Source organism: Methylocystis rosea SV97, assembly GCF_000372845.1.
GTDB classification, from domain to species: Bacteria; Pseudomonadota; Alphaproteobacteria; order Rhizobiales; family Beijerinckiaceae; genus Methylocystis; species Methylocystis rosea.
Genome location: NZ_KB889963.1, coordinates 3274608 through 3501957, shown reverse-complemented (window position 1 = coordinate 3501957; position 227350 = coordinate 3274608). Strand labels below are relative to the sequence as shown.

204 protein-coding genes, 2 tRNA genes, 17 pseudogenes and 1 riboswitch (2 of these 224 only partly in view) are annotated in these 227350 nt (G+C 61.3%); of the genes and pseudogenes, 98 read left to right on the top strand and 125 right to left on the bottom strand.

Going from position 1 to position 227350, the window contains the following annotated elements:
* From A3OO_RS23715 to A3OO_RS0118435, 6 genes and pseudogenes are all read right to left on the bottom strand, one after another.
* A pseudogene (locus A3OO_RS23715) lies at positions 1-194 on the bottom strand (FAD-dependent oxidoreductase); its annotated part reaches 77 nt to the left of the window's first position; the annotation flags it as partial.
* Positions 195-218: 24 nt separating this feature from the next.
* Positions 219-749, bottom strand: a complete 531-nt coding sequence (locus tag A3OO_RS0118455) for an ISAs1 family transposase (RefSeq protein ID WP_245257220.1) — start codon at positions 747-749, stop codon at positions 219-221.
* 4 nt (positions 750-753) lie between these two features.
* Positions 754-891, bottom strand: coding sequence for a hypothetical protein (locus A3OO_RS24060; protein ID WP_018409336.1), 138 nt, complete (start codon positions 889-891; stop codon positions 754-756).
* Complete coding sequence (locus A3OO_RS0118445) at positions 888-1178, bottom strand: transposase family protein (RefSeq protein ID WP_018409335.1); 291 nt, start codon at positions 1176-1178, stop codon at positions 888-890. Before A3OO_RS0118445 ends, A3OO_RS24060 begins: the two co-directional genes overlap by 4 nt.
* Before the next feature lie 283 nt (positions 1179-1461).
* The gene (locus tag A3OO_RS22025) at positions 1462-1932 is read right to left on the bottom strand and encodes a Rieske 2Fe-2S domain-containing protein (RefSeq protein WP_026223132.1); all 471 of its coding nucleotides are present in this window, start codon (positions 1930-1932) and stop codon (positions 1462-1464) included.
* 213 nt (positions 1933-2145) lie between these two features.
* Entirely contained in the window at positions 2146-2844 is a 699-nt protein-coding gene (locus A3OO_RS0118435; protein WP_018409334.1) for an RNA polymerase sigma factor, read from the bottom strand.
* A 152-nt stretch (positions 2845-2996) separates the two neighbouring features.
* Between A3OO_RS0118435 and A3OO_RS0118430 the strand changes: the two genes are divergently transcribed.
* Positions 2997-3524 (top strand): DUF4142 domain-containing protein, encoded by a 528-nt coding sequence (locus A3OO_RS0118430; RefSeq protein ID WP_026223130.1) that lies wholly within the window; start codon positions 2997-2999, stop codon positions 3522-3524.
* Positions 3525-3530: 6 nt separating this feature from the next.
* Positions 3531-3866 (top strand): cupredoxin domain-containing protein, encoded by a 336-nt coding sequence (locus tag A3OO_RS0118425; RefSeq protein ID WP_018409332.1) that lies wholly within the window; start codon positions 3531-3533, stop codon positions 3864-3866.
* Positions 3867-4104: 238 nt separating this feature from the next.
* Here the strand turns inward: A3OO_RS0118425 and A3OO_RS22020 are convergent.
* The 5 genes and pseudogenes from A3OO_RS22020 to A3OO_RS0118395 all read right to left on the bottom strand — a co-directional run.
* Positions 4105-4611: pseudogene (locus A3OO_RS22020) on the bottom strand (IS6 family transposase); the annotation flags it as partial.
* Positions 4612-4879: 268 nt separating this feature from the next.
* Positions 4880-6340: a phage terminase large subunit gene (gene terL / locus A3OO_RS0118415; protein ID WP_156824870.1), complete on the bottom strand. Its 1461-nt coding sequence runs from the start codon at positions 6338-6340 to the stop codon at positions 4880-4882.
* Entirely contained in the window at positions 6330-6776 is a 447-nt protein-coding gene (locus A3OO_RS0118410) for a DUF5681 domain-containing protein (RefSeq protein WP_018409329.1), read from the bottom strand. The genes terL and A3OO_RS0118410 overlap by 11 nt, the downstream gene beginning before the upstream one ends.
* Positions 6773-8287: a site-specific DNA-methyltransferase gene (locus tag A3OO_RS0118405; RefSeq protein WP_018409328.1), complete on the bottom strand. Its 1515-nt coding sequence runs from the start codon at positions 8285-8287 to the stop codon at positions 6773-6775. Before A3OO_RS0118405 ends, A3OO_RS0118410 begins: the two co-directional genes overlap by 4 nt.
* Positions 8288-8659: 372 nt before the next feature.
* Positions 8660-9175 (bottom strand): hypothetical protein, encoded by a 516-nt coding sequence (locus A3OO_RS0118395; protein WP_018409326.1) that lies wholly within the window; start codon positions 9173-9175, stop codon positions 8660-8662.
* Positions 9176-9974: 799 nt separating this feature from the next.
* Between A3OO_RS0118395 and A3OO_RS0118380 the strand changes: the two genes are divergently transcribed.
* From A3OO_RS0118380 to A3OO_RS0118370, 3 genes are all read left to right on the top strand, one after another.
* On the top strand, positions 9975-10367 hold the full coding sequence (locus A3OO_RS0118380; RefSeq protein WP_018409323.1) for a hypothetical protein: 393 nt from the start codon (positions 9975-9977) through the stop codon (positions 10365-10367).
* Between the two features lie 389 nt (positions 10368-10756).
* Positions 10757-11248: an HU family DNA-binding protein gene (locus tag A3OO_RS0118375; RefSeq protein ID WP_245257192.1), complete on the top strand. Its 492-nt coding sequence runs from the start codon at positions 10757-10759 to the stop codon at positions 11246-11248.
* Between the two features lie 44 nt (positions 11249-11292).
* A tRNA-Gln gene (locus A3OO_RS0118370) sits at positions 11293-11366 on the top strand.
* Positions 11367-11540: 174 nt separating this feature from the next.
* Here the strand turns inward: A3OO_RS0118370 and A3OO_RS0118365 are convergent.
* The 4 genes and pseudogenes from A3OO_RS0118365 to A3OO_RS22015 all read right to left on the bottom strand — a co-directional run.
* Positions 11541-13283, bottom strand: a complete 1743-nt coding sequence (locus A3OO_RS0118365) for a recombinase family protein (protein WP_018409321.1) — start codon at positions 13281-13283, stop codon at positions 11541-11543.
* On the bottom strand, positions 13270-13755 hold the full coding sequence (locus tag A3OO_RS0118360; protein ID WP_018409320.1) for a DUF2924 domain-containing protein: 486 nt from the start codon (positions 13753-13755) through the stop codon (positions 13270-13272). The genes A3OO_RS0118365 and A3OO_RS0118360 overlap by 14 nt, the downstream gene beginning before the upstream one ends.
* Before the next feature lie 16 nt (positions 13756-13771).
* Entirely contained in the window at positions 13772-14146 is a 375-nt protein-coding gene (locus A3OO_RS0118355; RefSeq protein ID WP_026223128.1) for a DUF3489 domain-containing protein, read from the bottom strand.
* A gap of 220 nt (positions 14147-14366) precedes the next feature.
* Positions 14367-14711, bottom strand: a pseudogene (locus tag A3OO_RS22015) (transposase); the annotation flags it as partial.
* A gap of 281 nt (positions 14712-14992) precedes the next feature.
* Here A3OO_RS22015 and A3OO_RS22010 point away from each other — a divergent pair.
* Positions 14993-15436 (top strand): tyrosine-type recombinase/integrase, encoded by a 444-nt coding sequence (locus A3OO_RS22010; RefSeq protein WP_245257191.1) that lies wholly within the window; start codon positions 14993-14995, stop codon positions 15434-15436.
* Between the two features lie 263 nt (positions 15437-15699).
* On the opposite strand, the gene A3OO_RS0118340 is transcribed toward A3OO_RS22010, so the two are convergent.
* Together A3OO_RS0118340 and A3OO_RS22005 are read right to left on the bottom strand one after the other, a co-directional pair.
* Positions 15700-15900: a CsbD family protein gene (locus A3OO_RS0118340; RefSeq protein ID WP_018409315.1), complete on the bottom strand. Its 201-nt coding sequence runs from the start codon at positions 15898-15900 to the stop codon at positions 15700-15702.
* 233 nt (positions 15901-16133) lie between these two features.
* Positions 16134-16541 carry a phasin family protein gene (locus tag A3OO_RS22005; RefSeq protein WP_018409314.1) on the bottom strand — a complete coding sequence of 136 codons (408 nt, stop codon included), beginning with the start codon at positions 16539-16541 and terminating at the stop codon, positions 16134-16136.
* A 363-nt stretch (positions 16542-16904) separates the two neighbouring features.
* On the opposite strand from A3OO_RS22005, the gene A3OO_RS24055 reads away from it, so the two are divergent.
* On the top strand, positions 16905-17075 hold the full coding sequence (locus tag A3OO_RS24055) for a hypothetical protein (protein WP_198008840.1): 171 nt from the start codon (positions 16905-16907) through the stop codon (positions 17073-17075).
* 87 nt (positions 17076-17162) lie between these two features.
* Here the strand turns inward: A3OO_RS24055 and A3OO_RS22000 are convergent, their stop codons facing one another.
* Positions 17163-17462 carry a recombinase family protein gene (locus A3OO_RS22000; protein ID WP_018409312.1) on the bottom strand — a complete coding sequence of 100 codons (300 nt, stop codon included), beginning with the start codon at positions 17460-17462 and terminating at the stop codon, positions 17163-17165.
* A gap of 377 nt (positions 17463-17839) precedes the next feature.
* Between A3OO_RS22000 and A3OO_RS0118320 the strand changes: the two genes are divergently transcribed.
* Together A3OO_RS0118320 and A3OO_RS0118310 are read left to right on the top strand one after the other, a co-directional pair.
* A complete protein-coding gene (locus A3OO_RS0118320) occupies positions 17840-18139 on the top strand; it encodes a hypothetical protein (protein WP_018409311.1) in 300 nt (99 codons plus the stop codon).
* 3 nt (positions 18140-18142) lie between these two features.
* The gene (locus tag A3OO_RS0118310) at positions 18143-20113 is read left to right on the top strand and encodes an ISKra4 family transposase (RefSeq protein ID WP_156824868.1); all 1971 of its coding nucleotides are present in this window, start codon (positions 18143-18145) and stop codon (positions 20111-20113) included.
* A gap of 100 nt (positions 20114-20213) precedes the next feature.
* Here the strand turns inward: A3OO_RS0118310 and A3OO_RS0118305 are convergent, their stop codons facing one another.
* The gene (locus tag A3OO_RS0118305; RefSeq protein ID WP_018409308.1) at positions 20214-21998 is read right to left on the bottom strand and encodes a PHA/PHB synthase family protein; all 1785 of its coding nucleotides are present in this window, start codon (positions 21996-21998) and stop codon (positions 20214-20216) included.
* A gap of 298 nt (positions 21999-22296) precedes the next feature.
* On the opposite strand from A3OO_RS0118305, the gene A3OO_RS21995 reads away from it, so the two are divergent.
* Positions 22297-22971, top strand: a complete 675-nt coding sequence (locus A3OO_RS21995) for a ParA family protein (RefSeq protein WP_018409307.1) — start codon at positions 22297-22299, stop codon at positions 22969-22971.
* Positions 22972-23543: 572 nt separating this feature from the next.
* On the opposite strand, the pseudogene istB (A3OO_RS0118280) reads toward A3OO_RS21995, so the two are convergent.
* From istB (A3OO_RS0118280) to A3OO_RS23710, 6 genes and pseudogenes are all read right to left on the bottom strand, one after another.
* Positions 23544-24268, bottom strand: a pseudogene (gene istB, locus A3OO_RS0118280) (IS21-like element helper ATPase IstB).
* 2 nt (positions 24269-24270) lie between these two features.
* Positions 24271-25770 carry an IS21 family transposase gene (gene istA / locus A3OO_RS0118275; RefSeq protein ID WP_018409304.1) on the bottom strand — a complete coding sequence of 500 codons (1500 nt, stop codon included), beginning with the start codon at positions 25768-25770 and terminating at the stop codon, positions 24271-24273.
* 370 nt (positions 25771-26140) lie between these two features.
* A complete protein-coding gene (locus A3OO_RS21990; protein ID WP_018409303.1) occupies positions 26141-27223 on the bottom strand; it encodes a hypothetical protein in 1083 nt (360 codons plus the stop codon).
* Positions 27220-27672 carry a DUF5681 domain-containing protein gene (locus tag A3OO_RS22710; RefSeq protein ID WP_018409302.1) on the bottom strand — a complete coding sequence of 151 codons (453 nt, stop codon included), beginning with the start codon at positions 27670-27672 and terminating at the stop codon, positions 27220-27222. Before A3OO_RS22710 ends, A3OO_RS21990 begins: the two co-directional genes overlap by 4 nt.
* Complete coding sequence (locus A3OO_RS21980; RefSeq protein WP_083909785.1) at positions 27669-29162, bottom strand: site-specific DNA-methyltransferase; 1494 nt, start codon at positions 29160-29162, stop codon at positions 27669-27671. Before A3OO_RS21980 ends, A3OO_RS22710 begins: the two co-directional genes overlap by 4 nt.
* A 138-nt stretch (positions 29163-29300) precedes the next feature.
* Complete coding sequence (locus A3OO_RS23710) at positions 29301-29657, bottom strand: hypothetical protein (RefSeq protein ID WP_156824867.1); 357 nt, start codon at positions 29655-29657, stop codon at positions 29301-29303.
* A gap of 715 nt (positions 29658-30372) precedes the next feature.
* Between A3OO_RS23710 and A3OO_RS23705 the strand changes: the two genes are divergently transcribed.
* Positions 30373-30594, top strand: coding sequence for a hypothetical protein (locus tag A3OO_RS23705; protein ID WP_156824866.1), 222 nt, complete (start codon positions 30373-30375; stop codon positions 30592-30594).
* Positions 30578-31000 (top strand): annotated as a pseudogene (locus tag A3OO_RS24720) (DUF1403 family protein); the annotation flags it as partial. The gene A3OO_RS23705 and the pseudogene A3OO_RS24720, both read left to right, overlap by 17 nt.
* 106 nt (positions 31001-31106) lie before the next feature.
* Here A3OO_RS24720 and A3OO_RS23100 read toward each other — a convergent pair.
* The 3 genes and pseudogenes from A3OO_RS23100 to A3OO_RS24315 form a co-directional block, all read right to left on the bottom strand.
* A pseudogene (locus tag A3OO_RS23100) lies at positions 31107-31337 on the bottom strand (recombinase family protein); the annotation flags it as partial.
* 2179 nt (positions 31338-33516) lie between these two features.
* The gene (locus tag A3OO_RS0118225) at positions 33517-34071 is read right to left on the bottom strand and encodes a hypothetical protein (protein ID WP_018409294.1); all 555 of its coding nucleotides are present in this window, start codon (positions 34069-34071) and stop codon (positions 33517-33519) included.
* The gene (locus A3OO_RS24315; protein WP_245257190.1) at positions 34068-34619 is read right to left on the bottom strand and encodes a DUF3768 domain-containing protein; all 552 of its coding nucleotides are present in this window, start codon (positions 34617-34619) and stop codon (positions 34068-34070) included. The genes A3OO_RS0118225 and A3OO_RS24315 overlap by 4 nt, the downstream gene beginning before the upstream one ends.
* A gap of 359 nt (positions 34620-34978) precedes the next feature.
* Between A3OO_RS24315 and A3OO_RS0118210 the strand changes: the two genes are divergently transcribed.
* Both A3OO_RS0118210 and smbP (A3OO_RS21965) read left to right on the top strand, forming a co-directional pair.
* Positions 34979-36330 (top strand): IS3 family transposase gene (locus tag A3OO_RS0118210; RefSeq protein WP_425338967.1). Its coding sequence is split into 2 segments (ribosomal slippage): positions 34979-35315 and positions 35315-36330, totalling 1353 coding nucleotides; the frame shifts between segments, so codons are not numbered across the junction.
* A 406-nt stretch (positions 36331-36736) separates the two neighbouring features.
* Complete coding sequence (gene smbP, locus A3OO_RS21965; RefSeq protein ID WP_156824863.1) at positions 36737-37090, top strand: small metal-binding protein SmbP; 354 nt, start codon at positions 36737-36739, stop codon at positions 37088-37090.
* A 198-nt stretch (positions 37091-37288) separates the two neighbouring features.
* Here smbP (A3OO_RS21965) and A3OO_RS0118200 read toward each other — a convergent pair whose 3' ends face one another.
* The 4 genes from A3OO_RS0118200 to A3OO_RS24050 all read right to left on the bottom strand — a co-directional run bounded on the left by A3OO_RS0118200 (position 37289) and on the right by A3OO_RS24050 (position 40463).
* A complete protein-coding gene (locus tag A3OO_RS0118200; protein WP_018409289.1) occupies positions 37289-38065 on the bottom strand; it encodes a type IV secretory system conjugative DNA transfer family protein in 777 nt (258 codons plus the stop codon).
* Positions 38066-38176: 111 nt separating this feature from the next.
* Complete coding sequence (locus A3OO_RS0118195; protein ID WP_018409288.1) at positions 38177-39364, bottom strand: hypothetical protein; 1188 nt, start codon at positions 39362-39364, stop codon at positions 38177-38179.
* A complete protein-coding gene (locus tag A3OO_RS0118190) occupies positions 39361-39765 on the bottom strand; it encodes a DUF6481 family protein (protein ID WP_018409287.1) in 405 nt (134 codons plus the stop codon). The genes A3OO_RS0118195 and A3OO_RS0118190 overlap by 4 nt, the downstream gene beginning before the upstream one ends.
* Before the next feature lie 185 nt (positions 39766-39950).
* On the bottom strand, positions 39951-40463 hold the full coding sequence (locus A3OO_RS24050) for a hypothetical protein (RefSeq protein WP_198008838.1): 513 nt from the start codon (positions 40461-40463) through the stop codon (positions 39951-39953).
* A gap of 26 nt (positions 40464-40489) precedes the next feature.
* Between A3OO_RS24050 and A3OO_RS0118185 the strand changes: the two genes are divergently transcribed.
* From A3OO_RS0118185 to A3OO_RS24700, 5 genes and pseudogenes are all read left to right on the top strand, one after another.
* Positions 40490-40969: a cupin domain-containing protein gene (locus A3OO_RS0118185; protein ID WP_018409286.1), complete on the top strand. Its 480-nt coding sequence runs from the start codon at positions 40490-40492 to the stop codon at positions 40967-40969.
* 32 nt (positions 40970-41001) lie between these two features.
* Entirely contained in the window at positions 41002-41637 is a 636-nt protein-coding gene (locus A3OO_RS0118180; RefSeq protein ID WP_083909783.1) for a histidine kinase dimerization/phosphoacceptor domain -containing protein, read from the top strand.
* Between the two features lie 82 nt (positions 41638-41719).
* Positions 41720-41887: a hypothetical protein gene (locus A3OO_RS24710; protein ID WP_018409284.1), complete on the top strand. Its 168-nt coding sequence runs from the start codon at positions 41720-41722 to the stop codon at positions 41885-41887.
* 64 nt (positions 41888-41951) lie between these two features.
* Positions 41952-42265 (top strand): annotated as a pseudogene (locus tag A3OO_RS24705) (SMC-Scp complex subunit ScpB); the annotation flags it as partial.
* A 39-nt stretch (positions 42266-42304) separates the two neighbouring features.
* Positions 42305-42454, top strand: a complete 150-nt coding sequence (locus A3OO_RS24700) for a hypothetical protein (RefSeq protein ID WP_342446768.1) — start codon at positions 42305-42307, stop codon at positions 42452-42454.
* A 408-nt stretch (positions 42455-42862) separates the two neighbouring features.
* On the opposite strand, the pseudogene A3OO_RS24310 reads toward A3OO_RS24700, so the two are convergent.
* The 9 genes and pseudogenes from A3OO_RS24310 to A3OO_RS0118115 form a co-directional block, all read right to left on the bottom strand.
* Positions 42863-43165, bottom strand: a pseudogene (locus tag A3OO_RS24310) (OmpA family protein); the annotation flags it as partial.
* 462 nt (positions 43166-43627) lie between these two features.
* Positions 43628-46168 (bottom strand): annotated as a pseudogene (locus A3OO_RS21955) (cation-translocating P-type ATPase); the annotation flags it as partial.
* A gap of 461 nt (positions 46169-46629) precedes the next feature.
* Positions 46630-46794 carry a DUF3309 family protein gene (locus A3OO_RS23090; RefSeq protein ID WP_018409280.1) on the bottom strand — a complete coding sequence of 55 codons (165 nt, stop codon included), beginning with the start codon at positions 46792-46794 and terminating at the stop codon, positions 46630-46632.
* A 272-nt stretch (positions 46795-47066) separates the two neighbouring features.
* Complete coding sequence (gene smbP, locus A3OO_RS0118150; RefSeq protein WP_026223125.1) at positions 47067-47405, bottom strand: small metal-binding protein SmbP; 339 nt, start codon at positions 47403-47405, stop codon at positions 47067-47069.
* A gap of 216 nt (positions 47406-47621) precedes the next feature.
* A pseudogene (locus A3OO_RS21950) lies at positions 47622-48016 on the bottom strand (AI-2E family transporter); the annotation flags it as partial.
* A gap of 13 nt (positions 48017-48029) precedes the next feature.
* Positions 48030-48993: pseudogene (locus A3OO_RS21945) on the bottom strand (bifunctional enoyl-CoA hydratase/phosphate acetyltransferase).
* A 527-nt stretch (positions 48994-49520) separates the two neighbouring features.
* Positions 49521-49646 (bottom strand): hypothetical protein, encoded by a 126-nt coding sequence (locus tag A3OO_RS24600; RefSeq protein WP_280642655.1) that lies wholly within the window; start codon positions 49644-49646, stop codon positions 49521-49523.
* Positions 49647-50350: 704 nt separating this feature from the next.
* Complete coding sequence (locus tag A3OO_RS21940; protein ID WP_018409273.1) at positions 50351-50809, bottom strand: PRC-barrel domain-containing protein; 459 nt, start codon at positions 50807-50809, stop codon at positions 50351-50353.
* An 869-nt stretch (positions 50810-51678) separates the two neighbouring features.
* Positions 51679-51942: a DUF1488 family protein gene (locus tag A3OO_RS0118115; protein ID WP_026223124.1), complete on the bottom strand. Its 264-nt coding sequence runs from the start codon at positions 51940-51942 to the stop codon at positions 51679-51681.
* Positions 51943-53092: 1150 nt separating this feature from the next.
* On the opposite strand from A3OO_RS0118115, the gene A3OO_RS21935 reads away from it, so the two are divergent.
* Positions 53093-53416 (top strand): hypothetical protein, encoded by a 324-nt coding sequence (locus A3OO_RS21935; RefSeq protein WP_198008836.1) that lies wholly within the window; start codon positions 53093-53095, stop codon positions 53414-53416.
* A gap of 591 nt (positions 53417-54007) precedes the next feature.
* On the opposite strand, the gene A3OO_RS0118095 is transcribed toward A3OO_RS21935, so the two are convergent.
* A complete protein-coding gene (locus A3OO_RS0118095) occupies positions 54008-54499 on the bottom strand; it encodes a hypothetical protein (RefSeq protein WP_018409267.1) in 492 nt (163 codons plus the stop codon).
* A 943-nt stretch (positions 54500-55442) separates the two neighbouring features.
* Positions 55443-56057: a sll1863 family stress response protein gene (locus A3OO_RS0118090; protein ID WP_018409266.1), complete on the bottom strand. Its 615-nt coding sequence runs from the start codon at positions 56055-56057 to the stop codon at positions 55443-55445.
* A 166-nt stretch (positions 56058-56223) separates the two neighbouring features.
* Here A3OO_RS0118090 and A3OO_RS21930 point away from each other — a divergent pair, with 166 nt between their 5' ends.
* Positions 56224-56838: a TetR/AcrR family transcriptional regulator gene (locus tag A3OO_RS21930; RefSeq protein ID WP_018409265.1), complete on the top strand. Its 615-nt coding sequence runs from the start codon at positions 56224-56226 to the stop codon at positions 56836-56838.
* A gap of 698 nt (positions 56839-57536) precedes the next feature.
* Here A3OO_RS21930 and A3OO_RS0118075 read toward each other — a convergent pair.
* Both A3OO_RS0118075 and A3OO_RS24695 read right to left on the bottom strand, forming a co-directional pair.
* Positions 57537-57803 (bottom strand): hypothetical protein, encoded by a 267-nt coding sequence (locus tag A3OO_RS0118075; protein ID WP_156824860.1) that lies wholly within the window; start codon positions 57801-57803, stop codon positions 57537-57539.
* Positions 57804-57855: 52 nt separating this feature from the next.
* Positions 57856-58248 (bottom strand): CsbD family protein, encoded by a 393-nt coding sequence (locus tag A3OO_RS24695; protein ID WP_018409263.1) that lies wholly within the window; start codon positions 58246-58248, stop codon positions 57856-57858.
* Positions 58249-58513: 265 nt separating this feature from the next.
* On the opposite strand from A3OO_RS24695, the gene A3OO_RS24825 reads away from it, so the two are divergent.
* The gene (locus tag A3OO_RS24825; RefSeq protein ID WP_083909780.1) at positions 58514-59008 is read left to right on the top strand and encodes an SOS response-associated peptidase family protein; all 495 of its coding nucleotides are present in this window, start codon (positions 58514-58516) and stop codon (positions 59006-59008) included.
* A gap of 362 nt (positions 59009-59370) precedes the next feature.
* On the opposite strand, the gene A3OO_RS0118050 is transcribed toward A3OO_RS24825, so the two are convergent.
* Entirely contained in the window at positions 59371-61494 is a 2124-nt protein-coding gene (locus tag A3OO_RS0118050) for an ABC transporter permease (RefSeq protein ID WP_018409259.1), read from the bottom strand.
* 8 nt (positions 61495-61502) lie between these two features.
* Positions 61503-62639, bottom strand: coding sequence for an efflux RND transporter periplasmic adaptor subunit (locus tag A3OO_RS0118045; protein WP_156824859.1), 1137 nt, complete (start codon positions 62637-62639; stop codon positions 61503-61505).
* 250 nt (positions 62640-62889) lie between these two features.
* Between A3OO_RS0118045 and A3OO_RS21920 the strand changes: the two are divergent.
* Positions 62890-63123 (top strand): annotated as a pseudogene (locus A3OO_RS21920) (phasin family protein); the annotation flags it as partial.
* A 240-nt stretch (positions 63124-63363) separates the two neighbouring features.
* On the opposite strand, the gene A3OO_RS0118035 reads toward A3OO_RS21920, so the two are convergent.
* The gene (locus A3OO_RS0118035; RefSeq protein ID WP_018409256.1) at positions 63364-63924 is read right to left on the bottom strand and encodes a cytochrome b; all 561 of its coding nucleotides are present in this window, start codon (positions 63922-63924) and stop codon (positions 63364-63366) included.
* Positions 63925-64462: 538 nt separating this feature from the next.
* On the opposite strand from A3OO_RS0118035, the gene A3OO_RS21915 reads away from it, so the two are divergent.
* The 3 genes from A3OO_RS21915 (at position 64463) to A3OO_RS23685 (ending at position 65800) form a co-directional block, all read left to right on the top strand.
* Entirely contained in the window at positions 64463-64720 is a 258-nt protein-coding gene (locus A3OO_RS21915; protein ID WP_018409255.1) for a hypothetical protein, read from the top strand.
* A 174-nt stretch (positions 64721-64894) separates the two neighbouring features.
* Positions 64895-65479, top strand: a complete 585-nt coding sequence (locus tag A3OO_RS0118025; RefSeq protein WP_245257189.1) for a Spy/CpxP family protein refolding chaperone — start codon at positions 64895-64897, stop codon at positions 65477-65479.
* 51 nt (positions 65480-65530) lie between these two features.
* Positions 65531-65800 carry a hypothetical protein gene (locus A3OO_RS23685; protein WP_156824858.1) on the top strand — a complete coding sequence of 90 codons (270 nt, stop codon included), beginning with the start codon at positions 65531-65533 and terminating at the stop codon, positions 65798-65800.
* A 39-nt stretch (positions 65801-65839) separates the two neighbouring features.
* Here A3OO_RS23685 and A3OO_RS24820 read toward each other — a convergent pair whose 3' ends face one another.
* The 6 genes from A3OO_RS24820 to mgtA form a co-directional block, all read right to left on the bottom strand.
* Positions 65840-66553 (bottom strand): hypothetical protein, encoded by a 714-nt coding sequence (locus A3OO_RS24820; RefSeq protein WP_425338966.1) that lies wholly within the window; start codon positions 66551-66553, stop codon positions 65840-65842.
* Between the two features lie 189 nt (positions 66554-66742).
* A complete protein-coding gene (locus tag A3OO_RS0118005) occupies positions 66743-66994 on the bottom strand; it encodes a hypothetical protein (protein ID WP_245257188.1) in 252 nt (83 codons plus the stop codon).
* A 75-nt stretch (positions 66995-67069) separates the two neighbouring features.
* Positions 67070-67216 carry a hypothetical protein gene (locus tag A3OO_RS23675; RefSeq protein ID WP_018409249.1) on the bottom strand — a complete coding sequence of 49 codons (147 nt, stop codon included), beginning with the start codon at positions 67214-67216 and terminating at the stop codon, positions 67070-67072.
* Positions 67217-67299: 83 nt separating this feature from the next.
* Positions 67300-67680, bottom strand: coding sequence for a sensor histidine kinase (locus A3OO_RS0117995; protein WP_018409248.1), 381 nt, complete (start codon positions 67678-67680; stop codon positions 67300-67302).
* On the bottom strand, positions 67677-67973 hold the full coding sequence (locus A3OO_RS21905) for a L,D-transpeptidase (RefSeq protein ID WP_018409247.1): 297 nt from the start codon (positions 67971-67973) through the stop codon (positions 67677-67679). The genes A3OO_RS0117995 and A3OO_RS21905 overlap by 4 nt, the downstream gene beginning before the upstream one ends.
* Before the next feature lie 146 nt (positions 67974-68119).
* On the bottom strand, positions 68120-70882 hold the full coding sequence (mgtA, locus tag A3OO_RS0117985) for a magnesium-translocating P-type ATPase (protein WP_018409246.1): 2763 nt from the start codon (positions 70880-70882) through the stop codon (positions 68120-68122).
* A 226-nt stretch (positions 70883-71108) separates the two neighbouring features.
* Here mgtA and A3OO_RS0117980 point away from each other — a divergent pair, with 226 nt between their 5' ends.
* The 3 genes from A3OO_RS0117980 to A3OO_RS23075 all read left to right on the top strand — a co-directional run bounded on the left by A3OO_RS0117980 (position 71109) and on the right by A3OO_RS23075 (position 74105).
* The gene (locus A3OO_RS0117980; RefSeq protein ID WP_018409245.1) at positions 71109-72827 is read left to right on the top strand and encodes an ABC transporter ATP-binding protein/permease; all 1719 of its coding nucleotides are present in this window, start codon (positions 71109-71111) and stop codon (positions 72825-72827) included.
* A 93-nt stretch (positions 72828-72920) separates the two neighbouring features.
* Positions 72921-73652 (top strand): trypsin-like peptidase domain-containing protein, encoded by a 732-nt coding sequence (locus tag A3OO_RS0117975; RefSeq protein WP_018409244.1) that lies wholly within the window; start codon positions 72921-72923, stop codon positions 73650-73652.
* 297 nt (positions 73653-73949) lie between these two features.
* The gene (locus A3OO_RS23075) at positions 73950-74105 is read left to right on the top strand and encodes a DUF3309 family protein (protein ID WP_018409243.1); all 156 of its coding nucleotides are present in this window, start codon (positions 73950-73952) and stop codon (positions 74103-74105) included.
* A gap of 135 nt (positions 74106-74240) precedes the next feature.
* On the opposite strand, the gene A3OO_RS0117965 is transcribed toward A3OO_RS23075, so the two are convergent.
* The gene (locus tag A3OO_RS0117965; protein ID WP_018409242.1) at positions 74241-74432 is read right to left on the bottom strand and encodes a CsbD family protein; all 192 of its coding nucleotides are present in this window, start codon (positions 74430-74432) and stop codon (positions 74241-74243) included.
* 281 nt (positions 74433-74713) lie between these two features.
* Here A3OO_RS0117965 and A3OO_RS0117955 point away from each other — a divergent pair, with 281 nt between their 5' ends.
* Positions 74714-75868 carry a hypothetical protein gene (locus A3OO_RS0117955; RefSeq protein ID WP_018409240.1) on the top strand — a complete coding sequence of 385 codons (1155 nt, stop codon included), beginning with the start codon at positions 74714-74716 and terminating at the stop codon, positions 75866-75868.
* A 75-nt stretch (positions 75869-75943) separates the two neighbouring features.
* Here A3OO_RS0117955 and A3OO_RS24040 read toward each other — a convergent pair whose 3' ends face one another.
* The gene (locus tag A3OO_RS24040; RefSeq protein WP_198008865.1) at positions 75944-76195 is read right to left on the bottom strand and encodes a hypothetical protein; all 252 of its coding nucleotides are present in this window, start codon (positions 76193-76195) and stop codon (positions 75944-75946) included.
* Here A3OO_RS24040 and A3OO_RS21895 point away from each other — a divergent pair.
* Positions 76152-76588: pseudogene (locus A3OO_RS21895) on the top strand (L,D-transpeptidase). The gene A3OO_RS24040 and the pseudogene A3OO_RS21895 overlap by 44 nt on opposite strands.
* A 57-nt stretch (positions 76589-76645) precedes the next feature.
* Here the strand turns inward: A3OO_RS21895 and A3OO_RS21890 are convergent.
* The 5 genes and pseudogenes from A3OO_RS21890 to A3OO_RS23055 all read right to left on the bottom strand — a co-directional run.
* Positions 76646-77260: pseudogene (locus A3OO_RS21890) on the bottom strand (transposase); the annotation flags it as partial.
* A 218-nt stretch (positions 77261-77478) separates the two neighbouring features.
* Positions 77479-78428 (bottom strand): IS630 family transposase gene (locus A3OO_RS23065; RefSeq protein WP_245257187.1). Its coding sequence is split into 2 segments (ribosomal slippage): positions 77479-78089 and positions 78089-78428, totalling 951 coding nucleotides; the frame shifts between segments, so codons are not numbered across the junction.
* A 115-nt stretch (positions 78429-78543) separates the two neighbouring features.
* Positions 78544-78819 (bottom strand): annotated as a pseudogene (locus A3OO_RS23060) (transposase); the annotation flags it as partial.
* A 453-nt stretch (positions 78820-79272) separates the two neighbouring features.
* The gene (locus tag A3OO_RS21885; protein ID WP_198008834.1) at positions 79273-80211 is read right to left on the bottom strand and encodes a DUF389 domain-containing protein; all 939 of its coding nucleotides are present in this window, start codon (positions 80209-80211) and stop codon (positions 79273-79275) included.
* Between the two features lie 318 nt (positions 80212-80529).
* Positions 80530-81985, bottom strand: a pseudogene (locus A3OO_RS23055) (ISKra4 family transposase).
* 125 nt (positions 81986-82110) lie between these two features.
* On the opposite strand from A3OO_RS23055, the pseudogene A3OO_RS21875 reads away from it, so the two are divergent.
* Together A3OO_RS21875 and istB (A3OO_RS0117900) are read left to right on the top strand one after the other, a co-directional pair.
* A pseudogene (locus A3OO_RS21875) lies at positions 82111-83022 on the top strand (Mu transposase domain-containing protein); the annotation flags it as partial.
* 67 nt (positions 83023-83089) lie between these two features.
* Entirely contained in the window at positions 83090-83857 is a 768-nt protein-coding gene (gene istB, locus A3OO_RS0117900) for an IS21-like element helper ATPase IstB (protein WP_018409230.1), read from the top strand.
* A 510-nt stretch (positions 83858-84367) separates the two neighbouring features.
* On the opposite strand, the gene A3OO_RS0117895 is transcribed toward istB (A3OO_RS0117900), so the two are convergent.
* Both A3OO_RS0117895 and A3OO_RS0117890 read right to left on the bottom strand, forming a co-directional pair.
* Positions 84368-84952, bottom strand: a complete 585-nt coding sequence (locus A3OO_RS0117895; RefSeq protein WP_018409229.1) for a hypothetical protein — start codon at positions 84950-84952, stop codon at positions 84368-84370.
* Positions 84953-84965: 13 nt separating this feature from the next.
* On the bottom strand, positions 84966-86489 hold the full coding sequence (locus tag A3OO_RS0117890) for an FAD-dependent oxidoreductase (protein WP_018409228.1): 1524 nt from the start codon (positions 86487-86489) through the stop codon (positions 84966-84968).
* Positions 86490-86973: 484 nt separating this feature from the next.
* Between A3OO_RS0117890 and A3OO_RS0117885 the strand changes: the two genes are divergently transcribed.
* Together A3OO_RS0117885 and A3OO_RS21870 are read left to right on the top strand one after the other, a co-directional pair.
* Entirely contained in the window at positions 86974-87873 is a 900-nt protein-coding gene (locus A3OO_RS0117885; protein ID WP_026223120.1) for a manganese catalase family protein, read from the top strand.
* Positions 87874-87942: 69 nt separating this feature from the next.
* The gene (locus A3OO_RS21870; protein ID WP_156824856.1) at positions 87943-88326 is read left to right on the top strand and encodes a hypothetical protein; all 384 of its coding nucleotides are present in this window, start codon (positions 87943-87945) and stop codon (positions 88324-88326) included.
* A 116-nt stretch (positions 88327-88442) separates the two neighbouring features.
* Here A3OO_RS21870 and A3OO_RS21865 read toward each other — a convergent pair whose 3' ends face one another.
* From A3OO_RS21865 to A3OO_RS0117865, 3 genes are read right to left on the bottom strand one after another with little or no spacing between them, the layout of a single operon-like run.
* Positions 88443-89069: a c-type cytochrome gene (locus A3OO_RS21865; protein ID WP_051080363.1), complete on the bottom strand. Its 627-nt coding sequence runs from the start codon at positions 89067-89069 to the stop codon at positions 88443-88445.
* A gap of 10 nt (positions 89070-89079) precedes the next feature.
* The gene (locus A3OO_RS0117870; protein WP_018409224.1) at positions 89080-89889 is read right to left on the bottom strand and encodes a substrate-binding domain-containing protein; all 810 of its coding nucleotides are present in this window, start codon (positions 89887-89889) and stop codon (positions 89080-89082) included.
* The gene (locus tag A3OO_RS0117865) at positions 89886-91823 is read right to left on the bottom strand and encodes a PQQ-dependent dehydrogenase, methanol/ethanol family (protein ID WP_018409223.1); all 1938 of its coding nucleotides are present in this window, start codon (positions 91821-91823) and stop codon (positions 89886-89888) included. Before A3OO_RS0117865 ends, A3OO_RS0117870 begins: the two co-directional genes overlap by 4 nt.
* A gap of 278 nt (positions 91824-92101) precedes the next feature.
* On the opposite strand from A3OO_RS0117865, the gene A3OO_RS0117860 reads away from it, so the two are divergent.
* Positions 92102-92284: a hypothetical protein gene (locus A3OO_RS0117860; protein WP_018409222.1), complete on the top strand. Its 183-nt coding sequence runs from the start codon at positions 92102-92104 to the stop codon at positions 92282-92284.
* A 126-nt stretch (positions 92285-92410) separates the two neighbouring features.
* Entirely contained in the window at positions 92411-92533 is a 123-nt protein-coding gene (locus A3OO_RS24595; protein WP_018409221.1) for a hypothetical protein, read from the top strand.
* Positions 92534-92554: 21 nt separating this feature from the next.
* On the opposite strand, the gene A3OO_RS0117850 is transcribed toward A3OO_RS24595, so the two are convergent.
* From A3OO_RS0117850 to bufA2, 4 genes are all read right to left on the bottom strand, one after another.
* A complete protein-coding gene (locus A3OO_RS0117850) occupies positions 92555-92884 on the bottom strand; it encodes a TIGR02300 family protein (protein WP_018409220.1) in 330 nt (109 codons plus the stop codon).
* A 390-nt stretch (positions 92885-93274) separates the two neighbouring features.
* Positions 93275-93952, bottom strand: a complete 678-nt coding sequence (locus A3OO_RS0117845) for a hypothetical protein (RefSeq protein ID WP_026223119.1) — start codon at positions 93950-93952, stop codon at positions 93275-93277.
* Positions 93953-94097: 145 nt separating this feature from the next.
* Positions 94098-94769: a hypothetical protein gene (locus A3OO_RS0117840; RefSeq protein WP_018409218.1), complete on the bottom strand. Its 672-nt coding sequence runs from the start codon at positions 94767-94769 to the stop codon at positions 94098-94100.
* Between the two features lie 446 nt (positions 94770-95215).
* On the bottom strand, positions 95216-95473 hold the full coding sequence (gene bufA2 / locus A3OO_RS0117835) for a BufA2 family periplasmic bufferin-type metallophore (protein ID WP_018409217.1): 258 nt from the start codon (positions 95471-95473) through the stop codon (positions 95216-95218).
* A gap of 476 nt (positions 95474-95949) precedes the next feature.
* Here bufA2 and A3OO_RS0117830 point away from each other — a divergent pair, with 476 nt between their 5' ends.
* The gene (locus A3OO_RS0117830) at positions 95950-97164 is read left to right on the top strand and encodes a PepSY-associated TM helix domain-containing protein (protein ID WP_051080418.1); all 1215 of its coding nucleotides are present in this window, start codon (positions 95950-95952) and stop codon (positions 97162-97164) included.
* A gap of 33 nt (positions 97165-97197) precedes the next feature.
* Here the strand turns inward: A3OO_RS0117830 and A3OO_RS0117825 are convergent, their stop codons facing one another.
* Positions 97198-97767 (bottom strand): hypothetical protein, encoded by a 570-nt coding sequence (locus A3OO_RS0117825; RefSeq protein ID WP_026223118.1) that lies wholly within the window; start codon positions 97765-97767, stop codon positions 97198-97200.
* Positions 97768-97818: 51 nt separating this feature from the next.
* Complete coding sequence (locus A3OO_RS21860; RefSeq protein ID WP_018409214.1) at positions 97819-98178, bottom strand: copper resistance CopC family protein; 360 nt, start codon at positions 98176-98178, stop codon at positions 97819-97821.
* 464 nt (positions 98179-98642) lie between these two features.
* Between A3OO_RS21860 and A3OO_RS0117810 the strand changes: the two genes are divergently transcribed.
* The 5 genes from A3OO_RS0117810 to A3OO_RS0117790 all read left to right on the top strand — a co-directional run bounded on the left by A3OO_RS0117810 (position 98643) and on the right by A3OO_RS0117790 (position 103710).
* Positions 98643-99782 (top strand): HupE/UreJ family protein, encoded by a 1140-nt coding sequence (locus A3OO_RS0117810; RefSeq protein WP_018409213.1) that lies wholly within the window; start codon positions 98643-98645, stop codon positions 99780-99782.
* A gap of 396 nt (positions 99783-100178) precedes the next feature.
* Positions 100179-100475: an HdeA/HdeB family chaperone gene (locus tag A3OO_RS0117805; RefSeq protein ID WP_018409212.1), complete on the top strand. Its 297-nt coding sequence runs from the start codon at positions 100179-100181 to the stop codon at positions 100473-100475.
* Between the two features lie 17 nt (positions 100476-100492).
* On the top strand, positions 100493-100786 hold the full coding sequence (locus A3OO_RS0117800) for an HdeA/HdeB family chaperone (protein WP_018409211.1): 294 nt from the start codon (positions 100493-100495) through the stop codon (positions 100784-100786).
* A gap of 383 nt (positions 100787-101169) precedes the next feature.
* Entirely contained in the window at positions 101170-102462 is a 1293-nt protein-coding gene (locus A3OO_RS0117795; protein WP_018409210.1) for a family 1 glycosylhydrolase, read from the top strand.
* Between the two features lie 33 nt (positions 102463-102495).
* Positions 102496-103710 carry a glycoside hydrolase family 1 protein gene (locus tag A3OO_RS0117790; RefSeq protein ID WP_018409209.1) on the top strand — a complete coding sequence of 405 codons (1215 nt, stop codon included), beginning with the start codon at positions 102496-102498 and terminating at the stop codon, positions 103708-103710.
* 21 nt (positions 103711-103731) lie between these two features.
* Here A3OO_RS0117790 and A3OO_RS0117785 read toward each other — a convergent pair whose 3' ends face one another.
* From A3OO_RS0117785 to A3OO_RS0117770, 4 genes are all read right to left on the bottom strand, one after another.
* Positions 103732-105537: an ABC transporter ATP-binding protein gene (locus A3OO_RS0117785; protein WP_018409208.1), complete on the bottom strand. Its 1806-nt coding sequence runs from the start codon at positions 105535-105537 to the stop codon at positions 103732-103734.
* A 41-nt stretch (positions 105538-105578) separates the two neighbouring features.
* The gene (locus A3OO_RS0117780) at positions 105579-108317 is read right to left on the bottom strand and encodes a glycoside hydrolase family 2 protein (protein ID WP_026223116.1); all 2739 of its coding nucleotides are present in this window, start codon (positions 108315-108317) and stop codon (positions 105579-105581) included.
* 183 nt (positions 108318-108500) lie between these two features.
* Positions 108501-109643, bottom strand: coding sequence for a UDP-galactopyranose mutase (gene glf / locus A3OO_RS0117775; RefSeq protein WP_018409205.1), 1143 nt, complete (start codon positions 109641-109643; stop codon positions 108501-108503).
* The gene (locus tag A3OO_RS0117770; RefSeq protein ID WP_245257186.1) at positions 109636-110826 is read right to left on the bottom strand and encodes a glycosyltransferase; all 1191 of its coding nucleotides are present in this window, start codon (positions 110824-110826) and stop codon (positions 109636-109638) included. The genes glf and A3OO_RS0117770 overlap by 8 nt, the downstream gene beginning before the upstream one ends.
* A 170-nt stretch (positions 110827-110996) precedes the next feature.
* On the opposite strand from A3OO_RS0117770, the gene A3OO_RS0117765 reads away from it, so the two are divergent.
* On the top strand, positions 110997-111614 hold the full coding sequence (locus tag A3OO_RS0117765) for a PRC-barrel domain-containing protein (protein ID WP_018409203.1): 618 nt from the start codon (positions 110997-110999) through the stop codon (positions 111612-111614).
* Between the two features lie 40 nt (positions 111615-111654).
* Here the strand turns inward: A3OO_RS0117765 and A3OO_RS0117760 are convergent, their stop codons facing one another.
* A complete protein-coding gene (locus tag A3OO_RS0117760; protein ID WP_018409202.1) occupies positions 111655-111984 on the bottom strand; it encodes a hypothetical protein in 330 nt (109 codons plus the stop codon).
* 328 nt (positions 111985-112312) lie between these two features.
* On the opposite strand from A3OO_RS0117760, the gene A3OO_RS0117755 reads away from it, so the two are divergent.
* From A3OO_RS0117755 to A3OO_RS0117715, 9 genes are all read left to right on the top strand, one after another.
* Positions 112313-113914, top strand: a complete 1602-nt coding sequence (locus A3OO_RS0117755; RefSeq protein ID WP_018409201.1) for a phosphoenolpyruvate carboxykinase — start codon at positions 112313-112315, stop codon at positions 113912-113914.
* 109 nt (positions 113915-114023) lie between these two features.
* A complete protein-coding gene (locus tag A3OO_RS0117750; RefSeq protein ID WP_026223114.1) occupies positions 114024-115193 on the top strand; it encodes an isovaleryl-CoA dehydrogenase in 1170 nt (389 codons plus the stop codon).
* Positions 115194-115208: 15 nt separating this feature from the next.
* Positions 115209-116816, top strand: coding sequence for a carboxyl transferase domain-containing protein (locus A3OO_RS0117745; protein WP_018409199.1), 1608 nt, complete (start codon positions 115209-115211; stop codon positions 116814-116816).
* 10 nt (positions 116817-116826) lie between these two features.
* Positions 116827-117615: an enoyl-CoA hydratase-related protein gene (locus A3OO_RS0117740; protein ID WP_018409198.1), complete on the top strand. Its 789-nt coding sequence runs from the start codon at positions 116827-116829 to the stop codon at positions 117613-117615.
* 1 nt (position 117616) lies between these two features.
* Positions 117617-119623 (top strand): ATP-binding protein, encoded by a 2007-nt coding sequence (locus tag A3OO_RS0117735; RefSeq protein WP_018409197.1) that lies wholly within the window; start codon positions 117617-117619, stop codon positions 119621-119623.
* Positions 119620-120549: a hydroxymethylglutaryl-CoA lyase gene (locus tag A3OO_RS0117730; protein ID WP_018409196.1), complete on the top strand. Its 930-nt coding sequence runs from the start codon at positions 119620-119622 to the stop codon at positions 120547-120549. Before A3OO_RS0117735 ends, A3OO_RS0117730 begins: the two co-directional genes overlap by 4 nt.
* A 57-nt stretch (positions 120550-120606) precedes the next feature.
* On the top strand, positions 120607-121758 hold the full coding sequence (locus tag A3OO_RS0117725; RefSeq protein ID WP_026223113.1) for an acyl-CoA dehydrogenase family protein: 1152 nt from the start codon (positions 120607-120609) through the stop codon (positions 121756-121758).
* Positions 121759-121762: 4 nt separating this feature from the next.
* Positions 121763-122836: an enoyl-CoA hydratase/isomerase family protein gene (locus A3OO_RS0117720; RefSeq protein WP_018409194.1), complete on the top strand. Its 1074-nt coding sequence runs from the start codon at positions 121763-121765 to the stop codon at positions 122834-122836.
* A gap of 25 nt (positions 122837-122861) precedes the next feature.
* Complete coding sequence (locus A3OO_RS0117715; protein ID WP_018409193.1) at positions 122862-124052, top strand: acetyl-CoA C-acyltransferase; 1191 nt, start codon at positions 122862-122864, stop codon at positions 124050-124052.
* On the opposite strand, the gene A3OO_RS0117710 is transcribed toward A3OO_RS0117715, so the two are convergent.
* Positions 124049-125170, bottom strand: a complete 1122-nt coding sequence (locus tag A3OO_RS0117710; RefSeq protein WP_018409192.1) for a Glu/Leu/Phe/Val family dehydrogenase — start codon at positions 125168-125170, stop codon at positions 124049-124051. The genes A3OO_RS0117715 and A3OO_RS0117710 overlap by 4 nt on opposite strands.
* Positions 125171-125320: 150 nt before the next feature.
* Here A3OO_RS0117710 and pdhA point away from each other — a divergent pair, with 150 nt between their 5' ends.
* From pdhA to A3OO_RS0117695, 3 genes are read left to right on the top strand one after another with little or no spacing between them, the layout of a single operon-like run.
* The gene (pdhA, locus tag A3OO_RS0117705) at positions 125321-126430 is read left to right on the top strand and encodes a pyruvate dehydrogenase (acetyl-transferring) E1 component subunit alpha (RefSeq protein WP_018409191.1); all 1110 of its coding nucleotides are present in this window, start codon (positions 125321-125323) and stop codon (positions 126428-126430) included.
* Positions 126423-127403 carry an alpha-ketoacid dehydrogenase subunit beta gene (locus tag A3OO_RS0117700; protein ID WP_026223112.1) on the top strand — a complete coding sequence of 327 codons (981 nt, stop codon included), beginning with the start codon at positions 126423-126425 and terminating at the stop codon, positions 127401-127403. The genes pdhA and A3OO_RS0117700 overlap by 8 nt, the downstream gene beginning before the upstream one ends.
* Entirely contained in the window at positions 127400-128500 is a 1101-nt protein-coding gene (locus tag A3OO_RS0117695; RefSeq protein WP_018409189.1) for a dihydrolipoamide acetyltransferase family protein, read from the top strand. The genes A3OO_RS0117700 and A3OO_RS0117695 overlap by 4 nt, the downstream gene beginning before the upstream one ends.
* A gap of 1 nt (position 128501) precedes the next feature.
* Here A3OO_RS0117695 and maiA read toward each other — a convergent pair whose 3' ends face one another.
* Positions 128502-129131 carry a maleylacetoacetate isomerase gene (gene maiA / locus A3OO_RS0117690; RefSeq protein WP_018409188.1) on the bottom strand — a complete coding sequence of 210 codons (630 nt, stop codon included), beginning with the start codon at positions 129129-129131 and terminating at the stop codon, positions 128502-128504.
* 70 nt (positions 129132-129201) lie between these two features.
* Here maiA and hppD point away from each other — a divergent pair, with 70 nt between their 5' ends.
* The 3 genes from hppD to A3OO_RS0117675 are packed head-to-tail and all read left to right on the top strand — an operon-like array spanning position 129202 to position 132619.
* A complete protein-coding gene (gene hppD, locus A3OO_RS0117685; protein ID WP_018409187.1) occupies positions 129202-130299 on the top strand; it encodes a 4-hydroxyphenylpyruvate dioxygenase in 1098 nt (365 codons plus the stop codon).
* 2 nt (positions 130300-130301) lie between these two features.
* Positions 130302-131603, top strand: a complete 1302-nt coding sequence (gene hmgA / locus A3OO_RS0117680) for a homogentisate 1,2-dioxygenase (protein ID WP_018409186.1) — start codon at positions 130302-130304, stop codon at positions 131601-131603.
* Complete coding sequence (locus A3OO_RS0117675; protein WP_018409185.1) at positions 131600-132619, top strand: fumarylacetoacetate hydrolase family protein; 1020 nt, start codon at positions 131600-131602, stop codon at positions 132617-132619. The genes hmgA and A3OO_RS0117675 overlap by 4 nt, the downstream gene beginning before the upstream one ends.
* A gap of 180 nt (positions 132620-132799) precedes the next feature.
* On the opposite strand, the gene phhA is transcribed toward A3OO_RS0117675, so the two are convergent.
* Positions 132800-133678 carry a phenylalanine 4-monooxygenase gene (phhA, locus tag A3OO_RS0117670; protein ID WP_018409184.1) on the bottom strand — a complete coding sequence of 293 codons (879 nt, stop codon included), beginning with the start codon at positions 133676-133678 and terminating at the stop codon, positions 132800-132802.
* Positions 133679-133777: 99 nt separating this feature from the next.
* Between phhA and A3OO_RS0117665 the strand changes: the two genes are divergently transcribed.
* The 3 genes from A3OO_RS0117665 (at position 133778) to A3OO_RS0117655 (ending at position 137270) form a co-directional block, all read left to right on the top strand.
* Positions 133778-135274: a CoA-acylating methylmalonate-semialdehyde dehydrogenase gene (locus A3OO_RS0117665; RefSeq protein ID WP_018409183.1), complete on the top strand. Its 1497-nt coding sequence runs from the start codon at positions 133778-133780 to the stop codon at positions 135272-135274.
* 2 nt (positions 135275-135276) lie between these two features.
* Complete coding sequence (gene mmsB / locus A3OO_RS0117660) at positions 135277-136152, top strand: 3-hydroxyisobutyrate dehydrogenase (protein WP_018409182.1); 876 nt, start codon at positions 135277-135279, stop codon at positions 136150-136152.
* Positions 136153-136262: 110 nt separating this feature from the next.
* The gene (locus A3OO_RS0117655) at positions 136263-137270 is read left to right on the top strand and encodes a DUF4331 family protein (RefSeq protein ID WP_018409181.1); all 1008 of its coding nucleotides are present in this window, start codon (positions 136263-136265) and stop codon (positions 137268-137270) included.
* Positions 137271-137336: 66 nt separating this feature from the next.
* Here the strand turns inward: A3OO_RS0117655 and A3OO_RS21855 are convergent, their stop codons facing one another.
* The 4 genes from A3OO_RS21855 to ppsA form a co-directional block, all read right to left on the bottom strand.
* Positions 137337-137879, bottom strand: a complete 543-nt coding sequence (locus tag A3OO_RS21855; RefSeq protein WP_018409180.1) for a DUF992 domain-containing protein — start codon at positions 137877-137879, stop codon at positions 137337-137339.
* Between the two features lie 366 nt (positions 137880-138245).
* Entirely contained in the window at positions 138246-138737 is a 492-nt protein-coding gene (locus tag A3OO_RS0117645) for a cupin domain-containing protein (protein ID WP_018409179.1), read from the bottom strand.
* Between the two features lie 113 nt (positions 138738-138850).
* A complete protein-coding gene (locus A3OO_RS0117640) occupies positions 138851-139921 on the bottom strand; it encodes a calcium:cation antiporter (RefSeq protein WP_018409178.1) in 1071 nt (356 codons plus the stop codon).
* 104 nt (positions 139922-140025) lie between these two features.
* On the bottom strand, positions 140026-142488 hold the full coding sequence (ppsA, locus tag A3OO_RS0117635) for a phosphoenolpyruvate synthase (RefSeq protein WP_018409177.1): 2463 nt from the start codon (positions 142486-142488) through the stop codon (positions 140026-140028).
* A 319-nt stretch (positions 142489-142807) separates the two neighbouring features.
* On the opposite strand from ppsA, the gene A3OO_RS0117630 reads away from it, so the two are divergent.
* The gene (locus tag A3OO_RS0117630; protein WP_018409176.1) at positions 142808-143329 is read left to right on the top strand and encodes a hypothetical protein; all 522 of its coding nucleotides are present in this window, start codon (positions 142808-142810) and stop codon (positions 143327-143329) included.
* A 175-nt stretch (positions 143330-143504) separates the two neighbouring features.
* On the opposite strand, the gene A3OO_RS0117625 is transcribed toward A3OO_RS0117630, so the two are convergent.
* The 3 genes from A3OO_RS0117625 to A3OO_RS0117615 are packed head-to-tail and all read right to left on the bottom strand — an operon-like array spanning position 143505 to position 147008.
* Positions 143505-143894 (bottom strand): hypothetical protein, encoded by a 390-nt coding sequence (locus tag A3OO_RS0117625; RefSeq protein ID WP_018409175.1) that lies wholly within the window; start codon positions 143892-143894, stop codon positions 143505-143507.
* 3 nt (positions 143895-143897) lie between these two features.
* Positions 143898-146450: a cytochrome c oxidase subunit I gene (gene ctaD, locus A3OO_RS0117620; protein WP_018409174.1), complete on the bottom strand. Its 2553-nt coding sequence runs from the start codon at positions 146448-146450 to the stop codon at positions 143898-143900.
* 12 nt (positions 146451-146462) lie between these two features.
* Positions 146463-147008 (bottom strand): cytochrome c oxidase assembly protein, encoded by a 546-nt coding sequence (locus A3OO_RS0117615; protein ID WP_026223110.1) that lies wholly within the window; start codon positions 147006-147008, stop codon positions 146463-146465.
* A 290-nt stretch (positions 147009-147298) separates the two neighbouring features.
* On the opposite strand from A3OO_RS0117615, the gene A3OO_RS0117610 reads away from it, so the two are divergent.
* Entirely contained in the window at positions 147299-147754 is a 456-nt protein-coding gene (locus tag A3OO_RS0117610) for an MgtC/SapB family protein (protein WP_018409172.1), read from the top strand.
* Positions 147755-147869: 115 nt separating this feature from the next.
* Here A3OO_RS0117610 and A3OO_RS0117605 read toward each other — a convergent pair whose 3' ends face one another.
* Entirely contained in the window at positions 147870-149462 is a 1593-nt protein-coding gene (locus A3OO_RS0117605) for a methyltransferase regulatory domain-containing protein (protein WP_018409171.1), read from the bottom strand.
* Between the two features lie 458 nt (positions 149463-149920).
* On the opposite strand from A3OO_RS0117605, the gene A3OO_RS22695 reads away from it, so the two are divergent.
* Together A3OO_RS22695 and A3OO_RS0117595 are read left to right on the top strand one after the other, a co-directional pair.
* Entirely contained in the window at positions 149921-152014 is a 2094-nt protein-coding gene (locus A3OO_RS22695) for a beta strand repeat-containing protein (protein ID WP_018409170.1), read from the top strand.
* Between the two features lie 26 nt (positions 152015-152040).
* Positions 152041-152592 carry a hypothetical protein gene (locus A3OO_RS0117595; RefSeq protein WP_245257185.1) on the top strand — a complete coding sequence of 184 codons (552 nt, stop codon included), beginning with the start codon at positions 152041-152043 and terminating at the stop codon, positions 152590-152592.
* 64 nt (positions 152593-152656) lie between these two features.
* On the opposite strand, the gene A3OO_RS0117590 is transcribed toward A3OO_RS0117595, so the two are convergent.
* Complete coding sequence (locus A3OO_RS0117590; protein ID WP_018409168.1) at positions 152657-152917, bottom strand: GCG_CRPN prefix-to-repeats domain-containing protein; 261 nt, start codon at positions 152915-152917, stop codon at positions 152657-152659.
* A 199-nt stretch (positions 152918-153116) separates the two neighbouring features.
* Here A3OO_RS0117590 and A3OO_RS0117585 point away from each other — a divergent pair, with 199 nt between their 5' ends.
* The gene (locus A3OO_RS0117585) at positions 153117-154655 is read left to right on the top strand and encodes a YifB family Mg chelatase-like AAA ATPase (RefSeq protein WP_026223109.1); all 1539 of its coding nucleotides are present in this window, start codon (positions 153117-153119) and stop codon (positions 154653-154655) included.
* Between the two features lie 9 nt (positions 154656-154664).
* The gene (locus A3OO_RS0117580) at positions 154665-156380 is read left to right on the top strand and encodes an ATP-binding protein (protein WP_026223108.1); all 1716 of its coding nucleotides are present in this window, start codon (positions 154665-154667) and stop codon (positions 156378-156380) included.
* A gap of 104 nt (positions 156381-156484) precedes the next feature.
* Here the strand turns inward: A3OO_RS0117580 and A3OO_RS0117575 are convergent, their stop codons facing one another.
* A complete protein-coding gene (locus tag A3OO_RS0117575) occupies positions 156485-157363 on the bottom strand; it encodes a pirin family protein (protein ID WP_026223107.1) in 879 nt (292 codons plus the stop codon).
* Positions 157364-157491: 128 nt separating this feature from the next.
* Between A3OO_RS0117575 and A3OO_RS0117570 the strand changes: the two genes are divergently transcribed.
* Positions 157492-157818, top strand: coding sequence for a DMT family transporter (locus A3OO_RS0117570; RefSeq protein ID WP_018409164.1), 327 nt, complete (start codon positions 157492-157494; stop codon positions 157816-157818).
* Positions 157819-157871: 53 nt separating this feature from the next.
* On the opposite strand, the gene A3OO_RS0117565 is transcribed toward A3OO_RS0117570, so the two are convergent.
* Positions 157872-158984, bottom strand: a complete 1113-nt coding sequence (locus A3OO_RS0117565; protein ID WP_018409163.1) for an amidinotransferase — start codon at positions 158982-158984, stop codon at positions 157872-157874.
* 365 nt (positions 158985-159349) lie between these two features.
* On the opposite strand from A3OO_RS0117565, the gene rpmI reads away from it, so the two are divergent.
* A complete protein-coding gene (gene rpmI / locus A3OO_RS0117560; RefSeq protein ID WP_014890449.1) occupies positions 159350-159550 on the top strand; it encodes a 50S ribosomal protein L35 in 201 nt (66 codons plus the stop codon).
* A 38-nt stretch (positions 159551-159588) separates the two neighbouring features.
* On the top strand, positions 159589-159954 hold the full coding sequence (gene rplT / locus A3OO_RS0117555) for a 50S ribosomal protein L20 (RefSeq protein ID WP_018409162.1): 366 nt from the start codon (positions 159589-159591) through the stop codon (positions 159952-159954).
* 101 nt (positions 159955-160055) lie between these two features.
* Here the strand turns inward: rplT and A3OO_RS22690 are convergent, their stop codons facing one another.
* Both A3OO_RS22690 and A3OO_RS21835 read right to left on the bottom strand, forming a co-directional pair.
* The gene (locus tag A3OO_RS22690; protein WP_018409161.1) at positions 160056-161276 is read right to left on the bottom strand and encodes a hypothetical protein; all 1221 of its coding nucleotides are present in this window, start codon (positions 161274-161276) and stop codon (positions 160056-160058) included.
* Complete coding sequence (locus A3OO_RS21835; RefSeq protein WP_156824855.1) at positions 161263-162528, bottom strand: hypothetical protein; 1266 nt, start codon at positions 162526-162528, stop codon at positions 161263-161265. The genes A3OO_RS22690 and A3OO_RS21835 overlap by 14 nt, the downstream gene beginning before the upstream one ends.
* Positions 162529-162663: 135 nt before the next feature.
* Here A3OO_RS21835 and lpdA point away from each other — a divergent pair, with 135 nt between their 5' ends.
* On the top strand, positions 162664-164103 hold the full coding sequence (lpdA, locus tag A3OO_RS0117540; RefSeq protein ID WP_018409159.1) for a dihydrolipoyl dehydrogenase: 1440 nt from the start codon (positions 162664-162666) through the stop codon (positions 164101-164103).
* Positions 164104-164344: 241 nt separating this feature from the next.
* On the opposite strand, the gene A3OO_RS0117535 is transcribed toward lpdA, so the two are convergent.
* A complete protein-coding gene (locus A3OO_RS0117535; RefSeq protein ID WP_018409158.1) occupies positions 164345-166228 on the bottom strand; it encodes a PHA/PHB synthase family protein in 1884 nt (627 codons plus the stop codon).
* Between the two features lie 146 nt (positions 166229-166374).
* Here A3OO_RS0117535 and A3OO_RS0117530 point away from each other — a divergent pair, with 146 nt between their 5' ends.
* Positions 166375-166920, top strand: a complete 546-nt coding sequence (locus tag A3OO_RS0117530) for a peroxiredoxin (protein ID WP_018409157.1) — start codon at positions 166375-166377, stop codon at positions 166918-166920.
* Positions 166921-167003: 83 nt separating this feature from the next.
* Here the strand turns inward: A3OO_RS0117530 and irrA are convergent, their stop codons facing one another.
* Positions 167004-167486, bottom strand: a complete 483-nt coding sequence (irrA, locus tag A3OO_RS0117525) for an iron response transcriptional regulator IrrA (protein WP_014890443.1) — start codon at positions 167484-167486, stop codon at positions 167004-167006.
* Positions 167487-167624: 138 nt separating this feature from the next.
* On the opposite strand from irrA, the gene A3OO_RS0117520 reads away from it, so the two are divergent.
* Positions 167625-168839: a lytic murein transglycosylase gene (locus A3OO_RS0117520; protein WP_051080362.1), complete on the top strand. Its 1215-nt coding sequence runs from the start codon at positions 167625-167627 to the stop codon at positions 168837-168839.
* An 11-nt stretch (positions 168840-168850) separates the two neighbouring features.
* Here A3OO_RS0117520 and A3OO_RS0117515 read toward each other — a convergent pair whose 3' ends face one another.
* Entirely contained in the window at positions 168851-169633 is a 783-nt protein-coding gene (locus tag A3OO_RS0117515; protein ID WP_018409155.1) for a hypothetical protein, read from the bottom strand.
* Positions 169634-169798: 165 nt separating this feature from the next.
* Here A3OO_RS0117515 and A3OO_RS0117510 point away from each other — a divergent pair, with 165 nt between their 5' ends.
* Positions 169799-171637 (top strand): M3 family oligoendopeptidase, encoded by a 1839-nt coding sequence (locus A3OO_RS0117510; RefSeq protein WP_018409154.1) that lies wholly within the window; start codon positions 169799-169801, stop codon positions 171635-171637.
* Positions 171638-171720: 83 nt separating this feature from the next.
* Here the strand turns inward: A3OO_RS0117510 and A3OO_RS0117505 are convergent, their stop codons facing one another.
* Entirely contained in the window at positions 171721-172092 is a 372-nt protein-coding gene (locus A3OO_RS0117505) for a hypothetical protein (RefSeq protein ID WP_018409153.1), read from the bottom strand.
* Between the two features lie 201 nt (positions 172093-172293).
* On the opposite strand from A3OO_RS0117505, the gene A3OO_RS0117500 reads away from it, so the two are divergent.
* Complete coding sequence (locus A3OO_RS0117500; RefSeq protein ID WP_018409152.1) at positions 172294-172962, top strand: O-methyltransferase; 669 nt, start codon at positions 172294-172296, stop codon at positions 172960-172962.
* 19 nt (positions 172963-172981) lie between these two features.
* Here the strand turns inward: A3OO_RS0117500 and A3OO_RS0117495 are convergent, their stop codons facing one another.
* From A3OO_RS0117495 to crcB, 8 genes are all read right to left on the bottom strand, one after another.
* Positions 172982-173431, bottom strand: a complete 450-nt coding sequence (locus tag A3OO_RS0117495; RefSeq protein ID WP_018409151.1) for a hypothetical protein — start codon at positions 173429-173431, stop codon at positions 172982-172984.
* A 172-nt stretch (positions 173432-173603) separates the two neighbouring features.
* The gene (locus A3OO_RS0117490) at positions 173604-173999 is read right to left on the bottom strand and encodes a DUF2946 family protein (RefSeq protein WP_018409150.1); all 396 of its coding nucleotides are present in this window, start codon (positions 173997-173999) and stop codon (positions 173604-173606) included.
* A 195-nt stretch (positions 174000-174194) separates the two neighbouring features.
* Positions 174195-175259, bottom strand: coding sequence for a GTPase ObgE (gene obgE, locus A3OO_RS0117480; protein WP_018409149.1), 1065 nt, complete (start codon positions 175257-175259; stop codon positions 174195-174197).
* A 7-nt stretch (positions 175260-175266) separates the two neighbouring features.
* Positions 175267-175869 carry a GNAT family N-acetyltransferase gene (locus A3OO_RS0117475; protein ID WP_018409148.1) on the bottom strand — a complete coding sequence of 201 codons (603 nt, stop codon included), beginning with the start codon at positions 175867-175869 and terminating at the stop codon, positions 175267-175269.
* 179 nt (positions 175870-176048) lie between these two features.
* Positions 176049-176318: a 50S ribosomal protein L27 gene (gene rpmA / locus A3OO_RS0117470; protein WP_018409147.1), complete on the bottom strand. Its 270-nt coding sequence runs from the start codon at positions 176316-176318 to the stop codon at positions 176049-176051.
* Positions 176319-176398: 80 nt separating this feature from the next.
* Positions 176399-176707 carry a 50S ribosomal protein L21 gene (gene rplU, locus A3OO_RS0117465; protein WP_018409146.1) on the bottom strand — a complete coding sequence of 103 codons (309 nt, stop codon included), beginning with the start codon at positions 176705-176707 and terminating at the stop codon, positions 176399-176401.
* A 259-nt stretch (positions 176708-176966) separates the two neighbouring features.
* Entirely contained in the window at positions 176967-177635 is a 669-nt protein-coding gene (locus A3OO_RS0117460; protein ID WP_018409145.1) for a spermidine synthase, read from the bottom strand.
* A 132-nt stretch (positions 177636-177767) separates the two neighbouring features.
* Positions 177768-178142, bottom strand: a complete 375-nt coding sequence (gene crcB / locus A3OO_RS0117455; RefSeq protein ID WP_026223105.1) for a fluoride efflux transporter CrcB — start codon at positions 178140-178142, stop codon at positions 177768-177770.
* Between the two features lie 84 nt (positions 178143-178226).
* Positions 178227-178289: riboswitch (Fluoride riboswitch) on the bottom strand.
* A 223-nt stretch (positions 178290-178512) separates the two neighbouring features.
* On the opposite strand from crcB, the gene A3OO_RS0117450 reads away from it, so the two are divergent.
* On the top strand, positions 178513-178854 hold the full coding sequence (locus tag A3OO_RS0117450; protein ID WP_018409143.1) for a Kazal-type serine protease inhibitor family protein: 342 nt from the start codon (positions 178513-178515) through the stop codon (positions 178852-178854).
* 103 nt (positions 178855-178957) lie between these two features.
* Entirely contained in the window at positions 178958-179281 is a 324-nt protein-coding gene (locus A3OO_RS0117445) for a Kazal-type serine protease inhibitor family protein (RefSeq protein WP_040573965.1), read from the top strand.
* Between the two features lie 45 nt (positions 179282-179326).
* On the opposite strand, the gene A3OO_RS0117440 is transcribed toward A3OO_RS0117445, so the two are convergent.
* The 3 genes from A3OO_RS0117440 to A3OO_RS0117425 form a co-directional block, all read right to left on the bottom strand.
* Positions 179327-179704 carry a hypothetical protein gene (locus A3OO_RS0117440; protein WP_018409141.1) on the bottom strand — a complete coding sequence of 126 codons (378 nt, stop codon included), beginning with the start codon at positions 179702-179704 and terminating at the stop codon, positions 179327-179329.
* 98 nt (positions 179705-179802) lie between these two features.
* Positions 179803-181101 (bottom strand): L,D-transpeptidase family protein, encoded by a 1299-nt coding sequence (locus A3OO_RS0117435; protein ID WP_026223104.1) that lies wholly within the window; start codon positions 181099-181101, stop codon positions 179803-179805.
* 75 nt (positions 181102-181176) lie between these two features.
* Positions 181177-181704, bottom strand: coding sequence for an adenine phosphoribosyltransferase (locus A3OO_RS0117425; protein WP_018409139.1), 528 nt, complete (start codon positions 181702-181704; stop codon positions 181177-181179).
* A gap of 546 nt (positions 181705-182250) precedes the next feature.
* Between A3OO_RS0117425 and A3OO_RS0117420 the strand changes: the two genes are divergently transcribed.
* Positions 182251-182988, top strand: a complete 738-nt coding sequence (locus tag A3OO_RS0117420; RefSeq protein WP_018409138.1) for a S1 family serine peptidase — start codon at positions 182251-182253, stop codon at positions 182986-182988.
* Between the two features lie 82 nt (positions 182989-183070).
* Here A3OO_RS0117420 and A3OO_RS0117415 read toward each other — a convergent pair whose 3' ends face one another.
* Positions 183071-183946 carry an S-methyl-5'-thioadenosine phosphorylase gene (locus tag A3OO_RS0117415; RefSeq protein ID WP_018409137.1) on the bottom strand — a complete coding sequence of 292 codons (876 nt, stop codon included), beginning with the start codon at positions 183944-183946 and terminating at the stop codon, positions 183071-183073.
* A gap of 249 nt (positions 183947-184195) precedes the next feature.
* On the opposite strand from A3OO_RS0117415, the gene A3OO_RS0117410 reads away from it, so the two are divergent.
* From A3OO_RS0117410 to A3OO_RS0117390, 5 genes are all read left to right on the top strand, one after another.
* Positions 184196-184759, top strand: coding sequence for a F0F1 ATP synthase subunit delta (locus A3OO_RS0117410; RefSeq protein ID WP_026223103.1), 564 nt, complete (start codon positions 184196-184198; stop codon positions 184757-184759).
* Entirely contained in the window at positions 184759-186288 is a 1530-nt protein-coding gene (gene atpA / locus A3OO_RS0117405) for a F0F1 ATP synthase subunit alpha (RefSeq protein ID WP_018409135.1), read from the top strand. The genes A3OO_RS0117410 and atpA overlap by 1 nt, the downstream gene beginning before the upstream one ends.
* A 48-nt stretch (positions 186289-186336) precedes the next feature.
* On the top strand, positions 186337-187218 hold the full coding sequence (locus tag A3OO_RS0117400; RefSeq protein ID WP_018409134.1) for a F0F1 ATP synthase subunit gamma: 882 nt from the start codon (positions 186337-186339) through the stop codon (positions 187216-187218).
* 24 nt (positions 187219-187242) lie between these two features.
* Positions 187243-188670 carry a F0F1 ATP synthase subunit beta gene (atpD, locus tag A3OO_RS0117395; RefSeq protein WP_018409133.1) on the top strand — a complete coding sequence of 476 codons (1428 nt, stop codon included), beginning with the start codon at positions 187243-187245 and terminating at the stop codon, positions 188668-188670.
* Between the two features lie 116 nt (positions 188671-188786).
* Complete coding sequence (locus A3OO_RS0117390) at positions 188787-189188, top strand: F0F1 ATP synthase subunit epsilon (protein WP_018409132.1); 402 nt, start codon at positions 188787-188789, stop codon at positions 189186-189188.
* Positions 189189-189499: 311 nt separating this feature from the next.
* Here the strand turns inward: A3OO_RS0117390 and A3OO_RS0117385 are convergent, their stop codons facing one another.
* The 3 genes from A3OO_RS0117385 to recA form a co-directional block, all read right to left on the bottom strand.
* Positions 189500-190741, bottom strand: a complete 1242-nt coding sequence (locus A3OO_RS0117385) for a cyclic nucleotide-gated ion channel (RefSeq protein ID WP_018409131.1) — start codon at positions 190739-190741, stop codon at positions 189500-189502.
* Positions 190738-193410, bottom strand: a complete 2673-nt coding sequence (gene alaS / locus A3OO_RS0117380; RefSeq protein ID WP_018409130.1) for an alanine--tRNA ligase — start codon at positions 193408-193410, stop codon at positions 190738-190740. Before alaS ends, A3OO_RS0117385 begins: the two co-directional genes overlap by 4 nt.
* Positions 193411-193705: 295 nt before the next feature.
* Positions 193706-194779: a recombinase RecA gene (gene recA, locus A3OO_RS0117375; RefSeq protein WP_018409129.1), complete on the bottom strand. Its 1074-nt coding sequence runs from the start codon at positions 194777-194779 to the stop codon at positions 193706-193708.
* A gap of 1015 nt (positions 194780-195794) precedes the next feature.
* Between recA and A3OO_RS0117365 the strand changes: the two genes are divergently transcribed.
* The 3 genes from A3OO_RS0117365 to A3OO_RS0117355 all read left to right on the top strand — a co-directional run bounded on the left by A3OO_RS0117365 (position 195795) and on the right by A3OO_RS0117355 (position 197912).
* Positions 195795-196811: a YheT family hydrolase gene (locus A3OO_RS0117365; RefSeq protein ID WP_018409127.1), complete on the top strand. Its 1017-nt coding sequence runs from the start codon at positions 195795-195797 to the stop codon at positions 196809-196811.
* 10 nt (positions 196812-196821) lie between these two features.
* Complete coding sequence (locus A3OO_RS0117360; RefSeq protein WP_018409126.1) at positions 196822-197580, top strand: class I SAM-dependent methyltransferase; 759 nt, start codon at positions 196822-196824, stop codon at positions 197578-197580.
* Between the two features lie 140 nt (positions 197581-197720).
* Entirely contained in the window at positions 197721-197912 is a 192-nt protein-coding gene (locus tag A3OO_RS0117355) for a hypothetical protein (RefSeq protein WP_018409125.1), read from the top strand.
* A gap of 84 nt (positions 197913-197996) precedes the next feature.
* Here A3OO_RS0117355 and A3OO_RS0117350 read toward each other — a convergent pair whose 3' ends face one another.
* Positions 197997-198953, bottom strand: coding sequence for a glycoside hydrolase family 17 protein (locus tag A3OO_RS0117350; protein WP_018409124.1), 957 nt, complete (start codon positions 198951-198953; stop codon positions 197997-197999).
* 213 nt (positions 198954-199166) lie between these two features.
* On the opposite strand from A3OO_RS0117350, the gene A3OO_RS0117345 reads away from it, so the two are divergent.
* From A3OO_RS0117345 to A3OO_RS0117330, 4 genes are all read left to right on the top strand, one after another.
* The gene (locus tag A3OO_RS0117345) at positions 199167-199595 is read left to right on the top strand and encodes a universal stress protein (protein ID WP_018409123.1); all 429 of its coding nucleotides are present in this window, start codon (positions 199167-199169) and stop codon (positions 199593-199595) included.
* A 38-nt stretch (positions 199596-199633) separates the two neighbouring features.
* The gene (locus A3OO_RS0117340; RefSeq protein ID WP_018409122.1) at positions 199634-199978 is read left to right on the top strand and encodes a c-type cytochrome; all 345 of its coding nucleotides are present in this window, start codon (positions 199634-199636) and stop codon (positions 199976-199978) included.
* Between the two features lie 34 nt (positions 199979-200012).
* The gene (locus tag A3OO_RS0117335) at positions 200013-200693 is read left to right on the top strand and encodes an MOSC domain-containing protein (RefSeq protein ID WP_018409121.1); all 681 of its coding nucleotides are present in this window, start codon (positions 200013-200015) and stop codon (positions 200691-200693) included.
* Between the two features lie 110 nt (positions 200694-200803).
* Entirely contained in the window at positions 200804-201259 is a 456-nt protein-coding gene (locus A3OO_RS0117330) for a phosphate-starvation-inducible protein PsiE (protein ID WP_018409120.1), read from the top strand.
* Between the two features lie 55 nt (positions 201260-201314).
* Here the strand turns inward: A3OO_RS0117330 and A3OO_RS0117325 are convergent, their stop codons facing one another.
* The gene (locus A3OO_RS0117325) at positions 201315-201548 is read right to left on the bottom strand and encodes a hypothetical protein (RefSeq protein ID WP_018409119.1); all 234 of its coding nucleotides are present in this window, start codon (positions 201546-201548) and stop codon (positions 201315-201317) included.
* 224 nt (positions 201549-201772) lie between these two features.
* Between A3OO_RS0117325 and scpA the strand changes: the two genes are divergently transcribed.
* Entirely contained in the window at positions 201773-203935 is a 2163-nt protein-coding gene (gene scpA / locus A3OO_RS0117320) for a methylmalonyl-CoA mutase (protein WP_018409118.1), read from the top strand.
* A gap of 288 nt (positions 203936-204223) precedes the next feature.
* Positions 204224-204415, top strand: a complete 192-nt coding sequence (locus A3OO_RS0117315; RefSeq protein ID WP_018409117.1) for a DUF6494 family protein — start codon at positions 204224-204226, stop codon at positions 204413-204415.
* A 4-nt stretch (positions 204416-204419) separates the two neighbouring features.
* Here A3OO_RS0117315 and A3OO_RS22685 read toward each other — a convergent pair whose 3' ends face one another.
* The 4 genes from A3OO_RS22685 to A3OO_RS0117300 form a co-directional block, all read right to left on the bottom strand.
* On the bottom strand, positions 204420-204632 hold the full coding sequence (locus tag A3OO_RS22685) for a hypothetical protein (protein ID WP_198008832.1): 213 nt from the start codon (positions 204630-204632) through the stop codon (positions 204420-204422).
* Entirely contained in the window at positions 204577-205707 is a 1131-nt protein-coding gene (locus A3OO_RS21830; protein WP_198008830.1) for a DUF2254 domain-containing protein, read from the bottom strand. Before A3OO_RS21830 ends, A3OO_RS22685 begins: the two co-directional genes overlap by 56 nt.
* A 266-nt stretch (positions 205708-205973) precedes the next feature.
* Positions 205974-206363 (bottom strand): hypothetical protein, encoded by a 390-nt coding sequence (locus A3OO_RS24300; RefSeq protein ID WP_245257183.1) that lies wholly within the window; start codon positions 206361-206363, stop codon positions 205974-205976.
* A gap of 360 nt (positions 206364-206723) precedes the next feature.
* Positions 206724-206800: transfer RNA gene (locus A3OO_RS0117300), tRNA-Asp, on the bottom strand.
* A 200-nt stretch (positions 206801-207000) separates the two neighbouring features.
* On the opposite strand from A3OO_RS0117300, the gene A3OO_RS0117295 reads away from it, so the two are divergent.
* The 3 genes from A3OO_RS0117295 to A3OO_RS0117280 all read left to right on the top strand — a co-directional run bounded on the left by A3OO_RS0117295 (position 207001) and on the right by A3OO_RS0117280 (position 211975).
* Positions 207001-207273, top strand: a complete 273-nt coding sequence (locus A3OO_RS0117295; protein ID WP_018409114.1) for an FAD assembly factor SdhE — start codon at positions 207001-207003, stop codon at positions 207271-207273.
* The gene (mfd, locus tag A3OO_RS0117290; protein WP_018409113.1) at positions 207270-210806 is read left to right on the top strand and encodes a transcription-repair coupling factor; all 3537 of its coding nucleotides are present in this window, start codon (positions 207270-207272) and stop codon (positions 210804-210806) included. Before A3OO_RS0117295 ends, mfd begins: the two co-directional genes overlap by 4 nt.
* Before the next feature lie 248 nt (positions 210807-211054).
* A complete protein-coding gene (locus A3OO_RS0117280; RefSeq protein WP_018409111.1) occupies positions 211055-211975 on the top strand; it encodes a Spy/CpxP family protein refolding chaperone in 921 nt (306 codons plus the stop codon).
* Between the two features lie 134 nt (positions 211976-212109).
* Here A3OO_RS0117280 and A3OO_RS0117275 read toward each other — a convergent pair whose 3' ends face one another.
* Positions 212110-213777, bottom strand: a complete 1668-nt coding sequence (locus tag A3OO_RS0117275; protein ID WP_018409110.1) for a multicopper oxidase family protein — start codon at positions 213775-213777, stop codon at positions 212110-212112.
* A gap of 215 nt (positions 213778-213992) precedes the next feature.
* Between A3OO_RS0117275 and A3OO_RS0117270 the strand changes: the two genes are divergently transcribed.
* A complete protein-coding gene (locus tag A3OO_RS0117270; protein WP_018409109.1) occupies positions 213993-214994 on the top strand; it encodes a TonB family protein in 1002 nt (333 codons plus the stop codon).
* Between the two features lie 301 nt (positions 214995-215295).
* Here A3OO_RS0117270 and pgeF read toward each other — a convergent pair whose 3' ends face one another.
* The 6 genes from pgeF to A3OO_RS0117240 form a co-directional block, all read right to left on the bottom strand.
* Positions 215296-216075: a peptidoglycan editing factor PgeF gene (pgeF, locus tag A3OO_RS0117265; protein WP_018409108.1), complete on the bottom strand. Its 780-nt coding sequence runs from the start codon at positions 216073-216075 to the stop codon at positions 215296-215298.
* 11 nt (positions 216076-216086) lie between these two features.
* Positions 216087-217169, bottom strand: coding sequence for a class I SAM-dependent methyltransferase (locus A3OO_RS0117260; protein ID WP_018409107.1), 1083 nt, complete (start codon positions 217167-217169; stop codon positions 216087-216089).
* Positions 217166-217990 (bottom strand): prolipoprotein diacylglyceryl transferase, encoded by an 825-nt coding sequence (gene lgt, locus A3OO_RS0117255; RefSeq protein ID WP_018409106.1) that lies wholly within the window; start codon positions 217988-217990, stop codon positions 217166-217168. Before lgt ends, A3OO_RS0117260 begins: the two co-directional genes overlap by 4 nt.
* 120 nt (positions 217991-218110) lie before the next feature.
* Positions 218111-220318 (bottom strand): 3-hydroxyacyl-CoA dehydrogenase NAD-binding domain-containing protein, encoded by a 2208-nt coding sequence (locus A3OO_RS0117250; RefSeq protein WP_018409105.1) that lies wholly within the window; start codon positions 220316-220318, stop codon positions 218111-218113.
* Between the two features lie 150 nt (positions 220319-220468).
* Positions 220469-221677: an acetyl-CoA C-acetyltransferase gene (locus A3OO_RS0117245; RefSeq protein WP_018409104.1), complete on the bottom strand. Its 1209-nt coding sequence runs from the start codon at positions 221675-221677 to the stop codon at positions 220469-220471.
* A gap of 68 nt (positions 221678-221745) precedes the next feature.
* Positions 221746-223539 (bottom strand): acyl-CoA dehydrogenase C-terminal domain-containing protein, encoded by a 1794-nt coding sequence (locus A3OO_RS0117240; RefSeq protein ID WP_026223100.1) that lies wholly within the window; start codon positions 223537-223539, stop codon positions 221746-221748.
* Between the two features lie 279 nt (positions 223540-223818).
* Between A3OO_RS0117240 and A3OO_RS0117235 the strand changes: the two genes are divergently transcribed.
* A protein-coding gene (locus tag A3OO_RS0117235; RefSeq protein WP_018409102.1) for an SEL1-like repeat protein crosses the window boundary here: on the top strand, positions 223819-227350 show its 5' portion. It continues 239 nt past the right edge of the window; only the first 3532 of its 3771 coding nucleotides appear in the window; it begins with the start codon at positions 223819-223821; its stop codon lies off the right edge, out of view.

The window sequence follows — 227350 nt, the reverse complement described above, 5'->3', positions numbered from 1 at the left end:
CCGTTTCGGCATGTTTGATGATAGCCCGACAATCAGCAAGCGAGCGCAAATGTGCGCACATGTGGCAGATTCGCGCCTGGAATCGACAGGCGAATAGGTTCAGCGCCGGTTGCGACCAACAAGCGGTCATAGGAAAGCCTGCTCCCATCGGCGAGGGCGACCTCACGCGAACGCGCGTCAATGCGGGTCGCATTGACCCCAGGGCTGTTCAACGCTCTTTACAGGCCGCGGTATAAGAGGGTGACGGCGGGATCGAGTGCACCGTTCCAAATGGCTTGGGCGATGTTGGCGACGCCGTTTGCCCTGGCGATGTTGAGGGCTTGCGAACGCAGGCGCGCCATGATGCCTGGATTGACGCGGATGCGGCTGGCGTCTTCAGAAAGGGTCACGTCGCGAACCCAATGGTTCTCGTTCTCCACAGCCCAATGACCGCGGATGGCGCTCGCGAAGATTTCCGCGGGCAACATGACGGACGACGCATAAAACGCGGTTTCTTCCCGCCGTTTCCAGAGCCCTGTGGCGGCGGAACGGATCAATGTAAATCGCGTGACACGCACGATTGCGGCGATCAACGGCGCCCATTCGTCGTCATCGAGGGCGGCGCCGGGAGCATAGACTTCGACACGCCGGTTTTCCTGGCGATTTCGCGCCAGATTGCGGCTGTCGTCGACGGCGATTGGAGCCGCCGTCGCGGCGATGTGCTCGCAGCGTTGCAACAAACCCGGCTGATTAGCTTTGACTTGAACGATCAGTTCATTGCCGGTCCCGCGTGCGATCTCGAAGGTTTTTTTGGCAGTGCATGGCGTCGAGCGTGAAGACGCGGTCGCTCAGGCCCATGGCGGCGATCAGCGCCTGCGCGGAGGGGATCTCGTTCGATTTCTCGTCGATCACTTCATGCGCGAGAATGATCCGATGGTCGACGGCGAAGGATCGAGTTGGCGCAGGATTCCGCGCGCGGAGGTGTAAGCTGGCGCTCGTCGCAGCGCAGCGTCCGGAAAAGCCGCATTGAGCACGCAAAGCTTCGCGCGGATCAGGGCATGGATTTGGCGATACGACCGAGCGCCGCTCAGCATCGCGATGATCGAAAACAGAATGACGCCGACCTGGCCGTAAATCTTTCCTTCGGCGCGCCGCCGATCCGGATGGCGGCAAGACAGGATGCAATCGATCGTCGTCATAGGGCAACCTCCGAACCGGGTTGCTCCCCATAGATTCAGACACTTCCCGACCTGAAAAGTGAAAAATCACTCCTCTCGAACAAACCAAAGTACAGAGCGTTGAACAGCCCTGGCATTGACCCCAAGCCGAAGTTCGATGTCATGCATGGAATAAAAGTTGTCAGGTCTCAGTGGAAGCCACTCTTCAGGTGCACTTCCCGCGAGATAATCTTTGGACAAATTCGGCCGGTCGATCGGCGCCACATCGTCATTTCTCAACATAACAATGCTCTGCTGATAATTCTCACGGCGTAGTCGCTCGGCTGCTGCGAACCCAATCCGCGCCACCGCCGACGATTACGATGTTTTCGGGGGTCTTACCGGATGTCGCGGTGCGTGGCGCTGGCGCCACCGCTTCGTGCTTTCTTTGCACGAAGATTTTGCCGTCACGCTGCCCGACCACCCAGCACGCGATAGGATCAAGCGCCGGAGCCCGTAAGGCTTCACCAGTGTGAATGTCGAAACAGTCATGGTGCCAGGGACAACGCAGGCTGTGGTCAACCACGAGCCCGTCGACGAGTGGCGCGTGGTAATGCGTGCAATGAGCCCCGACCGCGAACACCCCTTTTTCGCTATGGATTAGGAGCACTTCTTCCTCGCAAACATGGCCAACCAATTTTCCGCAGCGGGCAAGCTCAGCGAACGCCACACCTTGCGTCAGATCGGGGCCACTCGGCCCAGCCTGGTCTTCCGTCCATTCGTCTCCATAAGTCATCGATCAATGACGTCGCATGTTAGACACCACAACTGGTGTGTATCCGGCGTGCCGATCACCGAACCACAAGGAACGCCGCAGGTGAAGCTTTGCAAATCGAGAAAGGTTTTCCTTAGCTGTCATCGACTTTCGATCGACTGTCTGTGAGCCGCCTCCGGATCGCGGCCGAAATTACGTATGGATGTTTCTTTTGGGATTGAGACAGGACAAATTCTAACTCTTGTCTCGTAACAGTCCGATTCTGGCCATCACACGATTGGACAGCTCATTGCATCGCGCGCCGTCGAAGGGGAACACGTCGGAGAGCGCGACCATGACGCTTTTCTCAAGCTCTTGGCGCAACAACGCGCGGGCCCGATGCAGCCGTGTTTTGACAGTGGCCTCCGGAATCCCGAGCTGTTGCGCGACTTCCGCGCCGGACATTTCTTCGACGGTGCGCAAAACGAAGACCGCGCGAAAGTCGGGGGGAAGCGTATCGATCGCCCGTTCGAGCAAATGCCGAACCTGGGTCCTCGACATTGAGCTCTCTGGATCGACCCTGCAGCTGGGAAGCATGATCACGCTCGACATCTGATGCTCGTTTGTCTCGTCCAATTCTACGGTCGGTCTCGCGCGCCGCTTTCGTCCAAGCGCTTCGTTTAAGACGATGCGGACCAACCATGTGGAAATCGCGGATTCGTTGCGGAAATCCGCGATATGAGCATAGGCGCGCGTCCAAGCCTCCTGCACAATGTCCTCGGCCTCGCCGTTATCGCCCGTCACGGCCCTCGCGGTGCGATAGAGTCTACGGTTGTAGCGCCGCATGAGTTCGGCAAAAGCTCCAGCGTCGCCTGTCCCCACACTCGCGACGATGTCGACATCGGTCAGTCCAATCCAGTCTGCGTCCCCGATTCTCGCCTGGGTATTTTTCATTACAGCCCATCCAACATTCATTCCAACATCCGTTAGATGCGGCAGGAAGAGAAAGGTTCCCAGAAACTTTATCGGGAACCTTTGGGTCGTCCCCGCATCTAATGAGGCGCCATGACCCGCCTGAGCGGGAAGTTGGTCAAGGAGACACCACAATGTTCCGCAAACCGAGTTTTCTGCTTGCCGTCACAATGAGCTTTGCAGCATCTGGGGCAATGGCTCAAACCGCGGCCAAACCAACCGATCCGCAAATTGCGCATATTGCGTATACTGCCGGGCAAATCGACATCGCGGCCGCGGAGCTCGCGCTGAAGACATCGCAGAATAAAGCCGTCAAGGACTTTGCCGAGGAAATGATCCGCGATCACACGGCCGTCAACAAGCAGGCGCTTGCCTTAGTCGACAAGCTAAAGGTTAAGCCCGAAGACAATGACACGAGCAAATCCCTGACGGCAGCCGCCGCCAAGAAGCACGAGGAATTGTCGAAGCTGAGCGGAGCCGCCTTTGACAAGACCTACGCGCAGAACGAGGTCACCTATCATCAAACCGTCAATGGGGCGCTTGCAACCGTGCTCATCCCGGACGCCCAGAACGGTGAACTGAAGAGCCTGCTTGAAACCGGCCTCAAGCTGTTCAAGGAACATCAGCAGCACGCCGAGCATCTCGTCGGCCAGCTGAAGTAGGCTTCGATGGCCGTTCGATCCCTTAAGGTGGCAAGCGGTGCGCTATCGCTCGGCCTGCTTGCGTTCATGCCCCTGTCGCTTGGCGCCGAGCCGCAGGTTTACGTGATCGAAACCGACAAACTGGTGTTTGGACCTGCCCCAGCAGGGCTGCACGTGAGCGACATTGTCGAATGGAGAAATTCCGACATCTTTCGCCACACGGCAACCGCTAGCGACGGGAGTTTCGACATCGACCTCCCGCCGGGCGCCAAAGGCCAAACGGTTTTGAAGCAGCCCGGTGTTATCGACTACGCCTGCCGCTTTCATCCGGGTATGAAAGGTCGCCTCAAAGTCGCTCCCTAAGCAAAACTGGGACGCCGCAATCATGCGGCGTCCCTGCTGCCTTGGCTTGCCTTTCGTTCGCGCGATTATTTTGGTGTGGCGCGATGATCATGGTTACGGTCATGTCTTCGGCCTATTGATGCGGTCCCTTTGACGCATAAGAGAATTCCGCAGCACCACGGCTTCGTTGTGTAGCTCATGGCGAGCCGCGAACACGAGCGTTAGTGGACTCTTCCGCGCGATCGTCCGAAGGTCGTCGTTGATGCGAATTTTCGGCGCGATTGTTTCGCCATCGGCCGGTGCGATGCAAATGTTCGACGCCAAGATCTCGGACTGCGGCGCCATAGGATCGCAAATCGCCGGTGACCATGGCCGCCGGCGCGAAGCAATATTTCTTGAGCAGCTTGCGCATCAATTTGAGCGCAGCGGCCTTATTCCGCCTGGTCTGAACGAGGACATCCAGAACCTCGCCCTCGGCGTCGACAGCGCGCCAGAGATAGACGAGACGACCGTCAATCTTGAGATAGACCTCATCCAAATGCCAGATCGTATGAGGCTTGGGCCGACGTCTACCTAAGTCCGCGGCGATCATTGGCCCAAAATGATTCACCCATTGCCGCACCGTCTCGTAAGAGACCACGATTCCGCGCTCCGCGAGCCAATCCTCGACATCACGGAAGCTCAATGTGAACCGGAGATAGAGCCAGATCGCCTGCTGGATGATCTCCGGCGCAAAGCGATAGCCGCCGTAACTGATCTTGGTCATCGTCGAGGATAGGCCAGAGGCCAGAGCCCGCAAGTTCGACGTGACAAAGCCGCGGCGAGTGCTGAACGCTATAGGCGGCGCGGGCGCGCCCGTTTTGAAAGCGCATGCCCACGCCTGCAACCGGGCCGTGAATGATGGCGTTGAGGCCATTTTCTCGACCATTTTCCCAAGTTGAGTAGTCGATACCCACCGCGCGATAGCCGATCATGCTGGCGAACTTCAGACCATGGAATTCGAAGTCTCGTCTATAGCCGCGCCGCCGTCCGTCTCAAATCATTCGACGGCGGACAACAGGCCGTCCCGCCTTCTCAATGAGCGTGGCCCACTGTTGTGGCGTAAGGCAGGATATCCAAGAGTTGTTCTTGTTGAGGAGCGCTTGGCTGATCGAATCGCACTGGTCGTCATGGCGACTGCCGGGAAAGATGAATAATTCGGCTTCGAGATCGGGCAACCACGACGCGCGTTCGGGCAGCAAGACCTCGCCCGCCTCGAACTTTGCGGAGGCGACCGCCATGCGGCTTACCTTGTCGCCATTCGGCTTTACGGCGATGATTCCCGAAACCTGTCCTCGCAGCTCCTGAACGAGCGAGGTCCCGGTGCCGGCGTCCTCGACCAGAACGCGTCTGGCGGTCCATTTGTTGGCGAGAGTTTGCACTCTCGCCTTGAGAGTGGGGTAGTCGACGCGCCGCCGCCACACGTCGACGAGATACCAAAGCTTCTTGCGCGTCACGATCCAAGTCGTGCAAACCGACCAGTCATTGTCAGGGCCGCCGTTACTGGCCGTGTCCCAACTTTGCAGCGTAAACAGCCGTTCGGAGGCGGGCGGCAGCCCGGAATAGCGTTTGACCCAGTGACGCTTCACCATCGCGCCACCCGGCGGCGCCGGCGATTGTTGATATTGAGCCGAGAAGGCGTCGCTGCCGATCTGGAGTTTCAAGGCGTCTAAAACATCAAGCGGTTCGCGCTTGGGAGACAGCGCCTCGCCCGATTTGCGCAGATACATGCGGTCGCCCCAAAGGGGAATGGCTTCGTCGCATTCGGCGATGGCTGGGAGGCTGAGGACGTCCCATTCGTCTGATTGAGCGAGAAGAAAGCCCGTCAGATCGTCGACGTGCACGCGCTGCATGACGATCACGATCGCGCCTATGCGCTTGTCGTCAAGCCGGGACAACGCCGTATTCATGAACCACTGATTGGCTGCGGATCGCTTCGCCTCCGACAGGGCGTCATCAGGCTTGAGGGGGTCATCGATGATGATGATGTCGCCGCCGCGACCCGTCAGCGTGCCGCCGACCGACGTCGCCAGCCGGAACCCGCGCGCGGTGAGTTCGATCTCGGTTTCCGAGTTCTTGAACGGCCCGATCCGTGCGTTGGGGAACGTCGATCGATACCAGGGCGATTCGAGCACGGCGCGGAAGTCATTGGAGTGCTTTTTGGCGAGGTCGGCGGAATAGCTGACGCAGATGATGCGTCGACACGGATCAAGCCCGAGGACGAAGGCCGGAAAGGCGACTGAGGACGCAATCGATTTCAGCGAGCGCGGGGGCATATTGATGATCAACCGCCGGATCTCGCCGCGCCGCACGCGCTCAAGCCGCTGCGCAACCGCCTCGATGTGCCATGTGTTGACATAGGTTTGGCCGGGAGAAAGGGTTGTGAAGACCTTGCGGAGGAAGGCTCTGAAGTCGTTGCGCAGCAGAGCCTCGAGAAGTCGGGCTTCAGACGCCATCGCCGCCGTTCCCATCTTCCGAGCTTATGGTCGAGGCCGAGTCGGATTCTGCTAACTCCGACAGATATTGCGCAAGAATCGACCGGTCCTCAGCCAGCACGTCGCCGAGGGGGAGGGCGCTCTCGGGTGAGTTACAATATCGATCGACTAAAGAGAGCAGGAGTTTCATGGCTCTTGCGTCGCTCCGCAGGGCGTCTCTCACGAGCCGACGAAACATCACTTCAAGCGTGGACATCCAGCGCGTTTTGCCGTTTTCAGTGACGGCGATCTTTTGTCGAATGATATGCTGCAAGATCGCCCCGACTGAGCGGCTGCCTTTTGGCCGACCTTTCGGATTGCCGCTACGGCCCGGCTGGAACCGCGTCTGCTGCGGGGGACGGCCGTAGCCGACGGAATATTCGCCGTCGGGCGGAGAGGGACGCTTCCTATCGTTCATGGCGCCGCCTCCGGGCCGCGATGGTCGCTGCCGACGGTCGGGTCGCAGGGCGCGATCCTGTCCTCGCCCGGCGCTTCACGGGGGCCATTTTGTGGACTGGCTCCGGAGGAGAGGAGGGGAGGGCGCTTATGCGCCTTCAGCCGCTCTTCCGCGATCTCATCAAATGTTCGGCCGTCGCCGTCGAGAACGGCGTCGGCCTTCGTATAAGCCTGCCAGCGGCGGATCGCGACATCGACGAAGGCCGGCTCATATTCGAGGCCAAAGCAGCGGCGGCCGATCTTCTCGCCTGCCATGATGGTCGTGCCGGAGCCGAGGAACGGGTCGAGGACGATGTCGCCCTTAGAGCTGCAATCGCGCATGGCGTCGGCGACCAACGCCACCGGTTTGACGGTTGGATGCATGGCCAGCGCATTGTCCCGGCCGGCGCCAAAACTGTTGACGCCGGAATAGGTCCAGACATTGCCGCGATTGCGCCCGTGTTTGCCGAGTTCGACATTGTTCTGATGCGGCGCTTTACCCACGCGAAAGACGCCGATCAATTCATGCTGGCTGCGATAGAAGGATCCCTGGCCGGGGGTGGTCTTGTGCCAGATGACCAGATTGAGCATCGCGCGATAAATCTCGCGCCCAACCACCATCAGAACGTCGATATGCCGCCAGTCCATGCAAACGAAGTGCACGGCGCCGTCGCGCGAGACGAGGGCTGCAGAGCCGAGGCATGTCGAAAGAAAATTCTGGAAGGTGGCGGCGCTCATTTCGCCGGAGGCGAAGGCGAACTCGTCATGTTTGACGCGCCCGCGACCCTGAACATGGCCGGCGACCTTGACGTTGTATGGCGGATCCGTGAAAGCCATCGCCGCCACTTGGCCCTTCATGAGACGGGCGTAATCCGCGGCCACCCGCGCGTCGCCGCACAGAACCCGGTGTTTGCCCAGGATCCAGAGATCGCCGCGGCCACTGACCGGGGGCCCGGCGGTCGGCGGCAATCGATCCTCGGGTTCCGGTTTCTCCGCGCCGATGTCGGCGAGGAGGACGTCGATTTCGCCAAGCTCAAAGCCGGCTAGCGAGATGTCGAGATCGAGCGACGGCAGCAGGATCGACAGTTCCTCGAGCTCGGCCGCCAGAATCTCGCGGTTCCAACCGGCGCGTTCCGAGAATTTGTTATCGGCGAGCACGAAGGCGCGGATGAGTTCGTCCCTTAGACCTGTCACGCAAATGGTCGGGACGGTCTTCATTCCGAGCAGCTTTGCTGCGGCATGCCGGGCATGGCCGGCTAAGATCATTCCCGATTCATCGACGACGATCACGCCGATGAAGCCGACGGCCTTGATCGCTTTGGCGAGGTCTTTAATCTTGCGCTTGGGATGGGTCCGCGCGCTCCTCGGGTTCGGCTTCAACTCGTCCAACGCGCGAAGCGACACGTTGCAATTGGAAGGCGTAGTGGCGGGCGCGACGCTCGGACCGCGGCCCGAATTAGCGCTCTGGCGATCGAATGCAGCGATGGTAGACATGTCTAACTCCACGGAATCAAGTGCTCCGTGGAAGTAAGATCATGAATCGGTCATGAGCGATAAGGCACTGAGAGCGCCAAGTTTTTCGTCGCCTCGCCTCGCAGTCCGTCTCTAGGAGTCGCACTTGCTCCTAGCCGCGCCCTTTTTCCCTTTTTCGGACCCGCCGACGGGCCGGTCGCGGATCAAATTTTTTAATGTTCATTGCGATGCAGGTCGCCCGCGTCGCCGGATCCTTAAAGACATTATTGTATGCATCGTAAGTGTAGGCATGATCCACGATAGAGAGTTCAAGCTCATGCGTCAGGCTGGCCACGCTCGGGATGGTACCCCGCGGATCGACCAGATGCGGCTTCAGCGCCGCGCAAACCTCTCTCAACCGCCTGCAGGCCGCGGCGTCGCGTGTCGCATCGCGCGTTCCGCCAGATCCCCGATCGAATAAGCCGTTTCTGAAGAAATACCCGCTTTGGCCCATGCGGCGCAAAGCGCCGGCATCGCCATCCCGTCGTTGAGCGCAGCCGTGATTGCTCTTGCGCGACGCGAAATCACGAGCGGAGTGGCGTCCCCGGCTGTAACAACCCTAAGGATCGCGCTCGCGAGTTTGCGTTCGGCGCGGATTTCCTCGAGAAGCTCGTTGCCGAGCCGCAACAGATTCCATGCCAGGATCCGCGCCGCGAGCGGATGATGACCCCTGTCGATCAGGACGGCCTCATATCCCGGGACGGGCGGGGACTGCTCGATGAGCCGCAGGCCCTCGGCGAACTTGAGGAGCGCCGGACGCGCGTCCACCAAGAGTTGATGAAGCCGCTGCGCAATTTGCTCGGCGAGCGAACCGACACGCAACAGCACATCTCGCGCCCGCTCAAGCAAATCATCCCTCGAATCGGACATTTGCGTCCTCTTTCGGCCGGCTGCGCGCCGCGCAAGAGCGCCCCGGGCGGCGCAATCACTTGTCGCGCCGTTCTCAATCCATCTGGAGGAATCGTCTGTAGGGTCAAGCCGTTGTTAAACGTCAACATGGAAGACGCCGCACGATCTAAATCGCCTTGTCCCTTTCCTTCAACCGCGTCACGGCGACAAAACGTGCGGCTTTCGCGCTCGTGCGCCAAAGCGCCTCGATTTCCCTGTTTTTGCGCAAACCGCCCCAATTTTTCCCTGTTTAGTCGACCAAAATTCCCTGTTCAGATTTCTAGGGAATTATCCCACAAGCCTATGATTATGTGTCTATTTCTATGGTCATTTTCAGAAAATCGTCCGATTTTTTCGAATTTCCCTGTTATTTTCCCAGTTAGCAGGGAATTACCCGTGGAGACGGGTTCGCTTGGGACTGCGCGCACAGCCAAACTCACTCGTCGCGACTTGCCCTCGCGCCTCTCCCGAACCGGCGGCGACAGTCGCGATTTCGGGCCTCAAAGGCTGGCGGAAGGTTGCGACTGCTTCGCCGTTCCCAAGCAATTCGATAGCACGACGCTCAGCAAGCGCCGTTATTCACGCGTTCCCGCACTGCGACAGCCTTCGAAGGATGGCCGACCTCAAGCCATCCGCAGCGCAACCGACGAGGTTCTGGCCATCCTTGCGGTCGCCGCGATGAGTTGCGGCGTGGATGCGGCGCGGAAGGGAACCCTCGCTGAGCCCAGGGGTTTGTTTCTTTAGGCGCCGCAGTCCCCGTGGAGCGAACAGGAGCAGCAGAATGTCGTCAGGACAAAGCAGTGGAACCGGGGCGAGGACGGAACTGAACGATGAAAAGGTGAGGAAGAACGACATCCTCAGTAATCGCGACAAGGCGCAAAGACGACCTGGACAGAGCTTGGACAGTAAAGGCGTTCAGGTCGATGAATACAAGGACAACCCCGCCAATCGCCGCCCATCGAGCGACGATAGAATTCAACCTGACGCCACGTCAGCCGCCGAGAAGCCGAAGGAGTCTTCACCCGAGACTGACAGGGAGCCGGCGGATGATTCCGAGCAAGTTGACCGGCCCGGTTTCGACTTGGGGGGATCGACCGGCGAGACGCAGGCAGGCCGAGGTCTGGGGCTTGGCCCCGACGCGCTGAAAACCCGAAAGAGGCGCTTGCCAAGATAGCGTCCCAAGATAGCGTCGTCTTCAGGCCGCGAGCCGAAGCTCGCGAACGTCATAGAGAACGCGCCGGATCGGCTCGGCGCGAGACAAATTGGCGGCAAATCATTTCAAGCAATTCGGACAGAAGCTGATTCTAGTAGGTTGTCTCGGCGGTCACTGAACTCTTCGCAACATGATGTGCGCAATTTAGAACGGCGCAACTTCAAGCTAGCCAGGGACGCCAACAGGCGTAGGGGCCGTCAGGCTCCTCGTGCGCTCCTCCCGCGCCAATGAGCGAGTTGTTCACTCGATGGCGCGCCTGGAAAGAGGCCTGGCCTCCGTCCGGGGGCGCCGCCACTAGCTCCTCACGCGCAACATTATCAGTATTGCGTTGGCGCGGGATCTTCCGCCGCTTGCAATCGCTGCGCAGAAATTTGCGAATCACCAATGAAATCGTTAGCAATCGCATTTGTGCGGTCGAGCAACAATGCAGGCGCTTAACTCGTAAAGGACATCTTATGGCTAGAGGAAAACCGGTGAAGGCGGCGAGCAGGAAGGTGACCAAGGCTGAACCTGCCGCCATTCGGCCGATCAAAGAGACATTTACAAAATCGGCTCTCATCAACCGGATTGCCGAGGAGAATGACATTCCTCGCAAGACCGCGGTGGGCGTCTACGCGACGCTGGAGAATGTGTTTCTCGGGTCAGTCCACCCGCGCGGCGTGGGCGAGTTCACCCTGCCGGGCCTTTTGAAGGCGACCCTTCGCAAGGTGCCGGCGCGCAAGGCCGGAACTTTGGTTCGCAATCCTGCGACGGGCGAGATGGTCAAAGCCGCAGCCAAGCCCGCAAGCGTGCGCGTCAAAATCCGGCCCCTCTCCAAACTGAAGTCGGCGGCGACGAAGTAAAGCGCCATCGAGGAAGTCGTCGCGCTAGGTTGGCGCGGCGCCGTTGGGGGATAGTTCAACGGTAGAACAGCGGACTCTGACTCCGTTAATCTTGGTTCGAATCCAGGTCCCCCAGCCACGTAACCCGTTCATTTTAGAGATTCCTTTAGCTCTCAAGGTCCGTTTAAAAACGCGGACATTTCCGCCGCTTAGCTCCTCGACCAACATGACGCCGTAAGCCAGAGACGCTTTATGCCCGCGCTCGGGGTTTGACAGGCCTCAGGGTCTCCGGAGGCCGCTTTCCGGTCGGGGGTTATAGAGCGGTTCGGTCGCCTGTAGGCGACGGACGGTCGACGAAACCGAGAAATCGTCGCTGTTCGCGCCAGTCGTGCGGCAGGTCCTTGCTCAGCTTTAGGAGGCGTGTCGGCGTCAGTTCGATCGGCTGGCGGCCTTCGAGCAGCGCGCGCACGATATCGGGGGCAAGATAGGACAATCGGACCAGCGCTGTGAGATGGCCCTTGCCGGCGCCAAGGCGTTGCGTCATCGCCTCGATGCTGTCGTTGGCGCCGGAGAACAGTTGCTTCTGAATCGAGAAGGCTTCGACAATCACGGCGACCAGCTCCTGGTTGATCTCAGGTGCAATCTCGTTGTCGATGACGAGCCGCTTTCCTTTTCCGGCGCGTTTGAGCGTGGCGTCGATCGACAGGAGGATCGGATCGGTGTGCTTGTAAGTCGCCTTGTCGTCGCCGACCAGGGCGCTGGCGAATTCGCCGCGGTTGAGTTGAAGCGCGATGCCGTTGAGGTTGACTTGCGTCCTTTCGACGATTCGCCGGACCAGGGCGGCAATGTCGATTGGCGTCAGGGTGAGCCATCGCCGGGAAAGATCGGACGCCTTGTTTAGGGCCGCGTCGAAACTGGCTGCATCCAAATCAAGCGGCGCGAGGGCGGCGCCGAGCTCCGACCTTGACGCCATAAGTTGTCGTAGCCGATCCAGCACAAGCCCTTCGATGTCGCCCGCGGGAACACGAATCCCGGATGCAGCGCGGCCGCCGGTCAGAAGCGACGCCGAGACATAGTATCGATATCGCTTTGCGCCTTTCGCCGCATGGCTCGGTGTCATGTGGGCGCCGTCCGCGTCGAAGATCAGCCCGGCTAGCAGGCTGGGAGCCTCTGCACCTGCGGCGAGGCGACGCTCCTGTCGATTGGTGGCGAGCCTGTCTTGCGCGATCCGCCAGAGCTCTTCATCGATGATCGCGTCATGCTGGCCGGGGTAGGCCACGTCCCGATGGGTGATCTCCCCGCGATAGATGCGATTTTGCAGCAGCAGGTAGAGCGCGCCGCGCGAGAACGGCTTGCCGCCCGCAAGACAGCCGCCAGCCCCCGCACGACGCTTGCTGACGACGCCCAAACGGTCGAGTTCGACCTTCAGCAGAGAAACAGAGCCTAGCTCGGCATAGCGCTGGAAGATCGCGCGGACGCTTTCGGCTTCCCTTGTATTGATGATCAGCTTTCGATCTTTGACGTCATAGCCAAGAGGCACATTGCCGCCCATCCACATGCCTTTGCGCTTGGAGGCGGCGATCTTGTCACGGATGCGCTCGCCGGCGATCTCGCGCTCGAACTGTGCGAAGGAGAGCAGCATGTTGAGCGTCAGACGCCCCATGGACGTCGTGGTGTTGAACTGCTGCGTGACCGATACGAAGGACGCGCCATGAGTGTCGAGCACGTCGACGATCTTGGCGAAGCCTGCAAGTGACCGGGTGAGGCGATCGACTTTGTAGACGACGATGATTTGAACCTTGCTGGCCCTGATGTCTGCCAGTAACCGCTGCAGGGCAGGGCGCTCCATCGTGCCGCCGGATAGTCCACCGTCGTCATACATGTCGGGAAGCGCGATCCAGCCGGTATGGCGCTGGCTTACGATATAGGCCTCGCAAGCTTCCCGCTGGGCGTCGAGCGAGTTGAACTCCTGCTCGAGCCCCTCGTCGGAGGATTTGCGCGTGTAGATAGCGCAGCGGAATGTTGTGCTGGATTTTGGACGATCATGCTTCCGCATGCCGATCCTCAGCACGCTCGACGAAGCGGCGTTCAGCCTTGCTCAAACCGAAAAAGCGCGGGCCGGACCATCGCGCGCCGGTGATCTCCCGCGCCACTGCCGAGAGAGACGTATAGCGCCGTCCGCTCCATTCCACGCCGTCGGGGCAAATAAGCACAAAGTGAGTACGCCCGCGCCATTCGCGCACCAGCCGCACGCCAGGCTTCAGCGAGATTGGCGGCGCCGGCTTGCTCTTGTTACGAAGAGACGGATCGGCGCTCAACGACTCAAGCTTCCGCGCGACGGCTTTGGAGAGGCCGCCACAGGCCTTCTCCTGCAGCTTGTAACTGATCCCGCGGATCAACAGATCGCGGGAGAGTCGCATCGGCGGCGGCGCTCTATGTAGTCGCCGCCATTCGATGCGCAATTCGAAGATCGTTAGCGCAGAAACCCGCGCGAGCGTTTCAGCGACGTCGAATGCCGGTTTGTTCATGCCCTGCGGGCCGGCGTCAGCGATTGCGTTTGGGTTCGATCTGGTAGCGGCGCGAGCCATCCTTGCCCTTTACGGAGGTCAGGGTGAAGCCGAGCTTCTTTTTCACTGTGCCTGCCAGGAAGCCGCGAACGCTGTGCTGCTGCCATTTCGTCGCCTGCATTATCTCGTGGATGCTGGCGCCGTCGGTTCGACTGAGCAGAGTGAGCACGCGTTCCTGCTTGGTGGTCTTGTGGTCGTCGGCCGTGCTGTTGTGCTTAAGGGCAGGCGCTTCCGGCTGCTGCGAGTCTACGCGCGCCGAGCGCGGTTTGGATCCTGGTTTCGACTTCACGCTCGCCTTTGCGGCGGCGTTGTTACTCGACCTGGGGGACTTCTTGAGGGAGATTGTCGACATTGGCTTCGGGCTCCTGGACGCGGCGTCGGAATAGACGCTCGCACCGCCCAAAGCCCCGCAAATCGCGAGGCGAGCCCTAGGAGTCAGCAGGCGACCCGCTGACTGACGCATGTAGCAATGCGTGCTTTGCCGCGGAAGTCCAGTCGTTTTCGAAAGCCGTTAAAGCAGCTCCGAAACGCGTTTGCTGACTCGCAATTGGCGAATCAACGGCAAAACGGCGTTCGCGTTCGCTCAGTCGCAATTCGAGCGCCTGCTCGGCGACGACTTCTTTCAGCTCCTTGGCCTGCCGTCGCAGATCCTTGACCTCGCCGGTCGTCGCCGCCCGCTCCGTGTCGCCGGCAAGACGCCGTTTGCCGGCTTCGAGGAACTCTTTCGACCAGGAATAATACAGGCTCTCGGCGATGCCTTCGCGTCGGCACAACTCGGCGATGCTGTGCTCGCCGCGCAGGCCATCGAGAACGATGCGGATTTTCTCCTCGGCCGAATAATGCCGGCGAGTCGCGCGGCGAATATCTCTCACAAGCCGTTCAGACGAAGGTTTCGGGCTATCGGATTTCTGGCTCATCTTCACTCCCTGACGGTTACGATGAGCCAGAAATCCTCCTTTCAGCAATCCGCCCAGTTTGTCTCAAAGGCCCTGACGCCGGACAATGCCGGTCAATCCGGCGGCCGCCGTGCGCGGGCCGCGCCATATCGTGCGGCGCGGCAAAACGCCGGTGCTCGACCCGGCCGAGGCGCGCCAGCTTCTCGACGCGATCGACACGACGACCGTCATTGGCCTGCGCGACCGCGCGCTCGTGGGTCTTATGGTCTATTCCTTTTGCCCGCATCGGCGCGGCGATCGGCATGCGCGTCGAGGACGTGTACACGCAGAACAGGCGGCTATGGCTGCGCCTGCAGGAGAAGGGCGGCAAGCAGCACGCCATGCCGTGTCATCACAATTTAGAAGCCTACCTGCACGAATATATCGACGGCGCAGGCCTCGCGAACAACCCAAAGGCGATGCTGTTTCAGACTTACTGCCGCGCGAGCGGCCAGCTCACCGGCAATCCCCTGCCTCAAGCCAACGCCTATGCGATGATTCAGCGGCGCGCGAAATCGGCAGGCATCACCACGCGCGTTGGTAATCACACGTTTCGGGCGACGGGCGTCACCGCCTACTTGAAAAACGGCGGCACGCTAGAGCGCGCCGCGCAAATGGCCAACCATGCCTCGACGCGCACGACGCAGCTCTATGACCGACGCGCCGAGGAAGTGACGCTCGGCGAGGTGGAACGGGTGCTCATTTGATAAAGCCTGTGACCATTGGCTTGAACTGTCAATAAATCCAATTATCGGCCCTAATCTGACGCGGTTTCGGGCCGTAACCTGACATCAGGTTAGAGTATGCTTCAGCCTGACAGGAAAACAAACTGCAAAGCTCTGGTTTTTGCAACAGGGCCGGGCATTCTCCAGTTCGATTTGTTTCGACCGCTCATCTAATCTAAGCCGTGCGCGGCCCAATAACTGGGCCACGCACTTCACGCCAATGATTCAAGGCACCGCAGCCACTCTCATTTGAGGCTTTTGTGCCAATCATCGACATCCTTCTTCACCACGTCCTTGGCATGGCCGTAGCGCTCTTGGATCTTGCCTTCGAGCTGCTCGCGCTTGCCGTTTATCACGGCAAGGTCGTCGTCAGTGAGCTTGCCCCACTTTTCCTTGACCTTGCCGGCGAACTGCTTCCAGTCACCTTCGATGCGATCCCAATTCATGAAACACTCCTGTCAGGTGGTTTAGCTCTCGCCCGGGGGACGGTGTCCTCCGTCGCGTGGTCGCCCAATTTTAGAGCGTAAATATATCGTAAAATAGGCGTATTGCCGATTTGTCAAGCATAACACAGCGTTGTGAATACGCGCCCCCCGCGACGACCGGTTTTCCCTTCGCATCCGCTGTCAGGGGTATGGCGACCATCCTCGACCGTCCATTCCTCGGCCATACTGCGGTTTTAACGGGCGTTAGCGCCTGACTTGAACGGCGCTTTCGTAGCGGCATCTGTCACAGCTTCAACCTGCGCCTTTGCGAGATCCGTCGCCCTGGTGAGATTGGACTCGATGGGCTGGTATGCTTCCTTGCCGAGGCTAGTGAACAGCTCGAACATTTTCGTCGACTGTGCGACAAAGGACTCATACGACGACTTGGCGAACTCGGTCTGAAGCTTGATGACCTCGTCGAAGGTAGTGACGCCTCGCAATTTCTCCGCGAAGTCAGTCCAGTTCTTAAAGTACTGCTTTAAATAGTCCGCCGTCTCCGCGGAGATCCGTTGCGCGGACTTTGGCAAAGCCTCGACAGTTGTCTTGACCGCGTCCTGCTGATTTTTGACCAGCTGCGGGATATCTTCGAAATTATTGCTCATTGTTTCTCCTGAACGTCGCGTCGCTCACTCTATGGAGCAACTGAAACCCCCGCACACTTTTCATATATGCGCCGCACGACAAAATTGCTACGAAATTGTGCGATGCACCATCGTACTGGATGCGGTTGAATAAGGCGTTGAGTTGATTCAGGAAAGCGATTTGCATTGAACCATTGGCACAGAGGGCGCGACCCGGTGACGGGTCGCGCATTGCTGTGACCGCACTAGCGAAGATATAACCGCTCATCACAAAGCGAGCAGCCCTGAAAATCAAAGGGCGTTTTTGTTGCGTTAAATCCGGTTCGAAAAAGCAACCAAGCCTGTTTTAAAGGAGGATGCATCGACTTTGCCACGGAGGGAAAAATGTCGAATCTCGTGCATAACGAACAACTGAAGATGATAGCAAATCTGTTTAACAACTTAGCCGTTGTATCTCTGGCGACCGGAGCTCTCACTCCTCTTTTTTCTGGCATTCCTTATACCTCGAAGCGCAACGCCAATCATCATCCAGAGCGGAAAGGCTTATTTTGCTAAACTCCCAATAAATGAATTTGGTCTTATAGCCACCGCTGTTTTTTGTTTGGCATTTTCGTAACGATTGCCCAACTCACCTTGACGGGCTTAAAGCAGGACGAGCAACCGGGGCGCATCACCCTTCCGCCTTGAGCTTCCGGCGCAGCGTTGCCGGATCGACGCCCACCACGCGGGCCCCAGGGACCGCCCGAGTCGGTCCAGCTTCCAGACATGCAGCACATCCCCCGGCTGACAGGCGGCGAGCGCAGCGACAAGGCCGGGACGGTTCAGCGCCACGCCGGAAAGCCGATCCTCATGCACGGCCTTACAGCCAGCCGACCGCAGCGCGTCGAGTTGCAGGGCAAGGGTCTGGTCTTCCGTTGAGACGCGGGCATATCCGGTTTTCATGCCCTGAATTATGCGCGGACCCCGCGGTCCAGCCCTTATTTTTTCAATGGCTTGCAGAGGCGGATTCCGCCGCGCATAAGGGTTCCTTTTTGCGCGGCTTGCTTTTGCCGCCGCTTCAAGGCTTAGCATCGTATAAAAAGCCTAGTTTTAAGAGTTTAAGAATTGTGAGATAGTAATTTTATAGAATAGACAAATGTAACGGTTTTGCATGTCATCGTGCGCTAGGTTGAAAGCAGTTGTTGCGCTGTTTTTATCTTTTTCTCTTCCGGCGCTGCTTTCCGGGTGCGCCGCAGACAGGATTCCCGTTGTTCACGGCGCGGCGGCCCCTCTCGATCCGGTCACGGGGAAGCCGATCACCCTTCCAGAGAGCGCCCGTCATGATGCGCAGCGCCCTGACAGGATTTCTTGCGTTCATGCTGGCGGCGGCGCCAGCCTTCGCCGCCTGCACCAGCCCGACCGGCAGCGAGCGCGATTTAATCTACAACCGCGATTATCACACCTACCAGTTTTGCAACGGCACGAACTGGATCGTCGCGGGCGGGGGCCGTGGGGACGTTCTCGGCACGCCAACGGCCGCCGGAGAGCATGCAAGGTTGTGGGGAGTATGTAAATTTTCGAAGGTTAAGGTCGCCTCTTTGGGAAAGGCGAGCCTATGCGAAGGCTGGTTTGGCGGGTGAAGCTTGTCGTGGACTTCGGGGACGAAGCGGCGGAAACCGAGGTCGAGGTGGCCCGGAGACGAGTTCACGGTCCCGGAAACGCTTGGTCTGTCGCTTGGCGAAGGGAAACGCCTTACCGCTGCTATTCAAACGGAAATCGTCCGCGCGCAGGCGGCGACGATGGGCGAGCGCTTCCGGTGCTGCGCACATTGCGGATCGACCTTGTCGAGCAAAGGATACAGATCGGTCACCTTTCGATCCCTCTTCGGCGACGTGCCGCTTCGAGTTCGTCGGTTCGCGAACTGCCAATGCTGCCGTGAAGTCGCGGGTGAACCGAGAAGTTTTTCGGCGTTGACGCTTGAACGCGGCATAGCGCCCGAACTCGCCTACGTCACCGCCAAATTCGCCGCGCTCGCGCCGTTTGCTAAGGTGGCTGATCTGCTGGCCGAGTTGCTGCCCGTCGGGGGCGCCGTCAATGCCGGCACGGTGCGCAATCGAACCCGCCGTGTCGGCGAGCATATCGCGCGACTGCGTCCCGAGGGAGCGGCGGATCCCGATATTGACGCAGTGACTCCCGCAGTCGTGATCGACCTTGATGGAGGCTATCTGCGCAGCCGACATTGTCGCCCAGAACGGAATTTCGAAGTGCTGGCGGGCAAGGTGCTCAATGTCGATGGATCGCAGCATCGCTTCGCCTTTGCTCGCAACGGCAACTCTGCGAGCAAATTTGCCGATGCGGTTGTGAGCGCGGGCGTCCGTCTCGGCACGTCAGCGACGGTGCTTTGCGACGGCGACCCTGGACTGTGGAAGTTGCAGCGTCAGGTCATGCCAGAGGCGACTCTCGTCCTCGACTGGTTCCATATCGCCATGCGTTTTGAACACGCCCCGCAGGCGGCGCGCGGCCTTGGCGCCGGCACTTTCAGCGACTACCTCCAAGGCCATCCAATCCGCGAACTCGAGAGCGCCAAGTGGAGAATCTGGCACGGCCGCTCGAGCGCATGTCTTGGGCGCTTGGCGCGACTGATGCATTGGTTCGACGCCGCTCATGTCAGAGACGTCAAAGGCGCCGCCGCGGTCCAGCGACATATCAACAATCTGATTGAATATCTCTACGCCAATGAACTTGCGCTCGTGAACTACGGACGGCGACGCCGTGATCGGCTGCCACTTTCAACCGCATTTGTCGAAAGCGCAGTCAATGAAATCTTGTCAAAACGCATGATCAAGAAGCAGCAGATGCGATGGAACAGGTGGACCGTGCAGCCCTTTCTGGACGTGCGTGTCGCCGTTCTCAACAAGACGCTCGCCGGCTCGTTCAGGCGGCTCTATCCAGACTTCCAACCAGACAATAAAAATCACCCAAAGCAGCTCGCAGCGGGACAAACCCCACGACTCTGCATGCTCCCAAAGGCCGCCGGCCTTGCCGGCGGCCCAGCTCAAGGGAAAAGAGCCCAAGGTGGACTATGCAAGCGTCAGCATCCACACTTGGTTTCACACGCCTTTTTGGTCGCCTTTGGCCCCTCGAGCTGGCCAGCGGCGCCATACGCTTGGCTGGCCTTGATGTATTCGTCCTCGCAGGCCCTCATGCAAAGGGCCTGCTTGTCATCGTCATTGACATTGCAGCTGACAGATTGGAGGAGGCGGTTTGCGTGGATTCCACCTTTGCCAGACAACAGCATGCCTTCAAAGGCAAAGCTCGGTCCGGTCGCTCCGGCGATGATCAAGCCAGCTGTCAAAAGAGCGCGTAGTTTCATGTTCTCGTTTCCTCTCCCGCCCCAAGATCGGCGCACCTCGTTGTCTGGGCACCCAGGATTGGGTGTCGGGATCCAACGAAATAATTTTGCCCGACATCCACCAGATACCTGCCTTGCTAAACCACATATGCCCAACTTCGACGACTATTGGAAAGGTGACTCTTCGACGCACAAATCTGCTGATTTGCCGGAGCCGCCGAACTCTGAATCTGATGGGTGGATTACGGCACGGTCAAAATGACCAAAACTCCATGCATAGTGACAATGGTCCCAGGGTCGTCGCATCATGAAACGGCTCGCCAGCCTTTTATTTCGGACGCGGGCAAGCCCGTGTTGCTGCTTCAAACATCCGATCTCACCCGGGCGTAGGAGCCCGGCGCGTCCTCGATCACGGTCAGCCTGCCAGCCCCGGGCTCGCGCGCGGGCGTCCGGTCGGAGGCGAAGCCGGTCACCCATTCGTCCCAGACCGGCCACCACGAGCCCTGTCGCGCAGCGGCGCCAGAGAACCATTGGTCGGGCGTCGCCGGCAGGTCATCATTGGTCCAATGCCCATATTTGCCGCCCGGCGCGTTGATCACCCCAGCCATGTGGCCAGAGGCCGCTAGAACGAATTTGACCGGCCCCTTGTAAAGGCGAGTCGCTGCATAGGTCGACTTCCACGGGGCGATGTGATCCTCCCGCGTCGACAGGATGAAGGTCGGCGTCGTGATTTGCGTCAGGTCGAGCGGCATGCCGCATAGGCGGAGGCCACCGGGCTTCGCTAGCAGGTTCATCTGGTACATATTACGCAGGTAGAAAGAATGCATGGCTGCCGGCATGCGCGTCGCGTCAGCGTTCCAGTAAAGGAGGTCGAACGGCAAATGCTCCTTGCCGAGGAAATAATTTCTCACCACAAAGGACCAGATCAGATCGTTCGAGCGCAGCATGTTGAACGACATCGCCATGTCCTGCGCCTCAAGATAGCCCCGTTCCTTCATGCGCTCGTCGAGCGAAGCGAGCTGCTCTTTGTCGATGAACACCGCCATGTCGCCGGCGTCCGTGAAGTCGACGAGCGTGACGAAATAGGTGGCGCTGGCGATCCGCTCATCGCCGCGCGCGGTCATATAGGCGAGGGTCGAGGCGAGCAATGTGCCGCCCAGGCAATAGCCAGCGGCGTTGACTGAACGTTCGGCCGTCGCCATCTCGATCGCGTCGAGGGCTGCGAGCGGACCCTCCTGCATATAATCCTCGAAGCTCTTCTCGGCGAGCTTCTCGTCGGGATTGACCCAGGAGACGACAAAGACGGTGTGGCCCTGGTCAACGGCCCATTTGATAAAGGAGTTCTTCGGCTGCAGGTCGAGCACATAGAATTTGTTGATCCACGGCGGGACAATCAGCAACGGTCGGCGACGCACGTCGGGGGTCGTCGGCGTATATTGGATGAGCTGCATCAGTTCATTCTGGAAGACGACCTTGCCCGGCGTCGCAGCTATGTTTTCACCGAGGCGAAACGCCGCCATGTCGGTCATAGTGATCGACAGCCGACCTTTGCCGCGCTGCAAATCCTCGAGCAGGTTCTCGAGTCCGCGCAGAAGGTTCTGTCCGCCAGTCTTGAGCGTCGCAGTGAGGACCTCGGGATTGGTGGCGAAGAAATTGGACGGGGAGAGTGCGTCAACGAACTGGCGCGAATAGAAGTCGACTTTGCGCGCAGTCGCCGGGTCGAGCCCCTCGACGCCGCGCACCGCCGCGAGCACAGCCTTGGCCCAAATGAGATAGCTCTCTTTGATGAAATTGAAGACCGCATTCTCAGTCCAGTCGGGATGTTTGAAACGCTTGTCTTCCGGCGGTTCATCGGTCCCGGTGCCATGCCCCATCAAGCGCTCCGCCGTCGTCTGCCAGACGCGCAGGCTATCGTTGAATAGATCGATTTGCGTGAGGGTGACCGCCGCTGGATCGGTCATCATCTTCGTTGTCAGTTCGAAGAAGGCGCCGCCGAGCGTCGTCACATCGCCCATGCCGAGCCGCGCGATATCCGGACGATCGAGCAGGAAGTTCTGGACGAGCCGCTGGCTTTGTTCAGCGATCTTGCCGAGTTGCGTCGCGAGAGCTGCTGCATCCCATGTTGGCTGCGTCGAATTCTGAGCCATATGCTTACCAGTGGTCTATTTTCCGTCCATCCAATCCTTTTCGTCTCATCTGGTCAAATGCTGAGCGCGAGCGGACTTTCCAAAGGTCGATTACGGGTTATGGGCCGCGCTGCAGCTTGATCCGCTTAACTCGATGAAAGGAGGTCAAGGAGACGGGAATTGACGGGCTGTCGGGAGTAGGCGTCATGGATGGCGGGGTGTCTCCCAGGGCGCCAGTGGTCGGAGTAGGGTGGAGACGTCGAGGGGATGAAGCGGGGCGGCGTCCTATCTGGCCGCTGCCAAGGGAGTTCGTAGCTATATGGAAGATCCAGGAAAAGGCGCGGCCGTCGTCGCCTTCGTCAGCCAAAAGGATGGCGTCGGCAAAAGCACATTAGCCCGTGGCCTCGCCCGCGAAGCCGTCAAGAGCGGGCTGGAAGCCAAGATATGCGACCTCGACACGCAACAGGGAACGTCGGTCGAATGGCGCCGCCGCCTCGATGAAGGCGTCGATCCGGCCATATCGGTGGAAGCCTTTCGAACCGCCGACCAAGCGCTCGCTCAGGTGGTTCACTACGACCTGTTGATCATCGACGTCCCGGCCCGCGCCAGCGAGGAGACGCAGAAGATCGCCGAGCGCGCCTCGCTGGTGATGCAACCGACTAACCCGGCGCTCGACGATCTCGGCCCAGCCGTGCGGTTGTTCAACGAACTGATAACGGCTGGCATCCCGAGGGCCCGGCTCGTCTTCGCCTTGAACCACGTATTGACCGACGCCGAGGAACAGGCCGCGCGCGAGTATTTGCGCGAGGCTGGCTACGAGGTCTTGTCGGGTTTCCTGCCGTCGAAGACCTCCTACCGCGACGCCCAGAACCACGGTCGCAGCGTGACGGAGACGCGGATCGACGCGCTGAACGCCAAAGCCCACCGGCTGATCCAGTCGCTCATCAACAAGGTCGACGCTATGGCCGATCACCCTGCGTCGCCCCCGGATTAGGGGCGGGGGATAACGTCAAGTTAAATGGATTTTGGACGATATGATAGCGGTGTCGGATCATGAGACATGCACGTGATGGCGTGAGACCAATGCCAGCACGGGCAAACGGCCGCAAAAGCTGGAGTCGTAACTCCCACAAATAAAATCGCCGCGGCTATTGCAGGAATGCTGATCCATTTCCGCGCCATGTGCTCATCTCCGCTCAGGTGTCTGAAATCCCAGTATTGTGTGCGTGCGCACGATCGGCCTAGCCAGGGCGCGGTTCAAGATCGGGCTCGCCAATCTCGCCTACAACATGCGCCGCTTCGTATGGCTGACCGTCCGAGGCGCGCCCGCGTAAAGGACATGGGCGATCGGGTTGGACGTCGCTCACCAAGCGAGGGGGCCTTCGAAGCTAAAACGCCGACCTTCCATAGATGTCAAACGCCATTGAATCGGGACCCCAGTTTTTCATCCAAAAGGGACCCCTTTCCCGATGCGCATTTTCTGCCGTTGTTGGCGTGACGGAGGGAGGGCGTAGCCCGAGCGGAGTTACGCCAACAACGGCAGCGGTCTGACCAATCGGGGCAGCGTCAGGCGCGGTTTTTGAAGCGCCAGCTTTCGTTGCCGGTTTCGACAATGTCGCAATGATGGGTGAGGCGATCGAGCAGCGCGGTCGTCATCTTGGCGTCGCCGAAGACGCTCGGCCATTCGCCGAAGGCCAGATTGGTCGTGACGATCACCGACGTGCGCTCATAAAGCCGGCTGACGAGATGGAACAGCAATTGGCCGCCAGCCTGCGCGAAGGGCAGATAGCCGAGTTCATCGAGAACAACGAAGTCCATGCGGGTAAGATAATCGGCGATGCGTCCCTGGCGCCCGGCGCGGGTCTCCGACTCCAGGCGGTTGACGAGGTCGACGGTGTTGAAGAAGCGCCCGCGCAGACCAGCGCGGATGCAACTGCGCGCAATGGCGATGGCCAGATGCGTCTTGCCGGTTCCCGTGCCGCCGACGAGAACGACATTGCGCTGCTGGGGGACGAAGCCGCCGCCGGCAAGATCGCGCGCCAGAGTTTCGTTGACGGTCGCGCCGTCGAAGTCGAAGTCGTCGATGTCTTTGGCCAGAGGGAGCTTGGCAATGGTCATCTGATATTTGATGGAGCGCGCCTGCTTTTCGGCGACCTCGGCGTTGAGAAGATCGCCGACGATCTGCGGCGGCTCATGCTGTCGCTTGATGCCGGTCGTCATCACTTCATCGTAGGCCTCATGCCGTAGAGTTTGAGTTCGCCCATCAGATCGAAGATTTGCGTGCGTTCCATCATCAGCCTGAACTCCTCAGTTGATCGTATCTTGCGCAATCGGCCAGCGGGACATGCCTCAGCTTCAGGGCGTCCGGCGTGAGGATCGTCAGCGGCGGCCCGGGATCGCGGCGCCGTGCGAGGATGTTGAGAATGACGTCGGCGGAATGCACGCCCTGATCCATTGCCTCGGCGCAGGCGGCTTCGACCGCCGGCAAGCCGTCATCCAGAACCGCCGCGAGGATTTTCACTATTTGCCGGTCGCCGTCGGCAGAGCCCGCGAGCTTGCGCCGGATTTTCTCCATGGCCGACGGCAGCACCCAGTCCTTAAACGGCGCGCCGTTCCTCAACGCGCCGGGCTTACGGGCCAGAACCGACACGTAATGCCAGGGATCGTAAGCCGTCTCCTCGCGACCGAAGCGGCGGCGATGTTCGCCGACAACAATCCCGTCCTGCCGAATGACGATGCGATCGGCGTAGGCGTGGAGTTCGACGGGGCGCCCGAAAGCGCTCGCCTTGACCGAGTACTTGTTGTTGTCGAAGCGAACCAGGCAGGTCTTCGACACCGCGACGCTCACCGCGTGGAAGCCGTCGAAGCAACCGCGTAATGGAATGAGCTTTGGCCGCTCTTCCTCAAACGCCTCGAAGATCGTCTTGTCGACAATCTCGGGATGGCGATGCGCTTTGGCGTAGGCGACGCATTTGTCGAGCAACCAGGCGTTCAACTCGTCATAGCTCTTGAACCGCAGACGCGGCGTGAAGAAGCGCTCGCGCACCAGTCCGACCTGATTTTCGACCTGTCCCTTCTCCCAGCCAGACGCCGGCGTGCAGGCGACGGGTTCGACAAGATAATGCCCGCACATCTGAAGGAAGCGCCGATTATATTGTCGCTCCTTGCCGACAAAAATCGTCTCCACCGCCGTCTTCATATTGTCGTAGATGCCGCGCTCGCACGCGCCTTTGAAGAAGGCGAAGCCGCGGTCATGCGCGTCGAACACCATCTCTTGCGTCTCGCGCGGATAGGCGCGCGCAAACAGCATGCGGCTGTGGCAGAGACGCATATGCGCGACCTTCACCGTCACCGTCGCGCCGTTCAGCACGACGACTTCGTGGCTCCAGTCAAACTGATAGGCTTCGCCCGGCGCAAAGCTCAGCGGCACATAGGCCTGCGCCAACGCGGCGCCGCGCTCCTTGCGCCAGCCGATCGCATAACGGCGAACCGCCGCGTAACTGCCTTGATAACCAAAGCCGCGCAGCTCTTCATAAAGCCTCATAAGCGTCAGCTGTTCCCGCGACACCTTTCCTTCGTTTGACAGCAAAAGAGAATCCAGCCGCTCGCGCCAGGGACCGATCTTCGGAAGCGGCTGCGTCTCGCGTTCGTAACGGAACTCCGTCGCATCCGAACGGATGACCTTGCGCACGACCTTCCGCGACACATGCAGGTCCCGGCAAATCTCTTTGATCGGCTTCTTCTGGACAAAATAGGCGCGGCGTATCTTCGCAATCGTTTCCACAACAAGCATTCCAATCTCGGCCTCCCTTGCATCAGGAGGCCAGTGTGGACCCTTAGCTCCGGGGGCCCGATTGGATGCAAATCATCCCCAAAGCGGGGTTCTTATTCCACGCAACTTCACACCCGCTCGTTGACGCACGTAGCAATGCGTGCTTTGCCGCGGAAGTCCAGTCGTTTCGAAAGCCCCTAAAAGTAGCTGCAAAGCGCGTTTGCTGACTCGCAATTGGCGAATCAACGGCAAAACGGCGTTCGCGTTCGCTCAGTCGGACCCGCGAGTGAGGGTTCGTTCTCGATCACTCGCGCCCGTTCTCAGCGGACTGCGGCCTGACATCGTGCTCATGTCAGCCTTCCGACGCCGACAAAGCGTGATGGTGGCGCGATCAATATTCGCTGTCGATTTGTGCAGCAAGGACGCGGTATCTTTCATATGCGGCAATGGCTTGTTCGTCGGTGATTTCATCCTCCGGCGTCCCCGTCGTTTGGCAGTGAAAGATACGGCCAAACGTCAGCCAATCGCCCGCTCGATACGCTTCTGAAGATCGACGGTCGAGTTCGGCCTTACGCGCCTGGATCTGCTCCAGAGAGGTTGGATTCTGCTGATATTGGCTGGCGAAGCACAGTACTGAGACGCCGCGTCTTATCTCCGCCAGGGAAGCGGCGCTCTCGCGCTCCGGATGCAGCGCATCGCCGCGCCGTCGCCTGAAGAAGCGTCGACCGAGCGGACCTTCGATCAGATGGCATTCATCGCCCTCGGCGATCGCTGGCAATCGCAAGACGTCCCATGGCCCACTTTCCAGCACGTAGCCGACCAGGTCCTCTAGGTGCAGGCGTTGCATCACGATGATGATGGCGCCTTGCGCCTTATCGTTCAGGCGGCTCAGAAGCGTATTCTCGAACCACCTATGTGTCGCATTGCGGATCGCCTCCGAAAGGGCTTCGTCGGCTTTGTGGGGGTCATCGAGTATGATGATGTCGGCGCCGCGGCCGGTGAGAACGCCGCCGACCGACGTCGCTAACCGTCGACCCCCGCCAACCGTCTCGAAATCGTGCATGGACTGGCGGCCCCCAAGCACATCCCCAAAAAGCGCCCGGTAGAGGGAGCTCTGCATGAGCCGCTGGCATGCGCTTGCGAGTTCGTCGGCGAGATCCTGCCCATAGCTTGCGCAGATCACATGCTTGGCGGAATCGTGCCCCAGCAGCCAGGCGACGAAGGCCACCGATACACAATGCGACTTCAGATGGCGCGGCGGCAGATTGATGATGAGGCGTTTTATTTCGCCGCGGCGCACCGCCTCGAGCTTGGTTGCGACGACTTCGATATGAGGCGCAAGGTCGAGGCGTTTGCCGGGATACAGTTCATAGAAACTGGCTTCGATGAAGCTCGTGAGATCGCTCCTTAGAATGCAGGCATATTCTTCCGCCGAGAGCGAGAGATCACGCTGGATAGCGTTTGGATCTGTCATTTCGGGGCTTCTCCGTTCTCGGGCGACGTCTCTGTCTCCTCCTCCGCTTTCGTGGCCAGTCGGATTCGACGGACAATGCTTTCCACGACGTCCTTGTTTTCGGGGAGACCGACCCCAACGTCGGCCGCAGGCGCCTTTCCGAAGCCTTCGCTGCGCCGAATCTGATCGAGGACCAAGGCCGCCGCTTTTGCGTCGTTGCTCAAAGCCTTGTTGACGATTTGCTTCACCAACGCCTGCCCTTTCGGCATTCTCTTGCGCTCGCCGTTCTCAAGGAGGGTGACTGGCTGCGCTAATTCTTCGGCCAAGACCGTGCTGAAGCTCTTTGATCCTCTTGGCCGGCCTTTCGGATTGCCGCTTCGGCCTGGCTGAAACCGGGTGTGTTGTGGAGGACGGCCATAGCCGACGGAATATTCGCCATTGCGCGGAGAGGAACGCTTCCTATTGCTCATGCGAACGTCTCCGACTTGCCGGAGTCGCCGGCGAGCGTTTGCTCGCTGAGGGCGCCGCTATCCTCGCCGGTGACTTCACACGTCCGACCGACGACTGAGGAGGCGAGGCGTTGGTTCAGCCGTTCTTCGGCGATCTCATCGAAGGTTCTGCCTTCGCCGTCGAGAATGGCGTCGACTTTTGTGTAGGCTTGCCAGCGCCGGACGGCGACGTCGACGAATGCGGGCTCATATTCGAGACCAAAGCAGCGGCGGCCGACCTTCGCGGCCGCCATGAGCGTCGTGCCCGAGCCAAGGAACGGATCCAACACGATATCGCCCTTGGAGCTGCAATCGCGCATCGCGTCGGCGACCAGCGCGACTGGCTTCACGGTCGGATGCATGGCCAGCGCGTCGTCCCGATCGGCGCCAAAGCTGTTCACGCCAGCGTAGGTCCAGACGTTGCTGCGATTGCGGCCGTGTTTGCCGAGTTCGACATTGTTCTGATGCGGCGCCGCGCCCGCCCGGAACACGCCGATCAGCTCATGTTGGCTGCGATAGAAGGAGCCCTGGCCAGGATTGGTCTTGTTCCAGACGACTAAATTGAGCATGGCGTCATAGATCTTGCGGCCGACAGTCATGAGAAGGTCAATGTGCCGCCAGTCCATGCAGACGAAATGCACGGCGCCGTCGCGCGAGACGGCGGCCGCGGGGTGGAGGCATGCTTCGAGAAACGCCTCGAATTCGCGTTCTGACATTTCTCCCGAGGCGAAGGCGAATTCGTCATGCTTGATGCGGCCGCGGCCCTGCACGTGGCCGCCAATCCTGACATTGTAAGGCGGATCCGTGAAAGCCATCGCTGCAGGTTCGTTCTGCATAAGACGGGCGTAGTCTTCGGTCTCACGCGCGTCGCCGCACAAAACCCGGTGCTTTCCCAGAATCCAGAGATCGCCGCGGCGGCTGACTGCGGGACCGGCGGTCGGCGGCGGTCGGTCTTCGGGTTCTGGCTTCTCCTCGCCGATGTCGGCGAGGAGAACGTCGATCTCGCCAACCTCAAATCCCGTCAGTGAAATGTCGAGATCGAGCGTCGGCAGCAGAATCGATAGTTCATCGAGCTCGGCCGCCAACATCTCGCGGTTCCATCCGGCGCGCTCCGAAAACTTGTTATCAGCGATCACGAAGGCGCGCATGAGTTCGTCGCTCAAGCCTGTGACGCAAATGGTCGGAACCGTTTTCATCCCGAGCAGCTTTGCCGCGGCGTGTCGGGCATGGCCCGCGAGGATCATTCCCGATTCATCGACGACGATCACGCCGATAAAGCCAACGGCCCTGATCGCCTTTGCGAGATCCTTGATCTTCCGCTTGGGGTGCGTTCGCGCGCTTCTGGGATTCGGCTTAAGCTCGTCCAACGAGCGAAGCGACACGTTGCAGCTGGAGGGCGTACTGCCGAGCGCCACGCTGCGACGGCGGTCTGTTTTGGCGCGTCGGCGGTTTAATGCATCGACGGTGGGCATATGTGATCTCCGCAGAATCCAATGTTCCGCGAGACCTGATCACGAAGCGATCCGATGCGCTAAAGCACATGAAATGGCAATTTTTTGCCGCGCCATTCTTGGCCGCGCGGGGCATCGTCTCAAGGAGCCGACCTGTTCCTAGTTGAGCCTGCTTTTTCTTTTCCTCACGCGCCGGTAGGCAGGTCGCGGATCGAATTTCTTGGTATGCATTGCAATTTCGGTTGCCTGCGTCGCCGGATCTCTGAAGACGTCATCGACTGGGTCGTAGGTATAGGCGCGACCAAGCAGATGCAGTTGGAGCTCGTGCGTCACGCTGGCTTCGCTCGGGAAACGTCCCCGCGGATCGGGGATAAAAGGCTTCAGCGCCGCGCAAATCTCGCCTAGCCGGATGCAAGCGGCCGCGTCACGTCTCGTCGCGCGCTCCGCGAGATCCCCGATCGAATAGGCTGTTCCTGAAAGACCCGCCTGCGCCCATGCGTCGCAAAGCGCCGGCATTGCCATCTCGTCGTCGAGCGCAGCTTTGATCGGTCGCGCGCAACGCGAAATCACGAGAGGAGTCGCATTTCCAGCTTTGACAACGCCAAAGATCGCGCTGGCTAGTCTGCGTTCGGCGCGGATCTCTTGAAGACGTTGTTTGCCGAGCCTCAAGAGATTCAAGCCCAGGATCCTCGCTGTAAGGGGATCGCGACCGCTGTCGATTAGAATAGCCTCGTATCCGGGGACGGGCGGAGCGCTCTCGATGCGCTGAAGATCGGCAACGAACTTGAGCAACGCCGGAGGCGGATTCTGACGAAATTTTTTGGCGGTTTGCAGACATTGCTCGGCGAATCGTTTGATCGACGCCTGCAAGGCGGAGGCCATCCGCGCCAGAGCCTCTTGGGTTAGCCCCAACGCCTCACGAACAACAATGCTTGGATCGGCCACGCGCCCCCCAGCGAAAGCTCTCGCGCTCCTCTTTCGATTTAGCTGGTGGGGGCGTTGCTCAAGTCAAGACGTTTACATACGCCAGTCTGGACGAGCGCGACTTTCGCACGGGTGGATTTTGGGCTAGGCGTTCTCGTTTTCCTTCGGCTCGTTTCTTGGCGGACGCCTTGGTTAGTCGTCGTGCTTGGTGCGGGGTAGTGTCTCAGTTTGAAATTTAAGCCTGTTGACGCCGACTCGCTCTAGGCCATTCTCCTTGCTATCCTAATAGAGAGGAAGGAGCGGTCTGGTGATCGTTACCCTGGAATTCTTTCGTGAATCGCCAGGCGAATGTCGCGTTAGCATCTCGATCGAAAAGATAAATATCAAGGGGGCAGACGTGGCGGTAAAATATGCCCGCGGTGCCATTGATAATACCGTTTTCAACGGAAAAATGGCAGACGGCTGCCTAATTAAGAGTGAAAAAGGGGTTCTGATTTGCGTGGTAAAGCGTAATGCCCACCGGCCCTAAAGGAGAGAAGCGCCCCGCCGACGTGGTCGGCAACGCCGTCAAAATCATGCGTATCGCCACGGGCGAAGAACCGGAGGATTACGGCGATGCGCCTGAGAAGAATGCCGCCGCACAAGAACTAGGCCGCAAAGGCGGGAAGAAGCGCGCCGAGAGCATGACGGCGGAACGACGCGCCGATATAGCTAAGCACGCTGCGACAACCGGCGCGTTGCGCCAGCGTCTGGCGCTCACAGTCGCCGCGACCTGCGCGCGTCTCGCGCGGCTGCGCGAGGACGAAGCGGAGTTGCGCGACGCCGAACATCTTTCTGGCGACGGCGTCGACACCACTCCGGCCGGCCGCCTGCATCGGCTGTTTCGGCTCTTCGCGATGCGGTGCGTGAGATTGGATGCGGCGACGTTGGCCGCCGCCGACGAATATGTCGGGGCGCCGAGCGCCGTGGACGTGGCAAGGTTCCCTTCGATCCATGATGCGGACTTCCAGCTCGTCCACCTCCACCCGTTGAGCCAGTGCGCCGCTGGAACTCGGGCCGCCGGTCGTCGGTGGCGGATTGGCCCGGCTCGACGAAGTCGGCGACCGCCTCCCAGCCTCGCGCCTTATAAAAATTCTCCGCCTGCCGGCGCTGATCCGGAATGGAAAGATCGCTGTCGGCCTGCCGGCCGGTTGAGACACGCAAAGCGGCGATGACTTTGGGCGCGGCAGATCGGCTCAGCAGGCCGTTCAAGAGGAAAATCGCAACCAACATCAGAGCCACCTCGGCCTGGGCGTCGGTCATATGTGGACACGGCCCGCGCGGTTGGGTTGCACGAAAACCTCATTGTCGAGATCGCCAAAGCCGATAACGACTGGGGGCTTGAACTCCAAGCGTGCTATACGTAGCGAGCAAAGTGCCTCAACTATGGAGTCGCGGGCAATAAATCAGCGGCGATGAGGGCGTTCGCATAGGACTTGGTAGGGGATATTGCCGCGCGCCATCGGCGAACTATAAATTCCATTCGCGGAGCGCAGCGACCATGCCCACAAGCATGACGACAATCGAGCGCGCGTTCTTCCTGGCAAGGTTCGGCGAATGCACGCGTGTCGACGATCTCATTAAGCGTCTCAACCGTGAAGGCTACGACGGACGTCAGATTCAAGGACGGCTTCTTAGGAAGCAGCTTCGAGATTTGATTCAGCAAGCAATAAAGCGACAACCCAAGTCGCCATCTGAATCGGCGCAGGTCGCGCCAAGAGATTAACTTTAAATCTGCAAATCGACGTCCCACGCGCGCTAGCAACTAAAGTTTTACGGAAGTGCCGGCACGATCGTTGCGGGGCTTGGCGAACGCCAGCTATGGATTCGGCGTCTTCAAACGGAGTCGCTCATGCAGCGTATAATTACGACCGTTAAGGCCTTCTCTGCCTCGTCTACGATTAGCATCCTTAGGAAATTGCCGACGCATGTCGTCAGGCGGATAAGGACTGCGCCGGAGGCATTTGTCGACGCCATAGAGCGTCTTGCGAAGTAGTAGGTCTGGAGTTCTACCGAACAAAAAACGCCCCGCCGCGGATCCCGCGTCGGGACGTTCCTTGGCTGCCGTGGAAGGGAACGGCGATTTTTCAGAGAAGGGCACAGGCGCTTAAGGCGAGGGCGCCCGAGCTTTTCTCTCAGCCGCCAAAAATCCAGAAGGTTGATGTGCTGGCTTCAAAGCTAGGCTGAAGAAAACGCCCCGCCGCTACATCCGCGGTCGGGGCGCTTCTGCCGCTAGCGGCGAGACCGACGCCAGCGACGGGCCGATCGTAAACCTTCAATGCTTGCGCTGCAAATTGAGGGCAGCAACGACCTTAGGCCATGACTCAGACGATCCGCGCGCGCTCATCGGGCTGGTCGTGGTCGCGCCGTTGAGCAGGATGACGATCCCGAGATTGAGATCGCTCTCGGGTGCCACATGCGAGCGCCGAGGTCGCCGTTGTGGAGAGCGCGGCGAGCCCGTTGGTGAAGCAGATAACGCCTGATGCGCCCTGACGACGAAATGCGCCGTTGAGCTCTGCGATGGTGCTCCTACGAAGAAAGCGATGGGGGCTGATAAGGTCGACATCTTCCGGGGTTGCCCCGGGGATGCCGCAGCAGGCGCGTGCCGACAAGCGCGGTCAACGGGCTTGTCCCCTGACGGCGCGCGGCGGCCGCGACAATGCGGCGATGTCGAGGCGGCCTAGGGGCGTGGGAAATTGACGGCGCGCGCGAAACACGGGCTTTAGAAACACTGGGCGGTGGATCAAATTGTTCCGTCGGAATGTGATTAAATTTTTTTCATGCATTGTGCGAGCGACGCCACAGCGGGTTCACAATGTCTCGGTAGAAAGAATCATTCCTCGACGGCTCTCCGCTTGGCTCGCACGCAGCTCTTCTTTGCGGCGCAGCACAACCGAGCAGCGCGAGGCCAGCATCAAACGAAACAACAACAGCTTGGCCGCCGTGGGTGGCCGAGGCGGAGTCCTTCCTATGATTACCCTCGAAGAATGCGCAGCGTTCGCGGCGCTCGAAACAAACGAACTCTTCACGGGGGCCGTGCTCACAGCGAAACATCGATCGCTGCTATCGAGCTACCTCTTTAATCTCAAGCGTGGGCCCATCAGTGTGAGAAAGATGATTGTCGCGGACATTCGCATGGCGATTGACCTGGGCGCGTCAAAGCACGCCGCAGACCTCATTTTGGTGCTTCGGATGTACCTCTCCAAACATCTGGAAGGGCGAATCCAGCGACCGTCTGCGAGGAGGCATGTTGGATATAGGACATGCCGTCTTGATCGTGATTATCGAGCAATATGCATCAGTGGACGATGAGATGTGTGGGTCACTGGGGAGCGGAGAGAGAGAGCCGGTTGGCGGATTGAATACAGACTCTCGGCCGGGCGCTATTCCTCGTCGAAAGCACGCGTAATAGTCAGCGCTTCTTAACGAGCTTTTTCGGTTTCGCTGCCTTCGCTTCTTTCTTTGCGCTCGCCTTTTTCTTTTTGCCGCCACCTTTCTCAGGCTTCGGCTCGCTAAGCTTCTTTATGAGTTCAATGGCTTTATCGATGTCTCTGGGCTTTTCGAGACGGAGGGAGGTGCGACCCCCTTTCACGGTAACGCCGCCAGTCTCGACGACTTCAACGAGGTCGGGGCGAGCGGCGTCCAAGAACATAAGCGCTGCTGCGGGAGGCATCACCAGTTTGAAGTGATCGCGCCGGTCAGTGGCCACGCTCCAGTCGAGATTGCGTCGGCTCTCGTCGAAGCGGCTTTCGCTGTATCGCTCTACGGCTATTTCATCCGATAGTGACTGGGCGCGGGACGCCAACTCGGTATACCTGCCGACATACTCATCATGCTTGCGAGCAGCCTCGCTTGCCTCGGCGGTTGCTGCGTCTGTCCCGCCCTCTTTCTCAGTACCCTCCGAGAGCTCGGAGAAGGTGGAGACGAAGTCCATTTCGATAACCGGTTGTTTTACTTTTGCCATCATGAGCTCCTGTAGAGGGCGGTAGGTGAATCGCGTGAGACAAGCGCCGACATCCGTAGTGGTGGCATTCTCGCAGCGGATTGTGCCGCCGTGGAATCAATTAGCGAGTATAGAGTGCAAGGACGCTTGTGGCAGTTTGAAAAAGGCCGCGCGCACCCGCCGGGTGGGTGAATAGCTCCTAACCCGAGTCTCGCGACTCCGCTCGGAAGGGGAGACCGGTCAGTATTCCTGTGCGAGCATGAGGGCAGCACGCGTGTCGTCTTTGTCGGATCGGCCGGGTCTTCCGAGCCGAATTCGAGGTTCGGGTCGTAGTAATCGATCTTCCAAAAGAACGTGCGCCCGGCGAGTTCGAAGCTGCCGAAGTCATGCTCGCTCTGCGTGAATGCTTCGAACGTAGCGGTCTTGCGAACCGCCGACGCCTTCACATCGCTGGGTAGGGAATTGACGCCGGCCGTCAGCACGACTTGTCCGAGTTGCGGATCGAAGTTCTTACGGAAAGCGTCGTTCAATTCCCGGATGCATGTGCGCGCATCATTGTAAGTGTGCGACATGGGCTCCTCCCCACAATCGACGCGCGGGAGTCGCGCGTCGAAGCGCAGGGAGAAGCCTTCTGTAATTTACTCTTGGATAGAGGGCGGTCGAGCGGGCAAATAAACGGCTACGCGCGATGATGTTCGGGGCCGCTAATTGAAAAGTAGAAAAGTACGCTGAACACGGCGGCCGTCATACACCACACAGAGTACCAAACTTCTTTCATCTCCAAAAACGTATAAAGGAAGGACGCGCCCACCACGAATCCAATCACGTTTATAACGCGGTTCCGCAGGGTGACAAGAGAAAGGAGCGTAATGGCTGCATATGCATAGTCGATGAAAATCGGGGGTCTCATCGTAACCGTCAGGGAGTGAAGATGAGCCAGAAATCCGATAGCCCGAAACCTTCGTCTGAACGGCTTGTGAGAGATATTCGCCGCGCGACTCGCCGGCATTATTCGGCCGAGGAGAAAATCCGCATCGTTCTCGATGGCCTGCGCGGCGAGCACAGCATCGCCGAGTTGTGCCGACGCGAAGGCATCGCCGAGAGCCTGTATTATTCCTGGTCGAAAGAGTTCCTCGAAGCCGGCAAACGGCGTCTTGCCGGCGACACGGAGCGGGCGGCGACGACCGGCGAGGTCAAGGATCTGCGACGGCAGGCCAAGGAGCTGAAAGAAGTCGTCGCCGAGCAGGCGCTCGAATTGCGACTGCTTAAAAAAAGCATGATCGCGGATGGGGGAGACGAGGAATGAGATATCCCCCCTCCGAAAAGCTGGAGATCATCCGCCTTGTTGAGCAGTCGCATCTGCCGGCAAGGAAGACGCTGGAGAAGATCGGCGTCGCACGTCCGACATTTTACCGCTGGTGCGATCTCTATCGGTCCGGCGGATTGGAAGCTTTGGCCGACAAGCCGTCCCGACCGTCGCGCATCTGGAACCGCATCCCCGATGAGACTCGCGACGAGATCGTTCAACTGGCGCTCGATGAGCCGGAACTGTCGCCGCGGGAACTCGCCGCGCGCTTCGTCGATACGAAAAACTATTTTGTGTCAGAAGCTTCAGTCTATCGCCTACTCAAAGCGCATGATCTGATCACGAGCCCGGCCTTCATCGTCGTCAAGGCGGCGGATGAGTTTAAGGACAAGACCACCGCGCCCAACCAGCTCTGGCAAACGGACTTCACCTATCTGAAGGTGATCGGCTGGGGCTGGTTTTATCTCAGCACCATTCTCGACGACTTCTCACGCTACATCGTCGCCTGGAAGCTGTGCACGACGATGAAGGCTGAGGACGTGACCGAGACGCTGAATATGGCGCTCCAAGCATCCGGCCTGGATCAGGCCCATGTCGTTCATCGGCCGCGTCTGCTCTCGGACAACGGCTCGTCCTATATCTCGGGCGATCTGGCGACATGGCTCAACGATCATAAAATCGAGCACATTCGCGGCGCGCCGTTGCATCCACAGACCCAAGGCAAGATCGAGCGCTGGCATCAAACGCTCAAGAACCGCATCCTGCTCGAAAACTATTATCTGCCGGGCGACCTGAAGGCGAAGATCGGCGCCTTCGTCGATCACTACAATCATCGCCGCTATCACGAGAGCCTGAACAATCTCGCGCCCGCCGACGTCTACTGCGGACGCGGCGCAAAAATCCTGCGCGAAAGAGAAAGGATCAAACGCATCACAATCGAGAATCGACGCTTGCAACATCAAATGACCGCCGCTTAAACTCAATCGTCAGGTGAGCCGCATCCTCCACTAAATTGCAGCCTAGCCTGTCTCAAATCATTCGACGACGGACACAGCCGTCGAAGGCGGCAATCTCTGGCTCAAGACCGCCGGTATCCGGTGAATGTCGGCTAATTAGCATAACAGCCGATCACGACGTTTTTGCCCACGGCCCCGCAACTGGGGAGGCATGAGGAGCAACATTGATATTTGCATCATCTTTTGAGTTTTTCAGAAACGTCTCGGCTTCTGCGCTTATGCAATGAAGCCGGATAATGCGTCAATTGCAGCGGTCCGCGAGCCTGTTCAAATGGGACATCGAAAAGTAGATCAATGAAGCTACGACTGGTTGCCTCGCGTTTTGGGCCAGGGGCCAGCTATTGAATAAAAACAAGGGAGATGTGAAATGCTCAATCGCAACCTTATGGCTGGTCTCATTAGTCTCGGCCTTATGATGGTGCCGGGCTTATCTCTTGCACAAAGTTCGCATATCTCCGAAGCTACTAAGGAACTCGAAGAGGGCATTACCGAAGGTAGGAAGGGGATGGCGTCGTCATTCGCAGACCACCTCCAAAGCGCTCTCGAGCACGCAGAAGCGGCGAACAAGGAAAAGTTCAACCATCACAAAGTAGCCGCCATCAACGAACTAAAAAAGGCGATGAGCCTTGCGAGGGGAACCGGACACGCCGGCCGACTCTCAAAAGGTGTAACCCATGCCGTGATTGCTCGACAGGAATTGCAGGCAGCAGAAAAAGATTAGGCCAGGCCTCTGCCTCTGCACCAGTCTTCAGAGCCGGCAATAATGGAGGCTGGTCAGCCTCCTGCCGCGCTTGCTACCTCGAACGGGTGTTTGAATGCGAAGATGCATTCAACATTCCCCGCCATTTCTGGCGGGGCCGCGGGAAAATCCCGAATGTGCGGTAAGTGTACCAAATCCTCAGAAATGCGCAACGGACGCTCATGCGTCTGGATCGCGGCGCGGCCGTTTCGGCTGGGACTGAGGCGGTACTTCTGATGGAGTTTTCGGCGGCGCAGGTGGCTTTTCGGTCTTTTCGTCCGTGGAGGGCAGGGGGTCGGGATTTTCTGGCTCCGGATCGGCCGCGTACCGCGCCCGGTTGCGCTGAAGCAATTTCTGGTAGCTTGCCTCGCTCATCTTGGGTGCATCGCGTAAGGCAAAGAACGGGACAGTGATCGACACCGCATGGGGCGTGATGTTGCGAACGTAGCAGGCCCAGTTCGACGATTGCGAGTCCCTTCCACTCCGGTTGTCCTTCTTTTGTGAAAACAGAAATTCCGGGGTGCTCTGGAAATCATTCGCCAATTGCCGGGCGTCCGCGTGGCTGATACCGCCACACATTTTTATGCTCGTGTTCGAAGCGACATGCGCCCGCATCGCGCCCTTCAGGTCGTCCATGAGCTGATGCGCAAAGAGAACGCCTAGATTGTATTTTCTCGCCTGCCGCAACAATTTTTCGAGGCTTTCATCGAAATAGGACGCTGCTTCGTCGATGATGAGATAGGTTTGGTTCCATTCACGCTCGGGCACGGCGACGCGCTCGAAGACAGCGGCCATGGTCGAGGCGATCATGTAGCGTCCGAAGATAGGGGATGCATCCTTTAACATCGCATCGCTTGTATTAACGCAGACGACGCTCTTGCGCTGGATCGCCTCAAACTTTGACAACTTGTTCTGCCGCGAAGCGAACATGCGTTCGAAGGCGGGCACGCGCACCACGTCATAGAGGCGTCGCGCCAGCGAGTTGCGCGTCTGTGCGAAAGAAGGATTTTTGTAAAACTGCTTCTCGAAGAAGCCGCGCGCCGTGGGATCGAGCGCGGCGATGTGGCTCTAAAATTTGCTCTGCTCCGCACGCTTCACGTCTTCTTCCAGAAAGTCGAGCAGGGTGTGGATCGTCGCCGCAGGCTGCATGGAAAGCATGAGACGCGATACATACGCGAAGGCGGTACCCATTTGAGTCGAGAGTTCGGCCGCAAGCGACGCGAAAACGTAATTGAAGAGCTGGAGGACATCACCCTCGACGATCTCGCGTTCCGCACGCGAATAGCCGCTCGACCGCGTGTTATTAACCGCGAACATATTGAGCGCCGGGGGCGTGTCATCTTCCGGGTCTATGATGATGAGGCGATCGGCAAGTGAACTGGGCGTGTCCGGATCGAAAAGGGAGAGACGTTGGATCTGCCGTAGCAGCTGGTTCTGGCTGTCGATGATGATGAGCGCCGGCGGGTCAGGCTTTTGCAAGTCGCTCATGATGATGTGACTGAGGGTTTGCGTCTTGCCGTGACCGCTGCCCCCCAAGAGATGCCAATGCTCGCCGCGCTGCGCCTCGGGAGTGCCGAAGGGGAGTCGCGCCAATGAGAGCGCCACCAAGGGCGTACCCTTAAGAAAGGTGTCAACGATCTCGCGGGGCGTGCCATTGTATGCGGACGGCTGTATGAGCTTCAGCGAGACACGACTCTCCTTGGTGAAAGGGAGACGCGACGCGGCGCAGCGGTTCTGATCGTACTGCTCGCGGAAGGTCGCGGATACCGGGTAGAGAGTTTCGGCGATCTGTTCGATGGGCTTTCCCGCATCCGGTAGCATGTCGAGGAGCGAGACGGTGAATGCGCCTTCCTCTATCCTTGGCAACTCGTCGACGATTATTTGGAACGATCGCGCGACCGCATGTTCGAAGCGAGTGAAGGTATCCGGATCGGCGAGCTTGTTGATGTACTCCGCGAGACGGTCGCGGTATCGTGCCGCTTCGATGCTCTCAGGAATCTGAGGGGGAGCGGGTATCGAGGTGGTGTCAAATCCTTCGGCCCGGTACAGCTGCGTGGCGATCTCCGCGAGCATACGCTGGATATGTTTGGGAGCGCCCGCGACCAGGCGCTCAGCGAAGGCCTCGGCGCTCGGCAAGCTCGATGCCGCCAGCATATTGCATGCCTGCTCATACAGGGCCGTGTTCTTTTTGTGCGCCTCCTGGCGCACCGTAGCCGGTGCGTTGCGGTGATTGTCACGGAAGACGCGGAAGATCATATCTCGTAGCTCGATGGATGACGGGTGGCAGCATTGCCGAGAATGTAGGTCTTGATCTTGGGCAATATTTCCCTGGCCGCCTTGCGTTGGGCCGCATTAGCATTTTCGCGCTCTGCCTGTTCTACAGCACTTGTATCGCGTTCCTCCTGTTCAGCTTTCAGAGCCAAGGCGCGTGCGGCTTGGTCCTCCGCTGCGCGGGCTTCTGTGGCCCGCCGGGCGGCCTCACGTTCTCCGGCTCGCACATCGCGCGCGGCAATGATCGCTTTGCGGGCCGTCAGCCGCTCAGCCGCGTTTTCGTTGAACTCGGCTGTCAAAGCGCGGAACTTTTGCAGTTTAGCTTCTTTTGCGGCCTCGGCGGTGCTTCTGCGCTCGTCAAAATTGGCGTTCTTAAAAATAGCCATTCACTCGCGTCCTCTTTGACTTCGGTTGTTTCACTGCGTGTGTGTGACATTCAGGGCATTATGCCCCTTGAACAACTTGCAGCTCCCGACTGAACGTGGCAATGCCCGAATAACCTACTGGACCACATATGAAAAACGAATTGGGTCCGATCGCCTGCGTCGGCGCCTTGTCAGCTTTCATATAGTTATAGCGCCAGCACCAAAAAAATAGCGATGCGCATGCCAATAAGAGAGACGCCCGCAGTGGATGTAACGGCGGGGCGCCACAATGGCGTTCGAATTGCAGGATAAAGAGCGAGACTGAGAGGCGCCGCGTTAGAAAAGGTAGGAGGCATGAGTTTCGTTCGAGTGCCGTCATCTGCCGCGCGCTGGCCAATTGGGAAGTTGGCATGTAAAGCGGGTTCAAATGGCGGCACCCGCGACATGGAACGGCGCAAAGAGTTTTCTTTTGACAACTGAGACCTTAACGGCCGCAGAAATCTGGCGAAAGCCTTGATTTGGATCCACGCGAGCAGTGAACCGAAGATAGAGCCACACCGCATGCCGGATGGTCGGGCGAGAGCGATGACGGGTATCCTGAAGCAATGACGCCCCAGAATGCAGTATTGACCGGGTATTTTCTTAACCTTGCCGCTGTCAGAAAAGGGCGTGATATTGTCATGGCGATGAGCAACAAATTGCCGAGCGAGACAGTGCATCGCCCGCAATCTTAAGGAGATCAGTCATGGACACCACTGCTGACAGGATCAAAGACATTGGGCCACAGCCGCAATCGTTCGACATTGAACTCGCGACCAAGGAAAACACCAATTACCGTTCAGTCGCCTGGAGCGGGCGGTACCTGCAAGTGACGCTGATGTCGATCCCCGCTGGTGGAGACATTGGCCTTGAAGCGCATCCGGAGACCGATCAGTTCCTGCGCCTCGACGCTGGCAGCGGCCGAGTACAGATGGGAGCCGCGAAGGACAAACTGACTTTCGAGAAGGAAGTTTCAGATGGCTGGTGCGTCCTCGTTCCGGCGGGGACCTGGCACAACATCACCAATATCGGCGCGACGCCAATGCAGGTCTACGCTATCTATGCGCCCGCCCATCACACGCCCGACAAGGTGCAGGCGACGGCGGCGGCGGCCGCAGCCGACAAAGACGACGAGCCAGCGTCCTGGTCAGTGCAGCCAAAACATGCGCCCGACAAACACGGGTGACCCATTGATCTGCAAGATAGGAACTTTTTTTGATGGGGGATGACACGCATCACGCCGAATTGACAACCGAGCTGGAAAATCTCCGGCGCGAACTCACTTTCGCCAACGCCCGCTACGACGAGTTACAGCATCGCGTGAGAAACGAGTTTCAAGTGTTTTTGTCATGGTTTAGATCGCAGGAAAGGAGCGCTCATACGCCCTCTTCGTGCAGTCAGTGCATCTCGCGAATGTGGAGCGTTGCCGCACTGCACCAATCGCTCGACAGCTCCTCCTCCCCACTCGACATGGCCGTTTATTTACAGTCCATGTCGGAGTGTTTTAATAAGGCGTTCGGCGGTCCCGTTAATTTTACCACGTTAGTCCAGCCAAACTTGTATCTCGATACTCGGCTCGCGACGGGCGTAGGGCGATTCTTCTGTGAAGCTGCGATGAATGCGATCAAACACGGCTTCCCGGACGGTTCGAGCGGCCATGTAATGACCAACCTTCGTAGCTTCGGCAATATCTTTGAATTGATCGTTGCAAACGACGGCGCGGCTTTTGACCCGAAGTCCGTGCAGCCGAGAGGTTTCCACGCCCTGAAAGACATCGCCAGTCAAATGAACGGTGAGTTGCACCTGGAACCGATGCAAGAAGGCATGCAAGTCCGGTTGACGTTTTCGATATGAAACGGCCGTTCGCGAGTGCAGATTTGTCAGTGTTCACGTTCGAAGTTGTTCGGCACGGCGAGGCGTCTCTACGGATTGTGACATGCCAAGGCATCGCCACGACTTCGCGCCGCCGGCAAACCGTCGCACGACGCGGCGCGACGGGGATTTGCTGTTCGACGCCGATCTGTCCGATCTGCCGCAGGCGATGCGTTGGTGCGAGTGGATGGGACGCGGCGAGCGGCGATCTTCGCCTCGCCGTCCCCTGTGACGCGCGAGGCGCTGGCCAAACTGGTCGGGCGCGATTGCAATTTTGATGAACTGATCTCTGACATTTGCGACGATTTGCGCGCGCGGCCTATGAACTCGTTCATGTCGCCGCCGGCTATCAGCTGCGCACCAAGGCGCGTTACGCAGACACGCTTCGCGTCTTAAACAACGGCGCACGCGCCGCTGGACCGCCGGATCTTACGCCGACCGAACTCCACTCTGTCACGGCGATCGCCTATTTGCAGCCGGCAACGCGCGCAGAACTGTCGCAGCTCGCGGGGAGAGAAATCAACCGCGACGTCATCGGTCAGCTAAAAGAGCTCGACCTCATCGCCGCCGGCCGCGCGCGCCAACGCCCGGGGCGCCGTACGCCTATGTCACGACGAAAAAATTCCTGGAGATGTTTGGACTCGCGAGCTTGCGCGATCTGCCTGATATCGAAAAGCTTGAAAATGCCGGACTGCTGACGCGTCCTTCCTCTGAAAGCGATCTTAATGGCGTGCTCGGCCTGAACGAAGAATTTGGCGACGAGACAGATGAAGCGGTGGAGGCTTTGAACGAGCCATAGGATGCGAAACAAGTGCGTGGCCCACGGCGTCAATTTTTCCCAGAAGTGGCCAGCTACTGCATGACACATCCTTCTGGGAAGGTCGCGTCTCCTACCGGTTCGAGGGTTCGGGAAGATCATCACGGTCCGGCGGCCGTCGTTGAGCGACGCGCAGCATGATGCAAGCCGAAAACAAGTGTAGCTTCACCATGCCCCGCAGCTGTTAATTTGATGGTACCCATGCATCGCATCAAAAAAGTCAATTCGCATCGAACAAGCTTCCAGTGACGGGCAAAACCGCGCAAGAAATTTTGGACACGGTCATTGCGGCTTGACCCCCGTCGAACGCCCAAGCGCGGTTTTGCGACCGTTCGTTTGAATTTGCACCATAGCCCTCAAACTTGCTGAAACCACTTTTCTTAGCATTCGCTACTTTCGAGTTACGCCTAGCGAGATTCGTCGATTTTTTGTCCGTCCCTCCTCAGTGTCATTGGTTGCGACCGGATGGCTTTCGCCATAACCTTTCGTGTTGAGGCGTGAAGCGTCCACGCCCATTCTCGTCAACTCGCGCATCACCGAGTCTGCGCGCGCTTTTGACAATCTCTTATTTGCGCTCCGGGCGCCGACGCTGTCCGTATAACCGCCAATCACGGATATGACGTTCGGATAGGCCGCCAGGATGTCTGCGATGTTTTTTAACTGATCCTGAAATGCGGCTTGCGGTTTTGCTTTGCCCGTCTCGAATTGGAGGCGGTCGAAGTCGAACCAGGTCACTCCTTCTATCTTCGCTTCACGCTCGAGAAACGCGAGCAGATTTGCCTCCATGCCGGAGCTCGGAACATTTAATATGAGACCGCTGGGCAGCTTCCTGCTTAAAAATTTAGGAGGCCCGCCAGCCGCCGTTCTCGTGCTGGTCTCTTGTTCCCGGCCGCTTGGCTGGGCTTCCTCTACGGCGGATTTCGTTTCCTTGGACGGAGTGGGAGCGCCTTGTTGCGCGGGCGGGGGTTCAATCCTCTCTACTCGAACCGACCCAGTCTCTCGCTGCGTGATGAGCTTTGGCGCATAAGCGATAAGAAGCCAGCCAAGTGAAATCGCCATCGCCGCTGCTGCCGTCCATCCGACAGAGGTCCTCGCGTTCACGCGACTTTGTACGAATACCCGACGGAGCCAACGAACTCCGTTAAGTCCTGCGCCGCGCCAAACGTATTTGAGCGCTTCAAGCAGCACCAACACAAAGACGCCGGCGCCGAGCGTGACTGACAGGTCGTCCAGGTGTAGGGGCCCGAAGCGGAAGAGATCGCTAATGGGGGGCGAAAGGAGCGTCAGACTCAGCATCGCCACGACGGCAAGGAGCACCCACGCAAGCGCCGTGTTTGGTCGACGGAGCGCTGTTAGCAGCGATGCGCTGAAGGTGCGGTTGACAAAGATTAGGCTGACGATCGCGAGGACCAACGAGAAGAAAGTTAACGCGCGCACTTCCGTCTCTGGCATGCCCCGCTTCAGCGCGATGAGGAAAATGCCGGCGACAAGCGCGAATGCGAACGCTCCCTGTAAGAGGCCCCACGCGATCACGGGAGCCGAGAACAGCGGCTCGTTGGTAGGACGTGGCGGGCGGCGCATCACATCGTCTTCCTCGATCTCGGCTTCGAAGACGAGCGAACAGACCGGATCGATCACCATTTCCAGAAATGCGATGTGCATCGGCCCAAATAGCAGCGGCAGGCCAAACAACAGCGGCAATATCGCCAATCCCGCGATGGGCACATGCACCGCGAAGATGAAACCTGTCGCCTTTCGCAGATTGTCGTAGATTCTGCGGCCAAGCCGGATCGCCTTGACGATCGAACCGAAATCGTCATCGAGAAGCACGATTGAGGAGGCCTCCCGCGCCACGTCCGTTCCGCGTCCGCCCATGGCGATGCCAATGTGCGCGGCCTTGAGAGAGGGGGCGTCATTCACGCCGTCTCCCGTCATGGCGACGATCTCGCCGTTTGCTTTGAGCGCATTCACAATTCGGAGCTTCTGATCAGGCAGGATTCGCGCAAATATGTTCGCTGTCCGCATGCGCTGCGCGAGCTGTGGCTCGCTCTCGCTTTCGAGTGTCTGTCCTGTCACGACTTCGTCGGCATTTAGACCCGCCTGGCGCGCGATGGCCTTCGCCGTCGCTGGGTAGTCGCCCGTGATCATGATCACCCTGATGCCTGCCGACCGACACTCGCTCACGGCGGCTGGAACGGCCGAGCGTAACGGGTCGGCGAGTCCGACGAGCCCCAAAAATTCGAACGTGAAGTCTCGCTGCGAGTCCGGCAATGCTTTCTGCGCGAAGGATGCGCTGGCCACTCCCAGAACGCGCTGTCCCTCGGCAGCCATGCCCTCAACGGACCGCTTCACTGCAGCAAACTCCGTCTCGTTCAATCGGCAGAGGGTAGCGATGGCTTCCGGCGCGCCTTTGGCCGCGACAACGAATTCCGGCGTGGCGTCGCTTTGCCAGACCTGTGACATCGCAAGGAGATCGGAACGAAGACCGTAGGTCTGCAAAAGGTTCCAATCTGGACCAAGCAGAGTTCCGGTCTTGGGCAAATGGATCCGGCCGAAATCGTGAAACGCTTTTTCCATGGGATCGAATGGATCAGGCGCGCTGGCGAGAATTCCGAACTGGACCAGATGATCGAAGCTTGCAGGCATTGAGCGGGATATCTGGCCGGCTCGTAATGCCTCGCCGCCCTTGAGGCGTAGTTCGGCAATCGACATCTGGTTCTCGGTCAGGGTGCCGGTCTTATCAGTGCACAAGACCGTCGCCGAACCCAGAGATTCGATGGCCGCGGCGCGACGGGTCAATACGCGCGCCCGCGAAATCCGCCATGCTCCCATCGCCATGAATACGGTGAGCACGACGGGAAACTCTTCGGGCAGCATCGACATGCCGAGCGCGATGCCCGCGAGCACCGCATCGAGCCATCCTCCGCGCAACACGCCGTAGAGCAACACCGCCAAAACGCTCACGGCGCCTCCTGCGAGAGCAAACACCCCCACAAGACGCCGTGTCTGCGCCAGCAGACGCGGCGGCTCCGTTTCGAGCGTGCTGAGCGATTGGCCAATTTTGCCGATTTCACTAAGTGCGCCGGTCGCGATCACTTCGCCTATTCCGGTTCCGCGCACCACCAGCGAGCCGGAAAACACATATGGCAGGTCATCGCCCCCGGGCCGGCGGCTTTCGAGAGGCGCATCGGCGCGAGAGATCTTGCGAACAGGCGCTGACTCTCCCGTCAACAGCGACTCGTCGATCTGGAGGTCCTGGCATTCGCTGAGCGCCGCGTCGGCGGGAACCCGGTCGCCTTCGCTGAGCACGACGACATCGCCGCGCACGACTTCGCGCCCAGCGATTCTCTTACGTACGCCGTCACGAATAACCAGCGCGCGCGGACTCGTAAGATCGCGTAGCGCTTCCAGGACGCGCTCGGTGCGGGTCTCTTGCACCGCCGTGATCACGACCGACATTGTTGCGAAGACGAGGAGAATTAATGCTTCCTTCAAATCCCCTAGCAACAAGTAGATCACGCCGCCGCCGATGAGCAGCGCGAGCATCGGCTCGCGCAGGGCCTCGAGAACGATTCGCAACGGCGTGCGCCGTTGCGGCCGCGGCAGCTCGTTGTACCCCTCGCTCTTCAGCCTGGCCTGCGCATCTGCTTCACTGAGGCCGGGAGTGGAGTGGAGGGCTGAGGAAGCATCTGGCACTAAAACCCTCCGAGCGTTCGCTAACCCGCATTGTTCAAACTCGGCATGCGTTAGCCGACGTGTGACGGGACGATGATCGCAATGCCGAGAAGGCGTCACAAGCCCGAGGATCGTCGCCAAGTTGCGACCGGCGGAGGTGTAGCAGTCACAAGGGCAAGTCGCGGCCGCCGTTCTTGCGATCGTCTGCCGAGGGGGCTTACTGTCGGTGGCGCCAGGGACTTCGGCGGCTCACGACGGATCAAGTGATTGGCCCCCAGTGACGGGCTCATCTTCAACGTTAGTGCGGTGACCGCCTCTAGGCCAGTGCTCCCGCCGACGAATTTGTTGCGCGCCGACACAGGCGCCGAATTTAACTTCCGCAAGCCGACATCGAGCCGCAGGTATCAACGCTAGGGATCGAAGCTCGTCCCTAGGCTGTGAAAAAAGCCCCGCCGAAGCGGGGCTTTCTGATCTTCGCTGGGTCAAATCTTGCCGAGCAAAAGCAAAATCAACAGAACAAGAACCACAAGGCCGAGGCCACCGCCCCCATAGTAGCCAGTCCCGTAAAAAGGGCCGCCGCCGATTCCACTAAAGCCGCCCAATAATGCGATTACCAAGATGATGAGAATGATGGTTCCAATTGACATGTTAGCATATCCTTATCCTGAATCATCGTCACTGCCCCGGGAACCGCCCAGCCATCAAGGCCAATGTCAGCCGGCCTTGTGGGCTATCGCCGGAGGTTTCTCGTCTTGTCTCTCCAGGTATCCTCGGCCATCGATATACTGATCAATACCCGAAAGTGCGGGTTTGGCGGCGTCTGGAGAACGCGTTACAGCGGCGTCACCGACGAGAGTTCATCTGCCCTGCAACGGCCCGAGCGTGGATGTAACGCCGGGCCGCTCGCGTTTATCCGCCCTTATTTCGTGGCGGCTTCCAGAGACTTCAAAGCCTCTTCGGCGTGTTGTGTAGCAGCGGTGGAATTTTTCTTGTTGCCCTCGGCGATCGCCGCCTCAAGATGCGTAATGCCCTCCTCGGTACGCGTATTGGATTTCGCCTTCTCAGCCGCCTTGGCATGTTTGAGCGCGGCTTCGGCGCTAGTGATGAGCACGTCAAAACGTCCTTGCTGCCCGCTGGCAATGGCTTGTTTGGTATTGCTGATGGCCTCGGCCAAGTGATCCTCGGCAAAGGCGAGACGCGGCACGAACAGGGCGAGCATGCCTAGACTTAGAGAGAGAGCGAAAATTCTGCGGTTCATGACTATGTTCCTCCCTGCCTTTCCCAAATGACTAGGAAATAGGCGCGACGATTTTGTGCGAATTTGGCTTCCCTGGCAAACCTTGACTCGGGTCAAGGGGCGCACGATCTCCCGAAGATCTTAAGCTTCGCAAAGGCGTGGCCGCGAGTGCCTCGACAGTCTCGGCAAGAACGGCGATGGTCGAAGCATTTTGCGGGGTACGCGCACGATCACATATCAGCCACCAACCGATTCGTCGGGCGTTCCTTGCCTCGATGCGGAATATATATCCCAAGCGGCGATGAACATCGCCGCGATCACCGGCCCGACGACGAAGCCGTTGAACCCAAACATTTCGATACCGCCCAACGTGGAGATTAGTACCACGTAGTTAGGCATCTTGGTGTCTTTGCCCACCAGGATCGGGCGCAGGACGTTGTCCGCCAGACCTATTACGAACGCGCCGTAAACAAGCAGAACGACGCCCTGCCACATTGCGCCAGTCGCCAGAAAAAAATGGCGGCCGGTCCCCAAACCAATGCGGCGCCGATTGCTGGAACGAGAGATAGAAACGCCATCGATACTGCCCATAACAGCGGGGCGTTGATCTCCAGGAACCAAAAGATCAGTCCGCGCGTAGGATCCTTACGGGATATTCGGGGTGGTGGCGCGCCAATGCGCAAAAACATGCGCGAGCGCGCTGGACGCGACGCGGGCGTCTGTGTCGTCGGCGCGGCTCGTCAGGATCATCGGGACACGGGCGCCGAGCACGAGGCCCGCGGTGTCGGCGCCGGCGAGAAAGACAAGCTGCTTCGCTAGAATATTGCCCGCTTCGAGATCGGGCGCGACCAGAATGTCGGCATCGCCCGCCACGGGCGACGCGATGTTCTTGGCCGCAGCCGCCTGAGGCGAAATGGCGGTGTCGAAGGCCAGCGGCCCCGTCGAGTTCCGCGCCGAATTTGGCCGCGATCGGCCATCTTACACAGGGCCGCCGCCTCGATCGTTGAGGGGATTTTCGCGTCCACCGTCTCCACGGCCGAGAGAATCGCGACTTTGGGTCGGGCAATTCCGATGGCGTGCGCAAGATCGATAGCGTTTCGAATAATGTCGCGCTTGTCATCGAGGCAGGGCGATATGTTGATCGCTGCGTCGGTGATGAGCAGCGGTTTGCAATAGGTCGGCACGTCTAACACGAAGACATGACTGATGCGCCGCTCCGTGCGCAGGCCAGTCCCCTCCCGCACGGCGGCGCTCATCAGCTCGTCGGTGTGCAGCGCGCCCTTCATCAAGGCGGCAAGCTTCAGATGGCGCGCGAGCGCCACCGCCTGATCGGCGGCAGCGTGGCTGTGAGGCGCCTCCACGACCTGGACTCCCTCGATCGAGAGATTGGAGGCGCGCGCGGCGGCCTCGATCTTCGTGCGCGGACCGATCAGAACAGGGACGAGAAGGCCACGATCGCGAGCCGCGAGCGCGCCTTCAAGCGACAGCGCGTCGCAAGGGTGCACGACGCCTACCGGATGGGTGGCAGAGCATTGGCCCGCTTGATGAGCAATTCGAAGAACTTGTCGCACACGCGCCTCTCCGCCGTGGCGGCGCGGGCCGCGAACAAAGCGTCCTGCCGTATGGGTCGATCGTCCGTGTTCTGTTTGGTGGTCATCTGTCGCCGCACATTAGCGCGTTTCCCGCCGAAACGGATGTCAGTTCGGCGCAGGAAGGAGTCGAAAATCAAGAACATTGATTCGTGCCGTGTTTCCATGAAGCGGAGCGCGACTCTCGCACGGCCGCGGCATCGATGGCGATCGGCCCCGGGCCACCCTGCCGATGCCGTCGGCGATGAAGCGGGCGGGGCCGTCTCTAGGACTGGTCCGTATCGCCCCGGAAGTCGAAAGCCTGGAAGAACAGCAGTTCGCCGGTGCGGACGTCTTTGAGCCAGACCTTTTTGCATGTTTGGCGTGCTTACATTGTTGATCGTTTATACGATTGATTTCGACGTGCGTGCCGTGGGAAGATGCGGCGCAATCTTAGAAAATTGCGCATCCGTCAGCCAGAATCGATCGGGAATCATCGGCGCTTGCTTTCGGAAGCCGTGAACGCTCCCATCAAGCCAGGCGCATTATGGGGCTGGACCCTAAGCCGCTAGCGCTTCATCTCGACTTTGGGCATTTGGATTGTGATGTCGCCGCTCGTCCTTTGATAATAAAGATATCCGAGCACAGCCACCGCAATGACAAGCGCCACGATAATTGGTGTTGTGAGTTTCATCGCTGCGTTCTCCAATCGAGTTTTTTCGACCGCTACTCCTGCGATGCGCGACCGTCACCGGGGCGCGCCTTGTACGCGAATGGTTCAACGCACATCGGCCGCGTTCCATTTGAGGCTGCGGCGCCAATCGTCGACATTCTTCTTCAACTGACCTTTGCATGGCCGTAGCGCTTTTGGATCTTGCCCTCGAGGTGGTCGCTGACTTGCCGTTAATGGCGGCAAGGTTGTCAACGTTGAGCTTTTCTTGACCTTGCCGACGAACGGCTTCCATTCACGTTCAAATCGAGTTCATCACCTACTTCTTCTACTCCGACGCTCGGCTCGGCCGTGGCAATCCCGTTTGGTCACCTGCACAGAATGTCCGTGGCGGTTGCCGTATGGGCAAGTTCGCTATGTTCATGAGCCTCTTCGATAAGCGGCCCGGAGTGATGATGCGCAGCGGCTTGGTGGTGTGCCGACGCCAGGAAGTGACGCTCAACCGACGGATGCTTCGGTGGCTGTGCCATTCATCGTGCCCTTATGACAGGGAATAATCGCAACGGTGTAGGCAGCGGCGCTTTCAAATCATCATCGGCAAGCTTGCCCCATTCTTTCTGCGCTTTGCCCTTGAGCTGCTTCCAACTTCCTTTGATCTGATCTCAGTTCATCGGACTCTCATAGTTGTTGGGAGCCACCACATGTCCCGGTCATACCAGGCCCTCGGTTCACTTGATCGACGCGTTGAGCAGAATCCAGGTCGAAGTCTTGGGATCGTATTTGAAGCTTCGCGCGACGCGCAGCGCCTCCTTCGTCGCTTTAATAGTCGGATAGTTCTTATTGTCCCTCATGGTCCACTTGATCTCATTAAACGCGACCGCGACATCCTTCTCGCCCATGCCAAGGAAGCCGCCGACTCCGATGATCACGGCCGTGATTTTTCCGTCGGTTGGCGACACCAGCACATCGGCTACATCGCCGATCTTGGTGTTCGTCGTGTCATAAACGCTCTGCTTATACCAGGTGGTGACGGGTAGGCTGTCAGCCGGTACGGTCGCCAGGAATTCAGTCGGTGGCGCGAGGGTCGTTGTGGCACGTGGCTGTGAAGTGGGGGCCTGCTGCGCCTCCGCCACACTCGCCGTGATGAGCAGGCAGAGAGCGATGACTGCGATGAGATTGTTTTTCATTTGGTCGATTCCTTTATTTCTTAGGCAAACCGCCAGACACGACAAGGGAGATACGCTTCTTCAGCACGTCTTCACGTAGTGTGACGCTACCCCGCGATCTTGCGAAAACATCCAACGCCAGCCGGCCCGCTCCCCACGCGGTCGACCGCGGAACTAACGCTGAAAAGCTAGAGCGCGCCAGGGAGGAATCAATGCTTTCGCCCAGCGCGATAGAACTTTTCAGGGGCAGATCAAGCCGACATTGAGCCGCAGATTTCAGTGCCCGGAATAGACGATCGTCCCTAGCCAGTGAAAAAAGCCCCGCCGAAGCGAGGCTTGCTAATGATCGTCGCAGGGTCAAATCTTGCGAACAAAAGCAAAATTAACAGAACGAAACAATAAGGCCGCTGCCGCCCTCCCGCGACCCGTCGACAGGGTCGCCCGCTACGCCAATGGTTATTAGCCCTCACCGCATCACCGACGCATCATGCCGCCCGGAGCCGCGTCATTAAATTCCAACATGCTCCGCGACGGGCACGCTGCCTGGGGCCCCCTAAAACCAGCGTCCTCGGCCGTACCAACCGCCTCCGCCTAGCAGGAGAAGAAGGATAACAATGATGAGGAGCGTCTGGGTATCCATGATGTCCGACCCTTTCAGTTCGATGGCTTCGCTTTGGCTTGTTTACAACATCGGCTTTCGTCCGGACCTCGTCTAGAATTACGAGGTCGATTCCCTCCGGCGCGCGCATACCGTGCGCTGCTTTCTGCGTCTTAAGAGGATCAACTATGTCCAAATGTGAAGTTGTCGAGGATTTCCTCGATCACGGCCAACTCCACTGCGTTTGGAAGGCTTGGGCAGGCATTGACATGTCTGGACGACGCCAAGCAAATCAGAAGTCAGCGGGTATAAGGTCGTATGACCCCTTCTTACCGCGCCCGTAGCCTTTTATCGCGGCTGCGTGAATCAGGTCGCGGTTTAAATCGAAGGCTCTGAGAAACCCAGCCTGATCGAACCGACTATCCGGCTGAATTCTTATCAATGCGTCTTCGCCCACAAAAAACGAAGCCTCCATTGCACTGTCATAGCCCCAAAATCGAATGGCACGCCGTGTCGTATCATAGAAACGGCTTTGATTTGGAAATGTAAGCGCCATGGCTAGGTCCTCCGCTCCGGCAATACGTCCATGTCTAGTGCGAATGGGCGTTGCCTCGCATTTGAAATGGCCGAAGTCGCCATCCAAAAGAATCCGTTTCCCGACCTCCCTCGGTTGAGCGCGGAACTGCGTCCGTCACCGCCCGGCGACGAACCGAGGATCGAAATACTTCTTCGGACCTCGGCGGCCGAACTTTTACGCGTTAACGTAGGCGGTGATCGCCAGTGTGATAGCGGTGGCGGTGGCGAAGATCGAGAGAATAGCGGTGAGCGCGTTCATGTACATTTTCCTTCATATGAGCGGACGAGCTTTCCACGTTCTGTCTCGCACGCTGATTAACCGATGATCATGCAGGCTCGCGTGAGACGGTGGCCTTTCATCAGGCCATCGACATCGCGTTAAGCTTGCCCGCTGGGGCTCCGTATTTGGAATCTGGCTACGATGTGGATTATAAGTTCATCTTTGCATTAAAGCGCCGACAGCCGGAATGGGAGAGCCGCGAACGCCACGTCCATCCGAGTTATTTTGTCAGAGTGCTGTCAAATTGACTTCGCGACAAGCGCTCTCGCGCGTCCCCCTGCCGCTCCTGGTACATCCGCGATCAGCGTCACTAGCCGACACAATTGCAAATTGGTTCGGCCCAAACTCTATATATTGTATATAGGTATTCATCGATAGAATACAAAGATCAATACGCGAAAACCGACCCGCAATAAATTTTTCGAACGACGCTCCCGCTTTTTCATTGCGCTCGCATAAAAGGCATCGTCGAGCTTCCGCCACAAGGCGATCCATGAGAAATTGCACCTGGAGACGAAAGCGGGAGTGGGGCTAGCCCTGAGTCCATCAATGCACTAACAGGCCGAAGGGGAGCGTTAGCCTCAAGAGGGCATTGTGATGTCTGGATTGCGTCCGCTGAATAAGGGTTATTTTGCTGTGGCGCGATGATCGCCGGTGCGGTCATGTCTTCGGCCTGTCGATCTGGGTCATGACGCCCGTTGGCCCTGATGTCGTCCGCTGATCCCTTGCCCCAATTGCGTTACCGCAGCTTGGCTGCGCAGGGCCAGCTCTGTGGCACGGTCGTTCAAGCGCATGTCTTGGGCGCTTGGCCCGCCTGACGCACTGGTTTGAAGCTGCTCATGTCAGAGACGTGAGAGGCGCCGTCGCAGTTCGACGACACGTTAACGATCTGATCGAATATCTCCACGCCAATCACCTTGCGCTCGTGAACTACGGACGGCGACGCCAGGATCGACAGCCGATTTCAACCGCCTTCGTCGAAAGTGCGATCAACGAGATCCTGTCAAAACGCATGATCAAAAAGCAGCAAATGCGATGGAACCGATGGACTGTGCAGCCCTTCCTCGACGTTCGCGTCGCCGTTCTCAACAAAACACTCGCCGGTTCGTTCAGGCGCCTCTATCCAGATTTCCAGCCAGACAACAAAAACGATCTCGTGCGCCTGTCAGCGTGACGAACCCCACGACTTTGCATGCTCTCGTTCGCGATTCGGAATGACGACGCGCCGGCTGTCGTCGGTTAGGAGGAGGGTGGCGCGGATCTGAATGTCCTCGACAGTTGGCAAGCAGATTTTGAAAGATGTCCTTTGCCGCAAAGCCGACAGCGCCTTCGGGTTTACGATAGGGCTGCGCGACTTCGACCAACAGACCCCGCTTCAGCGAAGCGACGTACCCGACCGCGGCGTCGACGCGGCCGTCGTCGTTGTGGAGCGAACCGCAAACGATCGCGCAGATTTCAGCGCGCGGGCACCTCATATTCCATCCACTGAAGGGCGGCCTGCACGCTCTCCGATAAATCGATCTTTCCCACAACGCCGCTTTCGACGAAACTCTTGTTGTCCCCGGAATATCCAAACAACGCGGGCCTGCACGAACGTCCGAAAGGCGTCAGTGTTCCCCCTGTGCCAGCGTCGAGATGGCCCCTGAACCGTCTCGCCCGCGAATTCGGGAAGGACTTCAACGTTGTCGATTCGTTGGCCATATCGATCCTCCAATGGAACGCGCTGTCGGGATCATGCGACCCCGGCGGCGTTCGCGAAGCGCTTTTACGCGCCCAGGATCTGCGATATCTCGCCGAGCGTGGCCTTCTCGACGTCGCTGACCTTCACCCCGCCAAAACCGAGAAAGCCGCCTTCGGTGCCGGCCTCCGCTACTGCCTTCGAGATCTGCGCGAGCCAGCCCTTGAAGGCTGCGGCTTCGCCCGGCGCCTTCCGGTCGATGATTTCCGCCGTTTCCTTCAGCGCGTCCAGCGCCTTGCCCTTGATTTCGTCGAGCTTGGCGCCCTGCACGATGCTCCGAATGCCTTCGCGCGCCTCGGCCCGACCCGAGGATGACAGGATTTCCTCGGCGATCGATTTAACGAGTTCGCCACTTGCGCCAGATTTCGCTTCGGCAAGCTGGTTCGCATTTGCGAAAGCCTCCTGCAGCGCGCCGACGAAGCTGGTAGGATCGGCGGCGCTGACGGCGAAACCTGCAAGCAGCGGCGCCTGGACCAGCTTCTTCCACTCGACCGGGGAAAAGTCATTCTTGCTGACCATTTTTTCTCTCCCTTGCAAAAACTAAACGTCTTTTGGGCTGTCCGTATTACGGTGACTTTTTTCTCAAAAGCCGGCGTCCTCTTTATTCTGGAGATGCTACCGACGCGGCCGGTCCGGCGGCCCACAAAAGCCATTCTCGCCGAGCCCGGTCCCCCACTCTGGTTCGCGATTTCGACGGTCTAGTCGCGACGGCGATCATAATCGCGGTCACGGTAGCGCCGTCGATCATAGTCGCCCCGGTAGCGACGTCGATCATAATAACGGTCCCGGTGGCTGCTGGGGCCCCGGAGACCTCGAATAACCTTACCGGCTATGTCAGCAGCGTCGCCGTTGCGGACCTGTGTTGCAGTCGAATGGCCCGGCACACCAAAAATCGGGAATGCAGAGGCGCTGTAAGAAGACATGCTCTGCCGATAGCAACCGCGAGCATTGTACTTTGACTTTCATTAGATCCCATTGAATTTGCACGGAATAGTATGGATGGTCGCCCTCAAACACCTTGACGGCGGCGCAGCCCCAGCCATTGGGAGCCAAGAGGATAGGTTGGTCGTCAATAGCACACCGGCAAGTGGCGGTAACCGCGGCGCGATCGTCACCGTGCCGTCGGACTCATAAAAAACCAAGCGATGGGGCCGAAGCAACACTCTGGGGGTTTGATCGCGGCGTCCGCCATGCGCCGAGACGGCAGGTGAACTGCGCGCCGCCGGACGCTCATGGCGTATTGCAGACCTCCGCGAATGGCCACTTGCGGACCCTAATGAGACATTTGGCTGAGCACGGAGCGTTTGATGGGACTCAAATACTGGGAGGCGGGGCCGTATTGATCAGCGTCGCCGCGCCACCAACAGCAGCTCATTTAGGTGCTGTTAGTGGCGTGAGTAACGCGAACGAGCTGTCCCCTCCATCATAAATTGCTTGCTCGCGTCGCGCCACTTTAGAGCGATCAGCTCTTTATTGTGGGCACTGAGTTCTTGACTGCCTCCCAAGCGCTCTGGCTCGCTTCGTCGAATTTCTTGCGTGATGTTTGCAAGGCTGCACTCAACGCAGCCCAAGACTCGTCCCCTGCCTGCTTGAGTTCCTCGAGGCGAGCCTTGGCCTCGGTCTTACCGGCCTGCAATTGCGCAATCGCCTTGTCGACTTTGGCCCTATTTTCGGCTCCAACCTCGGATGCAGCAGTTTGAAGTTTCTCGACGGCCTCGCCCCAAGTTTTCGCTTGAGCAGCGGCGATATCAGCAAACGTGGTGCGTTTCTGATCGATGTCCTTGCACACCGTCTCCACGTAGGTCTCTAGCTCTGCTTCAAAGCTTGCCCACTGCTTTTCCAATTGCGTCTTCGAAGTCTGCAACGCTGCTTCGCCCGCCTTGAGGTGTGCCTTGACCTCCGCCTCGAAATCCTCGCGCCGCTTCTTTAGGTCGGCGTTCAGCTGCGTCGCCTTGCTCTTGGCGTCGGCCTCAAGCTGGCTCGCCTTCGTCTCAATGGACGCCAAGGCGGCATCCATCTCGTCAAGCCGTTGCTTCGTCCAGGTCACATACGGATGCTGGCTGCCATTCTCAGTCATTGTTGTCTCCTATCTCGCTGGAGGGCGGCGGACTCTTATTCCCGCGATGAGAACGGTCGCCAAAGCATCCCTCAACGCTTTTCAGGCTAGACGACACTTCAAATTTAGTCAACACTAGTTGAGTAAAATATTTATGGCAGTGAGCGCATGCTCACAGGAGACGCAGATGTCTACCGAAACGGTCGTACAAAAACGTAGGCGGGGCCGGCCGCCAGTAGCGAACGACACGCGGGAGCGGATTCTTGGGGCTGCCATCGAGCATTTCTCGAGGCGCTCGTACGAGGAGACCGGACTGCGAGAGATTGCTGCCGCTGCCGGATTTGACGTCGCCTACGTGCACCGCTGCTTCGGTTCCAAGAAACGTCTATTTGCCGATGCTGTCAGCGCTGCGGTGAAACCGAAGGATCTCTTCGACGAATTGCCCGACAAGCTTCCGGGGACTTTGGCGTGGGATGTGCTGGCGACACGCGAGACGCGCGCCAAAGGACTGGACATCATCCTCAACTCGATTGCGAGCCGCGAAGCGGGTCCAATCGTGCGAGACTTCTACGCCAATGAAGTCGTGAAGCCCCTCGCGGAGAAGCTGGGCGCGCCTGTGATGCACGGTGCAGTGATTGCGGCGCTGATTACCGGAGTTGCCACCCTCAGAAACGTGGTCGGCCTAGCGTCGCTGGGTGAGCCGGAAGGCGGGGATCTAGAGCGGCTCTTGGCTCATCTGATCAGGGAAACAGCCAGAAGAGCGAATAACGCGCTCGAAGGCGGGCACGCTGATGAGAAGTAGCCAGCCCATTTTAACCGCTGCTGGCGCGAAGGAGCCGCTGACGAAGAGCAAGTCCTGATCCTCGCTGTGTGAAAATGCGCGAGTCAGCCATGATTCCTGCATCGTCTGATGCGGGATCTGATGGGACGTTTCGTTGAAGGTGCGGATCGGTCCCAGCTGGCGCTCTTGCCAGAATGCCTGGAGGATTGGGTCGGCGGTAAACAAGCGAAGTCGTCTTGACCAAGCAGCCTCGCCGGTGAGACAAAAATCCTCGGCCAGCGAGCCTCGCCACCCGGGTGGCATCATTCCGCTACGGTGTGCGGCAGTGCCAGAGAATCTTGGCGAGATCACCGCGGCGACCTCGGAAAATATAAAGATCACCGACATGGGGATCGCGCTTCAAACTCTCTGAACCTGAAGCGCCAGACCCTGCATCCGCGCCGCATGTCGGTATGCCCACTCAATCCAGACCCGGACGCCGTTCGGAATCGGAATCATCGCCGCGACAGCGCCTTCAAGACGCGCGACAATGCTGCTGTCTCGACATCAGCCCAGACGATGATCCGGTCGCTAAGCCCGCTTCCCACAGGGTGCCGAGTGCGGCTCAGGGAGGACGACATGGCAAACAGAAAAGCCGATGAGATAACGAGACTGAGCGATTTGAAGCGGTTGGCGGCAACATTTTCCTTGGAGAAAGCACACTGAAATCTATTGAGGGGTCAAAGGGCGGCGGCAAGATTACCGTTGTGCTCAAGAAAAAGAAACAGAAGAAACCGATAGCGAGCCTTAATCCAGCGCCGCAACTGTTTGGGGAGCGCCGGCGTCGTCGGCGCCGGATGCTGCCCCAACACCACGGCGCCTTGATGCAGGATGATGCGTGCATCGGCCCGCGTCGGAAGGGCTGCTTGAAAGGCCGCCCCTGCAACAGAAACATTCGCCGCCGCCAACACCTCTGCCCGGTCACCGCTATCGAAGGCCGATACCATGAACGGAAAAAGCCCCGCCTCGTGAGCAGGGCCTTTCGTTGAGGCGCGTCTCTCAGTTACGCGACACCCAAGCATCAACTTCTCTCTTTGCTTCCTCCGGCGTGTATCCATATTTCTGCTGAAGCATCCCTTCCAAACTTTCACGTTTGCCGTTGATCTCCGCAAGCTCGTCATCCGTGAGACGGCCCCACTGCTCCTTGACCTTACCGGAAAACTGTTTCCAGCCGCCGGAGATGACACTCCAACTGGTAATCGATTGGCGCACGGCCGGCACTCGGCCTTGGGGAGCGTGACCCGGCTCTTGGGCTTGGGGAGTGTAGCCCGGCATACCCACGACATTAGGCGGCGCCCATTTCTGCGTATCGGCGGCGAAACACGCCGTGCTGAGGGCAAAGGCGGCGACGATGGTTAAAAGCGCGCCGCGTGTAAGATAAATTAGCGACATAACGGATCTCCCTAGCTGACCGACGGTAGAACAACTGCAGTTTAAGATTGTTCCAAAGGGGTAGGGAACGTGCGGCGACACGCCTGTTCCCGAGCCGATCGTCTTCTCTAATCGACCGACGCGCAACCCCTCTTGCCTAGCTGCGTGTTCGCTGGGATCATGCGACGGCGGGACATGAGAACATTAAAGAGAATAATTTCGCGAGGTCGTCGAGTCGCAAATGCGGATACTCCGCCCCCGGACCACGTTACGTTAAGCTTACGCCATGTGTGGACGCTTCACGCAATGTCTGTCCTGGGATGAAATCCACAGGCTCGCCGATCTAATCGGCCAGCCGCGCAGCCTGCGCCCGCGCTACAACATCGCCCCAACCACACAGATTGAGGTCGTCCGCCGCCACGATGGCGGACGCGAGCTTGTCCCCATGCGTTTGGGGCCTTGTGCCGATGGGTGGAAAAAGCCGCGAGCCGAGCTTCCCGCAACATCAATACGCGCGCCGAGACGGTCGCCGAGAAGCCCATGTTCCGCTCAGCGTTCAAGTCGCGCCGCTGCATCATTCCCGCGTCAGGTTTCTATGAGGGGACAGGCGCCAAGGGTGCGAAGACGCCGCACTATTTCGTCGCCGAGCAGTGAGCCGCTGGCGTTGGCGGGGCTATGGGAGAGCAACGCCAATCAGGAAACAAAGGAAATGGAAAATTCGGCGACGATCATTGTTGGCCCGGCTAACGAATGGATGTCGCGCCACACGAAAAAGGGTTGACCTTGGAATACTGAGTTGCGTACGCGCGACGCTCACGACTTCGCCGGTCACTTTCCAATTGGATCGACGAAGCAGCTGACGGAGAAAGTCCTCTCGTGCTTCTGGGTCTTCCTGTCGCGCGTCATGTGGATCGATGCGGTCTGGATTCATCCCCCAACGCTGCGGTCGATCGACCGCATCCCATTTTGAGTGCCAAATATTCCGGCGGCAGTCTCAATTGAGATATCCCGTGGGGCAGTTCAGTCCCAGCCACCTCATTGAAATCATTCAATGGGCGAGTCTCACCTTGAAATGCAAATCGACAACAGTCGCTGAATCTAAGTGTGAATAGGCGTGCGGGCGTTGATACGTTACCTTTTGCGTCATTCATAACGCAACGCTTGAATCGGATCGAGGTGAGCCGCCTTCCGCGCTGGATAATAGCCGAAGAAAATCCCGACCGCAGCGGAAAAAAGAAAGCCGATTGCCACGGCGGAAAGAGAAATTGGCGAGGACCATTCCGAGAAGAGCGAGATTATTTCGGAGATGCTGACGCCGGCAACAATGCCCGCAATGCCGCCGGTCACGCTGATCAGCACCGCCTCCGCCAGAAACTGCATCAGCACATGTAGGCGCCGCGCCCCGACCGCCATGCGCAGGCCGATTTCGCGCGTGCGCTCGGTCACGGACACAAGCAGAATATTCATGATCCCGATGCCGCCGACGACAAGCGAGATGGAGGCGACGACGGCCAGAAGCACCGCCATGATCTTGCTGCTGCTCTCGGCGGTCTCGGCGATCTGGTTGAGATTGCGGATGCTGAAATCCTTCACGCCGGTGGGTTTGATGCGGTGGCGGCGCATGAGGATCTGGTTGATTTCGTCGATCGCGGCTTGAATTGTTTCCGGCGCCGGCGCCTGCACATAGATCTGATTGACGTAGCCGGTGAGGCGCGGTTGCAGGTTGAACGGATTGGGCGGCGGCGGATAGGCGGTCGTCAGATTCGTTTGCTGCGTGGGCAAGGCGACGCCGAGAACCTTCTGTTCTGCCGTCTTGAAGGGGATCATCACCAGATCGTCCTGGTCTTGTCCCCACATGCTCTGGCCCTTCGCGGCAAGCACGCCGATCACCCGCAGTGGCGCGCCTCTCACCAGAATCGTCGCGCCGAGCGGATTTTCATCGCGCGAGAAAAGCTCCCGGTAGACGGTACGTCCGAGCACAACGACAAGGGCGACGCTTCTGTCGTCGTCTTCGCTGACGCCGCGGCCGACTTCGATGCGCCAATTGGTGATGGGCGGATAGTTGGGCGAGACGCCCTGGACGTTCGTCGTCCAGTTCTTGTTGGCGTATTGCACTTGGCTCAACTGACGCGTCAGATAGGAGACAAAACGGACCGCGGTCGCCTCGCGGCGAATTGCGTGCGCGTCGGCCACGGTCAACGTCGAGGCGCTGCCAAAGCCGGCCCTTGCGCCGCCCGAGGTGACGGCGCCGGGGACGACCACCACAAGATTTGTTCCCAGGCTCTGGATCTGCCTGCGCACCGCTTCATTGGCGCCCTTGCCGACCGCGACCATGGCGATGAGAGCCGCGACACCGATGAAGACGCCAAGCATGGTGAGCGCCGAGCGCAGCTTGTTGCGGCTGATCGCCTGGATTGCGGCGGAGAGGATCATCGAGCTGAAGGCGAAGGCGGAAACCCGCGTCGATTCCCATGGCGCCGCACGATCGCTTGGATGAATCGTCGGTCTCGACGAGCTCTTATCGACCGCGTTCGGAGCCAAAGGTATCGTCGGTTCGTGGGGTTTGGATGTCGTCCGCGGCTCGTCTGATACGATCTCGCCATCGCGCATCGTGACGACCCGGTCTGCGTAAGCGGCGATATCTGATTCATGGGTGACGACAATGATCGTCACATTCTGGTCGCGATTGAGCGCGGTCAAAGTCCCCATGATTTCATGCGACGTCTTGCTGTCGAGATTGCCGGTCGGCTCATCAGCGAACAGGACGCTCGGCGCGTTGATTAGCGCGCGCGCGATCGCCACACGCTGCTGCTGGCCGCCAGAGAGCTGCGCTGGCGTGTTGTTTTCCTGATTGGCCAACCCCATCAGCTTAAGGGCCGTTCGCGCCTTTTCCCTCCTTTGGAGGGCGCTTGCCGCGGCACCGGAATAGAACAGCGGCAGCGCGACATTCTCGATGGCGCTGGTGCGCGCTAAAAGATTGAAGCTTTGAAAGACAAAGCCCAGCCGTTCGCTACGAACCCGCGCCAGCTCCGGCTCGGTGAGCCGCGCGACGTCGACTCCCTCAAGAAAATATTGCCCGCTGCTCGACTGATCGAGGCAACCCAGAATCGCCATCAGAGTGGATTTGCCCGATCCCGACGCGCCCATGATCGCGACGAATTCGCCGCGAGCGATTGTCAGGGAAACTCCGCGTAACGCATGAACCTCCACATCGCCGAGCGTGAATGTCCGCGTGACATTTCTCACGTCGATGACGACGTCGCCCATGATGTCGATCAGTCCTTTCGCTCCCGCGAGCGGCGGGACGACGCGAAGCCGGGCTTCTGCGAAGCGGCGGCGCTCTCCGCCTCGCCGAGAATGACCTCGTCTCCGACCTGAAGATCGCCTTTGACGATCTCAGTGTAAGTGTCGTCGTCGAGTCCCGGGAAAACGACGGCTGGCTGCGGGCGGCCATCCCGCAAGACCCACAGCCGCACACTGCCGTCAGGAACGGCGGGCGAATCGTCAGGCGATTTTGAAAGCGCCGCGACGCCCCCGGGCGTATAGCGAAACGCCTGGTAGGGCGCGCGCAAGGCGTCGTCACGTTCGTCTACGACGATGCGCACGGTCGCCGTCATGCCCGGCTTCAACAGCGCGTCCGCATTCGGCGCGCTGATGACGGCGTCGTAGGTGACGACGTTCTGGATCGTCTGTGGGGATTGCCGAACCTGCGTCACCTCGCCCCTGAACGGAAGATTGGGGAAGGATTCGACCGTAAAAGACGCCTTATTGTCTAGCTTGATTGCGCCGATGTCGCTCTCGGAGACATTTGTATCGACTTGCATGATCGTCAAATCCGTCGCGACCAAAAAGAGGGTTGGCGTCTGAAAGCTTGCGGCGACCGTCTGACCCATTTCCACGCTGCGCGACACGACCGTTCCATCGACCGGCGAAATAATATCGGTGTAGCCGAGGTTGATTTCGGCCGCACGCAGCTCCGCTGCGCGCAAGTCGATCGTGGCCTCGTCCAGTCCGATCTGCGCCTGCGCCTGATCATAGGCATTTTTTGCATTATCCAGGGCGTCTCGAGAAATCACCTTGCTCGGGGCGAGTCTCTGGTGGCGCTCGTAACTCGCCTTCGCATAAGCGAGGTTAGCCTTGTCTTTGATGAGTTGGGCCCGCGCGACGGCAAGATTGGCTTTGTCTTGATCGACGACGATCTGGTAGGGACGCGGGTCGATCTTAGCGCAGAGCTGTCCCTGCTTCACTTGTGTATTGTAGTCGCAATAGCGCGATTGAATGACGCCCGAAACATATGAGCCGACTTGCACGGTGATGACAGGATTGATCGTGCCGCTCGCCGTCACAGTGCGCAAGATCGGCCCGCGAGTGACCTTCTGGGTCACATAAGGCAGCGAGCTCTCTCTGCTCATCGTCCAGAAAAGCGCCACGCTGCCAAACGCGACCGCGATGATGACAAGGGTTGCCGGAACGAACCATCCAAATCGACGTGGCGTCGCGTGCGCCGATGAGACAGGCGGTCGCCCCTTTGAGATCGTTTCTTGATCGAGCGCTCGGGTCTCAGTCATGACATCGAACTCTCGGGCGATTGGGGTTCGCGACATAGCTCAGCTCGCATACAGTATCCCGCTGCGATCGTCTTAGCGAGAAAATTATCTTTGTCGTATGCACTTCGAAAAGCTGATGGGCGTGAAGAAGCTCGACGAAGCAATCCAGTTGCAGTCGGATTTCGCCAAAACCGCCTATGAAGATTTCGTTGCCGAAGCCACCATGATCGGAGAAATGTATTCGAACCTCGCCAAGGAAGCCTTCAAGCCATTCAAAGCCGCATCGCCTGTACGGCAGCGGGCTTCCGCTCCCCCGTCGAATGCGCCGGTCGCGGCGAAGCAGATCTGAACTTGGGTAGGTTTCTTTATCTGCCTTGAAAAGAGTGAAATCGACAGCACCCGCGCTATCAGGTATTGCGGGCGGTGGTCGCCAAGGCTCGTGAGTTCTTCGCAGGGCCGCCAAAAAATCGAAAAGCTCGACGTATTGGAGTCAACCGCCATTCCCGCGATGAAAAGCAGAGCTGCCCGCGGTGCATTGGCGCTCGGGTCGCCGACAGGCCGCAACGAAGCCGAAGCAGCGAGCGCAGAATTAGCGGGGCTCCGAAACCCCTGGCAGCATACGTCTCAGAGTGCGATCGCGGAAAACGAAGTGGTGGACCAACGCTGCTCCAGCATGGATCGTGGCGAGGATGATAAGTCCATTCGCTAGAGTTTCATGAATTTCCTTCATGTCGTGTGCAAACGGTTTGTTCTTCGTCCACGGCGATGCGATATCGAAAACGCCAAGCACGGAAAGCGCGTCGCCATCGGCAAATTGCGTCGCGACGCCAACGGCGACAACCGCCGCAAGCAGCACGTAAAGCGCAATGTGGACGATTTTGGTGGCCAAATCGCCCAATCTCCCCAGCGGCGTCAGTTCTGGAGACGGCGGCGCGTTGATTAGACGCCAGCCGACGCGAACGATTAAAAGGATGGCGATCAGCTCTCCCGCAGAAACATGGATTAGTTCTCCGAGATTACAAGCGCTTCCATTTGGCAGGTCTTCGCCCACGGTCCCGAGCACCCATGCGACGCCAACAAGAAGCACGGAAAACCAATGAACGATTTGGACGGCTGCACCGTAGGCTCGTGGAGAATTGCGCCATTGCATTGAGGGCCTCACTGTATTTTCCGCGGACCTTTATCAAAACGACATAATTGTTCACTTTGCGAATTTCAGTCGAACGCCGAGAAGCGATGCGGCAAATTGTATCGGCGGAACGTCATGAATCCACTTGGTCGCTTCCCACGCCGCAGTTGGCGCGCGCAATGAGGCAGCCGACCCTGCTGGGCACAACAAGCCCACGACGATCAACATGAAATCAGTTGGCGCTGATTTTTATGTCGCGAAAGTTTTCGAAAGGGGTCACAATTGAAATCTGATTTACACCGAGGCCTTCCAAACGCCGTGGAGTTAGCCGTGATCGAGGAATCTCCTCGACAACTTTGCATTTGGGCCTAGTTGATCCTCTTAGGACGCAGAAGCAGCGCGCGGCACGCCCGCGTTGGGGCGGACTCGACTCTGTGTTTCTGAAAATCTGTGTTTCTGAAAGAGGGATGAAATGTGTAAGAGTGTGAAATCTGTCCTGGCCGCGTTATGCGGGGTGACCGCGCTGGCGGCTCTACCGGCGGAAGTTTTGGCTGGCCCCATGAGCGCCGCGAGTCCAACGAGCGTTGGACTAACGACGTCGTTCGAACAAGCTTACTATCGGGGCTATCGCCGCGGTTATTATCGCCGAGGCTACGGCATTCCGGGCGCCGCGGTTGGCGCCGCGGCTGGCCTTCTGGGCGCGGGAATCGCGGGCGCATCGGGCTACGGCTATCCCGGCTACGGCTATGGCGGCGGGTATGGCGGCAGTTCGTGCTGGCAGTGGGATTCCGTCGCTGGTTGGGTGTGGGGCTGCTAATAAAACCCGCGCCTGGTCCTGGCCGCAATTGGACGCGAGGCCGCAACAGCTATCTGCCTCGCGGTGAACCGAGTGGGCGGGGGCGACTTTGGTGAGACAAGGGCGCTGACTACTTCTTTCGATTGCGGTTGCCTAGACAAACTGAAACTTTCGCGCAAGTTGGGGGATCTAGTCATGGATAAGATCGGATCGCGGGCGCGGCAAAAACACTTGGCCATGCGAAGAGCCCTCATTGCGTGCGCAATAATGATGGTTTGCGCGGTAGTAATCCTTCCTTCCAGCTCTGTCGCGTACGATCGACGCGATCGAGACGAGATGTGCGGACGAACCGCCAATCAGATTATGGACGTTGCCGACGCGCGAATCGCTCGTTTCAAGGCGGTTCTTCGGTTGACGCCGGATCAGGGCAAGAATTGGGGCGCCGTTCAGACTGCATTGCACGACATGGCGCAACGCCGTGCCGATAGGATGCTCAAGCTGCGGGAGCAGAGAGCGGCTGCGATGCGGGAAGCGCAACGCCCCGATGCCAAGGAAGGCAAAGCCCAAGACGACAAGGTCCCCGACGATCAAGATTGGACAACCATCGACGATATGCGCATGCAAGCCGACACCTTGAGCGCGCGCGCCGACGACCTGCGCAAAATCGCCGACGCAACGGCGCCACTGTACGACAGTCTGGACTCTTCGCAGCGGCGCAGGTTCGGCGACTTTGTTAGTCACTATTTCGGCGATGAACGGGAAAATGGCTGCCATCGCTGATGGGCCTTGTTGAAAATGACTGGCGCAAGTAGTGTCGCGTGACGCGCTTAAATGGGTCAGCCCATAGCGCCGCTACATTCGATCCTCGATGCTTTGAACTCTTTTCGAGCATCTCGGGCGGACGGCGGTTTAGATGAACCGATCGAATTCGCTCCTGGTGTGGCCGCCGCCTTCATCAACGCTGGCCACATCCCTGGTTCGGCCAGTATTTATTCTGCAGCTCATAGAAGAGTTGCAAACGGCCAGGATGAAAAGCCGAAGCCCCTCGTCTGGAAGCTGACCTCGTCCGCGCCGCTATCGAACGTGGCAGGCAAGCGCTAGAGTCGCTCCAATGGGTGTCGAGAGGTCATCCGTCATCAGTCACGAATCAAGTCGATTGCTTTGTAAGTCATGGATCAGATGACTGAGAGACGGCTCGTCGAGGTCGTGCAGAACATCTGCCAATCTTTCATCGCCAGACCGCCCCGGAGCGAATCCGGCCCCATAGGTCTGACGCAATGTGGATATGAGCGTATTGCCATGCTTCTTGCTGATTCTGCCGTTCTGGTCTCGATGGCGGCCGTCGAGTCCCGGTTGCTTTGTCATGACCGTTTCCTCGGGTCGATGGGAAAAAGCGCCACCACGATTCATCTGGGAATTGATTTTGGAGACTGCCGCTGCGGCCGTGGGCTCTGCGACGGCCGCCGCGTCCAGGGCGGCTTCGGTCTCGGCCTCCGCTTCCGCCTTTGCCTCGGCGTAGAGATCCTCGGCGGCTTCGGCGATTTCGCCGCCCCGTATCCTCGCCTCGTGCACTGCCGCCAGCGCTGCTTTCAGCGCTGCTTTCGCGGCCGGACGTGCACGTCGCGCTATGTGCGGGCCCAATAGCGCGACGCCCGCCGCGCCTACTACAGCTCCGAGCGCCATGCGCGCCAACGGTGACGACATGATCGTTTCTCCTCTCGAACCCCCGCGGATAAATGCAGGTTTAGTGGATTTTGGCGCAACCGCACTAAAGTTTAACCCATCTTGGCTCGCTTGCGCGCGCGGGAAATGTCGGCGGCGGCGTGAAGTTCTTTCCGCTGGAAAGCGCGTCATCGACGCGATCCGCGTCCATGCTCAAGTCGATGACGAAGCAAAGCGTTGATGACGCGACGATCTTCGGAAATGCGGCGCCTTCCGGAGGGGTGCGCCCTAACCCCGGGGACCAGGCGGGTTGGGGAGACTTGTGAGCCAGCATCTCGAGCGGTTTTAGCTGCGCGGGTCCATGCAGTTTGAACAAATCGCTCAGGCACGAATAATCGCGTGTATTGATTTCGCCTCGCCAAACTTCGGCCATGGCACTTTAATGCCGGCTGCCTCCAGGAACATCTGCGCCACATAAAGAACAATGAACGCCCCAACCAAAACGACGAGCACGTGAACAACTGTTCGAAATGGCTCCGCGAGAGGAATGACACGGAGCAAGGTCGTTGCGGCCCACCAAAACACCCCGATGATGATGACGAGAAAGATGAGTCCTATCAATGTTTCGATCATTGTCATGTCTCCACCAAGCCGACACTGCCCAAAATGGCGGCCGACCTTGCGAAAAATATGGGCCTATCTGGCGTTTCAGACAAGGCCGAGCTTTGCAATGATCCGTTGGCGGGGGTTTGCGGTCAGCCGGTTTGTCATCGCCACCTCCGGACCGCTCTGCTCGATCAGGAGCGCTCTGAGCTGCTCCCACACATTCGTCCGCTTGGCTAGCGCAGGCGTCATCGTCGTTTCTGGCGGCGACTTCTCGAACAGATGGCGAAATGCTCGAGGCGACCCCCGCCGATCCTATTCTGGATCGGCGCGGGCTATGCAGGCCGTGGGCTAAATGTCACATGCGCGAGCGACACAGCGAGTCCGTGGGGACTGTTCGCCATTTCTATTTGTGCCTTGATCTGTTGCGCCAGCGCCTTCACAAGCGTGCTGCCCAAGCCGTCAGAAGCGGCAGCTGTATTGTATCCTTCCGGCCTGCCCACGCCATTATCGGACACCGTGAGCTGCCAGTTGGAGCCGGATGTCTCGTATTTGACGAGGATCTCCGCGTCGGGGCGGCTTTGAGGAAATGCATATTTCACGGAGTTGATAACCAGCTCCGTCACGATCAGGCCCAGACTCACTGCTTCCGTCGAAGGAATGAGAGCGCGGTCGAAGGCGTATTTCAGGGATATTTGTTTCTCCTCGCCGATCATAGAGGCCGCGAGGCCTTCACTATCCATGGCGGAGCCCAGTCGGGATTGACGTATTTACCGATAATCGTGGCGGAGCCGGACCATTCCTCGCTGCTCTTGGGCACGGCGATCGGATAGCGAATTGCGACGCCTTCATCCTCAACGAAAAAAAGTTTGCGGCGGCGCGCGTCGATGACAATCGTGCCCGGCTCGACGGATGACGAAAAGGCCACCATATCCCGAGCGGCGCTGACCGACGGCAAGGCGGCGGCGCCAACGACGAGCGCCACGCCGACGATGAGTGTGCGCAACAAGCGAGCGAAACGTTCCGTAAGTGCCGGAGCGCGTATTTGAGACGATAAGCTACTCATGGCGTCTTTTTCTGAAGGTTAGAGGCAGCCGAGCGATTGCGTCGCCGCAAATATGGCGATGGTGGCGGGCGCTTTCCGGTCGACCTACGTTATTTGCTTGGCCAGAAGACCGGCTTTAACGCTTCATGCGGCTGAAGGCCCAGTTGGACAAGCGTTCCGATTAAGATGAGCGTTCCCGTTAAGACGAGGGCTCCCGCCACGACCAACGCCGTAGCGACGAGCGCGCTTATGAAAGGCCCAAGAGGATGCGGTCTGGGCTCAGACGCCTTGGTCTTTCGAGCTCTGATCGGCTTCGAAAGACCTGCAGTATTGATGGACCTGAAAAACCATATCTTGCCCACTTCCGTCGCCACGATATAGCCGAGGACGATAGCGACGACGGCGCTTATCTCCATCGCCGAGAGCGGCACGAAGCCGAACACCGAACTCAGCGCCCCGAGGAAGGGGATGGCGAAGGTCGCGGCCGCTACCGCAAGCGTTGACCACAACAGCAACTGACTCGGGCTGCTTCGAAAAGCCGGCTTATGGGTTCGCAGGACGAGGACGACCGCGAGTTCGGTCAGCAGCGAAATCATAAACCATGCGGTCTGGAACGTCGCCTCGCCGGCGTGGAAAACCAGGAGCAGCACCGCGAAGGTCAACATATCAAAGGCCGAACTGATCAGGCCGAAGACAATCATGAACTTCTGGATCTCGCTGATGCTCCAGCGCTGCGGATGTGAGACCCGGTCTGCGTCGACATTGTCGCTGGATATCGCGATCGACGGCACGTCGGAGAGGAAGTTATTCAGCAGAATCTGCTTGGCGGCGAGCGGCAGGAACGGCAGCAGCGGCGCCGCCAGCGCCATGCTGACCATGTTCCCGAAATTCGCGCTGGTGGTGATCGAGATGTATTTTAGCGTGTTGGCGAAGGTCCGCCGACCATCCTCCACACCAGAGCGCAACACGTCCAGGTCGCGGTCGAGCAGGATGATGTCGGCGCTTTCGCGGGCGACGTCCACCGCCGTCTCGACCGAGATGCCAACATCGGCCGCATGCAGGGCCGGCGCATCATTGACGCCGTCGCCGAGATATCCGACCGAGTGACCCATCCGCTGCAGGGCGCGGACGATCCGCTCCTTCTGCTGGGGATCGATCTCGACAAAGAGGTCTGTCCGTGGCGCGAGATGCCACAAAGCCTCGTCCTTGAGTTTTACGAGCTTTTCGCCCGTGAGCATCGACGTTGCATCGAGTCCCACAGCCTTCGCCAGATGCGCCGTCACATAGCGGTTGTCGCCGCTGATCACCTTGATGCGGATGCCTAGCCGATTGAGATCGTCGATCGTGCGCCGCGCGTCCGCCTTGGGCGGGTCGTAAAAGACAAGGAAGCCACGAAAGGTCATCTCCCGTTCGTCGTCGCGGTCGTAGTCCGCCTTCACTGGAACCTTGCGGGTTGCAACGGCCAGAACACGGAAGCCTTCAGCGCTCTTGGCCTTGAAGACATTCTCGAGTTCCGCGCGCCGCTCGGCGTTCGCCGGAACCTCGACGCCATCGCGGTCCAAGGATGTGCATATGTCGAGCACGTTCGAAAACGCCCCCTTGGTGATGAACAGGCGCTGTGACGGCGCTCCATCCTCCGCCACGACGATGGTGAGTCGGCGACGCATGAAGTCGTAGGGGATTTCGTCGATCTTGGCGGCGCCACGGGTCGTTAGCCCAATGTCCTTGCCCGCAGTCACGATCGCTTCATCGAGCGGGTTTTCGATGCCGGTCTCGAAGGCGGCGTTGAGAAAGGCGAGCCGTCGCACCTCATCCGAAGGCTGGCTTCCGGCGTCGAGAACGTCGCGCAGAACAATGGCGCCTTCGGTCAATGTGCCCGTCTTGTCGGTGCATAGGATATCCATGCTGCCGAGGTTCTCGATGGCGTCGAGCCGGCGGACGATGACGCCGCGCTTGCTCATGGCCCGCGCGCCGGCCGAAAGGGTCACGCTGATGATCGCCGGCAAGAGCTCAGGCGACAGACCGACCGCGAGCGCCACGGCGAACAGCAGGGACTCGATCACCGGGCGGTGGAGCAACAAGTTCACAGTCAGCACGAAGAGAACGATGACAATCATCACGCGAACGAGGAGATAACCGAACTGCCGCACGCCGCGGGCGAAGTCGGTCTCAGGTTGGCGCGCCCCCAGCCGCGCCGCAATAGCGCCGAACTCGGTCCGGCGGCCGGTGCTCACGGCAAGGACCTTCGCCGTGCCGCTGCGCACCGAAGCGCCGAGAAAGACGGCATTGGTCCGTTCAGTGATNGGCGCGTCGGGGCGAACTATCCCGGCCCGCTTCTCGACCGGAAACGACTCGCCGGTCATGCTCGCCTCGCTGACGAGGAAATCCTGCGCCTCGATCACGAGCCCATCGGCCGGGATTAGATTGCCCGCCGAGAGGAGGATTTGGTCGCCGGGCACGATCGCGCTGACCGGCGCTGTCTGCTCTACCCCATCCCGCACCACACGGCACGTCAGCGCCAGGCGCTTCTTCAATTCTTCGACCGCGGTGGACGCCCGATATTCCTGAAAGAAGCTGAGGAGCGAACTGCCCAGGACGATCGCCAGGATGATGGCGGCGTCCACCCATTGCTGAAGCGCCAGCGAAATTGCGGCGGCGAACGCCAGGATGAGGACGAGCGGGCTTTGGAACTGGCGCAGAAGGAGGCGAAGCGCGCTCAGGCGCGGCGCATCCTCGACGCTGTTGGGACCGACGCTTAAAAGCCGCGCAGCGGCGCGATCGGACGACAGCCCGTCTGGACCCGACTCCAAAGCTGCGGCCAGCTCGGAAGAATTATGGCTCCAGTAGGGAGTTTCGTTCGCGTCCCAGGTCACTCACGGTCCTATCTGCGATCGTTGTAGGCGAACGTCGCTAGTCTGCCTCTCGGCCTTGCTTCACGCGGAGCCAGACGGCGTCCATCAAAATGACATGAGAAAGACGATCACATAAGAGTTCGCAGCCAGACAGCGATAGTCTCACATGAGGGCGCCGATCGCGCCAAGATGCAGGGCCATCTATGCCGCCTTGCCGGTCATCCCAAGTTGAGCTTTAAGAACGAATATGACTAACGGCATTGTTCCAACCGCGGTCGATGCGCGGCTCCTGCGCCACTTTACGAACCTCTCCTTTGGCTTCTGGACCGGCCCGACGCGCCGCAAAGCGAAACTGTTCGTGGCAGGGCTCTTTGCCTGCCTGCTGCTCAATCTCGTCCCGGCCATCGCGGTCAACCGATGGAACAAGTTTTTCTTCGACGCCCTGCAGAATAAGGACCAGCGGCTGATCTTTCTCAGCATCGGCCTGATGCTGGCGCTGGCCTTCGCCTCTGCGTTGACAAGCGTCGCGCTGCTGCAGATGCGCATGCGTTTTCAGTTGCGCTGGCGGGAATGGCTGACTCAGACGCTCGTGCGGCGCTGGATGGAGCGCCGCCGCTTTTATCAGCTCAGCGTCCTTCGGCTCGTCGACAATCCGGAAGCGCGCATTGCCGAGGACGGGCGGATCGCTATCGAGCTCTTCGTCGACTTTGCGACGGGCGTCACGAATGCTCTGCTCATGGCGGTCTCGTTCGTCAGCGTGCTGTGGTTCATCGGCGGCTCGCTGACGATTGGGGGCGTGACGATCCCGGGCTATCTTGTGATCGCGGTCGTCAGCTATTCCGCCGCGACGTCCTTCGGCATGCTGCTTTTGGGTCGCCCACTCGTCGCGCGCGTCGAGGCGAAGGCGGCCGCAGAGGCCGACTTTCGTTTTGAACTTTCGCACACTCGCGAAAACGCCGAAACAATCGCGCTTATCGGCGGCGACGACGCCGAGCGGGAGCGGCATTATGCGAGATTCAGTCAGGTTGCGCTGCGCTGGGTTGCGGTGATTGGACGACAGGCGCGCATGCTCTTCCTGTCGAGCGGCAATAACGTGCTCGCGCCCGCCATCCCGCTCATGCTGGGCGCACCGAAATATCTCGCCGGCGAAATGTCGCTCGGCGATCTCATGCAGGCGGCCGCCGCCTTCATACAGGTGCAATTGGCGCTCAACTGGCTCGCCGACAATTCGCTGCGCCTCGCGGACTGGTTTGCCTCGGCTCGGCGCGTCGCCGCCCTTGACCTCTTCTTCGATGACCTCGACGAGCTCGCGATCGGAGCCGAGGAGAAGACGATTGATCTCGCCTTCAGCGACGACGACGCATTGCATCTTTGCGGGCTTTCCATCGCCCAGCATGACGGCGCGTTGATGCTCGCGGACACCGATGCGACGATCGGACGCGGCGAGAAGGTTCTCGTGAAGGGAGATCCTGGCGCCGGCAAGAGCACGCTGATCCGCGCCATGGCGGGGTTGTGGCCGTGGGGAAGCGGCCGCATTCTGCGTCCGAAGGATGCGCGCATCGCTTTCATGCCGCAGCAGCCGTATATGCCGCGAGGCACGCTGCGCGAGGCGCTCGACTATCCACGTGGCGACACGCCGCCCGACCCCGCGCGCGCGGCAAGAATCCTCGTCGCCTGCGGCTTGGCTCATCTCGTACCGCGCCTGGACGAGGAGCAGAGCTGGTCCGATGTGCTATCCGACGGCGAACAGCAACAGCTCGGCTTCGCGCGCACGCTGCTGAGGCCGCCAGACATCATCATCATGGACGAGCCCACCTCAGCGCTCGACGACCTCAGTCAGATGCGGCTGATGGAGCTGCTCTGCGAGGAAGCGCCAGGCTCGACCATCATCCACGCCGCGCGCCGCAATGTTGACAAGCGCTTCTACGACCGCGAGATACAGCTCCATGCGAGATCCCCATCATGAACCCGACCATTGCTGACTTTCGAAAGGGGTCATTATTCGACGTGTTGCCGCCTTGCACGAAACGCCGGGCGACTAAAAGGAAGGCGAAGAGGAATGATCGAAACCCTTCCGCTTGCCACCGCACGTCTCTACACATTCGAACAGCAGCGGATGCTGACCAATGCGAGTAGCTTTTTCTTCGAGCGTGATGAGCGCTTGTTTCTGGTGACGAGCCGGCATGTGATGTTCGACGAACCGAGCAAACACTTCCCGGACCGGATCGAGATCCAGTTGCACGTCGACCCCGAGAATATGGTCCAGTCCATGGGGTTCTCGATCCCGCTGTATCGCGACGGCAAGGCTGCCTGGCGCCAGGGGCTCGACTCTGCAGGAGAGGTCGACGTCGCGGTGATCGAGATTGAACGCTCCGCACTGCCAAAACCGACGGTTTACCGGGCCTTCACGCCCAAACACCTGCTCTCCGCGCAGCACCAGGTTGAAATAGGCTCCTCGCTGCTCATCGTTGGTTTTCCGCTTGGTTTCCACGATACGCTGCACCACATGCCGGTCGCGCGGCACGCGGTCATTGCGTCTTCGTTCGGTCTGCGTTTTCAAGGTCAGGGCTACTTCCTCACGGATGCGCGCACACACCGCGGAACCAGCGGCGCCCCCGTCGTGATGCGTACATCTGACTGGGCGCCGATCGAGGGCGATCTGCCGTGGATGCTGCTCGGCATCCATTCCGCGCGGCTTGATGTCGGGACCCGCGACCTGATACTCGACGAGGCGCTCGGGTTGAACTGCGCTTGGTATGCCGACATTTTGTTGACGCTGACTGAAAGCTGAGTGCGGGATACACGCCGGAGCTTCGTTCGTGGCGGATTGTTGACGCATCGACGACAGTGCCATTACAGGAACCGCGCGTGTGGGGTCAAACCACGCCTTAAGTGAGGCATAAGGCCGCAGAAACGCCTATGAGTATTCTTGAATCTTGCACCGTGCCTTTGGTGTCTATTTAGTTCTCTTGTGGCAAGGCGGCGGCTGCTCTCTCCTTGTGAGATTGGAGCTTTCTGCTGATTTGCGATTCTTTCGGATGTGATCTCCGCACTTCACAGCGCAGGTGATAGCCAGAAAGGGATTATTATGCTTGGAACCGTCATTATCGTCATACTCATCCTGATGCTCATTGGCGTGCTTCCGACGTGGTCGCATAGCGCGAGTTGGGGTTATGTCCCTTCCGGGATGTTGGGAACCATTCTCATAGTCCTGGTGATCCTCGTTCTTCTCGGTAAGTTCTAAAAGGGGGATACTCTCGCACGAACGGCGAATCTGCCAATATCTTCTCGGGGATCGGGGGTCCGGACTGGTCACATGAAACAGCTATGAAAAAAGCGACCTTTAAGGCCGCTTTTCCATGCTTAGGATGAGATCTAGTTAGGCCTTGTCGACGAGCTTCTTCACAGCATTCTTAGCCTTGCCGACGGCCTCCTGCGCTTCGCCCTTGAGCTCCTGCACCGCGCCTTTGAGCTCAAGGTTCGGGTTGCCTACTGCTTGGCCGACCCCCTGCTTGACTGCCCCCGCAGCCTGATTTGCCGCACCCTTGATCTTGTCGGTCGTGCTGCCCATGATTTTTCTCCTGAATGATTGAGGGACGCGCGATATTGCGCGCTACATTGGTAAACGCATAGATCTGGGTTCGGGTTCCATGGAGGACGTTATGAACGGCATCATCTATCTCGTTGGTCTCATTGTAATCATCATGGCCATTCTTTCCTTCCTCGGTTTGCGCTGAACGGCCCAAAAAGGGAGACACGGCTATGACCGACACATCAATGTCATCCGCGCGAATTTCTGACGGTCCACCAGGATCCTCCTACGTCGAATGGCCGGCAATTTTCGCGGGAGCAATGCTTGCTTCCGCAATCATCGTGCTGATGACCGCTTTTGGCTCCGCCATCGGCCTCTCGCTCGTCTCGCCCTATCACGGCCCGTCGCCCATAATATTTTACGTCGTTCTCGCGCTCTGGTTCACCTGGATCACGGTCTCCAGCTTCGTCGCGGGAGGATATGTTACAGGCCGCCTGCGCCGCCCCATCGAAGGCACAGCGCCTCACGAGGTCCACGTCAGGGACGGCGCGCACGGGCTGGTCGTTTGGGCCGTCGCCGTGGTCATCGGCACGGCGCTCGCAACATTCTCACTTTCGTCCGCTGTCACGACATTGTCACTTTCGTCCGCGGTCAAGGGCGGCGCGGATCTCGCAAAATCGGGCGCCGCCGCCATGGCGTCGAGCGTTGGACTCAATGCCGATCCGATCGGATATCAGATCGACACGTTGTTACGATACAAAGAAGCCGAAGCGCAAAGAAGCGCATCAGGGGCCAATACCGCAACAATGCAATCGTCGCGTCCGGAGGCCTCACGCGTTTTGGCCCTGGGCGCGGCCAATGGCACTGTGAGCAGCGACGATCGCATCTATGTGGCGCGCGCTATTGCAGCGCGCGCTGGCCTCTCGCAGGCCGACGCCGAAAGGCGAGTCGACGCGATTCTCGCCCAGGCGAAGGCTGCAGCCGACAAGGCGCGGGAGGCGAGTGAAACCGCTCGCAAGGCCGGAATCATTCTTGCCTTGCGCGTCGCGCCCAATGCCGAGCCGATTGACTTTGGCGTCGATAACGCGGCGCGGGGCGATGGAAACACCTCAGCGGTCAATAGCGGGTCAATAGAAACGTCGCGTCAAGAAATTTCGCGCATTTTATTGATGGGAGCCGCCAATGGTTCTCTAAGCAGCGACGATCGCGCCTATCTGGTGCGCATCGTTGCCGCGCGCGCGAATCTTGCGCAGGCTGACGCCGAAAAACGTGTCGACGCGCTTTCCGAACAGCTGAAGACTTCCGCCGACAACGTGCGGGCGGCGACCGAAATTGCGCGCAAAGGCGGAATCCTTCTTGCCTTTTTGACAGCCGCCTCGATGGTTCTCGGCGCAGCGGCCGCTTGGTGGGGAGCCGGCGTCGGCGGCCGTCACCGAGACGAGCAGTTCGACGCCAGCCATCTGACGCGCTGGTGAAGCACATCCGAAGAGGAGCGTAAGTCATGGGACGTTCAATTCTGCTCTGGATGCTCGGCGTTCCAATTCCGATCATTATTCTTCTGGCGTTATTGCGCCATTAGCGGCGGGATCCGGATGCGGCCTTTGCGCCGCCTCCTGATCGGTCCTGGAGCATCGGCCACGCTTTCGATCTTCATACTGACGGCTGCTCAACTCGATCGTTGTCGCCAGTGGCGGCGCATCACATTCGCGCTCCAGCGTTGTCGCCGCCGACTTGCCGTCGATCAGCGCCACTCGGGATATGGTGGTCTTTCCATCGTCCGTCGAGCCGGGCACGATTGTCATTGACGCGCGACAACGCAAACTTTTTTCCGTCACGGATGAAGGCGTCGCAATTCGCTATCCGATCGCCGTGCCCAAGAGCAGCGAGGAATGGTCTGGCTCCGTCACGATTATCGGGAAGTACGTCAATCCCGACTGGGCTCCGCCATGGAAAGTGAAACGCGACCATCCGGAATTGCCGGACCTTATTCGCGGCGGTTCGCCGAACAATCCCATGGGCGCTCGCGCTCTTACCCTCAGCCGCCTCCAGGTGGCGATTCACGGGACGACCAAAAGGATGCGCGATCGATCGGCGCTGCCGCCTCCTACGGCTGCATCCGCATGTTGAACGAGGACGTGATTGATCTGTTCGATCGCGTAAGCGTCGGTACGCCAGTAATGTCCGTCATCGAATGATTTGAGACAGCGGGCGTCGTGATTTAATGGAGGACGCGGCTCACCTGACGGTTGAGCTTAAGCGGCGGTCATTTGGTGGTGCAAGCGTCGATTTTCGACGGTGATACGTTTGATCCTTTCTCGTTCGCGCAAGATTTTTGCGCCGCGCCCGCAGTAGACGTCGGCCGGCGTGAGATTGTTCAAGCTCTCGTGATAGCGACGACGATTGTAGTGATCGACGAAGGTGCCGATCTTCGCTTTCAGGTTTCCGGGCAGATAATAGTTTTCGAGCAGGATGCGGTTCTTGAGCGTCTGATGCCAGCGCTCGATCTTGCCTTGGGTCTGCGGATGACAGGGCGCGCCGCGGATGTGCTCAATTTTATGATCGTTGAGCCATGTCGCCAGATCGCCGGAGAAATAGGACGAGCCATTGTCCGAGAGCAGGCGCGGCCGATGAACGACATGGACCTGATCGAGGCCGGAGGCTTGCAGCGCCAGGTTCAGCGTCTCGGTGACGTCGTCAGCCTTCATCGTCGTGCACAGCTTCCAGGCGACGATGTAGCGCGAGAAGTCGTCGAGGATGGTGCTGAGGTAAAACCAGCCCCAGCCGATCACCTTCAAATAGGTGAAGTCGGTCTGCCAGAGCTGGTTTGGCGCCGTGGTCTTGCCCTTGAACTCATCCGCCGGCTCAACGGACTCGTGCTTCCGCACAACGGCTTCCGAGGCCGCCCGCGACGACGCAGCGGTTTTGGTGCTTTCGTTTTTCTATAGGCCGTCCGCGCGGCCTTCCGGTCGGCTTTGTGGCCATCAGCGCGTGCCAACCAAAACTACCCGCTTCGCCGCTGCAGCCCGCGCGGGCTCTTCGGTCTCAAGATGGCTCTTTTGGTTACGTTTTCTAGAGCGGTTTCTTCTCAAAGAGGTTCGTAGCCAGCCGCGGCGAAGAAGTTTGCGCATTCGCTTGGGGTGAAGGCGTGGAGTAGCTCTCCGATCCTATTCCACAGGCCGTCGACGGTTCGTTCTGCTGCCTTGCGCAGCAGTGCTTTCAGTTTGGAGAAGGCCTTCTCGATCGGATTGAAGTCTGGGCTGTAGGGCGGGAGATAGATCAGTTTCGCGCCTGAGGCCTCGATCGCTTGGCGGACGCCCGCGTTCTTGTGGCTACCCAGATTGTCCATAATGACGATGTCGCCCCGCGAGAGCGTTGGGACGAGCACCTGATCGACATATGCCTGGAACCACAGGCCATTGATCGGGCCGTCGAGGACCATCGGCGCCATTAGTCCCGTGAGACGAAGGCCGGCAACGAAGGTCGTCGTTTTCCAATGACCGTGGGGAACGCTGGCGCGCAGCCTCTCACCTTTGGGCGCGCGCCCTTTCTTGCGCGCCATGTTCGTCGTCGCCCAGGTTTCGTCGATGAAGACGAGGCGTTCGGGATCAAGATCCAGCTGGTTTTCGAACCATGCCTCGCGCTGCTTCAAGATGTCCGGCCGGTCCTGTTCGCTCGCATGCGCGGTCTTTTTTTCCACGTAATGTCGTGACGGTCGCAGAAGCGCCACAACGATCCGATGCTGAAGCGATACCCGCGCTCGGCAAGTTGTGCGGCAAGTTCCTTGAGCGTGATGTCGCAGCTCTCCTCGACGAGCGACGCGATCAGACGGAAATGCGCGTCGATGCGCGCCGACCAACGGTCTCCCCCACGCGGTCTGGCGGAAGGACTGCCAGTCTCCTTCTCGCGGGCGCACCAGCGAACAGCGCTCGCCGCCGAAACGCCAAAACGCTCAGCCGCCTGTCGGCGCGACATGCCGGCTGCGACGGCGGAGACAACGCGTTCTCGAAGATCAAGCGAAAGGGTCTTCTTCGACATGCATGCCAGCCTCCTTCGCCAGCAGGCAGCTTGAATCAGAACTTAGATGATTCGAGAATCCCCCCCACGATTCAATCAGAGAAGAAACCGCTCTAGTTTGGGGTGAAACGCAACAACGGACCAGCGTTCCGTTCCAATCCCACAGCATGAAATAGGAATGCGCCGTGCTCTTGGGCGGCAGGTCTTTGAGCAAAGCTTTCCACTGACAGCCTGTGGCGAGCACGTAAAAAATCGCGTTGAGGACCTCGCGCACGTCGACCGTTCGTTTGCGGCCGCCGCGCTTGACCGGCGGGATTAAAGGCGCGACAAGAGCCTACTCCGCGTCGGTCAGATCGGAAGGGTAACGAAGGCCGCGACGATCGGCCACGATGCGATGCTCTGGCTTCCACATCAGCAACTCCCCTGCGAATCATTCTCTTCGCACGGGAATCACAACCGACTCTTTCGACTCAACTTCTTTCAGGACCGGCTCTGGGATCTATCCACTCTCTTCGCATCACCGCGTGGCGCGAACGGGTCCGCCCGCTGCTTCGGCCTTTACCCAGTTGTGCAGCGTCTAAACCGAAATCTTCAAGGTCTTCGCCACCGAAGAGATTGCTTCGCCTCCTCGGACCAGCCGAACAGCCTCTTGCTTGAACCAAGCGTGTATTGTCCCCCCAACGCGCCATTCATGCCAAAACCCTCCAAAGCCGATCCTACGCAATCAGCCTTGGGAGGCGTTCTTCGGGGGCAAGGTCAATTCTGCGCAACATCTCATTTCTGCCGCGGCAGGTCATTTCGTCTCGGCCACCAATTCTACCTGAAGCCCGAGCGCTTTCTGGATCGCATCCGTTAGCCGCCGCAGTTAGGTTGGATCGTTTGGAGATCCCCGCAACGTGATTGTCAGCAGCGCGCGGTCAATGGAGAGGTCTACTATGACGGGACTGCCTGACGCTGTCTTTAGCAGTTGTTCCGCTGTCTGATAGGCCTGCCGTGTTTCAATGACACGGAACCCGAGCCGTTTGTAATTGGCTGCGAGCGGACCGATTACTAGCATCGCCGCCGCCACCGTGATAACGGCTCCCCCAACGAACCAACCTCGCCTGCTTTCAGCGTGTGCAACGCCGGTTAAGAAAAAAACAAGAACAGCCGCAATGGCGATCCCAATGAAGTTGGTCAGGAAAAGCACGTACGCTCCGGTGGCCAGGATATAGCGCCCCTCCGCCAGCATAAGCCCGGCAGTGCAGAGGGGTGGGATGAGGGCGACGGCGATTGCCACTCCGGCAAGCACTGCGGAGGACTCAAAGCGATAATAACCATAAGCGCCGGCAATACCTGCGAACAGAGCCACGCATAGGTCTCGCAGGTCGGGAGCCGTCCGCGCCAATATCTCGTCATTTGGCGTCGCGGTGGGCAGCAGAAGGCCAATGCCGAAAGCGAGCGTCACCACCGATGCAGCGCCGATGACCGCGAGCATGAGCAACCGAATGAACTGACGCGGCCAACCTAGCGCTACCGCGGCCCCAAGTGCAATGATCGGTTGGCCCAGTGGTGCGATGATCATTGCTCCGATCACTATAGCGGCCGAATTCTCTGAAAGCCCAAGCGTCGCGAGGCCGGCACTCAGAGTCAGCATCAGCCAGAACGGTAGCTGCCATCCCTTCTTGAGATTGAAGAAAAGTATATCAAAAACACCCGTGCGGAGATCTGAAGGCACCGCGAGCGAAAACAAATGCGACACATGCGCAGGCACTTCAGGGGATGTCTCAAGGGGCCTATCGTGAAGTGATTTCTGGTCTTTCATCGGCATCACTCCACTTTCCTCAGGCTCTGCCTATTCGGGAATCGAGCATGAGGAAGTCTAGGGATTTGTGACCTGATCGCCCCCAGCGACCGGTCCAATTGTGATGTTAGTGCATCGTCGGCCTCTGGGCGAGCGCGGGCCGTGTGTGCATCGTTGGGATCAAACAACGCCGCCACGAGACAGATGGGGCCGCCGGCATAACCCAGCGACCAGCCCCAGCCGGAGACGCGCCCGAGATAATCCGGTGGGGCGATGCTGCGTAGCATCGCATCGTAGAAAATCAGTAAGCGGCGTTGGGACCGTAAAATTAACTGGGTTTCACGCGGCTTGAAGCAGTGGCGGGATGGGCTCGAACATCCAGGCGAAGTGATACCGATGCGTTGGCTCTGGCGGGCGCCAAGCCAAACGCTTGCTCAAGTCGCGGTTGAGCACGGCCGCGCGAACTTGCAACATGCGATGCGCCCCTTTGAGCGACCATTGTATCTGCTGCTTTTTGACCATGCGTCGGGCGACAAGGGTATCCACGGCGGACTCAGCGAGCGACGAAGCGATCCGGCGCCCTGATCGATATCGAGCTCCGTAATCGACAATCGCCGCCTTGTTCTAACGGATGTAGGTCAGGAGAGCTTGACCCAATTGCCCTATGCGCCCGGCGCTCTCGTCGCCTTGTTCGCGTAACATCGCCATGTCGGCGATCAATTCTTCAAGTTGCTGCATCGCTCGATCGACCTGTCCGTGCCACAGCTTCCATTTCAGGGTGCGAATCTCTTCGTCCAAAACGACCGTTGCATTGGTCCATTCGTCGCGACAGCGCACAATATGATCGGCGATTTGCTGCATAGGCTGAATTTTCATCGCGATGTGGAATCAGTCGATGATGTGCGCCGTCGGCTTCGGCAGAGCCTTGGGCAGACGCTTCATGATCTCGGCGCCGTCGGAGATTACGGTTATTTCGCCACGTCCAACGTAACCCTCGTGTTGGAGCGCTTGAAGCGCTCGCGATCGTAATTCGCGTTTCGATGTGTCGGCTGTCGCAAAGTAGTGCGGGCGGCGAGCCGCGCCGGCCACGCCCACAGCGCGCGACAGCGATCTCAAATGTCCGTGCTTTTTCCAACCGACTGCAGCGCACATGGGCGGTGTCGATGCTCACGACAAATTCGCGCTCCGGATCGTTGGGCAGATCGAGCTCGACCTGCGTGTGTTCGGATGAGGACGGCGGTTCGAAATAAGCGCGCCGTCGCGCTTTCTCATCGAGTCGCTCGCCGAGTTTCATCGTCCGGTGACGCAAGGTCATGAACGATTCCGTTGATGGGATCGGGAGAAACTCCGCCAGCACATCAGCCGCCTTTCGGTACGGCATAAGGCTGCCCAAACGAGCCGACAATTCCATCAATTCCGGCGTCGCCTGATCGGGGCAGATGTCGCGCAAAACGGCAGAAGCGTCACAAAAATAGGGAACGCAGCGCCGACAATACATAATCCGCGGGTTGCTGACTTCTACGCGTTCATAGACCGTTCGGATCTTGCGCTTGCCGTAGTCCTTGATGCGCCGGAACGTCTGACAATCGGTGCAATACCAGCTCGTCAGGACGTAGGCCTCACATTGCTGTTTGACTACAAGCTGCTGCAAACACGCCATGATCGACTTTCCATCCGCGATCGTGAGCCCGATCTCCCCCTTCGACAATCGGCCGACGTCTTTTTCGATCACCATCTCGGCGGTGTCGCGTCCACTGAATTCGTCCAGGCCTTCAATCGTAATCTTCCAACGCATCGCCGTCCTCCGCAAGGTCCACTACCGGTCCTGATAGGCCGACTCGATGTCTTTGAAAGGCATGGAGAGGCCGAAAGGATGTTCACAGTGGAACTCTATGCCGCGATACGACGCGCAGTGATGGCGGACGGGCTGAGCCGGCGGGAATGTTTGCCGAACTCCAAAGCCATTATCTGTTTGAAGATCGCTTCGGCAGACCGGGCAAAGGCAATGACAAGGGCAAGGTCGAGGGGCTGGTCGGCTATGTCCGGCGCAACTTCATGACGCCTCTGCCTGTCGCGGAGAGTTTCGACGCGCTCAACATAAGGCTCCTCGACGCCTGCACGAAGCGACGACAGGCAATATTGCGCGGCCAGTCGATGACAATCAGCGAACGCATGCAGTCGGACATATCCGCGTTCATGCCGTTGCCGCCGACCCCTTATGACGCCTGTCACAAGATTGCGACGCGCGTCTCGTCCATGTCGTTGGTGCGCTACCGCAACAACGATTACTCGGTTCCAACCCGCTATGGCCATCAAGAGGTGTTGGCGAAGGGTTACGTCGACAGAGTCGAGATTGTCTGTCGCGGTGAGACGGTCGCCGTGCATGCGCGCAGCTACGACAAGGCCGAGTTCATTTATAATCCGCTGCATTATCTCGCCTTGCTCGAACACAAGAGCAAGGCGCTCGATCAGGCCGCGCCGCTCGACGACTGGCGCCTCGCCGATTGCGTCTATCGTCTGCGGCGGCTGATGGAGGCGCGCATGGGGAACAGCGGGCGCCGCGAGTTCATCCAGGTGCTGCGGCTGATGGAGGACTTCCATCAACATCTCGTCGAACAGGCCATCGCGGAGGCGCTGCGTCTTGGCGCAATCAGTTTTGACGCGGTGAAGATGCTCCTGCTCGCCAAATTGGAGAACCGGCCAGCCCGGCTCGATCTGACATTCTACCCCTATCTGCCAGTGGCGACGGTCGGCGCGACAGACCCGCGCGCCTATCTCGGGCTCGTCGCCAACGCAGCCGCTATCGAGCCAAGTGCACGAGTTTCGGCATGAGCGCCTCGCAGGAGTCGACCTCCCAAACGATCGTCGCACCGCAGGTGCTGCTGGGCACCTCAAGGCGTTGAAGCTTTCCACCTTCGCGCGCGAATATGAGAAAGTGGCGCTGGAATCGGCGCAAGATCGCGCCGATTATCCGCGCTATTTGCTGCGCCTGTGCGAACTGGAGCGCATCGATCGCGAGCGGCGCAATGTCGAGCGTCGCATTCGCCTGGCGCGCTTTACGCAGATCAAGAGCCTCGACACATTCGACTTCGCCGCGCAGCCGTCACTCAACAAGCCGCTGGTTCTGGAGCTGGCGCGGTGCGAATGGATAGAGAAGCGACAGAACTGCATCGCGCTGGGTCCATCCGGAACCGGCAAGACTCACGTCGCGCTCGCCCTTGGGCTCGCCGCTTGCCAAAAGGGCTTCAGCGTCGCCTTCACCTCGGCCGCCGCTCTCGTGCACGAACTCATGGAAGCGCGCGACGAGCGCCGCCTGCGGGCGCTGCAGAAGCATCTCAACACCGTCAAATTGCTGATCGTCGATGAGCTGGGCTACGTGCCGTTCACGGCGGTTGGTTCTGAACTGCTCTTCGAGGTCTTCAGCCAGCGCTATGAACGTGGCGCCACGCTGGTGACCAGCAATCTGCCATTCGATGAATGGACGTCGGTGTTCGGGTCGGAACGGCTCACCGGCGCGCTGCTCGATCGGCTCACCCATCATGTCCACATTCTGGAGATGAACGGCGACAGCTATCGTCTCGCGACAGCCAGGAAGGCGCAACGGCGCAATGCCGATGAGCCCAGCGTAAACCCAAGAACCAAAGGAGAAGCCGACGCAGACATTTAACCGCCGCCGCGCGCATTGAAGCGCGCTTCGCTACGCTCCGCGCGCCTCAATGCGCGCGACAACCCAACTCACAAGGGCTTCACGGCCCTTTTCTCTCAACCAGACCGGTACACTTTTACGCCGCCATCTGGCACCATTTGTCGCCGCCGTTGACATCGGGCACACAAAACTGATCGACCCACATTCCCTGTTCTCAGCATTTTCGCGTTCGCCATTCCCTGTTCGCTCGAAATAATTCCCTGTTCAGAATCTTAGGGAAATTTCGTCCAACTTACTGATTTTGCGTCTGTCTCACGGACGATTCTTCACCGGAAAGGCCAATTTTTTCGAATTTCCCTGTTATTTTCCCAGTTAGCAGGGAATTGCCCGTGGAGACGGGTTCGCTTGGGACTGCGCGCACAGCCACGCACGTCACGACGTTGCGAGATAAGTTGTCACAAACTCTTGCCCGTCGCCCCGGCGTCAACGACGGCCGCCGGGTCGCTCGCGCGAGCTGACCGCTGGTCTATTCTATTGCGCGGGCGATTTCGCGGCGCGCGGAACGAAGCGGCCGTTATTGGCGCGCAAGCCACGCCAGAGCTCTTCGGTGTAGGGCAGGACCGCGAACAGCAAGGCCGCGACCAGAGCGCTGACGATATAGGCCAGGGGCAGTGGAGGAGCTTTCAGCGCGATGTCAAAGCGCGGCGCTTCATCTCCGAATCCAAAGAGCGCCAAAAACTGCGGCCAGTGCCGCGCTGCGACCAACAGCACGCCCATCAGCGGCATCATTTCGAGGTAGCTGTGCACGTGTTGCTCGATCGGGGTGATCTCGCGCAAATTCACCGCATAGCTCAAATCCCAAAGCGTCGTCGCCTCGTGAACGAAGAACATCACGATCATGAAGGCGAGCACGAGCGCGTTGATGTCCAGCAGAAGCGCCGCGAGGAACGGCCCTGCGACTTCGGCGAAGAGCATGAGATGAAGAACGGATTCTTTCGCGCCGGAGGTTGTTGCGATGTTTGTCGCGCGATGACACAGCCAGTCGGCGAACCCCGCCATCAGCCAGACAGGCACGACAAAATACATCAGGACCAGTAATGTCGGATCCTGTTCCATCCGCCACCCGCTCTCAAGGCTCGTGTTCTTGCAGGGGCGCGTAAGCGGGGCCGTTGAGCGCTTCTCCGTCCGGCGCGAATTGAGATCCGTGACAGGGGCAGTCCCAACATCGCTCAAAGGCGTTCCAGTGAACGAGACAGCCAAGGTGGGAACAAACGGCTGAACGCAGAAACAGCATCCCGTCGTCGTCACGAAAGGCGGCGACCTTGCTCAAACCGCTGCGCACGATGGCCCCTTCGCCCGGCTTGAGCTGATCCCATGAGCCGATTTCGCCAGGCGTGACATATTCGGCGAAGTTCTTCGGGGCGGTGAGATTCTCGCTCACATATTCGCCCACGGCGTTGAGCGGCGAGCGCGCGGGATCATAGGCCTCGGCCCAGCGGCTGGCGCCGGTCAGGATCATGTCCTTAATGATCAGGCCGGCGAGCGCGCCATGAGTCATCCCCTGCCCCGAATCGCCGGTCGCTACGAAAACGCGCTCGCTCCCGGGGTCTCGACCGATGAAAGCCATGCCGTCGATGGGTTCGAGAACCTGTCCGGACCAGCGGCGAAGCTCTTTGCCGAGCGACGGCAAACGCGCGCGCATCCAATCCTCCAGAGCCGCGAAGCGATCAGGCGCATCATTTGCTTCGCCCGAGCGATGATCCTCGCCGCCGACGATCAAAATGTCGACGCCATCGTCGCCAGGCTGCAGCCGCACGTAGTGATACGGATCGAGCGTATCCCAATACAATGCGTCCGGAAGCGCGCCGGAACGCAATTCGAACGCCATGGCGTAGGTTCGGTAGGGTGCTTGCTTGGTGTGAATGGCGAAGCGGTCGGTGATCGGCGCATTCGTGGCGACCACCACGAAATCCGCGTGAATGGTACGGCCGTCGGCCGTCACGACTCTCACGCCGTCATCGTCCTCCGCCACCTCAACCACCGTGGCGTCGGCATAGAAGCGTCCGCCGGCGTCGACGATCGCGCGCGCAAGGCAGTGAAGATATTTGAGCGGATGCACGCGGGCCTGATCGGGATAGCGAAGCGCCGGGGCGGCCTCATAGCCGGCAAGGGGAACGCCCGTCTGCTTAAAGACGGAAAGTCCCACCTTCTGCGCCGCTTCGAACTCGCGCTCAAGCCATTCGACGTCTTCTGTTCTTGCAGCAAAGAGATAACCGTCGACCCTTTGAAAGTCGCAGTCGATTTTGAGTTTTTGTTGCAGAGTTTCAATGCGATCAATTGCCGCCTGCTGGCTTTCGCGCCAGGCGCTTGCATTGTCTATCCCGCGCAATCGGATGAGCTCGTCAAAACCGTCGTCGCTTGCTGACGCGAGATGCGCGGTCGTGCGCGCCGTCATTCCTTTACCGATCGGTCCTCGATCAAGAACGATGACCTTCTTGCCGCTGCTCGCGAGTTCATACGCCGCAGACATCCCCGCGACGCCTGAGCCGACAACGACGACGTCAGCGCGTTCGTCGTTCAAAAGAGAGCTGACGCCTTCGAGAACAGGTTCGTCCGTCCAAAAGGACCGACTTTTTTCAAAAGAGACATTCATCGGGATTTCCGGGTCTGCGCGATCGGGTTTCCGGGCGGCAATCGACGGCCCAGGCGAGAGTAGAACGAACGCGCCTGCTTCGTGTTCCACAGCTTCGAGCGTCACGCGGGACTGCGGCCGTTACGCTCGAGCCCTCCATTCCCCGAAGCAGTCCCGAGCGACTGCGAAAGCTGAAGCGTGCGGCGCGGAGCGACTGATGCCTACGATCGTTTGTAGTCTTCCCTAAAGAGACTGCACCTGAACATCATTTCGAGTTTTCGGCCGGTGCGAGTGACGTCTGCGGCTCCAGCGCAAAGCGGCGACGATGGCGCCACCCTGACGACGATCGCTGCTTCCGTCATGCGTGCAATCGCACTCTCAGTAAAAACGCATGCGCCTAAATGAATCAGGAACGAAGTCTCTTCCCGCAAGTTCATGGACACCAACGGGCGCCGATGCGGCCGCCACGCTTCCCACGACCTGAACCGTGAACCTAGGAGCAATCATGTTCACGCATAATAAGAAACTTCAGTATACGGTCCGGGTATCCGAGCCTAATCCGGTCCTGGCGAGCCTCATGCTCGAACAGTTCGGCGGTCCGCAAGGAGAACTCGCGGCGGCGATGCGATACTTCACACAGGCGATCGCCGAGGACGATCCGGGCCGGCGCGACATGCTTTTCGACATCGCCACCGAAGAACTCAGCCATCTTGAGATCATCGGCAGCATCGTTTCGATGCTGAACAAGGGCGCCAAGGGGCAGCTCGCGGAGGCGACGCAATCCGAGGCCGAGTTGTATCGCTCGGTCACGCAGGGGGCCGACAGCCACACGCAGGCGATCTTGTACGGCGGCGGCGCGGGCCTGACGAATTCTTCGGGCGTTCCCTGGACCGCGGCCTATATCGACACGATCGGCGAGCCGACGGCGGATCTGAGGTCCAATATCGCCGCCGAAGCGCGCGCCAAGATCGTCTACGAGCGGCTCATCAACGTCACCGACGACGCCGGGATCAAGGAGGCGCTCGGCTTCCTCATGACGCGTGAGATCGCCCACCAGATCTCATTCGAGAAGGCGCTCTACGCTATCCAACCCAACTTCCCGCCCGGCAAGATGCCTGGCATGCCGCAGTTCTCACATCTCTATGTGAACACGTCGCAGGGGCCGACCGATCACAAGGGTCCCTGGAACACGGGCGAAAATTGGCAGCGCATGGACGATGTGCTCGGCGGCATTCCGCTTGACGGGGGAGACGGCGCAGCGAGCGTTCATCTGGGGTCTTCACAAAGCGAGGACCTCGCCAATTTCGCAGCGCGAACGCAGTCGAACCCGGGTTCTGATCCGGTGACGGGGGCGGATCTGGGCAGCAGCGGCGGCGCCGAAGCGCGACATTCGCCCGCGGAATGATCAAGGATTGGACGCCGGCGGCGGCAGCCGGCGTCCAACACTTCGATAGCAACCGGCTGAGGCATTGCAATGACCACTATGGTGATGAAGGAAACGCGCTCTTCGAAGCTGGCCAACTTTCTCGGTTGGTTTTCGATTGCGTTAGGACTCGCCGAACTCTTCGCGCCGCGCCGTGTTGGCCGGATGGTTGGCGTCGAAGGCGATGGAAGCCTTGTGCAGGCCTATGGTCTTCGCGAATTTCTCGCCGGCGTCGGCATTCTTGCCGCGCGCCAAAAAGCGCCGTGGCTTTGGGCGCGCGTTGCGGGTGATGCGCTTGATCTGGCGACTCTCGCGCCAGGCCTCTACAGCATTCGTAAAAACCGCCAACTGGCGAGCGGGCTGGCGGTCGCCGCCGTCGCCGCGATCGGGCTGCTCGATATATACAGCGCAGCTCAGGCGCAGGGTCAGCGTTAAGCGGGCCGTCGAGGCGGCGACTTAGGGAGCGCGCATCGCCTAACGGTGCGGCGCGCTCGTGCGTGAAGACGGATGAGAGCGACGCATGCTCCTGTCCACGGCTCTCTCGAATTATTTCAGCGTGTAAAGATAGGCCGTGATATTGCGACTTTTCCCCAACCTTTGCTTGGCGCCTGGCTGATGTTCTCCACATAGACGACGAGGTCCCAAATAACTTCGTTGGACAGCATGGCGCCCCAGGCAGGCATACCGTTGGGCCGGCCATGATAAATGCTGAGATAGATGTTCACCGGCTCGCCGCCGTAGATGAAGAAACGGTTGCTCAGCGCGGGCCCCATGCCGCCGCCGCCGTTCGCCGCGTGACAGCCGACGCAATTGAACGTGTTGAAATAGGACATGCCGCGCTGCAGGGCTTGCGGATCCCCTTTGACGGGATTGATGACCGGGGGCGGCGGCGGCGGATTGCCCGGCAGGAGCGTCGTCACAGGCGCGCGAAGATATTTCTCGCTTGCCTGATAAAAGCCGATCGCGGGCGCAGGTTTCTTCTCAGTCGACTGTGTGGCGGATGTCTCTGGCGATTGCGGCGCTGGCGCGGGGGTCGCCTGGTCAGTTCCAGGCTCGGGCTGCGTCCGGGGCGGCGCTGTGCGCCCGACGGGATGATGCGTGCGCGCGAATGTGGACTCGACCGATACGCAGCCCAATGTCAGAGTTAGTGCAACGGCGGCGTAGGATCGCAAGCGCATCGGCGTCGTCCTAGTCAGCAGGCTCTCGCACGGAGGGGACGCCGAAGCTCGCGAGCAGCGCCGCGATTTCATCGCCCTTGCGTTGGAGAACATCATCGAGTTGTCGTTTGAGCGCCTCGTCGCCTTTGCGCACGCCCATGGCGATTGCGAATGAGAATTTGAGCAGCGCGAATCGCCGCGTCTCGGTAATGGGCGTCACGCGCAGCGGCACGGCGGAGTGAAGGGCGGCGTAGCCGGCAAGCGGTCCCCATGCGGCGGCGACGTCGACATCGCCTTTTGCAACCGCCTCGATCAGACGCGCCGGCGGCGAATCCTGGCGATAATCGCCATAGAGCGCGAAGCCGACGACGTTTTCGACGACGCCAAGCTCGCCAAGCGCGTGCGCTGGCGGCGTGTTCATCCCGTCGTCGCCAATCAGATGCACGCCGATTTTCAACGCGCGAAGACGGGGATCTTCCAGCGACGAGACGGAGATGTCCCGGTCGGCGCGCGACACGAAGACATAGCTTGATCGGTAATAGGGTCGTGTCGTTTCGACGAGATCGTAGTGCGCAGGCACGCCGATGATGACGTCACAGGCGCCTGCCTTAAGTGTGTTGCGGACGAAGCCGCGACGTTGTGCCCACCAGACATAGGAAACAGATTTGCCGAGTTCACGCGCAACGAGCTGAGCAAGCTTGTTTTCGAATCCATGTTCCTGGGAATCCGAGAAGGGCAAATTGTTGGGATCGGCGCAGACTCGCAGACTATCGGCGCGCGCGCCCTCAAGTCCGGCGCAGACTGCAACAGCGAGGCAAAGGAGTCCGGCGGCCCATTTCATGGATGGTCGCCCGGTGTCGCCGGGGCCTCCGCAGGTCGCTGCGTCGCCTCCTTGCCGAGAGAAAAAACCAGCAGCGTTCCGCCGCCGACGGTGTAGAGCGGCAGATCCTGTGACGCGCCGGTGAATCCCAATGCGCCGTTGCGCACGCGGGGATCGACTTCGGCGTTGGCGACGACCCCAGGCCAGCCGCCGACGCCGGAAAGGATGGCGACATATTGTACGTCGTCATTACCGACGAAGGTGACCGGCTGTCCTATCAGGCCGGAGGGCGCACGAATCTGCCAGAGCAATTTGCCTGACCGCGCATCGACGGCTTTAAACATCCTGTCCATCGTGCCGTAAAAGGCGACGTCGCCCGCCGTGACCAGCGCGCCGCTCCAGACGAGCTGATTTTCCGTGATGGACCAGACCTTCGTGCGCTTGACCGGATCCCAGGCCATGAACTCGCCGCGGTGTCCTCCAGGACCTGCGTACATATCGACAGTGGCGCCGACGAAGGGCGTGCCGGCGATATAACTCACTTCGCTTGTCTTGAAGTTGGCGCAAAGATGCTGGTGCGGCACGTAAAGAAGCTTGGTGCGCGGCGACCAGGCTGTTGGTTGCCAGTCTTTGGCGCCGGGCGGGGCTGGACAGACGTTTTCAATCGTCTTGTTCAACTCCGGCTCTAATGCGTGATTGGGTTCAATGCGGCCGGTCTTCAGATCGACGCCCTTGTAGACCGTCACCGTGTCGTAGGGATCGGCCGAGAGAACCTCGCCGGTCTCGCGATCCATCACATACATATAGCCGTTGCGGCCGGGATGAATCAGCGCTTTGCGCAGCGCGCCGTTGATCTCCAGATCGACGAGCACGTTCTCGTTGATCTCGTCGTGATCCCAGAGATCGTGCGGACTCACCTGATACGCCCATTTTGCCATACCCGTATCGGCGTCGCGCGCGAAGATTGTGCTCGTCCAAAGATTGTCGCCCGGCCGCTGATTGGAGTTCCAGGGGCCTGGATTCGCCGTGCCGTAGTAAACGAGATTGAGGTTCGAATCGTAAGACAGCCAGCCCCAGACCGTGCCGCCGCCAGTCTTCCATCGATCAGGTGGCCATGTGTCGACGCCGCGATCCTGTCCTTTCATCCAATCGTAAAAGGGCTTGAACTCCGGGCCGATCAGCACCTCGGAATCAGGGCCGGTGGAATGGGCGCGCCACACGATCTTGCCGGTGTTCTGATCGACGGCGGTCAGCCAACCCCGAACGCCCATTTCGCCGCCGCTATTGCCGGCGAGCACTTTTCCTTTGATCGCCAGCGGCGCCATGGTGATCGTCTCGCCGAGATTAATGTCGCCGAGCTTTGTCACCCACAATTCGACGCCCGTGCGCGCGTCGAGGGCGACCATGTGATTGTCGAGCGTGTTGAGAAAGATCTTGCCATTGTCATAGGCGAGCCCGCGCGTCACCACATCGCAACAGGCGACGCCCTTCGCTGCGATGTCTGGCTTCGGCGCGTAGGACCATTTAAGTTCGCCCGTGGCGGCGTCGAGCGCAAAGACCTGATTGGGGCGCGGCCCGTCATAGGGCGCGGCGACATACAGGACGCCGTCGATAACGAGCGGCGCTGCTTCCTGTCCGCGATCAACTCCAACCGAAAACGACCACGCAAGATTCAGCTGAGAGACGTTCTCGGCGTTGATCTGATCGAGAGTGCTGAAACGCGTATTGGCGTAATCACGCGAAGCGATCGGCCAGTTCTTTTCATCGGCGACGAGATCGGAAAGGCTTGGCTGCGCCGCAGCCGCGATAGGCGCAAAGAGAGAGATAAACAGTCCAAAGCGCCGAGCGCCCGCGCGCCTCAATTTTCCCCGGCAAAAGAGCGGACAGGCAAATAGTTGAACTTTGATGAGCGCAAAGGCCACATGACTTTGTCCCGCGTTCGCAACGTCCGGCATTCGCAACGCTATCGCACGTAGAGCGCGGCCATCCGCCGGGCAAGCGTCACCGGCTACGCGCGGCGCATAGGCTCCGGCCCAGCGACGATGATCAAACGTCATGACGCCCAGAGAGAATTGCGCTCGATATTCCGCGCCAGTGCAGCTATGTTTTTTTTGCGCAGGCGTAGTTTCGCCCGCGTCTGAAAAGGAAGGCGTCAGTCACTGAAGGCGATCCATTCCGCTCGAACCGCCTCGAGCTCATCGGACTGGCGTTAGGCTCGGAGGCTTCGCGGACGATGCATTACGATGCGCTCTTGGCTGCCCTCGTCGCAGGAGTCGTCACTCTCCTCGCGTTTCTTTTTTGGCCAGCGGTGGCGGATCAGCTCCCGGAATTGGCTCGGTCGGCGATCGTCTATCTTTTAGTGCTGCTCGTCGGCGCCTGGATCTTCAACGCCTGGCGCCGAACACGGCGCAAATAGCGGGTTAATCGAGTGAATTATCGACGGGCGAGCGACGAGCTTCGCTTTCCCACTTGACAGCGGTCAATAAACCTACTCTTAACAGCTCGCCATTTAGATCGCGATCTTTCTCAGGCGAACGGGTTCATGCGCTTCCTTAAAAAACTCCCAAGCTTTGCCGCGCCGCTTGTCGGCGTCACGGTTGCGCTCGCCCTGTGCATTGTCGTCTTCGCCTTGTCCTTGGCAGGCATGGATCCCAGCCTCGATTAAAACGGCCTAAAACGTCGCCGTTCATTCGACAGCGGTTTCGACGGCGTCTGCGTCATCGACTTCTTCCAGCACCTCGTCAGTGCTGTCTTCTTCCTCCTCGGCCGTTGTGTCTTCTTCGTCATCAGCCGATGCCAAGAGAACATGATCGGCGACCGGTTCGAGGACCGGCGAGACTGGCGTGGGCCTCGCGAAACTCGTCGAGTAAGGTCGCCTTGCCGCCGAACGCAATACTTCCACGACTTGAAAAGCCGCAGCGCACTTTGGACAGACGATCGGCAAGCGGTTGAGATCGTAAAACGGCGTTGCGCACGTCAGGCATCGGCGTTTCACGCCAAGTTCAGCTTTGGCCATTGAGATCTCCCTTCGAGGTTTGGACTGCGTGCGCTGGCGCGGCAGGATAAATCTTATCGCCCCTGGGACGATTCTGCGCCAAGCGGCTCTCGCCGATTAAGCGACTACGCAGTGTTAGCACGGCGGAGACGTTCGGCCCGCAATAATTCGAGATGGCGCCGTGAAGTCGCACAAACTGCCCACAATACTTGGGGATTCGGTCGCCGGAATGCAAGGCGGAGCCGGTGCGCTGTGAGCGCTGCCGGCATCAACATGGAAAAGAGGACAGATTAAAAAAACCCGAGCGCCACGTGCACTCGGGCGAAAGCCGCCGCTTCAACAGCGGCGGCCAAGGAGAGACGATGCGAGTTTGAGATCCTCGCGCCGTCAGGGCGCCACTCGCGCGACCTGTTAGCGCGAGCGCATAAAGCTAAGCAATGTGGCGCTCAGGCTACCGCCGGTGAACACGATCGTCGCGCCAAGCGCAAGCAACGCGACAAGGTTGAGGGTCAGATCATTCGCCGCGCCGGCTATGGCGAGAATCCCCAGCACGATGACGGCCAAACCCGAAAGCGCCTGAATGCCTGCCGAGCCAAAGGCCATTTCGCTTGCGAGAATTTCGCTGCCGCCGGCGCCCATTTGATCTCTGCTCCTCAGCGACTCCTGGCTGAGCACATGCAGTTGCCACACGGCGTTGCTGCTCAGAAGCAGCGCCGATCCGAACGCGATCGCAGCGACGGGCGTCAGCGTTGCAGGCTCGATGCCGAGCAGCGAAAGCACGCCGAGAACGATGCCGGCAGCGCCGACGAGGAAGACGACGGACAGGCTGCTGCCGCCGAATCCTTCGACGTTCGTGGTTCTCGAGCCAGCTGGAAAGATGATCTGGGCGTATTCGGACAGCATCGTTCCGCCTTGGATCAACAAGGCGACGCCAAAGACGATGGTGCCGATTGACGCCATCATCGGCGCATTCACGCCCGATAATCCTACGATGGCGATAATGACAGTGGCCACACCGCCGATGGCGTCGATCAGGCCTCCATACGCCGCCGTTTCACGAAATGTCGACTCCCGAGAAGTAATGGACATGACAGTGCCTCCAGACTTGCGATATCGCCACACGAGCAAGAGCGCGCGCGATTCCACATAGCGTTGGTTTCACGCAGTCAAGATCGGCACCGCGTTAAGGAACGACGCAGACCGCAAGCCAAGCCGCAGCGCGTGCAAGGTTGGTTCAGTTTGCACGTCGCGAAGTCGAGCGCATAAAGCTAAGAAGAATGGCGTTCAGGCTGCCCCCCTTGAGAACGAGCGCAGAGCCGAGAATGAGCAGCGCCACGAGGTTGAACGTAAGGTCATTCCTGGCGCCGGACACGGCAAGAACGCCGAGCACGACTGCGGCGAAGCCGCCAAAGATCTGAATGCCGGCGGAATCAAAAACCATTTGGTTTGCGAGAATGTCTCTCGAAGACTCCTCGTCCCTGGCGCATGCGCGGCTGACGACATTAAGATGCCATGCAGAGACGCTGCTCAAGATCAGCGCGCCTCCGAATATAATCGACGCGATGGGCGTCAGCACTGCCGAATCGTAGTCCAGCAGCGAAAGCACGCCTAGAGCAATGCCGCCGGCGCCTAACAGAACAAGCGCCGAACGGCTGCTGACGTTGAACATCGGAGAGTTCGCGCCGAACAGCACAGAAAATCCGGCATGGTCAGACATCATGCCATTGCCCCGGATCAACAGCGCGACGCCGAATACAATTGTCGCGATCACGGCCATTATCGGCGCGTAGAAGCCGATGAGTCCGAGAATGGCGAGGATGACGGTTGCAACGCCGCCAACATCATCGATCAAGCCGCCCTGCCTAGCGCGCGCGGGGAAATCCGATTCACCGACCGTTATCGACATGTTCGTCTCCCAACTTCAACGCCCCCAAAAGATAAGATTTAATTAGCGGCCATTTGGCGCCGGCAAGATCGATCAGCGGACGCGCCAAAATTCGCCTTGAGCGTGACCGCGCGCGTCACGTGCTAAGTTTTGAACCGCAAGAACGCGTGAGAGGGCTCGCAGCGCGCCTTCCGTCGCGCAACCGCGGGTTTCGCGTCGGGTCTAAGCCTATGGGGATGTGCGGTCGCGATCACGCTGAGTTGGATCGGGCCCGTCTCGCTGGAGTCGATGTTCGTCGCCTATCGCTCAGGCGGCGGCGCGGCGCTGCAAGGTGCGACGGCAGCACGCCCAGCGGCACGCCAAACGGCGCCCGAGCGGAGGGGCGCGCAGCGCCGGCGTGCGCGTAACTTCGTCAAAAATTCACCGACTGTCGCGGAGGCGAGGTCGCGCTCTCTCGGAGGAGCGCGTCAGTCGAGAGCCTTACCGCCTGCCTCTTCGCAAGCGGCGACGGAGTCCTTGAAGACCCAGCCCTGGCCCTTGCAGGAATTCATACCCTTGCACGCATTTTTGGGTGAGTGACAGTCGGCCTTGCCCTTACAGCTATTGGCGCCGAGGCAATGCACTTTGCCCGTCGACGCCGCCTTTGCGGGCGGCGCAGCGCCAGCGAGAACGATTGAGATCGCAGCAACCGCGAGCGTCGCTCCCTTGCATCTATCCGTTTTCATATTTTCGTCTCATCCCTGTCTGCATTGCACCAAGACGTTTGCCACCATGGTTTACCAATCTTGGATAGTAAAGCAAAAATGCGCACGCCTTGGCGACAGTATTGGACCTATGTGAAGGGCCCCCACACAGCCGCTCTACGTATACGCGTCAGGAATTCGTGAGAATGCTCGACGACTTGTAAATCAACCGAAACGCCGACGCATCTGGGCTGATGGCGCGCCGAAGGCTGTATTTTTGGTATGCAACTTAATATAAATCTCACACCGACCGGTAAGCGTTGACGCCGCGCAGCTGAATCTGGTCGTTCACCTTTGAAGGACGTGACGAGGGCGTTCGAGGCGGATCGCCCGCCGGGAAGTGGATCGTGCGCCTTGTCGCAGCGAGACGGGAGCCGGTTGCGTTGACAAAATTGCCCGAAATCGGTCCGATCAAACGCGATCTGAGCGCGAATGAGCCATGGACCGAGTCTTTTGCAATGTCCGATAGGACGGTCGAAGCCGACCTTGGAAAAGAAGTCGCGTCGCCGTCGCGCGTCCTGCGTCGACGCGAATTCACTCGCCAAGTCTTTCTTCAGATTCATCGAACGATTGGGCTTTTTGCCGGGGCGGTGTTCGTTCTGGTCGGGCTCAGCGGCAGCATTCTCGCCTTTCGCGAGGACATCGACGAATGGCTGAACGCTTCGATCATGCGCGTTGAAATCCCGGCGCCGCCCGCTTCCCGCCCGCTCAATGAAATTCTCGCTGCCGCTATCACGGCGATGCCTGCCGATGGCAAGGCGGAGAGAGTCACAATGCCGCGCCATTCCGCATCGGCGGTGGCGATCACATACATGGTCGAGACCGACGACCTCGACACCGATGTCTACGAGATGTTCGTCGATCCTTACACCGCGAAAGTCAAAGGCCAGCGCCTTTATCTGCATGGAGACAAGACGCTGTCACAGCCCCTTGTCCCAATCATCATGGCCTTTCATTGGACCCTGCTGCTTGGGTTCAACAACGCTTATATACTCGGTTCAATAGCCATACTTATTCTTATCTCTATCCTTGTCGGTCTTTATCTGTGGTGGCCGCGCAATGGCGATTGGCGGCTGGGTTTTAAGATCAAGTGGGGCGCAAGCCCAGAGAGAGTCGTTTACGACGCGCATAGAAGCGTCGGCGCTTACTTCAGCGTTTTCTTGTTGGTTACGCTGTTCACCGGAGTCGCCATGATTTTTAAACCGGCGACGCGTTCCGTGGCGGGGCTTTTTTCCCAGGTGCGCGCAGATCCGGATTATGGAAAGTCGACGCCAATTCCAGGCCGACCGCCGGTCGGCGTCGACGAAGCCGTCGCAATCGCCGATAAAATCTTCTCCGATGGAAGACTTCACTGGGTTCTCCTGCCGAGCACGCCAAGCGGCGTCTACGTCGTCGGCAAGCAGTCGAGAGACGAGCCCAACAGAACCACAACGTTTCGGAATGTCGGCGTCGATCAGTACAGCGGACAAGTTCTGTATGTGCAAGATCGCAGTGCGTCCACCGCAGGGGAGAGGCTCCTCGAATGGCTCTTCCCGCTGCATACCGGCGAGGCTTTCGGCGCGATCGGCCGATCGATCGTTCTGGTGGTCGGGCTGACGCCCTTTGTCCTTTACGTCACGGGCTTTCTGCGATGGCGACAAAAGCGCCGTGCGCGAAGGCGCGCGGCAGACTGACAAATCCGTTCTGACCGTTCCATAAAACGCGGGTTATCGCCCAACGAAGATCGGCATTTCGATCGTGTCCTCGGCGTTCTTCGCCTCGCCAAAGGCGAGCTTGAGCAGGTATTTCCCCTTGTGAGCGGCGTTCGCGTCCAAAGTCACAAAGCCGCTCGAGCGGGGCCGAGACGGTAGAGCGTTGATTTGTTTGAGACCGCCATCCGCGTCGACTTGATAGAAGGAAAGCGCGACGGATTCGTTTCTCGCGTCTTTTTCCATGAGGGTGATGGAAAAAATCAACTTTCCCGTTCCCGGCACGCGATCGCAATATTCGGCATATTTGCTCAAATCGTCCGTCGGCCCTCCGGCGCTCTCTTCGGAATCCGGCAGGAAATACGTCGTGAGGTGCACGGAGTAGAAATCGCTGACCCCAAGACATTCCGAAATCGTGCGATCGCCCGCCTTCACCGCAGGCTGAAGGACGTGCGCCTTCCAGAAATCATTCAAACGCTGGTTGAAAGCCGGCCCCCAGAATGAGTAGGAAAACATCGCGATATTGACGCCGGCGATCAGAACGATGCCCGCGAATAGCAACAAATTCAGGCGAACAGTCGGACGCATCGTTTGTTGTTCCTTGTCCTGCACAAAACGACCACGCTTTGAGAAACATCTCTATGGGCGCACCTCGAACTCCCAAGCGCCGCTGACGAGATGGCCGTCAGCCGAAAGCGCCCGGTAGCGCACAGTGTATTTGCCGGGATTCAACCGATTCACGCTCACCGACACATGGCTTGGATCGGCGCTATCAATCGCCGCGTCGCGCTTGTCGACCCTTTCGCCCGATGCGCTCACAACCGCCAATGCGGCAAAGGCGTCGCGAATGCCGGCGTCGTACCACACTTCCACTTTTCCGATGTCTTCGGCGCCGACGCCGCCTTGTGCGGGCGAGGTGCGGACAACTATCGCATGCGCCAGAATGATCGGCGGTCGCTGGGGCTCTCGCGGCGGGCGCGACGGGCCGGTGAGTTTCATCGCCGGAGCAGCGCTCAGTTGTTGATCGCGACTTGGTGAGTGAGAGACAGAGACAGTTCCGTACGCCGCAGCGGGTTGAGGCGTTGCGCCGACTGACAGGATCGCCGCAAAAAATAGCAGATGCGCATGCCGGTTGACCGACGTCCAGGAAGCGCTTTTTCGACGGGAGAATTTTGCCTGTCCGCTCTTCGTCATGGGGCGAAGTCCGATTTAATCATCATTTTCTAGCCCGCTCGTGCACAAAGACTGCGTCGGCCGCGAGACGCCGATTGCTCATCTTGTCACAGACTTGACCGACGACGCCATTCCGCCGCGGCGCCAAAAATCGCATCGCATCACGTGCAGCGCGCCTTGCGTAAGGCTGCCACGTTGATGGACTTGAGCTTGCCTTTCTCCCTCGATATGCATCTTTTTATAAAAGTGCATACGCCGCAGGCGCGCGGCGCGTCAAGGGAGTCCGCCCGATGATGTGGTTGCTGAACGGCGCGGTCGCTGTCGTTGTGGCGTTTTTCGCGAGTGCGCCGGCGGCGCACGCCCATACGGCGAATATTTCCAGCAGCCGAATCGTGCCGGAAGGCCACGGTCTTTATCGCGTCGAGGTCGGCTTTTTGGGAACTGATATCGAGCGCATGTTCGCCGAAAACAAACCGAAGAGCGACGAGGTCGATCTCACCGAGCCGGGCGTGATCGAGGGCATGATCGGCAAGTTCATTCAAGAGCGCGTCGATTTGCAAAATGCGGAAGGTCAAACTTGCGCGAGCACGGTCGTTTCGGTCGGCGATGATCCGACTAATCCTAGTGACTCAAAAGTCGTGCTGCGGATGGACTGCAGCGCGGTTCAAGGGCAGGTTTTATACAATCCGTTCAGACTTCTTGATGCGCAGGGGCCGCGTGCGAAACATCTCGTCAGCATCGGGGAAAAGGCCGATGAATCCAATCTGACCGAGGCGCAGCGCATGGGCCGCGAGCCAGCCCCCGGGCAGGTGATGATCTATCCCGGCGATGCGATGGTTGATCTCTCCAAGCCGTTGCTGACGCCTTGGGAGCTTGCGCCGAAATTCTTGTCCGCCGGCGTCGAGCACATCGTGACGGGCTATGATCATCTGTGCTTCCTGATCGCCGTGATGCTGTGGGCGACGCGCATCTGGCCTGTCGTCAAGATCGTAACGGCTTTCACCATCTCACATTCGATCACCCTGTCGCTTGCGGCGCTTGAACTCGTCAATTTGCCGAGCAGTTGGGTCGAGATCGCCATCGCGCTCTCGATCATCTATGTGGCGGTCGAGAATTTCTTTACGCGCAAGGTCGACGGGCGCTGGCGCGACACGTTCGCGTTCGGCTTCATCCATGGCTTTGGTTTCGCGAGCGGCCTGATCGAACTCGGCGTTCCTCAGCGGGCCATTGTGCCGGCGTTGGCGAGCTTTAATATCGGCGTCGAAGTCGGGCAGATCGGCGTCGTGCTCGTCGTTCTCCCTTTACTTCTCCTGATCGATAAGAACTTCACTCACGGTCAGCGCAGCCCGTTCCTCGTTCAGGTCTGCTCAGCGATCATCGCCTGTTTTGGCGCTTATTGGTTCTTTGTGCGTATTGCCGAGCTGGGCTAGGAAATTATCGGCGGAGCGCCATCTTCCGTGCGGCCGGCGACGCGGCTCACTCATTCGCTCCTAAAGATGCTGCGGCGTAGTCATATGCCGGGCTTTCGCCCCTTGAACGCTGTTTTTAAGAGCGAACCGCCCCCCAGGGCGAACTGGCTGATGCGGCCTGGAAAAGCTTGTATGGCGCGCACTGCAAAAATTTAAAGACTCGGGAGCGACCGCCGAGAGTCAATTCACGCCGATGGACTTTCATTTCTTTAATGTTTAGTTCAAGCGCCGGGCTGGGGGCGTTAGGCGGAGCGATAGGCAAGTCCAGCGGACCGCCGGCGTTGGCGAGCCCTTTCCCGGCGAAAGCCGCAGGGTGAGGCGGCTCTTCGGAAATCTGGTTTTATTGGAGGAAATCTTATGAGGAAGCTGATAATTGCGCTTGCCGCGGCGGGAGCGCTCGCGCCTTCGCTGTCCAACGCGCAGGTCAAGATCGACATGACCCGCATCACCTGCGGTGAATTGTTGGCGATGCCGGCCGACGATCAAGCAGACTTCGGGGCGTTTATGGGTGGGTGGTTCGCGCAGAAAAGCGGCCGAACCTTCATCGACGTGAACTTATTCCGGAAAAATTCCGCCAGCGTCAAGAGCTGGTGTGCTTCCAATCCGAATGAGTCGGTCATGGCGGGTCTGCAGCGCGCTTTTGAGCAGAAGTAAAAGGAACGGGGAACCACATGAATCGCAAACTTATTTTCGCTGGCGCTCTCGCCGCGGCCGCCTTCGCCGTTCCGGCCAACGCGCAGGTCACGATCGAAATGTCGGAAATCACCTGCAAGCAGTTTGCCGGGTACGACGCAGACACTCAGGACTTCGTCGCCAACTGGATGAGGGGCTATTTCAGCTCCAAGAACAACATCACCGTAATCGAATCGCGCTACGTGAAACGCAATACGGATAAGATCACGCGTTATTGCAAGAAGAAGCCGAATTCTTCGCTCATGGATGCGATCCAGAAGAACGCCCGCTGACCCGAATGAAGCGCACGGCCAGGGAGTCGGCCGTGCGCTTTGCCAATTTCTTTTTGAATTTCATTATTTACAGCTCCAACGCGGCAGTCTGCCGTCGTCCGACTTTCTCAGCTGCGGGAACGGGATGCGCCGGCGCGCCGGAACCGACGCCGATCTCCAGGGTTAAGGTAGGGGCCTGCACGCCGCTGCTGTCTCGAGCTTGAGCGTGCATTCGCGATGGTTCACGCGCGACACGCGGCGAAGAGACGGAGGACGCCTTCGGTGAACGACGCTCCTACGCCATCGGATCCGGCGCCTACGCTGTCTGTGGTCCACCGCGGCGACCCTCGGGCTGGCAGCACACATCCCGCTGCTGCGTGCCGCGTTCTTGTGAATCGCGCCTGATGCTTCCGAGCGCGACGGAACTCGATCGGCTCACTGCGCCGGGCGCCTTTCTATGGGCCACCGGCGTTGAAGACACGTTCATCACCGATCCGCATCCAAGAACCGGGCGCATGCTCGACGAATATGAGCTGACGGACCATTACCGGCGGTGGAAAGAGGATATCGCGTTGATGGCGCAATTGGGGGTTCCCTGCGCGCGCTATGGCGTGCCCTGGCATCGGGTGCAACCGGCGCCGGGGACCTGGGATTTCAGCTTCGTCGACGCCGCGCTCGAGCGCATGCTCGAACTTAACATCGATCCTATCGTTGACCTCGTGCATTACGGTTTGCCGCATTGGATGGAGCACGCGTTCCTCAACGCGGATTATCCAAGGCGCGTGGCAGAATACGCCGCCCGCCTTGCTGAACGCTTCCGTGGGAGGATCAAGTGGTACACGCCGCTGAACGAGCCTCGGATCACCGCATGGTATTGCGGACGTTTGGGCTGGTGGCCGCCGTACGGGCGCAGCTGGTCGAGTTTCGTTGCGGTGATGCTGTCGATCTGTCGCGGAATCGTCGAAACGACCCGTGCGCTACATGACGTCGACCCCGAAATCGTCGCGTTTCACGTCGACGCCACCGATGTTTTCGAGTCGAGCGACCCGGCCTTGGCCGAGGAGGCAGAGCGGCGTCAAAGGATCGTGTTTCTTGCGCTCGATCTCATCAGCGGGCGCGTCGATCCGCGTCATCCGCTGTGGACCTGGCTTCTGAGCCAGGAGGCGGCGGAACCGGCGCTGAACGCCTTTCGAGAACGCCCGCTTGAGCTCTCTGTCATTGGCGTGAATCTTTACCCGATGTTCACGCTCAAACGGATGTCGCGGGATCGTTTCGGGCGACTGCGCGTTCGAATGCCCTACGCGTCAGGCGCGCTCGTGACGAAGATCGGCGAGATGTATTTTGAACGCTATGGCGCGCCGATCATGATCTCGGAAACCGCGACCAAGGGTTCGGTGAGACAGCGACAGGCGTGGCTCACTGACTCGGTCGAGGCGGTGAAGACGCTGCGCGCGGAGGGCGTTCCGATTGTGGGCTATACGTGGTGGCCGATGTTCGCGCTCGTGACATGGGCCTATCGACAGGGGCTGCGGCCGCTCCACGATCATCTTTTGCAAATGGGGCTTTGGGATCTCAATCCTGATCCATCGGGGCGGCTGGAACGTATCGAGACGCCCCTTGTCGACGCCTATCGTCGACTGACGTCCGGTGGCGCGGCTGCGGTGGGTCCGCTCGCGCCAGCGCCTCGGCTGCCGTAGCGCAGCCTCCACGAGCGAACCGGGAGTAAAGGCATGTTTCAGAGTTTCTTTCTTGCGGGTTTCGAGGGGTCGACAGGCTTCAACCGGCACGGCGAGTGGTTCGATCAGGTCGTCGCGACAGGTCACGACGCCAATGTCGACGCGGACTATGCCGACATCGCGCGACTGGGCTTGCATGCCGCGCGTGAGACTGTTCGTTGGCCGCTCGTCGACTGTCGCGGTCGATACGATTTCTCCTCGCTCGAACCCTTCATAGAGGCCGCAAACCGCCACGGCGTAGGGGTGATATGGGATCTCTTTCACTATGGTTTCCCTCAGGACGTCGACCTTTGGTCCGAGGCGTTCCCCCGGCGTTTCGCCGACTACTGCTATGCGGTGGCGCGCTTCGTGGCCGCGCGCATGGATGGTCCCTGCGTCTTCACGCCGATCAATGAGCCTTCCTTCATGGCCTATGCCGGCGGCGAGAAGGCGCTGTTCGCGCCGTACGGGTCGGGACGAGGCTGGGAGCTGAAGGTCGTTCTCGCGCGTGGCGCAATCGCTGGAATCAATGCGATACGCGCCGCCTGTCCCGATGCGCGCTTCGTCAGTGTCGATCCCTTGTGCCGCGTCGTCTGTCCCGAGGACAGGCCGGATCTTTCTCCTCAGGCGCATGATTTCAATAACAGGCTCGTGTTTCAAAGCTGGGACATGTTGTGCGGCAGGCTTCTGCCCGAACTCGGCGGCAGTCCTGAACATTTGGACGTGGTGGGAATCAATTATTACTGGACCAATCAGTGGGAGTTGAACGACACGCCGAACGCTGACGGAAACGTGCCGCCGCTTCACGACGATGATCCGCGCCGAGCGCCGCTCTCGGATCTCGTTCTCTCTGTCTGGCAGCGTTACGGCCGCGAGGTCATGATCACGGAGACCAGTCACGTCGGGGACAATCGTGGACCGTGGCTGTGCGAAGTTGTCAGCGCCTGCCATGCGCTCTTGTTACAGAACGTGCCCTTGCGCGGCGCGTGCCTTTACCCGATCCTGGGAATGCCCGAGTGGCATGATCGCGATCTTTGGACGCCCATGGGTTTGTGGGATCCGCTCTGTCACCGCGACCCCGGCGCAGGCCGGCTTCTATGCGAACCGATGGCGGAAGCGCTTCAAGGCGCAGCGCCGCTCGAAGCGCTTCATCAGGCGCAGCAGGAGGCTGAATCCCGTCGCGCCTCGCAGTTCAATCTTGCGAGGCGCAAGCGCTACGCGGCGCGTTGACGAGATCCTAATCCCCGCACGTCACTCCGCTGCTTCAGCACGTCTCCGCGCTTTTGAAAAAGCGCCGCCTGAAGAGATGAGCGCGTCGTGCGCGCCGCGTTCGACGATTTGTCCTTTGCTCATGACGAAGATGCAATCACAATCGACAACCGACTCCAGACGGTGGGTCACGAGAATAATCGTGCGTGATCCTTTCAGTCGGTGCAGCGTTTCTATCAGCCGACGCTCCTGCTCGGGATCGAGCGCGCTCGTTGGTTCGTCGAGGATGAGGAACGGCGCGTCGGATAGCAGCGCACGCGCGATGGCGATTCGCTGACGCTGACCGCCGGAGAGATTGGCGCCGCCCTCGGCGAGCACGGTTTCATAGCCATCAGGCAGTGGGTGAATGAATTCGGCGGCGCCCGCGTCTTCAGCCGCGCGTTCAATGTCCGCTCGCGTTGCGTTCTGCCGGCCATAAGCGAGATTTTCTGCGATGGTCGCCGGCAGCACGAGGCTGTCTTGTGCGACGAGCGCGAAATGCGCTCTTAGCGCCTCGAGCCGTACGTTCCTGAAGTCGACGCCATCCAGGCGTAGCGCCCCGCTCGTTGGATCGTAGAACCGAAGCATGAGACTTAAGAGTGTGCTCTTGCCGGCGCCGCTCGCTCCGACGAAGGCCACCATCTGGCGCGGCCGTATCGTCGCCGAAACGTCGGTGAGAATTTGCTTGCCGCTCCCGTAGTCAAAACTTACGCGTTCGAGCGTCAGAGTTCGCGGCTTGCTCGAAATCCAACGCGCCGCCGACGCATCGACAACGGCTTCCGGTTCGTCAAGCACATGAAAAACCCGTCGAGACGCGGCCTCGAAAATGCGCACTTTGGCGAAGAACTCGCTGAGCCATTTCAGCGGGTCCCAAAGCTTGCGCAAGTAGTCGATGAAAATGAGCAGCGTCCCGACCGTCATTCCGTCGGCGACGGGCACGAGAAACTGGTCGCGGTAAACGAGCCAGCCTCCATAGCCGAGGATGATCGCGCCTCCCACGGAGAGGATGCCGTCGCGTGCGAGAGGATAGAGCTGTTCCTGCCAATTCAAACTCAGCAGCGCCTCGACGCTTCTGCCGACCGCTCCGGAGAAGCGCCTGAATTCGAAAGCCTCGCGACGGAACGCCTGCGCCAAAGGTATACGCGCCATCGCCTGCTGAATATGCGCGGTCAAATCGGCGTCGATCTGCTTCGAGTCAAGCGCGCGTTTGTGGATTCTGACGCCAAATCGCCAGTTGCTCCATATCATGAAGGGGGCGACGGTAAAGGCCGCCAGCGTTAAACTGACGTTTCGAGAGAAAAGAATAATGGTCATCACGGTGAGCGTTACGGCCGCAACCGAAGTTCCAATCACGACATCGACGATGCCCCACGGGCCGAAGGCGTCTGTCGTCAGACGATAGATCGAATCGCCCTGCGGTCGGCTGCGGTGATACGTGAGGCCAAGATTTTGAAGCTTGGTGAAGAGATCAAACCGCACCCGCGTCGTGCCGCGATAATTGAGGTAATAGTTGATCATCATGCGGCCCATCCAGGCCGTATATCCGACGAGTTGCAGTCCAAGCCCGATCGCGACCAGACCTGCGATCTGCCCCGGCTTGTCCTTCGGCAATATGGCAAGGAAGTAGCTGTGTATCCAGTTGCCTTTCGGTTCGCTGGAAAGCACGGAGTCGACAAGCACCGCCAGCGGCCACGCCTCAAGGAGGCCCACGCTGACGGAGACCGCTATCATCGCGACAAGCGCGGCGATCCGCACCCGGTCTTGTAGGAAGTATGTCAGCGCCCGGCGATAAACCGCGACGTCTGTCATGTCGTGCGTAGAATGCATGGCGCTATAACGCGCCAGCTCGCCTAAAGGTCTTCCCAGCCTACGGGTTCGAGCTTGGAGATCGCTGGCGCCGGACCGGCGCTTCGCGCCGCAGCCTCGATCAGGCCGCCAAGCAAAGCCGCGGCGGTTGGATCTTCTCCCGGAGGATCACGGAACAGTTTGAAGGTCGCGATCACGATGCGGCCTGTGCCGTAGTTGCGTCCGACCGCAATCGCAGCCGGACGATGGATCCACCCGACAACCAGCGCGGCGTGAACCCGCGCCTGAAAATCAAGGAGATTGCAGCCGGAGATGATATGCGTCGGGATTACACGATCAAACGCCTGATCGAGCAGAGGCCCGCCGGGAATCGCGGCGAACGGCCCCTGCCGTCGAAGCCAGGCGAAGGAGGACGCCCAGTCGCCTCGCCAGAGCGTGCCGTCTCGCGCCATCACCTTGACGTTTTGCCAATGCGGAAAGAATGGCGTGAGCGAGCCGGGCGTTTCGGTCAAGAGAACTGCTCGCCCGCCGGCGCGCACATAGGTCGCAAGCGTGGTCGAAGCGTGCGTCTCGACGACGACGTCCGCCGTCTCGGCCCCTTCCGCCAATCTATAGCCAAGCGCCTGCAACCGGTCCCGAATGTCGCCGTGTGACGACCATAGCGAAAGCTCCGGCGGCCGCGGCCTTGCATGCACGGCGACGTCGATTTCGTTGCTCGCGAGAAGTCGTCCGTCAAGAGAACGCAAGCGCAGGGTGAGACGGCGCACGCAGGAGTGCTCGACCACCGGCAGATTTACCGAAATCATGCCGAGATCAACCACAGCGCCGGGCTCGATGGAGGGGATTTCCAACGTCACCGGCTCGGTGAGCGATATGTCGAGAGCCGCCGCCTCCAGTGGATTTGGCCCGCCATGCGCCACGCAGAGCGAGAGGCGAACCGCGTCGCCCGACCAATAGGCGGGACGATCGAGTGTGGGCAGAATAACAGTATCGGCATTGATCGAGTGAAACAGATTGTGAAAAACGCGCGGATTCGACCGCATGTCGAGAAGGCCGTTCGCCTCCCAGTGACAATCGGTCAGCTCGGTAATGACGTAGCCCGCGATCTGCGGCCTCCGTCGCATGGCTTCGATCTGGTATTTCAGCGCCCGAAATTGTTGCCACTGCGTCGCTTCGATGAAGCTTTCGAACGTGCCGAATACGCGATCGAGACTCCAGTCTTGAAATCGGTTGCGAACGCCATGCGCATACATGACGCCTTCGCTCCAGTCGTGGCCGGTCTCGAACCACCAGGCTTCGGCGCCGGCCGCGTCTCTCAACTTCTCAGGGTCAGGCAGCCCCCAATTGCCAAATTCCGAGCATAGCAGCGGCTCCTGTCCCGTGATGACGGCGTCGCCCTCGGGGCTGAAGAGCCATTCGGCCCTTCCGGCGAGTTCCTCGACGAACTGATCCCAGTCCCCCCGACTATCGGGAATGGCGGCATAGAAATGGAAATCCGCGAGATCGGTCTGCACGTGAAAGCTTGGCGCCAACGGGGAATTGTCGACGACAAGCCGCGACGGATCGTAGGACTTGAGCCACAGGTACAGCTTCTTCAGCCATGCGCGGTGATAGGCGTCATGGACAAGGTCGACGCCCCAATTCTCGTTGATCAGCGTCCAGCAAAAGATCGAAGGATGGTTTCCGTCGCGATCGATCAGGCCCTTCAGCGTGAGCTCCTTGCGCTCTCGCGAGAGTTCTGTCGAATCCCCGGCGTTCGGCAGTTCCGCCCAAATCAGCAGGCCAAGGCGATCGGCGACCTCATAGTAGCGCGGATCCGGCACCTTAATGTGACAGCGCAGTGCGTTCAGCCCGAGTTGCTTCGCCTTGTTAAATCTATCCTCGAGAAATTCGACGGAGGGCAGAGTGCAGATCGTGTCGGGATAATAGTCCTGGTCGAGAGCGGCGCGCAGATAGAACGGCTTGCCGTTGAGATACAATTTCCCGTCGCGGGTTTCGACGCTGCGAAAACCGAATGTCGTTTCGGTTTGGTCGACGACGACGTCTTTGCGCATCATCGAGACTTGCAGACGATAGAGATAGGGGGTCTCAGGCGACCAGCAGCGCGGCGCAGGCACAAATGAATACAGCAGGGCGTTCTCAACGCCGGCCGCCAGTTTGGCGCATGAATGCGCGACGGCGTTTTCCTCTGCGTCGACGACCGTAATCGTCACGTCGGCGGCGTCGGTGAGCGGGCTCTCGAAGCGCACTTGCGCCGAAATCTCTCCGCTCGTCTGCGATGAACGCACGCGCACCGTGGTTACGTGGTCCGCGATGCGCCTTTCGAGATACACGGACTGCCATATCCCAGAGAGCGGGCCGTACCAGCTCTGCTTGCCGAAGGGCATTTCGGCGAATGGCGTCGTGGGGAATTCGAACGGGTCGTCGGTGGGGCTTTCCACCTTCACCTTAATCTCGGCCTTTCCGTTGACGATCCGGTCTGTGATGTCGAAATGAAACGGCAGGAAGCCGCCCACATGGCTGCCTACGAATGCGCCGTTCACAAATACATGGGTAATGTGGAAAACGGCGCCGAAGTGCAGAAACACCCGCTGCTCCAGCCATTCGTCAGGTATCTCCACCTCTCGGCGATAGACCGCGACGCCACCGCGCATGCGCAGATCGGCGAATTGGGCTTGCCAAGGGCTCGGGACAAGAATCGTCCTGCTCTCGGCCGGCTTAGCGCCATAGCCGAGATATTTGAAGTCCCATGACCCGTCTAGGGATATGCGCGCTGCGCTCACCTAACCTCTCCTCGACCAAAAGTGCCGGCGCCGGAGCATCGACGCGTTGGTCGATATAACAATGAGCGATCCACAGTCGATTTTCTACATAGCGACCGTCAAAACGCCAGTATTTTTATTCATGACTCAAGCTTAGCCGGATCGCAGCGCAACAGAGTTTATCTCATCGCGATCGCGACTCGACTATTCAGCGGCGACTGAGGCAGTCGCGAAGGCCGCGCTGTTGCGAGCTGGGATCTCCTTATTGATCCGCCGGAACGTCGCGAGCGCCTGGCCGACCACCTGATCCATATTATAGTAGCGATAGGTTGCTAACCGCCCGACAAACCAAACATTTTGCTGTGCGATCGCGAGCTTTTCGTAGCGCTTGTAGATCTCCGCATTTTCCGGGCGCGGCACAGGATAGTAGGGATCGCCTTCATCGCTCGGGAATTCATAGGTCAAGCTTGTTTTAGGATGGTCCTGACCCGTGAGATGCTTGTACTCGGTCACCCGCGTATAGGCTTCGGTTTGTGGATAATTGACGACCGCCACAGGTTGATGCTGCCGCTTGTCGAGCGTGACATGTTCGAAGCGCAGCGATCGATAGGGCAGCTTACCGAAGCGGAAATTGAAATATTCGTCGATCGGCCCGGTGAAGATCAGCCGTTTATAGAAGACTTCGTTGCGCACTTCCTCAAAGTCGGTCTGCAGCATGACGTTGATGTTGGGGTGCTTCACCATGCGTTCGAACATGCGCGTATAGCCGTGAAGCGGCATGAATTGGTATTCATCGCCAAAATAGCGGTCGTCGTGATTGAGGCGCGTAGGCACCCGCGCCGTGACGGACTTGTCCAGCTGCGACGGCTCTACGCCCCACTGTTTTTTGGTGTAGCCGCGAAAGAATTTCTCGTAGAGTTCTCGTCCCACGGTGCTGACGACGACGTCCTCAGACGTTTTGATCTCCTCACAATGTTCGGCGCGGCTTGCGAACCACTGCGCAAGTTGCTCGGAATCTAGGGAGAGACCGTAGAGGCGATTCACCGTGTCCAAGTTGATCGGAATGGGCACGAGCATGCCGTCCACATTCGCGAGCACGCGGTGCTCGTACGGACGCCAACGCGTGAACTGCGAAAGATGCTCGAAGACGGCTTCCGAGTTCGTATGAAAGATATGCGGGCCGTACTGGTGCATGAGCACGCCGGCGTCGTCGTAGCGATCATAGGCGTTTCCGCCGATGTGCGGCCGACGATCGATAAGAAGGACGCGCTCGTCGCGCTGCGACGCGAGCCGTTCGGCCAGCACGCTTCCCGCGAAGCCTGCCCCGACGATAAGCCAGTCAAACAAGTTGCCCCTCCCGCGCTGATTTGGACTCGGCGCCGACGCTTGCGATGTGCAGCATCATTCTCGCCCAGGTTTTGTCCCACGACATTTCCGCAAGATGCGCATCGACGGCGCTGAGCCAATGCGCCTTCGGGCGCGCCAGCAACAGATCAATCTTAGCGACGAACTCTTCCGCGCTCGACGCGATTTCCACGTGCCCGGCCGCGCCGTAGGGATTGACGACATCGGTGATCGGGGTTGAAACCACCGGCACGCCTGCAGCAAGAAACTCGGGCGTTTTTGTCGGACTGATAAAACGCGTCGCTTCATTCAACGCGAATGGCATGATTCCGACGTCCCATCCGGATAGGTAATTCGGAAGCTCTTGATACTGTTTGCAGCCCAGCCAATGGATATTTTCGGCGCGCGGCAGAGATTCCGGGCTGATCTTCGCGGTGGGGCCGATCATCACCAATTGCCATTGCGGCCGAAGCGCCGAAATGCCGGCGACGATATCCATATTCATGCGTTCGTCGATCACGCCAAAGAACCCGATGCGGGGATGCGCAATCTCCTTTTGATCATCGGGATCAACGCTGCGGTCTCGCGCGCTCTTGAAGTGAGCGGTGTCGACACTGCTCGGAAAAACGTGAATGTTGTCGTGTCGCTGACGTTTAGATTCATACAGGCTCTGTCCGCCGACGAACATGAGATCGCTTTTGGCCATCAACTCTCGTTCGAGATCGAGAATGCCTTGCGGCGCTCCAGCAAACGCGGAAAGCTCATCCATATTGTCATAGACGCGCAGGTTGGGAGTCAGATGGCGAGTAAACTGAAGCGCCATGGGCGTATAGTACCAGCTAACCCATCGCGAAGGCCGCACATCAGCGAGCAACTCGTTTACGACTCGATGTTGCGCATTAGTGATTTCGTCTGGTGAGAGGCCTTCTGGAAGAACAGGCGTCACGACAACGACGCCGCAGGCTTCATCCCTTTGGATGTTTACGCCGACGTCATCTTGGGAAAAGATGGGCTCTTCAACGTAGAAGACGCCGAGGTTTCTAGCTGCTCGACTCAAAAGATGCTGTGGTCGCTGATAAACGAAGTTCCAACGAAGATGGGAGAAACAAAAGAGATGACTTGGAACTGACATCATGCCCCACCTCAAGCCTTGCCGTTTTCTGTGCTTTTCGGTTTCCCTGAACAAACTCGGGTTCAGCAGCTTTGTTCCGGCATTATGAACAGTTGGACAGCTTCGGGCGACGGAACGCGATCACGCTCCCGCGCTGGCCGATCTCCGGATGGCCACTCTGTCGGAACAGCGTCTCTAACGGCGCGTTTCAGTTAAACGGCGGCGCGAGGCTACTGGCGGTTCTTATGTGGGAATGGGCGTTAGGCTGGATCGCACCGGCCGCAACGATGATCGCCGCGATGATGACCGCCGCCAACGCGGGCGCGCGCGTCACGGGCTGGGGTTTCGTCGTGTTTGCAATGGGCTCCGTCGCCTGGAGCTTGACCGCGACGTACTCACATCAGCGCAATCTGCTGCTGACCAATCTTTTTCTTACGGTGGTCAACCTGATTGGGGTGTGGCGATGGTTGGGAAGGCAGGCAAGGCATGAGGACGGAAGCATCAAGGCCGTACGCAAGAGCAGCCACGCGGACGCTGTGCCGTCGCTCTTTTCTGCGTCGGCGGCCGTTGGCGCTAATGTCATAGACGCGAGCGGCGAAAAGCTCGGCGTCATCGTTGATCTCATGCTGAGACGCGATCAGCGCGGTCTCGCCTATGTGGTCATCGCCCAATATGGAATGGGCGGCGTCGAAGAGACGCTACGCGCCGTCGATCCGGCGAACATAGAGTTCACAGCCGATTCTGCGCACAGTAAAATATCCAGGAGGGAGCTCGACGCGCTACCGGCGCTTCAAGCCGACGATTGGCCCAGCGCCTTACCCGCTGATCGCGCGCGAGACCCCGGCGCATTGGGCCGAAACTGAAATGGCCGACGCGTATGCGCCGGCCATTCTTCATCGAACTTTAATCGCGCGGATAGCTGCTGCCCGAGTTCCACATCGCGCCCAGCATAAATCCCGCAGCCACGGCCATGAGCACCGTCGTCGTTGGCTGACTGCGCGCCGACTTCTCAATGGCCTGCCGGAAGTTGCCGATCACATCGCCGGCGCGTCCTGCAACTTCGCTGCCCTTTTCCTGGACCGTCGACATCGCCGATCCGGCTTGCTCCATGGTCTGATTGATGCGTTGCCCGACTCTGTCGGCCGCCGCCATTGCTTTGTCGCCCATGACCGCAGCAGTCTCGCTGATCGGGCGATCCGATTGTCGGATGCGCTCCAGTTCTGGCGTCGCCATTCTTGCCTCCATCCTCGAAATAGTTCGAGCCTCGCCTTAACCCGCTCGCGAGGTCGTTGTTCCAATTAAGGAAGCGGGAACGTCGCGGTGTCGGGCGTCAGCCGGTCGGCTTTCACCCAGCCATTTTCGGCGTCGCGCATTGCTGCGGCCTTGGGCGCTACTGCGATTGGCTGTTCGTGTGCGTGTAAGTTCCTGTTAGCCAATGACGCAAGCCGCGCGCCTTGATTTGAATAATCTATGCTTTATTTCCTGAAAGTGCTTGCGCTTAGCTGGCGCGTCAAACTCGGTTCGCGTCGCATGTTAGCGAGTCGGTGAGGAAGATCTCGGGATGGCGAACACGGCGATGTGGCGGGCGGATGACGTCCGGGGGTGGGCGGATGAAGACACAGACCTCCTCACAAAGGCGCGTCGGAATTGCGAGACGAGCGAACTCTACGCCGAAGCGATCCGACGCGGGGAGGGTGTCGCATCCTCGACGGGCGGACTGGTTGTGGAAACCGGCGCCCACACGGGGCGATCGCCGAACGACAAATTCATCGTCTGCAACGCGCTGACCGAATCGACGATCTGGTGGGACAACAATCTTTCGATGACGCCAGAGCAATTTGGCCGGTTGCAACAAGACATGCTGACGCACGCGCGTCGTATGAGGCTCTTCGCTCAGGACCTCTATGCCTGCGCCGCGCCAGCGCATCGGCTAAATATTCGCGTTTTGACTGAATACGCTTGGCATTCGCTCTTTGCGCGGCACCTATTCACTCCGGTTGAGAGCACGAGTGGTTTCGAGCCGCAGTTGACGGTTCTGGATCTGCCCTCCTTCCGGGCCGACCCATTGCGGCACGGGTGTCGCTCCACCACAGTGATCGCCATCGATTTCTCGAGAGGCGTCGTGCTGATCGGCGGCACACAATATGCGGGAGAAATCAAGAAATCGATTTTCACCTATCTCAACTTTATTCTGCCCGCGAAAGGCGTGTTGCCGATGCATTGCGCCGTCAATGACGGCGAGGGTGGATCGGCGGTGTTCTTCGGACTTTCTGGGACAGGTAAGACGACACTTTCGGCCGATCCGGCGCGCAGCCTGATTGGCGACGACGAGCATGGGTGGGACGAGAGCGGTCTCTTCAACTTCGAAGGCGGCTGCTACGCCAAGGCGATCCGGCTCGCGCAGCAGTCGGAGCCGGACATCTACGCCGCGTCTCACCGTCGGGGCGCAATCCTTGAGAATGTCTCGTACGATCCCGGCGCGGGGCGGTTTGACTTCGACGACGATTCAAAAACCGAAAACACGCGGATCGCTTATCCGCTCGACTTCATCTCCAATGCTTCGACGACGCGTCGCGCGAGTCATCCCAGGAACATCGTGATGCTGACGTGTGACGCATTTGGCGTGCTGCCGCCGATCGCGCGTCTCACGCCCGCGCAGGCGATGTATCATTTTCTGTCCGGCTACACCGCGAAGGTCGCGGGGACCGAGCGCGGCGTCAAAGAGCCCCAGGCGACGTTCTCCGCCTGCTTTGGCGCGCCCTTCATGCCGCGCCCCCCGACGGAATACGCTGATCTGCTGCGCGAGTTCATCTGTTCCAGCGAAGCAAACTGCTGGCTGGTGAACACCGGTTGGTCGGGCGGACCCTACGGGATCGGACGTCGAATGCCGATCGCGGCGACGCGCGCTTTGCTTCAGGGCGCTCTCGACGGGTCCCTCACGCAAGCCGACTTCCGGACGGATCCCTCCTTTGGTCTATGCGTGCCGACGTCTGCGCTCGGCGTCGACTCCAAGATGCTGGATCCTGTCCAGACGTGGTCCTCGCGCGAAGATTTTAACAATATGGCGAAAAGGCTGATCGGAATGTTCGAGGCGAACTTCAGCCGGTTCGCCCCCGTCGTCGACCAGCAGGTGCTCGACGCCCAGCCCGGCGCCGTCCGATAGCCAGCGCAGCGTCTTGCGCCAAACAGAGTCGCGCAGGCACGCGCCAACTTGAAACTTCGCTGATTCGAGAAATATAGGCTGTATCTTGGTGCGCCGTCGGAGGATGCGCATGCGCCATTGGACGCCTACTTTCGACTTCGATCTCGGCGATGTCGCCGACCGCGTGCGCAGCGCAACCGAAGCCTTCGCGACGGCGGAAATCGCCCCGAGGGCGCAGCAGATCGATGCGCAAAACGCTTTTCCCCCTGATCTTTGGCCCAAGCTCGGCGCGCTCGGCGCGCTGGGTCTGACCGTGCATGAGCAGTATGGCGGCGCGGGCATGGGTTATCTGGAACATGTGCTGGCGATGGAGGAAATCAGCCGCGCCTCAGCGTCGGTCGGACTGTCCTATGGCGCGCACTCCAATCTCTGCGTCAATCAGATCCATCGTAACGGTTCGGACGAACAGAAGCGACGATACCTGCCCAATCTCGTCAGTGGACGCCACGTCGGCGCGCTCGCGATGTCGGAGCCTGGGGCCGGATCAGACGTCACGGACATGAAGCTTAGCGCGGGGAAGCGCGGCGATCGCTATGTTCTGAACGGAAGCAAGATGTGGGTGACGAACGGCCCCGACGCCGATGTCGTGATCGTCTACGCCAAAACCGATCCGGGCGCCGGACCGCATGGCATCACCGCCTTCATTGTCGAGCGCGTCTTTCCCGGATTTACATCAAGCGCGAAGCTCGACAAGCTCGGCATGCGCGGCTCCAACACATGCGAACTCGTATTCCGGGACTGCGAGGTTCCCGAAGAGAACGTGCTTGGGCTCCCCGAGCGCGGAGTCAATGTGCTGATGAGCGGCCTGGATTACGAGCGCGCTGTGCTCGCCGGCGGTCCGCTTGGTATCATGCAGGCCTGCATGGATGTCGTGCTTCCTTATGTTCATGAGCGCAAACAGTTCGGTCAGCCGATCGGCGAGTTCGAGCTCATGCAGGGCAAGCTCGCAGATATGTACACGGCGGTCATGGCGACGCGCGCCTATGTCTATGCGGTCGCCAAGGCGAGCGATCGCGGCCGCGTGACCAGAAAGGATGCGGCGAGCGCGATACTTTTCGCCGCTGAACGCGCGACATGGATGGCGCTTGAATCAATTCAGTGCCTCGGCGGCAACGGGTATATGAACGAATATCCTACAGGAAGACTATTGCGCGACGCCAAGCTTTACGAGATCGGCGCGGGAACAAGCGAAATCCGCCGCATGTTGATCGGGCGCGAACTCTTTCAGGAGACAGCCTGACTTTGGATTAGAAATATGCCCCGCCTCGATAGCCTTGTTAATCCGAAAGACGCCGATTACACGAAGAACCGCCAACGGATGACCGATCGCGTCGCCGAGCTAAAGCGGATTGCGGCGGATATTCGAGCAGGTGGCGGCGAGCAGGCGTGTAAGCGGCATCTCGCGCGCGGTAAAATGCTCGCGCGTCAGCGCATTGACGCGCTTGTCGATCCTTTCTCGCCCTTTCTCGAAATCGCGCCATTTGCCGCTTACGGCATGTATGACGGGCGTGTCGCAGCGGCCGGTGTCGTCGCCGGCATAGGGCGGGTGCGCGGCCGCGAATGCATGATCGTGGCCAATGACGCGACGGTCAAAGGCGGCGTCTACTTCCCCTTAACTGTAAAGAAGCATCTTCGCGCGCAAGAGATCGCCGCGCAGAACAATCTGCCCTGTCTCTATCTCGTCGATTCAGGCGGCGCCAATCTGACGAGCCAGGAGGATGTTTTTCCCGACCGGGATCATTTCGGCCGAATTTTTTACAATCAGGCGACGATGTCGTCGCGCGGCATTGCGCAGATCGCCGTCGTCATGGGTTCGTGCACCGCCGGAGGCGCCTATGTTCCGGCGATGAGCGATGAAACGATTATCGTGCGCAACGAAGGCGCGATATTCCTGGCGGGCCCGCCTCTCGTCAAAGCCGCGACGGGCGAAGTTGTGACCGCCGAGGAGCTCGGCGGCGCCGACGTTCACTGCCGCCGTTCTGGCGTTGCCGATCATTGTGCTGAGAATGACGCGCATGCCCTGCAGATCGCGCGTCAGATCGTCGGCAATCTCGGACCTTCAGGCGCCATCACCGTTCCGGTGAGAAAGCCTGCGGAGCCTTGCTACGATCCCGCCGAGATATACGGTCTGTTGCCACAGGACCCGCGAAAGCAGTTCGACATACGCGAGGTGATCGCGCGTCTCGTCGACGCGAGCGAATTCGAGGAATTCCGCAAGCTGTATGGCCCGACGCTGGTGACAGGTTTCGCACACATTCATGGCTATCCCGTCGGGATCGTGGCCAATAACGGCGTCTTGTTTCCCGAGAGCGCGCAAAAGGGGGCGCATTTCATCGAGCTTTGCGCGCGACGAAAAATACCGCTGCTCTTTTTGCACAATACGACGGGCTTCATGGTCGGGGCGAAGTATGAAAGCGCCGGCGTCGCCAAGGAAGGCGCGAAGATGGTGACGGCGGTGGCTACGGCTGCAGTGCCGAAGCTCTCGATCATCGTCGGGGGCAGTTTTGGCGCGGGCAATTACGCCATGTGCGGGCGCGCCTACTCGCCGCGATTTTTATGGATGTGGCCGGGTGCGCGCATCGGAGTCATGGGCGGGGAACAGGCCGCGAGCGTGCTGACCCGCGTCAAGCGCGAGGCCGTGGAGAAACAGCAGAAGGCTTTCTCGGAAGAAGAGGAAGAGGACTTTGCGCGCCCGATTCGTGAGCAATATGAGCGCCAGAGCCTGCCGCTCTATTCCAGCGCCCGGCTCTGGGACGACGGCGTCATCGACCCGCTCGACACGAGACGGATTGTCGCTTTGGCGTTATCCTTCGCGCTGAAGGCGCCGATCGAAGAAACGCGATTTGGCCTGTTTCGCATGTGAGTCCTGTTCTATGGCGACTTTGCTGCAATCGATTGACGCGAACGGCGTCGCGACGTTGACGCTGAACCGTCCAGACAAGCGCAATGCGCTCGACTATGAGCTTATTGGCCTTCTAAAGGATGCGCTCGAAGAATTGGATGCGCGAGCCGACGTCCGCATCATTACGCTTGAGGGCGCGGGAGACTATTTTTGCGCCGGCGGCGACATCGGCTCGATGATTCGCGTCGTGCAGCGTTCATCGACCGCCAATGAACAGGACGCTTTGGCGCTCGCCCGAATGCTGCGCGCTCTGGACACGGCGTCAAAGCCGACGATCGCCTTGGCCAAGGGCGTCGTTGTTGGCGGAGGCGTCGGTCTGCTCGCGTGTTGCGACATCGTTGTGGCCGCCGACGACGCGTCATTTTCGCTCAATGAGGTGCGGCTGGGATTGCTTCCGGCGATCGTCGCGCCCTTTCTCATCCGGGCCATAGGCCTGCGGCAGCTGCGCCGATATGCTTTGACGGCGGAGCGCTTTTCCGCCGCCGAGGCGCAGAAATTGGGTCTTGTCCATCGTGTGGCGCCAAGGTTGGAGGTTAATTTGGCGCATGCGGCCATCGTTGCGGACTTGCTGCGCGGCGCGCCTGGCGCGCAGGCGGACGTAAAGACCTTCTTCGCGGAATGCGACGGCCACGGCGTGGACGCAGAACTCTTGCGCGAAGCTGCGCATCGTCTCGCCGCAAGAAGATCGAGCGCGGAGGCGCAGGAAGGTCTTTCCGCCTTTCTTGAAAAGCGCGCGCCACACTGGATCGCGGCCGATTGAGATGATGCGCAAGCTCCTCATCGCGAACCGCGGCGAGATCGCTTGCCGAATCATACGAACCGCGAAAAGATTGGGCGTCACATCGGTCGCCGTCTACTCCGAAGCTGATGCGCATGCGCTGCATGTCGAACTTGCCGATGAAGCCTATCTTCTCGGACCCGCGCCGGCGCGCGACAGCTATCTGTCGATCGGGAAGATCATCGAAATTGCGCATCGTTCCGGGTCGGACGCCATTCATCCGGGCTACGGATTCCTGGCCGAGAATGCGGACTTCGCCGAATCCTGCGCGGCGAACGGTCTGATCTTCGTCGGGCCTCCTCCGCACGCGATGCGGCTTCTTGGCTCCAAGAGCGAGGCCAAGGCCGCGATGATGCGGGCAGGGGTGCCGGTGGCGCCGGGGTCATCCGGGGGCGAAGACGCTGAATTGTTCGAAGCGGCGCGCGCCATCGGCCTTCCATTGCTCGTGAAGGCGTCCGCCGGCGGCGGCGGCAGGGGCATGCGCATCGTGCGCGCGCCTGAAGAATTGTCATCGGCGATCGAAAGCGCGCGGCGCGAAGCGCACGCCGCCTTCGGGGATGGCGCGCTGTTCATCGAGAAATATTTCTCCGGCTATAAGCACGTCGAAATCCAGATTTTCGCGGACTCCCATGGCAACGTCGTATCGTTCCTTGAGCGCGACTGTTCGATGCAGCGCCGCCACCAAAAGGTTATTGAGGAGACGCCCGCGCCCGGTCTGACGCCCTCCTTACGCGCGCAGATGAGCGACGCGGCGATCCGCGCCGCCCGAGCCGCTGGCTACACCGGCGCAGGCACGGTCGAATTTCTTGTCGGAGAAGACCACTTCTATTTTCTCGAGATGAACACGCGGCTGCAGGTCGAACATCCCGTCACCGAGATGGTCTCGAAGCAGGATCTCGTCGAATGGCAGTTGCGCGTCGCCTGTAGCGCGCCGCTTCCCTTGACGCAGAGCGAGTTGAGGATGAGCGGCTGCGCAATTGAAGCGCGGATCTGCGCGGAAGATCCCGCGCGAGGGTTCATGCCTTCGGTGGGCGAGATCGCCCATTTTCGCGCGCCGCGGGAATCGCCTTTTTTGCGCATCGACTCAGGCGTGCGCGCCGGGGATCGCGTCACGCCCTATTATGATTCGCTGTTGGCGAAACTCATCGTCTTCGGCGAAAATCGCGAGCAGGCGTTGCGTCGCCTGCAGGCGGGGCTAGAAGAGGTGGAAATCGTTGGCGTCGCCACAAATCTCGATCTGCTGCGGGCGATCTCCAAGAGCGACGGGATGGCGGCCGGCGATTACGACACGGAATATGTCGGGAGCAATATCGCGATGCTGACGTGCGCCGCCGCTCCGAGCACGGATTCGGACCGCGTCCTTCTTGCGGCGGCGGCAGCGGTTTTCCTGGCTGACTCTCGGCGCTTCGCGCTTGAAGCGAGTAGATCGCTCGGCGACGATTGGTCGCCCTGGGCCGGAGCGGACGCGTGGCGGCTCTATGAGCGCGCCAATCATGAGTTCAGGGTGACGCAGGCAGGCCGGACGCTGGCTGCACAAATCATGCGCCCGCAGGACGGCGGCTTTATGCTGAGCTTTGGCGACGCCGTCCTGGCGGTGGAAGTTCAAAGCGTCGGCGGTCGCCTCTCGCTGCTTGTAGACGGGGTTAAGCACGAGGTCTCAACAGTCGCCCTGGATGACGGCGTTGTCGTCATTCTGCGCGGCAGGAACTATGTCATCAACTGGGTAGAAACGGCAACCTCCTCGCAAAGCGAAGGACCATCTGATGAACGCGTGCTGGCCCCGATGCCGGCGACCGTCACGCGAGTTGCGGTGAAGTCCGGCGACTCCGTCAGCAAAGGCGAGACCCTCGTGGTCCTCGAGGCGATGAAAATGGAGATCGTGATGGCCGCGCCGCACGATGGCGTCGTCAAAAGCGTCGCCTGTGAAGTGGGCGACATGGCGATCGAAGGCGCCGAACTCGTCACGATCCTGCGAAAGGACGAGGAGTGAGCGTTCCTGCGCATGTCAGCATCGTGGAGGTCGGCCCTCGCGACGGCTTGCAGAACGAAAAGGTGACGCTGTCGCCCCAGACCCGGGCCGAACTCATCAGCCGTCTTGCGGCCGCGGGGCTATCGCGCATCGAAGCCGGAAGTTTCGTCTCCCCTACGGCCGTGCCGCAAATGGCGCATACGGATGAAACTCTTGCGCTTGCGCCAAGGCAAAATGTGCGGCTGAGCGTGCTGGTTCCAAACCTGCGCGGACTCGCGGCGGCGCTTGCCGCCGGGGCGGACGAGATCGCCGTGTTCGCTGCGGCGTCGGAGAAATTTTCAAAGCGCAATATCAATTGCTCGATTGAGGAAAGTCTCACGCGATACGCCAAAGTCGTCGCGGAAGCCCGGCGATACGGCGTCATGGCCCGAGGCTATATTTCTTGCGTTTTGGGCTGTCCTTATGAAGGAGAGGTCGATAGCGGCCGAGTGGCGTCGGTCGCCTCCGCTCTTCTGGAAATGGGCTGCTTCGAGGTCTCGCTCGGCGATACGATCGGCGTCGGCGCGCCATTGCCCGCGCGCCGAATGGTCGAAAGAGTGGCGCGCGTCGCGCCGCTCGACAAAATCGCGGTGCATTTTCACGACACCTACGGACAGGCGCTCGCCAATATTTTCGCGTGCCTCGAAGTCGGCGTCAGCGTCGTCGATAGTTCGGTCGCCGGCCTTGGCGGATGTCCTTTCGCGCCCGGCGCCGCCGGAAATGTCGCGACCGAGGACGTCGTTTATATGCTTGAGCGAATGGACGTCGAAACCGGCGTGTCGCTCGATCGACTCTTGGAGGCCGGAGCTTTCGCCTGCCGCGAGTTGAAGCGCGCGCCGGCGAGCCGCGTGGCGCAAGCCTATGCCGCCAGATGCGGCGATCCGACCGAAGCCCCTTCGCGACGCTGACTTGCCAAAAAGCTTCGCCGCGACAGATTAACGTCAACAATTGCGGTGAATGGCCGAATGTCGTCCTATTTCGAATTAAGCGCCGAGCAGCAAGCCATTCGTGAATTGGCGCGAGACTTCGGACGCGATCGCCTTGCGCCCTTTGCTCTCGACTGGGATCGCGAGCATGTCTTTCCGACAGACACGCTGCGCGAGGCGGCGGCGCTCGGCATGGCGGCGATCTTTGTGCGCGAGGCTTCCGGCGGGGCGGGGCTGACGCGATTGGACGGCGTGCTGATCTTCGAGGCGCTCGCAATGGGTTGCCCCACGATCGCCGCTTATCTCTCGATTCACAATATGTGCGCGGGCCTGATCGACGCTTTCGGAACCGAGCGCCAGATCGACGCATGGCTGCCAGGGCTCGCGACGATGGGGGTTCTCTCAAGCTACTGCCTGACGGAATCGGGCAGCGGTTCGGACGCTGCGGCGCTACGCACGCAAGCGCGGCGCAGCGGCGATCATTATGTCTTGAATGGCGCGAAACAGTTTATCTCGGGCGCCGGCGCGGGCGGCGCCGACCATCTCTATGTGGTCATGGCGCGCACCGGCGAGCCGGGGCCGCAGGGCATATCGGCCTTCATCGTCGAGGGCGGCGCGCCCGGTCTAAGTTTCGGCGCGCTCGAGCGAAAAATGGGCTGGAACGCCCAGCCCACGCGGGCCGTCATCTTCGATGACTGCCGCGTGCCGGCCGATAATCTCATCGGACGCGAGGGCGACGGATTCAAGATCGCCATGGCCGCGCTCGACGGCGGGCGGCTTAACATCGCCGCCTGTTCGCTTGGCGGGGGGCAATCGGCCTTCGACCATAGTCTGCGCTACATGGCGAGCCGCAAGGCGTTCGGACGCGCGCTCGACGAATTCCAGGCGCTGCAGTTTCGGCTCGCGGATATGGCCACGCAGCTTGAAGTCTCGCGCACATTCCTTTGGCGCGCGGCGGCGGCGCTTGACGTCAAGGCGCCAGACGCCACGACGCTATGCGCCATGGCCAAGCGCGTCGCGACCGACGCCGGCTTCACGGTCGCCAATGAGGCGCTGCAGCTGCATGGCGGCTATGGATACTTAAGCGAATATGGCGTCGAGAAGATTGTTCGCGACCTGCGCGTCCATCAGATTCTCGAAGGAACGAATGAAATCATGCGCGTCATCATCGCGCGATCGCTATTGAAGTAAGCATATGGATCTCATCGCTTCGCGAGAGGGCCGTCTCGGACGCATCCTCCTCAACAGACCACAGGCGCTCAACACGTTGACGCTGCCGATGGTGCGCGAGTTTCGGCGCGCGCTTGACGACTTCGGGGCCGATCCCGGCGTCAGCGCCGTGCTCGTCACAGGCGCGGGCGAACGCGGTCTGTGCGCCGGCGGCGACGTGAGGATTCTCTACGAGCTGGAGCCCTCGCAAAAACGGCTTTTCGCCGACTTTTGGCGCGAGGAATATGAGCTGAACGCCCGCATCGCCTCCTTCCCCAAGCCTTATGTCGCGATCATGGATGGCGTCGTGATGGGCGGCGGCGTCGGCATATCTGCGCATGGCAACCGGAGAGTGGTCACGGAGCGAAGCCGCGTCGCGATGCCGGAGGTCGGCATTGGATTCTTTCCTGACGTTGGCGCGACCTGGCTTCTTTCGAGAGCGCGCGAAATCGGCGCCTATCTGGCGCTTTCGGCGACGTCGGTGGCGGCGGCGGACGCGATAGAGGCCGGTCTTGCGGATGTTCTAATTCATGCGGAGGACATTTCGCCACTGATCGACACGCTGGCGACGATAGGAGCCGCCGAAGACGTCGATGTTGCGTTGCGGCGCTTCACCCGCCACCCCGGGAGCGGCCGACTCTCGCTGCATAGGCGGTTGCTCGCGGAAACGACGGCGCATGACCAAGTCGACGACATTATCGCCGCCTTCCAGCGCGAAGGGTCGGAATTCTCCTTGCGCGCGGCGCAGGACATCGGCGCGAAGTCGCCGACGGCGCTGAAAGTGACGCACGCATTGCTGCTGCGCGCCATTGCCGCCCCTGATCTTGAGACCTGTCTCACAAATGAATTCAAGGCAGCGTGCCGTATGCTGTCGACCCATGATCTTTATGAAGGCATCCGCGCCGCGATCATCGACAAGGACCGGCGCCCGAGATGGTCCCCGGACCGGCTCGACGCGGTGAGCGACGAAGCCGTCGAAGACATTCTCGCCGGGGACGACACGCCGCTGCCGGCGTTCAAAAGTTGGGATTCAACCCCATATTCCGCTTGGAGGGGTTAGCTCGCCAGCCGATGAGGAGATTGTCATGAGCGCTGCCGCACCGGTCGCCATCGTCGGCGCGGCGCGCACTCCGATCGGCGGATTTCTTGGGGAGTTGAAGGACGTCTCCGCGCCGCAGCTCGGCGCGCACGCCATCGAGGCGGCCGTGAGCCGCGCCGGCCTGGATCCTAACGACATAGATGAAGTCGTCATGGGCTGCGTGCTTTCCGCGGGCCTTGGCCAGGCCCCGGCGCGGCAGGCGGCGCTCGGCGCCGGGCTGCCGGAGACGACGGGCGCCGTCACCATCAACAAAATGTGCGGCTCTGGCATGAAGGCGGTGATGCTCGCGAGCGATCAGCTCGCCGTTGGCGGCGCGCGGATCGCCGTCGCCGGCGGCATGGAGAGCATGAGCAACGCGCCTTATCTGCTCGATCGCGCGCGCACCGGTTATCGAATGGGACACCGCAAGGTCCTCGATCACATGTTTCTGGACGGTCTCGAGGACGCCTACGAAAAAGGTCGGCTGATGGGCTCCTTCGCGGAGGATTGCGCGACGGAGTATCAATTTACCCGCGAGATGCAGGACCAATATGCGTCGACGTCGCTGGCGCGCGCGCAGCGCGCAACGAGCGACGACTCTTTCGCGCACGAGATCGCGCCAATAACGCTGGGAAAGGGCGCCAATGCGCGCGCCATCGCCAGCGACGAGCTGCCCGGCAAGGCCAAGGCGCAGGATATCGCCCGCCTGAAACCTGCCTTCAGGGAGGACGGCACGATCACCGCCGCCAACGCCAGCGCGATCTCCGACGGCGCGGCGGCGCTCACCCTGATGCGCGTCGACGAGGCCGAGCGCGCCGGCGCGACGCCGCTCGCCATCATTCGCGATTACGTCACCGTCGCGGGCGCGCCGAGCCGCTTTTCCGTCATGCCGATCGAAGCGATCCGCAAACTCCTGGACCGGGTGGGCTGGGCGGCGAACGACGTCGACCTCTTTGAGATCAATGAGGCGTTCGCCGTCGTCGCCATGGCGGCGATGCGCGAACTCGACTTGCCGCATGAGAAGGTGAATGTCCATGGCGGCGCCTGCGCGCTGGGCCATCCGATCGGCGCGTCGGGCGCACGAATCATCGTCACGCTTCTCGCCGCTCTGCAAGCTAAAGGCCTAAAAAGGGGCGTAGCGGCGCTCTGCATCGGCGGCGGAGAAGCGACCGCGATGGCGATCGAGCGGCCGGGCTAGCCCCAGCGCCTCAGTTGCATGATCTTGCGCAGCCGGTCGGTCGAAAGGTCCATCGCTGCGTCGATAGGAGGAACGCTCTCGGCGCGCGACCGCTCCAGCGTGAGCCGCGTGTTCCGGCCTATTTTCTCCTCTATCGCCGCGAAGGCCGCCGCTTCGCCGCCGCCGCTGTATTCAATGCTCGCGCAGATCACGCCGCCGGCGTTGGCGATGAAATCCGGGACGCTGACGATTCCCCGCGTGAACATCATGCGTTCCGCCTCGGCGGTGGCGGGAATGTTCGCGCCCTGCACCACCAATTTACAGTCGAGCATGTCGACATTGTCCGCGCGCAGCACGTCGGGGCGTGCGGCCGGAATGAAGATCTCGCAAGGCAAGGCGATGAGCGACTCAGGGTCGACGGCGCGCGCGCGCTCCAGGTCGCCAACGCTCTTGCCCTGGCGCTTCAGCGCGGTGAGCGCCTCGATATCGAGCCCATCCTCGTCAGCCACCGCGCCGCGGCTGTCGGATACGCCGACCATTCGCGCGCCTTTGCTGGCCAGAAACCGCGCAGCATGTATGCCCACGGCGCCAAACCCCTGCACAACGATGCGCGCTCCCCTTAGAGATACATTGGCGAAGGGCGCCGCTGCGCACGCGGCGATCATGACGCCAAAACCCGTGGCTCCGATTTCATCGAGAGGAATGCCGCCAATCTCCGCCGGGAGACCGACCGAGCGGCCGATTTCGTCATGCACCCAGGCCATCGCCGTCTCGTCCGTGCCCATGTCGGGTCCGGGAATATAGTCGACGAGCTGCTCAATCGATTTGGCGAAAACGCGAATGAGCCGTTCTTTGTCGGCCTGCGCCATATCAGGATCGCCGAAAATCACCGATTTTGCGCCGCCATGCGGCAATCCGCAGGCCGCATTCTTCAAGGTCATCGCCCGGGCGAGTCGGAAGCACTCCGTGACGCTGACGTCCGGCGCCATACGGGTGCCGCCGATGGCGGGACCTGCAGCGACATTATCGATGACGACGACGGCGCGCAGTTCGACCGAAGGCGACCAGATGTGGACGATCTTCGCGGGACCAAATTCGTCTCGAAACGAGAAGGGATCAATTTCCGAATTGACGGGCATGATCGGTAGATTGGACCGCCAGCGATACAGTCAAGCCCGCAGCCGAGCCGCTTTTTCCTGCGCTGCGGCGCCAGGAAATCGGTAAAAAAAATGTCGCAGAGCAGTGACCTCGCGTATCGCCGCGCTAATTCGCTCATCAGGAGCGGGGCGATGGGAAACATTGAGATGGGCTTCGATCTCCATATGGATCTTGTTCAACTGTTGTCGCCGAGCGGCGAGATCAGCAAGGCGGCCAGCAACTCGGCGAGGGACATCGAACGACTGGTCCAATTCTATCGCGCGATGACGCGAACCAGAATCTTCGACAACAAGGCGATCAGTCTTCAACGCACCGGTCAGCTGGGCACGTTCGCGTCGGCGCTCGGCCAGGAAGCGATCGGCGTCGGCGCGGCCGCGGCGATGGAAGAACGCGACGTGCTCGTGCCGTCCTATCGAGATCATGCGGCGCAATTCTATCGCGGCATGGCGATGTCCGAATGTCTGCTCTATTGGGGCGGCGACGAGCGCGGCAGCGACTTCAAAAATGCGCGCGGCGACTTTCCAAACTGCGTCCCCGTCGCCACGCAGGCCCCGCAGGCGGTCGGCGCGGCATACGCGTTGATGGCGCGGAAGGAGGATCGCGTCGTCGTCACGTTCATCGGCGACGGCGGCACCTCCAATGGCGCCTTTTACGAAGCGTTGAACATGGCGGGAGTCTGGAAGACGCCTGTTGTTTTTATCATCTGCAATAACGGCTGGGCGATATCGACGCCGCGCGAACTTGAGAGCGCGGCGGAGACTCTCGCGCAAAAGGCCGTCGCCGCCGGCATGGAGGGGCGCCAGGTCGACGGCAATGACGTCATTGCGGTCCATGAAGTGGTGCGCCGGGCGATCGACAAGGCGCGATCGGGCGGCGGACCGACGCTAATCGAAGCGCTCACCTATCGCCTTGGAGACCATACCACGGCCGACGACGCATCGCGCTATCGCGATCCCGAAATCGTGCGCGCGCAGTGGACGCGCGAACCGATCGCTCGGCTGCGCGCTTACCTTGTGAGCGAAGGCGCCTGGTCGAAAGAGCAAGAGGCGGAGCTGCACAAGGCGTGTGCGGAAGAGGTCGATCGCGAGGTTGCAGCCTATTTGCACGCCTCGCCGCTGAACTCCGACGCCATGTTCGAACATCTCTACGCAAAGCTCCCGGATACCCTGCAGTGGCAGCGCGAGGAAGCGCGCCGATTTGCCCAGCGCAGCGCAAATGGCGACGGAAACGGTCATGTCTGAAATCACTCTTGTCGAAGCGGTCAATCTCGCGCTCGCGCGCGCAATGGGCGAAGACAAGGACGTCCTCCTGCTTGGCGAGGACATCGGCGTCAATGGCGGCGTGTTTCGCGCCACGAACGGCCTGCAGGCGCGCTTCGGGCGCGAGCGCGTCATCGACACGCCCTTGGCGGAAGGCGGCATCGCCGGCGTTGCGGTCGGCATGGCGGCGATGGGGCTGAAGCCGGTCGCCGAAATCCAGTTTTCCGGTTTCATCTATCCGGCCATCGACCAGATCATCAATCACGCGTCTCGCATGCGCAATCGCACGCGCGGGCGGCTGACCTGTCCAATGGTGCTGCGCTCGCCTTGCGGCGCCGGCATTCATGCGCCCGAGCATCATTCCGAAAGTCCGGAGGCGATGTTCGCGCACATGCCGGGCCTTCGCGTCGTCGCGCCCTCATCCCCCGCCCGAGCCTACGGGCTGCTTCTGGCGTCTGTGCGCGATCCCGATCCGGTGATCTTCCTCGAGCCCACGCGCCTCTATCGTCTCTTCCGCCAAGAGGTCGAGGACGACGGCGTGGAGTTGCCGCTCGACGCCTGCTTCATCCTGCGCGAAGGCGCCGACGCGACGGTCGTCACCTGGGGCGCGATGGTGCCCGAAACGCTCGCCGCCGCCGAAAAGCTCGAAGAAGAGGGCGTGATGATCGAAGTGATCGACGTCGCCACTCTGAAGCCTCTCGATGTGGAAACGATTCTGCGTTCCGTCGAGAAGACCGGACGCTGCGTCATCGTTCACGAGGCGCCGCGCACGGCGGGCTTCGGCGCCGAGGTCGCCGCGGAAATCGCTGAGCGTGCGCTTTACTCTCTGCTCGCCCCGATCAAGCGGGTCACCGGCTATGACGTGGTCGTGCCGCTCGCGAAGCTGGAGAAGCAATATATTCCAAGCGTGGACCGCATCGTCGACGGCGTTCGGCAAGTGATGGAGGCGTCATGAACATCTTTCGTCTTCCCGATCTCGGAGAGGGGTTGCAGGAGGCCGAACTCGTCGAATGGCGCGTCGCCGCCGGCGAGGACGTTAAAGTCGATCAGCCGCTCGTGGCGGTTGAAACCGCCAAGGCCGTCGTCGAAATCCCATCGCCGCAGGGAGGCCGCATCGAGCGGCTGTTCGCCTCCGCCGGAGACGTGATCCGCATCGGCGCGCCGCTGGTGGGTTTCGAGGGCGCGGGAGAAGACACAGGGTCAGTGGTCGGCGCCGTTCAGCAGGGGTCCGGGGTCGTCCGCGACCAGCCGATCTCAGTCGGCCATGTCGGCGGCGCGGTGCGGGCGACGCCTGCCGTAAGAGCGCTGGCGCGCAAGCTGAACGTCGATCTCGCCATGGTGACGCCCTCCGGCGCGGACGGGTTGATCACCACGCAGGACATCGAGCGCGTCGCGCGCATCCTCAGCGAGACGGAAGCCGCCGAGCCGCTGCGCGGCGTGCGCCGCGCCATGGCCCACAATATGGCGCAGGCGCAGGCGGAAGTGGCCGCTGCCACGATCGTCGACGACGCGGACATCCACGCGTGGGCGGCCGGGACAGATACAACCATCCGTCTGATCCGCGCGCTTGCTCAGGCCTGCAAGGCGGAGCCTGCGCTCAACGCCTGGTTCGAGCCTCATGCCTTCGCGCGTCGCGTGATGAAGAAGATCGATCTTGGCGTCGCCGTGGATCTGTCGGAAGAGGGCCTGTTCGTGCCTGTTCTGCGGGATGTCGGCAATCGCGACCCGCAGGACTTGCGCAAGGGTCTCGACCGCCTGCGGCAGGACGCGGCGGCGCGGCGAATCCCGCCCGAGGAGCTGCGCGGCGCGACCATTACGCTTTCGAATTTCGGCATGATCGCCGGGCGCTACGCCGCCCCCATCGTGCTGCCGCCTACGGTCGCGATCCTCGGCGCCGGCCGGATCAGAGACGAGGTGGTTGCTGTCGATGGCGCGCCAGCGGTGCATCGGATTTTGCCGCTGAGCCTGACTTTCGATCACCGCGTCGTCACCGGCGGCGAAGCAGGCCGTTTCCTTGGCGCCGTGATCGCCGATTTGACGCTCGCGTCCTAATCTATTCCGCGTCCGGCTGCGCCTCTGGACGCGCCTCGATAAAAGCCGGGTGCGTGGCGCAAGCCGCCTCCACCGCGACGATGCGCGGGCAATCGTCGAGTGATATGTCGAAGCGTCGCGCGTTGTAGACCTGCGGAACGAGGCAAATATCAGCGAGCGAAGGCGCTGCGCCAAAGGCGAAGGGGTCAGGCGCGATGAGCGCCTCGACCGCTGTCAGTCCCTGCGCAATCCATTGCCTGCGCCAAGCGGCGATCTGATCGTCCCTTGCGCCGAATTCCCCTTGCAGCGCCTCTATCACCCGCAGATTCGCGAGCGGATGAATCTCGCAGGCGATCGTCAACGCCACAGCCCGCGCCTGCGCCGCCAGGACGGGGTCTCTCGGCAAGAGCGGCGGCTCAGGCTTCAGCGCGTCGAGATAGTCGATGATCGCCAGCGACTGGGTAATGAGTCGACCATCATCAAGTTGAAGCGTCGGCACGATGCCCAGCGGGCTCTTCGCGCGATAGCCGGGATCACGCTGTTCGCCGTGCAAGAGATGGACGCGGCGGCGTTCCACGACGAGCCCTTTGAGCGCGATGGCGATCCGCACGCGATAGGCGGCCGACGATCGATAATAGTCGTAAAGGATCATGGGCCTTTAACCGGATCGGGAACGCAATATCTAAATAGCAGGTCAGCCAAAGCTGTATATAGGCCTGCTCATGGACTCGACGCTTGGCGGCGCGGCAACGCCCGCCGAAAACCCGATGGGAACAGACGGATTCGAATTTGTCGAATTCGCGCATCCCGATCCCGCGCAACTGGCCTCGCTGTTCGAGAAGATGGGCTTCGTCGCCGTCGCGCGTCATCGCTCTAAGGACGTGACGCTGTATCGGCAGGGAGAAGTGAATTATGTGCTGAACGCTGAGCCTCACAGCTTCGCCGCCGAATTCCAGAAGGCGCACGGCCCTTCGGTTTGCTGCATCGGCTTCCGCGTCGTCGACGCCGCAAAAGCGATGCGCCGCGCCGTTTCTCTGGGCGCAAAGCCTGTCGCCTTCGGCGTTGGCCCGATGGAGCTGAACATTCCCGCCATCGAGGGGGTCGGAGGTTCGCTCATCTATCTTGTCGACCGTTATGGCGATCAGGGTTCGATCTGGGATATCGACTTCCGGTGGATCGGAGAGCGCGACCCTAATCCTCCTGGCGTAGGGCTGACCAATATCGACCATCTGACCCACAATGTTCGGCGCGGCCGCATGGACGCGCTCGCGGCGTGGTATGAGCGCATCTTCAATTTTCGTGAGATTCGATACTTCGACATCGAAGGCAAGATGACGGGCTTGCGCTCTCGCGCCATGACCAGCCCCTGCGGCAAAATTCGCATCCCGATCAATGAAAGCGCCGACGAAAAAAGCCAGATCGAGGAATTCTTGGACGCATACAGGGGTGAAGGGATTCAACACATCGCCTGCGCGTGCCGGGATATTTACGAGACCGTCGTCGCGATGCGCAACAATAGGCTCGATTTCATGCCGGCGCCGCCGGACGCCTATTATGACGCGCTGGAGCATCGGCTTCCTGGCCACGGAGAGCCGACGCAGCGTCTTAAGGAGCTCGGCATTCTGGTCGACGGCCTCACGACGGGCGCCCGACGTCTGCTGCTGCAGATTTTTTCCAAGACGGTCATTGGACCCATCTTCTTCGAATTCATTCAGCGCAAGGGTGATGAAGGCTTCGGCGAAGGAAATTTCCGGGCGCTATTTGAATCGATCGAAGAGGATCAGATCCGACGCGGCGTTTTGAATCGGGCGGCAGGTTAGGCATGTCGCCCACGCGCTATTTGCATGGCTTCGGCAATGAGTTCGAGAGCGAAGCTCTGCCCGGCGCGTTGCCGATGGGGCAGAACTCGCCGCAGCGGTGCCCTTACGGGCTTTACGCCGAACAATTGTCTGGCTCCGCATTCACCGCGCCGAACCCTCTCAACAAACGCTCCTGGCTTTACAGGATACGACCTTCCGTTCTTCACGTCCGCAATCCGAAGCATATCGAGCGGAGCCACTGGGAAACCGCGCCCTGCCGCGATGTTGACGCGCCGCTCGGGCAGCTGCGCTGGGGCGCGAGCGACGTCCCAGAAGACGCAGGCTCCTTCATCGAAGGAATGCGCACCATCGTGACGGCGGGCGATTGCAGCCTGAGAGTCGGCATGGCGGCGCATCTCTATCTCGCCGGCCAGTCGATGTCCGACGACTACTTCTACAACGCCGACGGCGAGTTGCTGATCGTCCCACAGTTCGGCGACCTACGCATCTTCACCGAGTTCGGCCTCATCGAGTGCTCTCCTGGTGAGATATGCGTCGTCCCGCGCGGCGTGAAATTTCGGGTTGAGCTCTCGGCCGGCCCGTCTCGCGGCTATGTCTGTGAAAACTACGGCGCGCCGTTTACATTGCCCTATCGCGGCGTGATCGGCGCGAATGGACTCGCCAATCCGCGCGACTTCTTTTCGCCGACCGCCGCGTTCGAAGACAAGGAAACGCCCTGCCGCCTCCGCGTCAAATGGGGCGGCCGCTTCTATCGCTGTGACCTCGATCATTCGCCGCTTGACGTCGTCGCCTGGCATGGGAATTACGCGCCCTATAAATATGATCTGCGAAAATTCTGTCCGGTCGGCGCCGTGCTGTTCGATCATCCCGATCCGTCGATATTTACGGTGCTGACCTCTCCTTCAGACGAAAGCGGCGTGGGCAACGTCGATTTCGCGATTTTCCCGCCGCGTTGGCAAGTCGCCGAACATACGTTCCGGCCTCCCTGGTATCATTTGAACATTATGAGCGAGTTCATGGGCTTGATTTACGGACGCTACGACGCGAAGCCGTCCGGCTTCGAGCCCGGCGGCATGTCGCTGCACAATGCGATGCTGCCGCATGGACCGGACGCCGAGGCTTTTGAGCAGGCCTCTCAGGCCGATCTTGGCCCGGTGAAGATCGACGACGCTCTCGCCTTTATGTTCGAGTCCCGACTGCCGCTCTATCCGACCTCTTTCGCCATGTCGCTTGACACCCTTCATCAAGATTACGCGGAGTGCTGGTCGGATTTGCGCCGCAACTTTACCGGCAATGGACCGTGAAGCTCGCATCCCTGAAGAGCCGACGGGACGGCGCTCTCATCCTCGTCTCGCGCGATCTCACGCGGGCTGTTGCGGCAGGCTTCATCGCGCCCACCCTGCAATCGGCGATCGAAGATTGGGACGCCGTCGCGCCGGAGCTGCGGGCGCTGGCGGCGCGGCTCGAATGCGGACTTCGAGAGAGCTTTCCCTTTCGCGAGCAGGATTGCGCCTCGCCGCTGCCGCGCGCCTATCAGTGGGCGGACGGTTCGGCATATGTCAATCATGTCGCGCTCGTTCGCAAGTCGCGCGGCGCCGAGATGCCGGAGAGTTTTTGGAGCGATCCGCTGATGTATCAGGGCGGCTCCGACGTCTTCCTTGGCCCGCGTGACGCCATTCCCTTGCTCGACGAAAAACACGATCTCGATCTCGAAGCCGAAGTTGCGGTTGTCACCGACGATGTTCCGATGGGCGTGACGCCAGAGGAGGCGCGCGATCACATCAGGCTCGTCATGCTGGTCAATGACGTGACCTTGCGCGGGCTGGTCCCTCCGGAGCTTTCAAAAGGCTTTGGTTTTTTTCAGTCAAAGCCAGCGTCCGCTTTTTCTCCAGTCGCCGTGACGCCTGACGAGCTTGGCGACGCTTGGGACGGCGAGCGGCTGTCGCTGCGGCTGCTGTCCTTCGTCAATGGCGCGCCGCTCGGCCGGCCGGACGCCGGAAAGGATATGACCTTCGACTTTCCGCGTCTCATCGCGCATGCGGCGCGCACGCGCGCGCTTAGCGCCGGAACGATCATCGGCTCCGGCACCATCTCCAACCGGGACGCCGACGGCGGGCCAGGTAGGCCGATTGCGCAGGGCGGAGACGGCTACTCCTGCATCGCCGAGCAGCGCGTGGTCGAGAAGCTCATTGAGGGCGCGCCGCGCACGCCATTTCTGACGACGGGCGATGTAGTGCGCATCGAGATGCGCGCCGCCGATGGGCGCTCGATCTTCGGCGCCATCGAGCAACAGGTGGCCGCTTCAGGGCCTCAGGGTTAACAGGACGATCGGTGAAGGGCTTCCTCATCCTGAGGAGCGTGCGCGGCACGCGTCTCGAAGGGCGAGGAAGCCCGTTTTCGCGAATTTTTTCCTTCACCCTCGTGCTTCGAGACGGCTCCTGCGGAGCCTCCTCAGCATGAGGGTGAGGAAAACAATTCTTCAACCCGATTACGCTTAGGATTAAGCGCTGCGCTTGGCGCGAAAATAATGGAGATCGCCGCGCGAGATGATGCGGTCTCCCGGAGCCAACTCATGCGCGGCGAAGTCGGAAACGTCGCGCAGGCGATCATAGATCGGATCAAAATCCTGATAACCGTCGGCGAGAAGCTTCTCGAAGCTTTCGATGACGAAATATGTCTGCTGGAAGTCGCTGATGATGTAATTCGTTCGCATGACGCGTTCGAGGTTGAAGGCGACGCGGTTTGGCGACGAGTCTTCCAGCGAAAAGATCGTCTCCGAAGGCGAGGACATGATTCCAGCGCCAAAAATGCGCAGCCCTTTCGGCGTCTCGATCAAACCGAATTCGATCGTGTACCAGTAAAGCCGCGCGAGATTGTGGAGCTGCCCGCGCGCGAGCGCCCGTCGGCCACCCTTGCCATAGGCTTCGAGAAAGCGCGCATACGTCGGATTGGCGAGGAGCGGCACATGCCCGAAGACGTCATGGAAAACGTCGGGCTCCTGCAGATATTCAAGCTCCGACTCCGGGCGAATGAATGCGCCGGCGGGAAAGCGCCGATTGGCGAGATGATCGAAGAAGGCGTCGTCAGGAATCAGCCCGGCCACCGGGACGACGCTCCAGCCGGTCATGGCCCCCAATCGGCGGCTAAGATCCGCGAAATCCGGGATGCCGGAGCGCGACAGTTCGAGCTGTTGCTTCGCCTCCAGGAATTCGTCGCAGGCTCGGCCGGGCAAGAGCTTCGCCTGGCGGGCGAACAGCCTGTTCCAGCGATCGTGTTCCTCGTCGCTGTAGGAGGCCCAGTTCTGATCTATCGTCCAGTCCGCCTGTCGCGGCGCCTGCGCGTATCGATTCTTGCTTTCGCTCGCGAGCTGCAGTCCCATCGCGGGTGTCCGTCGTGGAAGCCGTCTCTCTCCAACATATAGGCGCGCAGTCTCGTCTTGCGAGATGACAACGGCCGGACGCGCCTTAGATGAGCGAACATGGAAGAGCTTTCGCATTTTATCGGCGGACGCCGAGTCAAGGGAAGGTCGGGCCGTTTCACCGACGCCTATGAGCCGATGACGGGCGCGGCGATCTCGCGCGTGCCGCTCGCCAGCCGCGACGAGGTGCGGGAGGCGATCGCCGACGCCGCCGCGGCGCAGCGAGAATGGGCGGCGGTCAATCCGCAGCGCAGAGCCCGCGTGCTGATGAAATTCGTCGATCTCGTCGGGCGCGAGAAGGAGAGGCTTGCGGCGATTCTCGCGCGCGAGCACGGCAAGACGCTCGCCGATGCGCAGGGCGAGATCCAGCGCGGCGTCGAGGTCGCTGAATTTTGCATCGGCGTTCCGCATCTAATGAAGGGCGAATTTACCGATTCCGCGGCGGCCAGCCTCGACGTCTATTCGATGCGCCAGCCGCTCGGCGTCGTCGCCGGCATTACGCCATTCAATTTTCCGGTGATGATTCCGATGTGGAAATTCGCCCCGGCGATCGCCTGCGGCAATTCCTTCATTCTGAAGCCTTCCGAACGCGATCCCGGCGCGCCCTTGTTTCTGGCCGAACTGATGCTCGAAGCCGGCCTGCCGCCGGGCGTTCTCAATGTCGTCAACGGCGACAAGGAAACGGTCGACGCGCTGCTCGAAGACCCTGACGTCAAGGCCATCGGCTTCGTCGGTTCGACGCCGGTCGCCGAATATGTCTATGCGCACGGCGCCGCCCACGGAAAACGCGTGCAGTGTTTCGGCGGCGCGAAAAACCACATGGTGATCATGCCTGACGCCGACATGGATCAGGCGGTCGACGCCCTCATCGGCGCCGCCTATGGCTCCGGAGGCGAGCGGTGCATGGCGATCTCGGTGGCCGTGCCGGTCGGGGAAGAAACCGCCGACGCTCTGGTCGCCCGGCTCGAGCCGCGGGTTGAAAATCTGCGCGTCGGGCCTTCGACAGATCCTTCAGCGGATTTCGGCCCGCTGATCACGCGCGCGCATCTGGAGCGGGTCAAGGATTACGTCGCGATTGGCGTCGGGGAGGGCGCGAAACTCCGCGTCGACGGACGCGGCTTCAAAATGCAAGGCTATGAGAACGGCTTCTATATGGGCGGATGTCTGTTCGACGAGGTGCGCCCGGAGATGCGGATCTACAAGGAGGAAATCTTCGGCCCGGTGCTCTGCGTGGTGCGCGCGCGCAGCTTCGATGAGGCGCTGTTGCTGGCCAATGATCACGAATATGGCAATGGCGTCGCGATCTATACAAGCGACGGCGATGCGGCGCGCGAATTCGCCTCCCGCGTCGAAGTGGGCATGGTCGGCGTCAATGTGCCGATCCCAACGCCGCTGGCCTATTACACGTTTGGCGGCTGGAAGCGCTCGATGTTCGGCGATCTCAATCAGCACGGGCCGGACGCGATCCGCTTCTATACAAAGACGAAGACGGTAGCATCGCGCTGGCCGGGCGGCGTCCGGACCGGCGCGAGTTTCGTCATGCCGACCTTGTCCTAGCCATGACGCGCGCGGCTTTCATCGGTCTGGGCAACATGGGCCGTCCGATGGCGACGGCGCTGGCCCGCGCCGGGGTCGAGACGCGAGGCTTCGATCTCAACGTATCGCTCGTCGAAACTGCCGCTCGGGAGGGGGTCGTCGCGACGAATTCCCTGCGCGATGCGATCGAGGGCGCTGACGTTGCGATCACCATGCTGCAAAGCGGCGATCAGACGCTTGCCGTCTGGCGCGAAATCGCGCCGCTAGCGCGCGGCAAGCTTCTCATCGACTGCTCCACGATTGACGTCGAAAGCGCGCGCGCCGCGCATCGGCTGGCGCAGGAGAGCGGCGCGCTCTCGGTCGATGCGCCGGTGTCGGGCGGCGTCGCCGGCGCGAAAGCGGCGAGTCTGACCTTCATGTGCGGCGGCGAGCAGGAGGCGTTCGCGGCGGCGAAGCCGATCCTCGAACATATGGGCGCGCATGTGCTTCATTGCGGCGGCGCCGGTATGGGGCAGGCGGCGAAAATCTGCAACAATCTCATGCTCGGCGTCACGATGATCGCGACGGCCGAGGCTTTCGTGCTCGCGGAAAGGCTCGGCCTCTCGCACAGGGCGCTGTTCGACGCTGCGTCGATTTCCTCGGGCCAGTCCTGGTCGCTCACGACCTATTGTCCCGTGCCGGAGATGACCCCTGCGTCGCCGGCGAACAATGACTACAAACCCGGCTTCATGACCGCCCTGATGCTGAAAGATTTGCGACTCGCGCAGGAAGCCGCCGCGCAGGTTGGCGCGGCCTCTCAGCTCGGGGCCGCCGCGACGCAGCTCTATGCGCTCCATCAGTCTGCTGGCCAGGGCGGCGCCGATTTTTCGAGCATCATCAGACTGATTCGCGGCGAATAAAGCGATTTCGAACAATCTTGATGTTGAAACAAACACGACATAGCGTGCGCCGGCAGGCGCTTGCAACGATCAGCCGCACATTCTCTCCACGTCTTTATAGGAGGCGACACGTGTCGAATCATTTTACCGGCCTCAGTCTCGGTCCGCCGCTTGGCGATCAAAGGTTGGATCTCTGCGATCTCTACGCCTTCCAGTCTCCAAGCGATCCGACTCGGTCGGCGATCATCCTCAACGCCAATCCCGCTTGCGATGAATTTCATCCCGACGCCATCTACCGGCTGAATATCGATAATGACGGCGATTGCCTGACGGATATTGCGATCAGCTATGTGTTCTCGCCCAAAGAAAACGGCAGGCAGACCTTCGACGTTTACCTGGCGCGGGGCGCAGAGTCGCATTCTCCCGAACCTGTGGGCGAGAAGATCGTCTCCGGCGCGGAAGTCTCCTTCGGGCCCAAGCCGAACATCGTGCGGGCAGGCGATTTCACCTTCTTCACAGGCGTTCGTAGCGACGCGTTCTTTTTCGACTACGACGGCATTCTGGCCTTGTACGACACGTCCGGCGGCAGAAATTTCACTGCGCCGCATCTTGGCGGCAAGTCTCCCTGGACTGGAAAGGATTCAAACACCGAGGCCAATGTGCTTTCGACGGTCGTCGAAATGCCGACGAGCGCTCTTGGGGGCAATCCCGGGGTCAGAATCTGGGGACGGTGCAGCGTGCGCGAGGACGGCAAGCTGATTCATGCCGATCGCGCCGGCCATCCGTCGGTCAGCAGCTTTTTCAATACCGACGAAACGAAGGAAGAATATAACGCCAGCGAACCCGTCAACGACCGCGCGCGCTGGCTCGAGCTGTTCATCCATCTGATGGGCCATACCGGCGACTACACGAGGGACGACGCGATTACGGCGATCGACGAGCACGGCATTCTACCCGATATGCTGAGCTTCGATCCCACCAAGCCTGCGGGCTATCCCAATGGCCGCACCTTCGCCGACGATGTCATCAATTTCCGGTTGTCCTTTCTCTCGAAGGGCGACATCCCGCCGGATGGGCTGGAGCCGCATACCGACACTCTGAAAGAGTTCCCCTATCTCGGAACGCCGCACGCGAAGTAGATCGCAGGCGCAAAAAAACGGGCGCGCCGGCGGCGCGCCCGTTTTTGTCCGTTGCGTCGTCAAAGATTACCGGTGCGCGCGAGTTTTCTTCGGCTTGGCGGCCGGCGCGGGCGGCGGCGGCGGCGGGGTCACCGGCATATATTGCAGGCTGACATTGCCGATGCCGGCGGAAACATTGAGGCCGGTGCCAAGGGAGACGGAAACGGGCTGCAGCGAGATGGTCTTGTTCGAGCCGCCGACAAGGACCGCGCCGCCGGCGCCGGCGCCGACGGCGACCGACCCTTCCGCGCCCACATAGTCTCCGGCCAGCGCGCCGGGCGCCACGCTGTTGGTGGCCGCGAGAACCGTCCAAATCATCTGGCCCGGACCGCTGATGCCGATATTGGCGCCGACGTTGGTCAGTCTGCCGATGTAATGCTGGGGCGGGCTGCCTTTAGCGTCCGTGTATACGCAGTCGAGCGCCTGATTCTCCATAATGATCATGCCGACGCCGCCGGAAACATGGCAGAGAAGGGTGCCGACTTGCACCGACTGAGCCATGGCGGCGCTGGACGACAGTGCGATGAAAGATATCGCGCACATCGCGCGGCCGAGCGAGAAATGAGACATTATCGACTCCAATTGATGGGTGCGGAACTAAGCCGCGCGGCGGGACTTTAATGGCGAAAAACGCAAAAAGTAACCCCGCAAGGAAGTCCTTGGGCAGTCACAGGAACATTTGCGAACAGCGGATCGCGTCCGAGCCTAACGGAGCGCGGCTTCGCGCCGGAGCGATCCGGCGCCGAAATCTCGCGCTGAAATTATGTTCCTTGCGCGTCCGATGGCGGGGAGCGCGCGCAACGGCCCTGCTTGCTTTCAATTGTCCTGGGCCTACGTTTTTACCGAGAGGCGGCCGCTGCCAGCGGTAGCCCTACACGGAACGGCTCGCGACCTCGGATGTAAAGGCGGGAGCCGTTTCTTTGAAGCGTCTCCCGCTTAGCGAACAGTTCCCGCAGGCGCAATGTTCAGCCGCGGGTCGTCTTTCGGATCGTAATAGTCGATCTGCCAAGGACCGGTTGCGTTGATCTGGAGCACTGAGTCCTCATCGACGAAAACGTAATGCAGCACGCCGGCGGGCATTGAAATGAAGCTTCCCGCCGGGAGCTTTTCGACCGTGGCGCGGTCGGCCGCCTGCCCTCGACCGAAACTGAATGCGCCGGAGATGATCGTGACAAGCTCGGCCTTGGGATGCGCGTGTGGCGGGACGCGGTAGCCTTTGGGCGCCTTGATCCTGACGACGAAGTCGCCTTCTCGGCTGGGATCTCCGTACAGCACCGCCATTTCGGCGCCGCCCGGCAGCGAACTCGGCGCCGCCTCCCATTGCATGCTCTGCGGAAGAAATGCGCGATGCGCTTCGACTGCGCCGCCCTGAGCCGCTCCGCCGCAGGCGAGCGCGCCAGCGACAACGAATGCTATTCTTGCTTTCATGAGTCCCTCCCACCGCCGCGATCTGTCTTCTCGCACGACGCTAGGCTGCGTCGGCCCGCGGCCCCTTCAGGGCGAGAGATATAGGGCGAGAGCGCGTTGTCGCCAGGGACAGGCTATCCCCACCAGAAGATCGTCGCGACGATGACGTAAAGACCGACCAGCGCGGCCCCGTCGACGATGTCCGCCCGGCCGTCGACGGTGACCACTGTGACCACCAACACCGAAAGAAACAGCGCCGCCGCAAGAATCGGCGGAATGGCGAGCGTGAACGGCGCCGCGCCGCCCATCGCAAAGCTGACGAGCACCAGAATCGGAATCAGCGCGACGGCGACCTGAAGCGCCGAGTTCAAAATGACGCTGACCGCGAGGTCGGCCTTGCCCTGAGCCGCGAGCCGAACGCCCACGACATTTTCGACGGCGTTGCCGGCGATGGCGACGATGACGAGCCCGGAAAAGGCCTCGCTGATGCCCAAGATTTCAATCGCTGGACCGAGCGCGTCGACGAACCAGTCCGAGACGAAGGCGGCGGCGCCGCCACAGGCGGCGAGAACGGCGATCGCGGCGCCGAGCGACCATGCATGCACGCGCGCATGCGCTTCAGCCGGCAACGCACGCTGCCCCTGACTGAGCATCGCCTGGGTGAGCACAACGAAAACGAAAAGAAGCACGATCGCGCAGACGACGGCGAGCTCCTGCTCATGGGCGCCGCTCGGCAGGTGCAACTCCTGCGCGAGCGTCGGCAGCACCAACGCCGACACCGCCAGCAGAAGCAGCGTCGCGATCATCCGCGGCGTCTGACTTTCGAAGTGAAGAACGCCGCGCCTCCAGCCTCCGGCGATAAAAGCGAGGCCCAGGACAAGAAGCGCGTTCGACAGAATGGAGCCGATCAGCGAAGCCTGCACGACGGTCAGCAGCCCGGCCCTGAGCGCGAAGATGCAGACGAACAATTCGGGAAGATTGCCGACCGCCGACTGAACAATGCCCGTCGCCGCCGGCGAGAGGTGATTGCCAAGCTGATCGGTGGCTTCGCCAATCACATGCGCGACGCTCGCCAGGGCCAAAGCCGCGGCGATGAAATTGACGATTGGTCCGGCTTCGGCGAAATGCAGCGCCGCGGCGACTCCCACAAGTCCGGCGGCTGGAGCCATCGTCGCGAGGACTTTCCCGTAGCCGGCTGCGATCATTTGCTTTCCTCTATTTGGCGACGCGCGCCACAGTCGGTCCACGCTTGGCGCGGGCGCCAAACGTGAACGGCGATCCAGATCAATCTAAGAGATGCGCAGAGCGGTCAATCCGTCTTTCTCGGCCCTCGACCAAGACGCTTCTCCAAATCGACGATGCGTCTTGTGGTCTGCAAAACCGTGTCGGGATTGAGGCTGATCGAATCGATTCCCAAGCGCACGAGAAACTCGGCGATCTCTGGATAATCCGAGGGCGCCTGGCCGCAAATGCCGCTGTGCCGCCCGTTGCGCTTGGCCCCTTCGACCGCCAAACGAATGATCTCTTTCACGCCCTCGTCGCGTTCGTCGAAGTCGAAGGCGACGATTTCGGAGTCGCGGTCGACGCCGAGCGTCAGTTGCGTCAGATCGTTCGAGCCGATCGAAAAACCGTCGAAATGTTTGGAGAATTGATCGATAAGCATGACGTTGTTTGGAATTTCGCACATCACGTAGATCTCGAGCCCGTTCTTGCCGCGTTCGAGACCGAGTTCGCTCATCAGCGAGATGACCTTCTCCGCTTCTTCGATCCGGCGGCAGAAGGGAATCATCAGCTTGATGTTCGTCAGACCCATCTCGTCGCGCACGCGGATCATTGCGGCGCATTCGAGCGCGAAACCCTCCCGGTAAGCAGGGTGGGCATAGCGCGATGCGCCGCGAAAGCCAATCATCGGATTGGCTTCATGCATTTCGAAAACCTCGCCGCCGAGCAATGAGGCATATTCATTGCTCTTGAAGTCGGACATGCGCACGACGACAGGCTTTGGATAAAACGCCGCCGCGATCGTGCCGACGCCTTCGGACAGGCGCTTCACGAAGAATTCGCTGGGACTTGCATAATTTGCGGTCAGCCTCGCAATTTCGGCGCGCTCCCGATCTCCGAGCCGCTCCGGGTGAACGAGCGCCATGGGATGCGCCTTGATCGAGTCCGCAATGATGAACTCCATGCGCGCGAGGCCGACGCCGTCGTTCGGCAGCGCCGCAAGGCCGAAGGCGATATCGGGATTGCCGACGTTCATCATCACATGCGTGGCGGGCGTCGTCAGAGTCGACAGGTCGACGCGCTCCACCTCGAAGGCGATGGGCCCTTCGTAGACCTTTCCGGCGTCGCCCTCGGCGCAACTCACCGAGATCATGTCGCCGGTGCGAATGAGCCGCGTCGCGGCGTCCGTGCCGACGATCGCCGGAATGCCAAGTTCGCGCGCGACGATCGCCGCATGGCACGTGCGACCGCCGCGGTTCGTCACGATGGCCGCGGCCGATTTCATCACCGTTCCCCAATCGGGCGACGTCGTATCGGCGACGAGGATCTCGCCGGGAACGAATGTTGAAAGCTCGCTGGCGTGCTCGATCACGCGCGCCTTGCCGCTGGCGATCTTTGCGCCGACGGCGCGCCCTTCGACTTTCACCGCGCCGTGCTTCGTCACCTTATAGATTTCGGCGATGTTCCGGTCGCGGCGCGACGCGACGGTTTCGGGGCGGGCCTGAACGATGTAGAGCTGGCCGTCGAGACCATCCTTGGCCCATTCGATGTCCATGGGGCGGCGCGCGCCGGCTTTGGCGCTATAATGGTCCTCGATCTCGATCGCCTGGCCGGCGAGCGTCAGCGCCTCTTCGTCGGAGATGCAGAATTTCTCGCATTCCTTGGCGTCGGTGGGGATGTTGCGCGTCGTCGCCCGGCCCCGATCCGAAAAGACCATCCTGATTTTTTTTGCGCCCAGCGCGCGCTTCAAAATAGCGCGCTTGCCCTGCCGATAGGTGGGCTTGAAGACGTAAAATTCGTCGGGGTCGACCGCGCCCTGCACGACGTTTTCGCCAAGGCCGTAGGCGCCGGTGAGGAAGACAACGTCCTCAAATCCGCTTTCGGTGTCGATCGTGAAGATGACGCCGGACGCCGCCAAATCCGAGCGCACCATTTTCATTACGCCGACGGAGTTGAACACTTTGAAGTGATCGAATCCGTTGTCGATGCGATAGCGGATAGCGCGGTCGGTGAACAGGCTCGCAAAGCAGTGACGGATAGCGTCGAGAACGGCGGCGGGGCCGCGCACATTGAGATAGGTGTCATGTTGTCCGGCGAAACTCGCGCTCGGCAAATCTTCCGCCGTCGCCGACGAGCGCACCGCGACCGTCAAATCGGCTCCATATTCGTCGGTGAGGCGGGCTAGGGCGGTGCGGATTTCGGCCTCGACGTCCGGGGGCGTCTGCGCGCCATAAACGATGTCGCGGGCGCGCGCGGCGCGCTTGGCGAGATCATCGACGTCAGACGGGTCCAATCCCTCGAGCGCCTCTTTCAGCGCGGTCCAGACGCCCGCTGCATCGAGCGTGTAGCGATAGGCTTCGGCGGTGACGGCGAAGCCATTGGGCACCTGGATGCCCTTGGCCGTCAGCTCCCGGTACATTTCGCCAAGCGAGGCGTTCTTGCCGCCCACCAGCGGGACGTCGGCGATGTTCACCTCATTGAAAAAACGAATAAATTTCCCGGATGCCGAATGCGCCGGCTTTGTCTCTTTGGAAATGGTGGAGTCGGCCATTCTATTCATGACGAGCTCTTTTGGTAAGGGTGCGTGCGTGAGGTCCCTGGGCTATTGCGCCATAATTATTACAGCTGCGCGGTGATATTGAGCGCTTACACAGAATTTGTGTGAACAAGGCACGTTTTCAGTCGCATCGGCGCTCCTAGTAGCTTAAGCATTGGCCCTTGGAGGCCGATCTGTCCTAGGAAAACGCTTACCCCGCAGGTTATGGTTAAAACTTGACCTAATGGTCGAGATTTGGCCGGATTCTTGTCCATAATAGGAATCTGATTGGACGGCTGGCCCAACCCAGTTCGTGCGATGGCGGGAGGCGTAAATGGATTCGCTGGATCTGGATCAGGTGATGGACGAAATCATCCCGAGAGGGGACAACAGGCCGCTGGCGCCGCCGGCGCAGAACTTTCCTGTCCGTCAGCGGCCGCGCGCCACTGACGACGCCACGGCGGCGCTGGATCTCGTGTCCCAGGCCGCCGCGGCGATCAAGGAGCTCGAAAAGCAGTCCGCTCAGGCGGTGGCGCGCGCGCATAGCGCCGCTAATGCGGTAAGAGAGAAGCTGGAGCGCGCCGAAGACCGGGGCGATCGCGCCGAAGCTGCGCTGCGCAAATCCGAGTCGGAAGCCGCCGAGCTCTCCGCGGCCCTCATCCAGACGCGAAAAGATCTCGAAGGGGTGCAGTCGCAGCTCGCGGCGCGGCAGGCCGAACTTACGGCGATGGAGCAGCGGGCCATCGCCGCGGAGAAGCGCGCCAGTGAGGCCGACGCCTCAGTTCAAAGGATCGTCGATGCGATTCGGACGCAGCTGCCGGTCAAAGTCGCCGAACAGGCGAAGCCTGCGGCCTAGAGTCCAAAACTTGGACGCCCGAGGGTCGTGATCAGCGTAGGCCGATCCGGCCCGGTCTGGAATTTGACTCGTGCGCGCGCAAACCGATGGGCGGCGTCCCGCGCCTTGCGCAGCGCGTCAGCCCGGCATCCCCAGGGGCAGCCCCGCGCGCCACTCTTTACTCATTTGGGCGACTTCATCGCAACGTCTGGCAGGGAGCGATGAAGAAAGCTGCGAGAGTCGACCACAACACGCCGGCGCTCGACAGCAAGATCAGCAGCAACGTCGCACGCATCTGAAATTCCGCTGACAGGGCGGCGTCGCCGTCGCTCTCCACCACAGAGCGGCGCCAGCGGCGCGCCGCCCGCGCGAGGAAAACTAGAAGCGCTAGCGCGACGCCGCCCGCCGCGATCACGCTCGCCCGTATGATTTGCGGCTCGCTTGACCAGCCGAGCACGCACATCAGCGTGTGCCCGCCATAGACAAAAAGAAAATGCAGGCCCCAGACGATGGGACCGGCGAGCAGAAAGGCGATGATCGTCGTCAGAGACCAGCGAGGATGCTCAGCCTTGCCTGCACGCGACATCGTCTACTCCAGCATTCGCGGAAAGCCATAAATGAGCAGAAATCCGAGGAGCCCCTGCGCGGCTGTGTAGTAAGCCAGCAGCGCCGCGCTTTCGAATGATACGCGTCGCTGCGCATCGAGTTTCCCCGTGAAGAGACGCGCCAAGGCGAATCCGGTCATCACCGCGACAGTCGCCACGAGCTGACCTGTCAAGACGATCTCCAGATAGACCATGGCGCCGTAGGAGTTTTCCCCGGGTCGCAGGCCGGATCGCCATTGCGCATAGCCCGCTATCCCGACGCCGGCGATGAGGCACAGCGCGCCGGCGATCATCAGAAGCGCCGCTGCAAGGCCGACCGAACCGGGCTTTGGAAGCGCATGGTCCGCCATCCAGAACGCAAGAATGCTGAGAAGCATCAGCGATGCGCCGCTCGCCGCCCAGCGCAGGTCTGGAAGCGGCGAAGCGCCCGCGATGGGCCAAACCCCCGGGCTGACGGTCCAAAGATAGAGGTAGGAGAAGATGAAGGCGATGTAGAGAGAGCCGGCGACGAGGATCAGCACGATCATCGCCCACCAGGCATGTGACGAAGGTCCGGACATATAGGTGGGCAGACTGATCCCGCCGCCGATCGCGACGCGTCCGCGCGGCGGCGGGTCGAGCTGCCAGCACCAGACGAGCGTGGCGAAGATGGCTGCCGCGCCGCAGACAAGCGCGATCGCAACGGCCTTCACCGTCAGCAGCAGAAAGAAAGCGGCCGTGAAGACCGCGGAGAACAAATGCGCCCAGCCCGGTCCCGGCATTTCCAGGAGATATTCCGGTCTTGCCTCGATGGGCGAGGTGACGATCGTCTCGCGCCGTCCGGTGGCGGCGTTCGGCAGATAATAGGCGCCCGCGGCGACGTCTTCGGCGAGATTGGGCTGATCCCATAGAGGGTAGCGACTCGTGACGATCGGAACGCTGCGCATCGAATAGAGATCGCTCGGCAGCCACTCCAGCGTTCCGGCGTTCCAGGGATTGGTCTGCGTTCGCTGCGTCTCCCAGTCGCGCCGGAAGCGCACGAAAATATCGACGACGAACACCAGAACGCCAAGCGCGAGAATGAATGCGCCGATCGTCGATATCATATTGAGCGTGTCCCAGCCCATGGCGCTTGGATAGGTCCAAACCCGCCGCGGCATGCCGAGAAGACCAGAGATGTGCATGGGGAAAAAGGCGACGTTAAAGCCGATGAACATCAGCCAGAACACGTAGCGCCCAAGACGCTCCGAAAGCCGGTTCCGGCTGATCATCGGATCCCAGTAGTAGAAGGTCGCAAAGAGCGGAAACACCATGCCGCCGACGAGCACGTAATGGAAATGCGCGACGATGAAATAGCTGTCATGCGCCTGGAGATCGAACGGCACGACCGCCACCATCACGCCCGTCAGACCTCCGACCACGAAGATGAAAAGAAATCCGAGGATGAACAGCGACGGCGTAGAGAGTCTGAATCGATCGCGCGCCGCGGCGATCGTCGCGATCCAGGAGAAGACCTGAATGCCGGAAGGCACGGCGACCGCCATGCTCGCCGCCGAAAAGAAGCCGAGGCTTAGGGCCGGTATGCCGGTGCTGAACATGTGATGCACCCAAAGGCCGAAGCTGAAGAAGCCCGTGGCGATCAGCGCGACGACAATGAGCCGATAACCGACGAGCGGCCGTTGCGCCATCGTCGGCACGATCATCGAGACGAGACCGGCCGCCGGCAGGAAGATGATGTAGACCTCCGGGTGCCCGAAGAACCAGAAGAGATGCTGCCACAGCAACGGATCGCCGCTCTGGGCCGCATTGAAGAAGGGCCAGCCGAAGGACCGCTCGATCTCGAGCATCATCGTCGCGAGGATCACGGCGGGGAAGGCGAAGACGATCATCGCCGCAAAGACCAGCATCGACCAGCCAAAGAGCGGCATCTTGTCGAGCGTCATCCCCGGCGGCCGCGTGCGCAGCATCCCGACGATGATTTCAATCGCGCCAGCGATCGCAGATATCTCGATGAAGCCGATGCCGAGCAGCCAGAAATCGGCGTTGTCTCCCGGCGAGAACTTGGTCAGCGTCAGCGGCGGATACATGAACCAGCCGCCGCTCGGCGCGAGTCCATAGAAGATCGTCGAGAAGAACACGAGGCCGCCGATCACATAGGCCCAAACGGCGAAGGCGCTGAGCCTTGGAAAGGGCAGGTCGCGCGCGGCCAGCATCTGCGGCAGCAGGATGACGCTCAGCGCCTCCATCACAGGAACGGCGAAAAGGAACATCATCGTCGTGCCATGCACGGTAAAGATCTGGTTGTAGAGATCCTGTCCGATGAATTGGTTGTCGCCGTGCGAAAGTTGGACGCGCATGATCAGCGCCAGCACGCCCGCCAGCAAAAAGAACAGAAAGGCCGCGCCGATATAAATGACGCCAACGAGACTGTTGTTGATCTCGCTGATTTTTCGCCACCCCGGCGGATAGGCCCAGGCGCGCTCGAGCTCTTCAAGTTCGCCAGGCGGCCGCGGCGTTTCGTTTGGAAGGCTCTTGGGGTTGCTTTGGCGTTCAGGCATCGAGGCGGCGCCCTAGGCGCCGTCCGGACGATCGGAACGCGCCCGCAAGCGATCGTCCTCCAAAGCAAGCAGCCATCGGGATGCGATCCAAACGCCGGAGAGGACATAGCTTGCCGGGCAGGCCGCTAGCATCAGCAGACCGGCAAGGCGCTGATCCGCCAACATTGTCTCTGTGGTCGCTCCCCAACTCGCCGCGCTTGTGTCGAGAACGCGCGGCGCGAACACAAGAAGCACGCCGAGGAGGCAGGCGAGCTTTCCGGTGATCGCGAGCGCCGCGACGCCGCGCCAACGCGCGACTCCCGTATCGCCGAGAATCGCCAGCCAGAACAGCAGAGCGGCCGTCAGCAACGACGCGTGCATCAGGAGATGCGCGGTTGGATGCCGCTCGACATAGGCCGACGCCCCCGGCGCATGCCACGCATAGAGCAGGGCAAGCTGCGCCGCGGTGATGATCGCCAGCGCGCGACCGGTCGTAAGGACCGCAGCCGACGCAAACCTTATCGACAGCACAGCCAAAAAAGGCGCGAGCGCGCTCATGAGTATGATGTGCGTCGCCATGTGAGACGCGCGAGGTCCGAGGCCTGGACCCGCGTAAGCGACAAGCGCGACCGCGCAAGCGACGATGATCGCGACGGCGATTTTCGCTCGCGAATCTGAGAAGGCCTGGACGCTGGGAGCGACGTCAGCCGTCGATGCAATCGCCAATTTCGCTCTGCTCATCGCTTCGTTGGTGCGAGTTGCGGATAGGGAGCATATTGGCCAGCGCTCGGATCAATCCAGAGCTGGTGGCGTATTGAAACGTCTGCCTCGTCGCCTACTGTAGGCTTGGGGCAGCAAGCGGCTTTGACGTGGACAAATTTCAAATACTTCCCCATCTTGCGGCGCTGGCGGGCGCCTATGCGCTCGCTTTGCCGATCGGCTGGGATCGGGAGCGAGAAGAGCGCAGCGCAGGGCTCCGTACCTTTCCGCTCGTCGCTCTTGCCTCCTGCGGATTTGTCCAGGCCGCTGAGCAATACATGGCGAATTCGCCTGACGGCATGGCGAGAATCATCCAAGGCGTCATCACCGGAATTGGTTTCATCGGCGGCGGCGCCATTCTCAAGCAAGGCGCCATGGTTAAAGGAACGGCGACGGCGGCGAGCCTATGGGCCACGGGCGCTATAGGCGCCTCGGTTGGTCTCGGCAGCTACGACGTTGCGGTTGCGATCGCGATATTCACTTTTCTGACGCTCAGGGCGATCACGCCGCTCGAGAATACGCTCGTCGATGAGAGTTCCCGCGGCAAGGAAGATGAGAGTTCGTAGCGGGACCAGCTGCTGAGCGTCGCCTCACCGGAGGAATCCGAGATGGCCACTCGCCGCTCCGCCAGATGACGCGGTCGAGGCGCTGCTGATCCGCCCTCGACCTTGGAGGCGGTCCTCAGGCGACGAGGCAGGCGTTGCTCTGAAGGTGGCCGAGCACGCGATCGACGTGCTCGGCGGCGCAGGCGGCGACATCGGCCGGTTCGACCACTGTCTGACCGGCGCGCTGAAAGGTCACGCGGCCTGCATCCGCCGCGGCGATTGTCGCGGCGATCAAGCCGTCGCGGTCGTTGCTTCCGTCGAGCAGCGGCGTCACCACATGGGCGACGACATCGAGCCGAATCGTTTCGTGGCGCAGATTCGCGGAGTGCAACACGCCGGCGGCCGCGTCGGCCCGCAGCATCGGGCAGGCGACAGGCTTCGCTGAAAGCGAGCGCGCCATGCGGAAAGGCTCCGTCGAGGCGGTTGCGAGGCCGACAAGAACCATGCGCAGCAGCGCGTCGGCGATCCTGGAGCGCATCGCTTCGTCGACAGAAGCGCCGCGCACCTCCATCACTGTGACGAGTTCTTCGATCGAGCTCGAATCTGGCAGCCGCGCGATCAACGCCTCGATGGCCCTGCGAACGTCTACGTCCCGAGTCGAGAACCACGCGCCGGACCCCTCGGCAAAGATCGCCGCGCCGTCTTCTTCGCGCGCAAAGTCGAAATCCGACCGCGCCGTGAAATGCAGCCCCTCAATCGCATCCGGCATGATCCTGCGGACGCATTTGCCTTCCCGCTCTTTATGAATGAGCAGGGTCTGACGGAAGGTCCGGCCGGTGAAAATGTCCATGTGCTGTTCCAGCGACACCTGATTGTCGCCCGCCAGCGCGCGCAGCAGGGGCGCCGCGGCCGGATTCATGTTCTCTGGCATCATTGCCGAAAGCGCCGCCTCGCCGAGATAGGCGAGTCCGCGGCCCCCCGCGCTCGCCATGAACTCCGAGAAACTGCACGGTTCGTTGCAGTCTTCGAGAAACTCGTGTCCGATGTATGAGTCGTCGGCGTTTCTCAGACTATTCGCCTCGGCGCGGAAGATCCGTCCCCAGGTCGTCTCCGCCGGCGTGTTCTGCTCCAAGAAGGACAGCATTTCGCGGGCGCGGGCGACGCGCTCGCGCAGCGAGCCCTGCGATCCTACGTGCAGCCCCAGCGCATCCCGCAAGGTCTGTCGCAGCCGCCATCCGGGCTGAACATTGTAGCTGATGAAGGCGACGCCGTTTGGCGCGAGATTTTCCCGCGCGATCCGCAAAATGGCGTCGCGCACCTGCTCGGGCACCCAGCTGTAGACGCCGTGACATATAATATAGTCGAAGCCGCCGTCCTTGGATCGGAGGTCGGTCAGGCTTTGCCGACGCAGATTGAGGTTGGAGAGTCCGTGGACGGCGGCTCGCGCCTGGCCCTCCTCGATCTGCCGCTCAGAGAGGTCGACGCCTAAAAAATAAGCGTCGGGGTGACGGGCCGCGAGCGGAATGAGATTGCCCCCAGCCGCGCATCCGAGTTCGAGCACGCGGGCGCGGGAGAGGTCCGGCGCCGCGAGCTTGAAGATGCGTGCGACCGCGCCGAGCCGTGCTGGATGAGTCTGAGGAAAGGGATGCGAGACATAAGGAAGATCGTCATAGGAAGCGGCGTTGCGCGCAATGGCGGCCTGCACGGCCGTTCCGAAGTGAGTCGTCATAAGCAAGTTTCCGGAGCCCAAAGGAGATTCATTCTCCACTTGGCCCGGCGAATTTGCAATGTCGCGAGATTCGCGTCGCGATCGTCGGTCGAGAATCGGTTGTTAACCGTCTTCAAACGCAGGAGTCGCTCGTTAACGATATTCGAAGGAGGCAAGCCGCCCGTCAGGAGCCGACCTACGTAGTTCTACGAGGCCACATTCATGGTGCGGCGGGTTCAGCCGTTCACTTCAATGATTTGCGATTAGCTTGCGAGTTCGTTGAGCTTTTCTGCGCGCCTCCCGCACTGTCTCCTATTTATCACAGCTGCCCGAAATGTGGTCAAAGCAAGCGCCAAACAGGGCGTTCCTCGTTGACTGTGCATGCCCGTCTCAATTTTATTCGTCGAGACCACTTCTCCCGCGGCTCGGCAAATTCGCGGTTAGGTGCTCTTCGCAGTCCAAGGAATGGGAACTGACCTATGACCAAACTGTCTCAGAAACTCATCAAGCCCAAAAATGGTTCCATCGCACTCCGTCGCGCGTTGATGGGCGGCTCCGCCGCCGTGGCGATGGGCGTCGCTTTTGCTCCGACGTCGGCAAGCGCGTTGGAATGCGCCAATGGCATCGGCGGCACCCTTCCGCCTCTTATTGGGTTTACCGGATCTAACGACGGCGGCAGCACAGGAGGCACGGCCTGCGGCTTGGGCGCTTCGGTTAACGCCAGTGGCGGCACCGCGGTCGGCGGCAGCTTCCCGGGTTTCGGCGCTGGCCCGACTGTCAACGGCACGAACGGCATTGCTGTCGGCAACGGCAGCTTCTTCAATGGTCCCGTGGCTAATGGCGATACTGCGATCGCGATTGGTAGCGCCATCGGCAACGCTCCGAATGGTTTCGGCGCTAAGGCGAACGGTTCGGGCGCCGTAGCTATTGGCGGCGCTCAGTTTATCGGCGGCAAGGTTGTCAACAGCGGTGCGCAAACATTTAGCGATGGGTCGATTGCGATCGGAACCGGCTCCGAGGCAGGAAAGAACGGTACCGACGCCATCGCCATCGGCACCGGCGCAAAGGCGACGGATTCGGTCGCCATAGGCAAGGCTGCTCTTGCTTCCAACGGCGGCACCGCGGTTGGCGACGGTTCCACGGCGACGGGCAAGAACAACTCTGCCGCGTTCGGCACCAATGCGCAGTCCATCGCCAACGCCAGCACGGCGCTCGGCGCCGGCACCAAAGCCGCGGGAGACTTCTCCACGGCGATTGGCGGCTCGAACGCCCAGGCGCTCGGCCTCGAGGACGTCGCCATCGGCGCCAACACTACCGCGAACGGCACGTTCTCGACCGCCGTCGGCAACAACAACCAAGCGAACGGATTTACCTCAGCAGCTTTTGGCTCCGCGAACAACGCCACGAAAGCGTCGTCCACGGCGTTGGGCAGCTTTAACAACGCAACGGCTGTCAATTCTACCGCGGTCGGCACGGGAAATAATGCGGCAGGCGTCAATTCCTTCGCAGGAGGCACCGGAAGCTCCGCCACCGGTTTGAACGGCGTTGCCCTAGGTACTGGCGCCACGGCCGGCACGGGCGCTAACGCGATCGCGATCGGCACCGGCGCTGTGTCGCTTGGCTCTGTCGCGATCGGCGCGGGCGCCTTGGCGAATGACGGCGGCGTGGCGGTTGGCGACGGCGCCTCGGCGTTTGGACCCGGCGCCTCGAAGAACTCCGCGTTCGGCGCTGGCGCGCAGGCGGGCACGAAGTTGGCGCCGAGCATTCGTTCGACAGCGCTTGGCACCAATGCTAAGGCCAACCTTAGCAACACGTCGTCGGCAGTCGGCACCGACGCCGACGCCAGCCTGAGCGTTGGCTCCTCGGCCTTCGGCACGGGCGCGACGGCCGTCGCCAGCGCTGGTTCGTCAGCCTTCGGCACCGGTGCGAACGCCAACCTCAGCGCGGGTTCTTCAGCCCTGGGTTCGGGCGCGACCTCGGTCGGCAGCATTGGTTCGACGTCGATCGGCTTGAACGCCAACACCAACGGAACCGTGGGCTCGACCGCCATCGGCGCCAACTCAAGCGCCGCGGGCTTCAACGGTTCGACGGCTTTGGGCGCTGGCGCGACCAACACCGCCAACAACCAGATCATGCTCGGGACGGCGGCCAATACCTACCAAGCGCCTGGTATCACCTCAGCTGCGAGCCTGGCCTCGCAGGTGGGTGTGACCAAGTTCACCACCACGGATGCCCAGGGTCATCTCGCGACTTCGGCCTTCGGTCCGCAGGACATCGCCGGTCTTCAGGCCGGCGTCCTGGGCCTGTCGCAGAGCGTGTATGACCTCGGCCGATCGGTGCAGCGCGGTTACGAGGGCACGGCTGTCGCCGTCGCGCTCGGCGGCGCCAGCTACCTGCCGGACCACAAATGGTTCTCGGTCACCGGCAACTTCGGCACCTTCCGTGGTCAGTACGGCCTTGCCGCTCAGGCGCAAATGCGCGTGAACGACTGGATGGTGGTCAATGCCGGCATTGGCGCGGGTCTGAAATACGGCGGCGTCGCCGGTCGCGCCGGCGTGACCCTGGCCTGGTGATCATGATCGTGAAGATCAAGCACATAATGCTCGCGGCCCTTGTGGCCGCGAGTTTTTTTCCGACAATGGCTTCGGCGCAATCGCCTAAGCCGAGCCCAGCCAGGCCTGCGCAGGCGCCCAAGCCCGCCGATATCGACAAGAACGGGGTCTTGATTTTGATCCGTTCGACGCTGCTCGCGCTCGATCAGGCCAACAAAACCGGCAATTATACTGTTCTTCGCGATCTCAGCGCGCCCGGCTTTCAGACCAATACGGCCGCGCGCCTCGGCGAGATCTTTGCCTCTCAGAGAAAGGACAATCTCGATCTCTCTGGCGTGGCCGTGCTCGAGCCGCAGCTCAGCATGCTGCCGCAAATCGAAAGCGGAATGATGCACATGGCGGGATTTTTCCCCTCCGTGCCGACGCAAATCCGCTTCGAACTGCTCTATGCGCCGGTCCAAGGCCAGTGGAAGCTGTTCGGCCTTTCGGTTTCGCTGGGGTCGTCAGGGCCTACGGCGCCGAGCGACGCGCCAGCCCCGAGCGCCTCGGAACAGCCAAAAGGCGGGACAGGGCTTCGCCCCTCCGGGCAAAAGCCCTGATCGAGTTTTGGAAGGACGCCAGCAAAGCGCCGGGACGGTTCGCCGCCCCGGCTTTTCACTGAACTTAATAATTTGGCCAGCAGCGGCGGCCGTAGGGGCCGAGATGGAAGCCTGGCGGGCAGGCGCGACCGACGCCGTATCCGCCCCACTGTCCGCCCCAGCGGCAGCCGCCATAGGGACCGCGATGGCCGTAGGGCCCGCAACCGCCATAAACCTGCACGATCGGCGCGCCCGCCGTCTCACTTGGCGCGAGCGGCATGGCGGCGTAGGCCGGCGCGGCCATAGCGGCCGCGAAAACGAGCGCGAGACCCGTCCTCAATTTCATCTCCAATCTCCTCCTTAACGCGCGGCTGGCGCGCCGCGCCCTCAGAATATCATCGCGCGAACCGAAACTTGGCAATTGCAATCGGCGATCTAGGTTAGTGCTGGCGTTGCTATGTTCATATAATGTTCTTGCGCTGAGATTGCGCGCCAGCTAAGCTGTCGACGAGAATTTGCGCAAAAGAATTTTTTGGGAGCGCGCGATGGCGGTGAGGGTGGCGACGGTCGCGTTCGAAGGCGTCGAGGCCCGTCGCGTCGACGTGCAAGTGCAGATTTCGAGCGGCGCGGTCGTCTTCAACGTCGTCGGCCTCGCCGATAAGGCCGTCGCCGAGTCGCGCGAGCGGGTGCGCGCGGCGCTGATCGCTTCCGGCCTGGCGCTGCCGGCGAAAAGAATCACCGTCAATCTCGCCCCCGCCGACATGCCCAAAGAGGGAAGCCACTATGACGTGCCGATCGCGCTTGGGGTCATGGCGGCGATTGGAGCCATTCCGTCCGACGCGCTCGAAGGATTCGTCGTGCTTGGCGAACTCGCGCTTGACGGAACGCTAACGCCCACGGCGGGCGTCCTGCCGGCGGCGGTGGCCGCCAACGCCCGGGGCTTTGGACTGATCTGTCCGAGCGAATGCGGGCCGGAAGCTGCCTGGGCGTCGAGCGATATGGAGGTGATCGCGCCGCGCTCGCTCATCCAGCTCGTCAATCACATCAAGGGCGCGCAGGTTCTGGCCCGGCCTGAGCCGGCGGTGCGCAGGCTCGCCGCCGATCAGCCCGACCTTTCCGACATCAAGGGACAGGAGACCGCCAAGCGCGCGCTCGAAATCGCCGCCGCCGGCGGCCACAACCTTCTGATGAGCGGCCCTCCGGGCGCGGGAAAATCGATGCTCGCCGCGCGGCTGCCGTCGATCCTGCCGCCGTTGACCCCGCGCGAATTGCTCGAAGTCTCCATGGTCCATTCGGTGGCGGGGCAGATTGCCGGAGGCGAACTGACCGACCGGCGGCCATTTCGCGCGCCCCACCATTCCGCCTCGATGCCGGCGCTGGTCGGCGGCGGCTCCCATGCAAAGCCTGGCGAGATTTCGCTCGCCCACAACGGGGTTCTCTTTCTCGACGAATTGCCCGAGTTTCAACCGCAAGTGCTGGACAGCCTGCGTCAGCCGCTCGAGACCGGCGAGGTGGCGGTGTCGCGCGCCAATCATCGCGCCGTCTACCCAGCGCGCTTTCAGCTTGTCGCGGCGATGAATCCCTGCCGTTGCGGTCATGCGATGGATCCAGGCTACGCCTGCAAGCGCCAGCCCAATGAACGCTGCGTCGCGCAATATCAGGCGCGGCTTTCGGGACCGCTGCTCGACCGTTTCGATGTGCAGATCGAGGTGCCGGCGGTGACCGCCGCCGATCTCGTGTTGCCGCCGCCGTGCGAGGGTTCGCGGCAGGTCGCGGCGCGCGTCGCGCGCGCCCGCGAGATTCAGCGCGCCCGTTACGACGCTCTCTCATTGCCAAGGGTCGCCGCCAACGCCGCCGCGCCGGCGGCGGTGATCGAGCGCGCGGCGCGTCTCGACGCTGCGGGCACGGCGCTGATTCGGGACGCGTCGGAGCGCTTCGGCCTCACGGCGCGCGGGTTTCACAGAGTCTTGAAGCTTGCGCGCACCATCGCCGATCTCGACGGCGCTGAATCCGTCGGCCGACCGCATCTCGCGGAAGCGCTTACCTATCGCGCGGGACTTGCGTTCGGGCGCCTTGCGGCCTGATATGGGCGCATGTCCTTAAACCATATTGTTATTTTGGTCGCGGCGCAGCTCGTCATTTTGTTGCTGGCGGCGTCCATTTACATTGCCTTGCGCGGGCGTGGCCGCGAAAAGGTCGAGGCCGAACTCGAATCGCTGCGCGACGAAATTTGGGAGCTGCGCGCCGCCGCCGCCGCTCGCGACAGGGCGGAAGCCGCCAGTCTCGCCAAGTCGCGCTTTCTCGCAGCAGTCAGCCACGAATTTCGCACGCCGCTCAACGGCGTCATGGGGCTGGCGCAACTTCTCGCGATGACCAAGCTCACCGCCGAACAGGCGAGCTATGTCGAAGCGATCGGCGATTCGAGCCGTTCGCTCTCGCAGCTGATCGACGATATTCTGGACTTCTCCAAGATCGAAGCCGGCAAGTTCGAGCTGCGCCACGAAGCCTTTGCGCTCGCGCCCTTCGTCGAAAGCGTGGTCGAATTGCTGGCGCCGCGCGCGATGGCGAAAGGACTGGAGCTTGCCAGCGTCATCTCGCCTGATACGCCGGGCGAAATCGTGGGTGATCCGGCGCGACTTCGGCAGGTGCTCGTCAATCTCATCGGCAACGCGGTGAAATTCACCGAGCGGGGCGGCGTGGGCGTGCGCGTCGCGCGAGACGGCGCGCGGCTGCGCTTCGAGGTGCGCGACTCCGGGCCGGGCGTGCCCGAGGCGGCGCGCGAGGCGATCTTCGAGGAATTCGAACAGGCCGATCCTTCGGAGAACCACCCGCAGGCGGGCACAGGGCTCGGGCTCGCCATCTCTCGCCGTCTCGTCGCCAGGATGGGCGGCGCGCTGGCGCTCGTCAATTCAACGGACATGGGCGCGGTTTTCGCCTTCACGCTGCCGGCCCCGCCAATCAGCGAAGAGCCCGCGTCGGCGCCGCTTTCCGGGCTTAAAACGCTGATCGTTGCGCACAGCATCTTTGAAGCGCCCTATCTCGCGGAGAGCTTGCGTTTCGCCGGAGCCGAAGCGGAGATCGTCGCGGCGGAGAACGCGCCCTGCGCGCTGCATAGCGCGCGCGAAAAGCCCTTCGACGCCGTCATCGTCGATTGCGCGCTGGGCCCGCAAATGACCGCGCAGTTGGCGAAAGTCGCTCGCGGCGCGCAGGCGGGAAGACTGTTTCTGCTCTTCTCGCCGATCGAACGGCGCGCCTTCGGCGAGGACGCCTTGTGCGACTTCGACGGCTGGCTGGTGAAGCCGGTGCGGATCGCCTCGCTGATCGCCCGTCTGTCGCCAGAGAGCGCTAAGGCGCCGGCGCCCGAGCAGGGCGCGGCGACCCAAGCGCTCGCCGGGGTGAACGCCCTTGTCGCCGAAGACAATGATATCAACGCGCTTATTCTCATGCGTCACCTCGCCAAGCTTGGCGCGAGAGTGACTCGGGCGGAAAGCGGCGCGCTAGCGCTCGCGCGGGCGCGCGAAGCGATCGAGGGCGTGGGCGAGCCTTATGACGTGATCGTCATGGATCTTTTCATGCCGGATTTCGACGGACGCGAGGCGAGCCTCCGCATTCGTGAGGCCGAGGCGCGGGCAGGCGCGCCACGCACGCCCATATTGGTGCTTACGGCCAGCGCGCGCGAAGAAGACGAGCGCGCCGCCCGCGCCGCCGGAGTCGACGCTTTTCTCACCAAGCCGGTGGAGTTCACTTCGCTGGCGGCGACGATCGAAGAGCTGAGATTGGCGCCGCGTCGCAGCAGCGCTTCCTCTTAGAGCAGGTTCCCAAAAGGTTGACAGACTTTTTCGATGAGACCCTGCTCCAACATTTGCTTTAGAGCGATTCCTACCGATCACATGAGATGTGATCGGAAAGCGCTTTAGCCGCCCTGCGGCGCGATGACGCCGAACCGTCCCGATTGATAATCGGTGAAGGCCTGACGCAATTCGTCCTGCGTATTCATCACGAACGGACCTTGTTGCGCCACGGGCTCGTCAATCGGTTCGCCGCTCATGACGATCAGCTTCACGTCATTGTTGGCTTCAAAGGCGATGTCGCCGCCTTCCTCCTCGAATACGACAACATCCGTCCCGCGTGCGATCTTCTCGCCATTGACTTCGACCGTTCCTTCGAGAATGGCGACAAGCGCCGTATGGCCTTCCGGCAGCGTGAATCGAGCGCTCTTTCCCGCGTCGATCCGCACGTCCCAAAGATCGATCGGCGTCGCAGTTTGCGCCGGTCCGCGATGCCCGTCGAATTCGCCGGCGATGACGCGAACAAGCCCGGCGTCGCCGGGCAGATCGACGCGCGGAATGTCCTTGTCGAGGAGGGTCTGGTAGCGCGGCGGGCTCATCTTCTCGCGCGCCGGCAGATTGACCCAAAGCTGCACGACCTCGAACCGTCCGCCCGACTTGCCGAAGCTTTCGGAATGAAACTCCTCGTGAACGACGCCGGAAGCGGCGCGCATCCATTGCACGTCGCCGGGCCCGATAAGTCCGCCGGCGCCTGTCGAGTCGCGATGCGCGAGTTCGCCGTCGAGGACGATCGTCACCGTCTCGAAGCCGCGATGCGGATGGGCGCCGACGCCGCGGCGCTCGGGCGTCGGTGAAAAGTCAAACGGTCCCGCGTAGTCGAACAGCAGAAAGGGGCTCACCTGCGCGCCATGTTCGTGATGCGAAAACAGCGAGCGTACGGGAAAACCGTCGCCGACCCAGTGCATGGAAACCGGGGCGGGGTAAATGTCGATAATTCTTCTCATGATGAAGGCTCCTTGCGGCCTATGTGGGCGGCGTCTCGCAAAATGCAAATCGGCGGTTCTTGACGGATTGGACCGCAAAACCCACAAGTTCGGACGCGGCGACGACGCCGGCAGGCAAGGACGGTTAGATGGACTGGATCATCCTTTTTATCGGCAGCATCTGCGAAGTCGGCTGGCTCATCGGGATGAAATATGCACAAGGATTCACGCGGCTCTGGCCTTCGCTCATCATGGTATTTTTCATGGCGGCGAGCGTCGGATGCCTGGGCCTAGCAGTGAAGACAATTCCCGCCGGCACGGCCTATGCGGTGTGGACCGGCGCAAGCATCGCGGCGGCGACCTTGGTGGGCGTTTTCCTGTTCAACGAACCCACCACCGTGCTGCGGCTGGGATCAATTGGCCTCATTCTCTTGGGCATCATCGGCCTGCGGCTTGGCGGCGTGAACCTGAAATAGAAATCGCCCGGCGCTCCTTGCGAGAAGCGTCGGGCGAAAGAAGCGCGATTGTCTCAAAAATAGCTTTCAAGCGTTCCGCGCCGGCGCACATCCAGCGTCGCGCAATGGAACGCGCCGCCGAACGCCGCATAGTGCAGGAACGAGCAGGGGATCGGCTCGTAGCCCCATTTCTCCATCTGGCGCATCATATTGGTGTGATGCGGATCGACGATGACGCGCTTCTCGTCGATCATCAGAATGTTCATGCTGAGCCATTTGCCGCACATCGAGGTGATTGCGAGAATGCGGTCGTTGATCGGATCCGGCTCCGGCGCGACGAGAATGTCCCATTTCTTCAAAATGTCCGGCAACTCATCCGGATTGATATACTCCGGATTGATCAGCACGCGGCCCGGCCCCAGCGGCAGAATCGTCGTGTCGATATGCATTGGATTCGGGCAGCGGCTCTTGATCTCGTGAATCCGATAGCCCTCGCCAAGATGGCGGCGCAGCCAGTCGACGCCCATCGCATTGGTGACATTGGAGCGGGTGACGAAAAGATCGCGGCCGCAGCGGAAGAAATCGGCGGCGTCGAACACCGGCTCGAACTCGGTGAGAATGTAGCGGATCTCTTCGCCCTTCTCCGGCAATTTGAAGTTGGGATCGAACAGTTCGTCGGTGAGCTGCGGCTTGGGCGCCGAGGTCCAGCGCGCGCCGCGTCGGAAATAATCCTTGAGGATCTCCCGATAGGAGTGCGTTTCGAAATAGCGGCAGGGCCAGGCCATCGGGGTTTCGAGGATCTCGTCGCCGATCACCAGCATTGAGTCGCGCGGGCAAGAGTTGCAGAAGCCGCGCGACGACCAGTGCGGCGTCGAGAACTTCGCCTTGTGATTGACCGCGTCGGGCCGCGTCACCTTGACGCCGAGCGACTCGAGCAAAGCGATGAAACCGTCGAGCTCCTGCTGCGCCGGCTCGATCATGAATTTCGGAAAGCGGAACCCGGCGGCGAGCGACTGGGCGCGCGCGGCCATGCCGGGGATGTTGCAGGTGACGACCGGATGGTCGGAAGGGATCGTCGAGCCTTCGAGGCGACCGACGATGATCTCCTCCAGCGGATCCCACTCATTGTGGGAATTGACCGGACAGTCCGCGGCAATCGTGCGTCCTACAGATGCATGCACATTCATAATGCGCCCCGAATCGTTTCCAATTAGAGACATTTAGCGCCTTGCGCCTGTGCTTCAAACCCCGAGAAAAACGCCTTTATTTGTTGAGTTTAACGCTACGCCCCTAACGTCTTACTCTCTCTGTTCGGTTTAAACCAAAGTCGCGGTCGGACTATGTCGCCAAGAGGCGGGGCCGTCTACTCTTGGCGCTCTCAAGGCTTGTGCGGACTTGCCTTTCCCCCGGCGTTGGGCAATAAACCGCGCTCTACAGAACCGCCCGGCCAGTGATGGGCTGCCGTGGCGGTTCTTTCGCTCGCGCGAACACGCGTCGTTTGGACCAATTTCCTGCGGCGCAAACAACAGGGCCTAGCGCCCGGGAGAGCAAAATGCCCAAACTGAAGACGAAATCCGGCGCGAAAAAGCGCTTCAAGATCACCGGCACCGGGAAAGTGGTCTACGCCCAGCAGGGCAAGCGCCACGGGATGATCAAGCGGACGAACAAGCAGATCAGAAATCTGCGCGGCACGAACGTCTTGTTCAAGACTGACGGCGACAACGTGAAGAAATACTTCCTGCCGAACGGCTGATCCCAAAGAGCGCACTTTTTCCGCAAAGGAGTTTCGTCATGGCTCGCGTCAAACGCGGCGTCACATCGCACGCCAAGCACAAGAAGACCCTCAAGGCCGCCAAAGGTTTCTACGGCCGCCGCAAGAATACGATCCGCGCCGCCAAGGCCGCCGTCGACCGCTCGATGCAATATGCGACGCGCGACCGTAAGGCGAAAAAGCGGGTGTTCCGCGCGTTGTGGATTCAGCGGCTCAACGCCGCCGTGCGCGAGCACGGGCTGACCTATTCGCGGTTCATCGACGGGCTCGCCAAGGGCGGGATCGAAGTCGACCGCAAGGTTTTGTCGGATCTCGCCATCCACCAGCCCGAAGCCTTCGCGGCGATCGTGGCGCAGGCCAAATCGGCGTTGCCGCAGGCGGCTTAAGACTTATATCGGCGAACATATTCGAGCCTCCCGCAGCCGGCTGCGGGAGGCTTTTTGTTTTGGAATGTTTACTATTCTTGGCCGCCTGTTGCCGGGCGCTTTCATCTCGCCCGCCGATGAATTTTGGAGGCGTCCGCCGCCGGCCGATTTGGCTCTTGAGGCATCGGCGCGCTCTGCAATTCGGCTGGCGGTGTCGGCAGGGGCCATCGTGTTGGCCGATCCATGACGAACTGATTGATCGCGCAAATGAACGAACTGAACATGAAGCCGCCATGGCTCATGAGCACGTCGTCATAGGCGCGCATGTTCCAGAACGGGTCGTTAGCGCGCGTGATCGGGAGCAGTCCCGCAAGCCTGAAACCGTGAGTCATCTCGACCGCGGGATGACCGCCGCTGCCGCGAGGATTCGCAGGATCTGGGTCGAGCGGCGGGGCCAGTATCGCGCTCTCCCACTGAGTGCCATTCGTTTGCGCCCTTCGAGCCCGCGTCAGCCAGTCGTGGCTGACAGCGCAGTTTAGCGAGGGATCGGCGGGGATATCCTTGTAATCCGCCTGACTGGGCGGCGCCCAACGGATGCTGCGAATTTCATGCGTCGTGCCGAGCTGGCGGGCCGGCATGCGAAGAGTATCGACGAGATTCACCGACGATCGCGGCGGATCGAGATGGCCGATCGTGCGCGATGACTCGATATCCGTATTCTGGAAGGGAAGATCGCTCACGAATTCTCCAACCCTTTGCCAAAATCTCAGCGCTCGCTGATCTTGTCGGTTTTCGGGGAGGCTGAAGCTTTCGCAGGCTGCGCGCAAATCTCGTGCGACGCCAGCGATCATGGCGCCAAGGGGCCGCAGGTCGCCGCGAAAAAGCGGAAAAGCGAGATAGGTTGCGAGGTCAGATTTTATGCCGATTTTCTTTTTTCGATCGATATTCTCCACCGCTTGATCGAGCGCAAACGGCGTTCTCAGCGCCCCGCAGGCGCGCTCGTCGGGGTTCGGCGTCTCGTCATGGAAGATAAACTCCCCGGGTTTTTTTGCCTCTAGGAACTGCTTGTATCTCGAGCATATTTCGTCTGGCGAATTCACACCCTGACCGAGCAAACTCAGTTTGTGACGCATCGCTATGGCGCAGTCTCCGGGCCGGATCCCTCCTGGAGGCCAGGAATAGGCCGAGGTGACTGAAATCACGACAGGACTTTGATGAGCGGGAAAAAAGCGGTGGCCCGCCATGAGGTCGCCTTCGCCCTCGAAGAACGCGACTTTCTCCCAGACGGCGCGCTGAACATCAGTCCATTTGGAGGCTTCAGCCGCGGGGTTAATGAGAACCACGAGATCGCCGAGGGGGATAAAAATAGGCGTTGGCGCCCGGATGATTATGCACCGCCTTGATCAAATGGTCTTTCAAAGCCGTGGCCAGCATGTTGCCGCCGAGGCTATGACCGATCACGATCATCTTGTTTGGATTGTCGCGTTGCTTTGCCTTCGTCCCGGGCTGTTTGTTGAGAACCTGCTCGATTTTCCTCAGCGCCATAAGGGCGTGCGGCGCGATATATTCGCTGACGGGTTTGCGGTCGAAGAGGGTCAGCGTCGCGACGCCGGAAGCGAGCGAATCGCCCCAGGAATTGATCCAGTTCTTCCAGCACAAAGGCTTTTCGCTGGGCAGAACGCCGTTCGAGCAATTTGCGGCGTCGCCATCTAAGAGCGCGCCCACGCTATTGCCCATAGCGATAAAGGGAAGGTGCAGTCGCGTCTCGTTCAGGCGCGCGCCTCGCCAGCCGACGTACACCGCCGTCACCTCGCGCCCGCAATGCTCGCTTTCGCCAGCGTTGCACCGGTCGCGAAGGTATCGCGCGACATGCGCCGCGTAAGCGCGAAGATCGGTGACATTGCCGTCCCCGATCGATGCGTCATGTCGCCAGCCATGAACGAAGACGATTACGTAATTGCTGTGCTTGACGGCATTCCCGAATTCGTCGGCGTGGGTGCGCTTTTCAACTGATCTAAGATGCGCGTTGAGCGCCTCAAGTTGTGTGATCGGCTTCCATGAGCTGCGTTCGATATAGCTCACGCGATCGGTCAATTCGTTCATGGTGAACAGCTGATGAGGGTCCTTGATCAGCTCGAACGGCTCGCCATCCTCCTTGAATTCCAGAAAGGCCAGCGTGTAGCCAAGCGCATTCGATCGATTGTTGTCATCAGCGCGAGGGACAGGAACTTCGTGACGCTGTATCGCGCATTGAAATCTCGTGTCCCAACGACCTGCCTCATCCTTGAGCGCCGCTTCATTTTCGGCGTTGCCATAGGCTGCGAGAATATTCCATGCCGGCGACGCGTAATTTCCGTTTTCGCCGATCCGCATGTTGCAATCGCGCGAGTCGGGATCAAGAACGCGATAGGGGTGGTCCTTCGGCGTGGAAATGGCCCAAGCGGTCACGAGAACCGTCAGAAAGGCCAAAAGCAAAAGACGCACGACAGTTATTGAGGCGCGCCAGACGAAGCGAGCGGCGCGACGCAGACCAGCGAGGAGCTTGAAAGAAAGCGAACGCAGCGAGGCGGTCGTAGATGCAAGACGGGCGCTCATCAAAGCCCCCTTATGGTCAGGTGACTGCAAACGTCCAAACAATATATGCTTTTCCTTCACGGCGTAAATTTTCGTGAATTTTTAGAGTTTGCCGACAACGCTGAAGACTGGGTCACTTGGAAGCTAGGACGAAGCATGGCCGACACATATGATCTCATCGTCATCGGCGGCGGGCCCGGCGGCTATGTCGCCGCGATCCGGGCCGCGCAATTGGGGCTCAAGACGGCGGTCGTCGAGCGCGAACATCTCGGCGGCATTTGTCTGAACTGGGGCTGCATCCCCACAAAAGCGCTGCTGCGCTCCGCCGAGGTCTATCGCCTCGCCAGCGAGGGCGAGCGGTTCGGCGTTTCGCCAGGCGCCCTGAGCGCCGACGTCGCGCGCATCGTCGCGCATTCGCGCGAGGCGGCGACGCGGCTCAATGGCGGCGTGGCGTTTCTGCTCAGGAAGAACAAGATCGACGTGATTTGGGGTGAGGCGACGCTTGCCGGAAAGGGCGAGGTGCGCGTCGCCGCGCCGACCAAGCCGCCCATGCCGCCGCAATCGCCTTCGCCGAAAACGAGGCTCGACCACGGCGTTTATCAGGCGAAAAACGTCATCATCGCGACCGGCGCGCGCCCGCGCGTTCTGCCGGGCCTCGAGCCCGACGGGCGACTCGTCTGGACCTATTTCGAGGCGATGAAACCGGAGCGCTTTCCGAAGTCGCTGCTCATCGTCGGCGCCGGCGCCATCGGCGTCGAATTCGCCTCTTTCTATCGGACGTTCGGCGTCGAGGTCATTCTCGTCGAAGCGTTGCCGCATATTCTTCCGAGCGAAGACGAAGAGATCGCCGCTCTGGCGTATCGATCGTTCAAGAAACAGGGCATCGACATTCGCGTCGCGACGACGGTGACGGGCGTCGAGAAGAAGGCCGACAGCCTCGTCGTCACGCTGAAACCTGCGGACGGCGAGATGGAGACGCTCGAAGTCGAGCGCGCGCTGTCGGCGATCGGCGTCGTCGCCAATGTCGAAAATCTCGGGCTGGAGGCGCTCGGCGTCGCCCTCGAGCGGGGCGTCATCAAGATCGACGGCTTCGGGCGCACCAATGTCGAAGGCGTTTACGCGATCGGCGATGTCGCCGGCGGCCCGATGCTTGCGCATAAGGCGGAGCATGAAGGGGTCACTTGCGTCGAGGCGATCGCCGGCTTGGACGCGCACGCGCTCGACAGATCGCGCATTCCAGGCTGCACCTATTGCCATCCGCAGGTCGCGTCCGTCGGCCTGACCGAGGCGAAGGCGAAAGAGCAGGGGCTTGACGTCAAGATCGGCCGCTTTCCCTATCTCGCCAATGGCAAGGCGATCGCGCTCGGCGAACTCGAAGGCGTCGTGAAGACCATCTTCGACGCCAAGAGCGGGCGGCTGCTCGGCGCGCATATCTTTGGGGTTGAAGCGACGGAATTGATTCAGGGCTTCGTCATCGCCATGAATCTTGAGACGACCGAAGAAGAGCTGATCCGCACGATCTTTCCGCATCCGACGCTGTCGGAAACGATGCATGAGAGCGTGCTCGCCGCCTTCGGCCGCGCGATTCACGTTTGATACGACGTTCGGTTGAGCCGTTCGTCTGGGCTGTCATTCCCGGCAGGCCGAAGGCCTGACCGGGAATCCAGAGCCGATCCAACAATGCTCGCTTTGCTCTGGATTCCCGATCGCGCAAAGCGCGCGTCGGGAATGACATCCGGAAAATTCAACGGAATGTTGCGAGGCCTGGCGCGCGCGCCGAGCGCGCCAAGCGCGGGTCGTCCCCAACGAAACTTCTGCACGCCGCCGTCCCAGCGCGTCAGCTCTGCAGCACATAGGTTCCCGGCGCGTCGCAGAGCGTTTCGGCCATCGCAGGCGGCGCGACCGGCGGACCGGATCGGGCGGCGAGCCAGGCGCTCCATGCCGGCCACCATGATCCTTCCCTGACAGCCGCGATCTTCACCCACTCTGCGGGGTCGGCGTAATGCTCGCCGTCCACGCGGTTCGTGAAGCGGTACTCGCCGCGCTTCTTCTCGGGCGCCGAGACGATGCCGGCGTTATGCCCGCCGCTGGTCAGCAGGAAGGTGATCTGGGCGTCGACGAGCAGGTGGATCTTATAAACCGAACGCCAGGGCGCGACGTGATCGCGCTCCGTGCCGACGGCGAAAATCGGCGCGCGAATTTCGCTGAGCGCGACGGCGCCGCCGTTGACGCGCAGCCGGCCTTCGGCGAGATCGTTGTTGAGGAAGAGCCTCCGAAGATATTCCGAATGCATCTTATAGGGCATGCGCGTGGCGTCGGCGTTCCAGGCCATCATGTCGGTCATCGGCTCGCGCTCGCCCATCAGATAGGATTTGAGCGCGTAGGACCAGACAAGATCATTGGAGCGCAAGAGCTGGAACGCGCCGGCCATCTCCTTGGAATCGAGAAAACCGTGCTCCCACATCAGATCTTCGAGAAAGTCGAGCTGGCTTTCATTGACGAAGAGCGTCAGTTCTCCGGCTTCGGTGAAATCGGTTTGCGCGGCGAGCAAGGTCACGCTCTTGAGGCGTTCGTCATTATCGCGCGCCATGGCCGCCGCGGCGATCGTGAGCAGCGTTCCGCCGAGGCAATAGCCGGCCGCATGTATCTTTCGGTCCGGCATGAGTCGCGAGATGACGTCGAGCGCGGCCATCACGCCGAGCCTGCGATAGGCTTCCATATCGAGATCGCGATCTTCGGCGCTCGGATTGCGCCAGGAGATCATGAAGACGGTGAAGCCTTGCTCGGTCAAAAACCGCACGAGCGAATTATGCGGCGATAAATCGAGGATGTAATATTTCATGATCCAGGCGGGTGTGATGAGCACGGGCTCGGGCCGTACTGTCTCGGTTGCCGGCGCATATTGGATGAGCTCGATCAGCCGGTTGCGGTAGATCACCTTGCCGGGCGTGATCGCGACGTTCTGTCCAGGGACGAAGGCTTCGGCGCCGACAGGCCGCTTGCCGCCGGCGCGCCGCTCCATGTCTTCGAGAAAATTCTGCAGGCCATAGACGAGATTGACGCCGCCGGTCTCGAACGTTCGTTGCAGCGCTTCGGGATTCGTCAGCAGGAAATTCGACGGCGAGAACATGTCGAGCAATTGCCGCGAGGCGAATTCAACGACGTTTTCATGCTGCCTGGTGACGCCGCGGATGCCTGTCGTGGCGTTGTGCCACCACTGCTGATTGAGCAGAAAACCCTGATAGAGCAGCGCGTAGGGCCAGCTTCGCCAGGCTTCGCCCGAAAATCTCTTATCCTGCGGCAGCGGCTCGATGCAGGGCGTGGCGTTCGGCTGCAGCGCGCAACGCCCAGCGTAATTGGCGAATCGCCAAGTTTTGCGCATCGCCTTTTCGGCAAGCTGCATCTGCTTTCCCGGCGCTGACGCGAGATGCGCCGCCCAGTCCCAATAGGCGCTCGCCATCGAGGCGGGCGAAAGGCCGCCGGTCAGATGGGCGACGCTCGCATGAAGCGAACGGTCGATGACATTGCTCAGCGCTGCGTAGCCGTATGAATCACTGTCGGTGGCGCGTTCCGCCGCCAGAAAGGCGCTGGGCCACGCTTCAACGAAGGCTTTCGACGCAAGGCTAGGAAAGTCATGAACACGGGAGGAGTGGGGAAGGCTGGAAGATGTCTGCTCTGCGTGCGCAGGGTTCGGCTGCGCGGCATGGGGGTGCTCTGTCATCAACGTCCTTTAAGCCGAGGCGCTCGACTGGATTCTGATCTTATTTCAGAGAATGCTGCACCGCAACATTGTGATTCCCGGGCTTGGCCGGGGGGCGAGCGCTACCATGTCCCTGTGAAGGAACGCCGACCGCTTAGGAGACCCCTATGAGAGTTATCGCCGCCGCCGCCTTATTGACTCTCGTCTCGAGCGCCGCACTCGCCGCTCTCAAGCCCGGAGACGCCGCCCCCGACTTCAGTCTGGAGGCCGCGCAGGGCGGCAAGGAATTCTCCTTCTCGCTGCGTCAGGCGCTCGAGAAGGGTCCGGTCGTGCTGTATTTCTATCCGAAGTCGTTCACGAGCGTCTGCACGCTCGAGGCGCATGAATTCGCCGAAGCCATGGAGCAGTTCGCCGCCATGGGCGCCAGCGTGATCGGGGTGTCGAGCGATAAGATCGCCACGCAGCGCGAATTCTCGACGAAAGAGTGCCGGGACAAATTCCCGGTCGGCGCCGATCCGGGCTTCAAGGTGATCAACGCCTATGACGCCGGTTTCAAGGTTCCGGTCGCGGGAGCGATGTTCGCGAACCGCATCTCCTATGTCATCGCGCCAGACGGGAAGATTCTGTCAGCGGTCGAGGATTCGGGCGCGACGAAGCATATTGAGAATGCGCTCGCCGTCGTGCGGCGGTGGCGCGACGCGCAGCGGAAATAAGCTGCGAGCAAGGGGGCGATCGCCCGTAAAGCAATAGGTCAGCCGCCCGAGGCGCAAAGCGCCATCCCGCGGCGGGCTGTCCCTCACCCCCTCTTTGGGCGGATGCGGATGATCACGTCGCAGCCGACGATTTCCATCCCTTCCGGCGGCGCCGGCAGCCGCGTAAATTCGACAGAGCCATCGGCGGCGTCGAACATGCGGCCCGTCGCTTCATCCATGAAATGGTGGTGCGGCGAGGTGCGGGTGTGGAAATAAGTGCGGGGTCCCTGCACGGCGATCTCGCGCAACAGCCCGGCTCCGGCGAACTGGTTGAGCGTGTTGTAGACCGTGGAGAGAGACATTGTCAGACCGGCTTCGCGCGCTTCAGCGTGCAAAGCCTCGGCGCTCACATGCCGATCGCCATTGCCGAACAGCAGCCGGCTCAGAGCGAGCCGCTGAACGGTTGGACGCAGACCTGCGCCGCGCAGCCGGGCTTTGATTTCCGAGACCTTCGTCGCGCTCTCGGGGGATTGATCGCGCAGTTTGATCGAACGGTCGAAACTCGTAGTTGAAGGTTGATGAGTCATTCTTCGCGACAGGCGAGCATCACTCGCTCCCTATTCATACATTAAGCTTTTTTCAGTAGAGGGCAGCGCCCGCCCCCTGTCAAACGAAATGGCGGAAGGTGTAATATTTCCAAAGAAGCAGCAAAGGACTGGCTAATGATGGGGCGCCTTGAGCCAATACTCTGTGCAGGGATTGATCGACGTCAGATGCTCGGCGCGTCGGTTTATGCAATCGCCGCTCTCTGGCTTGCCGGAGGTCGCGCCAAAGCCGACACGTTCGAGGCGTTTTTGCAGGGCCTGTGGCCGTCGGCGCAGGCCGCCGGCGTCTCGCGCGAAACCTTCGACGCGGCGATCGCGGGACTTGCGCCGGACCCCTCGGTCTCGGCGAAGCCGCGCGCGCAGTCCGAGTTCACCATCTCGATTCCCGCCTATCTCGCCGGCTCCGTGACGAATGGTCGCGTCGCGCGCGGCCAGGCGGTCGCCGCAGAACTCGCGGGGCCGCTCGGTCGGGCGCAGTCGCGCCACGGCGTTCCAAGCGAGATCGTCGTCGCCATTCTTGGCGTCGAAAGCAATTTCGGAACGGCGGCCGGCGGCTCTGACGCGCTGCGCGTCCTGGCGTCGCTCGCGTGGAAGGGGCATCGCGCCGAAACCTTCATCGAGGAATTCGTCGCCGCGCTCGTGATGCTGGAGAAGGGCTACGCGACGCGGGCGCAATTGCGCGGCTCCTGGGCCGGGGCCATGGGCCAACCGCAGTTCATGCCTTCGGCCTATCTCAAATATGCCGAAAGCGACGCGGGCGGCGGCGCGCCGGACATCTGGCGCTCGCGCGGCGACGCCGTGGCCTCCATCGCCAACTTCCTGGCGAAATCCGGATGGGTCGCCGGACTGCCCGCCGTCGTCGAAGTTCGACTGCCTGAAGGGTTCGACTACGGCGCCTTCGATCTCGACTTCGCCCGCTGGCGGCAACTCGGCGTGACGCGCGCCGATGGCGGCGCGCTTCCCAGCGGCGGCGCCGCCAGCCTTTATTTGCCGGCAGGCGCGAACGGCCCGGCCTTTCTGATCACCGACAATTTCGAAGTCATTCGGCAATACAATACGTCTGACGCTTATGCGATGTCGGTTGCGCTGCTCGCCGATCGCATCGCCGGGCGCGATATCCCGATCACGCCCTGGCCGAAGGTCGCGCCGCTGTCGACCGCCGACGTCAAGACGATGCAGCAGCTGTTGACGGAGCGCGGCTTTTATCGAGGGACGTTCGACGGCAAGCTCGGGCGCGCGAGCCGCAACGCCATCCACGCCTTTCAATTGAGCGCGGGCATACAGCCCGCCGACGGCTTTGCGACGAAAGATGTTCTGGCGCGGCTGCGCCGGTAAAGCCGCGCGATTCAGACGTCGAGATCGCGGTAAACGGAGACTTCCCTTTCGCGCGCGGTCCGCGCCGCATCGCCGGCGCGGAAGCCGCGCCAGACGTCGAACGCCATGACCAGCGTCGTGAACAGTCCGGAAATTTTCCCGACGATGAAGCTGAAGGGAAAAATAAGCCGGTCCGGCGGAAGAATGAATTGCGCGCCAAGAAAGATGAGCGCCGCGTTGACGAAATAGGCTGGCCGGAACAGCGATTTTTCTTCCCAGGCGCTTTGCGCATAGCTGCGTGAATTCTTCTTCACCGTGCGGTTATAGGCCGGATTGGGAAACATGCCCCAGAAGCGCCGTTTGGGCGGAAGCGCATTCGGCCCCGCGAGCAGCGCGCGATAGCTTTGACGCACCGAGGAATGCGCAAGCAGCGCGAGAATGATATTGGCGATCACAAACGCGAATTTGAGCTGGAGGAACGAGAACGACAGTTGCGCGGCGAGGTCGACGAAAAACAAATGGGTGAATGCGTTCAGCATGAAGGCGGAGCGATGAAAGCTCGCGCGGTTGATGTCCTGAACCTTCTCGTCGACGAAAGTCGCGCCCGCCTTGGTCTCGGCGAGCTCTTTGAGAGTCAGCCGATCATAGTCGTCGGTTTTGAACCGCTTCGCGATCTCGCCAATCATTTCGAGCGGCGGCCCGCGCTTGATCTTGAAGGTCGCTTTGTTGAGGAAAGTTGCGATACGCGCGAAAATATCTCGCGCCATGGCGTAACGCGACGTTACCGAACTGAGAAAATCGGGCTCTCCCGCCATTGCGCGCACCTAAGCTGATTCTTTCGCACTCATATTGTTATAAACGCAACTGGCGCTGGCGCCGACCCTGACCGCAGGTTGATCCTGTCCGGCCTCTTGCCATATTTAGGCTTATCCCGATCCTCGCGTCTTCGCTTGTCGGAGCCGCCCATTTTGGTCCCCGCCATGTTCAGCGCCCGTTCTTTCGCCCATTCGATCGCCGAAGCTCCCGCCGCGAAAACTGCGGAACGACTGCCGGAATGGAATCTCGCCGATCTTTATCCGGGCATCGATTCTCCCCAGGTCGCGTCCGATCTTGGCAAGGCCGCGCAGGAGGTTGCGCAATTCGGCAAGGATTATCGCGGCCGGCTAGAGTCGCTAGCTAAAGGCGCCGACGCCAGCGTCAAGCTTGGCGAGGCGGTCGCGCGATATGAAGCGCTGCAGGACTTGCTCGGGCGACTGATGTCCTTCGCCGGCCTGCTCTATAGCGGCGACACCACCGATCCCGCGCGCGCCAAATTCTATGGCGACGTGCAGGAGAAGGTCACCAACGCCTCGGCGCAGCTCCTGTTTTTTCAGCTTGAGCTCAATCGGATGGACGACGCCGCGCTGATGGCCGCGGCGAGCAAGGAGCCGCTCTCGCGCTGGAAGCCGTGGCTTGAAGACATCCGTAAGGAGAAGCCGTACGAACTCGATGACAAGCTGGAAGAGCTGTTCCACGAGAAATACATCTCCGGCGCGGCCGCTTGGAATCGTCTTTTTGACGACACCATCGCCGGGCTGCGCTTCAAGGTCGCAGGCGAGGAGCTTGCGATCGAGCCCGTGCTCAATTTGATGCAGGATTCGCGCGAAGAGACGCGTCGGGAAGCGGCGCAGGCGATCGGCGTGACGCTCAAAAACAATCTGCGCACCTTTTCGCTGATCACCAATACGTTGGCGAAGGACAAGGAAATCTCGGATCGCTGGCGCGGATTTCAGGACGTCGCCGATGCGCGCCATCTCTCCAATCGCGTCGAACGCGAGGTGGTCGAGGCGCTCGCGCAAGCGGTGGAGGCTGCGCATCCGCGCCTGTCGCATCGCTATTACAAGCTCAAGGCGAAATGGTTCGGCAAGGAAGCGCTCGACTATTGGGATCGCAGCGCGCCGCTGCCGTCGACGCCGGCCAAACGCTATTCCTGGCCGGAGGCGCGCGAGATCGTGCTCGAGGCTTACGACGGATTTGCGCCGCGCATGGCGGAGATCGCGGGGCGCTTCTTTGAGAAGAACTGGATCGACGCGCCGGTGCGGCCGGGCAAGGCGCCGGGCGCCTTTTCACATCCGACCGTGCCCTCCGCGCATCCCTATGTGCTGCTGAATTTTCAAGGGAAGACGCGCGACGTGATGACGCTCGCGCATGAACTCGGCCATGGCGTGCATCAGGTGCTTGCGGCGCGACAGGGCGCTCTGATGGCGCCGACCCCGCTGACTCTCGCGGAGACGGCGTCCGTCTTCGGCGAAATGCTCACGTTCCGCGCGCTCATCGCGCAGGCGTCGGATAAGGCGCAAAAGCGGGCGCTGCTCGCCTCCAAGGTGGAGGACATGCTCAATACCGTGGTGCGGCAGATGGCGTTCTACGCCTTCGAGCGAAAGGTGCATAACGCGCGACGCGAAGGCGAGCTGACAGCGGATCAGATCTGCGAATTATGGATGAGCGTGCAGGCCGAAAGCTTCGGCCCTTCAATCCGCCTGGGCCCCGGTTATGAGACCTTCTGGGCCTATATCCCGCATTTCATCCATTCGCCGTTCTACGTCTACGCCTATGCGTTCGGCGACTGCCTGGTGAATTCGCTCTACGGCGTTTATCAAAAGGCGCATGAAGGATTCGCCGAGCGCTATTTCGCTTTGCTCGAAGCAGGCGGCGCCAAGCCTTATGCCGAGCTTCTCAAGCCTTTCGGATTGGACGCGCGGGATCCGGCCTTCTGGAACATAGGCCTTGAAATGATCGAGGGTCTGATTGCGGAACTCGAGGCGATGGAGGACGCCTAATTGGCGCGATGACGACACGCGCGCCAAACAAAAAACGCCGGCGTTGAGCCGGCGTTTGTGTTGGAAGAAGCTGTTGTCAGCGCTTAATTCTGGCCGCCCCGGATCACGATCTTTTCGCCGTCGCAGGCAGCTTCGCCAATAAACACGTTGTGGGCGCCCTCGACGGGCTTGCCGGTCCATACGCAATTCTTCTTGGAATCGGAGCGGTCCACGAGTTTGAGCGTGTAAACGCCGCCGGTGAGTTCGCCTTCAAGCTTGTAGGTCAGCATGGAGCCGTTATCGAGCTGCATTTCGCTTTTGCCCGAAACCTTGTCGCCTTCCGTCGCGACAGTCCAGGTGCCCTGAGCGCGCTTGATGCCCGCCTTATTGGCTTCGGTCACATTCCACTGCGCGGCATAGGCCGAGGCGCTAAAGGCGGCGGCGGCAAGGGCCGTCGTCAAAGCAAGCTTGATCATTTGTTGTGCTCCCATAAAGTGTTGTGATGAGCAGCATATCGGCCGCAGTCCAACTGGGGCTCGTGAAATGCGGCTATCAAGCCTTTTTGCGTCCGTGCGCTGTGGCGCGCGAACGACGGCGGAACATCGCGTGATATCACGCGAGATGTCAATTTATTTTCGCCCGAACCAACGTTAAGCGCTCGATGTAAGGGACGTCAAATGTTCGAAGTAAAAAACTGGCATAGCGTGGACGACTACATCGGTGCGGCCCTGATTTCCAAAGAAGAAGCGCAGGAGGAAACGCTTGCGGCAAATGCGCGCGCTGGCCTGCCCGCGATCGACGTTTCGCCGCCGCAAGGCAAATTGCTGTATCTGCTCGCCTGCGCAATCGGCGCAAGACGCGTTCTCGAAATCGGGACGCTTGGAGGCTACTCGACGACCTGGCTGGCGCGGGCCGTGGGCGAGGGCGGCAAGGTCGTCACCTTCGAAGTCGATGCGCATCACGCGGAGGTCGCTCGCGCCAATGTTGCCCGCGAAGGCATGAGCGCGCGCGTCGATCTGCGCGTCGGCCCCGCGCTCGAAATGTTGCCGCTGCTTGAATCAGAGCGGGCGCAACCCTTCGATCTCGCCTTCATCGACGCCGACAAGCCCAGCAACGCCGCCTATTTCGATTATGCGCTGAAGCTGTCGCGTCCCGGCGCGCTGATCATCGTCGACAATGTCATTCGGGAGGGCGCCGTCGCCGACGCATCGGCCACGGACAGCGGCGCGCTGGGAGCACGCGCGCTGTTTGACGCCGTCGCCGCGGAAGGCCGGGTAGAAGCGACGGCGGTGCAAACCGTCGGCGCCAAGGGTTGGGATGGGTTTCTGATCGCGCGTGTCAGATAGGACGCCTCGTCGGCCGCCTTCAAACGCTGTCGTACGCCCGCTTGCCGCGCCGCTTGCGGGGCAATGGCGCGCCGTCGGCTCCGAACAGGGCGGCTTCGACCTGGTTGCCGCTGTCGTCATAACGCCAGGAGATGCGCGCCGCGCCAAGATCCTTGCGGATCGTTGGCTTACCTTCGGCGTTGAAGTAGGCCTCCTCGACCTGATTGCCCTTGGCGTCATAGAAGCGCGCCACCCTGGCTGCGCCAAGGCTTTTGCGCTTCATTGGCCGGCCGTCGGGATCGAAATAGGCCTCGACGACCTCCACCCGTCCGCGCGTCGGGGCCGGCGCGGCAATGGCTTCAGGCGCGACGCGGATATCGCCGTCGCTCGCCGCAGTCAGCTTCCCGTTCTGAGAGCAGCGCCGTTCTCCCGAGGCCGCGCTGCGCGCCCTCTTAGCGAGGCGCGGCGCCAATTGAGTTTTCTGTTCCATGATCCCAAATCGCTGCGCGGTCCGATGGCTCGTCGCAACCGCCAGTCTGAGAACTGAGCGGCGCGTGCTCTCTGCGATGCACGCTGACAAACGACGGATACGCTGGTCTGACTCTGCCCCGCCGCGGCGATGCCGGCAGTCGGGGCGTGACGCCGCATTGCTGCGGCAAGCGTCAGATCAGGACGGGAGGGGCGCGGGAGCCGAGCGGCGGTGTCGACGCCTCTGGAGGACGAGATGTCTCGTCAAAGGCCAGTCCGATCGTCGAATAGGACGCGGCCGGGGGCGTTTCGCCGATAAACGGCGAGACGGCGGTCGCGCCGCCGAGCGATGCGCAATGCACGACGCAACAGACGTCGCCGTGCCGCGCCGGACGTGCGGGCGTCGCCGGATCGCCGGAAAGCGGTCCGGAAGCCTTGCTAAAGCAGATCGTGTTGGCGAAAAGGCCCGAACCGCGTCCGCTGAACGAAACGCCGACGGCGAGCCCTTGCAAAACAAACAGATAGGCGACGAGCAGCGTGACTGCCGTCGAACCGTACTGCGATGTTTTGACTTCGCTGCGCGTGCTCATAGCCCGTCGAAGCTATTCACTGATCTTGTCAAGGTCAATGGCGCCGCCGCGCGCTGGCATGATTAAGGGTTCGGGCCGCCCAGAGCGCTTACTGATCCATGGAATCATGTGATCGGTAAGGAATCGCTCAAAATCAAAATGCTGGAGCAGGTTGTCATCGAAAAAGTCTGTCAACTTTTTCGGAACCTGCTCTAGTCAGGGGTTCCAGGGCCCCTCGGCTTCCGACGCGCGCTCGTAAGCCTTTTGCGCCTCGATGGCGTCGAATACAGCGCGGAGCGCTTCCCTGACGCCGGCGCGGCTCGCGGACGAAAGGAGCAGGGGCGCCGGATGGCGATCGTGCGTCTCAGGCCCGGCGGAGGCGATCGCCCGCTTCAGCCGCTCCCGCTGCTTCTTGAGATGTTCCGCGTCGACCGCATCGATCTTTGAAAGCGCGACGATTTCCGGCTTCTCGGCGAGACCGGCGCCATAGGCGGCGAGTTCGCCGCGGACGATCTTGTAATCCTTGCCCGCATGTTCGCCGGTCGCGTCGATGAGATGCAGCAGCGCCCGGCATCGCTCGACATGGCCGAGAAATCGGTCGCCGAGGCCGTGGCCCTCATGCGCGCCCTCGATCAGACCCGGAATGTCCGCCAGAACGAGTTCCCTGTCATCGCTGCGCACGACGCCGAGACCGGGATAAAGCGTCGTGAAGGGATAGTCGGCGATCTTGGGCTTCGCCGCCGTCACCGTCGCCAGGAATGTCGACTTGCCGGCGTTGGGCAGGCCGATCAGCCCCGCGTCGGCGATGAGTTTCAGCCGCAGGATGATGGTGCGCTCCTGGCCCTCGAGGCCCGGATTGGCGCGCCGCGGCGCTCGATTGGTCGAGGTAGTGAAATGCGCGTTGCCGAAGCCGCCATTGCCGCCTTTGCAAATGACGACGCGCTGCCCGACCTCCGTCATGTCGGCGATGAGGGTTTCCCCATCCTCCTCGAAGATCTGCGTTCCGACCGGCACTTTCAGCACGGCGTCGGCGCCGCGCCCGCCGGCGCGGTTCTTGCCCATGCCGTGGCCGCCGGTCTTGGCCTTGAAGTGCTGCTGGTAGCGGTAGTCAATCAGCGTGTTGAGCCCGGCGACGCATTCGGCGACGACGTCGCCGCCGCGTCCGCCGTCGCCGCCGTCCGGTCCGCCGAATTCAATGAACTTCTCGCGCCGAAAGGAGACGGAACCCGCGCCGCCGTCGCCGGAGCGGACAAAAACGCGGGCCTGGTCGAGGAATTTCATCTGCCGCTCACGGTGAGAAGAATCGCGGCCGGCGGGCGCCGAACAGCGTATGCGCTTCGCCGCGCTTTAATTCGAAGAGCTCCACTTCCATTTCGCCGCCGCGCGCGGGGGCCGGCCGCATGCCGCGGCCGATCATCCGAAAGCCCAGTTTCTCATGGACATGCAACGACGAGCGATTATCCGGCCGCGCCGCGGAGACGATCCGATCCAGCGACGTGATTCCGAAGGCGAGGTCGATGAGGGCCCTGGCCGCCTCGGTCGTATAGCCTTGCCCCCAGTAGGGCTTGCCGAGCCAATAGCCGAGCGTCGCCGAGCCGCGACGGTCCGCGCCATGCAGGCTCACAAGTCCGATCGGCTCGTTGGGCCGGTTCTTCGGGGTGATGACGAGATGGAGGCCGCCGCCGGCGCCGTTCTCCGCGCGCACCGATGCGATGAACGCGTCGGCGTCGTGCGGCGCATAAGGATGCGGGATGCTGGCGGTCATCAGCGCGACGTCGGGATCGCCGACGTGCTGGCGAATCTCGTCGGCGTCAGCCGCGCGCGGCCAACGCAGCCACAGTCGTTCAGTCTCCAGCCGAAAAACGTCGTCGCGGGTAATTTCGGGAAACATTCATTGCTCCAAGCGACATCGGAAATATTGGCCTAAGAGCCTGAAAGGAGAGCGCTCCCCACTGGCCCTTCACGGCGCTTCCGGACATCTCGCCTGAAACGTTCCCGCCTGAATTCGCGAGAGTGGTAGTCGAGACGACTGTCCGCCGGAAGGCCGGCGGCGGGTCGTCCCCTACCGCCTTACTCGGCTGCTGCGGCGGGCGCCGGCGCCACCGATACGCTAGCGCGTCCACCGCTGGACTTGAATTCGACGACTCCGTCGACGAGCGCAAAAAGCGTGTGGTCCTTGCCCATGCCGACGTTGCGGCCCGGGCGCCACTTCGTGCCGCGTTGGCGCACGATAATATTGCCGCCGATGACGGCTTCCCCGCCGAATTTCTTGACGCCGAGGCGCCGGCCGTCCGAATCGCGGCCGTTGCGCGACGAGCCGCCTGCCTTTTTGTGAGCCATGGTCTTGCTCCGATCTTCCTATGCGGCGACTGGGGCCGCTTTATTCCAAGTGTCGCGTTCCAAGTGTCGCGAGAGGGCGGTCAGCTCTCGATCGCGGTGATTCTCACAAGCGTCAGGTCCTGGCGATGACCGCGCTTGCGCTTTGAATTCTGCCGGCGGCGCTTTTTGAAGGCGATCGACTTGGCGCTGCGGGTCTGCTCGGCGATCTCGCCGGAGACTTTCGCGCCGGCGATCGTCGGGGCGCCGACCTTGGGGCTGTCGCCCCCCAGCATGAGCACTTCGTCGAAGGTGACGGCGTCGCCCGGCGCGCCGTCGAGCGCCATGACGGTGATCACGTCCCCAGCGGCGACGCTATATTGCTTGCCGCCGGTTTTGATGACTGCGAACATCTTTTTTTCCTGTGTTCGTCCCGACGCTGGCGTTTCCGCCGGCCGGCTTCTTGGCAGTTAGTGGCTTCGCCTCGAACTTGCGCCAGGCGCAAACGAAAAGCGCGGCGAAACCGCCGCGCCGAAGCGACGTTCATCTACCCTTCAAAGCCGGCGACTGTCAATATGTGGGGCGGTTGGGCATCTCAGTTTGAAATTTCAGCTTTGGGTAAAAACAGAAGCTTTTGCTGGCAGGGTTCTATTGCATCTGAGGCGTCGAATCTCATGTCGCGATCCAGATGACGTGCCGGGCGCCGCCACGTTGGCCGTTGGCGCGCACCTTGACTTCATCCACGCGGAACCCGGCTTTGCGGAGGCGCGACGTGAAATTCCGATCCGGCCCCGATGACCAGACGGCCAACACCCCATCAGGGCGCAGCGCCTTGCGGGCCGCCCTCAATCCCTCGATATCGTAAAGTCCGTCATTGGCTTGGCGAGTCAGGCCCTCGGGGCCGTTATCGACATCGAGAAGGATGGCGTCATAAGTGGAGCGGCCGGACCGGATCAGGCGCCCAACGTCCGCTTCCTCGATGCTGACGCGCGGATCCGTCAGGCTGGCGCCGAAGACTTCCGCCATCGGACCGCGCGCCCAGGCCACGACCGCCGGAACGAGTTCGGCGACAACGATCCGCGCTTTCGCGCCGAGGACAGTGAGCGCGGCGCGCAGAGTGAAGCCCATCCCCAGCCCGCCGATCAGAACGCACGGCTGTGGCCGCGCCTGAATTCTCTCGCAAGAGAGCGTGGCGAGCGCCTCCTCCGAGCCACTGAGGCGACTGTTCATCAGTTCGATATCGCCCAACATGATGGAGAATTCCGCGCCGCGACGCTTGAGGCGGAGTTCGCCCTCGCCGCCCGGTATCGGCGTTGTGTCGAGCAGGGTCCAGGGAATCACTGATAAGTCTCCGTCCGGTCGAAGCGCACGACTAAAAATCGGCTAAAAGCCGCCCGTCGAGAATGGTCCCTAAGGTCAAATCAAGCCATTCATCCGCACCTCGGCGGGGGGAAAGGCTGGAGCTCAAAGCTCTCACGAAAAATGGCGCAGCAGCGATAGGCCGGCGAGGAGGCCGGCCACCGCAAGGCCGACCGACGCCACGACATAAAATGCCGCCATCGCCAGTTCGCCGCGCTCGTAGAGCAAAACCGTCTCGAGCGAGAACGCCGAAAAGGTGGTGAAGCCGCCAAGGATCCCGGTCGTGAGGAACAGGCGCCAATTCTGGGACGCCTCGCCCTGGAAGGCGAAATAGCCGACGATGACGCCCATCAGGAACGAGCCAAGCACGTTCACGGTCAGCGTCCCGAACGGAAAACCAACGCCCATCAGTCGGGCAAGAAGAAGATTGACCCCGTGGCGCGCGGCGGCGGCCAGTCCCCCGCCAGCAAATACAATGAAGAAGCCCATGACGTCGTCCTTTCCAACGAGCGGACGACAAACATGCTGCGGCAGGCGGCGTTTCAGACGCGCTCCTCCCGCAGGACGCACGTCCTTGCGGCAGGAGCCATCAGCCTTCATCAGGCGGTTACCGGGAGCCCCATCCCGTGTGGGAGCCAGCATAGTCGAGCCGGCGCGAGCGATCAACCGGCCGCCGCCGTCAGGGCTTCGAACTCTGGTTAATTTCAGCTCACTCTCAGCCTTCATGCCCGGCCTTTTGCCGGGCATCCACGCGGTCAACCGCGATTCAGAGCCCTGCAGCCGCCGTCGCCCGAGGGGGAACGCTCGTCGGACATCGGCGTTATCCCACCGTTACGAAAGCATTTTTAGGAGAATTGCTATGAATTTACGCCTTGGCTTGCGCCTCTGCGCGCTCCTCTCTTCGACCCTGTTCGTGCTTTTCGTGGCGACGTCATCGCCGGCGGTCGCCGCCGGCGGGGTCGGCGCCAAATGCGGCGGCTTTGTCGGCCTTCACTGCGCGAAGGGCCTCTGGTGCGAGATGCGCCCCGGCTCCTGCCGCGTCGCCGACGCTTTTGGCCATTGCGCGGTCAGGCCGCACTTCTGTCCCCGCATTTTCAGGCCGGTTTGCGGGTGCGACGGCCGCACTTACGCCAACGACTGCGCGCGCCGCGCCGCGATGGTCAATAAGCGGCACAACGGCCGGTGCAGGGGCCATCACTGACCGCAAGCTGAAAACAACGTTAGCCGACGTCTGAATTCAGCGACCGGTGAAAGCAGCCGCCGTCGCAAAAGGCTGCAACGTGATTTTTAGGGAGGACGACGATATGACGAAATTACTTTGGAGATTAGCGAGCGCCCTGGCGCTCTCGCTCTTTGTTTCTGCGCCCGCCTCGGCCGCCAAGGTCGGCGAGATGTGCGCAGGCATCGCCGGCATTCAGTGCGACAAGGGCTTGTGGTGCGACCCCGAGCCGGGTCAATGCGGCGGAGCGGACATCGCCGGCAAGTGTGTGGAGGTTTCACAGATCTGCACCAAGGACTATCGTCCCGTCTGCGGTTGTGACGATAAAACCTACGGTAACGACTGCACGCGCATTGCCGCGAAGATCGCGAAAAAGTCCGACGGCGAGTGCCCAAAACCCTACAGGTGAGCCCTGGTGATGGCGCGGCGCAATTGGGCCGCGCCATTTCTTCGGCTAGTTGAAGCAGCCGCTCGCCTGCATCTGCGCGAACCAAATCGCGCAGGCCGCCTTGGCGTTCTCGTAACGACGACGGGGGGAGCCGCCGCCGTAACCGCCAAATCCGCCGTAGCCGCCATCGCCGTCATAGTCGCCGTCGTCGTCGCCGGGGTAGCCGCCTTGATAGCCACGGCGATAGCCTTGTCCGTATCCTTGGCCGTAGCCCGGACCGTAACCGCCATGCCCGCCGCGCCCGTACTGATGCTGGCGCATGCAGGTGTTGTAGTTTTGGGCGATCGCGAGGCACAGCGGCGCATTGGCCGCCTCGGCGATCGGCGTGAAGAGGATGCCGAGCGCGCAAGCCGCGCCGACGATAGAATAGTTCACGAGCCGCATGCGGCGTTTTCCTCGTTTGCGCCCCCCAGCGCTTTTGCCAAGGCATCTTCGCGCGCGCCGGCTGAAACCAAGCTGAACAGCTTCTCAGCGGGCCGCGATCACCAGCCGGCGATGCGTCGGCATGACGAATCGCCCGCGCCAAAGGCGTAATGATCGCCGCAGGCGAAGGCCGTCGGCGGTTCGCCGGTCTGCTCGAAAATATCGTAGCCCTGCTTCAGATTGCGCCAGAACTCGGTCCAGTGCTGATAATTGCCGCCCGCGCCGACGAAGGCGAGCCAGCTCCCGCCGGTTTCCCGAGCGATCGCCTGCTCCGTCAAGCGGAAGGGAAAAATATGCACCTGCACTTCGTGCTGGCCGGCGCGCATCGCCGCCTCGACGAAGGCGTAGATTTCCTCGATGCCGCGGTCGGTCATGGCGAAGCAGCCGACCGACTTGCACGCGCCATGCACCATGACGAGGCCGCCGGTCCGGCCGTTCTGGCGATCGAAGGCGTTCGGATAGCCGACGTTGAACGCGCGGTGATAATTCGAATGCGGATGCAGCTGCTTCGCCGACACGCTGTAGAAGCCTTCCGGCGACTGGTAATCGGCTTCCTTGAGCTTGGGACCGAGCCTGCCGGACCATTTGCAGATCGGATAGGTCTTGTAGAGCGAGAAGCGGGCGTTGCTCTTTCGAAGCCAAAGCTCGAGCTGCCCTTCCTGCTTGAAGATCCGCACGAAGACCTGATCGCCCATGCCGAAGCGGATCGGGGCCTCCTGCTGAAACGCGTCCTCGGGCGCAGCCCGCAACGTCGGCTCGACGGCGCGCGCCACCTGGGTCGGCGGCGCCGACTCCTGCGCCGTGGGCGTCGCCTCTACCGCGGCTCTCGCCGACGGCTCCTGCGGCCGGGCCGGCGGCAGCGGCGCTGTCGGCGCGGTCGCCGGGACCTCGGCGGGCGCGGGCGGGGTCGCCTCGGCGGTTTGCGGCGGCTCGGCAGGAGTTGCCGCCGTCTCTGCGAATTTGTCGGCAAGCTCGGCGAGATTGGCTGGTCGCGACGGGGGCAGCGGCGTGGGCTTTTCCACAATCTCCGGTCGCGCGGGCGGTGGCGGCGCGGGCGGGAAAGACACCGACCCTTCGACGCCGTCGCCGCCCTGCGGCAGCGCCGCGACCTCGCTGGGTTCTTGCGGCGGCGCCGCGGCGGCTGGCGGCGGAGCAGGGGGAAAAGCGCCGGGTTTCACCCGCAGGGCCATGCGCCGCAGGCCGGTCGGCAGCGCGCCGCTCCAGGCGCTGCGCGCGGCGTCGCTGCGGACGGGAGAGCTGCTCCCAACGTCGGGCATATAGCGGAGGGCCACGACTCCGCCGACGAGTGCGGCGAGGGCGAACGCCGCCAGCGCCAAATGGGTCCGTCGCGGCGTCATGCGCCTATGCAAGCCTCTCACGGAGATTCTGAACTTCGAGCCTGGGCTGAGCAAGAACACCCGGAAAAAGGCGCTTTAGTGGCCTGCGAAGGCGACGAGCGTGCGCACCGGCACGCCGAGCGCCTGGAGCCTTTTCACGCCGGCGAGGTCGGGCAGGTCGATGACGAAACAGGCGGCGACGACGTCGGCGCCGCCTTGGCGCAGGAGCTTCACCGCGCCCTCGGCGGTGCCGCCGGTGGCGATCAGATCGTCGATGAGAATCACCCGCTCGCCGGGGTTCACCGCGTCCTCATGCATCTCCATTTCGTCGACGCCATATTCGAGTTCATAGGAGACCGAGACGACGCGGTGCGGCAGCTTGCCCTTCTTGCGGATCGGGATGAAGCCGGCGGAAAGCTGATGCGCCACCGCGCCCCCTAGGATGAAGCCGCGCGCCTCCATGCCCGCGACCTTGTCGATCTTGCCGCCGCACCAGGGCTGCACGAGTTCGTCGACCGCCTTGCGAAACGCCTTGGCGTCGCCGAGCAGGGTGGTGATGTCGCGAAACAGGATTCCCTTCTTGGGATAATCGGGAATGGTGCGAATGGCGGCGGCAAGTGGCATGGAACGGCCTTGCGATCGGCGGCGAGTGTGGCCGCGTGGATGGATATGGCGAAACCGCCACGGCTCAGAGGAATACACGGATGGCGGGGGAGGGCGCAAATGGGGTGCTGGGGCAATCGGGTGAGCAATGATCTTGATCAGCTCGCGGGGAAATACCTCCCCCTTGCGGGGAGGTCGGCGGGCGCAGCTAAGTTTACGCAGCCTGCGTAAACTTGGCTGCGGGCCGACGGGTGGGGGTCATTCGTCTCTCTTGTGAGGAGTTTACCCCACCCGACCCCGCTTCGCGGGGCCACCCTCCCCGTAAAGGGGAGGGATTCGCCAACGCCTGGACTTCGTTGATCGCTCTGTGTGCGACGAGCGAGTAAACGGAGACGCGAAGAGAGACAAAACTGACTTGGAATTGGCTGTCTTTCGAGGCTCTATTGCAAGAGCTCTGCCTTTTGCGAGAGGCTTTTGGAGTGCTAGTAGCCCATGGCCCCTTTCAGGCCACTTCCACCGTTGCCGGGGACGGCTCAGTCCGGGACTTGGCGCATCACTAATGCCGATATGGCCGATGCAGACGGTCGACTTGCCATTTTTGCAATCGTTGTTCGTGAGCAGCAATCACTCAAACTTCTTGGAACGGGGTTCTATTTACAACCCAAGGGCGGATTCGCGACTGCGGCCCACGTCGCTATCGAGGCGCAACAGCACCTAGCCACAGCTCAGGATTCAGTGGGTATCGCGCACACCTTACCGAATGGAGAAACTCGATTTTTGCCGATATGGAAGTTCTTCGTTCATCGAACGGCTGACGTTGCTTTTGGCATCCCTCGCGCTGAATTCGTGGACGACACAACCGGTCAGGTGATCCGCACGAAAGTTCTTTCGCTAACCAACGTGCCCCCCGCTATTGGCGAAGCAGTTAGCACATGGGCCTATCCGTTGCATCGCTGCATTGAAGACGACCCCGCGGGTCGCATTTTACAACTGCAGCCGGACTTCTACGACGGCAGTTTGGAGGAGTTTTATGCGGAGCGTGGCCCCTCAGTGAAGCTATGTACGCCATACTATCGAACAAACATCCATCTACACGGGGGCGCGAGCGGGGGCCCGGTTTTTTTTGAGGGGCACGTGTTCGGCGTCGCTTCGTCCAGCTACGACGGTGCAAGAAACATCGCCTTTGTAACTCCAGCTTCCGCGCTGCTCGAAATCCGCGTTCCGAAAAGAATAGCCGAAGCAGATGGAGAGGAAACAACAACGCTGCGTGAATTCGCCATGGGTGGCCAGATCGCGATACGCTAGTCTCACGAAAAGTCCACGAAACAGACAGACCAAGCGAGCCCTGCAAAGTAAGTTCGGTTGCTCGTGACAGCTCCGCCGCCCCTCACTCCCCACGCACCCTCCCCATCACCGCATCCAGCTTCTTCAACAATTCCGGATCGCGCGCGTCGGGGGCGGTGACGATGGCGTTGTCGAGCGCGCGGTCTGAGCCGATCGGGCAGGGCTCGTGCTCGCGCGGAAAATCGGCCAGAACCCGCGCCAGCAATCGCGCGACGGTCGCCGAATTCTTCTGAACGACCGCGATCACCGAGGCGATGTCGACATTGTCGTGCTCGGGATGCCAGCAATCGAAATCCGTCACCATGGCGACGGTGGCGTAGGAGATTTCGGCCTCGCGCGCGAGCTTGGCTTCCGGCATCGCCGTCATGCCGATCACGTCATAGCCGGCGGCCTTGTAGGTGTGCGATTCGGCGTAGGACGAAAACTGCGGGCCTTCCATGCAGACGTAAGTTCCGCCGGCGACATGTTCGATGTTCTCGTCTTTCGCCGCGGCGCCGATGCGTGCGGACAGCAGCGGCGCGATCGGATGCGCCATCGACACATGCGCGACGCAGCCGTCGCCAAAGAAGGAGGATTGCCGCGCGAAGGTGCGATCGACGAATTGATCGATCAGCACGAAGAGACCGGGAAAAAGCTCCGATCTGAACGAGCCGCAGGCCGAGACTGAAATCAGATCGGTGACGCCGGCGCGCTTCATCGCGTCGATGTTCGCGCGATAGTTGATGGTCGAGGGCGAGAGCCGATGGCCGCGCCCGTGCCGCGGCAAAAAGACCGCCTGGGTCGCGCCGAGTTCGCCAAAGACGAGTTCGTCGGAAGGCTCACCCCAGGGCGTCGTGACCCGCTCGCGGCGGATGTTGGCGAGCCCCGGTAGATCATAAACGCCTGACCCGCCGATTATTCCGACGACCGCTTTGGTCATGAATATGTCTCCTCGATAGCTGTTGCTTGGCCGGGTTTTGGGCCGGCGCCAAAAATCGCGGCAATGTGACAGGGTTGCGCCCCCAAAATGCCTGTGTTAGGGGACGCTCGCCTTGGAGCTGGGGCGCAGCGGCCCTCGTTCCTTTTCCTACAGCATCCGTCGTTTGAGGCTAACCGCTTAATCGTCGCGACCGTGCAACTTGCACTGCGAGCGGCGTCTCCAAACGGCGTAGATTGACGAGCGAACCAAGTGGCTCAAGACGGGGATTCCTTATCGGGCGTTGCAGGTCGCTACGCCTCCGCACTCTATGATTTGGCGACGGAAAATCACGCCGCCGATGACGTCGCCGCGGCGCTCGATCGATTCAAGACTCTGCTGGACGGCAGCGCCGATCTCAAGCGCATGGTCAAAAGCCCGGTGTTCTCCGCCAAGGAGCAGCTCGACGCCCTCGAGCCCGTTCTCAACAAGGGCCAAATCTCCGGCATCGCCGCCAATTTCATCCGTCTCGTCGCCGCCAAGCGACGTCTCTTCGTCATCTCCGACATGATCGCCGCCTATCGCCGCCTGCACGACAAGGCGAAGGGCCTGGTGCGCGCCGATGTGACGATCGCGGCGGCGCTGAAGCCGGATCATGAAGCCGCGCTGCGCGAGACGCTCGCCGGCGTCACCGGCGGCAAGACCATCGATCTCAAGGTGACGACGGATCCGTCGATCATCGGCGGTCTGATCGTCAAAATCGGTTCACGCATGGTCGACGCCTCCGTGCGCACCAAGCTCAACTCAATCCGCACACGCATGAAAGAGGTCGGCTGATGGATATCCGCGCCGCAGAAATTTCCGCGATCCTCAAAAAGGAGATCGCCAACTTTGGCGCCGAGGCCGAGGTCACCGAGGTCGGCCAGGTTCTGTCCGTCGGCGACGGCATTGCGCGCGTCTACGGACTCGACAATGTGCAGGCCGGCGAGACCGTCGAATTCCAGGACGGCACCAAGGGCATGGCGCTCAATCTCGAAACCGACAATGTCGGCATCGTGATTTTCGGCGACGACCGCCACATCAAGGAAGGCCAGACGGTCAAGCGCACCGGCGCCATCGTCGAGGTTCCCGTCGGCAAGGAGCTGCTGGGCCGCGTCGTCGACGCGCTCGGCAATCCGATCGACGGCAAGGGGCCGATCAAGACGGCGCAGCGTTCGCGCGTCGACGTCAAGGCGCCGGGCATCATTCCGCGCAAATCCGTGCATGAGCCGATGGCGACGGGCCTGAAGGCCGTCGACGCGCTGATCCCGATCGGCCGCGGCCAGCGCGAACTGATCATCGGCGATCGCCAGACCGGCAAGACCGCCATCGCGCTCGACACGATCCTCAATCAGAAATCGCTGAACGACGGCGACGACGAGAAGTCGAAGCTCTACTGCGTCTATGTCGCCATCGGCCAGAAGCGCTCGACCGTGGCGCAATTCGTCAAGGTGCTCGAAGAGCGCGGCGCGCTCGAATATTCGATCATCGTCGCCGCGACGGCCTCCGATCCGGCGCCGATGCAGTTCCTCGCGCCCTTCTCCGGCTGCGCGATGGGCGAATATTTCCGCGACAACGGCATGCACGCCGTGATCATCTATGACGATCTGTCCAAGCAGGCCGTCGCCTACCGCCAGATGTCGCTGCTGCTGCGCCGTCCGCCGGGCCGCGAAGCCTATCCGGGCGACGTTTTCTATCTGCATTCGCGCCTGCTCGAGCGCGCCGCGAAGCTTTCCGACGATCGCGGGGCCGGATCGCTCACCGCGCTGCCGGTCATCGAGACGCAGGCCAACGACGTGTCGGCCTATATTCCGACGAACGTCATCTCGATCACCGACGGCCAGATCTTCCTTGAGACCGATCTCTTCTACCAGGGCATTCGTCCCGCGGTGAACGTCGGCCTCTCGGTCTCGCGCGTCGGCTCGTCGGCGCAGACCAAGGCGACCAAGAAGGTCGCCGGCAAGATCAAGGGCGAACTCGCGCAGTATCGCGAAATGGCCGCCTTCGCCCAGTTCGGCTCGGACCTCGACGCCGTGACGCAGCGTCTCCTGAATCGCGGCGCCCGCCTCACCGAACTCTTGAAGCAGCCGCAGTTCTCGCCCTTGAAGATGGAAGAGCAGACCTGCGTGATCTACGCCGGCGTCAACGGCTATCTCGATCCGCTGCCGGTCAATCGCGTCCGCGCCTTCGAAGACGGCTTGCTCGCGCTGCTGCGCTCGCAGCACAGCGACATTCTCGAGAGCATCCGCACGACGAAGGATCTCACCGACGAGACCGCGGCGAAACTCAAGAACGTCGTCGAGAGCTTCGCGAAGAGCTTCGCTTAACGCGCCCGGCCATATGGGCGTTGGTGAAACGAGACAGGCAAAAACGATATGCCCTCGCTAAAGGATCTTCGAAACCGCATCTCCTCCGTCAAGGCGACGCAGAAGATCACCAAGGCCATGCAGATGGTCGCCGCCGCGAAATTGCGCCGCGCCCAGTCGGCGGCGGAGGCGGCGCGTCCCTATGCCGAGCGCATGGAGTCGGTGCTCGCCAACCTCGCTTCCAGCGTGACAGCGGGCGGACCTCCGCTCTTGGCTGGCAATGGCAAGGATGACACGCATCTCCTCGTCGTCGCCACCGCCGAGCGCGGCCTGTGCGGCGCCTTCAATTCCTCCATCGTGCGTCTCGCCCGCGAGCACATCGTGCGGCTTCAGGATCAGGGCAAGACCGTCAAGATCCTCTGCGTCGGCAAGAAGGGTTTCGAGCAGCTCCGCCGCCAGTATGAGCGGAACATCATCGAGGTCATCGAGCTGCGCGGCGTCAAGCAGCTGGGCTTCGACACCGCCGATGAGATCGGCAAGAAGATCATCCGCATGTTCGAAGAGGGCGACTTCGACGTCGCGACGCTGTTCTTCTCGCGCTTCAAATCGGTGATCGCTCAAATTCCGACCGCGCAGCAGCTCATCCCGGCGCAAATTCCCTCGAACGAAAACGCGCCGCCCGTCGAAGGTCCGCAGGCGTCTTATGAATATGAACCGGGACAGGACGAAATTCTCTCGACGCTGCTGCCGCGCAACATCTCCGTGCAGGTGTTCCGCGCGCTGCTCGAAAACGCCGCCTCCGAACAAGGCGCCCGCATGAGCGCGATGGACAATGCGACGCGCAACGCCGGCGATATGATCAAGAAGCAGACGACGATCTACAACAGGTCGCGTCAGGCGATGATCACCAAGGAGCTCATCGAAATCATCTCGGGCGCCGAGGCGCTCTGAGGCATTTTAGGACGAGGACCAAACATGGCCGCCAATAAGCCCAGCGGGCGCATCACCCAAGTCATCGGCGCCGTCGTCGACGTGCAGTTCGACGGGAATTTGCCTGAGATTCTGAACGCGCTCGAGACGACGAACCAAGGCAATCGCCTCGTTCTCGAAGTCGCGCAGCATTTGGGCGAAAACTCCGTTCGCACCATCGCCATGGATTCGTCCGAAGGCCTGGTGCGCGGTCAGGAAGTCACCGACACCGGCGCGCCGATTTCGGTTCCGGTCGGCGACGAGACGCTTGGCCGCATCATCAACGTCATCGGCGAGCCGGTCGACGAGGCGGGTCCGATGCTGACGAAATCGCGCCGCGCGATTCATCAGCCGGCCCCTTCCTACGCCGAGCAGGCGACGGAAGCGCAGATTCTCGAGACCGGCATCAAGGTCGTCGATCTGCTCGCGCCTTACGCCAAGGGCGGCAAGATCGGCCTGTTCGGCGGCGCGGGCGTCGGCAAGACCGTGCTGATCATGGAGCTCATCAACAACATCGCCAAGGCGCATGGCGGCTATTCCGTCTTCGCCGGCGTCGGCGAGCGCACCCGCGAAGGCAACGACCTCTATCACGAGATGATCGAGGGCGGCGTCAATAAGAAGGGCGGCGGCGAAGGCTCGAAATGCGCGCTGGTCTACGGCCAGATGAACGAGCCGCCGGGCGCGCGCATGCGCGTCGCGCTGTCGGGCCTCACCGTCGCCGAAGATTTCCGCGACCGCGGCATGGACGTGCTGTTCTTCGTCGACAACATCTTCCGCTTCACCCAGGCGGGTTCGGAAGTCTCGGCGCTTCTCGGCCGCATCCCTTCGGCGGTGGGCTATCAGCCGACGCTCGCCACCGACATGGGCGCGTTGCAGGAACGCATCACCACGACGACCAAGGGCTCGATCACTTCGGTGCAGGCGATTTACGTCCCGGCCGACGATCTGACCGATCCGGCGCCCGCCACCTCCTTCGCGCATTTGGACGCCACGACCGTGCTGTCGCGTTCGATCGCCGAGAAGGGCATTTATCCGGCGGTCGATCCGCTCGATTCCACCTCGCGCATGCTGTCGCCGGCGATCGTCGGCGAGGAGCATTACGACGTCGCGCGTAAGGTGCAGTCGACGCTGCAGCGCTATAAGTCGCTGCAGGACATCATCGCCATTCTCGGCATGGACGAACTTTCCGAAGAGGACAAGCTCGTCGTCGCCCGCGCCCGCAAGATCGAGCGCTTCCTGTCGCAGCCCTTCCATGTCGCCGAAGTGTTCACCGGTTCGCCCGGCAAGCTCGTCGCGCTCGCCGACACGATCAAGGGTTTCAAGGGCCTCGTCGAAGGCGAATATGACCATCTCCCCGAGGCCGCCTTCTACATGGTCGGCTCGATCGAAGAGGCGGTCGAAAAGGCCGCGAAGCTCGCCAAGGAAGCGGCGTAACTTTTACAAAACGTCTGGCCGGACGTGCTCCGGCCAGGTCGCTGATCAGTTTTCGTAGATGGCCGGGTCAAGCCCGGCCATGACGGGCTGGACGCAAAGCGCCGTCGGAGAACATCATGGCCGCATTCCACTTCGAACTCGTCTCTCCCGAGAAGCATCTCTTCTCTGGTGAAGTCGAGTCGGTCGTCGCGCCCGGCGCCGACGGCCAGTTCACCGTGCTCAAAGATCATGCGCCGGTCATGACCACGCTGAAGGCCGGCGTGGTGACCGTTTCCGGCGGCGAAGGCAAGGTTGAGAAGCTTTTCGTGCGCGGGGGATTCGCCGACGTCAACGCGTCCGGCTTCACCATTCTCGCCGAACAGGCGATTCCTCTTGCTGAAATCGACGTCGCCAAAGTCGACGCGGACATTCGGAACGCGCGCGAGGACATCTCCGACGCCGAGTCGGACGAAGCGCGTCTCGCCGCTTCCGACAAGCTCGCGCAATTGCAGGAGCTGCGCGCGGCGATCGGCGGCTGATCAGACCGCGCAGGGAAAGCCACACATCCTCTCTACTGCGTTTGCGGAGCCTCTCCGCGTCATGCCCGCGCTTGTCGTGGGCATCCACGTGACGCCGTCCGGCGAGAGTCTCAACGTTTAAGCATGCTCTCGGCGTGGATGGCCGGGACAAGCCCGGCCATGACGGCTGAATGATTGCGCAACGACGTTAGAGCCTGCTTCCACGCAGAGTGTCCTTTCGTCGCCGTCCGCTTCCTCTCCACGTCATGCCCGCGCTTGTCGCGGGCATGCGCGCGGCGCTCTCACGCGGAACCGCTCAAACTTGGTGTGAACTATATCTCGTTCACGTCTTCCGACGCCGGCTCCTCGAGCTCCGCTTCGATCATGTCGCCGTGCCGCTCTGCTGGCGCGAGTTCGGACCGTGATTGCGCAATCTCGCGGATTGCCTCTCCAATCTCCGGATTGCGCTTGGTCAGCGTCTGCAGATCATAGGCGTCGAGGATGAGGAGTTTCGTTGGCGCGGTCGCCCGCACGTCGGCGGTGCGCGACGTTTTGTGCAGCACGGCGATCTCGCCGAAGAACTGCCCTTCGCCGAGCTTGACGTTCTCATGCGACAGTTCGACTTCGACCTCGCCCTCGGCGATGAAATACATCGAATGGGCGGGATCGCCCTTGCGCACGATCATTGCGCCCCGGGGGATGGACTGCGCCCGAAGATAGCGCATGATCTCGGCGATCCCGGCCGCATCGAGGCCGCGAAACAGCGGCACGCTGGCGACCATCGTCCAGGTGACGACGAATTCGCGGCGGTGAATTTCTTCGGCGAAGGCGGTGGCGAGAATGCCGACCGGCAGGCCCAGCAGCAGAAAGCCCGTCACCATGGCGAAGGAGGCGATGAGCTTGCCCGCCAGCGTGAGCGGGATGACTTCGCCATAGCCGACGGTCGTCACGGTTTCGATCGCCCACCACATGGCGTCCGGAATCGTTCCGAATTTTTCGGGTTGCGCCTCATGTTCGGCGATATGCATCGCGGTCGAATAGAAGAGAACCGCGCCAAACAGAATGATCAGCCAGGCGAGCAGCGCCTTGCGTTCGGCCTCGATCACCGCCAGCAAGGTACGGATGCCGGGAGAATAGCGCGCGAATTTGAAGAACCGCAGCAGGCGCAGCATCAAAAAGACGCGCAGATCCGCCGAGAAGTAGAAGGAGAGATAGAAGGGCAGGAAGGCGGCGAGGTCGATCAGCGCCCAGCCTGATCCGACGAAGGCGAGCCGCGCCGCCGTCGGCGAGCGGTGGGCATAGAGCGCATGTTCGGGCGCGCACCAGACGCGCAAGACATATTCGAGCGTGAAGGCGGCGACGGCGACATATTCAATGAGGTTGAAGAGGTCCGCATAGCTGTCGCTGTATTCCGGCACCGATTCGAAAATCACCGAAACCACCGACAGCAGGACGAGCCCAATCAGCCCGCGATGCACGACGCGCGCGAACCGGTCGTGGCTGCCGCCATCCAGGACGACGTGGACGCGTCGCCGCAACAAAGCCAGACCGCGCCGCCGGTCCGGCTCGTTCATGGCGCGTCCGCTTTTCCGCGCAACGCATCCTCGACGGAGGCGAGCGCCTGATCGATGGCGGCGGCGTTGGGGCCGCCCGCCTGCGCAAGGTCGGGGCGGCCGCCGCCGCCCTTGCCGCCGAGCATAACGCTCGCGACGCGCACGAAATCCACGGCGCTGTATTTCTCGGTGAGATCGTCGGTGACGCCGACGACAATGCCGGCCTTGCCGTCGGGCGAGGCGCTGGCGATCGCGACGACGCCCGAGCCGATCGCCTTCTTGGCGTCATCGACCATCGACTTCAAATCCTTGGCCTCGATGCCTTCGACCGCGCGCGCCAGCAGCTTGACGCCGCCGATGTCGCGCGGCTTCTCGGCGGCGCCGTCGACAGCGCCGCCGCCCATCGCGAGCTTGCGTTTGGCGTCCGCGAGTTCGCGTTCAAGCCGCTTGCGTTCGTCGAGAAGCGCCGCAAGCCGCGCCGGCGCGTCTTCAACGGGGGCGCGCATCAGCGCCGCCATCTCGCGCAGCGCGCGCGACTGCGAGACAAGCTGGCTGCGCGCGCCCTCGGCGGTGCGCGCCTCGATGCGGCGCACGCCGGACGCGACCGCGCCCTCGCCGACGATGGCGACGAGGCCGATGTCGCCGGTGCGGGCGACATGCGTGCCGCCGCACAGCTCGACGGAGAAGGGATGCGCGGCGCCGGGACTCACCGGGCCCATCGAGACGACGCGCACTTCGTCGCCGTATTTCTCGCCAAAGAGCGCGCGCGCGCCGGAGCGGATGGCGTCGTCCTGGGCCATCACCCGCGTCTCGACGGGCGCATTGTCCTGAACGATCTCATTGGCGAGCGTCTCGACGCGCGCCAGCTCCTCATCGGTGAGCGGCTTGGGATGGGTGAAGTCGAAGCGCAGCCGATCGGGCGCAACGAGCGACCCCCTTTGCGCCACATGCTCGCCGAGCACCTGCCGCAGCGCCTCATGCAGAATATGCGTGGCCGAATGATTGGCGCGCGACTGGGTGCGGCGCTCGTGGTCGACGTCGAGCTCGAGCGCGAGGCCGGGCGCGATCTCGCCCTCTTCGACGACGCCCTCGTGAACGATGAGGTCGCCGAGCTTCTTGACGGTGTTCTCGACGCGAAAGCGCAGGCCGCGGGCGCGCATCACGCCGACATCGCCGACCTGTCCGCCCGACTCGCCGTAGAAGGGGGTCTGATTGAGGATCAGCGCCCCGTGCGCGCCCTCCTTCAGCGAAAAGGCCTCGCCACCGTCATGAATGATGGCGGTGACGACGCCCTCGCTTCTTTCGGTTTCGTAGCCGAGAAATTCGGTCGCGCCGAGGCGCTCCTTCAGCGCGAACCAGAGCGCTTCGGTCGCGGTTTCGCCGGAGCCGGCCCAGGCCTTGCGCGCGTCCGCCCGCTGGCGCTCCATCGCGGCGTTGAAGATTTCCTTGTCGACGCCGATGCCGCGCGGGCGCAGCGCGTCCTCGGTGAGATCGAGCGGGAAGCCGTAGGTGTCGTAGAGTTTGAACGCCGTTTCGCCGGAAAGCTTGTCGCCCTGGCCGAGCGCCGCCGTCTCCTCATCGAGGATCGCGAGGCCGCGCGCGAGCGTGGCGCGAAAGCGCGTCTCTTCGGAAAGCAGCGTATCGGCGATGAGCGACTGCGCGCGCACGAGCTCCGGATAGGCCTGGCCCATCTCGGCGACGAGCGTCGGCGCCAGCTTCCACATCAGCGGCTCTTTCGCGCCGAGGAGCTGCGCGTGCCGCATGGCGCGGCGCATGATCCGGCGCAGCACATAGCCGCGGCCTTCGTTCGAGGGCGTGACGCCGTCGGCGACGAGGAAGGAGGAGGCGCGCAGATGGTCGGCGATGACGCGATGGCTCGCGCCCTGCGGTCCGTCGACCGGCGCGCCAGTGTAATCGGCGACCGCGCCGGTCAGCGCGCGGAAGAGATCGATGTCGTAATTGGAGGTCACGCCCTGCATCAGCGCGGCGATGCGCTCCAATCCCATGCCGGTGTCGATCGAGGGGCGCGGCAGCGGCGCGCGTTGTCCCGGGGCGACCTGCTCATATTGCATGAAGACGAGGTTCCAGAACTCCAGGAATCGGTCGCCGTCCTCGTCCGGACTGCCGGGCGGACCGCCTTTGAGCGCCTCGCCCTGGTCGTAGAAGATCTCCGAGCAAGGGCCGCAGGGGCCGGTGTCGCCCATGCTCCAGAAATTGTCAGAACTGGCGATGCGGATGATGCGGCTGTCGTTGAAGCCGGCGATCTTTTTCCACAGATCATAGGCCTCGTCGTCGTCGTGATAGACGGTGACGAGCAGCCGATCGACGTTGAGCCCGAATTCGCGCGTGATGAGGTTCCAGGCAAGCTCGATCGCGCCTTCCTTGAAATAGTCGCCGAAGGAGAAATTGCCGAGCATCTCAAAGAAGGTGTGATGGCGCGCGGTGTAGCCGACATTGTCGAGGTCGTTATGCTTGCCGCCGGCGCGCACGCATTTTTGCGCCGAGGCGGCGCGCGCATAGGCGCGTTTCTCGACGCCGGTGAAGACGTTCTTGAATTGCACCATGCCGGCGTTGGTGAACATCAACGTCGGATCATTGTGTGGCACGAGCGACGATGAGGCGACTTTCTCGTGCCCCTTGTGCGCGAAATAGTCGAGGAAGGCGGTGCGGATCTGGTTGACGCCACTCATGCGGTCACGGCTCGCGAATGCGCTCCCGTCGCCGAAGCGGCTTCTGCGCCGATGCGGGAGACGCGTTTAAACAATAACCTGGAGCGGCTTTTCGTTTCAACGAAACAGGCGACGGCCCGAGGTTGCGGCGAAGGCTGCGGCAGGCGGCGCCGTCGCGCGCTTCGTCCTGCGCGATATGACAGTTTCGGGGGGAAACGGCAATGGCGAGGGGACCGCCAGGCCCCTTCGCCAGTTCCAAATCACCAGCGCGCGCAGCGCCTCAAGCCTTGGCGACTAAATGCGACGCGTGAGCCGGTTAGGCCTCGCCCGCCTCGTTATCGTCCGGCGCGTCAAGAATACGCTCGGCGATCAGCCCGGCGTTCTCGCGGATCGCCTGTTCGATGCGCTGCGCGGCCTCGGGATTTTGCTTCAAAAAGCTCTTGGCGTTCTCGCGGCCCTGGCCGAGCCTCTGGCTGTCGTAGGAGAACCAGGCGCCCGACTTCTCGACGACGCCCGCCTTGACGCCAAGATCGATCAATTCGCCGAATTTGGAGACGCCTTCGCCATACATGATGTCGAACTCGACCTGTTTGAACGGCGGCGCCACCTTGTTCTTGACCACTTTGACGCGGGTCTGGTTGCCCGTCGTCTCGTCGCGGTCCTTGATCGCGCCGATGCGGCGGATGTCGAGCCGCACCGAGGCGTAGAATTTCAGCGCATTGCCGCCGGTCGTCGTTTCGGGCGAACCGTACATCACGCCGATCTTCATGCGGATCTGATTGATGAAGATGACGAGCGTGTTGGAGCGGGCGATCGAGGCGGTGAGCTTGCGCAGCGCCTGGCTCATCAGCCGCGCCTGCAGGCCGGGCTGCACGTCGCCCATCTCGCCCTCGATTTCGGCGCGGGGCGTCAGCGCCGCCACCGAATCGACGACGAGCACGTCGACGGCGCCCGAGCGCACCAGCGTGTCGGTGATCTCTAACGCCTGCTCGCCGGTGTCGGGCTGCGAAATCAGGAGATCTTCGAGATTGACGCCGAGCTTGCGGGCGTAGATGGGGTCCAGCGCATGTTCCGCGTCGACGAAGGCGCAGACGCCGCCCAATTTCTGCGCCTCGGCGATGACATGCAGGGTGAGGGTGGTCTTGCCGGAGGATTCCGGCCCGTAAATTTCAACGACGCGGCCGCGCGGCAGGCCGCCGACGCCCAGCGCGATGTCGAGCCCCAGCGAGCCTGTCGAAATCGTCTCGATCTCGACGGCCTTCTGGTTCTTGCCAAGCCGCATGATCGAGCCTTTGCCGAAGGCGCGCTCAATCTGCGACAGAGCGGCGTCGAGCGCCTTGGTCTTGTCCACGGACGTCCCTTCCACGAGGCGGAGATTGGCTTGGCTCACGGCTGAAATTCCTTCTGACACGGTTGGCTAGGCGCGGCAATGCGGCTGCGAGGGGCGGGGCCAAACGCGCCAAGGCGAGAAGGGGACGGCGCGCTTGACCCTGACCTCCAGTGTGCATGATTTGTTCTTTTTGCCAAGTTCTTTTTTTGTTCGAATTGCACTTTGCAGGTAGGGACGAACAGATACTGTTTTGCGACTCCCAGGTTCGGAATAACGAGATGATCGAATTCCAGATTGCGCGTTGCTCGCAACGCTGGCAGTAGGTTTAGCGTGCCAATTGTTAGGCCGAGATCTAGTCTCATCGAAGCTTTGGGGAATCAAAGGTCCGCCATCGCAAGATCGTGTGCGTCGTTCGATGATGGGCATTTATGGGAAGCAGGACGCTTGGCGGCTTCGGTTTTCGTTATCGTCCACGACGCTTCGAAAAGGGATCAGTCGCTGCTCACTCGTATCGGTGTTCGGGGGTCAACGAGATTTTTATGTTCCAATAGGAAGACAAATCCACGAAATCTGGCCTCTGAACATTTATTGGCGTCCGTAATCACCACGAACAATGGCGCGCGATTTATTCCTCGTTTAGATTCGCTGCCAGAATGCCATCGCTGGCTGCAATTCCACGAATGGTGGGAGAAGGATGTTATAATTCGCATTGGATCGCAAAGCTTAACTCGGAAGCGCCTTGTATTTAATTTAAGAAATAAGGAAGGCGGCGCTCATTTCGACACTCGGATCGAAGACCCGAGCTACGTTGCTGTTCTAAATGAACCAATCTGGCGCTTTCAGGTCGGGGAGCGATCGGTCGAGCCGCTGCTTGGGGTTGAGCTAGTGTCGATGCGACAAATAGCTTGGGAACTAGATCGAAGTTTGGACAATTTGGGAGAGATCGTCTGAAAAGAATGAGGGTAAAGACGAGAATTAGCGGACATGCAACGCGCTATCCACCGCCCCCCAGGACGCTTCGAAGACAGATGCCGCGTGGCGCGGAGAAGGTTATTAGAAGCTCAAGTTAAACGTTATGCTCCTCGAACCCACCACCTACTCGCCCTCGCTTCCTCCCTTCCGCGAGCGGGCGCCGTGGCTCGGCGGCGATCTGCAGACGTTGCGCAACATCATCATCGGCGGACCGCCGGAGCTTGTCGGCGGCGAGCGGCTGCTGCTCGCCATGCCGGATGGCGACCGTCTCGCCGCGCGGCTCGATCGGCCGGCTGCGGAAACGAACGCGCCGCTCATCGTTCTGACGCATGGGCTCGCCGGCTCCGAATCCAGCCGGCATGGAATGGCCACGGCGCGCTATCTCGTGAGCCAAGGCTGGCCGGTGCTGCGCCTCAATCTGCGCGGCGCCGCGCCCTCGCGCGCCACCTCCGGCGGGCGCTACCACGCCGGCAAGACCGAGGATCTCGTCGCGGCGTTGCGCGGCCTGCCGGCGGCGCTCCTCAGTCGTGGCGTTGTGCTCATCGGCAATTCGCTCGGCGGCAATCTCGTGCTGAAATTTGTGGGCGAGGGCGGCCATCAGCTGCCGGTTCTCGCCGCCGTCGCCGTATCGACGCCGATCGACCTCGCCGCGTCCTGCGCCCGGCTGATGGCGCCGCGCAACTTCGTCTATCATCGCTACATGCTCGATGAGATGAAACGCGAAGCGCTGGCGCCGAGCGCCGCGCTCACCGCCGCGGAGCGCGCCGCGATCGCCGGCGCCCGCACGCTTTACGAATTCGACGATCGTTTCGTCGCGCCGCATTTCGGCTATCGGGGCGCGCCGGACTATTATGAATCCAACGCCGCGAAGAATTTCCTCGCCGGCGCGAGGCTGCCGACGCTGATCCTGCACGCGCTCGACGACCCCTGGGTGCCGGCAGAGAGTTACACAGCGATCGACTGGTCGACTCTGCCGATGATCGAGACGGCGCTGACGCAAGGCGGGGGACACATGGGCTTCCATGGCGTCGGCAGCCTGACACCCTGGCATGATCGCGCCGCGGCGCAGTGGCTGACGCAAAAGGGTCTCGGCCCGCAAGCCACCTTCGAGACGAAGTGAGGCCGCCGCAATGAATGCACGCCAGACGATGGTGTTCGGCGACAACGCCGGCGACTATCGCGCCTTTCGCCCGCATTATCCCGACGCGCTTTTCGCGTGGCTCGCAAGCGTCGCGAAACAGGATCGTCTCGCCTGGGATTGCGGCGCGGGGAGCGGGCAGGCGGCGCTCGGACTGTCGCGCCATTTCACGCGCGTGCTCGCGACGGATCCGGATCCCCGGCAGCTGGCGCTCGCGCCAAAGGAGCCCAACGTCGATTATCGTCTGGCGCGCGCGGAAGATGATCTCGGCCTGCGCGGCGAGGTCGATCTCATCGCCTGCGCCTGTTCGATCCACTGGTTCGACCTGCCGAAATTTTACGCAAACGCGCGGCGCGCCTTGCGCCCCGAGGGGATCATCGCGGCATGGACCTATGACTGGCCGGGAACGCAGGTCGAGCCGCTCGATTCGATCCTGCGCCGGCTGAAGGAGGATATTCTCGGCCCCTTTTGGGCGGAGAATTCGGCGCTCTATTTCAATCGCTACAAGACCCTGCCGTTCCCGTTCAAGGAGATCGATTGCCCGCTGTTTCAGACGCCCATCGCCCGATCGAAAAGCGAGTTCGTGAGCTTTCTCAAGACCTGGTCCGCGGTCGAGAAATACAGACTGCATTATGGCCGCGATCCGCTGGCGCTCGTCGATCGCGAGTTGGAGGAGGCCTGGCGCGCGCATCCTCCGGATCTGCCGTTATCCGTCCCGCTTTACATGCGCTGCGGCGTTAACACACCGTAAACTTAAGAATTGGCGAACGCTATCCTACGTGTCGCCCGCAGCTTTCCCTAATTTTGCCCGTTTCTTGGCGACGATGAAGAGTCGTCGCGTTGAGCCAATGCCGTATCTCCCAAGGGGATCATTCAGCAAAGGACAGCAATATGCTTGAGGCCGGCAAAATTTATAAAGTCACGACGCTTGTGAATTGCGAAGGCGCCTGGGACGAAGAGATCGATCTGTGGACCGTCACAGCGGTCGAAGGCACCTGCGCCAAGCTCAGTCATGAGAGCCGCGAAAACAGGATCGTCGACACGGCGTCGTGGAATTTCGTCAAAGCCGAAGCGGTCGAATAGGTTTCGATTCGTCAGCTGTCGGGGGACGGTGTCGTCCCCGCGACGAAGCATCGCCATCGCGCTTTGGCGGGCGCCGAAGCGCCGCTATTTGCACTTCATCAGCCGGGCGTCTTTCGTTAAGCCGGATTCGCTGCACAAGCCGAAGTGCCTGTCGGCGTCGTCGTTGTTCGGACAGCCGCCGCCGGATTGTTTGTCGTAAGCGGCGAAATAATAACTGTCGAAATTCTGCTGGCGCGTTTTCCACGTGCTGAAATAATCAATTTCCGACTCGATGTTCATGTCCTTCATGCCGGCGTTGTTTCCACAGCTCGGCCAGCCTTCCTCGGTGACGATGACCGGCTTCGTGGTTTTGCTCGCTAAGTCCGTAACAGTGGCCTGAATGTCGTTTGCGACGCTCCTGCCGTTGACCTTCTCGGGCGAGCCGCCCCAGAACGGATAGATATTCGCGCCGATGACGGGAACGTTCTGTAACACTTTTTGAGGATCGCTGGCGGCGAGGCGAGTCCAATCCGGCGCGCGTTGCGCCGTCGTCACCACAACCTTGTTGTTGGTCTTACTCCTGAGCGTGTTCATGTCGGCCACGATTCGCTGCTGCATCGCCGGCTGCGGATTCCCTTGCCAATCGAACATGTCTTCATTGCCGACGACGATCGCGACGACCGTTCCGGGGTAACGGAAATTAGCGTCGACGGCGGCGCTAATCTGCGACTGCGTCCAGTCGGGATGATCGGGAAATTCGAAAACGCCGAGCATCAGGCGCATGTTTCTCGCCGACGCCAGCTCAGCGATGCTTACGCATTGCTGCCCGTTGATCGTGCAATAGGTCGAGTAGAATGTCTTGACGCGCGAAAAGCCCAGCGTCCTGATCTGGGTGAGATCGTCGCTGACGACCTTCTTCATCGTCGCGACGTCATTTGCCTTCTGCGCCGCTACGTAAGCGCCGCTGTGCGCAGGGTCGTAATTTATGCCGTTGTCGGCGGCATAGGCGTGGGACGACGCGAAAATAGACGCCACGAGGGCGCTGCGAATCCAAGTCTTCATAAATTCCTCCAAGATCTCTCTTAAAAGACGAGCGAACTTAACTTCCTTTGAGGTTTTTAAAACGTAAGAGTCGTGACAATCCGACTTTTCAACTAGAATTTTTGTGGCGCGTCTGGGTTTGACCTCGTCGGATGCGGCGCAGTGGCTCGGCGGCGCCAGCCGCGCTATGAAGGAGCGAGTCGGCGTCGACGCCGCGCGCATCGGGAGGCGGGGATGTATAAGAAAATTCTGGTGGCGGTGGAGATCGGCGAGGACGAGGTCACGCAGCTCGCGCTCGACGCCGCGGTGGCGCTCGCAAAAGTGGAGCATGAGGCCGAGCTTCGGCTCGTCAATGTTCAGCCGCTCGTTCCGGTGGCCTTCATCGACTATATTCCGCCCAATTTCGACGAGGAGATGCGCGAGGCGACCGAAAAGGACCTCGCCGTGCTGCGTGGCAAGATCGCCTATCCGGCGGAGCGCGTCTCCTCGATCGTGCGCTTCGGCGCCGTCTACCCGGAAGTGCTCGCCGAAGCCGAGGAATGGGGCGCGGACCTTATCGTGGTCGGTTCGCATCGTCCGACGATGGCGACCTATCTCTTGGGCTCCAACGCCAAGACCATCGTGCGTCACGCCAAATGTTCGGTGCTTATCGTGCGCAAATAGGGCGCGGTGACAGGCTCGGGGCGCGCGGCTAGACTTCAATGATGTTCCGATTCGCGCCCCTGGCGATTACGACCTGCCTTTTGCTCGCCGCCGGTGCCGCCGCGGCGAAAGCGCCTGTCGACGCTCAATTGCTGAAGCGCGGACGGGCGATCGCGCAAGAAAATTGCGGCCGCTGCCATGCGGTCGGCCCGCGCGGCCAGAGCGCCAATCCCAGGTCGCCGGCGTTTCGCGATCTCGCGCGAAAATATCCGCTGCACAATCTCGAAGAGGCGCTCGCCGAGGGCATCGTCGTCGGCCATGAAGGCGTCGAGATGCCGCAGTTCCGGCTTAGCGCCGCGCAGATCGAAGCGCTGCTCGCCTATCTCAACTCCGTCCAGAGGTAGACCTGCGCGACCGCTGGCGCGGGAATGAATCGCGATGGTTGAACTCCCAATCGACACGCTCTACGCGGGGCGCCCCCGCGAGATCGCCCCCGGCCGCAAAAGCGCGATCTGCAAGGAGCCGCTTGAGCCGCCCTGGCGCATCGAGGCGGAAGGGCTCGTCGGCGATCGGCAGGCGGATCGGCGTTATCATGGCGGCGTCGAGAAAGCGCTGCACCACTATCCGCGCGAGTATTACGACGCCTGGCGCGCGGATGTGCCGGAACTTGCGCAAGAATGGCGTCCCGCCGCCTTTGGCGAGAACATCTCAACGCTCGGGCTCACCGAAGCCGAGGTCTGCGTCGGCGACGTCTTCGCGCTCGGGGGCGCGCGCCTGCAAGTGAGCCAGGGACGACAGCCCTGCTTGACCCTCAATTTTCGCTTTGGCCGGCGCGACATGGCGCGGCGCATGCAGGAGACGATGCGCTGCGGCTGGTATTACCGCGTTCTCGAAACGGGCGCGGCGCAGCCGGGCGACTCGCTGCGGCTCATGGAGCGGCCGCGTGCCGATTGGCCGCTCGCCCGGCTTTTCGCCTTGCTCTACGTGCGTCCGCGCGCCTTCGACGAACTTTCTGAAATGGCCGCACTGCCGGAGCTGGCGGAAAGCTGGCGGGCGCTCGCGCGCAGGCGAATCGAAAGCCGCAAGGTCGAAGACTGGAGGCGGCGGCTCGGAGGTTAAGCGTAAGGCGCTTTGGCGACAAGGTCGTTTGCGCGCGGCGGCGCCATGCGCGACGTTGACGCTGCGGCCTTCGACCATGCTGGGCGCTGCACATAGCTTGTAGGCGGGCGATGAAAGACTTGGACAGGAAGCAACATCCGGCGGTGCGTCGATTGCTGGATCTGATGGATCCGATCGGCTACCTGCTCACCGAACTCTTCCACCTTCTGGGACTGTTCGCGATCGGCGGCGCGACGGTCTGGGCGGCGGCGAAAGCGTTTCTCGAAATGTCGACGAAGGGTCACGCTTCGATCGAAGATTTGTTGCTGCTCTTTATCTATCTCGAGATCGGCTCGATGGTCGGCATCTATTTCCGCACCAACCACATGCCGGTGCGCTTCCTCCTCTATGTCGGCATCACCGCGCTCACCCGCCACATGATCGGCTATGTGCAGACGGAATCTCTCCCCGACGTCGGCATACTGATCCTCGCGGGCGCGACGCTCATTCTCTCGCTCGCCGTCCTCACGATCCGCTACGCCTCGGCGCGATTTCCCTCCAAGGCGTCGGACGGAATGGACGGCTGAACGCGCCCCTGAGGCGCGCCCCCGCCGTAGCGGCGGAAGCGCGGGAGACGATGCGTTATTTCTTCATTTGCGAGAGCGCATCGGCGCAATCCGGCGAGACTTCGCCCTTATGCGCCTGAAAACAGGCGAGGACGCGCCCGCCGCCAGGCATGACGCCGCTGCACAGCCTCGAATAATCGGCCTTGCATCTTACCTTCACGTCGTCGGGAATATCGCTTGCCGCCATGGCCTGCACGGGCGCGACGCTGGCGAAGAGGGCGATCAGCAACAGGCATACGGAATGGCGCATGTAGTTTTTCCTGGGTTGGGGTTGGAGACGAAGGCGATCGGTCGGGAGTGGGATTGTGACCCGCCTGCCGCGATCAGGGCAAGGGGGCGGCGAGGAAGGGGCGGCGAGCCGAGCGGCGGCTGACCGCAGCGCTTCAAAACGCCGCGCTCTGCCCTTTGCGGCCACGGCTTTGCGAGACAGGCCGCTCTAGTCTAAGAGAAAACGGCAAAATAGCCGAGGAAAGAATGTCCGCGATACCGAACTTTGCATCAATTCCCTTTGCGCCCGTCGCGCCCGAGCAGGAGGCAAAGCCCCGCCGCTGGCTGACGCCGGAAGGGATCGAGGTGAAGAATGCCTATGGCCCCGAGGATATCGAGGGCCTCGCCTTCGTCGACGGCTATCCGGGCGTCGCCCCTTACGTGCGCGGACCCTATCCGACGATGTATGTCGCCCAGCCCTGGACGATCCGCCAATATGCGGGCTTCTCCACCGCCGAGGACTCGAACGCCTTCTACCGGCGCAACCTCGCCGCCGGACAGAAGGGCCTCTCCGTCGCCTTCGATCTCGCGACCCATCGCGGCTATGATTCCGACCATCCGCGCGTGATGGGCGACGTCGGCATGGCGGGCGTCGCGATCGACTCGATCTATGACATGCGCACGCTGTTCGACGGCATTCCGCTCGATCAGATGTCCGTGTCGATGACCATGAACGGCGCGGTGCTGCCCGTTCTCGCGCTCTTCATCGTCGCGGCGGAAGAGCAGGGCGTGCCCGCCGAAAAGCTGACCGGCACGATCCAGAACGACATCCTCAAAGAATTCATGGTGCGCAACACCTACATCTACCCGCCCGATCCTTCGATGCGCATCGTGTCGGATATCTTCGCTTATACCTCCAAGCATATGCCGAAGTTCAACTCGATCTCGATCTCCGGCTATCACATGCAGGAGGCCGGCGCTTCGGCCGATCTCGAATTGGGCTACACGCTCGCCGACGGCGTCGAATATGTGCGCGCCGGCGTCGCGGCCGGCCTCGACATCGACGCCTTTGCGCCGCGTCTTTCCTTCTTCTTCGCCATCGGCATGAATTTCTTCATGGAGGTCGCGAAGCTGCGCGCCGCGCGCCTGCTCTGGGCGCGGCTGATGAAGGATTTGGGGGCCAAGTCCGAAAAGAGCATGACCCTGCGCACGCACTGCCAGACCTCCGGCTGGTCGCTGACGGCGCAGGACGTTTACGTCAACGCGATCCGCACCTGCGTCGAGGCGATGGCGGCGACTCAAGGGCATACGCAGTCGCTGCACACCAATGCGCTCGACGAGGCGCTCGCGCTGCCGACCGACTTTTCCGCCCGCATCGCGCGCAACACGCAGATCGTGCTGCAGGAGGAGAGCGGCACGACGCGGATCATCGATCCCTGGGGCGGCTCTTATTATGTCGAGCGCCTGACCGCGGAGCTCGCCAAGGGGGCGTGGAAGCATATCGAGGAGATCGAGACGCTCGGCGGCATGGCCAAGGCGATCGCCGCGGGCGTGCCCAAGCAGCGCATCGAGGAGGCGGCTGCGAAGACGCAAGCGCGTATCGACAGCGGAACGCAGGTCGTCGTGGGCGTGAACAAATATCAGCCCGTGAACGACGCCAAGCCCAATGTGCTCAAGGTCGACAACGCCGCCGTGCGCGCCGCGCAGCTCGATAAGCTCAAGCGGTTGCGTGAAGAGCGCGACGAAGCGAAGACGCAAGCAGCGCTCGACGCGCTGACCGACGGCGCCACATCGGGCGCTAATCTTCTCGATCTCGCGGTCAAGGCGGCGCGGGCGAAGGCCAGCGTCGGCGAGATCTCTTTCGCGCTCGAAAAAGTATTCTCCCGCCATCAGCCGAAGGCCAATGTGATTTCGGGAGTCTATGCGAAGGAAGCCGGCAAGGAGAGCGTTCATCTTGGCCGCGTCATCGGCATGACGCGCGACTTTGAGGACAACACCGGGCGCAAACCGCGCATTCTCGTCGCCAAAATGGGTCAGGACGGCCACGATCGCGGCCAGAAGGTCATCGCCTCGGCCTTCGCCGATATGGGCTTCGACGTCGTGATCGGCGATCTCTTCGCGACGCCCGATGAAGTCGCCAGGAAAGCGGCGGAAGCCGACGTGCATATCGTCGGCGTCTCGACGATGACCGCCGGTCATCTGACTCTGACGCCGGAACTGCGCGACGCGCTCAGACGCGCCGGGCGCGGCGACATCATGATGGTCGTCGGCGGCGTCATCCCGCCCGATGATTTTCAGGCGTTGTATGATTCCGGCGCGGCGGCGATCTTCCCGCCCGGCACCAATATTCCGCTGGCGGCGGAGAAGTTGCTGTATGAGCTGAATATCCGTCTGGGCTTTGCGCAGCGCGAAGTGGCGAAGGCGGTTTAGCCGAGTATCTCCAGGGGTGATTGAAGGCCGGTAGGCGCCCCCACCCGGCGCGGCTTGAGCCGCGCCACCCTCCCCGCAAGGGGGAGGGATCGAACACGAAGGCAGTCGTCTTTCCTTGATAAGTTACTGCAATTTCGTGTCCGTCCGTTACGCGCGGCGCTGATGCAGCGCCAATCCCTCCCCCTTGTGGGGAGGGTGGTTCGCGAAGCGAACCGGGTGGGGGCCTTCCATGCATGACGCCGCCTCTCCGTGTCCTATCTATTCGTACGTAAGCTAGGGAGCCGGGCGATGGACGAAGACGTTTTCAACATGGCGGTGCGAAAGTTTCTCAAGGAGGTGGGCGTCACCTCGCAGCGCGAGATCGAGCGCATCGTGCGCGAGCACAAGACTGATAATGGCCGCTTAAAGCTTCGCATGGCGTTGACGGCGGAAGGCACGCCGCTCAATCATATCGTCGAAAGCGAGATCGACGTTCGCTGAGCCTTCAGATTGTCGGCGCCTCGACGAAGCGAGCGGCCTCATCGATCTTTGCAGCCAGCGCGCGTATCTGCTGCTTTTCCGACTCGAGGGTCAATTTCGCCTCGGCGCGCGCCAGGGCGTCTGCGGACTGACGCAGGGCGGCCTTGCCGAAGGTCGTTTCATCATCGCGCGCCAGACCGAGCAGTATTTTCTGCAGCCAGATCTGCACTTCGACCAAGGCGGCGCCGTCGCGCGCGATGGGGCGAAAGAAATCCTCGAACATGTCGCAGATGTCGAGGGGGCGGCAGATAGATGTTGGGAAAGTTCACTTCCGCTTCGCTGCGGGTCTCCCACAGAGCGAGCAGGCGCGCGCCGCGCGTGAGCACGTCGATCGCCGTGCCGGGATCATTGATCGCCGGCGAGAGCGCGCGCGAAGCGATTTCGCTGAGCACGATCAGGCCAAACCGGGGATCCTGCTCGAAGGTTCGATTGTCGCCGACGGAAAAAACGCCTCGCAGAGTCTCCGTCAGCTCCTTGAGCCGTTCTTGCTCGATGTTCGGACATGCGACGTAACACAGGGGCTTGGTGCGATGCGCGAAGGAGCCGGGGTTCACTTCTATCCACACGGTCGCGCCTGTCTCTTCCGCCGCTTCCTGCACGGCTGTGAGATCCATGTGAAGGACATAGCCCGGCCGCACGGCATGAATCGGCGTCGCGTTCTCGGGCGGCGGCGCGGCCAGAGGCTTGCATCCGAGATATGGCGATTCGAGCCGTTCCTTCAGCGCTTCGGCGGTGGCCTTCTCCACCCGCGGCAGAAGGTCCGAAATGCGGCCGAATTCACGCAATAGATCAACCCAGCGAATGAAATTCCAGAACATCAGCGCGATCACGACAAGCGTGACGAAGAACAGCAGGAGCCTTCCGGCGCCGCCGTAGATTCCCATATTGAGCGTGACGATTCCGACAAGGCTGAAGATGAATGCGCCGAGAAAGGTCGCTATGACCTTTTGAGAGGTCTTATCTTCGAGCAGAAGCTGTATTGCGCGCGGCGTCGCGCTCGATGCGGCGCTCGCGATCGCGGCCGCCATGATGCCCAGCGAGAAGGTCGATACCGCCAGCATCGAGGAGGCCAGTATCGTCAGCACGCTTTCGAGGGCGTCGGCGCCGAGCTCCTGGTCGATCCATTCCGGCACATAGGTGCGCAACAGGAAGGCGGCGAAGGCCGTGAGGCAGGCCACGATCGCGTAAAGCGTGACCCGCACCCATAATTGCTGGAAGAAATGGGACAGCCGCCAGGCCCACTTGCTTTGCATGCCCATTCCCTCTTAAGCGCCGCAACGAAGCTTAAGACGGGAAAATAGCGCGCGGCAGGCGCCAAGCCACAGCAAGCGGGGCCGCCGGATGAAAGATCCGATAAACGTCCCGGATGGGCGGTTGCCTTTTAATCCGCCTCTCGTCCACGGCCATGCCGGACCGTCGGAGCGCGCGCCAATGAGCCATGCTGGCGTGTCGCGCAACCGCGCACCGCGCGGCTGCACTCGTTGTTTATCCACGTCAGCTTAATCACACCGACACGTCACTACCAGCACGTGCAGCCGCCGCCGTAGCCGTAGGCAGGAGCGGCCGCGCCATAGTAGCCGGGGGTAGCTGCGCCATAGTAGCCGGGATAGGAAGAGCCCCAATAGCCGGAGCCGCCGTAGGGGTAACTCGATGCCGCCCCGAGCGCCAGGCCGGTGGCCAAGCCCGCGGCGCCCAAGCCCAATCCGAGACCGTATCCGCCGCGACCATAATAGCCCCGGTTCCACCCGAAGCCTCCCCGGCCCCATCCGCCGCCGCCCCAAGCCTGGCGGCCCCATCCACCGCCCCCACCCCAACGGCTCCACGCGGAGGCCGGGGTGGCGACCGACAACGCGCCAACGAGCATAGTTGCGGCGAGCGCTGTCGTAAGAAGCTTGCGTGAGTTTTTCATTCCAAAATCTCCAGATCCTCGTGTGAGGAGCCCCCCCGAGCACGCCTAACGCGAGACCAGTACTGTTGTTCCGGGCGCGAGGTTGAGACGGGGAGCTTTGTCCTGCGGAGGCCGCGGCTTGCGGATTGCTCTTTCAACGCTGGAGCAAGGAAAAATCACAGGGATTCTATCGCGCTATCCAGAAGCTAGCTGCTTGCGGTTAAAGCTCGCCGGGCGCGGTGTGGAAACGTGCAAATCGAGCGGCCCGTGACGGCGTGCGCTGCGTGAGCGAGCGATCAGAACAAAGCGCGCTGAATTGAAACGATCGCAAAAGCGCCGAACTGGCGATGTGCGAGGTTTCTCTATGCTCTATGGAAGTTTTGGCGAGAGAGACGGGACTTGAACCCGCGACCTCCGGCGTGACAGGCCGGCGCTCTAACCAACTGAGCTACTCCCCCGCGAGCGCGCGCACGCGAGAGGCGCCAGATAGCGCAGCCGCATCTTGAGGTCAAGGAACTTCGCGAACGCGAAGCCTTAGACGAGCCGCCGCAGGGGCGGACAAGCTGTGCGAGCGCCCCTGCTGCTCGGCGTCCTTCCCTGACCTTCCTTTGCCTTTCCTTTGCGCCTGCATTAAGCCTCGCGCCATATAAGGAGACAGATGTTGGACGACGACATGCGCAGGCGGCGTATCCGGGTGCGCGCCTGGCGGCGAGGCATGCGCGAGATGGACATCCTATTGGGAGGCTTCGTCGACGCGCGCGTCGAGACGCTTCCCGCGCAGGCGCTTGACGAACTCGAGGCTCTGCTCGACCTGCCGGACGCCGCGGTGTTCCGGTGGCTCTCGGGGGCTGAACAGCCTCCAGCCGAGCGCGACACGCCGCTTCTGCGGCAGATCATCGCCTTCCACACACATGACGGGCCGATCCATTGAGCGCCGCCGCGACAAAGCTCAAGAAAGCGGCGGCGGGACTTCACGCGGCGCGCAACGGCCTCGTCAAAGGCGAAAGGCTGATTTTCGCCCATGCGCCGGACGGCTTCGACGCTTTCGTCAGCGCCGATCTTGCGCGCGCGCTCGCACGCGAGTCCGAAGGACATGCGGCGGTCTTCGTGCATGTCGCGCGCGACGGCGCGCGGTCGGCGGCCTTTCGCACCGCCTTGCGTTTCGCCAATCCCGACGTCGAAATCCTCGACATTCCGGGATGGGACTGCCAGCCTTACGATCGCGTGTCGCCGCACGCGGGCGTCGTGGCGCGGCGCATGACGGCGCTTTCGCGTCTGACACGGGCAAAATCCTCATCCGAACGTCCGCGCGTCGTCACGACCACCGTCGATTGCCTGTTGCAGCGCGTTCCGCCGCAGAGGATGGTCGCCGCGGAAAGCTTCGCCGCCGCGCCGGGCAATGTCGTGAAGCTCGACGAACTGGCGCTTTGGCTCGAGTCGAACGGCTATCTGCGCGCCAGCACCGTGCGCGAGACCGGCGAATACGCGCAGCGCGGCGGCATTGTCGATCTTTATCCGCCGGGGCTGCCGGCCCCGATCCGTCTCGATTTCTTTGGCGAAACGCTCGAGTCGATCCGCTCGTTCGATCCCGATACGCAGCGCGCCACGGGGCAGCTCCGTTCGCTCGACCTGACGCCGATGAGCGAATTGCGGCTGACGAGCGAGACGATGCGCCGCTTCCGGCAGTCCTACGCCGCGCGCTTTGGCGGGCAGACGCGCGGCGACGCCCTTTATGAGGCCGTCAGCGAAGGCCGGCGCTTCCATGGCATGGAGCATTGGCTGCCGCTCTTCTACGAGCGGATGGATACGCTCTTCGACTATCTGGGCGAGGCCCCTGTCTTACTCGATCCGCTTGTCGAGGATGCGGCGGCGGAGCGCGTCAAGCAGATCGAGGATTATTACGACGCGCGCAAACATGCGCATGATCTCGATCCCGCCGCCTCAAACTATAAGCCGCTCGAACCGCGCGCGCTCTATCTGTCGCTTGAGGAATGGCGCGCAGCCATCGAGGGACGCGCGGCGGCGCAATTCACGCCTTTCGCGGCGCATGACGGCGAGAAAGTCATTGACTGCGGCGCGCGGCCCGGCCGCGACTTTGCGCCCGAGCGCAACACGCCCGACGTCAATGTCTTCCAGGCGGCCGCCGACCATGTCGAGGCGCTGCGCGACGCGGGCAGAACGGTCGTCGTCACCGGCTGGTCCGAGGGCTCCTGCGAGCGGCTCGGCCATGTGCTCGCGGAACACGGCTTGCCCGACTTGCCGCGCGTCGCGTCGCTTCCGCAGGCGTTGTCGAAGGCCGTCTCCATAGCCGTTCTCGGGATCGAACACGGCTTCGAAACGGATGCCTACGCGGTTCTAGGCGAGCAGGACATTCTTGGCGATCGCTTCGTTCGTCGACGCCGCAAACGCAAACCCAACGAAAATCTTCTCGGCGAAGTCGCCGCGCTCGCGGCCGGCGATCTCGTCGTGCATGTCGATCACGGCATCGGCCGTTTTATCGGCCTCGAGACGATCTCCGCCGCCGGCGCGCCCCATGATTGCCTCGAGCTCCACTACGCTGGCGGCGACAAGCTCTATCTGCCGGTCGAAAACATCGAACTCTTGACGCGCTATGGCGGCGAGGACGCCGAAGCGCAGCTCGATCGGCTTGGCGGCGCCGGCTGGCAGTCGCGCAAGTCGCGGATGAAGAATCGCATCCGCGAAATGGCGAAAGGGCTCATCGAGATCGCGGCGCAGCGGCAGCTGCGCGAGGCGCCGAAGCTCGCCCCGCCGGAAGGACTCTACGACGAATTCTGCGCGCGCTTTCCTTATGACGAAACCGAGGATCAGCTCGCCGCCATTGATGCGACGCTCGATGATCTCGCCGCCGGCCGGCCGATGGACCGACTGGTTTGCGGCGACGTTGGGTTTGGCAAGACCGAGGTCGCGCTGCGCGCCGCCTTCTGCGCCGCCATCAATGGCAAGCAGGTGGCCGTCGTCGCGCCGACCACCTTGCTTGCGCGCCAGCACTACAAGACCTTCAGCGAGCGATTTGCGGGCCTGCCGGTACGCATCGGACGATTGTCGCGCATGGTGGGCGCCGCGGAAACGCGCGAGACGAAGAAAGACCTCGCCGAAGGCCGCATCGAGATTTTAATCGGCACGCATGCCGTGCTCGGCAAGACGGTGAGCTTTAAGGATCTTGGACTCGTCATCATCGACGAGGAGCAGCATTTCGGCGTCGGCCATAAGGAGCGGCTGAAAGAATTGCGCGCCGAGGTGCATGTTCTGACGCTCTCGGCGACGCCGATACCGCGCACGCTGCAGCTCGCGATGACGGGCGTGCGTGAGCTTTCGATCATCGCCACGCCGCCGGTCGACCGGCTGGCGGTGCGCAGCTTCGTCTCGCCCTTCGATTCGCTTATTGTGCGCGAAGCGCTGCTGCGCGAGCGCTATCGCGGCGGCCAGGCCTTCTTCGTCTGTCCGCGCATCGAGGACCTGGAGGAGGCCGCGGCGTTTCTGCGCGAAAACGTGCCTGAGTCGAAATTCGTCCTGGCGCATGGGCAGATGAGCGCGAGCGAACTCGAGGACAAGATGTCGGCCTTCTGCGAGGGCAAATTCGACATTCTGCTGTCAACGACGATCGTCGAGTCGGGCCTGGACATCCCACGCGCCAATACGCTGATCGTCTGGCGCGCCGATATGTTCGGCCTCGCGCAGCTCTATCAGCTGCGTGGCCGCGTCGGCCGCGCCAAATTGCGCGCCTACGCACTGTTCACGACCCCCGCCACCCGCGCGATCACGCCTCAGGCGCAAAAGCGTCTGGACGTGCTGCAGTCGCTCGATACGCTTGGCGCGGGCTTCCAACTCGCCAGTCACGATCTCGACATTCGCGGCGCCGGCAATCTGCTTGGCGACGAGCAGTCGGGACATATCAGGGAGGTGGGCTACGAGCTGTATCAGCAGATGCTCGCCGACGCGATCACGCTGTTGAAAGCTGGAATCGAGGAGCCCCAGGAGGAAGCCTGGTCGCCGACGATCGCGATCGGCGCGCCGGTGACGATACCGGAAGATTACGTCGCAGACCTCACGCTGCGCCTGCAGCTCTATCGCCGTCTGTCGACGCTCGAAACGGACCAAGACATCGAAGCGTTCGCCGCCGAGATGATCGACCGTTTCGGCCCGATCCCGCCGGAAGTGGAACAGTTGCTCGAGATCGTCGCGATCAAGGCGCTCTGCCGGCGGGCGCATGTCGAGAAGATCGACGCCGGCCCCAAGGGCGTCATCGTCGCGTTCCGCGAAGACAAATTCGCCAATCCCGCCGGACTCGTGCGTTATGTCGCGGAGCAGCGGTCAAGCGCCAAGGTGCGTCCCGACATGCGCGTGGTGTTCATCCGCGAGTTCGAGAACACGAAACAGCGGCTCGCCGGCACGCGCCGAATTCTGCGCGCGCTCGTCGAGATCGCGGAGAAGAAAGCCGCATGAGTTTTTGCGCCGCAACCCAGCGGCGGTTTTTTGCGTCGCGGGATTTGTTCAGAAAAATCGCTTTCGAAATTCATGCGACTGCGTGACGATTCGCCCATCGCCTCACGGCTTGATCTGTGACAAAGTTGCAGACGTTCAACGGCGCCTGATGCTCGGTTAGGCGCTCAACATGCGCGAAACTCCACCAATGATTCGTCGCGCCAGCGACGACAGGAGCGATCGCGACAAACATTTCAAGGGAGGGCGCCATGACGACGCGAAAACAAGCCTCGCGGGGAAAATTGCTTGCGGCGAGCGCCGCCGCTTTGCTTCTCGCAGCCGGAGTCTCGGTGGCGCAGGCGCAGCAGGGCGGCGCCGAACACGGCGGCATGGACCATAACAAGATGGACCATGGCGCCATGGAGCATGGCAAAATGGACCATGGCGGCGCCGATACCCCGGCGCAATGGGCGGACCCCGGCAAGGCGCAATCAGGCGGCGCTGAATCCGGCAAGGCCGACGAGCAGAAGAGCGAAGCGGGCAAGGCCGACGAAGGTCATGCAGGCCATCACGGCGGCATGTCGGGCATGGGCCAGAGCGGCGGCATGGGCGGCATGGGCGGCGGCATGATGGGCGGCATGTCGGGCATGAGCCACGGCGGCGGCAAGGACGGCGGCAAGGCCGGCGACGGCATGAGCGGCATGTCGCATGCCGGCGGCGGGATGATGAACAAAATGGTCTGCGGCTTCGCCGAACATGTCGATGGGCGCCTCGCCTATCTCAAGGCGGAGTTGAAACTGACGGCGACGCAAACCGGCGCCTGGAGCGCCTTCGACGAGGCATGGCGCGCCGCGGCGCAAAAGGCGAAGCAAAAATGCGACGCCGCCGACATGCGCATGGATCATTCCAAGCCGGAAGTGTTGAACAAGCTCACGATGATGGAGAACCATATGGTCGACCATCTCGAGGTCGTGCGCGCGCAAAAGGCTGCGATCGAGTCGCTCTTCACCGGTTTGAGCGATGAGCAGAAGAAGACCGCAAATGAGACGCTGAGCGGCATCATGAAGGTCGGCATGTCCATGGGCGACATGATGGGCGGCGGCATGATGGGCGGCATGGGCGGCGGCATGATGGGCGGCATGTCGCATTCCGGCGGCGGCATGGGTGGCATGGGCGGCATGCAGCATTAGTCGGCGTAATATCGCTCCCGGCGGGCCGAAGGCCCGACCGGGAGTGCGTTTGAATAGACGGCTTTTAAGATTGAGTTTGGTACACGGCTTCTGGATTTGAGAATGCGCTTCGCGGCCGCGCGTCTTGAGCCGCTCTACTCCACCGAGAACTCGCGCATCATGCCAGCGTCCTCATGTTCGAGGTTGTGGCAGTGATACATGAAGCGCCCTTTGAAATCGCCGAACGGCTTGATGATCCGCAGCCGCTCGCCCGGCGAGACGAGCACGGTGTCCTTTAGGCCGCTGTCGATGAGGCCGTCACGGATCGAGGCGTAGGCGTCCTCGTCGCCCTCGAAGCGGCGCTCGATAATCTCGAAAGGCTGGCCGTGCAGGTGGATGGGATGCGCCATCGACATCATTCCCATCATTCCCATGCCGCCCATGCCCATGCCGCCCATGCGGCCGCGCATCATGCCGCCGCCCATCATGCCGCGACCTTGCATCCCGCCCATGCCCATCCCGCCCATCCCGCCCATCCCGCCCATGCCGCCGTGCTCATGGAAAATCTCGATGAGCTGCGTCGTGTCGACGGGGATGCGCTCGCGTGGCTGGATGTCGTCGTGGCCATAGGGGCGTCCGTTCAGGAACATCGCCATATGCGCCATGGTGATCGCGATCGGCATCGGATCGTCGAGATTGGCGATCTCTTCCTTGCGAAAACGCCGTATCGTCGAGAGCTTTTCCGGTAGTTTCCATGAATCGGTTGAAGCTTTCGTCACCCTGGCCGTAAGTAAAGGGAATTCCTCGCCCATCGCGAGATCGCTTCCCATCATGCGCTGCGCCATCGGCGGAATCAGACCGTAGAATTCTCCGCTCAGCATCGTCAGCTTCGCGCCTTGCGGACGTCCGCTGAAATCGACGATGAGATCGACGCGCTCGGCGGGCGCGAGCATCACATAGGGCCGCGTCTCCGCCTTCTCCAATAGACCGCCGTCGACGCCGATCACGGACAACGGAGTCCGGTCGTCCCAGCACAGTTTGTAGATGCGCGCATTCGAGCCGTTGAGGATCCGCAGACGATAAGCGCGGCTCGCAACGTCGAGCGTGAAGTCGCTTCGTCCATTGACGAGCACGCGGTCGCCATAAAAACCGAACATGCTTGTATGCATGTCGCCGCCGTAGGCGAGCTGATTGTCGCCGTCGAAGGAGCGATCCTGGATGACGAGCGGAATTTCGAATTCGCCGGACGGCAGTCCGAGCGCGCGCTCTTCCTCGTCCTCGACGATGATGGCGCCGGCCAGGCCGCGATAGACTTGCGTCGCTGTCTTCTCGTGCGTGTGCGGATGATAGAAATACATCCCGGCGCGATTGCGGATCTCGAATTCGTAGACGTAAGTTTCGCCTGGATCCAACGCCGCCGTCGGATGGCCGTCCATCAGCATCGGCACATGCAGGCCGTGCCAATGCGTGATGGTTTCCTCCGGCAATTCGTTGCGAAGCCGAATGCGAACCTTTTGTCCCTTTTTGAAACGCAGGAGGGGGCCGAGGTATCCGTCAGGCAGCGCCGTCAGCGCATCCGGCGGACCTTTGATCAGATTGCCGACGTAGCGCCACACTCGCGTGGCCTTGCCCGTCAAGATGGAGGTTTCGTCACGCTTGCAGATTAATTCGAGTTCAATATCCGGCGTGAAAGCGTCGGACGCTCGGTTCGGCGCAATCCGGCGCATCGCATGACCCTGGCCCAAGGCCGGAGCGCCGATCGTCGCCGCTGCGCCTGCGCCGATGAGAAATCCCCGGCGCGACAAGAGCCTAAAGCGTTTCATGCATCCCCCTGAGCGGCGTTCGAGCGCCACTTAAATTAGATACTGCTTATATATGCGGTCTCGGCGCATTGATAACTGCGGCAAATGGCGTCATGTTTTTGCGGGGGCGCGTTTTTGCCCAAAGGCGGCTATAATTTTAAAGTGACGCCCCCCGATCACCGACACAGTTCGATTATGCAAGCAGCGGCGGCGCTGGAGAGCGGCTTTCCATTCCAATGAACGACAGCAGCGGACAACGCGCCTTTAGCGCGACCTTGGCCGTGGACGCCCTTCGGCGGCGCCGCGCGCTCTTGGTGCGCCCGCGCTTCCTCATGTTTCTGCTGCTGTGCCTGCTGGCGCATCTCTGCGTCCTGGCGTTCTTGCTCTTGGAAGACTGGCGCTCGGCCCGCGAAGCGCCGCGGATCGTCGAGGAAACTCCCGTCGAGGTGATCACCGAGCCTCCCGCGCCGAAGCAGGAAGAGCCTCCTGCGCCCGAGCCGGAAAAGCCGCCGGAGCAGCAAAAACAGCAGCAGAAGCCGCCGCCGCCTCCGCCGCCCGTGGAAGAGGAAAAGCCGGCTTTCGACGCCCCGGAGGCCGAGAGCAAGACCAAGTCCGACGTCAACGCGCCGGAGGAGAAGGACATCAAGACGCCGAAGAACGCGGAGGAGAAGGACGCGCCCAAGGACGACAAGCCTCAGGGCATGAAGGACGCCGAGGACGAAGACGGAAAGGCCAAGGCTCCGGAGGAGACCAAGGAAACGCCGCTCGAGGACAAGAGCGACGCCGAGATCATCGAGCAGGCCGCGCCCGAAAAGAAGCCGCAGGAAAAGCCCGACCCGAACGAAAAGGGGTCGGTGAAGAAAGGCGAGGCCAACTCCATCGCCGATCAGCTTGCGGCGCTGGCGCCGATACCCGACTACAAGCTCGCCGCGCCGCGCAAGTTCTCGCCGGTTGGCGGCGGCCATGCGAAGACGACCTATCTGACGATTCTCTACGGCCTCATCATGCCGCACATGCGTATTCCGCCGCGCGTGCGCGGGAGCGGCGCGATAGGCAGGGGCGCGGTTGTCTTCTACATCGACGAGGTGGGCAATCTCACCCATCAGGCTGTGCACCAGCCGAGCGGCGCGCCCGATCTTGACGCCGCCGCTCTTGCAGCCGTGCGCCGCGCCGCGCCGTTTCCCGCGCCGCCGCGCGGCCTGCCGCACTCGATGATCTTCAGCTACGCGACAAAGTAGACCTGTCGCAGGGTGAACTTGGATGTCATTCCGATCCGCGCTTTGTGCGCGATCGGAAAACCCGAGCAATTCCAGGATGTGTTCCGTCTCTCTGGGATCCCGGTCAGGCGCGAACCGCTCGATTCACGCATCATACGACATCCGTTCGAATGGCTCGGATGTCATTCCCGACGCTCGCGAAGCGAGCGATCGGGAATCCAGAGCAAGACCAGCATTCCTGGATTGGCTCTGGATTCCCGGTCAGGCCTTCGGCCTGCCGGGAATGACAAGACCCAAGCGAACGGATCAGGCGGAATTCGCATCAGACGAGCGCGATCGCCGAGACGAGCCGCCCATAGTCGGGCTCGCGGCGATGAACGCTGCGGCGGTAGCTGAAGCAGCGCGCTTCATCCGCATAAGTGTCGACGCCGAGGTCTTCGAAAGAGGCCACGTCCAGCGCCTCGACGCGTGAGGCGATGAACCCCGGCAGATCGAAGGTGGCATGGCCTTCGCGCGCCGTCGGCGTAAAAAAGCGCGAAAAGGACGCGTCGGCGTCGCGAAACTGATCGATGAATTCCGGCCCGACTTCATAGCTCGTCGCGCCGATCGCCGGGCCGAGCGCGACATGGATGTCAGCGCGGCGCGCGCCATGCGCCTCCATCTCTCTGACGGTCGCTTCGATGACGCCGCCGAGCGCGCCCTTCCAGCCGGCGTGGCAGGCGCCGATGACGGCCGCCTTCGCGTCGGCGAAAAGCAACATGCCGCAGTCGGCGCCAGTGACGCCGAGCGCGAGCGAGACTTCCGCCGTCACCACGCCGTCGCATCTTGGCCGCGCGTCGGCGCTCCACGGTTCGCGCACGGCGCGCGCCTCCGCGGAATGGATCTGGAACGGCACCATCAGGCGCTCAGCCTCAACGCCGAGACGCGCCGCCATGCGGGCGCGATTCTCCTCGACATGCGGCGGCGCGTCGCGCGAGCCGACGCCGCCATTGAGCGAGGCGTAGACGCCTTGGGACACGCCGCCGTCGCGGGTGAAAAAGGCGTGGCGCAGGCCGGGCAGGCTGAGATTTCGCGCGGTCAGCGCAGGCGTTTCGAACGTCATCGCGTCAGATGTTACACGAAAAATCCCGGCAGGTCGGGCATGTCGGGATGGGTCACCGCCATAACTTTGAACAGTCCGCCCATCTGATGGCGCGCATCGTCCACGCCGGCGAGACGTTCGAAGGCGTCGATGATCGACTGCGCCTGTTCGGGCGTCGCCTTTTTCGACAAGGTCTCGGCGCGGCGTTCGATGCCAAGCTGCAGCAGAAATTGCGCTTGCGTGACCGGGCCCATCACCTTGGCGCCGCGCGCGCGCGCGGCACGCGCCAGAGCCGCGAAATCGACGTGCGCGGTCAGATCCGCATCTCCCGGGGTAGCGAGCGGATCGACATAGGCGTGGCGCGACACCGCCTGGAGACTTTCGCCAAGCGACGTCTGCTCATAGCCATAGTCAATGAGCAGCAGCGCGCCGCCCTCGGCGACGAGGCGCGTGGCGATGTCGCCGATGAGCTTTTGGCTTGCGGCGCTGACTTCTATGATCGATCCTTCGCGCGCCGGAACATTGAGCGTCAGCTCGATCTGATCGGACAGTCCGAAGGCGAGTTCGCCTTGAGCGTCGAGCCCGACAAGTTGTTCGCGCCAGCCGCCGGCGGTCTTGACGAAGTGCCTGACGGGCAGGGCGTCAAAAAACTCATTGGCGAGGATGAAGGCCGGACCGGGCGGCGTTTCCGCAAAATCCAAATGCCACTGGATCGGCTTTGCGGCCCTGGCCAGCGTCTGGCGTTGCGTCTCGCGCAGAACCGGACTGGTTTCGACGAGATGCACGCTGACGGCGGAAAAGAAGTTGGGCGCGATCGGCGTCACCCGCAGCACGTCCGACATCAGCGTGCCGCGGCCGGGTCCGAGTTCGACAAGCCTTGCCTCAGTCGGCGCGCCCGCGGCGCGCCAGGCTTCGGTGACCCAAACGCCAAGCAATTCGCCGAACATCTGGCTGATCTCCGGCGCGGTGACGAAATCGCCGCCCGCGCCGAATGGATCGCGCGTCATGTAATAGCCGTAGCGCGGATGCGTCAGACAGAGCGACATGTAGCGCTCGAGCGTCATCGGACCGTCATGAGCGATCGTCTCGACGATCTCTCTCTTTAAGGCGCTCATGCCGTCGCGCTCCTTGGGCGCAGCGCGAACAGGATCGCCGCGGCGCCAACCAAAACAAGCGGCGCCGAAAGGACCATGCCCATGGTTAATCCATTGGGCAGCGCTTCCTGCACCGGATCGGGTTCACGAAAAAACTCGCAGAAAATGCGCGCCAGTCCGTAGCCGACGCCAAAAAGGCCGGTGGCGAGACCCGGGTGTTTGAGCGCGCCGTGACGCGCGGCGAGCCACAACAGCAGGCCCAGCGCCACGCCTTCAAGCCCCGCCTCATAAAGCTGGCTGGGATGGCGCGGCACGTCGCCCGCGCTGGGAAAGACCATCGCCCAGGGAACGTCGGTTTCGCGCCCCCACATCTCGGGCTTGATGAAATTGGCGAGGCGGCCGAAGAAAAGTCCGATCGGCGCCACCACCGCGCAAATGTCGCTCACGGTGAGCAGCGGCACGCCGCTGCGACGCGCGTAAAGGACCATGCCGATGGTCGCCCCGACGAGGCCGCCGTGGAAGGCCATGCCGCCCTTCCATGTCTGGAAAATTTCCAATGGGTGCGCGAGGTAAAAGCCCGGATCGTAGATCAGCACATGTCCGAGGCGACCGCCGATGACGACGCCGAAGGCGACGAAGACGAGAAGATCATCGAGAGACTCTCGGCTTGGTCGCGGTTGGCCGCGTCTCCAGAGCGCGTCGTTTGCGGCGAGCGCGCGCAAGCCGAGCCAGCCGAAGATGAAGCCGCCGATATAGGCGAGCGCATACCACCGCAGCGGCACGGGCCCGATGTTGACGGCGACAGGATCGATCACTGGAAAGGGAAGCACAAAAATCGGCATTAACCAGGTCCGGGCGCGGGCGCGCGTTTCGAACCTACACGCCCAGCCTGTCTTTTACCCGTCGGCCCTGCGGATGTCATGTCCGGTCTGAAGCGCTTCAAAACGCGCGCGCGACGCAGATTACGCCGCCATTTTCTGCGGCATGAACCGTCCGTAAAAAGTTTCGCCCTTCGCCGCCATGTCGCGCAGCAGTTGCGGCGGCTCGAAACGCTTGCCGTATGTCGCGGCGAGCTTGTCGCACAGCGCGACAAAGGCCTTCGCGCCCATGGCGTCGATGTAGGAGATGACGCCGCCCGTGAAGGGCGCGAAGCCGAAGCCGAGAATGGAGCCGACGTCGGCCTCACGCGGATCGGTGACGACGCCCTCCGCCATGGCGCGCGCCGCCTCGACCGCCTGCGTGACGAGAAAGCGCTGCTTCATTTCGGCGACGTCGAGCGTATCGGGATCGAGCTCCTTTTGCGCCAGGGCCGAGAGACCGGGCCAGAGGCTTTTCGTTCCATTGGCGTGATAGTCGTAGAAGCCCTTGCCGTTCTTGCGGCCGAAGCGGCTGTTTTCCTCGACCATGAAGCGCAGCACGCGTTCTTGCGCGGGATCGACGGAGCCTTCGCCGAGGTCCTTCTTCGTCGCCTGCAGGATTTTCCATCCGAGATCGAGCGCGACTTCGTCGTTGAGCGACAATGGCCCGACCGGCATTCCGGCCATGCGGGCGACATTCTCGATCATCGCCGGCGGCACGCCGTTGACGAGCATGATCTGCCCTTCGCGAACATAATTGAGCACGCAGCGATTGGCGAAGAAGCCACGCGAGTCGTTGACGACGATCGGCGTCTTCTTGATGATGCGGACGAAGTCGAGCGCCGTCGCCAGCGCGCGATCGCTCGTTTTCTCGCCCATGATCACTTCGACGAGCAGCATCTTCTCGACGGGCGAGAAGAAATGGATGCCGATGAAGTTCTCGGGCTTCTGCGTGGTTTCTGCGAGCGACGTAATCGGCAGCGTCGAGGTGTTCGAGGCGAAGATCACGTCGGCGCCCACAACCTCCTGCGCGCGCTTGGTGACATCCGCCTTGACCGCGCGATCCTCGAATACGGCTTCGACCACGAGATCGCAGCCTTTGAGCGCGGCATAATCGGCGGTGGCGACGACGCGCGCCATCAGCGAATCCTTGTCGGCGGCGGTGGCGCGGCCCTTGCTGACGGAGCTCGAGATGAGCTTGTCGATCGTGGCCACGCCCTTGTCGGCGCTCTCCTGATCGCGGTCGATGAGAATAACGTCGAGGCCGTTCAGCGCGCTGATATAGCCGACGCCCGCGCCCATGAAGCCCGCGCCGATAATGCCGATCTTCTTGAGATTGGTGGGGCCGACGTCCTTTGGTCGATGTGCGCCCTTGTCCAATTCGTTCTTCGAGAGAAACAGCGAGCGGATCATCGCCGCCGCCTCCTTCGAGCGCAGGATATGCGCGAACCAGCGCGACTCGACGGTCAGCGCCTGATCCATCGGCAATTGCAGCCCTTCATAGACGGCGTGCAGAATGGCCTTGGCGGCGGGATAATTGTCGTAGGTCTCGCGGCGATAGATCGCATTGGCGGCGGGCCAGATCATCATGCCGGTCGGCGAGAACACCCTGCCGGACGGAGTCTTGAACTCCTTCGCGTCCCAAGGCGCCTGCGCTTTGCCGCCGTTGACGATAAAGGCGCGGGCGCGCTCGACGATCTCGGACTTTGGCGCGATTTCATGCACGAGCTTGGCGCCGAGCGCGGCTCTCGGCTTGATCTGATCGCCCCTGAACAGGAATTGCAGCGCGTCGCCCGTCTGCATGATGCGTGACACGCGCTGCGTGCCGCCGGCGCCCGGAAAGAGCCCGACTTTTATTTCAGGCAGGCCGACTTTGGTTTTCTCGTCATCGGCCATGACGCGATAATGGCAGGCGAGCGCAAGTTCGAAGGCGCCGCCAAGACAGACGCCGTGAATGGCGACGGCGAAAGGTTTGCCGCATGTTTCCAACTTGCGATAGAGCAGCGAAAGTCGGCGCGAAAATTCGAAGAAATGCTTGTTCGCCGCGTCTTCGCCCTGCTCCTTGAGCGCCCTGGCGTATTGCGCGGCGCCATGCTGCAGCATGGAAAGATCGGCGCCGCCGGAGAAGGCGCTCTTGCCTGACGCGATCACGCAGCCTTTGACGTCGGGCGCGGCGACCACCGTGTCGATGAGCTGCTCCAGCTCGTCCATCACCTCTGGCGTGATGACGTTCATCGTGCGCTCGGGCATGTCCCAGGTCGCAACCGCGACGCCGTCGGCGCCGGTCTCGAAGCGGAAATTGACGAGGTTCATTTTTTCGTCTCCGAAAGATTTTGCGCTGTATTGAACCTCGTCCTTCGAGACGCCCGCTGCGCGGGCTCCTCAGGATGAGGTTCATAACGTTGCCTCACCCTGAGGAGCGAGCGAAGCTCGCGTCTCGAAGGGCGAGGAAACGTTGCATATTCACACCCGCTCCACGATCGTCGCCGTGCCCATGCCGGCGCCGATGCAGAGCGTCACGAGCGCGGTTGATTTTCCCGTGCGCTCCAATTCGTCGATCGCGATTCCCATCAGCATGGCGCCCGTCGCGCCGAGCGGGTGACCCATGGCGATGGCGCCGCCATTGACATTGACCTTCGCGGGATCGAGGTCGAAGGCTTCGAGATAGCGCAGCACGACGGCGGCGAAGGCTTCGTTCACTTCGAACAGATCAATGTCGTCGACGGTCATGCCGGCGCGATGCAGCACTTTTTTCGTCACATCGACAGGGCCGGTCAGCATCAGCGCCGGGTCCGAGCCGATATTGGCGTAGGCGCGTATCTTCACGCGCGGCTTCAATCCGTGTTTCTCGCCAGCCTCTTTCGAGCCGACGAGCACCGCCGCCGCGCCGTCGACGATGCCTGAAGAATTGCCCGCATGGTGCACGTAATTCAATTTCTCGACTTCCGGATGCGCCTGAATCGCCACCGCGTCGAAGCCGCCCTGTTCCGCGTAAAAGGCGAAGGACGGCTTTAGCGCCGCGAGCGACTGCATATCGGTTCCCGGCCGCATATGTTCGTCGCGGTCCAGCAGGGTGATGCCGTTGACGTCCTTCACCGGCACGATCGAATGTTTGAAGCGGCCTTCTTCCCACGCCTTGGCCGCGCGCTTTTGCGATTCGACGGCGTAGGCGTCGACGTCATCGCGCGAGAAGCCGTATTTTGTCGCGATGAGATCGGCCGACACGCCCTGCGGCATGAAGTAGGAGGGAATGGCGATCGTCGGATCGACGGGCCAGGCGCCGCCCGACGCGCCGATGCCGACGCGGCTCATGCTCTCGACGCCGCCGCCGATCGCAAGATCATGCTGGCCCGACATGATTTCGCCGGCGGCGAAATTCACCGAATCCAATCCGGACGCGCAGAAGCGGTTGATCTGCACGCCGGGCACTTTGTAGGAGTAGCCCGATGAAATCGCCGCGGCGCGGGCGATGTCGCCGCCGGCTTCGCCCACCGGATCGACGCAGCCGAGGATCACGTCGTCGATTTCGGGACCTTCGAGCTTGTTGCGCTCCCTGACCGCTTGCAGCGCCGTGACGGCGAGGCCGAGCGACGAGACCTCATGCAGCGAGCCGTCCGGCTTGCCGCGACCGCGCGGCGTGCGAACGGCGTCATAGATAAAAGCGTCTGGCATGAAGCGTTCCTCTTCTCGAATCTTTCCAGCGCGTCCCTCTCCCGCTTGCGGGAGAAGGAGGGCGCCCCTTAAAACATCTCCTCGGCGAGCGACATCATCGTGTCGGCGCCGGTTGAAATGCGCGTCAGGCGCAGGCGTGTTTCAGGCAGCATGCGTTCCATGTAGAAGCGCGCGGTCAACAGCTTCGCATCCATCAGCTCGGCCCGCTCAGGCTCCTGCGCCTTTTTCTCTATCGCCGCCTGCGCGATCTTCACCCACATCACGCCGAGCGCGACGCGGCCGAAGAGATGCATATAGTCGTAAGAAGCGGCGCCGGCGTTGTCGGGCTTCGTCATGGCGTTCTGCATCAGCCACATCGTCGCCTTTTGGAGATCATCGAGCGCCGCCTTCACGGGCGTGGCGAAGGACTTCATCGCTTCGTCCGAAGCGAGCGGCGCCAACAGCTCCGTCGTGTCCTTGAAATAGGCCATGATCGCGCGGCCGCCGTCGCGCGGCAGCTTGCGGCCGACGAGGTCGAGCGCCTGGATGCCATTGGCGCCCTCGTAGATCATGCTGATGCGCGCATCGCGCACGAACTGTTCCATGCCCCATTCGCGAATATAACCGTGTCCGCCGAGCACCTGCTGGGCCTTGACGGTGTTTTCGAAGCCGATGTCGGTGAGCACGCCCTTGAGCACGGGCGTCAACAGGCCGAGGCGGTCTTCCGCCGCCTGGCGCGAGGCCGCGTCATCCGATCGGTGCGCGATGTCGCTGTCGAGCGCGGCCGAAAGCGCGAAGCCGCGCGCCGCTTCGTTGAAGGCCTTCATCTCGAGCAGCATCCGCCGCACGTCCGGATGCACGATGATCGGGTCGGCCGGCTTGCCGGGGTCTTTCGGACCAGAGAGCGCGCGGCCCTGCAGACGCTCCTTGGCGTATTGCGCCGCGTTCTGGTAGGCGACCTCGGATTGGGCGAGGCCCTGCATGGCCACGCCGAGCCGCGCCTCGTTCATCATCACAAACATGGCGTTCAGTCCGCGATTGGCTTCGCCGACGAGAAAGCCTTGCGCGCCGTCGTAATTCATGACGCAGGTGGCGTTGCCGTGGATGCCCATCTTTTCTTCGATGGAGCCGCAGCTGACGCCGTTGCGCGGTCCAAGCGCGCCGTCGCCGTCGACCAAAAACTTCGGCACGACGAAGAGCGAGATGCCTTTCACGCCCGCGGGCGCGCCCTCGATGCGCGCGAGCACGAGATGCACGATGTTTTCGGTCAGATCGTGCTCGCCGGCGGAGATGAAGATTTTTTGCCCGGTGATCGAATAGGAGCCGTCGCCGCGCGGCGACGCCTTGGTCGTCAGCAGTCCAAGATCGGTGCCGCATTGCGGTTCGGTCAAATTCATCGTGCCCGACCAGCGGCCTTCGGCCATCTTCGGCACATAAAGTTTCTTCTGCTCGTCGTCGCCATGGCGCAGCAGGGCGGCGAGCGCGCCTTGGGTCAGACCCGGATACATGGCGAAGGACATATTCGCCGAGGAGGCGAACTCGTTCATCGCCATGGCGAGCGTATAGGGCAGGCCCTGGCCGCCATATTCCTCGGGCACGGCGAGACTGATCCAGCCTCCTTGAGCGAAAGCGTCATGCGCCTCCTTGAAACCCGGCGGGGTGGAGACGGAGGCGTCGTCGTGGCGCTTGCAGCCCTTTTCGTCGCCAATCTGGTTGAGCGGCGCGAGCGCCTCCTCGCAGATCTTTCCCCCCTCCAGGAGGATTTGCGACAGGACGTCCGGCGTCACGTCCGCGAAGCCTGGCAGATTGCCGAAGCGCTGAAAATTCAAGACATCATTTAGCAGGAAGAGGGTGTCGTCTACAGGCGCCTTGTAGCTCGGCATCAACGCCTCCTTGCAAGCCGGCGCTTGGCGCCGAGCCGTCGCGCCGCGATTCTCTCGGGCTGCGTCATAGGTAGAGAGGCGCCGGCGCGGGCGCAAGCGAGCCGATGTGTGACAATCGTGAACGCGACGGGTCTTTAGAGCCGTTTCTTAACGGCTTCTTTACTGCGATCGACGGAAAGTCACGGCGGTCGGCGGCCCGCGCCGACAGTAGCGCGCGATTCGCGTGTTCCACCGCGTTTTTGTCACAATTTCCACGGGTCGGTCCCGCCGGACAGCCACATGACCAAGGCGCAATTTCCTGATCAGGGTCGTCCGAATTCCGAGTCGCCCGAAGATAAGCGCGAGACCGGATATCGGGGGGGAAATCTTCCCAATGTGGAAGAGCCACGCGACGAGAACCGTGGCGTCGACGAAGACTCCATCTGGCGGTCGATCGCCGCGCTCTCCAAAAGCCGTATCGAGAGCCAGCTCGGCGAGCAGCCGGCCGCGAATGCGCGGCCGATTCGCAGCGCGCTAGCGGAGCTGGAAGCGCGGCTCGCGCGGCTAGCGGGCGAACATCGCGGCGCCGACGTCGAGAAGACGCTGCGCGGCCTTGATCAGCATCTCGCCGATATTGCAGGACGCCTGGACGACAATACGGCGCGCGGGCGCGTAGCGAAGCCAGCGGTGACATCGGGCGCCTTAGCCGGCTCGCGGAACGCCAGCTCCCCGGATAGTGGGCGCGACGCGCGCAGCGCGGATGCGGCCGCCCGGCCAATTCTGGAAGCGTTCGCAAAAATCGCGCAGCGCCCACGCGCGCGCGACGACGCCCTCGGCGGATCTGAGAACGCGTCCGGATCGCGCTTTGAGGCGCTGCAGCGCTCGATCGATTCCGTCACGCAGGGTTTAGACAGCTTTCGCGAGGACGCCGCCGAGCGAGGCGACCAGCAGCTTGTGATGATGCGACAAATCGAAAACGTCCGTCGCGAACTCCAGGATATGGCGCAAGCCATAGGCGAACTTGCGCCGCGCGCATCGGTCGCCGCGATCGAAACGGCGATGGGCGATCTCCGCCAGGGCATCGAGTCGCAACGCGGCCGCGGCGTTCCAGACGAGACGCTCGCGCCTGCCGAAAGAATTATCGGCGAACTGCGCGCCGTGATCGAAGATCTCGATCCCACGCCCATCGTGCGCAACCTGCGCGCCGACGTCGAAACGATCGGCTTCAGGCTGGAGAAGCTGCAGAATGGAGACGTTGCGAACGCTTCCGCTGTGCGCGACCTCGCGCGTGAAACTCATGAGATCAAGGAACAGCTGACGGCGCTTATGGCGCGCCCGCTGCCGCTTGAGAGGATCGAAACACGTATCATCGACGTCACGCAGCGAGTCGACGCGCTGGCGCTTTCACGTGGCGCGTCCGGCGCGGATCTCGGCGAAGTGGTCAAGGCGATCCGCTCCATCGTCGCGGCGGAAACCGGGAAGGGGCTGGAGACCTTCAATAAGCGGCTGGAGCGGCTCGCGCGCAAGCTTGACGTCGTCGTCGAACAAACGGCGGCGGCGCGATTCGATGAAATCGGCGAGCGCATCGACGAACTCGGCAAGACGCTGGCTCAGCGCATCGATCGCGGCGCCGCGAACATGGCCCCCCTCGAAGCGCTCATCACAACGCTCGCCAAGAAAATCGATACGGCGCTGGACGGCGACAGTCACGCCTCGGCGTTCGAGGAGATCGGCCGCAGGTTCGATCAGTTCGAGTCCCGCGTCGAGGACAGCGCGTCGACAGAATCGCTCGCGCGCATCGAGGCCATGCTTGCCGAACAGAACGCCGAGCGTCAGTTCGCCGATCTCGCCCAGCGCATCGATGAGCTACGACAGACGATCGCCGCGCGGTTGGAAAACCCCGGGGCCGTCGGCGATTCCGAACATTTCGCCGCGCTCGAGAATTTGGTGCGCGGCCTCGACAGAAAAATGGACGCCGCGTTCGCCGCCGACGCGCGAGATCTCGATTTGCAGGCGGTCGAGCGTCAGCTCGCGCAGCTCTCGTTCAAGATCGACCGGCTCGACGATCCATTCTCAGCGCCGCGGTTTGGCGAACAGAACGCTCGGCTCGACGAAATCGTCGAGCGCCTCGACCGGATGCACGCCGCATTCGCGCAGCGGGTCGAAGAGAGCGGGAGCGTCGAGAAACGAGAGGGCGAGTTGGCGGCTCTCGTCGGGTCGCTCGCCGACCGCATGAAACAGTCGGCTGATCCCGCGGCCGATGACGGCGCGCTCAAGTCGCTTGAAACTCAGATCGGCGCCCTGGCGCAGCGGCTCGAACGGATCGACGCGGGGAGCGGCGCGCTCATCGGCTTTGAGTCGAAGATCAACGATCTTTTCGCGCGCCTGGAGGACACGCGGTCCGCAACGACGCAGGCGGCGGAGGCGGCGGTGCGCCGGGCCGCCACGGAGGTTCTCCGCGATGCGGCGGGCGTTCAGCCGGCGGCCGTGCGCGTCGCTGTGCAGCGCGAATTGAACGAATTGCTCAGGACGCAAGACGCGAGCGGTCAACGCACGAATGAGACGCTGACGGCGGTCCATCAAACGCTCGAGCGCGTCGTCAAACGGCTGGGCGTGGTCGATGACGAATTGACCGAGAACCGCGGCGTCGCGGTGCGGTCGACCGAAGCAGAACTCGGTGTCGACCTTTGCGGCGATGATACGCGCGAGCGTCTCGGCGCGCCGGCCGCCGCTGACGCCTCAGATGCTGACGGCGAAGCCTTGGCGCCGGTCGATCCGATGGAGTTCCTGCTGCCGGTCGGCGAGAGCGTCGTGGAACGGCGCGAGCCTTTCATTGCGCCGCCAGGATCGGACGCCGATCAGGCCGCGCATCGCAACTCGATTCAGTCGGACTTCATCGCCGCCGCGCGCCGCGCCGCGCAAACGCCTGCGGCCGAGGCTGACGCTCAGTCGGCCGAAGCGGCGCGCCACGCGGGACAGGCTCAGGAAAAGCCGCCGGGCGCCGCCGTCGTCAATTTCAGCGCCCTCATCCAAGACCGCAAGCGTCCGCTGCTCTTAGGCATTGGCGCGGTCATGCTGCTGATCGGCGCCTATCAGATCGCGCGCTTGGAGGGGCAGGGCGGCTTGACGCTCGGGCCGTCGCTCAGACAGCAGGAGGCGAAGGCGCCAGCCAAGGCGGTTCGGCCGGCTTTGTCGCCGGAAAAGCGTCTCGCCTCTAACAGCGCCTCGTCGCCGGCGGTCGCCCAACGCCCGACCAAAGAACTTCCCTCTGGCGCGGCGCCGGCGGCGCCGGTCGCGCGACCCGTCGTCGCGCAGCAGAACATCGATCCGACCCCCACCGGAACGATCGAGGCGCCGCCGCTGTCGCCCGGCGACGCCTTGGCGACGATCGAGCGCCTCGCCGTCGAGGGCAATCCGGCCGCCCAGTACGAAATGGGCGCGCGTCTTGTTGAGGGACGCGGCGCCGCGCGCGACGCCAAGGCGGCCGCGCATTGGTTTGAAAAGGCAGCCGAAATGGGCCTGGCGCTCGCCCAATACCGGCTGGGTTCGATGTATGAGAGGGGCGTTGGGGTCGCGCGCGACTACGCCCGCGCCAGGCAGTGGTACGAGCGCGCGGCCGAGTCCGGCAACGCCCGCGCCATGCATAATGTTGCCGTGCTTCTCGCCGAGGGCGGCGACGGCAAGCCGGATTACGCCGCCGCTGCCGAGTGGTTCCGTCGGGCGGCCGAATACGGCATCCGTGACAGCCAGTTCAATCTCGGCATCCTCTACGCTCGGGGCCTTGGGATCAGCCGCGATCTGCAGCAATCCTACGTGTGGTTTTCCGCCGCAG

Coding starts and splice junctions, on each gene's coding strand:
- A3OO_RS0118445 (WP_018409335.1), bottom strand. CDS start 1,178: ATGACGACGATCGATTGCATCCTGTCTTGCCGCCATCCGGATCGGCGG.
- A3OO_RS22025 (WP_026223132.1), bottom strand. CDS start 1,932: ATGACTTATGGAGACGAATGGACGGAAGACCAGGCTGGGCCGAGTGGC.
- A3OO_RS0118435 (WP_018409334.1), bottom strand. CDS start 2,844: ATGAAAAATACCCAGGCGAGAATCGGGGACGCAGACTGGATTGGACTG.
- A3OO_RS0118430 (WP_026223130.1), top strand. CDS start 2,997: ATGTTCCGCAAACCGAGTTTTCTGCTTGCCGTCACAATGAGCTTTGCA.
- A3OO_RS0118425 (WP_018409332.1), top strand. CDS start 3,531: ATGGCCGTTCGATCCCTTAAGGTGGCAAGCGGTGCGCTATCGCTCGGC.
- terL (WP_156824870.1), bottom strand. CDS start 6,340: ATGGCGTCTGAAGCCCGACTTCTCGAGGCTCTGCTGCGCAACGACTTC.
- A3OO_RS0118410 (WP_018409329.1), bottom strand. CDS start 6,776: ATGAACGATAGGAAGCGTCCCTCTCCGCCCGACGGCGAATATTCCGTC.
- A3OO_RS0118405 (WP_018409328.1), bottom strand. CDS start 8,287: ATGTCTACCATCGCTGCATTCGATCGCCAGAGCGCTAATTCGGGCCGC.
- A3OO_RS0118395 (WP_018409326.1), bottom strand. CDS start 9,175: ATGTCCGATTCGAGGGATGATTTGCTTGAGCGGGCGCGAGATGTGCTG.
- A3OO_RS0118380 (WP_018409323.1), top strand. CDS start 9,975: ATGTCGTCAGGACAAAGCAGTGGAACCGGGGCGAGGACGGAACTGAAC.
- A3OO_RS0118365 (WP_018409321.1), bottom strand. CDS start 13,283: ATGCGGAAGCATGATCGTCCAAAATCCAGCACAACATTCCGCTGCGCT.
- A3OO_RS0118360 (WP_018409320.1), bottom strand. CDS start 13,755: ATGAACAAACCGGCATTCGACGTCGCTGAAACGCTCGCGCGGGTTTCT.
- A3OO_RS0118355 (WP_026223128.1), bottom strand. CDS start 14,146: ATGTCGACAATCTCCCTCAAGAAGTCCCCCAGGTCGAGTAACAACGCC.
- A3OO_RS22010 (WP_245257191.1), top strand. CDS start 14,993: ATGCGCGTCGAGGACGTGTACACGCAGAACAGGCGGCTATGGCTGCGC.
- A3OO_RS0118340 (WP_018409315.1), bottom strand. CDS start 15,900: ATGAATTGGGATCGCATCGAAGGTGACTGGAAGCAGTTCGCCGGCAAG.
- A3OO_RS22005 (WP_018409314.1), bottom strand. CDS start 16,541: ATGAGCAATAATTTCGAAGATATCCCGCAGCTGGTCAAAAATCAGCAG.
- A3OO_RS24055 (WP_198008840.1), top strand. CDS start 16,905: ATGTCGAATCTCGTGCATAACGAACAACTGAAGATGATAGCAAATCTG.
- A3OO_RS22000 (WP_018409312.1), bottom strand. CDS start 17,462: ATGAAAACCGGATATGCCCGCGTCTCAACGGAAGACCAGACCCTTGCC.
- A3OO_RS0118320 (WP_018409311.1), top strand. CDS start 17,840: ATGATGCGCAGCGCCCTGACAGGATTTCTTGCGTTCATGCTGGCGGCG.
- A3OO_RS0118305 (WP_018409308.1), bottom strand. CDS start 21,998: ATGGCTCAGAATTCGACGCAGCCAACATGGGATGCAGCAGCTCTCGCG.
- A3OO_RS21995 (WP_018409307.1), top strand. CDS start 22,297: ATGGAAGATCCAGGAAAAGGCGCGGCCGTCGTCGCCTTCGTCAGCCAA.
- istA (WP_018409304.1), bottom strand. CDS start 25,770: ATGCTTGTTGTGGAAACGATTGCGAAGATACGCCGCGCCTATTTTGTC.
- A3OO_RS21990 (WP_018409303.1), bottom strand. CDS start 27,223: ATGACAGATCCAAACGCTATCCAGCGTGATCTCTCGCTCTCGGCGGAA.
- A3OO_RS22710 (WP_018409302.1), bottom strand. CDS start 27,672: ATGAGCAATAGGAAGCGTTCCTCTCCGCGCAATGGCGAATATTCCGTC.
- A3OO_RS21980 (WP_083909785.1), bottom strand. CDS start 29,162: ATGCCCACCGTCGATGCATTAAACCGCCGACGCGCCAAAACAGACCGC.
- A3OO_RS23710 (WP_156824867.1), bottom strand. CDS start 29,657: ATGCCGGCGCTTTGCGACGCATGGGCGCAGGCGGGTCTTTCAGGAACA.
- A3OO_RS0118225 (WP_018409294.1), bottom strand. CDS start 34,071: ATGATGGCAAAAGTAAAACAACCGGTTATCGAAATGGACTTCGTCTCC.
- A3OO_RS24315 (WP_245257190.1), bottom strand. CDS start 34,619: ATGTCGCACACTTACAATGATGCGCGCACATGCATCCGGGAATTGAAC.
- smbP (WP_156824863.1), top strand. CDS start 36,737: ATGCTCAATCGCAACCTTATGGCTGGTCTCATTAGTCTCGGCCTTATG.
- A3OO_RS0118195 (WP_018409288.1), bottom strand. CDS start 39,364: ATGATCTTCCGCGTCTTCCGTGACAATCACCGCAACGCACCGGCTACG.
- A3OO_RS0118190 (WP_018409287.1), bottom strand. CDS start 39,765: ATGGCTATTTTTAAGAACGCCAATTTTGACGAGCGCAGAAGCACCGCC.
- A3OO_RS24050 (WP_198008838.1), bottom strand. CDS start 40,463: ATGCACTGTCTCGCTCGGCAATTTGTTGCTCATCGCCATGACAATATC.
- A3OO_RS0118185 (WP_018409286.1), top strand. CDS start 40,490: ATGGACACCACTGCTGACAGGATCAAAGACATTGGGCCACAGCCGCAA.
- A3OO_RS0118180 (WP_083909783.1), top strand. CDS start 41,002: ATGGGGGATGACACGCATCACGCCGAATTGACAACCGAGCTGGAAAAT.
- A3OO_RS24710 (WP_018409284.1), top strand. CDS start 41,720: ATGCCAAGGCATCGCCACGACTTCGCGCCGCCGGCAAACCGTCGCACG.
- A3OO_RS23090 (WP_018409280.1), bottom strand. CDS start 46,794: ATGTCAATTGGAACCATCATTCTCATCATCTTGGTAATCGCATTATTG.
- smbP (WP_026223125.1), bottom strand. CDS start 47,405: ATGAACCGCAGAATTTTCGCTCTCTCTCTAAGTCTAGGCATGCTCGCC.
- A3OO_RS24600 (WP_280642655.1), bottom strand. CDS start 49,646: ATGAAACTCACAACACCAATTATCGTGGCGCTTGTCATTGCGGTGGCT.
- A3OO_RS21940 (WP_018409273.1), bottom strand. CDS start 50,809: ATGAAAAACAATCTCATCGCAGTCATCGCTCTCTGCCTGCTCATCACG.
- A3OO_RS0118115 (WP_026223124.1), bottom strand. CDS start 51,942: ATGGCGCTTACATTTCCAAATCAAAGCCGTTTCTATGATACGACACGG.
- A3OO_RS0118095 (WP_018409267.1), bottom strand. CDS start 54,499: ATGGTCAGCAAGAATGACTTTTCCCCGGTCGAGTGGAAGAAGCTGGTC.
- A3OO_RS0118090 (WP_018409266.1), bottom strand. CDS start 56,057: ATGACTGAGAATGGCAGCCAGCATCCGTATGTGACCTGGACGAAGCAA.
- A3OO_RS21930 (WP_018409265.1), top strand. CDS start 56,224: ATGTCTACCGAAACGGTCGTACAAAAACGTAGGCGGGGCCGGCCGCCA.
- A3OO_RS0118075 (WP_156824860.1), bottom strand. CDS start 57,803: ATGGTATCGGCCTTCGATAGCGGTGACCGGGCAGAGGTGTTGGCGGCG.
- A3OO_RS24695 (WP_018409263.1), bottom strand. CDS start 58,248: ATGTCGCTAATTTATCTTACACGCGGCGCGCTTTTAACCATCGTCGCC.
- A3OO_RS24825 (WP_083909780.1), top strand. CDS start 58,514: ATGTGTGGACGCTTCACGCAATGTCTGTCCTGGGATGAAATCCACAGG.
- A3OO_RS0118050 (WP_018409259.1), bottom strand. CDS start 61,494: ATGGGCGACGTCGTCATCGACGTGAGAAATGTCACGCGGACATTCACG.
- A3OO_RS0118045 (WP_156824859.1), bottom strand. CDS start 62,639: ATGAGCAGAGAGAGCTCGCTGCCTTATGTGACCCAGAAGGTCACTCGC.
- A3OO_RS0118035 (WP_018409256.1), bottom strand. CDS start 63,924: ATGCAATGGCGCAATTCTCCACGAGCCTACGGTGCAGCCGTCCAAATC.
- A3OO_RS21915 (WP_018409255.1), top strand. CDS start 64,463: ATGAGCGCCGCGAGTCCAACGAGCGTTGGACTAACGACGTCGTTCGAA.
- A3OO_RS0118025 (WP_245257189.1), top strand. CDS start 64,895: ATGGATAAGATCGGATCGCGGGCGCGGCAAAAACACTTGGCCATGCGA.
- A3OO_RS23685 (WP_156824858.1), top strand. CDS start 65,531: ATGGGTCAGCCCATAGCGCCGCTACATTCGATCCTCGATGCTTTGAAC.
- A3OO_RS24820 (WP_425338966.1), bottom strand. CDS start 66,553: ATGACGCGCTTTCCAGCGGAAAGAACTTCACGCCGCCGCCGACATTTC.
- A3OO_RS0118005 (WP_245257188.1), bottom strand. CDS start 66,994: ATGATCGAAACATTGATAGGACTCATCTTTCTCGTCATCATCATCGGG.
- A3OO_RS23675 (WP_018409249.1), bottom strand. CDS start 67,216: ATGACGCCTGCGCTAGCCAAGCGGACGAATGTGTGGGAGCAGCTCAGA.
- A3OO_RS0117995 (WP_018409248.1), bottom strand. CDS start 67,680: ATGATCGGCGAGGAGAAACAAATATCCCTGAAATACGCCTTCGACCGC.
- A3OO_RS0117980 (WP_018409245.1), top strand. CDS start 71,109: ATGACTAACGGCATTGTTCCAACCGCGGTCGATGCGCGGCTCCTGCGC.
- A3OO_RS0117975 (WP_018409244.1), top strand. CDS start 72,921: ATGATCGAAACCCTTCCGCTTGCCACCGCACGTCTCTACACATTCGAA.
- A3OO_RS23075 (WP_018409243.1), top strand. CDS start 73,950: ATGCTTGGAACCGTCATTATCGTCATACTCATCCTGATGCTCATTGGC.
- A3OO_RS0117965 (WP_018409242.1), bottom strand. CDS start 74,432: ATGGGCAGCACGACCGACAAGATCAAGGGTGCGGCAAATCAGGCTGCG.
- A3OO_RS0117955 (WP_018409240.1), top strand. CDS start 74,714: ATGCTTGCTTCCGCAATCATCGTGCTGATGACCGCTTTTGGCTCCGCC.
- A3OO_RS24040 (WP_198008865.1), bottom strand. CDS start 76,195: ATGACAATCGTGCCCGGCTCGACGGACGATGGAAAGACCACCATATCC.
- A3OO_RS21885 (WP_198008834.1), bottom strand. CDS start 80,211: ATGAAAGACCAGAAATCACTTCACGATAGGCCCCTTGAGACATCCCCT.
- A3OO_RS0117895 (WP_018409229.1), bottom strand. CDS start 84,952: ATGGAACAGGATCCGACATTACTGGTCCTGATGTATTTTGTCGTGCCT.
- A3OO_RS0117890 (WP_018409228.1), bottom strand. CDS start 86,489: ATGAATGTCTCTTTTGAAAAAAGTCGGTCCTTTTGGACGGACGAACCT.
- A3OO_RS0117885 (WP_026223120.1), top strand. CDS start 86,974: ATGTTCACGCATAATAAGAAACTTCAGTATACGGTCCGGGTATCCGAG.
- A3OO_RS21870 (WP_156824856.1), top strand. CDS start 87,943: ATGACCACTATGGTGATGAAGGAAACGCGCTCTTCGAAGCTGGCCAAC.
- A3OO_RS21865 (WP_051080363.1), bottom strand. CDS start 89,069: ATGCGCTTGCGATCCTACGCCGCCGTTGCACTAACTCTGACATTGGGC.
- A3OO_RS0117870 (WP_018409224.1), bottom strand. CDS start 89,889: ATGAAATGGGCCGCCGGACTCCTTTGCCTCGCTGTTGCAGTCTGCGCC.
- A3OO_RS0117865 (WP_018409223.1), bottom strand. CDS start 91,823: ATGCCGGACGTTGCGAACGCGGGACAAAGTCATGTGGCCTTTGCGCTC.
- A3OO_RS0117860 (WP_018409222.1), top strand. CDS start 92,102: ATGCATTACGATGCGCTCTTGGCTGCCCTCGTCGCAGGAGTCGTCACT.
- A3OO_RS24595 (WP_018409221.1), top strand. CDS start 92,411: ATGCGCTTCCTTAAAAAACTCCCAAGCTTTGCCGCGCCGCTTGTCGGC.
- A3OO_RS0117850 (WP_018409220.1), bottom strand. CDS start 92,884: ATGGCCAAAGCTGAACTTGGCGTGAAACGCCGATGCCTGACGTGCGCA.
- A3OO_RS0117845 (WP_026223119.1), bottom strand. CDS start 93,952: ATGTCCATTACTTCTCGGGAGTCGACATTTCGTGAAACGGCGGCGTAT.
- A3OO_RS0117840 (WP_018409218.1), bottom strand. CDS start 94,769: ATGTCGATAACGGTCGGTGAATCGGATTTCCCCGCGCGCGCTAGGCAG.
- bufA2 (WP_018409217.1), bottom strand. CDS start 95,473: ATGAAAACGGATAGATGCAAGGGAGCGACGCTCGCGGTTGCTGCGATC.
- A3OO_RS0117830 (WP_051080418.1), top strand. CDS start 95,950: ATGTCCGATAGGACGGTCGAAGCCGACCTTGGAAAAGAAGTCGCGTCG.
- A3OO_RS0117825 (WP_026223118.1), bottom strand. CDS start 97,767: ATGCGTCCGACTGTTCGCCTGAATTTGTTGCTATTCGCGGGCATCGTT.
- A3OO_RS21860 (WP_018409214.1), bottom strand. CDS start 98,178: ATGAAACTCACCGGCCCGTCGCGCCCGCCGCGAGAGCCCCAGCGACCG.
- A3OO_RS0117810 (WP_018409213.1), top strand. CDS start 98,643: ATGATGTGGTTGCTGAACGGCGCGGTCGCTGTCGTTGTGGCGTTTTTC.
- A3OO_RS0117805 (WP_018409212.1), top strand. CDS start 100,179: ATGAGGAAGCTGATAATTGCGCTTGCCGCGGCGGGAGCGCTCGCGCCT.
- A3OO_RS0117800 (WP_018409211.1), top strand. CDS start 100,493: ATGAATCGCAAACTTATTTTCGCTGGCGCTCTCGCCGCGGCCGCCTTC.
- A3OO_RS0117795 (WP_018409210.1), top strand. CDS start 101,170: ATGCTTCCGAGCGCGACGGAACTCGATCGGCTCACTGCGCCGGGCGCC.
- A3OO_RS0117790 (WP_018409209.1), top strand. CDS start 102,496: ATGTTTCAGAGTTTCTTTCTTGCGGGTTTCGAGGGGTCGACAGGCTTC.
- A3OO_RS0117785 (WP_018409208.1), bottom strand. CDS start 105,537: ATGACAGACGTCGCGGTTTATCGCCGGGCGCTGACATACTTCCTACAA.
- A3OO_RS0117765 (WP_018409203.1), top strand. CDS start 110,997: ATGTGGGAATGGGCGTTAGGCTGGATCGCACCGGCCGCAACGATGATC.
- A3OO_RS0117760 (WP_018409202.1), bottom strand. CDS start 111,984: ATGGCGACGCCAGAACTGGAGCGCATCCGACAATCGGATCGCCCGATC.
- A3OO_RS0117755 (WP_018409201.1), top strand. CDS start 112,313: ATGGCGAACACGGCGATGTGGCGGGCGGATGACGTCCGGGGGTGGGCG.
- A3OO_RS0117750 (WP_026223114.1), top strand. CDS start 114,024: ATGCGCCATTGGACGCCTACTTTCGACTTCGATCTCGGCGATGTCGCC.
- A3OO_RS0117745 (WP_018409199.1), top strand. CDS start 115,209: ATGCCCCGCCTCGATAGCCTTGTTAATCCGAAAGACGCCGATTACACG.
- A3OO_RS0117740 (WP_018409198.1), top strand. CDS start 116,827: ATGGCGACTTTGCTGCAATCGATTGACGCGAACGGCGTCGCGACGTTG.
- A3OO_RS0117735 (WP_018409197.1), top strand. CDS start 117,617: ATGATGCGCAAGCTCCTCATCGCGAACCGCGGCGAGATCGCTTGCCGA.
- A3OO_RS0117725 (WP_026223113.1), top strand. CDS start 120,607: ATGTCGTCCTATTTCGAATTAAGCGCCGAGCAGCAAGCCATTCGTGAA.
- A3OO_RS0117720 (WP_018409194.1), top strand. CDS start 121,763: ATGGATCTCATCGCTTCGCGAGAGGGCCGTCTCGGACGCATCCTCCTC.
- A3OO_RS0117715 (WP_018409193.1), top strand. CDS start 122,862: ATGAGCGCTGCCGCACCGGTCGCCATCGTCGGCGCGGCGCGCACTCCG.
- A3OO_RS0117710 (WP_018409192.1), bottom strand. CDS start 125,170: ATGCCCGTCAATTCGGAAATTGATCCCTTCTCGTTTCGAGACGAATTT.
- pdhA (WP_018409191.1), top strand. CDS start 125,321: ATGGGAAACATTGAGATGGGCTTCGATCTCCATATGGATCTTGTTCAA.
- A3OO_RS0117700 (WP_026223112.1), top strand. CDS start 126,423: ATGTCTGAAATCACTCTTGTCGAAGCGGTCAATCTCGCGCTCGCGCGC.
- A3OO_RS0117695 (WP_018409189.1), top strand. CDS start 127,400: ATGAACATCTTTCGTCTTCCCGATCTCGGAGAGGGGTTGCAGGAGGCC.
- maiA (WP_018409188.1), bottom strand. CDS start 129,131: ATGATCCTTTACGACTATTATCGATCGTCGGCCGCCTATCGCGTGCGG.
- hppD (WP_018409187.1), top strand. CDS start 129,202: ATGGACTCGACGCTTGGCGGCGCGGCAACGCCCGCCGAAAACCCGATG.
- hmgA (WP_018409186.1), top strand. CDS start 130,302: ATGTCGCCCACGCGCTATTTGCATGGCTTCGGCAATGAGTTCGAGAGC.
- phhA (WP_018409184.1), bottom strand. CDS start 133,678: ATGGGACTGCAGCTCGCGAGCGAAAGCAAGAATCGATACGCGCAGGCG.
- A3OO_RS0117665 (WP_018409183.1), top strand. CDS start 133,778: ATGGAAGAGCTTTCGCATTTTATCGGCGGACGCCGAGTCAAGGGAAGG.
- mmsB (WP_018409182.1), top strand. CDS start 135,277: ATGACGCGCGCGGCTTTCATCGGTCTGGGCAACATGGGCCGTCCGATG.
- A3OO_RS21855 (WP_018409180.1), bottom strand. CDS start 137,879: ATGTCTCATTTCTCGCTCGGCCGCGCGATGTGCGCGATATCTTTCATC.
- A3OO_RS0117645 (WP_018409179.1), bottom strand. CDS start 138,737: ATGAAAGCAAGAATAGCATTCGTTGTCGCTGGCGCGCTCGCCTGCGGC.
- A3OO_RS0117640 (WP_018409178.1), bottom strand. CDS start 139,921: ATGATCGCAGCCGGCTACGGGAAAGTCCTCGCGACGATGGCTCCAGCC.
- ppsA (WP_018409177.1), bottom strand. CDS start 142,488: ATGGCCGACTCCACCATTTCCAAAGAGACAAAGCCGGCGCATTCGGCA.
- A3OO_RS0117630 (WP_018409176.1), top strand. CDS start 142,808: ATGGATTCGCTGGATCTGGATCAGGTGATGGACGAAATCATCCCGAGA.
- A3OO_RS0117625 (WP_018409175.1), bottom strand. CDS start 143,894: ATGTCGCGTGCAGGCAAGGCTGAGCATCCTCGCTGGTCTCTGACGACG.
- ctaD (WP_018409174.1), bottom strand. CDS start 146,450: ATGCCTGAACGCCAAAGCAACCCCAAGAGCCTTCCAAACGAAACGCCG.
- A3OO_RS0117615 (WP_026223110.1), bottom strand. CDS start 147,008: ATGGCGACGCACATCATACTCATGAGCGCGCTCGCGCCTTTTTTGGCT.
- A3OO_RS0117605 (WP_018409171.1), bottom strand. CDS start 149,462: ATGACGACTCACTTCGGAACGGCCGTGCAGGCCGCCATTGCGCGCAAC.
- A3OO_RS22695 (WP_018409170.1), top strand. CDS start 149,921: ATGACCAAACTGTCTCAGAAACTCATCAAGCCCAAAAATGGTTCCATC.
- A3OO_RS0117595 (WP_245257185.1), top strand. CDS start 152,041: ATGCTCGCGGCCCTTGTGGCCGCGAGTTTTTTTCCGACAATGGCTTCG.
- A3OO_RS0117590 (WP_018409168.1), bottom strand. CDS start 152,917: ATGAAATTGAGGACGGGTCTCGCGCTCGTTTTCGCGGCCGCTATGGCC.
- A3OO_RS0117585 (WP_026223109.1), top strand. CDS start 153,117: ATGGCGGTGAGGGTGGCGACGGTCGCGTTCGAAGGCGTCGAGGCCCGT.
- A3OO_RS0117580 (WP_026223108.1), top strand. CDS start 154,665: ATGTCCTTAAACCATATTGTTATTTTGGTCGCGGCGCAGCTCGTCATT.
- A3OO_RS0117575 (WP_026223107.1), bottom strand. CDS start 157,363: ATGAGAAGAATTATCGACATTTACCCCGCCCCGGTTTCCATGCACTGG.
- A3OO_RS0117570 (WP_018409164.1), top strand. CDS start 157,492: ATGGACTGGATCATCCTTTTTATCGGCAGCATCTGCGAAGTCGGCTGG.
- A3OO_RS0117565 (WP_018409163.1), bottom strand. CDS start 158,984: ATGAATGTGCATGCATCTGTAGGACGCACGATTGCCGCGGACTGTCCG.
- rpmI (WP_014890449.1), top strand. CDS start 159,350: ATGCCCAAACTGAAGACGAAATCCGGCGCGAAAAAGCGCTTCAAGATC.
- rplT (WP_018409162.1), top strand. CDS start 159,589: ATGGCTCGCGTCAAACGCGGCGTCACATCGCACGCCAAGCACAAGAAG.
- A3OO_RS21835 (WP_156824855.1), bottom strand. CDS start 162,528: ATGAGCGCCCGTCTTGCATCTACGACCGCCTCGCTGCGTTCGCTTTCT.
- lpdA (WP_018409159.1), top strand. CDS start 162,664: ATGGCCGACACATATGATCTCATCGTCATCGGCGGCGGGCCCGGCGGC.
- A3OO_RS0117535 (WP_018409158.1), bottom strand. CDS start 166,228: ATGACAGAGCACCCCCATGCCGCGCAGCCGAACCCTGCGCACGCAGAG.
- A3OO_RS0117530 (WP_018409157.1), top strand. CDS start 166,375: ATGAGAGTTATCGCCGCCGCCGCCTTATTGACTCTCGTCTCGAGCGCC.
- irrA (WP_014890443.1), bottom strand. CDS start 167,486: ATGACTCATCAACCTTCAACTACGAGTTTCGACCGTTCGATCAAACTG.
- A3OO_RS0117520 (WP_051080362.1), top strand. CDS start 167,625: ATGGGGCGCCTTGAGCCAATACTCTGTGCAGGGATTGATCGACGTCAG.
- A3OO_RS0117515 (WP_018409155.1), bottom strand. CDS start 169,633: ATGGCGGGAGAGCCCGATTTTCTCAGTTCGGTAACGTCGCGTTACGCC.
- A3OO_RS0117510 (WP_018409154.1), top strand. CDS start 169,799: ATGTTCAGCGCCCGTTCTTTCGCCCATTCGATCGCCGAAGCTCCCGCC.
- A3OO_RS0117505 (WP_018409153.1), bottom strand. CDS start 172,092: ATGATCAAGCTTGCTTTGACGACGGCCCTTGCCGCCGCCGCCTTTAGC.
- A3OO_RS0117500 (WP_018409152.1), top strand. CDS start 172,294: ATGTTCGAAGTAAAAAACTGGCATAGCGTGGACGACTACATCGGTGCG.
- A3OO_RS0117495 (WP_018409151.1), bottom strand. CDS start 173,431: ATGGAACAGAAAACTCAATTGGCGCCGCGCCTCGCTAAGAGGGCGCGC.
- A3OO_RS0117490 (WP_018409150.1), bottom strand. CDS start 173,999: ATGAGCACGCGCAGCGAAGTCAAAACATCGCAGTACGGTTCGACGGCA.
- obgE (WP_018409149.1), bottom strand. CDS start 175,259: ATGAAATTCCTCGACCAGGCCCGCGTTTTTGTCCGCTCCGGCGACGGC.
- A3OO_RS0117475 (WP_018409148.1), bottom strand. CDS start 175,869: ATGTTTCCCGAAATTACCCGCGACGACGTTTTTCGGCTGGAGACTGAA.
- rpmA (WP_018409147.1), bottom strand. CDS start 176,318: ATGGCTCACAAAAAGGCAGGCGGCTCGTCGCGCAACGGCCGCGATTCG.
- rplU (WP_018409146.1), bottom strand. CDS start 176,707: ATGTTCGCAGTCATCAAAACCGGCGGCAAGCAATATAGCGTCGCCGCT.
- crcB (WP_026223105.1), bottom strand. CDS start 178,142: ATGGGCTTCTTCATTGTATTTGCTGGCGGGGGACTGGCCGCCGCCGCG.
- A3OO_RS0117450 (WP_018409143.1), top strand. CDS start 178,513: ATGAATTTACGCCTTGGCTTGCGCCTCTGCGCGCTCCTCTCTTCGACC.
- A3OO_RS0117445 (WP_040573965.1), top strand. CDS start 178,958: ATGACGAAATTACTTTGGAGATTAGCGAGCGCCCTGGCGCTCTCGCTC.
- A3OO_RS0117440 (WP_018409141.1), bottom strand. CDS start 179,704: ATGCGGCTCGTGAACTATTCTATCGTCGGCGCGGCTTGCGCGCTCGGC.
- A3OO_RS0117435 (WP_026223104.1), bottom strand. CDS start 181,101: ATGACGCCGCGACGGACCCATTTGGCGCTGGCGGCGTTCGCCCTCGCC.
- A3OO_RS0117425 (WP_018409139.1), bottom strand. CDS start 181,704: ATGCCACTTGCCGCCGCCATTCGCACCATTCCCGATTATCCCAAGAAG.
- A3OO_RS0117420 (WP_018409138.1), top strand. CDS start 182,251: ATGGCCGATGCAGACGGTCGACTTGCCATTTTTGCAATCGTTGTTCGT.
- A3OO_RS0117415 (WP_018409137.1), bottom strand. CDS start 183,946: ATGACCAAAGCGGTCGTCGGAATAATCGGCGGGTCAGGCGTTTATGAT.
- atpA (WP_018409135.1), top strand. CDS start 184,759: ATGGATATCCGCGCCGCAGAAATTTCCGCGATCCTCAAAAAGGAGATC.
- A3OO_RS0117400 (WP_018409134.1), top strand. CDS start 186,337: ATGCCCTCGCTAAAGGATCTTCGAAACCGCATCTCCTCCGTCAAGGCG.
- atpD (WP_018409133.1), top strand. CDS start 187,243: ATGGCCGCCAATAAGCCCAGCGGGCGCATCACCCAAGTCATCGGCGCC.
- A3OO_RS0117390 (WP_018409132.1), top strand. CDS start 188,787: ATGGCCGCATTCCACTTCGAACTCGTCTCTCCCGAGAAGCATCTCTTC.
- A3OO_RS0117385 (WP_018409131.1), bottom strand. CDS start 190,741: ATGAACGAGCCGGACCGGCGGCGCGGTCTGGCTTTGTTGCGGCGACGC.
- alaS (WP_018409130.1), bottom strand. CDS start 193,410: ATGAGTGGCGTCAACCAGATCCGCACCGCCTTCCTCGACTATTTCGCG.
- A3OO_RS0117365 (WP_018409127.1), top strand. CDS start 195,795: ATGCTCCTCGAACCCACCACCTACTCGCCCTCGCTTCCTCCCTTCCGC.
- A3OO_RS0117360 (WP_018409126.1), top strand. CDS start 196,822: ATGAATGCACGCCAGACGATGGTGTTCGGCGACAACGCCGGCGACTAT.
- A3OO_RS0117355 (WP_018409125.1), top strand. CDS start 197,721: ATGCTTGAGGCCGGCAAAATTTATAAAGTCACGACGCTTGTGAATTGC.
- A3OO_RS0117350 (WP_018409124.1), bottom strand. CDS start 198,953: ATGAAGACTTGGATTCGCAGCGCCCTCGTGGCGTCTATTTTCGCGTCG.
- A3OO_RS0117345 (WP_018409123.1), top strand. CDS start 199,167: ATGTATAAGAAAATTCTGGTGGCGGTGGAGATCGGCGAGGACGAGGTC.
- A3OO_RS0117340 (WP_018409122.1), top strand. CDS start 199,634: ATGATGTTCCGATTCGCGCCCCTGGCGATTACGACCTGCCTTTTGCTC.
- A3OO_RS0117335 (WP_018409121.1), top strand. CDS start 200,013: ATGGTTGAACTCCCAATCGACACGCTCTACGCGGGGCGCCCCCGCGAG.
- A3OO_RS0117330 (WP_018409120.1), top strand. CDS start 200,804: ATGAAAGACTTGGACAGGAAGCAACATCCGGCGGTGCGTCGATTGCTG.
- A3OO_RS0117325 (WP_018409119.1), bottom strand. CDS start 201,548: ATGCGCCATTCCGTATGCCTGTTGCTGATCGCCCTCTTCGCCAGCGTC.
- scpA (WP_018409118.1), top strand. CDS start 201,773: ATGTCCGCGATACCGAACTTTGCATCAATTCCCTTTGCGCCCGTCGCG.
- A3OO_RS0117315 (WP_018409117.1), top strand. CDS start 204,224: ATGGACGAAGACGTTTTCAACATGGCGGTGCGAAAGTTTCTCAAGGAG.
- A3OO_RS21830 (WP_198008830.1), bottom strand. CDS start 205,707: ATGCAAAGCAAGTGGGCCTGGCGGCTGTCCCATTTCTTCCAGCAATTA.
- A3OO_RS24300 (WP_245257183.1), bottom strand. CDS start 206,363: ATGAAAAACTCACGCAAGCTTCTTACGACAGCGCTCGCCGCAACTATG.
- A3OO_RS0117295 (WP_018409114.1), top strand. CDS start 207,001: ATGTTGGACGACGACATGCGCAGGCGGCGTATCCGGGTGCGCGCCTGG.
- A3OO_RS0117280 (WP_018409111.1), top strand. CDS start 211,055: ATGACGACGCGAAAACAAGCCTCGCGGGGAAAATTGCTTGCGGCGAGC.
- A3OO_RS0117275 (WP_018409110.1), bottom strand. CDS start 213,777: ATGAAACGCTTTAGGCTCTTGTCGCGCCGGGGATTTCTCATCGGCGCA.
- A3OO_RS0117270 (WP_018409109.1), top strand. CDS start 213,993: ATGAACGACAGCAGCGGACAACGCGCCTTTAGCGCGACCTTGGCCGTG.
- pgeF (WP_018409108.1), bottom strand. CDS start 216,075: ATGACGTTCGAAACGCCTGCGCTGACCGCGCGAAATCTCAGCCTGCCC.
- A3OO_RS0117260 (WP_018409107.1), bottom strand. CDS start 217,169: ATGAGCGCCTTAAAGAGAGAGATCGTCGAGACGATCGCTCATGACGGT.
- lgt (WP_018409106.1), bottom strand. CDS start 217,990: ATGCCGATTTTTGTGCTTCCCTTTCCAGTGATCGATCCTGTCGCCGTC.
- A3OO_RS0117250 (WP_018409105.1), bottom strand. CDS start 220,318: ATGAACCTCGTCAATTTCCGCTTCGAGACCGGCGCCGACGGCGTCGCG.
- A3OO_RS0117245 (WP_018409104.1), bottom strand. CDS start 221,677: ATGCCAGACGCTTTTATCTATGACGCCGTTCGCACGCCGCGCGGTCGC.
- A3OO_RS0117240 (WP_026223100.1), bottom strand. CDS start 223,539: ATGCCGAGCTACAAGGCGCCTGTAGACGACACCCTCTTCCTGCTAAAT.